Here is a 230,686-nt window from a genome sequence, read left to right on the forward strand (position 1 = left end):
ATGGCATCCCTTAATGAAAATCAAAAATTTTGGGCCCGTGTAACCGAGCTGGCTAGGCAGAGTATCGGTAAACAAGCTTATGATTTTTTTATTGAGCCTGCTCAATTAATGTCTGTCGAGCAAGATACTGCCAATATCTTGCTTGATAGTGGAATGAAAAAAGATTATTGGAAAAAACAGTCCGATTTGATCACAACGGCAGGATTTGAAGTCTTTGGTCGGATGATTGATTATGAACTTTATGCGAATGATGAACTTACTGATATTGAACTACGTCGTTTAAATAATCAATCACCGGTTGATGAACCTCTTTCCGTTGCCAAGCCTACTTCCCCTTTGGTTAGTGGACTTAATGAGAAATATAATTTTGAAAACTTTGTCCAAGGTCCTGGTAACCGTTGGACTTTAGCCGCTGCAATTGCTGTTGCTGATAAACCTGGTGATACTTACAATCCCTTGTTTATCTATGGTGGCGCTGGTTTAGGTAAAACCCATTTGATGCATGCAATTGGGAATCAGATTTTAACTGATAATCCTACAGCTCGAATCAAATATGTTTCGTCAGAGAATTTCGTTAACGATTATGTTAATGCAACACGTAAAAATCAGATGGAAAGTTTTGAGAATACTTATCGTAACTTAGACTTACTTCTATTAGATGATGTTCAATTTTTCAGTGATAAAGAAGGTACGAAAAACGAATTTTTCAATACTTTTAATGCACTCTACGATAAAGGCTCTCAGATTGTTTTGACTTCTGATCGCATTCCTCAAGAATTAAATAACTTGGAAGATCGTTTGGTTTCACGCTTCTCTTGGGGCTTGACTACTGATATTACAGCCCCTGACTATGAAACACGGATGGCTATTCTACTGATAAAATCAGAATCAAGCCATTTAGAATTTCCTAGTGAGACTTTATCTTATATTGCTGGTCAAATCGACTCAAACGTCCGTGAACTTGAAGGGGCTCTTAATCGAGTAGAATTTGTGGCTCGTGCTAATGGGATTTCAATAGTTGATATTGAGACAGCGAGTCAGGCTCTTCGTTCCTTAAAAAATGCAACTCAACAATCCCTATCAAATCTGACTATAAAAAAAATACAAGATGAAGTTGCAAATTATTATCATATTTCATTTTCCGACCTTGTCGGACCTAAACGTCCTAAAGAGATTGCTTTTCCTAGACAAATTGCAATGTATCTTGTCAGAGAACTTTTAGGTACGAGCCTTCCAGCAATTGGAACTGCTTTTGGAGGTCGTGACCATACAACAGTAATGTATGCTTATAAGCAAATTTCAGATAAAATGAAAAATGATATGGATGTCCAAAAAGATATTGATAGCATTAAGCGTAAATTTTAGAACTGTGGAAAACTTACGGACTTATAAAAGCCTTATTCTTTAATTATCCACAGGGGAAAACCTTACGCCTCTAAGAGGGTTTGTCTTATACAGATTATCCACAGGACCTACTACTATTACTATTATATTTATAAAAAGAAATTATAAAGGAATATCATGATTAAATTTTCAATTAATAAAACTGCCTTTCAAAATGCTTTGAAAATTACCAAACAAGCAATTGGTTCTAAAGTTACAATTCCTGCTTTAACAAAGTTAAAAATTGAAGTTGAAGAAAAAGGAATTACCTTAATTGGTTCAAATGGTCAAATTTCAATTAAAAACTTTTTACCAGCTGATAATAAAGATGCAAGTATGCTTATTTCAGGAACTGGTTCTGTCTTATTAGAAGCTGCTTTCTTTGAAAATGTAGTAAGTCAACTTCCTGAAGTTACTTTGGAATTTATTGAAAAAGAACAAAAACAAGTTTTGTTGACTTCTGGTAAATCAGAAATTACTTTAAAAGGTTTAGATTCTGAAATTTATCCGCATTTACAAGAAATCTCTGAAGGTTCTTCTTTAAAAATGAAAGTGAAAGTTTTGAAAGAAATTTTCACAGAGACTGTTTTTGCTGTAAGTACTCAAGAAAATCGTCCAATTTTCACAGGGGTACACTTAGAAACTTTGTCAACGGGTGAATTAAAAGCTGTAGCAACTGACTCACATCGAATGAGCCAACGTTTATTGCCTTTAGAAGATACAGACTTAAAATTTGATGTAATTTTACCAAGTAAATCAATTAATAGTTTTAAAAATGTTTTCACAAATGATGAAGAAGAGATTGAAATTTTCATCAGTGGAAGCCAAATGCTTTTCCAAAATGAAACAATTAGTTATTATAGTCGTTTGATTGAGGGTTCTTATCCTGATACTAATCGTTTGATTCCAAATGAAGCCGATTATACTTTAGATTTGGTTTTTGATGCTGCGCAATTGCGTCATACAATGGATCGTGCACGTTTATTGACAGTAATGACAACCAACGGAACAGTAAAATTGACTGTTTCAGGTGATTCTGTCGTAACCACAGCAAACTCTCCTGAAGTAGGTTCTGTTCATGAAGAACTGACAGCCTTATCAAAAGAAGGTAATGATTTATCTATCAGTTTCAATCCTGAGTATTTGATTGATGCTTTGAAAGTGATTAAAGCACCAGAAGTACGAATTCGTTTCATTTCTAACGTTCGTCCGTTCACTTTGCAACCACGGAATGAAGAATCTGGATTTGTTCAATTGATTACACCAGTACGTACAAATTAATTTTACTGACAGCTCTTTTGTCAGCTTAGATTTACTGACGAAAATGTCTGTCAGTAAATTTAGATTTTGTTATAATGGACTTAACGAAAGTTAGGTCTATTTTTTATGGAAATTTTATATACTGAAATTACACAAGATTTGACGGAGGGATTATTAGAAATTGCTCTTGAAGAACTTGAAAAAAATCGGAAAGTTTACTACATTGTGCCTTCTTCAATGTCATTTGAGAAGGAGAAAGAAATATTAGAACGCTTAGCAAAAGGGAGTGATACAGCAGTTTTTGATTTACTTGTTACGCGGTTTAAACAACTGCCTTATTACTTTGACAAGCGTGAAAAAGCAACAATGAAAACAGAGTTAGGCACGGTGGGGCTTTCGATGCTTTTTCGGCGTGTTTTGAGAAGTTTTAAAAAAGATGAAATTCCGCTTTATTTTTCATTGCAGGATTCAGCCGGATTTTTAGAGATGCTGATTCAATTGAGAGCAGAATTACTGACAGCAAATCTGTCAGTAGAAAATTTGCCAGATAATCCTAAGAATCAAGAATTGAAAAAAATTCTAGCAAAATTTGAAGCTGAATTATCTGTGGAATATGCGAATTACTCAGAATTTGGAGATTTTACAAATCAACTTGCTGATGGAGAATTTGATCAGCAGCTTAAAGATGTAACAATTATCATTGATGGTTATACTCGATTTTCTGCGGAAGAAGAGTTATTTATTGAAAGTATTCAAGAGAAAGTTGGCCGCTTTGTTGTTGGAACTTATAGTGATGAAAATTCACTGACAGCTGGTTCGGAGACAATTTACGTGGGAACGAGTCAGATGATTACTCGCTTTCGAAATAAATTTCCAGTAGAATTAAGAAAAATAGCTTCTTCATCTGTCAATGAAGTTTACAGTAAGTTGACAAGAATTCTTGATTTAGATTCTCGTTTTGTTATTACTGATGAAAAAATTGAATTAAAAGCAGAAGATGAAAAATATTTTAGAATTTGGGAAGCTGAAAATCAAAAAGTTGAAATTGAACGAGTGGCTAAGGAAATTAGACAAAAAATCAGCCAAGGGGCTTTTTTCAAAGATTTTACTGTTTTAGTCGGTGATCCAGCAGCTTATGAGATTACTTTGAAAGAAATTTTTGATCTCTATGAGATTCCATTTTTCTATGCTCAAGAAGAATCCATGAGCCAGCATCCTTTAGTGATCTTTTTTGAAAGTCTATTTGCCATCAAAAAAAATAATTATCGAACGGATGATGTTGTCAATCTTTTAAAAAGTAAAGTTTACACAGATGTCAACCTTGATGAAGAAGTTATTGATTACTTTGAATACTATGTTCAAAAGTATAAAATTTCAGGTCGCAAGAAATTTACAGAAGAATTTATTGAAAGTGAATTTTCTCAAATTGAATTAGTTAATGAAATGCGGGAAAAACTACTTGGAAGTGAATCTCCTTTACAAGTATTTTTAGGGAATAATCGACAAAAAACAGGAAAAAAATGGGTTTCTGATTTACAAGGTTTACTTGAAAATGGAAATGTAATGGCAAATATGAATGCCTATTTTTCCGCTGCCGAATTACAAAATAAACATCAAATGGCTGATAAACATGAACAAGTCTGGCAAATGTTAATTTCAACGCTGAATGAGTTCTTAGCTGTTTTTTCTGATGAGAAATTGAAAAGTGTAGAGTTTTTAGATATCTTATTGGCTGGTTTGAAAAATGCAAAATATCGTCAAATTCCAGCAAATGTTGATGTTGTTAATGTTAAAGACTATGAACTTGTTGAACCCAAAACAAATAAGTATATTTATGCTATTGGTTTAAGTCAAACGAATTTCCCTCGAATAAAGAAAAATTCGACGCTCTTATCAGATGAAGAGCGATTAGAAATTAATCAGACAACTGCTGAAAATCAATTTATTGAGCAACTTAATGTTGCCAACTATCAAAAAAATCAGTTTACAGTCTTGTCTTTAATTAACTCGGCAAAAGAGAGTTTAGTTTTATCAATGCCACAGATTATGGCCAATGAACAGGGAGAATTTTCTCCAGTTTTTCAATTATTTCTAAAAAATGCTGATGAAAAAATCCTTCAAAAAATTCAAGGAGTTAATCTTTTTGAAAGTCTAGAACATATTGGAAATAGCCGTTCAGTCATTGCCATGATTGGACAAATTGAACGTGAATTAGTTGAATCTGAGGAAACCAGTGAGGATAAGCGAGTTTTTTGGTCTAGTATTTTTCGGATATTAGTGAAATCAAATGCTGATTTTCAAAAAATATTACTCGATTTAGCTAAAGATATTGACACTGTAAACTTGGCTCCAGACACACTTGAACAAATTTATGGTGATAAAATTTATGCTTCTGTCAGTTCTTTTGAACGTTTTTACAATTGTGAATATCAGTACTTTTTAGAGAATACACTAAGTCTGGAAACTTTTGAAAATATTGATATTAATTCTAAAATTGTTGGGAATTTTTTCCATGAAGTTTTTGAAAAAGTCATGAAAGAGACTGACTTATCAGCAGAAAATTTTGATGAAAAGTTGACACTTGTTTTACAAGAAGTTGACAAAAACTATTCACGCTATTTTACACAAGATGCAACGGCAAGATTTACTTGGAGTAATTTAGAAGAGATTGTCAGACAAACGGCGACTGTTTTGAAAGCAACCGTTTCTACTGATGAACTAAAAACTTTACTGACAGAAAGTAGTTTTGGTTTACCTAAAAGTGAGTTAGGAAATTTTTCAGTTGATGATATTTATTTACGAGGAAGAATTGACCGTCTTGACCAACTTTCTACAGATTACTTAGGGGCGATTGACTATAAATCAAGTGCTCATTCATTTAAATTGCAAGAGGCTTATGATGGACTAAGTTTACAATTTATGACCTATTTAGATGTGATAAAACAAGCTTTTCCTAATCAAAAAATCTGGGGTGCTCTTTATTTACAATTTAAAAATCAACCAATTAACTTATCAGAAATCAATCAGTTGTCGGAAATTGCTAACATTTTGAAAGAATCAATGCGTTATGATGGATTAGTATTAGAAGATGCAGCTGAGCAAATAAAAGGTATTGAAAATATTGCTTTAAAAAAGACTAATATTTATAATGAAGAAGAATTTGAGCAACTTTTAAAATTAAATGAGGAACATTACCGGGCAGCTGGTCAGCGATTGAAAAAAGGAAAAATTGCAATCAATCCAATAATGAAACGCTCCGAAGGAATTGATCAGTCTGGTAATGTCCGTGGCTGTCGATATTGTCCTCTCAAATCGATTTGTCGATTTGAAGCAAATATTCATATGAATGAGCACAGCCGTGAAATCGGACAAAAATCCCAAGCAGAAATCCTAGCAGAATTAAAAGGAGAAGGGCGAGATGAGTGAAGTAAAATTAACTCCGGAACAAAATGAAGCCATTCATAGTTCAGGTAAAAATATATTAGTCTCAGCTAGTGCTGGGTCCGGAAAAACTTTTGTTATGGCGCAAAGAATTGTTGAAAAAGTCAAACAAGGTATTGAAATTGATCGACTTTTTATTTCAACTTTCACTAAAAAAGCGGCTAGTGAGTTGCGAATGCGACTTGAAAGAGATTTGAAAAAAGCGCGTCAAGAAAGTTCTGATGATGAAGAAGCTCACAGATTGACACTTGCTTTACAGAATCTTTCAAACGCAGATATTGGAACAATGGATAGTTTTACTCAAAGATTGACAAAAGCTAATTTTAACCGTGTAAATATTGATCCAAATTTTCGAATATTGGCTGACCAAACAGAAAGCGACTTGATTAGACAAGAAGTTTTTGAACAATTGGTTGAGTCTTATTTATCAGCTGATGAAAGCTTAAATATTTCAAAAGAAAAATTTGAAAAATTGATAAAAAATTTCTCTAAGGACAGGAATATTCTTGGGTTTCAGAAGGTAGTTTACACTATTTATCGTTTTGCTTCTGCAACTGAAAATCCAATAAGTTGGTTAGAAAATCAATTTTTAAAAGGTTTTGAGACTTATAAATCACTGACAGACTTATCGGAAGATTTTACAGTGAATGTAAAAGAAAATTTACTGACATTTTTTGAGCTGTTAGAAAATTCACTGACCAATGGTGTGATTGCTAAAAAAGGAGCTGGTCGTGATAAGGCAAATCTAATTTTAGATAATAAAAATGAACTTTTAGAAGCAATAAGTAAAAAAGATTTTGTAACTTTCACAGCATTATTTTTATCAATAGATACTGATATTCGCGTCGGTTCTTCAAAAGATGAAGTACTTTCTGCCTTAAAAAAAGATTTTTCAGCTCAAAAACAAGATTTAGTAGGTTCAAAATCAAAACCCGGAGAACTTCGGAAGTTTGTTGATAAAATCAAACATGGCCAATTAATTGAAAAATATCAAAAACAAGCTTTTGAAATTGCCAGTGATTTACAAAAATTCATTATTGAGTTTTATAAAACTTATCTAGAGCGTAAGAAAAATGAAAATGCCTTTGAGTATTCTGATATTGCTCATTTTGCCATTGAAATTTTAGAAGAAAATCCAGATATTCGTGAAAATTTACGCGAGCATTATGATGAAATCATGATTGATGAGTATCAGGATACTAGCCATACACAAGAACGAATGCTCGAACTTCTTTCTAATGGCCATAATCTTTTTATGGTAGGGGATATTAAACAGTCGATTTATGGTTTCCGCCTAGCTGACCCAGGTCTATTTTTAGAAAAATATAAAAGTTATGATCAAGCAGAAAATCCTAATCAACTGATTCGCTTGAAAGAAAATTTTCGCTCACGGGGTGAGGTTTTAAATTTCACAAATGACATCTTTAAACACCTAATGGATGAAAAATTAGGTGAAATGACTTATGGAAAAGAAGAGGTCTTAGTTCAGGGGAATATTTCTGATTATCCAGTGGAAGCGGAGAAAGATTTTTATCCAGAGCTTCTTTTGTATAAAGAGAATACAAGCGAGGAAGAAATAGAAGACTCGGAAGTAAAAATTTCGGATGGAGAAATCAAAGGGGCAGCACAAGAAATAAAGAAACTGATTGAATCTGGAGTTGAACCAAAAGATATCGCAATTTTAGTCCGTTCTAAATCTAATAATAATAAGATTGAGGATATTCTACTCAGTTATGATATCCCAGTTGTTCTTGACGAAGGACGAGTTGATTTTTTGAAATCAATGGAAGTTTTAATCATGCTGGATGTCTTGAGAGCAATTGATAATCCACTCTATGATTTATCTTTGGTTGCGATGCTGAGGTCTCCTTTGTTTGGTTTTAATGAAGATGAATTGACTCGCATCAGTGTTCAAGGAAGCCGTGACCTTCGTTTTTGGGATAAAATTCTCTTGTCATTAAAAAAAGAAGGAAAAAATCCTGAACTTATAAATTTGTCATTAGAACAAAAATTGAAAGCATTCAATCAAAAATTTACAGAGTGGCGTAAACTTGTCAACAAAATTCCAATTCATCGCTTACTTTGGAAAATTTATACAGAAACCTATTATTTTGATTATGTAGGAGCTTTGAAAAATGGGGAAATGCGGCAGGCAAATTTACAAGCTCTCTCTGTTCGGGCAGAATCCTATGAAAGTTCCGGTTACAAAGGCTTATTTAAATTTGTAAGACTTATCAATAAATTTATGGAACAAAATAATGACCTAGCTTCTGTCAATATTAAACTTCCTCAAAATGCTGTTCGTGTCATGACTTTTCATAAATCTAAGGGACTTGAATTTGATTATGTTTTCTTGATGAACTTACAGTCTCGTTTCAATGATCGTGACCTGAAAGAAGATGTCATTTTAAGCCGCGAGCATGGTTTGGGTATGAAATATATTGCAGATTTGAAAGCAGAACCTGATGTCATTACAGATTTTCCTTATGCCCTGGTAAAAATGGAAACATTTCCCTACATGGTAAATAAAGACTTAAAACAAAGAGCCGCACTTTCAGAGGAAATGCGAGTGCTTTATGTCGCTTTTACTCGTGCAAAGAAAAAACTCTATCTTGTCGGAAAAATTAAGGATACAGATAAAAAAGCAGGACTTGAACTTTATGATGCTGCTACTTTGGAAGGAAAAATTCTATCTGATAAGTTCCGCAATTCAAGTCGTGGTTTTCAACACTGGATATTGGCTCTTCAAAATGCTACAAAACTTCCAATGAAACTCAATGTTTACACAAAAGACGAATTAGAAACAGAGAAACTTGAATTTACAAGTCAACCTGATTTCAAAAAATTGGTCGAAGAATCAGAAAAATTTGATAATATCATGTCATTTTCTGATGAAATTAAAGAAGCACAGAAAATCATGAATTATCAGTATCCTCATCAAGCTGCCACAGAACTTTCAAGCATTCAAACGCCAAGTCAGGTAAAAAAACGCAGCTACGAGAAGCAGTTACAGGTAGGTGAAGTTCAACCAGTCAGTGAGTTTGTTCGAGTAAAAAACTTGGATTTTTCTGATTTTGGACCTAAGAAAATTACTGCTGCAGAAATGGGTTCAGCAACACACAGCTTTATGCAATATGCTGATTTTTCTCAAGCCGATTTATTTAGTTTTCAAGCAACTCTTGATGAGATGGGATTTGATGAAAAAATAAAAAATCAAATTGATATCACTAAAATTCTAACTTTATTTGATACTGAATTTGGACAATTTTTATCAGAGAATGTGGATAAAACAGTCAAAGAAGCTCCATTTTCAATGTTGAGAACTGATGAATTTGCCAAAGAACAATATATTGTTCGAGGAATTTGTGATGGTTTTGTGAAACTTGCTGACAAGATTATCTTATTTGATTATAAAACGGACAGATTTACAAATGTGTCAGCAATTTCCGAAATAAAAGAGCGTTATAAAGATCAAATGAATCTTTACAGTGAGGCCCTTCAAAAAGCATATCATGTCAACCAAATTGACAAGTACCTGGTTTTATTAGGAGGACCCAGAAAAGTTTTTGTTGAAAAACTAGATGACTAGAAAGATAAAAAGTAGCTGCTGGGGAGGAAAAACAATGCTAGATTACGAAATAGGCTCAATTGTCGAAATGAAAAAACCTCATGCCTGTACAGTCAAAGCAACTGGAAAAAAAGCCAATGCTTGGGAAATTACAAGGCTTGGGGCTGATATCAAAATTAAATGTACAAACTGTAACCATGAAGTGATGATGAGTCGTTTTGACTTCAATAAAAAAATAAAAAAAGTGCTCAAGTGAGCACTTTTTAATTATAAACTGATTTGAGATTAAACTTGAGATATTTAAGGAGCCAAAAATATAGTAATTTTGTAAATCGCCAAATAAATGGACTAACAAGAACCATCAGTGAACAAGCGATAATCGCAACTAACCAATACCACCAGTCAAAACCTGTTGCTCCATTTGCATTGCCAAAGGTAATATGTGGATTGTGTGTAACAAGAGCAAAAATCATGATAAATGGAGCTAGGAATATGGCTAAAATAAGACCGTAAAGAGCCAAGAGAAGCAAAGCAGTAGTAATTATCAGCCAGAAACCAAGAACGAAGTTAAAAAAGACTAAGCCAAAGCCAGCAAAAAGATTGATATGTTTTTTTCTTTTTTGAGGTTCAATTCCTTGTGAAAAAGCCAATAAGTCTGAATCATATAAATCAGCTAAGGCAATTAATGTTTCAAAATTTGGTTCAGTTTTGTTAGATTCCCAACGGGAAATCGCTTGACGACTAAAGTATAGTTCTTTTGCGACTTCCTCTTGAGTGAGGTTTTTAGAAAGACGAGCTTTCTGTAGATTTTCTCCGAGCATTTTATCTCCTTTAAACACGACTATTTTAATTTAGTGATTTGTTTCTGATTTAATTATCAACTAAAGCTAAGCTAAAAGCAAGAACAGAAGTGGGATTTTAGGGTAACATTTTGTGGCAATCCTTTAAACTAAAGGGATTCTACAATAACATTTCTTATTTACAACTGCTCTGTAAACTTGTAAACGTAGTGATTATCTGGTATTTTCTGAGCCATTATTGTCTTTTTGAGTGATTTACAGTATAATTAGTACTAATTAATCTTAATTTTGGAGAATATAAAACATGGCTTTAACAGCAGGTATCGTTGGTTTACCAAACGTTGGGAAATCAACACTTTTTAATGCAATTACAAAAGCAGGCGCGGAAGCTGCAAACTATCCTTTCGCAACAATTGACCCAAATGTTGGGATGGTAGAGGTACCAGATGAACGTTTGAACAAGTTAACAGAGTTGATTAAACCTAAAAAAACTGTTCCAACAACTTTTGAATTTACTGATATTGCAGGGATTGTAAAAGGAGCTTCTCGAGGAGAAGGTTTGGGAAATAAATTCTTGGCTAATATTCGTGAAGTAGATGCAATTATTCACGTTGTTCGAGCTTTTGATGATGAAAACGTTATGCGTGAAAATAATCGTGAAGATGCCTTTATTGACCCAATGGCTGATATTGAAACGATTAACCTAGAATTAATTTTGGCCGATTTAGAATCAGTCAATAAACGTTATGCGCGTGTAGAAAAAATTGCTCGCACAGCAAAAGATAAAGATGCGGTCGCAGAATTTAATGTTTTGAAAAAACTCAAACCTGTTCTTGAAGACGGAAAATCAGCGCGAACAATTGACTTTGATGAAGATGAAACAAAGGTTCTTAAAAGTTTATTCTTGTTGACAAGTAAACCAGTCCTTTATGTGGCCAATGTTTCAGAAGATGAAGTTGGCGAACCTGATAATATTGAATACGTGAAACAAATTCGTGAGTTTGCGGCGACTGAAAATGCTGAAGTTGCGGTAATTTCTGCTCGTGTTGAAGAAGAAATCTCAGAATTGGAAGATGATGAAAAAGCAGAATTCTTGGAAGCAATTGGCTTAAAAGAGTCTGGGGTTGACATGTTGACTCGTGCAGCTTATCACCTTCTTGGTCTGGCGACTTACTTTACAGCTGGAGAAAAAGAAGTGCGTGCATGGACCTTCAAACGTGGAATGAAAGCTCCACAAATGGCAGGAATTATCCATACAGACTTTGAAAAAGGCTTTATCCGTGCAGTGACCATGTCTTATGATGATTTGCTTAAATACGGCTCAGAGAAAGCGGTACGTGAAGCAGGTCGTTTGCGTGAAGAAGGAAAAGAATATGTTGGTCAAGATGGCGACATTATGGAATTCCGTTTCAACGTGTAAACCTTGTAAATGAAATGATGAAATGCACCGAATCGGTGCATTTTTGCAACCTAAAAATGCTTGAGTCAAACAAAAAAATGCGATAGTCTTAAAGCATGAAAGGAAGGCAACATGGGAATATCCGAAATAATCAAAGAAAATCGTAAACTCAAAAATCTCAGTCAGGAAGAGTTAGCAAAGGAACTACACATCTCTCGTCAATCTATCTCAAAATGGGAGACAGGAAAATCACTTCCCACCACAGACCAACTTATCTTACTCAGTGAAATTTTCGATTGTTCTTTGGACACGTTGCTCAAAGGTGACAAAAAAATGGAAGAAAAAGTAAAACATGAAATTGATGACAAACGGACCTTAAAGTTAATTTATAAGGTTGGTTGGGGTTTTATTGTTCCCTTACTTTTTATTTTGAAATTTGTTTTACATTTGTTTTGATAATAATGAACGACTCGATAGAAATATTGGGTCTTTTTGTTCGCTATAAAATACCGTACCTCGCTTAATATTACAATAATTGAAAAAACAAAACTTTTTATTGATATAAAGGTTACGTAAGAGTATAACTATAAGAAAACGGAAACATTTTCTGTTAAGAAGGAGGTGTAATAATGTAAATAGAAGTTTACACGCGCTCAAATTAGCGCAAAAAAAATGATGAATAAAATTATTATCTCATCAATTTGATTAAGTGAATATAACAAATAAAGATGAAGTTAATTTGAAAAATTTTCTATTCAAATAGTCAGGCTTTATATCGGCTCTATAACCCAAATGCAAAAGTTGGTTCACACTTTTATACAACGAGTCTGGCAGAAAAGAATAGTCTTGTAAAATCAGGATGGAAATATGAAGGAGTGGCATGGTATGGTCTTAGCTAAAAATAAAAAAATAATGATTTCAACAATTCCGTTAGTAATTTTGATCCTTGTTTGTTTCAAAGAAAATCTATCTGCTCAGGCATCAACAAAGTCATTAGATACAGGTGAAAGTTTTACTGAAGTTTACAATAAGGACAGTGGTTTTTATTTAAATAGCCCCTTTTATGATATTTCAAAGGTTTCAAAAAGTGTTTATGTTGGGGAAAGTGGGACTTTTAATCAAGTTAAAGTTTTGCCGATTTATAATATGACGCCAAAAGGTTCTGTGAATTTTTATCAAAATACAGCAACGAATAATCTTATTGGGGCAACCTTACCCTCGCTATCCACGGGAGCAATAGCTTTAACACAAGCTGGTCAATATACTGCTCAAAAAGCTGGAACAGCTACAGTTGCATTGACTTATACGCTGTCTAGTGATTTCAAAAAAGAATTACTTAGTAAATATCCTGATGCTTGGACAAATATTGCACCTGCTAGCTATGGTTCTCCTGATTTTATGTATGCAAAATATAGCAATCAAACTTTCTATGTAACAATCAAAGAGCATACCGTCCCACTCTATCGCATGTATAATCCTAACTCAGGAGAACATTTCTATACTGAAAATTCCTTTGAGCGTGATTCGTTGGTGAAGGCAGGCTGGAACTATGAAGGCGTCGCAGAAGAATCTCCAATAAAGACAGTCTATAATCAAGCAGTTTATCGTGTTTATAATCCTAATGCTGGGGAACATTTTTATACAGAAAATCAAGCAGAAGTATCGCATCTTGTTTCTTTAGGTTGGCGTGCTGAGGGGATTGCTTTTTATTCAAGTACATCGAATGAAACTCCTATTTATCGTCTTTACAATCCTAATGCGACGGTAGGAACTCATTTTTATACACAAAGTTCAGCGGAACGTGACTCTCTTGTTAGAGCGGGTTGGCACTATGAAGGAACGGCTTGGTATGGTGGATAATTACTGTAGAGTGATTGCCATAGATAGAGCAAACGTAAAAGACTCAATAGAAATATTGAGTCTTTTTTTTGCTCCTCTAGGTAAATAAACATGTTATAATAAACTTAATTGCTGATTTTTATGAATCGGCCTTTTGGCTTTTATTGAAATATTTACTGATAGATAAAAAGTGGTAGACAAAGGATTAGTCAGCGAGTCTGACAATTCTGTCAGTAAAAAGCGACTGAATAATGAGCTTTTTATCGGTGAATAAAGGGATTGTCAGCGTAGCTGACAATTCTGTCAGTATTTTTGGTAGGTTAAACTAATGAAAATCTATATTGTTGGGACAGTTGGTTCTGGAAAATCAACTTTAGCTAGGAAATTGAGTGAAAAAAGTTCAATAGGTGTCTTTCACTTGGATAGTGTTGTCCATGATGGTGAAAGACATCAAACAGATAAAGAGATTTCCGAGTCTATTGAGTGTATTTTTAAAAATAACGATTTTATTATAGAGGATACATTGCGTGAGCAATTCATTCCGCTATTATCAAAAGTTGACAAGATTATTTACTTGGATTTACCTAAAACTTTATTGAAATATCGAGTGATTAAAAGATATTTAAAACAAAAAATAGGACTTGAGAAATCAACTTATCGACCAAGTTTACAGATGTTAAGACAGATGTTTATTTGGCAAAAAATTGACCGAAGTGAATTGATAAAAGCACAAAAAAAGACTATTATTTTAAAAAATCAAAGAGAAATTCGGCAATTTATAAAAAAGTTTTCAAAAATAGAGAAGAAAGAATAGAAAATGACAAAAATGATTGTTGGCTTGGGAAATCCAGGCGATAAATATGAAAAAACGAAGCATAACATGGGCTTTATGGCACTTGATTTACTGGCAAAAGAGCTAAATGTAGATTTTAAAGAGGAAAAACCTTTTATGTCGCTTGTCGCGTCAACATTTGTGAATGGAGAAAAATTGTTTCTCGTGAAACCTTTGACTTTCATGAATGAATCAGGTCGCGCAGTGGCGCCACTTTTGAAATATTATAATATAGACGAAGCAGATTTAACGGTCATGCATGATGATTTGGATTCACCAGTTGGGCGCGTGCGTCTAAGACAAAAAGGGTCATCAGGTGGTCAAAATGGGATAAAATCAGTTATTACACATGTAGGAAGTCAAACATTCAACCGTGTAAAAATTGGGATTGGCCGTCCAAAGCATGGCATGACGGTGGTAAATCATGTGCTTTCTGGTTTTGACAATGAAGATAAGGAAATCGCTCAAGATGGAATTTTCAAAGCTGTTGATGCAATGAAATTCTATCTTGAAAATGGTGATTTTCAAAAGACAATGAATAAATTTAACTAAATGAATATTATTGAATTTTTTGACCAAAATTGGCAACTGCAAAAATGGCAACAAGGATTTTCAAAGCGTGAGCGAACTTTACTGACAGGTTTGTCAGGAACAGCAAAGAGCTTAGTGATGGCGAATGCTTATGAAAATGTTGCTGACAAATACATTATTGTTACTGACAGCCAGTTTCATGCGAATGAACTTTATGATGAACTGTCAACTTTGCTTGGTGAAGAAAAAGTTTTTCAATTTTTCTCTGATGATAATATCTATGCAGAGTTTGCACTAGCATCTAAAGACCGCATTGCTTACCGACTTGAGGCACTTAATTTCCTACTTGACGAAAGGGCAACAGGATTTTTGGTTGTGCCTTTTTTGGCATTACGAAGCTATTTACCAAGTCCCGAAAACTTTTTAGAAAATTACCTTTTACTGACCTCTGGAGATGAATATGACTTATCAAATTTAGTTAATTTACTATCAAAGGCAGGTTATGAAAAGACACAGCGCGTGATGACGCCGGGTGAATTTTCAATGCGAGGAGATATCGTTGATATTTATCCTTTGGACGCGGAAAATCCAGTCCGTTTAGAGTTTTTTGGTGATGAAGTTGATACGATTCGTTCATTTGATGTAGAGAGTCAACGTTCACTGACAAGTCTTGAGCGTTTGGAAATCTATCCGGCTAGTGATTTTATTTTGACTGACAATGAGTTTGATAAGGGTGCAAAATCACTGACAGAAATGACAAATTTGCTGGGTGACCAAACTAGCCTATCCGTAAGCGAGCAAGCTCGCAACGGCTCCGCTATGACAGACCCGTCAGCAAAATCATATATGGAAGAAGTGATTTCGGCAGCTCAAAATCACTATTATCACAAAGACTTACGAAAATTTGCCGAGTATTTTTATGATAAAAAAACTTCACTTTTAAATTATTTTCTAAAAAATGTTCAAATATTTATTGATGATTTTCAAAAAGTAAATGAAATGAATAATAAGTTGGAAATGGAATTAGCAGATTTCATTTTATCTGAAAAGGCCATGGAAAGAGGGTTTGAAGGGCAAACTTATTTGCTAGATACAATGGCAAAAGTTAGAAATTATAAGCCTGCTACCTTCTTTTCAAATTTCCAAAAAGGACTTGGAAATCTCAGATTTGAACAACTTTATAATTTCAAACAACATTCAATGCAACAATTTTTCGGTCAATTAGAACTTTTTTACACCGAAGTTGAACGATTTATCAAACAAGAGTTTACAGTTGTTCTAGCTGTATCATCAGAAAAGCTCCGTAAATCACTCCATGAATTAGATTTAAGTTTACAAGAGGTTGACAGAGAATCTATTCAAGTGGGTAAAGTCAATCTGATTGATTTACAATTATCCAATGGTTTTAATTTCCTTGATGAAAAATTAGTCGTCATGACTGAGCATGAAATATTTGGTAAAATGCGTAAGAAAAAGGCACGCAAGCTAAATATTACAAATGCTGAAAGACTCAAAGATTATAATGAACTTGCGGTTGGTGATTTTGTTGTCCATAAAAATCATGGGATTGGGAAATATTTAGGTTTACAAACGCTTGAAGTCGGAGGAATGCATCGTGATTATCTGACCATTCAATATCAAAATGGGGATACAATTTCTGTTCCAGTTGACCACTTAGATTTACTCAGTAAGTATACAGCTGGTGAAGGAAAAAGCCCTAAAATCAACAAATTGAATGATGGGCGCTGGCGTAAAACCATGTCTTCTGTCAGTAAGCAAGTGGAAGATATTTCGGATGATTTGATTAAGCTTTATGCTGAACGTCAGGCCAAGAAAGGTTTTGCCTTCTCACCAGACGATGCAAGTCAAGAGGAATTTGATTCTGGTTTTTCATATGTTGAAACGGAAGACCAAATCCGTTCAATCAATGAAATTAAGCATGATATGGAACTTGAACGCCCAATGGATCGTTTGTTAGTCGGTGACGTTGGTTTTGGTAAGACAGAAGTTGCGATGCGAGCAGCTTTCAAAGCTATAAATGATGGGAAACAAGTTGCGGTCCTTGTGCCAACAACAGTCCTTGCTGAACAGCATTTCAATAATTTTACCGAACGTTTTATTAACTTTGGAGTGAATGTTGAGGTTCTCAGTCGTTTTCAAACCAAAACACAACAAACTGAAATTCTAGCTAAATTGAAAAAAGGACGAGTTGATTTAATTATTGGAACCCACCGTTTGCTTTCTAAAGATGTTGAATTTTTTGATTTAGGTTTGATGATTATTGATGAAGAACAACGTTTTGGAGTTAAGCATAAAGAGCGTCTGAAAGAATTGAAAACTCAAGTTGATGTTTTGACATTGACAGCAACACCTATTCCTAGGACACTCCATATGTCAATGCTTGGAATTCGTGATTTGTCAGTTATTGAAACACCACCAACCAACCGTTATCCTGTTCAAACCTATGTCATGGAAACAAACTACGGTGTGGTTCGTGATGCCATTTTGAGAGAAATCTCTCGTGGTGGACAGGTTTATTATGTTTACAATAGAGTTGACACGATTGAGCAAAAGGTTTCACAATTAGAAGAATTAATCCCCGAAGCTAGAATTGGCTTTATACATGGTCAAATGACCGAAGTACAGCTGGAAAATACTTTACTGGCCTTTATTGCTGGCGATTATGATGTACTTGTTGCAACAACAATCATTGAAACAGGTGTTGATATTCCAAATTCTAATACACTTTTCATCGAAAATGCGGATATGATGGGCTTGTCACAACTTTATCAACTGCGCGGTCGTGTGGGACGTTCAAATCGGGTGGCTTATGCTTACTTTATGTATCGACCTGAAAAGATATTATCCGAAGTTTCGGAAAAACGTTTAGAAGCAATTAAAGGCTTTTCTGAATTAGGTTCAGGTTTCAAGATTGCTATGCGTGATTTGTCTATCCGTGGGGCTGGTAATTTACTTGGGAGTGAACAATCAGGATTTATTGATTCTGTCGGTTTTGATTTGTATTCACAACTCTTAGAAGAGGCTATTCATACCAAACTTGGCACAAGTAAGCAAAAACGGACCTCAAATGTGGAAATTTCTTTGGAATTGGATGCCTTTATTCCTGCCTATTACATCTCTGATGAACGTCAAAAAATTGAAATTTATAAACGAATTCGTCAGATTGATAGTCGTGAGATTTATGAAGAACTACAAGAAGAATTGGTTGACCGTTTTGGAGAATATCCAGATGAAGTCGCTTATCTTCTGGAAATTGGTTTATTAAAACATTTTGCTGACAATGCTCTAGTCGAAAAAATTGAGAAATCTCGATTTGAAATAACTGTCACTTTAGAAAAAGTAGCTAATACAACCTATGATCCACAAGATTATTTTAAGGCTTTGGCCAAAACAAGCATGAAAGCTTCTGTCGGTGAAAAATATGGCAAAATGACTTTCCGCTTGAAAATAGAAAATAGAAATTCCGTTGTGCTTTTGAGTGAAATAATGAATTTTGTAGAAGAATTATCAACAATAAGAGATAGTTATGATAAAATTCGTTAATTATTTTTCTTTTTTATATTTATAATATTGGGATAATCAGTCATTTTTTCCCAAATCTGAAGCATTTGTCATTAATTTTAGATTATCTGCTGAGGCTTGCTGGCCTTATCGAGAACAATTCTTTTTCCCTTTCACTTATAACGGGAAATATTAGAGTAAAACTGCTGAAAGTTTAAAACTTAAGGGCTAAAAATAGTAAATAAAATGAACTGATAAATCTGTCAGTAAAATAATAAAGTTCTGTCATTACTGATAGAGCTTTATTATTATAAATAAAGGCATTTTCAAACAAAATGAAATATGTTATAATCTATCCATGAGATTAGATAAGTTTTTAAAAGTTTCGCGCTTGATTAAACGTCGTCCAGTTGCGAAAGAAGTTGCCGACAAAGGTCGGATTAAAATTAATGGAAAGTTAGCGAAATCTTCGTCCGATGTAAAATTCAATGATACGATTGAAATCCGTTTTGGAAATAAAATCGTTGAAGTTCGAGTGACTGAATTAAAAGAATTTACACGTAAAGAAGATGCTGATAAAATGTATGAACTCATCAGTGAAACACGCATAACAGAAGAAATAGAATGATTATCATCACAAAGTGGATTGGAGGGTGTCATGGCAAAACAAGTGATTCAACTAAATAATAAATATAGTCAAAATCAGAAAAAAAGAAATCTAACAGTAGTACCAAAAAGAAAACATTTGGGACTTATTTTGATTGTGGCAATCTTACTTTTCAGTCTAACAAGTATGAGTTTGATAAAATCATATGAAACTTTGCATAAGCAAGTCGCTTTAGAACAGAATGCAAAGAAACAATATGAAAGTCTTTCTAAAGAAGTAACAATAAAAAAAGCAGAAATCAATAAACTGCAAGACCCTAACTATCTGCAAAAATTTGCTCGTAGTGATGGGCAAGAATATTCTCAAAGTGACGAAAAAGTTTTCACTACCGACAGTCCTTTAATTGGAAATAACGGGTCAAATTAATGATTGGACAAGTTGAAAATATTACAAGATTTGGACTTTTTGTAAAAATTTCTGCTGATGAACTTACTGACGAAATCAAAAAAAGTACTGACAAAACTGTCAGTAAAAATAGTGGACTTTTGCGTTGGTCACAGTTTCCAAAGAATCATCCAAAAGTTCAAATTGGTGATTTGATTGGTGTTGAAGTTTTCAAGGTACATGAAGATGGAAAAATCGATTTAAACTACCAAGAAAAAAATTTCAAAAATGTCTATGCTGAATTTTTGGAAAGTAGTCAGCAAAGAATTACAGAGCTTGAACAAAAAAATCGCGAATTAAACTAAATAACTTTCTTACTTTTAGAAAGTTATTTAGTTTCTTCTTTGATTATTCTATTGACTAAAAATAGCACCTATTTTATGAAAAATTCTAGGAATTAAAAAGATAAAGATTACAACAGAAATTATTCTATGGAATGAATAAGATGTTGGGCAAGGTTTTAATCATGCAAAAACAAAGAATAAAAATTAATAGCGGGGTAGCCTTGGTGATGCTTTTGATGATCATTCCGGGCTTTTTTGCTTTCCCGCAATCAAGATATTTTGCTGACAAAGCGGTCAGCAAACCTAAAAATATTGTCGTAGCAGATAAAGTTACAGAAAAAGAAACTTGGGACTCAATTCCTCCAAGAGCCGTGGCTCTTCAAGATATAGAACTCTATGAAGATGAACAATTGACAAAATCTGTAGGAAAGCTTTCCGCTAAAACGCAGTTAGATATTTCAGAAATTGCTGGGAAAGCTTTTAAACTCAAGGATGGAAAATATATTTTAGCTGACAAGAAAAATATTATCTCAGATGTCACTATTTCTCGGGAAAATACAAATAGAACTATCTATACTAATAAAAGTGTCAACGTATTTTACAATCCAGTAACCACTTACGATAACCAAGTAATGACAACGCTGAATGGGACACATCAAATTTTGGCGGACAAAATCGCTAAAACTAACTGGGGAACTTATTATGAAATTTCATTGGAGAGTGGTCAAAAAGGCTGGGTTTCAGAAGATGATATTTCCTTAGAAAATCCTAAAATACAGCAAGTTCAAACCCTACTAAATAAAAAATATAATGATAAGAAATATTCAATTTATGTAAAAGAACTTAATGACAAGTTTACAGCTGGTGTAAATCAAAATCAAGAAATGTATTCAGCAAGTCTTTCTAAAATTCCAATTCTTTATTGGACTCAGAAAAGGCTCAATGAAGGATTGGCTTCTCTTGATGACAAACTTTTGTATACACCAGCCATTAATACTTTTTATGGAAGTTACAAACCAGAAGGGACAGGAAACCTGCCAAAGACAGCAGACAATAAATATTATAGTCTGCAAGACATCATAAATAGAACGGCAAAACTTTCAGATAATGTAGGAAGTAACATGCTTGCTTACTATGAAACCCAAGAATTTAATCCAAATTATCAAAAAGAAATCAACAAAATTGCTGGACAAGAATGGAATCCAAAAGAACGAAATGCTTCTGCTCAGATGGTTGGTAAAATGCTAGAAGCGCTTTATAATGAGGGAGGAGCTTCATTTAATGCTCTATTTGATACTGATTTTGATGATGTAAAAATCAAAGCAGCTATTCCTAAAAATGTTCCAGTAGCACATAAAATAGGTGGTGCGGATACAGATAATCACGATGCAGCCATTATCTTTACGAGTGAGCCCTATCTTTTGGTCATTGAAACAAATGGTGGAAGTGATGATGAAATAAAGAATATTTCACAAGATGTTTATGGAGTTATGAAATGACACCAGCTCAACTTAAATTTCTAAAAATAGTAACTAAAGAAAAATACTTTGCGGAAAATTCGAAAATTTTACTGGCTTTATCAGGCGGTAAAGACTCAATGACCCTCTTTAATTGGCTCTATGAGCTTAGAGCAAAGCTCCATATAGAATTGGGAATAGCTCACATTAATCACGGCTTACGACCCGAATCAGACTTTGAAGAACAAGCCTTACGTAAAATGGCCAGTGACCTAGAGATTCCAATTTTTGTTGACAGATTTACAGGAGAGTTTACAGAGCAAAAAGCTCGGGAGTCTCGCTACCACTTTTTTGAAAAAATAATGATAGCTGAAAATTATGATGTTCTTCTGACTGCACACCATCAAGGCGATGTCGTTGAAACTGTATTAATGCGTCAAATTACTGGGCGTCCTTTGAGAAGTTTACAGGGAATTGCTGACTGTCAACCCTTTGCTAAGGGACAATTAATTCGTCCATTACTCAAATTTACAAAAGAAGAGCTTGATGCGGCGGTCTTTTATGAAGATTCGACCAATCAAGGAGTAGATTATTTTAGAAATAGAATACGGAATCAGCTTATTCCCGAATTAACAAAAGAAAATCCTCAATTTTCGCAGGCAATCAGTGATTTAAGCTCAGAAATAAAAATGGCCTTAACAGTGATTAATCAAAAAATTTCGGAACTTGAAATTGTTGATGAAAAAATCTCTTATCACAAATTTATTTCTCAAACAAAAGAATTACAGCACTTCATTTTACAAGCATTTTTTGCTCAGTACCCAGAAATAAAAGTAAGTAAGAAAAAATTTGAAGAAATCTTACATATTATCAGACGTCCACAACAATATTCTGCTCAATTGAATAAAGATTTTCAGTTTGTGAAGACCAAAGATCACTTTTATATTGAAAAAAGGAAGTTAATCACACCTTCACTCGAAATTTTAAGTGAAAATCCTAACGATACAAGTTTTATGGAAGTATACTTACCTTTAGAAGGACAATTAGAAATTCGCAAGCGACAACCTGGTGATCAAATATTGATTAATGGTCACCATAAAAAATTACGAAAGTTTTTTATTGACAATCATGTTCCCTTACAAGCTCGTGAGAACCCTCTCATCTTTGTCGAAAAAAAACTTTACGCAATCGTCGGAGTCGCATGCTCTGATTTGAGTAAAGCGCTCAAAAATGATAAAATTAGAAGAATATTATGGGTCAAACCCAGTATAGGAGAGGAAATCAACGATGCTCGAAAAAAATCTTGATAAGGCCATTGAAAAAGTACTAGTTTCAGAAGAAGAAATTATTGAAAAATCCAAAGAACTTGGAGAAATATTAACAAAAGAATACGAAGGGAAAAATCCTTTAGTTTTAGGAATTCTTCGTGGGTCAGTTCCTTTCTTAGCTGAACTAATCAAACATATTGATTGTCATCTTGAAACTGATTTTATGACCGTATCAAGCTATCACGGAGGAACAAAATCTTCTGGTGAAGTAAAATTGATTTTAGACGTTGATACAGCGGTTAAAGGTCGTGAAATCTTGATTGTTGAAGATATTATCGACACAGGTCGCACTTTAAAATATCTAAAAGAACTTTTGGAACATCGTGGAGCAAATGTAAAAATTGTTACGCTTCTTGATAAACCAGAAGGAAGAATTGTTGAAATTAAACCAGATTATTCAGGATTTACCATTCCAAATGAATTTGTTGTTGGCTTTGGTTTAGACTACGAAGAAAACTACCGTAACCTCCCATATGTTGGGGTTTTGAAGCCTGAGGTTTATAGTAAATAATTCAATGATTTAAGTAGGTTAAAAATTTTCTCAGACTAAAGTATGAAAAAATCTCTGACCAATACTTACTATTAGCATTCCAAAAGGAAATATGCTATAACTAGGTATAGCTGTTATTGATTAGCTTGTATCCTTTATTACCAGTGATACTAAGAAGTAAATTCTTGGCTTTTCTAATAATAAATAAACAAAAGATAAGGAAAATATGAATAACAACAAACAACCAAGACAAGGAAATTTTGTAAAAAATATCTTAATGTGGGTTATATTGGCTATTGTTGTTGTTGTCGGTTTCAATTTCTTCTTCAGTAGTAATCAATCAGGAGTGGATAAAATTAGCTATTCACAATTGATGACTAAACTTGATGATAATAATATTGAAAACGTCACAATGCAACCATCAGATAGCTTAATTACTGTAACAGGTGAGTATAAAAAACCTGTAAAAGTAAAAGGAACAAACAATTTCCCACTTTTAGGTAACACTACAAGTGAAGTTAAAAACTTCCAAGCTTATATTATTCCAACTGACAGTGTTGTCAAAGATATCCAAAATGCAGCTAAAAGTAATGATGTAAAACTTAGTGTCGTTCAAGCGTCATCAAGCGGTATGTGGGTTCAAATTCTCTCATATATCATCCCAATGCTTTTATTTGTTGGTATCTTCTGGCTCATGATGGGTGGAATGGGCGCTCGTGGCGGAGGTGGCGGTGGAAATCCGATGTCCTTCGGTAAATCTCGTGCTAAACAACAAGATGGTAAAACATCTAAAGTTCGTTTTGCTGATGTTGCCGGTTCTGAAGAGGAAAAACAAGAGCTTGTTGAAGTTGTTGACTTCCTTAAAAATCCGAAAAAATATCATGATTTAGGTGCTCGTATCCCAGCAGGTGTTCTCCTTGAAGGCCCTCCGGGTACAGGTAAAACTTTGCTTGCTAAGGCTGTTGCCGGTGAAGCAGGAGTTCCTTTCTATAGTATCTCAGGTTCTGATTTCGTTGAAATGTTTGTCGGAGTCGGAGCTTCACGTGTTCGTGATTTATTTGAAAATGCGAAGAAAACTGCTCCATCAATCATTTTCATCGATGAAATTGATGCTGTTGGTCGCCAACGTGGTGCAGGTTTAGGTGGGGGTAATGATGAACGTGAACAAACCCTCAACCAATTGCTTGTTGAAATGGACGGATTCCAAGATGATGGAAACTCAGTAATCGTTATTGCTGCAACTAACCGTTCAGATGTGCTTGACCCAGCGCTTTTACGTCCAGGTCGTTTTGACCGTAAAGTTTTGGTCGGAGCACCAGATGTTAAAGGTCGTGAAGCTGTCCTTAAAGTCCATGCTAAAAACAAACCTTTAGCAAGTGATGTTGATTTACACACTGTTGCTACACAAACTCCTGGTTATGTCGGAGCTGATTTGGAAAATGTTTTGAATGAAGCTGCTCTTGTTGCTGCACGTCAAAATAAAAAAGAAATCAATGCTGCTGATATTGATGAAGGAATGGACCGTGCAATGGCTGGTCCTGCTAAGAAAGATCGTATTCAATCAATGCGTGAGCGTGAAATCGTGGCTTATCACGAAGCAGGTCATGCTATTGTTGGTCTCGTTCTTGAAAATGGATCTACTGTTCGTAAAGTTACCGTTGTCCCTCGTGGACGTATCGGTGGTTACATGCTTGCTCTTCCAGATGAAGAAATCATGCAACCAACTAATCTTCATCTCCAAGATCAACTTGCCAGCCTTATGGGTGGACGACTTGGTGAAGAAATTGTCTTTGGTGTAGCTACTCCAGGTGCATCAAATGACATTGAAAAAGCAACACACATTGCTCGTTCAATGGTAACTGAATATGGGATGTCTAAGAAACTTGGTATGGTATCTTATGAAGGAGACCATCAAGTATTTATCGGTCGTGACTATGGTCAGACTAAGACTTACTCAGAAGCTACTGCTGTTATGATTGATGATGAAGTGCGTCGTATTCTTGGTGAAGCTTATGACCGTGCCAAAGAAGCAATTGAAACACATCGTGAACAACATAAAGCAATTGCGCAAGCTCTGCTTAAATACGAAACGCTCGATGCGAAACAAATCATGTCGCTCTTTACAACAGGTAAAATGCCTGATGAAGCAGCTGCAGCAGAAGTACCAGAACCAAAAACATTTGAAGAATCTCTCAAAGATGCAAATGCAAATGTTGATAATTCCTCAAAGATTGACCTCCGTAAAGGGGAAGAAAAATCTGACTCTAAACCAGAAGAAAATAAGGAAAAATCAGAAGACGAAACAGCCAATTAAGGCTGTTTTTCTTTTTTTTATGCTTTAGAATAATCCATTTAGTTTATTCTTGACAAAAAATATTATTTTGATATAATTAAATAGTTGTCGTTTGAGACGACTGACTTTCTTATTATGAATTAAATATATTATTTTGAAAAGTTAACACAGTTTATTCTTGACAAAAAAATATAAAAGTGTATAATAGAAAAGTACTGTTTGAGACAGCACAACAATATATGGTCCGTTGGTCAAGGGGTTAAGACACCGCCTTTTCACGGCGGTAACACGGGTTCGAATCCCGTACGGACTATATCTGGAGGATTACCCAAGTCCGGCTGAAGGGAACGGTCTTGAAAACCGTCAGGCGTGTAAAAGCGTGCGTGGGTTCGAATCCCACATCCTCCTTTTTAATTATCGCGGGATGGAGCAGCTAGGTAGCTCGTCGGGCTCATAACCCGAAGGTCATAGGTTCAAATCCTATTCCCGCAATTAAAGGCTCGGTAGCTCAGTTGGTAGAGCAATGGATTGAAGCTCCATGTGTCGGCGGTTCGATTCCGTCTCGCGCCATTCCTTATTTAGCGGATGTAGTTTAATGGTAGAACCCCAGCCTTCCAAGCTGGCTACGCGAGTTCGATTCTCGTCATCCGCTTAACTTAATATTTTGGGAGTTTAGCTCAGTTGGTTAGAGCACTGTGTTGATAACGCAGGGGTCCCAGGTTCGAATCCTGGAATTCCCATATTTGGTATTAATTGCATAGGAGATATACCTGTTCCCATGTCGAACACAGAAGTCAAGTCCTATTGCGCTGGAAGTACTTGGGGGTTGCCCCCTGGGAGATAAAGACGATGCCAAGTTTACATTGCGGATTAGCTCAGTTGGTAGTAGCGCATGACTGTTAATCATGATGTCGTCAGTTCGAGTCTGACATCCGCAGTAACTAAGTCACCTAAGGGTGACTTTTTTTATTTTATAAATTTCATTAATAAATCTTGGCACGTCCTTTTGTGTCAGGATTTTTATTTACAGTCTTATTGGTAGCGGTTACAATATAATTATATTAGTTACTATGTAAAGGAGTCTGAAATGACTGATACTGTAAGCTTAAAAGTACGAGTTCAAAAACTTGGTACTGCGTTATCTAATATGGTAATGCCCAATATTCCTGTTTTAATTGCCTGGGGGGTGTTGACGATGTTCTTCATTCCTGATGGTTTTACACCTAATAAAACTTTTGCAGCGATGGTTAGTCCCATGCTTGCTTTTCTTATTCCCTTAATGATTGGTTATACCGGTGGGAAAAATATTTATGAGCACCGTGGAGGAGTAGTTGGTGCGATTGCAACCTTTGGTTCAATAATTGCGACAGCTAGTATTTCTGTAGGTGGTCTGAATGCTAAAGGAAATGTTCCTATGATTTTAGGAGCGATGATTTTAGGACCTTTTGGCGCTTGGTTAATTAAAAAATTTGATGAATATATTCATCCACATATTAAAGCGGGCCTTGAAATGCTTATAAATAACTTTTCAGCAGGCTTAGTGGGATTTGGTTTATCTCTTTTTGCTGTTAAAGTGGTTGGCCCACTTGTGGCTTGGCTAACAGATGTGATGGGACATGGCGTAGACTTTTTAATCTCTAACCATTTAATTCCTCTTGCTAATCTTTTTATTGAGCCAGCAAAAATTTTATTTTTAAATAATGCAATCAATCAGGGAATCTTATCACCTTTAGGAATTCAACAGGTTTCTGAAAATGGGAAATCGCTTCTATTTTTATTGGAAGCTAATCCCGGTCCAGGGCTTGGAATTCTGATTGCCTTTATGCTTTTTGGTAAGGGTTCAGCTAAAGCAACAGCACCTGGTGCGATTTTAATTCAATTTGTTGGTGGAATCCATGAAATTTACTTTCCTTATGTCATGATGAAACCTGCGCTCTTTTTTGCCGTCATGGCTGGCGGGGTGTCTGGAACTTTAACAAATAACTTATTAGGTTCTGGTCTTGCAGCTCCTGCTTCACCTGGTTCGATTATTGCAATCACGGGAATGGCATCTGGTAAATCAGCGGGAGGCTTTGCAAATGTTCTTTGCGTCTGGGCAGGGATTGCTGTAGCAGCAATTGTCTCTTTTCTTGTAGCAGCCTTCATTTTAAAACGAGATAGATCGATGATTGATGATTCTGCTTTTGAAAATGCCAAAGTAGGAGTAGCTACTGATAAGGCTGTCAGTAAGGGACAAGACTCTGTCAGCAATATTGTTACTGACAGAGTCGATTTTTCTGCGATTAAACATATCATTTTTGCTTGTGATGCGGGAATGGGTTCATCGGCCATGGGTGCTTCTATTTTGAGAAATAAAGTCAAAAAAGCTGGTTTGGGGCAAGATGTTACGAATGTCGCCATTGCTAACTTAAAAGCCGGTTCTGACACAATTGTCGTCACACAAGAGGAACTTGCGCCACGAGCTGCGACAATGGCTCCTGATGCTCATAGATATTCAGTGGCTAATTTCCTTAACTCACCTCGTTACGATGAAATTATCAGTAATCTAATGAATACTAACGAAGCTGTCAGTGAACCTATCATTGCTGACGACTTGGTCAGTAGAGAAGAGATAGATTTGAATCAAATTGATGAAGTTGTTTTTGCTCATGATGGTTTACACATTGGTTCAAGTACTATGGGCAAAGAAACCTTACAGGCAATTTTTAGCAGACATGATGTTAAGATTCCTATTTCTGATGTTGAATTTATTGGATTAGGCGCATTTAATGCTAAAAACATCATGATCGTTACAAAAGAAGAATTCACGACAATAGCAAAACAGAAAGCTCCAAATGCTCAACATCTTTCCGTTGAGTCTTTGATTACTACTCCAGAATACATCAATATGGTAAATCGAATGAACAAATAAAAAATCAATTGATTAGCTGATTAGTGAATAAGTAGAAATCAAAACAAAAAGGAATATTTATGTTTTTAACAAGTCGTGAGCAAAAATTAATCCATACATTTTTGAAACGTGGAACGCTTACGATATCAGAAATGATGGAAATAACAGGAACAAGTCGCAGAACCCTTTATCGCGATTTAAATAACTTACAAAAATCTTTACCAGAAGAGATAAGTTTACAAACTTCTGAGGAAGGATATTTTATAAAAGGAGATATAAAGCAACTTTCTCAAGCTCATGAACTAGTAGAATATACGATGACTGAGCGCTTGTACGGTGAGATACTTTTATTGATTGAAAATAAAGCATCCATTTTGTCATTAACTGATTATTTTGGTATTAGTCAGCCAACGGTCACGAATGATTTGAGACAATTAGAACAGACCTTACTTGAAAATGAAATTTCATTAATAAGGGAGCGGGGCCTAAAGATTGAGGGATTAGAAGAGAATATTCGGTCAGTATTTGTGGCTGCAATATATAATTCTGCATCGCTTCAAGAATTGATTAGTAATCAACTTTCAGACAATAAACTTTTAAGTATCTTGGACTTAGATAAATTTAAGCAAGCTTATGATGCTTTTGAATCCCTAATCTTGCCAGAAGATATGACAGATAAAGTGAGAGTGCTGATGGAACTCTTTCTTGTAACAACTCTAATCCGGATAGACGAGGGACATTTCATCACAAGTGAGAGTCTTAGTAGTCCAAGCAAAGGAGCGCTGAACTTTGTTAATAAATTACTGACAGCTCTGTCAGTAACAAAATTTGTTGTATCTGAGATTACTTATCTTGCTTCGGTCTATGAAATTTTATATTTTGGATTTGGCCGAGAATTATTATTTATGGAAAAATTTGATACAGATTTCTCCTATAAAATTCGTCAGATTATTGATCGGGTTTCCACAAAACTTGAGATTGAATTTGGAAAAGACGACCGATTATATGGTTTGCTTTATGCTCATCTCAAAGAATCAGAGATGTTACCCATTCTTTTTCCTAAAAAAGAAAATGATTTTATCAAAAAAATTAAGAAAGATAATCCAGAAATTTATAAAGCCGTCAATGAATCATTGAAGCTGATTTTTGATAAAAATTTTTCAGAAATGGAAATCACTTTTGTAACCCTTCATTTTGTGTCAACCTTGGAAAGAAGTGATCTTGTTTTACCATTACGCTCAGCACTCGTAAGTAATCGTGGACGGATTTCATGTGAATTTGTCATGAGTAATTTAAGGAAAAATTTTCCATTCTTAAAAAAAATAGACCTCATTCAAAATTCTGTGAAAGTTGTCAAATCCCAATATGATGTTATTTTTACTACTGAGAAGGAGTTTGATTATCTTTATATCAATCCAATGTTAGATCAAAAAAATCTGGATAATATTCGTCATCAATTAAGACATATTCAACAAAAATCGCGAACGATAACTATTGATTCAAAAGAGCAAAGAAACTTTTTAAATCTTAATGACTTATTTACGACTGGTAATGAAATTTTAAGCACTTTTGAAATTAAGACACTTTCAAACCAGCCAAAGTTGAGCGATACTGTAAAACAAATCGCAAAAACTGTAAACGAAGATGATGGAGAATTAGCAGAACTAATAGAAGAAAGATTTCGGGAGACACATCTGGCAATTCCTGAAACTAATATTGCTCTTTTTCATGCAGTTCATTCATCGATTTCAAGTCCACTATTCAAGATTTATGAGCTAAGTCAGGAAATTGAGGGGATGGCAATGGACCATCAAATGATAAAAATTAATCGTGTTTTACTACTTTTGGCACCTCCAGAAGTACCAGAATATGTTTCATATTTACTCGGAAAACTTTCCAGTTCGATTATTGAAAATAAGCTTTATACAAGAATATATGATTCCGGTAACTATGAAATTGTTAGTGAGTTGCTAAGGGAAATAATCATAGAAGCTGTTAAACAGTATGGTGATTAGGTTTACGGAGTGTGTAAACCTAGTAAACCAAGAAAGGTGAAGAAAAATGGAAATCCAAAAAGAGCTTATTAAAATCAATCAAAATTTTTCAAATAAGGAAGAAGCAATTAATTATTGTGGAAAATTGTTGGTTGATGGAGGATGCGTCAACTCAAATTATGTTTCAGCGATGCTTGATAGAGATAAAGAATTATCGGTTTATATGGGCAATTTTATCGCGATTCCTCATGGGACGGATTCAGCAAAAAAAGAAGTTTTAAAAACAGGAGTCGTAATTGTCCAAGTTCCTCGAGGAGTAAATTTTGGAACAGAAGAAAATCCGAAACTAGCAACGATGCTTTTTGGAATCGCAGGAATAGAAGATGAGCATCTTGACCTCATTCAAAAAATCTCAATTTTTTGTGCTGACGTTGACAATGTTGTAAAGCTGGCTGATGCTCAATCAGTTGAGGAGATTGCAAAATACTTTGAAAATTAATCAATAAAATCAAAAAAATGGCACAACTTTCGGTGCCATTTTTTATATTTACCACCACAATGTAAAAGCTTACAATTGCTTATGTAAAGGGATTTTAGAAGATTCTATTTGAACTTTTTACTATCTAAATAAAGGAGCAGTAAGTAAGATGAAAAAAGCAGTACATTTTGGTGCAGGAAATATTGGTCGTGGTTTTATTGGGGAAATTCTAAGTAAAAATGGCTTTGAGATTTACTTCGTTGACACGAATAAGGCGATAATTGATGAACTTAATACTCGACATTCTTATGAAATTGGTATCGCAAGTAGTAGTCCTGAAAAAATTTCTGTTTCAGGAGTATTTGGGATTAACAATGGTGAAAATCCTGAGGATGTAATTGAGGCAATTGCTCAAGCTGATATAGTAACGACAGCAATTGGACCAAATATTTTGCCTTATATTGCTGAGCTTGTTGCCAAAGGCATTCAAAAACGTAAAGAAGAGAATAAGCAAGTCCAAATAGATATTATTGCTTGTGAAAATATGATTGGGGGCTCAGAGTTTTTAGAAAAGAAGGTGGCTGAATATTTATCAGACTCTGATAAAGTTTACCTTGCAAATTACATAGGGTTTCCCAATGCTGCCGTTGACCGCATTGTACCTGGTCAAAAGCATGAAGATCTTCTTTATGTTGAAGTAGAGCCCTTTTGTGAGTGGGTGATTGACGAGAGTCAGATAAAAAATAAAAGTTTTAAACTTGAAGGCGTTCATTATGCCAGTAATCTTGAACCTTTCATAGAGCGTAAACTTTTCTCTGTAAACTCAGGACATGCTACAGTCGCTTATTCTAGCGCATATAAAGGTTATAAAACAATTTTGGAAGGTTTACAGCACAAAGAGATTTTAAGTGCTTTAAAGGGTGTACAGAAAGAAACACGCGCTTTACTTTTAGCCAAATGGCCCCAATATTTTACGGAAGAAGATTTGATGAGCTATCATCAAATGATTATCTCTCGCTTTGCTAATCCAAAAATTATTGATGAGGTGACGCGGGTTGCACGAACACCTATTCGAAAGTTAGGTTATGACGAACGCTTTATTCGCCCTATTCGTGAATTAAATGAACGTGGTCTCTCTTATCAAAATCATTTAGATATTGTTGGAAAAATTTTTGCTTACCAGGATGAAAATGATAGTCAGTCAGTTCAACTTCAAGAAAAGCTTAGCACAATGGATCTTCAAAGGCTTATTGAAGAAGTCACTGGCCTATCAAATAAAAAAATAATTTTGGAAATTGAACTAGTGATTAAGAAATATAAAAATGACAGCAAGTAGACAGAGAATATTTTATCAATGGATTTTCTGACTTGAAATTTAACCGCTTTCTCTTGAAAAAAAAGATAAAAAGTGTTATTATAGAACCATAGAAAAAGCACTGGAATGTGCGAGCTCTTTCATTTTTTTGACCGACTATATTTGTATTGCATAGGGGTTCATGAGACATTCGGTAGCGTAATACCTCGAACGAAAGTAGGGGAAGCTGATGCGAAGCGAGAACACCCACCTAGCGTTTTAGCGGGTTCAATACACGGAGGAGCACACGGCATTCAATCAGTGTTTTTTTGTGTACTCGTAAAACCTCAAAAACCTGTAAAAAAATTTTTAATAGGTTGTTTGAAAAAATGATGTCCACCAAATCTCAGTAAATTTATATAATAAAAAATAGTAATTTTCGTCAGACAAGAGGCTGTATATCAATGATATGCGGCTTTTTTTGGTTCTTGTAATAAAATAATTTTGCTCTTCCTATGGGTGAGAGATTTTGATTTCAGAAAAGATATCGCAGCTATTTTTATAACTGTATTTTTGAAAAAATCGCTATAAAAAAACGGAAAAAGAGGCTTTAACCGTTTATTTTTCACTTTTAAATATGATGAAATTAATTTTCTCAGTTTTTTCCCCTTCTATACAAAAATTGAAAAAACAAGCATGAAAGTTAATAGAATTTATGAACAATATAATCAATAATTTCTTGATTTTCTGTTAGTTGGTCATGCTGTGCATTACTTCCACTAACTATTTTTTCACTATAGCTGTCGATTTCTTTTTTATATATTTTACTACTTGAAAGTGCACTAGTCAGAGGAACAACGCCATCACTGTTATCTTTATAATTTCCGGCAATTGAAATCATTTTCAAGTTATGTGGGATTTTTTCTCTTTTATTTACCATCCGTTTTAACATATCTGTTTCAGTTAATGATGCTCTATCTGGATAAGGATTTGCTTTTGGATCGAGGTAATTATATGGTGTTCCTAGTGTAATAAGGTTTTTCATTTGTGAGGTTGGCTTTTGCGCTTCTTTTTCCAAGAAAATCGTCCAAACTAATCCTCCATTAGAATGTCCTAATGCATTATAAGCTTTGAAGGAATAGAGTTGATGGGCCTTTTTCATTGCTATTTCAGTCCATTCTGCTTGTTTGTCTACTCCTTTTTCGGAACTATCTGAGAAACTAATTACAATAAAAGGATTATTAGATTTTTTAGTCAACGAAGATGTATATTGTGTAGTACCATCGGTCTTAACATTAATTTTCAGGACATCTCTTTTTCCGACTTTCTTCATCAATTTATTCATGAAGCTATCAAATCGATCCCCGTTTGCTCCAGTTCCAGGAATTAGTATGAAAGGAACTTGGTTTTGAGCCGTTTTTTGTTCAGATTTGTATTTTATAGAGCCATAAGATAGTATCAGTGATAAAACAAGCACTAGTATCATCGTAATAATGATTATTTTTTTGTGTTTTATTTTTTCTACCTCTATTCATTTATAATATTAATATCATACAATTTTTTGATGTAAGCTTCTAATTTTAAGATTACATTTAATTATTTTTCACAAATTACTTCAAGAGCCTTAAAATTTTATGAAATCTATTGTATACATACTTGTATTATACGGCTTTTTAAAAAGGATGTCTAATTGTGTGATAATATCTAAAAATTTCGTAAGGTAGCTTAGTGTATCAGCTATTAATTTGAATTTTCTTAGACTCATCATTTCAATATTAACTTGATTATTTATGCAAGTTTTACTTGGAAGTAGTAAAATATTAGGATATAATCAAAGTATGAGAAAAACAGATAGAGATCCTCTTGCTTATGGTGCCGGGGTGAGAAGTGAGAAAACTCATAATAGGTAATCTGAACTTATCACTTTAACAGAAATAGTAAATTTTGCTGACGGATGTAAAGATGTCTAACAAAAGTTTAAAGACTTGAAAGATAACAAAAATGAGAGTGATAAATGAACTAAGAAGAATTGAAGACTCTTCTATAAATAATGATTGAGAACCCCAAAAAGAGGTTATAGAAGCTTTGAAAGGCTAGACGGTTAATTGTGAGCAGTTGGATACCTGACTTAGGTTCACATCTTATATATTTTTAAGTATTTTGAAAAAAGGAGAATAAAATGGGATTAATTTTAAAACGGGAGGAAATTGTTTCATTTCTAAAAGAAAAAGCAGTCTTTGATGGAACAGAAAAAATTATTTGGGCAAATATAAGTTCAGCACAGGGGGCCTATGTGGTAGTTGTATTCAATAAATCGGGAATTTTAACATTACCAATCACTCCAATGGGGAAAATAGAAGGAGATATAATCAGTATTCCTCAAGAAGAGATACAATCGGTCACTTTTAAGAAAGGTTTACTTGCTTATAAAATGGTTGTGACTACTAAAGATAACGAAGTTCCTGATTTTAGAGTCAATAAAACAATGATAGGGTATGGTGCGCAGAGAAAAGAACTAGGCTCACTTTTAGAAAAATATAAATAAACTTACAGACTACTTGTTTGAAAATCACAAAACGAATCACAGCTTTTGGACCTACTATGATTTTCATCACCGAAGCCTCTTTTGGAAAACGGTTAATGTTTGTCATAACAGGATAAAAATTATTAATCTCAGTAAAAATCAAATTTAAGAAATGAGTTTATTTGAAAGTGTTAGAAAAAATTAAATTAACAACTGGAGTGATAAATAAATTTATTATCATTTATATGTTTATCGGTGGTATATTGGGCGGGGTGTTGGGTTATTTTTTTGTAAAATTTATTTTGAAGTTTTAAGAATTTGTTACCCAGTCCTAGATTTTAGGAATACAAAATAAAAAGCGCTTGGGCGCGTGAAAATGAAAAATTAGGTGTTCCCAGTCACTAAAAACTGGGAGGGAGTATTTTATGAAAAAAATTATATTGTCTAGTTTTGCTGTTTTTTCTATCCTATTACTTTCGGCATGCTCAACTAATCAAGCACTTAAGTCCGAAAGTTCTAGTTCGAAAATATCGCAGAATGATAACAGCAAATATGATTCAGTTATTTCAGATTTAAAGTCAGAACTTGCAGATAAAAGCGAATATAAATGGGTGTTTAAAATTGAACACAATATCACTAATGCTGATATTTCTAAGGGAGTTATGATTAATATAGCTCCTGAGAAATATGATGATTCAAAAGAATTGAAAAATACTTATATTGAATTAGGGTTGGGGGACAAGCAATCTAAAAATAAAATTATTTTACTTCAAAAGTTAGTCTCAAAGGCTGCAAAAAAACTCCCTGATGATAATTCTGAAATTACGTTAGGCTTTAAAAGTGAACAAGAAAGAAAGGGAGTTGTTCCCATTGCCCGCTCGGTAAAATCTATGGATGCAGTTCCTATACATGAATAATTCAGGCTTTAGATATAAACTAATAAGGAAATGAGCTATGAAATTTTTAATTTTAATCGATAGAATTTATTCAAAAATAATGATATTCTTCTTATTGTTGGTCATACCCTTTACTGCATTTTCAGTATATCTTTACTTGAACTTACCGAATATCATACCTGTCCAATTTGGACTAAGGTTTGAGCCTAGTAACTGGGGAAACAAAGCAACTATATTTATATTTCCATTAATTTTTTTGATTCTACCAACTTTCATGTCAAGAAAATCAATATCTTCACAAGAAAAATTATTAACAAGTAGTGAATCAGCGGAAATAATTACTATAGTTATACTGACTTTCTTGCTAATTATGATGATAGGAGTTTACTATCTTTATTTCAAGATGTTATAATATAATTCACTAAATAAATTTTATGCCAATATCTGTCAGTGCTTAACAAGTATATTAGCAGGTATGCCCCAAAGTCAAGCTGATTAAAACCGCTTTTACAAAAGAGAAAGAATTTATATCATGAGAAAAGGTGACATCATCATATTATCTGATGGACAGAAAGCTACTGTTATATTTGGTGATGAATCAAATTATCAATATAGTTGTATCGTAAAATTAGAAGATGGGCAATTAATGGTCGTTGAAGAAAAAAATATTTCTCTGCCTTCGTTAAATTAATTCCTTTTGGGCCAAACTACTGATAAAATGCTTATAAAATATAGTTTTTGGCTTCATTTGTTATTAACCTTTGTTAATCTATTGCTTGAGATATTTTTGTAAAATGAAAGTACCTCAAAAATGTGCCTATCTGACAACCACAATAAAAGGTCAGTCTAACTTTGTTTGTACCTGGATATGTGCCAAAACTATCTTTCGATTTTATAAACCCATAGTTTAATTTCTATGTGTTTTTTTATTTATTAATTTAAAGATTTAGGAAAGAATAAAAATTAATATTACAAAAACAGACAAAATATAACTTTATGAAATAATTCGTGCGATTTCTGTTATAATATTAAATGAAGCAGATTTATCATCGCTTCTTGTTTAAAAATCAAGTGTCTGAGTTGATAAATTTGGATAAGAAGATAATAAGTGAGACTAGAAAGTGGATATTGTTGATCATTAGAAACTATGAGCCAAAAGATTTGGAAGAAATTATCAGGCTTTTTAAAAAGACTATTTTTGAGATAAATATTGCTGACTATGATTTAGCTCAAGTAGAGGCTTGGTCAAAAGTCGATAAGCTAAGATTTAATGATAATTTGTTGGCTACGAATTCAAGGCTTGTAGTTAATCAAGATGAGATAGTTGGTTTTGGTAATATTGATGATAGAGGTTATATTGATTTGTTTTACATAAGTGCAGATTATCAACGGCAGGGAGTTGGTCAGCAATTGTTAAAGGATTTGGAAAAAAGTTCTCAGGCTCTTATGTTTAGCGTTAATTCTTCGATTACAGCAAAAGCTTTTTTTGAAAAAATGGGTTATCAAGAATTGAAACAGAATCTTGTTTATTTGAGAGGACAAGAATTTATTAACTACACCTTACTAAAAAAAGCTAAATAATCTAAGCAAAATTTTTAATTTAAAGATTTAATCAAACTACGTGCAAGCGCTGAGCCACGATAAAAGCTGACAGGAGTTATTATTATGACAACGAAAACAGTCAATAAACATCTATTTGTCTGGTTGGGAAGTTTCCTATTTGGCGGACTTGGAGTCGATCGTTTTATGCGTGGACAAATTGGAGTTGGAATTTGTAAATTGTTATTCAACGGATTTACTCTTGGAATTTGGTCTTTAGTGGATTGGATTATAGCAATGGTAAAAGCTTACAGTACTTATAATGATACGGAAGATATTACTTTTATTAACGGGGGTTACTCTAGATAAAAGTAAGTCTCTTTAAATGTATTCTATCAGAACAATTACTGATTGATTTATAAATAAAAAAATAGATCCATATCATGGGTCTATTTTTTTATTTAATTCTTTTTATCTACCAAATCTAAAAGGAATTCATTGACACTTGGATAGATAGCTTCTTCACCAACCAGATTGATAAGTCCTGTTCTTCTAAAGGATTCTTTTAATTTACCATTCATTGAAGCAAAGACAATTTGGCGATTTTCTTCATGGAAAAGGCTATAAATATCAATTAGTAACTTAATGGAAGTGACATCAATCATTGGAACACCTCTTAGAGAGAGGACAATGTTTGTGTTTGTAGGAAGGGCATCAATGACCTGTTTTAGTTTACTGCTATTTAAAAAGAAAAGTGGGCCAGAGATATAAATGACAGTCCATTCGCTAAATACTTCATGATGATTTTGACTAATTCGTTCGGGTTCGATTTGAGAACTGTTAATTTCAATTTGGGAAATTTTTAAGATGAAAAGTAAGAAGCCAACGATGATTCCGGCTAAGATTGCAGTACTCAAATCAAAAATAACCGTAATAATCATAGTTACAAAAAACTCAATCATCCCACTCTTTAATTTATTTTTGAATAAGAAACGAATTGCTTCCCATTCATTCATTCTTAGGGCAGTCATGATAAGAACACCAGCAAGGGCACTGAGTGGGATGTGTGTCATAAATGGGGCAAACAAGAACATTGATAAAAGTAAAATGAGTGCGTGAATAATACCAGTTAAGCGAGTTTGCGCTCCAGCCTTAATTGCCACACTTGTTCGAGCGATTGCGGCTGTAGCTGGAATACCTCCGAAGAAGGGGATAAAAATGTTCCCAATTCCTTGAGCGACAAGTTCTTGGTTATTATCCATTGGATGGTTAGTAGCACGTCCAGCAGATGCTCCACATAGGAGACTTTCAGTCATTCCAAGGACGGTGATGCTTATGGCTGGAATAAGGAGGGTCTTCATATCTTGAAGATTTATTTCAGTTAAACGAAGATGTGCTTGGGGAATGAGTGTTGTAGGGATTTTTCCTACGACTGGGACATTTAATTTTAAAGCAAGGACCGCAAGGGTTGAAAGAAGGATAGCCAATAAAGAAGCTGGAAATTTTTTCCCCCATGATTTGGGATAAAAAATCATTAATAAAATCGTTAAAAGTCCAATAATTGTTGAGGGATAATCAATATGTAACCCTCCGATAAATTTCATTAAATCAAAAAAAGAACCTGTAAAGTGTTCAATCCCGAAAAAGTTTTTAATTTGTCCGCTGGCAATAATGATTGCAATTCCGGAAGTAAAACCTGTAATGACTGGAGATGGAATGAGTGAGATAAGGTTTCCTAAACGGAAAATACCAGCAAGTAAGAGAAAGATTCCAGCCATGAAAGTGGCTATAAAAATTCCATTCATTCCGTATTTGCCAATGAGTGATATTAAGATAGCGGCCATCGCTCCTGTTGGGCCTGAGATTTGATAAAAGGCGCCAGAAAAGGAACTAATAATTAGGCCCGCGACAATCGCTGTGATTAGTCCGGCTGCTGCCGTTGTTCCACTGGACACACCAAAAGCAAGGGCTAAGGGGAGAGCAACGGCTGCTACGGTAATTCCTGCCATCAAATCTTGCAAGAATTTTCGTCGATTGTAGTCTTTGAACTCTGAGTTAATAATACCTAAAAATTGTTTAATCATAATAATTCCTTTATTTTTTTATCACAATATTCTATGATAGCAGAGATAAGTGATCTAATCAAATAATTATCGGAATCGAAATAAAATCAAGATTAGATAGATTTCTTGTAATTAAAAAACCAGAAAATAAATTTATTACTAATATCTAATGAAAAACTGAAGAATAACTGTTAAAATAATGATAGAGATTTTATTAGGAGAGGAAGATAATGATAATTAAAACAATAAATTTAGAAGACTATAAAGAAGTTGCTGAACTTATTCGTGAATCTTTTAGTCAGTCAGAACATGGTTATGGTAATGAGGCTGAACTTGTTGATAAAATTCGTAATGAAGAAGGCTATATCAAAGATTTGGAAATTGTTGCTTTTGAAGATGGTAAAATCACGGGTCATGGGCTTTTAAGTGAGGTGAGTATTGTCAATCAGAGTCAGAGTTTTAAAGGTTTGGTATTAGCTCCTCTTGATGTTTTGCCTGCCTATCAAGGAAAAGGAATTGGAGCTGCAATACTATTAGAGCTTGAAAAAAGAGCCAAAATTTTGGACTATTCCTTTATCAGCATTTTAGGTCATGAAAGTTATTATCCTAGATTTGGCTATGTTCCAGCAAGTCAATATCAAATCCAAGCACCCTTTGAAGTTCCAGATCAGAACTTTATGATTAAAGAATTAATTGATGGTAGATTAGAAGGAAAATCAGGAGTGATTCAGTACTCAGAGGCCTTTAACTAAGGAGTAACTGTCTTTCAAACTCTTGGGGGCTGGCTTGATATTTTTGAGTCAAGATAATAAAAATTCTTGCATTTTGGTCTATAAATCGGTATAATAAGCTAGTAAGTTGGCCCGGTAGCTCAGTTGGTAGAGCAGTAGACTCTTAATCTATGGGTCCAGGGTTCGAGCCCCTGCCGAGCCATAAATAGTAAAAGCACTCTAATTTTAAAAATTTAGAGTGCTTTTTTTGCTGACAGGTTTGTCAGTAAAGTAAATAGTCTGAAAATAGTGTATAATATTGTCAAAAGATTTCTGTCAGTAGAACAGGATGGTAAGTAGAGGATGTTTTATGGATTTATTAAAAAAATTTAACCCTAATTTAGATAAAATTGAAATTTCACTCATTCGTCAATTTGACCAACAGGTTTCATCTATCCCTGATATTATCAAGTTGACGTTGGGAGAGCCTGATTTTTATACACCTGAACATATCAAGCAAGCAGGAATTGCGGCGATTGAAAATAATCAAAGTCATTATACTGGAATGGCTGGTTTATTAGAATTACGTCAGGCTGCTAGTGAATTTTTGTTAAAAAAATATGGTTTATCTTATGCTGCTGAGGATGAAATATTAGTCACTGTTGGAGTGACCGAAGCGATTTCTAGTGTTTTGCTGTCAATTTTAGTTGCGGGTGATGAGGTTTTGATTCCAGCCCCTGCATACCCTGGCTATGAGCCTTTAATTACGCTTGCTGGTGGTTCTTTGGTTGAAATTGATACCAGAGCTAACGATTTTGTTTTAACGCCTGAGATGCTTGATCAAGCGATTATTGAGCGTGAAGGAAAAGTTAAAGCTGTTATTTTGAATTACCCCGCAAATCCTACAGGAGTAACTTATAATCGTGAACAAATCAAGGCTCTAGCTGAGGTTTTGAAAAAGCATGAAGTTTTTGTAATTGCTGACGAGGTTTATTCTGAATTAAATTACACTGACCAACCGCATGTGTCAATTGCTGAATATGCCCCTGAGCAAACGATTGTTCTTAATGGTTTATCAAAGTCACACGCGATGACCGGTTGGCGAATTGGATTAATCTTTGCGGCGCGTGAATTAGTGGCACAGATTATTAAGACGCACCAATATTTGGTGACTTCGGCTTCCACTCAGTCTCAATTTGCTGCGATTGAGGCTTTAAAAAATGGAGCTGATGATGCCCTGCCGATGAAAAAAGAATATCTTAAACGTCGTGATTATATTATTGAAAAAATGTCAGCTCTTGGGTTTAAAATTATTGAACCAGATGGAGCTTTCTACATTTTTGCAAAAATTCCAGCTGATTTGGAGCAAGATTCATTCAAGTTTGCGGTTGATTTTGCAAAAGAAAATGCAGTTGCCATTATTCCCGGTATTGCTTTTGGTCAGTACGGTGAGGGATTTGTCCGCTTGTCTTATGCGGCTTCAATGGATGTCATTGAGCAGGCAATGGCAAGGTTAACAGATTATGTAACTAAAAAACGTGGCTGAGAAATCTGTCAGTAAAATTAAAATCACTGATGGCAATTGCAAGAGTTGTCAGTGATTTTTTTGATATAATGAAGTAACTTATTGAAAGGGGAAAATCATGCGTGATGCCGAAACTCAAGGTTTAGTACTTTATAGTCGTAATTACAAAGAAAAAGATAAATTGGTCAAGATTTTTACAGAGTCTTTTGGTAAGCGGATGTTTTTTGTCAAAAATTTTGGAAAATCTCCTTATGCCAGTTCCTTACAAGCTTTTACTGATGGAAAATTGACGGCAACAATTAATGACGGAGGATTTTCTTTTATCGAAGATGTCAGTGAAGTCGTTGTTTATAAAAATATTAGTGCAGATATTTTCATCAATGCTCATGCCTCTTATATCATAAGTTTAGCTGATGCAGCCATTTCTGATAATCAATACGACCCAGCACTTTATGGATTTCTAAAGCGAAGTTTGGAACTTTTAGACCAAGGATTTGATATGGAAGTCGTGACTAATATTTTTGAATTACAAGTTCTTCATCGTTTTGGGGTTTCATTGAACTTTTCAGAATGTGCTTTTTGTCATAAAACAGTAGGACCATTTGATTTTTCTTATAAATTTAGTGGCTGCCTTTGTCCAAGGCATTTCGATGAAGATTTGCGAAGAAGTCATCTTGATCCTAACGTGATTTATTTAATCAATCTTTTTCAAGAAATATCTTTAGATGAACTCAAAAAAATCTCGATAAAAGCAGAAATGAAAGCGAAAATTCGTCAATTTATTGATGGACTTTATGATGAATATGTTGGGATTCATTTAAAATCCAAAAAATTCTTGGACGGAATGTCTGGTTGGGCGGATATTATGAAATAAACCTGTGGATAAGTCGCTGGAAGTTCTGTCAGTAAATTTATCCACAGTGGAAAACTTAAAATTACTGACAGAAACCTCTAAATATTTCTGTCAGTAAAAAATGAGGAAAATTTATGGACTCAAAATCATGGGGAAGAGTTTTTCGTGAAATTCGCGAAACGAAAAATTTGTCATTAGCCAAAGTTGCAGGAGATTATGAGAATTCACCAAATCTTATTACTTCAAAGCAACAAGTTTCACGTTTTGAACTTGGTAAATCTGATATCACACTCACAAAAATTTATGATTTAGTTGAAAATATGGGACTTTCTTTTGAAGAATATCTTTATCATGTCAGAAATTATGATCTTCCGAGTGGACGAGCACTTTTTGAAGAACTTGGACGATTACAAGAACTTGATAATTTGCCTGAAATTGAAAAAATTTATCAAGAACTAGAAGTCAGATTTGCGGAAACTCAAAAACAAGCCGATTACTGGAATGCTTTAGAATACAAGTCATTTTTGGCACAAAAAAACTATAAATCTTATCAGATAAGTGAAGAGGAAATTCAATATATTAGTGATGACCTATTTTCCATATTGGAATGGGGCGAGGCTGAACTCTTTTTATTTAGCGAATTTATTTATTTTTTACCTGAAACTCTTGTTTTTGAGTTTTCAAAAGAGCTGATTAAACGGACAAAGTTTTATCGAAAAATACCAGAAAATAAAACTCAAGTCACCCTCGTTATTCGAGATTGTACCAATTATTTTATTGAAAAATCTCAGGTGGAGCAAGCTGAAATACTTCTAAATAGTTATGAAAAATTGATTGAAAGTCCGATTGTTGACGTTTATTCTCGTAAAGAGTATCTATTTGTTGAAGGAAATTATCAATTTTTGATTGGTAATATAGAAAAAGGAAATCAGATTTTTGAAAATTTAGCCATTATGTATGAAAAATTAGGTTATGACAACGCGGCAAGTTATATGAGAGAAAAGCGTCACAAATAAGTGACGTTTTTTCGTTTTGAAAAATGGAGTGATAGAATGATTTTAGACAAAATCATTTTTGTTAGAAAAGCAAAATTTGATTACTTATGAGATAGGATTAGAGTGAATGATATGCGACTTATTACTAAAAATTCAGCCTTTCGCTCGCTTTTTTTGTGTGGTGTCTTTAATACAACGGGGAGTAATTTATTTGCTCTCGCTTTTCTTATTTATGCTTCAACTTATCCTAATAGTAAGTTTTATATTTCTCTTGTGGCCTTATTTATGGTAATTCCCACGTTTTTTAATGCTTATATGGGTTATTTGGCGGACCGCACTAAGGATAAAAAGCGTGCGCTATTTATGACGTCTTGGATTCAGACAATCTTGTTTATCGGCGTCGCTTTTGCCATTGAACAACGTTCATTTTTTGTTTTTTTGTTCTGTATTCTGGTCAATTTGGTAGATGAACTCCTTGCTATGTATAAAGACGGCTTGGAATTACCGATTATGCAAAGTCGTGTATCATCAGATGATATTCAACCTGCTTACGGGTTAATACAGGGCGCAAGTTCTTTGATTGGAATTGTCGGAAAACCAATTGGTCTAGCACTTTTGGCTATTTTAGGAAATTCTTTTTCCATGTTGGCTCTGGTGAATGCTGGTTTGTACTTTATATCAGGAATAGTCTTATTTGAGAGTAGAAAATATCTGTACATAGAAGTTACAAAAAAACCTGACGGAGGAAAATTTCATTTTTCACTCAAGGAAACACTCTTGCAAATTATAAAAGTATTCAAAGTTGAGGGGACGACGTCAGCAATTTCTCTTATTATTATCATACTGATTATTAATTTTTCAATTAATGGAATTTTACCATTGATTGACCTAGCAATGGTGCACCACAATCCATTTGGTCATAACTTTGGATTGGCTGTTACTGTATTTAGCCTTTCATTTTCTTTAGGTGTCTTCATATCATCGTTTTTTATGCACGATTTTTTTCAAAAAAAGAACTTAAGCTTTATATTGAAATTAGTTTTGGGACTGCTTATCTTGTTTTCTTTATTCCTTATGTCTTTTGGACTCGTGTCTATTGCACTATTTTTCGCTATCGGATATTGTTTTGCTAAGGTTAATCCGAAACTTACAAGTATTATCTTTCAGATTATTCCAAAAGAAGATTTGGCGACCATTCGGGGAGGAATTTCAACATTTTTTGCAACAGCAAGTTCGATGGGAGTTTTAGTATTTGTGGCTTTGGCTAATCTTATTGGTCTTAGTTTAACTTTTTATATTATTGCTTTCATCTGTTTTATTGCTTTAATTAGTCCTACTTTTATAAATTTATTCAAAAAAAATCACTGACAGATTATTTCGTCAGTGATTTTTCTTATTTTAAACGTGAATTGGCAAGCCATCAGCCAATTCAGCTGTATCCATAATCGCTTCACCAAGTGTTGGGTGAGGTTGGATAGTCAATGAGATATCTTTAGAAGTCAAACCATTTTCAATCGCTAGTGACAAACCAGAGATCAAGTCAGATGCGCCAGGACCAACGATTTGAGCACCAATTAAGGCACCTTCTTTAGTTTCGGTAATCAAACGTAAGAAACCAGTGGTATCATTCATTGAAATGGCACGACCATTTGCAGCAAATGGGAACTTAGAGATCTTGACATCTTTACGGTCTTTAACTGATTCAGGCGTTTCTCCAACTGTTGCTAGTTCAGTTGTTGTATAAGCAACGGCTGGCAAAGCAACGTGCAAGTCCACGTCGTCTTCAGCTCCAGCAATGGCCGCTGCAGCAACTTTAGCTTGGAAAGAAGCTTTGTGTGCGAGCATTGGTCCAGGAACCACATCACCAATCGCGTAAATATGAGGAACATTAGTTGCATAAGAATCGTCAACTTCAATCAAACCACGGTCAGTCAATTTGACATCAGTATTGTTCAAGCCAATCAAATCAGTATTTGGACGACGTCCAACAGAAACGAGTAAGTAATCACCAGTTACTGTTTGTTCTTTTCCGTCAACTTCAAAAGTTAAAGTCACATCTTTATCGGTTTGAGTAGCTGATTTAGCCATCGCCGATGTAAAGATTTCAGAACCAGCAGATTTCACACGATTCGCAATGATATCAGACATTTCTTTATCAAAACCGTTTAAAATGTGGTCCAAGCCTTCAACAATTGTAATCTTAGAACCGAGCATGCGGTAAGCTCCACCAAGCTCAGAACCAATAACGCCACCCCCAACAATAATCAAATGTTTAGGCACTTCTGGAAGTGACAAAGCACCTGTTGAGTCAATAATACGACCACCAAATGGGAAAGATGGGATTTCAATAGGACGTGAACCAGTTGAGATAATTACATCGTTGAACTGCAAAAGTTGGAAACCATCTTCTTGTTCAACATTGATTGTATTGTTATCAATAAACTCAGCTGTTCCTTGAATTACATCAACTTTGTGTTTTTTAAGTAGCATTTTAACGCCACCTGTCAACTGGTTGACAACTTTATCTTGTTTCCATTTTTGGGCAGATTCCCAGTTTAATTTAACATTTCCGACAGAAAGTCCAAAAGGATTTTCACCCTTTTCTTCTTCCAAAGATTCTTGATAATGATGACCGATATTAATCAATGCTTTTGATGGGATACATCCAATATTTAAACAAACCCCACCGACATTATCTTTTTCAATAATCGTAACTTTTTTACCAAGTTCAGCCGCACGGATGGCCGCAACATAACCGCCAGGGCCTGAACCAATAACAACCAAATCAACTTCTGTTGCTTGTGCACCAACAACCATTTTTTATTCCTCTTTTCTTGTAAACTTCAATGTCAACTAGGGTTTACAACGTTGTAAACTTACTGACAGACTTGTCCTAAGAATTTTATTTAAAAACTATGACGGAAACTTATGAAAACGATATTTTTTCATAAGTTTTCTAATAAGACGATTAGCGAATGTCCGTTAGGAATTCGCGTGTAATGAATAGGGGATTCAGCACCATTCATTACATCGTATTAAATTTCCATAAGCATGAACTCAGGGTCAGCCAAAAGTGATTTCAAGTAGTTAAGTGATGTTTGACCCAACATACCATCAATCAAACGGTGGTCATAAGTCATAGACAATTTCATGTTTTGTCCTACGACAATTTCACCTTCACCATTGACAATTGGTTCTTTAACAATTGAACCCAAACCTAAAATCACAACATCAGAACCGTTGATGATTGGTGTAAACCAAGAACCACGAGCAGAACCAATATTTGAAATTGTAATCGTTGAACCTTGCATTTGTTGAGGTTTAAGTGTTCCTTCACGTGTAGCAGTCGCTAATTCAGCAATTTCTTTTGCAATTTCAAGGATTGATTTAGTTTCAGCTTCATGAATGACTGGGACATATAAACCAGTTGGGGCATTTACAGCAATCCCAAGGTTGACATGTTCATGATAAACAATTTCTTGCTTATCATAGTCAACAGAAGCATTAATTTCTGGGAACTTATGAGCAGTAGTTGCCAAGGCTTTAGCAACATAAGCAAGGTAAGTCAATTTGATATCTTGTTTTGCTGCTACTTCTTTAAAGACGGCGCGATGTTTAACAAGTTTAGAAACTTCCACTTGATCAAAGTTTGTTACTGGTGGAATATGAGTGTGTTGAGCAGTCATAACTTTAGAAACAACTTTACGAGTTGGATTCATTGCTTCACGACGATCTCCAGCCACAGATTTAACAGTTGGGGCTTTTTCCGTAGCTTTATCGGCTTTAGGCGCAGGTGCCACAGGAGCTGATTCTGGAGCCACAGGAGCGATTGGTGCAACGCTACCAGATTCAAAAGCTTTAACGTCAGCCAAAGTTGTATGCCCATGACGACCAGTTGCAGGTACTTGAGTTAAATCAATTCCCGCTTTACGAGCATAATGACGGACAGATGGCATAGCAAGAATATGTCCAGTAGAAGTTGTTTTTGTCAATGGCGCATCAGTAGGTGCAGCGGCTGCTTTAGGAGCTTCCGCAATTGGCGCAGGACTAGCAGCAGGAGCAGGATTACTTGAAGATTCACCATTTCCATTGTATTCAATCAAAGGAGCACCAACTTCTACAGTTGTTCCTGCTTCGACGAAAAGTTTTGTGACTTTTCCAGAGTAAGGAGAAAGAATCTCTTGCATGAGTTTATCGTTTTGAACTTCTGCAACAGGATCATCTTCTTTAATTTCATCGCCAACTTTAACGAGCCAGTTGGCAATATCGCCTTCATGCATTCCTTCACCAATATCAGGCATGGTGAAGATTTGAGCATTGCCAGAAGGAGCATCAGAACTTGCTGTTTCTTGAGCGGAAGGAGCAGGAGCAGCTGCAGCTGCAGAAGTTCCTGAACCGTCTCCATCAAACTCAACCAAAGGAGAATCAACTTCTACAGTTGTTCCTTCTTCAACGAAGAGTTTTGTTACAGTCCCAGAGTAGGGAGAGAGAATTTCTTGCATGAGTTTATCATTTTGTACTTCAGCAATTGGATCATCTTCTTTAACAACATCTCCAACTTTAACCAACCAGTTGGCAATGTCCCCTTCGTGCATTCCTTCGCCAATATCAGGCATTTTAAAAATCTCAGTCATAATCAACCACCTCTTTAACTTTATTCACGATATCTTCAGCTTTAACTGCCCAATCATTTTCCGCTTGTGCAAATGGGAAAATTGAGTCTGGACCAGTTACGCGTCCAATAGGTGCTTTAAGATTCAAGACAAAACGTTCTGAAATTTCAGCCATTACATTTGCCGCAATACCAGCGGTACGTTGAGCTTCTTGAACAACAACAACACGTCCAGTTTTTTCAACTGTTTTACCGATTGATGCGATGTCAAGAGGAGCAACAGTTCTAAGGTCAATAACTTCAGCTTTGATTCCATCTTTTTCAAGTTGTTCAGCAGCTTTGAGAGCAAGAGGAACAGTTCCACCATAAGCAATGATTGAAACATCAGAACCCTCTTTAGCGACGGCTGCTTGGTCAAGCGGTGTTGTGTAGTAACCCTCAGGAACTTCACCTTTTAATGAACGGTAAAGGTGGAGGTTTTCAAGGAAAATAACAGGGTCATTATTTTCAATTGATGCGAGTAGCAAACCTTTAGCATCCGCTGGATTTGAAGGCATGACCACACGTACCCCAGGGAGTTGTGAAAACAATCCTTCGATTGAATCAGCATGCATTTCAGGTGTTTTAGTTCCGATACCATAAGGCGTACGCACGACAATATTATTTGAACGAGTGTTATTAAAACGATAACGTGTCCGGCTCATTTGTCCAGCAATTGAGTCGAAAACTTCAAAGATAAAGGTCCCGAATTGGATTTCCATAATTGGGTGGAAACCTTGTGTTGCAAGACCAATTGCCATTCCACCAATTCCTGATTCTGCGAGTGGAGTATTGAAAACGCGGTCTTCACCATATTTTGCTTGAAGTCCGTCAGTGGCACGGAAAACCCCACCATTTTGTCCGACGTCTTCACCAAAAATGAGTGCATCTTTGTCTTTTTCAAGCGCCAAATCAAGCGCTTCTGTAATTGCTGCAATATAAGTTTTTACTGCCATTCTTATTTGCCCTCGCTTTCAAATTTTGCAATTTGTTCTGCCATTGCTTGGCTTGGCACTTCAAGTGTATTTTTAATGAAGCTTGAAATTTTTTGTTTTTCAACATTATTTGCTTTCTTGATATCAGCATCAATACGTGCATCAAGCTCAGCAACATAAGCTTCTTCTTTATCTGTATCCCAAAGTCCTTTTTCAGTTAAGAAATTACGCATACGGACGAGTGGTTCTTTTTTCCACCAAGCTTCAATATCTTCTTTAGTACGATAGCGAAGTGGGTCATCACCAGCCGTTGAATGGGGTTCAAGACGGTTTGTAATAGCTTCAATAACAACCGGACCATTTCCAGCTACTGCCCAAGCACGAGCTTCTTTAGAAGCAAGATACATGGCAATTGCGTCCATTCCATCAACAACGATAGACGGAGCGCCGGCAGCCCAACCTTTAGCGGCCAAATGAGGAGCAGCACTTTGTAGGCTACGAGGAGTCGAAATGGCAAAACCATTGTTTTGGATAAAGGCAACAAGTGGGGCTTTATAGGCACCAGCAAAGTTGATTCCTTCATAAGTGTCCCCTTGTGAAGAACCACCATCTCCAGTGTAAACGAAGGCTACAGCATCTTTTTTACGTTTTTTAAGTCCGAGTGCTACACCAGCGGCCTCAACGTATTGAGCACCGATAATAATTTGTGGAAACCATGAGTTTACAGGTTTACCATCATCAGTGGTATATTCATTACCAAGTTGATGTCCACGAGACCAAAGAAGCCCTTTCCAAATTGGCCAACCTTTAGCGTAGATTTGTGGCAAATCACGATAACCTGGGAAAAGCCAGTCTTCATCAGTGAAAGCAAAAGCTGAGGCCATTTGAGAAGCTTCTTGACCAGCGTGAGGTCCAAAGAATCCCATACGTCCTTGTTTAGCTAATTTCATTGAGCGAATGTCAACTTGTCGTGCAAAAAGCATGCTTTTAAAGAGTTCAACTAGTTTTTCATCAGAAAGTCCTGCACGTTTAAGACCTTCTTCGTCAACAATTTTTCCTTCTTCATTAAGAATTTGTAGCATTGGAAATGCGGTGTCTTGCAGTGATAGCTGCGCTTTGAAATCTAAGATTTGTTCTGAATTTGACATAATAGATTCCCTTTCTATTTTATGTGTCTATAATTAGAAATTTATCATTTTTTGGAGAAATTTCCTAAGGTTATGCTTGTGAAATAAGTTAGTCGACTCGATAGTCGGCTTTGAATATTTCAGAAAGTTCGGTATTTTGAATTGTTCCGAAATATTGCCCGTCCTTATTTGCTTCAAGGACTTGTAGGACAGCTGCGGGTTCAAATTCGACACCAATAAATTGGTCTTTAATATCCCGCCAGTCGCGAACCCCCAAGAAATCTCCTTGGAAATTAATTTCGGTAATTTTACCATTTTCAACATTGACTTGAATATCAATAGCTCCGCCGGTAAATTTAGCGTGGTTTTGGAAGGAGAACTTAGGTGATTCACCATAATTCCAGTCCCATGTAGCAAATTGTTCATCACGTATTTTTTTGATGGAATCAAGTTGCTCATCAGTTAAGACCAATTCGCCGTCTTTTCCTTCGTCAGTGAGGTAGTATTTCAAGGCTTCAATAAAGCTATCTAAGCTTAATTCATCAGGCGCAAAATCTTTAATATTTCCTACTCGAGCACGGACTGATTTGGCAGCTTTACTGACAAATTTTTCATCGGATACATTAAGCGAGCGAATCATAGCTTCAACATCGGTATCCCAAAGTAGCGTTCCGTGGTGCATGAGATATCCTCCTGCATAGCGTTGCGCATTCCCTGAAATCTTTTTGCCTTCAACTTCAAGGTCATTACGTCCGGTGATTTCTGCTTTAATTCCTACAGCATGAAGTGCTTCATACATAGGCTGAACAAACTTTTTAAAGTTTACAGAACCAGAATTTTCAACTGGAACAAAAAAGGTGAAACAAATGTTACCCTCATCATGATAAACAGCGCCACCGCCAGATACCCGACGAACAACTTGGACGTCATGACTGTCAATGTAGTCCTGATTTACTTCGGCAAAAGTATTTTGGTTGCGCCCAACAATAACCGCACGTTTGTTTTGCCAGAGAGCAAAAACAGGCTCAGTTGGCTTTAAGTTGTAAAGAAGCCAGCTGTCCATCGCGATATTGGTGTAAGCGTCTTGACCTAGATAGTTAATAAATTGCATATTTATGCATCCCTTCCAAATCCTTGTGCTTATTTTGTCAAATAAGTTTGACAAAATAACACGCACGATTTAATTATACCCTTTGTGAAACAAAATGTAAAGAAAAATGCTTCACGCTTACAATTGCTACACTATGTGATTTTATCTTCAAAATTTTGTGAAGTAGATATCATTTATGGACGAAAAAGCAGCCTATTTTGGCTGCTCTTGAATTTGTTGACGAATTTTTAAGGCTTGTTCAGGATAATCGGTAATGATTCCAGCTACATTTTGTTGAAAAGCTTTGCGCATTTCAGACTCTTGATTAACGGTCCAGAGGCGAAAGGGTCTATTAGAAGCTTTTAGAAGAAGTGGGTGCTTGAGTGCGTAATTTCTGCGGGGATGAATTCCGGTGATAAAGTCGGTCAATATGCCCTCTTGGCGTTTTTTTAAGTGTAAAATATTTTTTGTTAAATAATTTATTTCAATCTTAGGCTCAAGTTCGTGAATTCTTTTTAAGGACTGCAAATTAAAGGAGCTATAAATATAAATAAAAGGCCATTTACTCTCTGTCATTAATTCAGATAATTTTTTTTCAATTCCAGGATAGTTAAATTTATCGGTTTTAATTTCAATATTTAAATAACCGCTAAAGGATAAATCTGTCAGTAATTTTAATACTTCTGAGAGGCGAGGAATTTTTTCGTCAGCAAAATTAGGATGATACCAAGAGCCAGCATCAAATTTTTGTATATCAGCAGAAGTCATTTTTCTAACTAAGCCTTTGCCGTTTGTTGTCCGGTCAATTTTTTCGTCGTGGATGACGATTAATTCATTATCAAGCGATAAATGGACGTCTAACTCGATTCCATCAGATTGAACGCGGATGGCTTCACGAAAGGCAGCAAGTGTATTTTCTGGATTATTAGATTTTGAACCACGATGCGCAAAAACTAAGGTTTTTGAATTCAAGTTTGGCTTGAGAGGTTGCTCAGTTTTGAATTTATTTACTCTTTTTTTATCAAGTTGAGTAAGTGTTTTATTGAATACACTGGATAAGAAATTCATCAGATATTGCCTTTCAATTTTTGAATTAATTTTGCTGACGAAGATTCAAAAAATCCTCTGACAAACTTGTCAGCAAATTTATAAATGAGATTCTTCATATTCTTGCTCGATTTCACTGACAAAAAGATGCATGATTTTATCGCGTTTCTCGCCCAATCGTTTTCCTTCTGTGGTATTCAATAAATCTTTCAACAAAAATAATTTTTCATAGAAGTGGTTGAGTGTTGAGTTATCTTGCTGAGCATGATAATCCTCTTTAGACTTATAGGTCAAAGGCTGATGATTTGGGTCATAAATAACTCTATTTTTTGCCCAACCATACTCAAGTGTACGAACAATCCCCCAGGCTCCCATCGCATCCAGGCGGTCCGCATCTTGGACAATCTGTCCATTCAAAGTCAGTGCTTTTTTTTCACTTAAATTACTTGAAAAACTCATGTTGTCAATAATCGAAAATATTTCATCACTAACTTTTTTACTTATTCCAATGTCATTTAAAAAATTGAGGACTTTTGTCTTTTGTTTAGGAACATCAGTCGTTAATTTTTCGTCATAAGTATCGTGCAAATAGCAAGCGGCAAGGACAAGCTCAGAATCTGCTGATGGTTCTGTCAGTAGAATTTTTTGAGCAAGATTCACAACCCGCTCGATATGATCAAAACCGTGTCCATCATTGCTACCACTATGAATTTTTCGCGCAAAATTGGCAATTTCTTCTAATTTATTCATGAATTTCATTATAACAAAAAAACGACTAGAGCCGTCTTTTTGGTTTTTATTAAGCTTTCTTTCCGGATTTGAAGAAAGCAACAATGAACAGAATTCCTGGAATCAGGCTTCCTGACCCGAAAATTGCAATAATCGCAACAATGAGTAAAACCATTCGCCAAGTTGCATCTTCTAAGCGACTTGCAGCATACCAACTCAAAATCACAAGAATAAGAAGAGGAATGACTGAAAATACACCACGTGCTCCAACGTTTGCAAGAATCACGAGATGAAAGAATTTAGTAAATGTGTTCAGACTTCCAGCAATAAAAAGGAAAATAAAATAAATCGTTTGTAAAATATTTCCCACTAATGCATACCTTTTTGCACTTTCCATAAGTAGAACCTCTTTGAAATTTTATAGTCTATTAAACAAGATTAATATAGCAAAAAATAACATAAATTTCAATAAGGTGTCAAAATAATGAATTACCTAAAATAATTGATTCCCATTGCATTCTTGACTTCATCAAGCGTTTGGCTAGCTACAGCTTCGGCTTTTAAAGAACCAGCCTTGAGCATATCGTAAACATAATCCATATTTTGCGCAAATTCAATACGTCGTTCGCGAATTGGTGAAAGTTCACGTTCAAGCACTTCAAGAAGGAAACGTTTTGTCTTCACATCGCCAAGACCTCCCGCTTGATATTGAGCTTTCATTTCGGCGATTTGTTCAGCATCTTCAGCTTTACCGAAAACATCAAGATAATGGAAGACCATGTTCCCTTCGATTTTACCAGGATCTTCCACTTTGATGTGGTCAGGGTCAGTATACATTGACATGACTTTTTTCTTGAGTGTATCCATGTCATCAGCAAGGAAAATTCCGTTACCGAGTGATTTAGACATTTTGGCATTTCCATCAAGTCCAGGCAAGCGACCGGCTGCTTCATTCTCAGGGTAAATTCCTTCTGGTTCAACCAAAATATCAGTATGGTAAGCATTGTTGAATGAGCGAACAATCTCGCGTGTTTGCTCAATCATTGGTTTTTGGTCATTTCCGACTGGGACATGAGTGGCTTTGAAAGCAGTAATATCAGCAGCTTGAGAAACAGGGTAAACCAAGAATCCCGCAGGAATTGATTCCCCAAAAGCTTTTTGGGCAATTTCTGTTTTTACAGTAGGGTTGCGTTCAAGTCGAGCAAGTGAAACTAAGTTCATATAATACATTGAAAGTTCAGCTAATTCGGGAATTTGACTTTGAATAAAAATAGTTGATTTTTCAGGGTCAAGACCTGCAGCTAAATAGTCAAGAGCAACATCGCCGACTGATTGACGAATAAGTTCAGGGTCTTTGGCATGGTCAGTCAAAGCTTGTTGGTCAGCTAAGAAAACAAACATATTGTATTTATCTTCATTTTGCATCTTGACACGATTTTGTAGGGAGCCAACATAGTGGCCAATATGAAGTTTTCCCGTTGGACGATCGCCGGTTAAAATAGTTGGTTTTGTCATTTTTTTCTCCTTTGTAGATGAGTTTAGTTTGTTTATTTGAACAGTGTAAACTGGTTTACACCTAATAAAAAAATAAAAAAAAGCACCCGTAGAACTATAAAAAGTCCTACGGGCGCTTTTGAGCGCGGTGCCACCGTAATTTTAAAATCAAATGATTTTCTTAAGACCTGTCAGTAAACAGGTTGCTGTGTAACGGAAGCGGCCGTGATTCATTATTTTTTTAAATCAAATTCATTAGTTAATAACAAGCCCATTCACCTTGCTGAAAACGTTGGTTTACACAACCACCAACTTCCTAGAGATTTCAAAATCAAAGTTACTTTCTTGTTGTAATAAATTTTACACTTTTTGACTAAAAGTGTCAAACTAAAAAAGTAGAAAATCAATTTCTTGAATTAGCAAAGGCAAAAAGCTATACTCAGATTAGAGTAAAGATTTAAAAATAAAACATAGGAAACTCAAAATAGAAGGATAGCAATAGCTATTTTAGGAGGAAAATATGGCAAATATATCAAAAGCATCAGCACATTGGGAAGATACCCTAGAAAACGGTTTTGGAACAATTTCGGCAGAAAGTTCTCAAATTTTTACAGAAACTCCTTATAATTTTAAGGCTCGTTCTGAAAGTCAAGCGCACATCACAACTCCAGAAGAACTCTTAGGTGCCGCTCATGCTGCCTGTTTTAGTATGGCCTTTTCAATGGTTTTGGGGCAAAAAGGCTTGGTAGCAAAAAGTATTGACACAACAGCGGGTGTCACTTTTGAAACGACAGCAGACGGTCCAGCGATTACAAAAATTAAATTAACTAATCATTCGGTAATTCCCGGAATTTCTGAAGCAGATTTTCAAGAAATTGCAAAGATTGTGAAAGAAAGTTGTCCAGTTTCTAAGGCATTAGCCGCTGTAAATATCGAACTCGAAGCTACTTTGGGATAAGTTCTCTTTGAAATATTAATCTAAAAACTAAGTTATCTTAAATGGCTTAGTTTTTTTGCTTATACTGGGGAAATAATGAGAAAAAAGGTGAGCTTTCTGATATAATTTAACTAATAAAAATTTTAATAAAGTCTTGTCTTATTAAAGTAAGAGAGGTTTCGATGAAAGAAAATAAATTATTATCACCGGCTGCCATTTTTTTGTTGGGAGTGAATTCCATAATTGGCTCAGGTATTTTCTTACTTTCTGGAAAAATATATGAAGACGCTGGGATTTGGAGCTTGCTAGCCATTTTATTTGCTGGTCTATCCATTTTTGTAATTGCTTTTGCTTATGCAAATATGAGTAAGATTTACTCAAAAAATGGAGGAGCTTTTGTCTATGCCAAAGAAACATTTGGGCGCTTTCCGGGTTTTATTGTTGGAATGGTGACTTGGTTATTGGGGACAGTGACATTGGCAACGGAAGTTTCGGCCTTGCTCACAGCCTTGAAAATGATTTTACCGAATCTTAATAGTCGATTAATTGGCTTGATTATTATTTTAGCTCTGGGCTTGATTTCCTATTTTGGAAGTTCAATTATTGCTGGTTTAGATAATCTGACCTCATTTGTGAAAATATTATTGGTTCTTGTTTTTGTTTGTACTTGTCTTTGGTTAGTGCGTGCTGTTAATTTTACAAGTCCACATTTATTGACTGTCTCATCAGCAAATTTAGGTGGTTTCAAAGGATTTTTATCAGCTTATGGAACAGTTTTCTTCTTTTTTACAGGATTTTCTTTTTTACCGGTCAATGCTGAAAAGATGAAAAATCCAGCGAAAAATTTACCTAAAATGATGGCACTTGTGATGCTCACTTGCTTAACTGTCTATTTGATTATTCAAGCAATTACAATTGGAGCACTTGGTCCTGAATTGACTAAAACATTGGTTCCAGCGGCAACGGCTTTTAGTAGAGTTGTAGGGGCAATCGGGATTCCACTCTTTGTCATTGGGATTTGTTTTTCAATTTTTGGTGTGATTGTAGCAACTACGTTTAATACACCAACTATCCTAGCAAGTTTAGCTCAAGCACATGAAGATGTTCCAATGTTTGTTGCGAAAAATAATCGCTTTGGAACACCAAGTTGGGCGATTATTTTGACGACACTGTGTGCCATGGGACTTTTTCTAAGTGGTAACTATGTTTTTCTGAGTGGTTTAACCGTATTTATGAGTTTTGTTCAATATTTATCAACCGGTCTTGCCAATATTAAGAAAAAATTCCTGTGGATTGGAATTGGTTCAGTACTTTTTTCTCTTGTTTTACTGACAAGTTTTACTTTGTCTGTTCTACTTTTAGGTCTAGGAATAATAATTTTATTAGTGATTATTTATTTTGTAGTCAAATTAGATGATGATGAACGTGAAAAATGGCTTAAAGAACATCAAGAAAAATCAAAAGCTGCGGATGTTAATACTGTTAAGCGTTTATAAGTGCTGTCAGTAATTCTGAAATTACTGACGAACATTTTTAAGAATTTGTCAGTAAAAAAACTCGGTTTCCCGAGTTTTTTTATTTGTCCATATTTTCAAAATGTTTGACTAACTTACCAGAAACATCTGACTCTAACATTTTGTGAATTTGTTTCAAAGCAGAGGCAATCGCCAATTCACTTGAATTTCCGTGAGCCTTGACTACCGGTGCTTTAAGTCCAACAAAAGCAGCTCCACCAGCCCCATCTGTACTCATCAAATCTTTAAGTCCAGACAAAGGTTTTTTGATTAGAGCTCCACCGATTTTAGTGGTGACACTTCCGGCCATGATTGCTGATTTTATTTCTTTCATGAGAACAGTCGCTGTACCTTCGATTGCTTTCAAAATGGCGTTTCCCGTGAAACCATCAGTTACTACAACGTCAGCTCCACCAGAGAGTAAATCACGTGATTCAATATTTCCAATAAAATTAATTTCAGTCATTGCTGACAAAATTTCATGTGCTTCTTTGACAGTTGGCGAACCTTTAGATTCTTCTGAACCATTTGAAATCAAAGCTACTCGTGGTTTTTCGATTCCGCGAACATTTTCAGCGTAATAAGAACCCAAAATGGCAAAATCAACGAGATGATGTGCAGTATTTTCAGTATTTGCCCCTAAATCAAGCATATCAAACCCACGTCCATCAGCCGTTGGTAAAGTTGACATCAAAGCTGGTCGTGAAACTTGTTTAATTCTCTTGACTAACATTAATCCAGCTGTTAAAAGAGCGCCCGTTGAGCCCGCAGAAAGGACAGCATCGGCTTCCCCTTTTTTCACAGCAGTCACTGCCCGAACGAGTGAACTGTCTTTTTTTGATTTGATGGCAGCAACCGGATCATCATGAAAATCGATGACTTCAGTGGTTTCAATAATTTCAATAGCTGTTTCATCATCTAAAAATTGACGAATTTTTGCCCCATCTCCGTAGAGTTGGAAGGTAACATCAGAAAGTTCTTTCTTTGCCAAGTTTACACCTTTGACAATATTTTCGGGAGCAAAATCTCCTCCCATTGCATCAATTGCAATTTTCATATTTTTATTTTCTCCAAATCAAATAATATCTCATTAAAATTATAACAAAAAAAGTGACCAGATAGTCACTTTTTTTCACAATAGATAATCTATTGAAGAAATTTACTGCTCATTTAAAATATTTTCAATTTCAACAAGGACAGCATCTTCGTCATTAGAAAGAATGACTTTGTCAGCCAGAGCAAGAATTTCAGGTGCTGCGTTGCTGACAGCAAAAGAAGAACCAGCGTATTCAAACATTTCCAAATCATTCATTTGGTCACCAAAAACAGCTAAATTTTCAGGGAGCCAATTAAAATGTGCTAGTAAATGTGCCAGACCTGAGGCTTTTGAAATTCCATTTGGTACGATATCAATACTAGTAAAACCAGTCGTTGTCGCCCTGACAAAAGAAAGACGGTCAGTAATCCATTGCTCACAGTCCCGAACATGGTCCTCAGGAAAGTTTGTGGTAACCTTGAGAAGCTTGTCATCAATTTCATCTAATTGGTGATAAAGCTGACAGTTAGGATAGTAAAGTTTGGCATGCGTCAGGTATTCTTTAGAAATTCCTTCAGGGTAATAAGCTCCTTTGAGACCAGAAATCAGATAATCACTTTTAGGACTGAATGGCATTTCTTGCAAGTCATCAATCAATTCTTGCGTTTGGGCAACAGTCAAATCTTTGGCAAAGAGGATTTCTCCTTTATAAGCAACGACGCCACCGTTTTCGGCGACAAAAGCCATCTGGTCTTTATATTCAGCAAAAACCTCTGTTAAACCAAGTAAAGAACGGCCAGAAGAAGCGGCGAAAAGAAGATTTCTATCTTGAATTTCTTTAATTAGTTCCGCAAGTTTTTTGTGATTATAAGAATGGTCATTGCGCAGAAAAGTTCCGTCCATATCTGTAGCAAAAAGTTTTAAGTTTTTAGTCATGACTTCTCCCTAATTCATTGATGATGTACCAATGAATGAAAATTAGTTCTGTCAGTAAATTTTACTAACAAGAAATGTCAGCAAAGCTGTAGTTCATTTATGTGTAACTCAAGCGTTTCCCGAGGGTCGCGCCTAATTAGTGACAGAACTCCCAGCAAAGCTGTCAGTTGTTTTATGTGCAGCTAAAGCGTTCTCTGAGGGTCGCGCCTAATTAGTGACAGAACTCCCAGCAAAGCTGTCAGTTCTTTTATCTACAACTAAAACGCTCCCATAGGTCGCGTTTTACTGACAGAGCTGTAAACTTGGTTTACACAAGAGTGTAAACGATTTGAAAAGTAGTAATAATTGCTGACAGAATGGTCAGCACCAATAATTAATCGGCCCAGAGTTCTTTAACTTTTTCTTGAACTTCCGAATTATCTAAGAAGTCGTCATAAGTTTCACCGATACGATCAATAACACCAGATTTACCAAGAACAACGATGTGGTTGGCAATGGTATTAATAAATTCATGGTCATGTGAAGCAAAGAGGATTGAACCTTTAAATGATTTCAAACCGTCATTAAGCGCAGAAATTGATTCCAAGTCCAAGTGATTGGTTGGGTCATCAAGAACAAGCACATTAGCACGTTGAAGCATCATTTTAGAGAGCATCACACGAACTTTTTCTCCCCCTGAAAGGACGTTGACAGCTTTCAAAGATTCTTCACCTTTGAAAAGCATACGTCCAAGGAAGCCACGAAGATACGTATTATCGTCTTCTTCTTTTGTCAATACAAATTGACGCAACCAGTCAAGGATTGGTTCATTTGAATCAAAATCTTTGCTGTTATCTTTAGGAAGATATGAACGAGAAGAAGTTACTCCCCATTTAATATCGCCAGTGACTGTCCAGTTATCTTCCACATCATCCATCAATGCACGAAGTAATGTTGTTTGTTGGATATCATTTTGACCAATGAAAACTGTTTTATCGCCAGGATTTAAGATGAATGAAATGTTTTCAATAATCATTTCTCCATCAATCGCAACTGAAAGATTTTCAACACGGAGCAAGTCATTTCCGATTTCGCGTTCTTGTTCAAAACCAACAAATGGGTACTTGCGTGATGAAGGAACGAATTCTTCAACTTCAATTTTATCAAGCATTTTTTTACGTGATGTCGCTTGTTTTGATTTAGAGGCATTGGCAGAGAAACGAGCGATAAACTCTTTCAACTCAGCAATTTTTTCTTCAGCTTTACGATTTTGGTCGCCTTGCAAACGAAGAGCGAGCTCAGAAGATTCTTTCCAGAAATCATAGTTCCCTGGGTAAAGTTTGATTTTACCGTAGTCAAGGTCAGCCATGTAAGTACAAACATTGTTCAAGAAGTGACGGTCATGGGAAACGACGATAACGGTATTTTCAAAATTAATCAAAAAGTCTTCAAGCCAAGCAATCGCTTGAATATCTAGTCCATTGGTTGGTTCGTCAAGAAGAAGGACGTCAGGTTTACCAAAAAGGGCTTTAGCAAGAAGAACTTTCACGTGTTCGCCAGAAGTCAAATTAGCCATCAAATCCGTATGTTGTTCAGCTTTAATACCGAGGTTTTGCAAAAGACGAGCAGCGTCAGCTTCGGCTTCATAACCGCCCATTTCGCCAAATTCGGCTTCAAGTTCAGCAGCTTTCATGAAGTCATCATCTGTTGCGTCAGGATTCATGTAGATGGCATTTTTTTCTTGATTAATGGCGAAAAGTTTTTCATTCCCCATCATCACAACATCAAGTGGTGTTTGATCTTCATAGTCGTAGTGATTTTGACGAAGAACGGACATCCGCTCATTTGGCCCCATTGAAATATGACCTGTTGTGGGTTGAATTTCGCCGTCCAAGATTTTCAAGAAAGTTGATTTACCGGCACCATTGGCACCAATTAAACCATAACAGTTTCCCGGTGTAAACTTGATGTTTACTTCGTCAAAAAGCTTGCGGTCAGAGAATTGTAATGAAATATCAGATACTGTAAGCATTATTTTTTCCTTTTTACTGATGAGAAAAATCTCAATTATTTTTCGATAAAGTAGTTTGACTACTTTTGTGCTTAAAAATAAGCATTCTGCCCTTATTTTATCATAAAAGTTGGACTTTATAAAGCCCATTTTTCTAAGAGCTATCGACGAAACTGTCAGTAAAATTAACTATTTTTTGAGTTCTAGCAATATCCTATCAGAGTGAAAGGATATTTCTAAAAAAATGAGGCAATTTTAGTTTCGATTCAGTGTAATTTTAGCAATACTTAAGCAAGCCACATTATAATGTACTTATTCCAATAAAATTTTTCATAAAGTTTACTCCTAAACAAAAGAATGAGCGGCTGGTTACCGCTCATTTTTTTATTTTTAGGTTAGCATTTAAAGAAAATGATAATGTCAGTTGTTTTAAGATATAAAACAAATTGACATTTTCGTAAAAAATTAGTAAAATTAGTGTGTTTAAATAAAAAAGACTTAAGACCTAAGGAAGAAATTTTATGAAAAAGAAAGTTTATCGTAATACTGCTGCTTTTAAATTATTGGCTTGGGGATCATTTGCCCTTTTTGTTATTTTGATTCTTATTGGTTTGTACACCCTAAAAGAGCCACTCATGGTTAAAGGCTATTATTTAATGGGAACTGTTGGAGTTATCTCATCAGCATTCACAATTGCAAAAGTAACTAGAGATGACCAAGAAGATGATGAACGTTATAATGAAATGTTTCGAGCAGTTAAACAAGAACAAGAATAGAATAAAAGCCCTTTAAAGGGCTTTTTAAATTTCTGCTTATTTTTTTAAATCTTATATCTCGGGAAATTAATATATTAACTTTTTATTGAATGACTACAAAGTCATACAGTTGATAGGCTTAGGCTTTCTTTTTAGCGACACGATTAAGCATAAAAGTAGCCAGTCGACTGAATAATCTTGGATGAGCTCGCGCAATATGAACGACTGCTCGATCACCAAATGAGTTGAAATAACGACGTTTTGGATTTTGGTCAGTTGCCGCTTTATAGAAAAGTTCAGCAAGGTCAAGTGAAGTCGCCCCCACGGAAGCATTACCAGAAAGTGCGTCTTGTATCTTTTCAACTAATGGTTGATAAAAACTATCTTTTTTCAAGTTTTTCAGCGCATTTCCTATAGCAATTTCGCCCCAGCTGGACGCAGTTCCGCCAGGTTGTATAATGATTGATTGTGCACCAAAGTCCTTGATTTCAACATCCAGTGCATCGCTCCATTGTTGAAGAGCAGCTTTTGTTGCATGATAATAACTTCCCAAAGGCATATACAAATCGCCACCAATAGATGAAATATTAATAATTCGCCCAGATTTTTGAGCACGCATCGTAGGCAGAACAAGCTGAGTTAGCTCCACAGCGCCAAAGAAATTCGTTTCAAATTGCTTACGGACATTTTCCATTGGAATTTCTTCGGCTGGACCAAACTCACCATAGCCAGCATTATTGATAAGTACGTTGATTTGCTGTGTTTGTTTCAGGATTTCAGCGATAAAAGCATGATTAGAAGCAGAATCTGTGACGTCAAGTTTTAGCCCGACAATATTTTGATCGGTCGGAATCTTTTCGACACGTCGAGCACCAGCGAATACTTTCCAACCTTTACTTGCAAAGACTTTGGCTGCTTCATAGCCCATTCCATTAGAGGCTCCTGTGATGATAACTGTTTTCATAATATTTTTCCTTTTTTAGTTAAATGAACGTTCATTTATTTTTATTTAATGATTATAACTGAATAAGCATTCACTTGTCAAGTATAAAGTTTTTTTAAAAATAATATATTTTTTTACGATAAAAATAGACTTTAAATTATAAAAAAACCTCTAAAATTTTTAGAGGTTTTTCTTAATGGCATCAACAGAAAGTTCAATCATTTGTTGGATTTCAGCATCGTCAGGTTGGGTACCCATCTGTGCATGGTAAAGTAAGTTATTCATAATTCCGCCTGCAGTCCAACTGATTAGAAGATGTTGGGAGAGAGGTTTAATTTTACCAGAGTCAAGAAGACGATCATAAAGTGCGACGATGACCTCGGCCCGTTTATTTGAATAAGCAATACCATGAGGAGCTATTTCACTTGGATTTTCAAGGGCTGCCCGCATAAAGATAGCATGTTTGGGATAAGTTGTCCACTTGTCAATAAGATGTCTAAGTAATTTTTTGAACTGTTCAAGTGGGTCAGAAACAGAGAGGATAATTTCCTCTTGCCCCTCATCCAGAATATCTTTAACTCCAATCAAAATTTGACTTAACATATCAGCTTTATCTTTATAATAGACGTAGATAGTTGCCGGACTAACACCGGCTATTTTAGCAACCTTAGCAATTGAAAGTCCGACCAATCCTACTTCCTTGGTCAGTTGAAAAACAGCTTGTGTGATTGCCTCTTTTTTATTTTCATCAATTTTTCTCATACTTATATTTTAAGTAAATGAACATTCATTTGTCAAGTCGCTTAGATTTTAGTTTCAGTAAAGTCAAAATTTAGCAATATTTAAGAGAAACTTACTATACTATATTTATTCCAATAAAATTTTTCATAAAAGTTTACTCCTAAACAAAAAATGAGCGGCTGGTTACCGCTCATTTTTTTATTCTATTTCAACTTTTTTGTAGACTTGAAAGATTCATAAGATAAACAAAGAGTAGGATTGAAAAGCAACTTCCTAAAAGACTTGTCAAAAAGAATCCTAAACCTAGTGTACGCCAAAGTCCTATAAAAGTTTCTGGCGATAGGGCCAATTTTAAGGAAACACCAACAAATATTCTTCCTAGAACGACTTCTAAAAACAAGTCATAAATATAAAGAAGCATAAAGCTAAAAGAGAGAAAGGGAGTAATTTTCCATTTTCGTAAACAAGACAAGATTATCCAAAGAAGTAATAAAATTAGGAGGGTACTCGTCACTGGTTTTTGCACCCAAAGATAGAAAAAATAATTTTCGCGACTTTTTGCTAAATCAAAATTAGTACCGAATTTTATTTGATTGATTGTAGCAGGTAAAAACATTGCTCCAATCCAAAAAAGGAAGACCAGACAAATCTGCCAAAGTTTAATTATGTTTTTTTGTTTATTATCAGTCATCATCAACCTCTAATTCTTATTATCAGTAAACATTTGTTTTGATTATATGATGACTAGAACAAATGATATAAACATCAAGAAGCACCGAATTCTAATATTAGTCTGTAAAATATCGAATATACAAAATCAAGTTTCAGTTTAGCCCAATTTTAGTAAAACTTAAGTGAGTTTCACTATAATATACTTATTCCAATAAAATTTTTCATAAAAGTTTACTCCTAAATAAAAGATGAGCGGCTGGTTACCGCTCATTTTTTTATATTTTTTCCAATGCTTGTTCTAAATCAGCTATCAAATCAGTCACATCTTCAATGCCGACTGACAAACGAATTGTTCCTTTAGAAATTCCTGCACTAGCAAGTTCTTCATCATTGAGTTGTTGGTGAGTGGTTGAAGCAGGATGAATAGCAAGTGATTTTGTATCTCCAACATTGGCCAAAAGGGAGAAAATTTCGAGATGGTCAATCAGGTCTCTCGCTTTTTTCTCGTCTTTATCCTTGAGTTCAAAGGTAAAGATAGAGCCAGCATCTTTCGGATAATATTTTTGATAAAGCGCATGGTAAGCATTAGATTCAAGCAGGGGGTGATTGACAAGTTCAACTTTCGGGTGTTTGTCTAAGAAATCTACAATCTTTTTAGTATTGGCAATATGACGTTCAACACGAAGTGAAAGTGTTTCGAGTCCTTGCAAGAAAAGCCAAGAATGAAAAGGTGAAAGGGCTGCCCCCGTATCTCTTAGTAAAATAGCTCGGATTCTTGTTACAAAAGCAATTTCACCCAATTCGGCGAATTTAATGCCATTGTAGCTTTCATCGGCTTGTGTAAAATCAGGAAATTTCCCATTGGCCCAATCAAAGTTTCCACCATCAACAATTACCCCGCCAATAGAAGTTCCGTGACCACCAATAAATTTTGTTGCAGAGTGAACAATTACATTAGCGCCGTGTTCAAAAGGTTTAAAGGTTACAGGAGTAGTAAATGTGGCATCAACAATGACAGGAATGCCATGTTTTTTAGCGATTGCACCAACAGCATCATAATCAATGACGTTATTTCCAGGGTTACCTAGCGTTTCATAATAAATAGCTTTGGTCTTTTCATCAATCGCCTCTTCAAAATTCTTCGGGTCATCTGGATTGACAAATTTAGTTGTAATTCCGTATTTTGGTAAAGTCCCAGAAAAAAGATGATAGGTTCCACCATAGAGTGTACTTGCAGAAACGATATTGTCACCGACTGTAGCGATATTCAAGATGGCATAGGTAATAGCTGCTGAGCCAGAACCAACACCAAGGGCTGCACTCCCACCTTCAAGAGCTGCGATGCGTGCTTCAAAAACATCATTAGTTGGATTACCCAAACGTGAGTATATGGCCCCTGGGTCTTGTAGAGCAAATCGTGCCTCAGCATGATCTGAATTGTTAAAGACAAAAGAAGTGGTTTGGTAAAGTGGAACAGCGCGTGCTCCTGTCACTGGATCAGGCTCTTGTCCCGCATGAACTTGCAATGTATCAAATTTATAATTATGATCAGTCATATTTTTTCTCCTATTTGAAAAGTTTAAGATTAGAATTTAAAATACTTATTGATCACATTCGTTGATTATTCGTCAGCAATTCTTGTACCATAGCTTTCTCCTTTGTGCTATAAAACTTATTATCATTATAAGAGATTCAGAAAATTCTGGTTATAGAATTTTTAAATAGTACTGATAGAACTTTTAAAAGTAGAAAAAAGCTTGAAAATTAAAGAGATAATAAAAAAACAGCTCTTGGAGCTGTTTTTTTATTAATGATTATGTTTTTCAAAATAGCGCATAGTTATAAGTAGGGCTTTTCGGAAAATTTTGGGATGTCTACGAGCCACATTCACCATGAATTTATCACCAAAGGCGTGAAGATATCGAAGACTCGGCTTGAGCTCCGTTGCTGCTTTATAAAAAACTTCGGCTAAGTCAGAAGCCTTGGCACTATTTTTCATAAAACGGTCAAGTCCAGAAGCAACAGAATTCACAAGAGGTTGATAAGCCGAATTTTCACTCATGTTCTTTTTGGAATTTTCTAGTGCGATATTTCCCCAGCTTGATTGAGTTCCTCCCGGTTGTACACAAACGGAACGAATACCAAATTGAGCAACTTCGAGGTCCAAAACATCTGACCATTGTTGAAGGGCTGCTTTTGTAGCATGATAGTAGGCACCAAGTGGCATATAGACATCGCCACCAATAGATGAGATATTAACAATGCGTCCATAATTTTGGGCTCTCATCGTTGGTAAGATGAGTTGAGTTAATTCAACAGCTCCAAAAAAGTTAGTTTCAAACTGCTTACGAATCTTATCCATTGGGATTTCTTCGGCTGGCCCATATTCTCCATAACCAGCATTATTGATGAGCACATCAATATGGCCTGCTTCATCTAAAATTTGTTTAACAAAGGCTTTATTGGAGTCAGAGTCTGTAACGTCAAGTTTAATCGCTCTAATTTTTTCACCATCTTGGGGAATTTTGTCAACTCTACGCGCCCCTGCATAAACTTTCCAACCACGTTTGGCAAAAAGTTTAGTAGCTTCAAAGCCCATTCCGTTTGAAGCACCAGTAATTGCAACAGTTTTTTGTGTCATCTCTTTACTATCCTTTCAATTCTTCCTTTGTTTGTTTCTCTAATTTTAAAAATAATTATACCACTTTAGTAAATCAAAGGCTAAAAAAACTTCCGCGGAGTAAACGGAAGTTTTAGGAGTATTTATGAAAAAAGTTTATTTAGGAGTATGGAAACTATTATACGTTATAATGCTGAAATGAAACTTAAATGAAAAAGAAAATGTTTGTGTATTTTTAGAAACCCTTTTCTTCGTTTGTTTTCTTAGATTATTCATAGAAGAATAGTAAGCAGTCATTACGTTTGATTAAGTTGGTTCTTTTATTTCTGTCTTTCAATATGTAATTTATAAACTAAATTATACGTCGTTTAATTGGACTTAAGCCCTAAAATAACGTAGAATTGTGTTGAGGAGGACGCTTACAATGAGTAAAAATTATAAAAAAATTCTAATCGCTATTGATGGTTCTGAACAGGCAGAAGCAGCATTAAAAGAAGCAATCACTCTTTGTAAAAGAGATAATGCTCAATTATTTGTTTTACATGCAACGGATAAAAATAGTATCTATGCAGCTGGTAACCCAGTCCCTGTGGTTCCAGCCCCAGCTATTCCAGTAGTTCCTGCAGTTCCTGTTCTTGAAGAAAGTGCAGACAATGAAGCTAAGGAAGTTTTAGAGAAAGCTTCAGCAATTATCAACAATGAAGTGAAATTTGAAGAAATTCGTGTCGATGGTTCTGCTAAAAATGAAATTGTGGACTTTGCCAAAGAACATGAAATTGATATGATTGTAATGGGCTCATCTGGTAAAGGTGCCCTTGATCGAATGTTACTTGGCTCTACTGCAGTTTATGTAGTTAAACATGCACCTTGTAGTGTTACAATCATCAAATAATATAGATAATTTTGGAGAATCGACAGAAGCTGTCGATTTTTTTTGTAGTTTAAAAATAAAACTCTTGACATTGGAATTTTTTTCGTTTACAATTGTAAACATAAAGAAGAGAAAGTTGGATTGAACAATGAAAGTTACTTTTAAAACCCTTGATGGACGTACAATGACCAAAGAATTTCTTACAGTCGATGAGTTCGTGATGCTACAAAATCGTGAAATTCCAGCCATAGATGATTCGGCAAAAGTCCTTGAAGTTGTAATCTCTGGACAAGCTGAAGAATTTAGCGGAAATGTTGCGGATTTATATTTCAAGTTGAGTAAATAAAATCTAATCCAATAGAGAGAAGTGGAGGAGGAAAAATGACAAATTATGTTTTTAAAGCTGGTCGCAAGAACTTGGCTCCTCTTTTGTTGCTACACAGTACGGGTGGGGACGAACATCAATTGTTAGAAATTGCTGAAATGATTGCTCCACATCATCCAATTTTATCAATTCGAGGGCGAGTAAATGAGCAAGGAAGTAATCGATATTTTAAACTTCGCGGTTTAGGTGGTTTTACTAAAGAAAACTTTGACCTTGATTCTCTTGATGAGGAAACGAATTGGTTAACGAGTGAAGTACAGTCTTTAGCTCAAAAGCATGATCTTGATGTACAGAAAATGATTGCTTTAGGTTATTCTAATGGAGCAAATGTTGCCTTAAATATGTTTCTCAAAGGAAAATTTAATTTTGATAAAATTATTGCTTTTCACGGCATGCAACTTGAAGAATTTGAAGAAGCTATTCAGCTAGATAAGAAACAGGTTTTTCTGACTTATGCCGCAAATGACAGGATTGTTCCTCGAGAAAATTTTGGTGATTTAAAGGGAGATTTGGAAGATTCAGGCTGTCAAATTGAAATCTTTGAAAGCTCACTCGGTCATCAGTTGACGCAAGAAGAAGTTATGGCCGCAAAAAAATGGCTGGCGGAAGCTGACTGACTCATCAAAATAATTTTACTGACTAAAGGTTGTCAGTAAATAAATAGTAAATATAGGAGAAAAAACGATGACTGAATCAACAAAAATAGTAGCACAAATCCCTGAAACTCTCACTCTTGGTGGAGTTCACCACGTTACAGCAATTACTTCAAGTGCTCAAAAAATTTATGATTTTTTTACAAATATCTTGGGACTTCGGCTAGCAAAATTAACCGTGAATCAAGACGATTATGAAACCTATCACCTCTTTTTCACAGAAGAAGACGGACATGGCGCCGATATGACATTTTTTGATTTCAAGGATATTCCTAAAGGAAACCATGGGGTTAATAATATCGAACGCGCTTCATTCCGAGTACCCACAGATGCTTCATTGGATTATTGGAGCACTCGCTTTGATAATGCCCATGTTAAACATGGCGAAATTTCAAGTAAGTTTGGTCAAAATACCTTAGAGTTTGAAGATTTTGATGGTCAACTTTATCAATTAATTTCTGACCAAAATAATAACGGGGATGCTTCTAAAGGGCATTCTTGGCAACTTTCAAATGTTCCGCAAGAACATGGGATTACTGGATTGGGCCCAGTTTTTGTGAAAGTGGAAAACGCCAAAAATCTTCGTTCAATTTTGGAAACAGTTTTTGGATTCCGTTACGCTGGTCAAGAAGGGGATTTACACCTTTTTGAAGTAGCCAATGGTGGGAATGGGGCAGCTTTGATTCTTCAAGAAGCTGGTGAAAAAGAATCTTATGCCTATCAAGGTTATGGTACAATTCACCATTTAGCATTGGGAACAACAAATCCTGAAACATTGAATTATTGGATTGAACGCATTAAAGCCTTCCGTTTGCCTCATTCAGGTTTGGTTGACCGATTCTATTTCTCAAGTGAATATGTTAGAGTTGCGCCAGGTGTACTCTTTGAGATTGCGACATATACACCAGGAATTGGAGCACTCGATATGGCAAAATCTGGTTCAGGGGCTGTTGATTCTTATGAAGAAGCATTGATTACTTCTGGTTTCTGGATTGACCAAAGTAAAGAAGAATCAGGTTTGTCTTTGAGTTTGCCTCCTCATTTATTCCCAGGAGATGAAGCAACCAAGGCAAGAACTGCAGCTAGTTTACGTCCTTTGGATACCTCAGATGCTCACCGTGATCGTACGAAAGATGAATTGTGGACGGTTGAAAAAGTATTGGAACATAAAGCGGGAACTCCAGTTGAAACGCTGAAATAAAGGAGAACTGATGAAATCATATCAAGCAGATGAGCTCGATGAAAAAACAGTCTATAAACTCTTATCGGGCAGTATTGTTCCTCGTCCGATTGCTTGGGTGACAAGTCAAAATTCCGATGGTTTAGTCAACGTAGCCCCCTTTAGCTTTTTCAACGTCGCTTCGGCTAATCCGCCACTTTTGTCAATTTCATTCACGGGAAATAAGGATAGTCTCAACAATCTTTTGACAACAAAAGAAGCAGTTGTTCATCTTGTAAATGAAGACAATGTAGAATTAATGAATCAAACAGCGGCACCACTAGCCAAGCATATTAGTGAAGCAAAAGAATTTTCATTGGAGCTTGTTCCTTCTCAGAAAGTTCAAGTTCCAAGCTTAAAGGAATCAAAGGTTCGCTTAGAAACTAAATTATATCATCATTTACCTTTAGGTGAGAATGGACATTTAGTTCTTCTTGAAGTGGTAAATTTCTCATTTGCTGACGAGCTATTGGACGAGGAAAACTTTCATGTCAATCTAACTAAACTCAAACCAATTGGCCGTTTAGCAGGTGATGATTATAGCACTTTGGGTAATCGATTTAGTCTTTTACGACCTAGATAAATAAAAAAACTTACTGATGGTTGGTCAGTAAGTTTTTTGTTTGATTTAAAAATAAAAAAATAACCCTAAGGTCATTTTTAATTATTTAACTTCTTTAAAGATTACGTGTTTACGCAATTTTTTAGAGTATTTTTTAAGTTCCAATTTGTCTGGAGTGTTGCGTTTGTTCTTTTGAGTAAGGTACAGACGTTCACCAGATTCTTTGTGTTCAAGTGTAATATTTACGCGCATGATAGTCCCTTTCTATAACTTTTGTCGAATTATTTAGTGTCGCGAACTTTGCGGCCTTTGTAGTAGCCTTTAAGTGAAACGCGATGTGAGTGACGGTAGTCACCAGTAGTTTCGTCAAAAGTAACAGTTGGAGCTGTCAATTTGTAATGTGTACGACGACGGTTTTTCTTTGCTGATGAAGTGTGACGTGCAGGTACTGCCATTGTTTTTTTCCTCCGTAGAATTTTATCTCGTTCTTGCAGAGTGCAAAAACGTACTTTATTAGTATAGCATAAATTTTCAGAAATGCAAGTTTTGTAAAGTAAAATTACTTGACAAATTTTACTGACCAATCCGTCAGTAAAATATTAGCTTTTAAAAGTACTGACAAATATCTTTGACAGCTAAATTTATAGGGACTTTAGCATAAATTTGATAAAATGTAAGTAACTTATCGGATTACTTAAAAATTTAAGCTCAGCTTCGAAAGAATCAAAGCGGCGTAAGGAGAAGACATTCAGGTCGTAAAAACTCCAAACAAAGCAGGGCAATGTTCTAGGACAATTAAATTTTTAAGGAGAAATGAATGAAAAACTGGAAAAAACTGATTCTTGTTTTTGTCATCGCAGGCGTAGCATTGATTGCTTACTTTGGCTTTAATCAGCCTTTTTTGGCGCGTCTAGTCGTCACAATTGCTGGGGGAGTTTTGGCTTTCTCAATGTTGATTGAAATGATCAAAACCCTACGAAGTGGCTCTTATGGTGTAGATTTATTAGCCATCACGGCCATTATTGCGACTTTACTGGTGAGAGAATATTGGGCTTCACTGATTATTATTCTCATGCTTGTTGGAGGAGAAAGTTTAGAGGATTATGCCAATGGCCGTGCTCACCGTGCCTTAGCAGCTCTACTTGACAAGTCGCCTGAAATTGCACATGTGCAAACAGGAGATAAGGTAGTTGATTTGCCACTGGACCATGTTGAGATTGGTAGTGTTTTATTGATTAGACCAATGGAAATTATTCCAATTGATGGGAAACTTCTGTCGGAAGCTGTTGTGCTTGATGAGGCTTCACTGACTGGTGAAACAAAGCCTAATGAATTAGTCAGAGGCGACAATGTTCTTTCGGGAGCTATTAACGGTAACTCAAGCATTCAAATCGAAACAACGGTTGCTGCAGCGGATTCACAGTTTCAAAAAATCGTACAATTGGTTAAGGAAACGGAAAAAACACCAGCTCAATTTGTGCGTTTAGCTGACCGTTATGCTGTTCCCTTTACAATTATTGCTTATATCATCGCAGCAGTTGCTTATTTTATTTCGGGAGATCCAGTCCGAATTGCGGAAGTGTTAGTAGTGGCAAGTCCTTGTCCCTTAATTTTGGCCGCGCCGATTGCTTTTGTTTCAGGAATGAGCCGCTCAAGTCAAAATGGGGCTTTAATCAAAAATGGGACCGTCATTGAAAAATTAGCAAAAGCTCAAGAAATATTTTTAGATAAAACGGGAACCATTACTGAAGGAACAATCAAAGTTGACAGTATAAAGCCAGTAAAATCAGGAAATGAAGCTGAACTTTTACAGTTAGTTTACACGGTTGAAAAATCAAGTGGTCACATTTTGGCCAAAGCGGTTGTTGAATATGCAGAAACTAAAAAGATTCAACCTCTAAAATTAACTTCTTTAACTGAGGTCGCAGGCCTTGGAGTAATTGGAGAGATTGATGGTGAAGAAATTAAAATTGGCCGTAGTTCATTTGCATTTGCGCCAGATAATCTAAATTATGAAACAGCTTTTTATGTCAGCAAATCTGGGAAATATATTGGAGCCGTCACTTTTTCAGATACTCTACGACCCGAAGCAAAAGCAACAATTGCTCAGATGAGAAAAATTGGACTTGAAAACATCACAATGCTAACCGGTGATAACCAACTTGTTGCTGACAAAATTGCCAAAAGTGTGGGGATTGACAATGTCTATGCAGGACTGATGCCAGATGAAAAATTGAAGTTTATTCAAAATGCAACTCATCGACCAGTTATTATGGTTGGAGATGGGGTTAATGATGCGCCAGCATTAGCAACAGCCGATATTGGAATTTCGATTGGTGTCGGTTCAGGAACAGTTGCTAGTGAAGCAGCCGATATTGTTTTGCTGCAAAATGACCTTAGAAAGGTCACGACATCTATCGAAATTAGTCGTGACACTTTAAAGATTGCTAAACAGGCAGTCATGATTGGGATTGTCATTTGTATTATTCTAATGTTCATTGCTGCTTTAGGAGTGATTCCCGCAGTGATTGGAGCCTTGTTCCAAGAAATCATTGACGTTGTTTCCATTCTTTATGCACTTCGGGCACTTAGAGGTTAAACTTGCAAAAAAAGTACTGATAAATTCGTCAGTACTTTTTATTTTTTAGCAGCTCAACTAGTAGGTTTTTTCATGACTTTTTCATGATAAATTCTCGGTAACTTTTCAGTGAAAACTGGTAGTTTTAAATCTTTTCTTTCGCTACAATGGTTTTGTTAAATAACTCAAAAGAGAGAAGGTCTAAAAATGTTAGACAAAAAATTTCAATGGAATAAGGTTCCTGCCATTGGCTTGCTATTTTGGTTGACCAAACTTATCTCGACGGGGCAAGGAGAGTCTCTTTCCGACTTCTCTAGCAAGCTCTTTGGGCAACAAAATCAAATGCTTGGTGCGGTATTTACGGTTGCTTGGTCGCTCATTCTTTTTGGTATTTTTCTTTTTTTGCAATTAAAATCTGAAAAGTATCGACCAGTTTTTTACTGGCTATCAGTTGCTTTGCTCGCTGTTTTTGGGACAATTCTAGCTGACGGTCTTTCGGGGGTTCTCGGAATTTCACATCTTTTTACTAGCCTAATTTTTGCCGCGGGAATGGGAATTTCATTTATGATTTGGTATCATCTGACGGGAACTTTATCTATTCATAAGATTAGAACACTTAAATCTGAACTTTGCTATTGGTTGACGGTCATGTTTAGTTTTGCCATGGGAACAGCCCTTGGCGATTGGATGGCGGATACAAGAACAGGCTATAATCCAGACCCTTATGGACTCGGTCTTGGGCTTCTTAATACAGGATTAATTTTAGGTTTAATCTTTGTCATCGTTTTGGCTTATCGATATTTTGGAAAGCCGGCTCAAAATAGTTTGGTAGAAATTTTGAGTTTTTGGGCAGCTTATATCTTGACACGTCCAGTTGGTGCAAGTTTCGCTGATTATTTTGGCTATACATGGAATGGGGGAAAACTTGGAAATGGAGGAATGTCAGTGATTTGGCTTGTCTTATTTGTCTTCTTGATTGCAGTGATTCTAGTAGATTTTCATAAAAAATCGGCAAATTATTTTACTCAGAAATCAGAAAAAATAGTGTCGGATTGACACTATTTTTTATTTTTTGAGCAATTCAATCAAATGTTCAAGCTCATCAAGATTATCAAAATGGAGCGATAACTTTCCTTGATATTTTTTATTTGCTTGAATTTTAACTTTATTTCCCAACTTTTTCATCAGTTCTTTTTCAGTTTCGTCAGTAAAAAGATTGATATTTGAGTTACTGACAGACTTGTCAGTAACTTTTTCTTCGCCATAAATAATAGCTTCAAGCTCCCTAACATTGAGCTGTTCGTTGATGATTTTATCGACCAATTCTAATTGCTTTTTGGGATTTTTTTCGGCTAAGAGCGTTCGGGCATGAGCAGGGGAAAGAGTTCTATTCTCAACATGCTTCAAAATTTCATCGGGTAGACCAAGCAAACGAATCAAATTAGAAACATAAGATCTTGATTTTCCGAGGGCCTTAGCGATTTCATCATGAGTCATGCCTAATTTGTCAGAGAGTTGTGCAAGACTTTTAGATTCTTCTAAAGGGTTGAGATTTTCCCTCTGTAAATTTTCCAAAATCGATAGAGTCATCATCTCCTCATCCGAGTAGGTCCGAATAATTGCTGGGATTGTTTCTAATCCAGCTAATTTTGAAGCTTGAAAACGACGTTCGCCTGCCAATAATTCATAACCAATTAACTTCGATTTACGAACAATAATCGGCTGTAGAACACCATTTTCTTTGATAGAATTGGCCAGCTCTCTTAAGCGATCCTCATCAAAAACAAGACGAGGCTGATAGGGGTTTTTGACAATTGTTGATAATTTGAGTTGAGTGATTTCTTCTGTCATCTTTTTCACTTTCTGTCAGTAAATGTTAAGACTTTATATTTACTGACAGATTTGTCAGCTCCTCTTTTTTTGTTCATTAATCCATTCTTTCCGACTATGGAGGGCTTTTTCATATCTTCCCATATCATCCGGTCGGAAGTAATCTGCATTTTTAATTTTATCTGGTAAATATTGTTGATTTACCCAGTGGTCTGGGAAATTATGAGCATATTGATATTCTACAGACCGTCCTAATTCTTTAGCTCCGGCGTAATGACCATCTTGTAAATGCGGTGGCACAGCAAGATTTCCATATTTTCCCAAGTCCGAAAGGGCTTCGTCCATTGCTAAATAAGCTGAGTTTGATTTTGGAGATAAGGCCAAATCAATAATGATATTGGCAAGAGGAATCCGTGCTTCTGGGAACCCTAATTTCTCAGCTGCTGATAAGGCTGTAACGGTATGTACTGCAGCATCGGGATTGGCTAAACCAATATCTTCATAGGCCATGACAGTCAAACGACGTGCTAGACTTTGTAAGTCCCCTCCCTCAATCAAACGTGCAGCATAGTGTAAACTTGCATTGACATCAGACCCACGAATAGATTTTTGCAGAGCAGACAGCAAATCGTAATGAGCATCCCCATCCTTATCAAAAGTTGCTGCTTTTCTTTGCAAAGAATTTTCCATATCATCTAGGGTAACGCGGTGTTCGTTTGAAGAAAGAACAGCTAATTCTAAAGCATTAAATGTAGAACGTAAGTCTCCATTGGTTGAGTGAACTAAGAAATAGAGCGCATCATCTTCAATAGTCACGTCAAAATCAAAGCCTCGTTCTTTATCTTGTAAACTTAGGTTTACAGCAAATTCTAAATCCTCTGGTTCAAGAGCTTTCAGTTCAAAAATTTGAACACGAGAGCGAATGGCGGGTACAACTGAAAAATAAGGATTTTCAGTCGTTGCTCCAATTAATATAATTTGTCCGTTTTCTAAAAGTGGTAAAAGAAAATCTTGTTTTGGTTTATCTAAACGATGGATTTCATCAAGAAGTAAAACAAGCTGACCAGAAAATTCTGCTTCAGAAGCAATTTCTTGGAGCCTTTTTTTAGTATCAGTTGTTGCATTAAATGTTCTAAAAGCAATGTTCATGGTTCCAGCAATTGCTGAAGCAATTGAAGTTTTACCGATGCCTGGAGGGCCATAGAGAATCATACTTGAAAGAAGTTGAGTTTCCACCATTCTGCGGATGATTTTTCCTTTACCAACTAAATGTCTTTGACCAACAATTTCATCGATATTGCGAGGTCTCATTCGTCTTGCAAGATTTTGTACCATATCATTCTCCAATCAATAAGTTTACAAGCAGTGTAAACCAAATTTACATGAGGCTTTTATCAAGATAAAAAGCTAAGAAGCAGTCATCAACATAATCTCCATCAATGAAAAATTCTTTTTTCAAGCGCCCTTCTTCAACAAAGCCGAGTTTATTGTAAAGGGCCAGAGCAGCCTGATTTGAGCCCATAACTTGAATTGTAATTTTTTTGAAGCCTTCTTTTTGAGCTAAATTAATAAAAAAATTAATCAATGCTGTCGCAATTCCTCTACCTCGGGCTTCTTTTGCGGTCATGAGGCCAAAAGTGACGATATGCTTGCCAAAGACTGATTTATGGCGAAAACCATAATCAAGGATTCCAAGAATTTCACCATGTTCTTCAGCTAACAAATAAGTGGTCCCGCTCATGATTTTGCTGATGATTTTCTCTGCTGATGAGTCCATGATATGTGGGGTAGAAGCCAAGGTCCAATTTTCGTTTTCGAGTTGAGCGACTTTGACAAAGTCGCGAGGTTCTATTTTTCTAATTTCCATTAATATATCTCCAAATTCTAAAAAGTAAGGGATAAAAAAGAAAAAACTATCCATTTTGTTTTATTAAATATAAAAAAGTGCTTTTAAAAGACTTATTTATTAAGTCTTGCTGCTTTTATAGAGCAAATTTTTGTTATAATTATTTTAACATAATATGAAGAGGGTGTGAACAATGGCCAAATTTGGATTTTTAGATGTTTTGGAAGAAGTCTTGGAAAAAGGATTTTCTTATGATTTTGAGATGAATTGGGACAAGCGTAATTTTGCGGTGGAAATTAGCTTTTTGCTAGAAGCGGAAAACACTTCTGGAACTCTGTTAACTGACGCAGAGGGTGTTGAATCTGATGAAAATATTGTCTATGAAGATGCGATAATTTTCTACAATCCTGCTAAGTCAAGTTTTGATGAGAATGACTATCTAGCAGCAATTCCTTACACTGATAAGGGCTTATCTCGTGAATTTTTGACTTATTTTGCTCAATTTTTACAGGAAAGTGCTGACCAAGGTTTAGATGATTTGATGGATTTCTTAGCCGATGAATCTGCGGAAGAATTTTCTGTAAAATGGGATAAAGAAGCTTTTGAAAGTGGCCTTTCTGGTCTATCGGAAACAGACTTTTATAAATATCCGCGCTACTAAAAATTTTAGAAAGAATTAACAAATAAACAATGAGTATTTTAAATGTAAAAAATCTATCCCACGGTTTTGGTGACCGTGCCATTTTTGAAGATGTGAGTTTCCGTTTGCTTAAAGGCGAGCATATCGGTTTTGTTGGGGCAAATGGTGAGGGTAAATCGACTTTTATGAATATCATCACAGGAACGTTGGTTCCTGATGAGGGAAAAGTCATCTGGTCGAAAAAGCACCGTGTAGGCTACATGGACCAGCATGCGGCACTTGGAAAAGGTAAAACAACCCGTGAAGCACTAGCTGAGGCCTTTCAATATCTTTTTGATATTGAGGAAGAAATCAATGATACTTACCTGAAAATGGCAGAAATGTCAGAAGATGAAATGAATGCAGCACTTGAAAATGTCGGAGAACTTCAAGAAGAATTAGATAATAGTGATTTTTATCTGATTGATGCAAAAGTTGAAGAAACGGCTCGAGGGCTTGGTTTAACACCACTTTTAGATAAAGATGTGGCCGAACTTTCTGGTGGGCAAAGAACGAAAATCTTGCTTGGTAAACTTTTGCTTGAAAAACCTGACATTTTGCTTTTGGACGAACCAACGAACTATTTGGATGAAGAACATATTTTATGGTTGAAAAATTACCTGAAAAACTATGAGAATGCTTTTATTTTGATTTCGCATGATGTGCCTTTTATGGACGAAGTGGTCAATATTATTTATCATGTACATGGTCTTGGAATTACGCGTTATTCAATGGGTTACGCAGAATTTGAACGGGTATTTGAAGAGAAAAAAGCGCAACTTGAAGCTTTGCATAATGCACAGGTGGCTGAACAAGCTAAGCTTAAAGATTTCATTGCTCGTAAAAAAGCGAATGTGGCAACTTCTGGACAAGCGAAAGCTCGTGAGAAAAAATTGGCGAAAATGGAAATCGTTGAAACAATTTCTGAAAAACCAAAACCACAATTTGACTTTAAATTTAGCCGTAAACCAAGTCGTCTGATTTTTGAAGCTAAAGATTTAGTTATTGGATACAATGAACCTTTGTCGTCAGAAATTAATTTAAAAGTAGAATCTGGACAAAAAATTGCTTTTATTGGTTCCAACGGGATTGGTAAATCAACCTTGCTTAAGAGCTTAATGGGCTTGATTCCAAGTCTTGATGGTGAAGTTGAAAAAGGAAATTTCCAAGAGATTGCTTATTATGAGCAAGAAATCAAAAATCCATCGCAAAAGACAGTTCTTGATGATTTATGGGACGAATATCCAAGCTGGAATCAAGCGGAACTCCGCGGAGCACTTGCTCGTGTAGGCTTAACGGCTAAGCAAATTGAATCTCGTGTTTATGTACTCTCTGGAGGAGAGCAAGCAAAATTACGTTTTGCTAAATTGATGAATACAGAATCAAATATTCTCATCTTGGACGAACCGACTAACCATTTGGACGTGGACGCCAAAGAAGAACTCAAACGTGCACTTATCGCATATCCAGGAACTGTTTTGATGGTTTCACATGAACCTGAATTTTATGAAGGCTTGGTTTCTGATGTTATTAATTGTGAAGAATGGACGACACGAATTTTGTAATTCCTGATTAATCTTATACAAGTTCATCTCTAATTTTTCCTAAAAATTAGTAGTTAAACAGTATTAGGAGAAAAATGACTCAAACACCATATCCTTGGGAAAATCCACAACAAGATTATAAAGTGACTTTGGCAAAACGTCGCTCAGAGCGTCGTTATCGAAGTTTACAACTGGCAAAAACACTCGAAATTCTACTGACGAAATTTAAAAAATACAATGTAAATAAATTTAATTCAGAGATTTTGGATTGGATTGAAGAGCTCAGAAACAATGCTGAATATATTGATGATGAAGATTTTTCGTCAGCAAAAAAATTTGTTGCGAAAATGAAACGAGAACTGAAAAAACTTGAAAAATGAACTTTTAGACTGACAAGTGAGAAAAGGTGAAAAATGAAAGCAAGTTTGCAAAATTATTTTGACCAGTGGGAAAGCCCTTGGATGCAACTTTACTATCGCATGGTTTGGGAGCAGCTGTCAGCAGAAATTTCACTGACAGATAAGAAAATTTTGGATTTTGGTTCAGGATTTGGTTGGAATGCCAATCATTTGGCTGACAGAAATAGTGTGATTGCCATTGAGCCAAATTCTGAAATGGTGAAAAATCGTCAGCAAACCAATCATTATCAGCAAATTACTGGCGGACTTTCTGAGCTCAGAAAATTTAATGACGAAGGTTTTGACCTCATTTTATGTCATAATGTTTTTGAGTATGCACCTAGTGAACGTGCGGAAATACTGCGTGAATTTGACAGACTGCTCAGTAAAAATGGGCTGATTTCGATTGTCAAACATAATCATGCGGGGGCCTTGATGCAGAAAATTGTCTTTGAAAATGCGCTCGATGAAGCTCATGATTTGATGACTGGCTCATCAAAAACCAATCAAATGTTTGGTAAGATTCATTATTATGAGCTGGCAGATTTATTATCTACCGACAGTTCTCTAAAGATTGATAAAACCTACGGTTTACGGACTTTCTGGGCTTTACAGCCTAATGAGTTTAAAATAGAGCCTGATTGGGCAGATAAAATGTTTAAAGTCGAATGGGAAGTTTGTGACAAGCCTGAATTTGTGGCGATTTCGTTTTTCAATCATCTGATTTTGAGGAAAAATAATGATGACCATTTATAAATTTCAAGCCGAGCTTGAAATTATCGGCATTAATCCCTTTGTGGCTTTGCCGATAGATATTTTGCAACATATTTTTATCGATTCAGGCCGAAAAAAATCGCCCATTGCTATTTGTGGTCAGGTTAATGGTAAGGATTACAAGCAAAATCTCATGTTTTTCAAAGGGAATTGGCGTTTGTATGTGAATACGACCATGCTAAAAAATTCGCCAAAAAGAATTGGTGAGTTGGTAGATTTTACAATTGCTTATGATTCAGAGCCGCGAATGGTCAAACAACCCCAAGTGCTGAGCGAAGCATTAGCCAAAAATTTGGAAGCAAAAGAAGTATTTGAACAATTGACAGCTTCTAAACAACTTGAAATTAACCGCTATATCGCCAGATTGAAGACAGATGAAGCCATCGAGCGAAATGTGGCACTGGCCATTGGTTTTTTGCTGGGAAAGAATCGGTTTGTTGGTAGGGATAAACCATAGAAAGAAATAAAAATGAATAACTGGAACTCAATCACTATAAAAATCAGTCGTGAAGCCGAAGAAGCTATTTCAGCTTTACTGATAGAAGCAGGTTCGGCGGGTGTTGAAATCAATGACAGCGCTGATTACCTCAATCACGAAGACCAATTTGGGGAAGTTTTACCCGAAATTGAGCAATCTGAACTCGTTGAAATCACGGCTTATTATCCAGAAAATATGCCAATTGTGGAATTAAAAGCCGAAATTGAACATAAAATCGCCAATTTAGCTGATTATTTTTCACTGACAGGTTTGTCAGTAACAACAAATAATCTGTCAGAAACAAATTGGGCAGAAGCTTGGAAAAAATATTTTGAACCGGCACGTATCACTCATGATTTAACGATTGTCCCAAGTTGGACGAAGGATTATGTGGCGACAGGTTCTGAAAAATTGATTCGCCTTGATCCAGGAATGGCTTTTGGGACTGGGACACATCCAACGACAAAAATGTCACTCTATGCTTTGGAGCAAGTTTTGCGCGGTGGTGAAACTCTGCTTGACGTCGGAACGGGTTCGGGAGTTCTGTCTGTTGCAGCGACTTATCTTGGCGCGGCAGAAATTTTTGCTTACGATATTGATGAAGTGGCTGTGCGCGTGGCTTTAGAAAATATTGAACTCAACCCTGGTCATGAAAAAATTCATGTGTCAGCAAACAATCTTCTTGAAGGAATTGATAAAAAAGCGGACGTGATTGTGGCCAATATTTTAGCTGATATTCTTGTTTTAATGACGGACGATGCTTTCCGCTTGGTTAAAGAAGAAGGTTATCTCATTATGTCAGGAATTATTGCTGACAAAGCCGATATGGTCATTGCATCAGCAGAAAATGCTGGATTTTTCCTTGAAACACGCATGATTCAAGGCGAATGGAACTGTCTGATTTTCAAGAAAACGGAAAATCGGGAAGGGGTAATTGGAGGATAAAATTTCATTTAAATCATATTAGGACCTTGGAAATGAGTACTTTATCTTTTAGCAAATGATAAAATAAAGTAAACAATTCATTGAAGTGAATTTTATGAAATAGATGATTGGAAGAGAAAATGGCTAACCAATATTTTGTATTTAAAGAATTACCAAAAATCGGTGAGAAATTTACCATTGAAAACCAAGCCGCAGCTCACCATATTTTTACGGTCATGCGGGCACAAGCCGGTGACCAGTTGCGCTTAGTTTTTGAAGAGGGAAAAATTGGCCTGTCAGAGATTATTTCGCCAGCTGACCAGTCGGTCAGATTGATTGAATTACTGACAGATTCATCAGAATTACCTGTCCAAGTCACAGTTGCAGTTGGTTTTCCTAAAGGTGATAAATTAGATTTTATTGTTGAAAAATCAACTGAATTAGGCGCCACAGCCATTTGGTCAGCACCTTTTAAAGCTTCTGTCAGTAAATGGGACCACAAAAAACTGACAAAAAAACAAGAAAAATTGGAAAAAGTTGCTCTAGGAGCCGCCGAGCAATCTCGCAGACAATTGATTCCTAAAATTCAATTATTTGACCAATTTTCTAGATTGACAGAGCAATTTTCTGATTTTGACCAGGTTCTTGTAGCCTATGAAGAGTCGGCAAAAATGGGCGAAACATCAATGTTTAAACAAGCACTGACCGAGCTGTCAGCAAATCAAAAAGTCCTGATTATTTTTGGGCCAGAAGGTGGAATTAGTCCTGATGAAATTGCAAAATTTGAAAATCTAGGGGCAAAAATGATTGGCTTAGGACCACGAATATTGCGAGCAGAAACGGCTCCCTTATACGCTTTATCAAGTATCTCAGCTTATTTTGAATTATTATAAATAAAGAAAAAATTTTTAGGAAATCGATTATGAAAAAACGTGTACAACGTAACAAAAAACGAATTCGCTGGGCTTCAGTCCTCACGGTTTTCGTTCTTTTAATTGGAATAATTGCAATTGCTTTTGCTGCCGTTCATCTGCTAAGTCCTAAAGCAAATACTAGCCAAAAAAGTAGTCAAACTTCAAGACAAGAAAAAACCAAAAGCACTGTCCCATCTAGTTCTTCTCAACCTAAAGAAACAAAATGGCGCACTGGAACTAACGAAAATCAATTGCCTATTTTGATGTTCCATTATGTTACTTCAAGAGCTGACCAATTGCCACAAGATAGTAACAACATCAATATTGTTACCTTTGAGAATGAGTTAAAAGCTCTGAAAAGTCAAGGTTATACGACAGTCAGTGGAACGGATGCCCAAAAAATTCTGACGACCAAAGAAAAACCTAGTGACAAAATGGTTTGGCTTACTTTTGATGACGGTTCAGTGACCATGTATACTGATATTTTCCCATTACTGAAAAAATATAATATGCATGCTACGAATTTCATTATCACAGGATTTGTGAATAAAGCTCAAGGGGGAATTTTGAGTTGGGAGCAAATCAAAGAAATGAAAGCAAGCGGACTTGTTGACTTTGGAAGTCATACAGTCAGTCATCCTGATTTAGGAACGCAAACTTTAGAGGCCCAACGAACAGAGCTAGAACAATCAAAAGCTGACCTTGACAAAAATCTGAACCAGCAAACCAATATGATTTGTTATCCAGCCGGTGGCTACAACCAAAATACCCTAAGCTTATCAACTGAATTAGGCTATAAATTTGGACTTCTTGATCCAGGACGTAATGGTGCTGTCGCCCAAGCAGCCAAAGAAAGTGATGGTCTATTAACACTGCCACGCTTTAGAATGATGAGTAGCACCACTGCTGAAGAAATGATGCAAATGATTCAACCAGCGACTGATTATAATGAAAAAAATAAATAAACTCCGAATAATCGGAGTTTTATCTTTATATTTTTAAGAGTCATCCTTTTGCTTAACTTGCAAATGTGATAGAATAGATTAAATTAAGTGAAATCAACCTTAACTTATAAAATTTGATGAGATAATATATTAATCCAATAAGGAGGAAAACTGGCCACCATTTTAAAGTTTATTTTTAAAATGGTCTAGTATATCAAGCTATGCCTTCAGAACCAGTCTTAACCGGAGCAGAAGTTGTCAATATCTGCTCTGAATACATGAATGAAACTGACCTTTTACTCGTAGAAAAAGCACTTGCCTGTGCTTCACTTGCCCATGCCGACCAATATCGTGCTTCTGGCGAAGCCTATTTTGTTCATCCTACCCAAGTTGCAGGAATATTAGCCAAATTAAAACTGGATGCCGTTACCGTTTCCTGTGGTTTTTTGCATGATGTCGTTGAAGATACTAATTTTACTCAGGGTGACCTGCAAGAGTTATTTGGCGATGAAATTGCTGAAATAGTAGATGGTGTTACCAAGTTAGGTAAAGTTGAGTATAAGTCACACGAAGAACAATTGGCAGAAAACCATCGGAAGATGCTAATGGCTATGTCCAAGGATATCCGTGTTATTTTGGTTAAACTGGCCGACCGTTTGCATAATATGCGTACGCTTAAACATCTTCGTCCAGATAAACAAAAACGGATTTCACGTGAAACAATGGAAATCTATGCCCCCCTTGCTCATCGTTTAGGGATTGCCAGTATTAAGTGGGAATTAGAAGATCTATCCTTCCGTTATCTTGAAGAAGCGGAATTTTATCGCATTCGTGGTCTTATGAATGAAAAACGGACTGCTCGCGAAGCGCTCGTTACGGAAGTGATTGGGAAATTACAAGAACGTGTGGAAAAAGCAGGAGTGGATGCCGAAATTTATGGACGTCCGAAGCATATTTATTCTATTTATCGTAAAATGCACGATAAGAAAAAACGCTTTGATGAAATCTATGACTTGATTGCTATTCGCTGTATCACTGAAACAACAAGCGATGTTTATACAACTTTGGGATATATTCATGACCTCTGGAAGCCAATGCCAGGACGTTTTAAAGATTATATTGCCAATCCGAAAGCCAATGGCTATCAATCTGTCCATACGACAGTTTATGGACCAAAAGGGCCAATGGAATTCCAGATTAGAACGCGGGAAATGCACCAAATTGCGGAATATGGGGTTGCCGCTCACTGGGCTTACAAACAAGGAATTAAATCAAAAGTTGATGTTCATGAAATCTCAGAAACATTGAATTGGATTCATGAACTAGTCGAATTGCGCGAAGAAGCAGGCGACTCAGCCGAAGATTTTGTTAAAGCAGTTCAAGAAGATATCTTATCAGACAAGATTTATGTCTTTACTCCGAATGGTGAAGTGCAAGAACTCCCTAGAGGCTCTGGTCCAATTGACTTTGCTTATGCGATTCACACTAAAGTTGGAGATCATGCGACGGGTGCTAAAGTAAATGGACGTATGAAACCTTTATCTGTTCAATTAAAAACAGGGGACCGAGTTGAAATTATTACCAGCTCAAGCTCTTTTGGACCAAGTCGTGACTGGATTAATTTAGTTAAAACCAATAAGGCTCGAAACAAAATTAAGCAATTCTTTAAAAACCAAGACAAAGAATTGTCGGTTAATAAAGGCCGTGAAATGTTGCAAGAAGCTTTGGAAGAAGCTGGCTTTGTTCCAAATCAGTATTTAGATAAAAAACACCTTGATGAAGTTTTCAATAAGATTAGTTATCGCAATGCCGAAGCTTTGTACGCGGCAATTGGTTTTGGTGAACTTTCGGCGACAACGATTGCTAATCGTTTAACTGAAAATGAACGCCGTGAAGCTGAGAGAGCTAAACAAAAAGCTGAAGCTGAAGAGCTGATGAAGGGTGAAGTTAAACGCGAATCAAGTAAAAATATCATGAAAATCCGCCACGACGGTGGTGTTAGCGTTTCTGGTATTGATAGTCTACTTGTTCGGATTGCCAAATGTTGTAATCCAGTTCCGGGTGACCAGATTGTTGGATATATTACAAAAGGTCGAGGCGTTTCTGTTCACAGGGCGGATTGTCAAAATGTGCGCAGTATGGAAGACTTTGAACAAAGACTTGTCGAAGTTGAATGGGATGATTCAGAGAACTTGGTCAAAGAATACGTTGCTAATATTGATGTCTATGGATTTAATCGTCCAGGATTGCTCAATGATGTGATGCAAGTTTTATCAAATTCGACTAAAAATTTGATTTCGATAAATGCTCAACCAACAAAAGATAAAAAAATGGCGAATATTCATATCGCTTTAGGGATTAAAAATTTATCAGATTTAACTTTGATTGTTGATAAAATCAAAATGACTCCTGATGTTTATTCGGTAAAACGGACAAATGCCTAAAAAAAGAGCTTGACTTAGTCAAGCTCTTTTATATTAGATTCTTTAATAATGTAGTTGGGACGTCTTTTAGTTTCCAGAAAAATTTTAGCAATGTATTTACCAATGATTCCAAGAGAGAGAAGTTGTAAGCCCCCCAAAAGTAAAATCAGGACAATGAGGGTCGGAAAACCCTGAACAGGGTCGCCAAAAATCAGTGTTTTAAGAAGATAAAAGATACTGAGTAGGACGGAAGCTAAAAAACTGATAAAACCAACAAAAGTTGCGATATTGAGAGGTGTTTCGGAAAAGTTTATAATCCCATCAATAGAATAACTAAGAAGTTGTCTAAAAGACCAAGAAGTCTGCCCAGCACTTCGTTCATGATTTTCATATTCTAAATAGGTGACTTCATAACCTACCCAAGAGAATAAGCCCTTTGAAAAGCGATTGCTTTCTCTTAGCTCTAAAATACTATCGACAACTTGCCGAGTCATTAAGCGAAAATCTCGTGCCCCTTCAACGATTGGCGTGGTAGAAACTTTATTAATAATTTTATAAAAAAGGTTCGAAAAAAGGGAGACAATTAAGGCTTCACCTTTGCGAGAAATGCGACGGGCACCCACTGCATCGTAGCCTTCTTTTAGCTTATGATACATAGGGACGAGAAGTTCTGGCGGATCTTGTAAATCAACATCCATGACAGTGATAAGGGATTCTTTAGTGGCTTGCAGTCCTGCGAGTAAAGCTGCTTCCTTCCCAAAATTTCTTGAGAAGCTAATATAGTTGATATTATCATTTTGTCTTGCTAATTTTTTTAATAAAGGAAGAGTTTGGTCACTAGAACCGTCATTTACAAAGTAAAAATTTTTTTTAATTTCAAGATTTTCTGTTTTTTTGTTTACCTCTCGGACGAAAAGTTCAATCGTTTCTTGTTCATTATAGACGGGGACAACAATAGCTAATTCTTCCATTTTTTTCCTTAATTATTCTTGTAGTTTATTAATCTTTAGAAAGTCTTATATCTATTAATGATAATACCTAAAGAGTGCTATGATGTCAAGGATTCTTGCCATCTTATTGACTAGGTGAGCATTTTTTTAATTGGCAAGGTGGTTTATGAAAAATAGAGGATTGACTTAAAAAATCGATTAAACTCAGGTAAATAAAATAGCTTTTTTATGCTATACTGTCAGTAAAGAGATCAACATAGGAGTGAAACATTAAGTATTATGAAAATAGTAATTCAACGAGTAAAGTCAGCTTCTGTCAGTATTGATGGAAAAATTAAAGAAAAGATTAATCAGGGTTTTTTGCTTTTGGTTGGAGTTGAAGATGCTGACAGCAATTTTGATTTGGACTATGCGGTGCGTAAAATTGCTCAAATGAGAATCTTTTCAGATGAAGCTGATAAAATGAATCTCTCTGTTCAAGATATTCAAGGAGAAATATTATCAATTTCTCAGTTTACTTTGTATGCGGAAACTAAAAAAGGTAATCGTCCGAGCTTTTCTGCGGCAGGAAAACCTGATTTTGCTAAAGCAATGTATGAAAAATTCAATGACAGTTTAGCTCAGATTGTGCCAGTTAAAGCAGGTGTTTTTGGTGCAGACATGCAAGTTGAATTGATAAATGATGGCCCTGTCACGATTATTTTAGATACGAAAGAAGCTAGAAAAAATGCCTAAAAGATTGCAAAAGAGTAGAGTTAAAAAACAAGCTCCTGTTCGCGCTGTCAGTAAAACCAAAACTTTTCAAAGCTTAAAAAAATCTGAGCAGACTGACCAAGTGGGGGAAATTTGGCAAAATAATATCATTCAATCACTTGACGAAGATTATTCAAAGGAGCAGACCAGAAAACAGCAAAATAAAAAGATGACTGACCGTCAAAAACGAAAAATTGAGGAAATGCAAAGTAATCCAGAGATGATTCAAGCGCGTGAAGAACTCAAAGAAGAATTTCTCAATACCCATCCGCAATATGCCAAGATGACCAGTGAGGAATTACAAGAATCAATGACTAGGCATGCTTTAGAGGATGAAAAACTCAGAAAGCAAAAATTGCGCAATCATATCGAAGCTTTTGCTGATGCGATTATTGCGGTCATCATTACAATTATGCTTCTTGAAATTCCAGTGCCTTCTGGTAATCAAGGTTATTGGGAATTTCTGAGTTCTGCCGGTATTTTTCTGGTAAGTTTTGTTGTTACTGCTAATTTTTGGTTCAATCGTCACAAGATTTTTGCACTGACAGAAGAAATTACGGAAAAAATCATTGTTCAAGATTTTATCTTTATCGGCTTACTTTCACTCATCCCACTTTTGACCAAGTGGATTATGGTTGCTCCAACTTCATTTAGTGCTTTTAATTTTGGTTTGGTTTTGATTGTAATTTTACTTCAGCAAGAACTTTTAAGTTATTCGATTACTAAAGATCATTTTCGTAAGATGCCAAAATCTTTTAAATTTTGGCGTCGTGTCTGGACAATCCGACTATTTTCAACAATTCTAATGAATATTGCAATCATGATAATTGCCATTATTTTTCCATTTTATGGTCATTGGCTCTTTGTGATTGTTCCGGTTTTTAACTTTTTATTCCGCATGGTCAATGACCGAAATCAGGAAGAAGAAGTTTATGCTGCGACACGTTCTATCGGTGTTCCCTATTTGAAAGAAGGTTAATAATGACTGTAAAAAATATTATTTTTGATTTGGGTGGCGTAATTTTAGATTTAGGTTTTACGCGAATGATTAATTCTTTTGAGCAACTTGGCGTCAAGGATTTTTCTAGTTACTTTAATCCACAAAAACAAGTTGATTTTTTTGAAGAACTAGAATTAGGACTTATATCACCAGACGTTTTCTACGATGAGTTTAGAAAAGCGACTAAAAGCCAGCTGACAGACGAAGTAATTGAAGAAAATTGGAATTTAATTCTAAAAGATTTTCAAAAAGAACGAATGAATTTACTGACAGACTTGTCAGCAGATTTTTCACTTTATCTTTTCTCAAATACCAACGCTATTCATGCTAAATGTTTTGAGCAACGTTGTATCGAACAAATGGGTCAGCCTTTAGCAACTTATTTTACAAAAGCCTATTATTCACATGAATTACATTTAAGAAAACCAACAGTTGAAAGTTTTCACGAGGTTCTCCGTCAGTCCAATTTAAAGGCTGATGAAACTTTATTTATTGATGACAATGCGGACAATATCTTAGGAGCGCAGGCAGCGGGTCTAAAAACTTATCATCTGAAAGCACCAGAAGTACTGACAGAAATTGATTTTAATAAAATAATTTACTGACGAATCTGTCAGTATTTTTTTGAAAAAAAATTTATACTGCATAAAGTTAATTCTTGACAATTGTCTGACAATTCGGTAAAATACAGTTTATTGAAATTATTTAGTTACAAATTCAGAAAAATGAGGATTTATTATGGGATTTATGAGAAAAGCCGATTTTGAGCTTTATCGTGATGCAGATAAACATTATAATCAGGTACTAACCACACGTGATTTTCTTGCACTAGGTGTTGGAACAATTATTTCAACTTCTATCTTTACCTTGCCAGGACAAGTTGCCGCTCAATTTGCGGGCCCAGGGGTTGTCTTTTCTTATCTACTTGCCGCTTTGGTCGCTGGTTTTGTGGCCTTGGCTTATGCTGAAATGTCAACAGTAATGCCCTTTGCTGGTTCAGCCTATTCTTGGATTTCGGTCTTATTTGGCGAAGGTTTCGGCTGGATTGCTGGTTGGGCTTTGCTTGCGGAATATTTTATTGCTGTTGCCTTTGTTGGCTCAGGTTTCTCAGCAAATCTTCAGCAATTACTAGCGCCACTCGGTTTCCATCTGCCAAAAGTATTGGCCAACCCTTTTGGTACAGATGGTGGAATCGTTGATATTATTTCACTTTTGGTCATTTTGCTCTCGGCAATTATTGTCTTTCGTGGGGCATCTGATGCTGGACGAATCAGTCAAATTCTTGTTGTGCTTAAAGTGGCAGCCGTTATTGCTTTCATCATTGTGGGGATTACGGTCATTAAGCCAGCAAATTACCATCCATTTATTCCGCCACACAATCCGAAAACAGGTTTTGGTGGCTTCTCGGGGATTTGGTCTGGGGTGTCGATGATTTTCTTGGCCTATATTGGTTTTGATTCAATTGCCGCCAATTCAGCGGAAGCTAAAAATCCCCAAAAAACAATGCCACGTGGAATTATTGGGTCGCTTCTCATTGCTGTTGTTCTATTTGCAGCAGTAACCTTGGTACTTGTAGGGATGCATCCTTACTCAGCCTATGCAGGAAATGCAGCGCCAGTTGGTTGGGCCCTTCAACAATCAGGTTATTCTGTTTTATCAGAAGTTGTCACAGCGATTGCACTTGCCGGAATGTTTATCGCTCTTTTGGGAATGGTCCTTGCAGGTTCGCGTTTGCTTTATGCTTTTGGACGCGATGGACTTTTGCCTAAAGGTTTAGGTAAAATGAATGCTCGAAATCTTCCAGCAAATGGTGTGTGGACCTTAGCCATTGTTGCTATTGTCATTGGGGCATTCTTCCCCTTTGCTTTTCTTGCTCAACTTATCTCAGCCGGAACTTTGATTGCTTTCATGTTTGTAACTCTTGGAATTTATTCGCTCCGTCGTCGTCAAGGAAAAGATTTACCAGAAGCAACTTATAAAATGCCTTTTTATCCAGTACTACCAGCTCTTGGTTTTATTGGGTCATTATTTGTCTTTTGGGGACTGGATGTTCAAGCCAAACTTTATTCTGGAATTTGGTTCCTTATTGGAATTGCGATTTATTTTGCTTATGGAAATCGTCGCAAAAAGAAATAAGACGAAAAATAAAAAAATTAACTTAGAGATTACAAAAAATGGTTTCAAAATTTTTGAGACCATTTTTTTGTCATTATTTTGGAGCTGACAAAAATTGCTAAAATAGCTAAAATAAGTTAAAATAGGGAAGTTATCAGCAACTTATGATATGAGGAGTAAACTATCTAAAATGAAAGAATATGAAAAACAACATCGAATCTTCTATGTCTTTTTACGCAATCTTGTCGCCTTTTTACTTTTCATTTTTAATGGAAAAAGTAAATATTACAATATTGACCGGATTCCTAAAGATGAAAATTATATATTAGTCGCCCCCCACCGAATGGCTTGGGAGCCAGTATGGTTTGCTTTTGCGACTCGTCCAAAACAATTTATTTTCATGGCCAAAAAAGAATTGTTTAAAGGATTTGGCGGTTGGTGGATTAAAATGTGTGGTGCTTTTCCGGTTGACCGTGAAAACCCAGGGACTAAACCCTTAAAACATGCCGTTAAAATGCTTAAAGAATCAGATAAATCAATGATTATGTTCCCTTCAGGTAGCCGTCATAGTGCCGAAATGAAAGGTGGCGTTGCGGTCATTGCTAAAATGGCAAAAGTTCGTATCGTACCAGCCGTTTATCAAGGACCTCTGACAATGAAAGGAATTTTCAAACGTCAAAAAGTTGCCATTAATGTTGGTCACCCTATTGATATTTCAGATATCAAAAAAATGAATGAAGAGGGAATTGCCGAAGTTAACCGCCGAATGGAAGTTGCTTTTGCTGAACTTGATAAAGAATTAAACCCTGATTTTCATTACGAAGCAAAATAAAAAATAAAAAACTCTAGCAAAATATTTTGCTAGAGTTTTTTATCAGTCTGTGTCGAATCAAAAATTTGTCCTTCTGTTAGATTGAAATCAGACAGAAAATTTAAAATGATTGATTTTTCATTTTCGTTGTATTTATCAAAAATTTGTCCAAGCTTTAAATCCATGATTTTGTGCATCTTATCATGGATACTTGCCACTTTTAAGCCTTTAGTTGTGATATGGTAGTAAATTTTCTTTTTATCATTATCCGCTTGATAAGTTGTTAGAAACTGATGTTTTATTAAATTTTGAACAGCACGGGTCACTCCCCCACGAGTGACTGATAATTTTGTGGCTAATTCAATACCAGTTAAATCTTTTTTGGTTAGGGCCGATAAAATGTGAAGAGCGACAACTGACAGAGTCAAAACTTCTTTTTCTAGTTTGTCATCATTTACTTGCTCTAAAATCCATTTTCTTTCTTGAGAGCGATTGTCAGTTGCATGACGCAGTTCATGCAATTCCTTTGAAATTTTTTTGTCCAAGTTTGCTGAGTTCATTTTATCCATTCTTATATTATATCACAGCCAGCCATACGAAATAGATTTCCTAGGGCTGATTTTGGCTGACCAAAGAAGACCGATGATGGTTTGCAAAACCACTTTAACGAGCGAGCAAAAAGTCTAATGAAAGAGGTGAGGGATATTTAGATAAGAAAGTGAGGTCTCAGAAACTTTGTCCAATTTTTTCTGCATTAGTGAACGCTTTCTCTTTCAATTCAGCAGAACGTTCTGGATAGCGAGCATATCCTTCTACGAAGAGTTGCTTGCGATTTTCGTCAGTAATTCCCACCATTTTCATTGTTTGGTCAATATAGGCAGCTCCTAAATCATTCGCCATATGGGTTGGATCTTGTTCATTATGATAAAAACCGCCAGCGGATTGGATATGAAGTGATTTTTTTCCTTCAAGTAAACCAATCGGACCATTTTCAGTATAACGGAAAAGCTTTCTAGGTACGGCAATGACATCGATATATTGTTTCAATTCAGCAGTGACAAAGCCATTGTACATAGGATTGACGAAAACATATTTATCAGCTGACAGAAATTCTTCTAAATATTCTTCATGACGATGGAGTAAATTTTTGTCAGCCTCATTAAGTAAATCGGGAGTATATTTATTACGCTTCCAAGCTGCAAAAGTTTCGTTATCAAGAGCTGGTACTTTTTCTGCAAATAAATCGCGAATGATTATTTTATCAGAAGGGTTTGTTTGGCGATAAGCTTCTTTGAATTTTTCAGTTGTAGCAAGAGACCAACTGAAATCATCAGTGTGTGGGTGGGCTAAGACGATGAGTAATGTTGTCATTTTATTTCTTCTTTCTTTTTTGTTGACAAACAACATTATAGACTTAATTTTGTTGCTTGTCAACATGAAAACGAATTAAAAATCGAGTGTTTTGTGGTATTTCAGTTTGTAAAAGCTATGTAAAAGTGTTACAATTAATGGTAATATCCACTTATTTATGTGAAAGAGAAAATATGCCAAATATTATTAGAAAACTTGTCGAAAACGACAAAAAAGAGCTCAAAAAACTCAATAAAATGGCGCTCCAAGTTGAAAGTTTCGCTGATGAAATGGAACACTTGACAGATGAGCAGTTAAAAGCCAAAACTCCAGAATTGAAAGAACGTATTGCAAAAGGAGAAAGTCTTGATGACCTCCTCTATGAAGCTTTTGCCGTTTGTCGTGAAGCAGCTCGTCGTGTGCTTGGATTGTATCCTTTCCATGTTCAAATCATGGGTGGGATTGTCTTGCATAATGGGGACGTTCCTGAAATGCGTACTGGTGAAGGTAAAACCTTGACTGCAACAATGCCTGTTTATCTTAATGCTTTATCAGGCAAAGGGGTTCACGTTGTTACTGTCAATGAATACTTGGCAACTCGTGATATGACTGAAATGGGTGAGCTTTATAGTTGGCTCGGTTTAACTGTTGGTTTGAACTTGAATTCAAAATCACCAGAAGAAAAACGTGAAGCTTATAACTGTGATATTACTTATTCAACATCAGCTGAGCTTGGCTTTGACTATCTTCGAGATAATATGGTTACTCGTGCTGAAGATATGGTTCAAAAACCACTTAACTATGCACTTGTCGATGAAGTAGACTCAATTTTGGTCGATGAAGCTCGGACTCCTTTGATTATTTCTGGACAAGCCGAAAGTTCATCAGCACTTTACTATCGCGCTGACCAATTTACTAAGACTTTAAAAGGTCAAAACTTGAACGTTGCAACTTCTGATTACGAAGAGGGCGATGATTACAAGATTGACTTACAATCAAAAACAATTTCTTTAACTGAAGAAGGAATTGATAAGGCTGAAAAATTCTTCCAAATCGAAAATCTTTATGATATGGAAAATGTTGCCTTGACTCACTTTGTTGACAATGCTTTGCGTGCCAACTTTATCATGCTTCATGACATTGACTATATGGTTGATGAAAATCAAGAAGTCTTGATTATTGACCAATTTACAGGACGTACGATGCCTGGTCGTCGTTATTCTGATGGTCTTCACCAAGCAATTGAAGCTAAAGAAGCTGTGCCAATTCAAGATGAATCAAAAACAATGGCTTCAATTACCATCCAAAACTACTTCCGGATGTATAAAAAATTGTCAGGGATGACAGGTACGGCTAAAACAGAAGAAGAAGAATTCCGTGAGATTTATAATATTCAAATCACACCAATTCCAACCAACCGTCCAGTTCAACGTTTAGACCATCCAGATTTGCTTTACCCAACTTTGGAAGCTAAATTTAAAGCAGTTATTGATGATATTAAACGTCGTCATGCTGAAGGTCAACCGATTTTGATTGGTACTGTTGCTGTAGAAACTTCAGAATTGATTTCTAAGAAGTTGGTTGAAGCGAAAATTCCTCATGAAGTTTTGAACGCGAAAAATCACTTCCGTGAAGCACAAATCATCATGAATGCGGGTCAACAAGGAGCAGTAACGATTGCGACCAACATGGCCGGTCGTGGGACTGATATCAAGCTTGGGCCTGGTGTAATTGACCATGCAGACCCTGAATTCCGAGGTCTTGCTGTTATTGGTACTGAACGTCATGAATCTCGCCGTATTGATAATCAATTACGTGGTCGTTCTGGACGTCAAGGTGACCCAGGGGTTTCACAATTCTATCTTTCTCTTGAAGATGAATTAATGAAACGTTTTGGTTCTGAACGTGTTTCAGCTTTCCTAGATAGAATGCGTATTTCTGGTGAAGATGCTGTCATCAAATCTGGGTTGATTACTCGTCAGATTGAAAGTTCACAAAAACGTGTCGAAGGAAATAACTATGATTCTCGGAAACAAGTCTTGCAATATGATGACGTAATCCGTGAGCAACGTGAAGTAATTTATGCGCAACGTCAAGAAGTTATCTTGACTAAAGAAGATATGACTCCTGTTTTGATGGGCATGTTCAAACGGACAATTGACCGTCAGGTTGATGGTCATGAACTTGCAGGGAATCTTAAAGACGAAGAAACAGTCAAAGATCTCTTACAAACAGTGCAAAACACAATGTTGCCAGAAGAGGCAATTGAATTATCTGAATTGACTGGTCTGTCAGGACAAGCAATGAAAGATTTGATTTTTGATAAAGTCAAAAGTCGTTATGCTTCACAGATGGAAAAATTAGCTGACCCAGAACGTCAGTTAGAATTCCAACGTGCGGTTATCTTGCGTGTGGTTGATAATAACTGGTCAGAACATATTGATGCTCTTGACCAAATGCGTCAATCAGTCGGACTTCGTGGTTATGCCCAAAATAATCCGATTGTTGAGTATCAAGAAGAATCATATAAAATGTACAATAATATGATTGGTGCGATTGAATTTGAAGTCACTCGTTTGATGATGAAAGCACAAATTCAACCACAAACGGCAATCCGTCAGGAAGCGCCAAGAATGACAACGACAGCTTCACAAGAAAACATTACAAATGTCGGCCCTGACACTTCTGTCAGTGAAGAAATTTCATTTGAAAATGTTGGACGTAATGACCCTTGCCCATGCGGCTCTGGTAAGAAGTTTAAAAATTGTCATGGACGTACACACATTGCCTAAAAGGCCAATTAATTTACTGACAGCTCTGTCAGTAAATTTTTTTATCAATAATGGACGCAAATAAATGTAGAATTAATTAAAATTTTGATACAATAGATAAAATAACAAAGCGAAATACGAGGAATTAGAATGACTTTTAAAGAAATAAGTCCTAAGATAAATATTGATGCCATTAAGATGTTGGGTCATCTCAATAGTGAGCAACAAGAAAAAAAGATGCTTCGAGATAAAGAACTTGAAGCAATTATCAAAGGCGAAGATGACCGTTTGCTTTTGATTATCGGACCTTGTTCGTCTGATAATGAAGAAGCAGTATTGGAATATGCTCGTCGTTTAGCCAAACTTCAAGAAGCAGTCAAAGACAAGATTTTTATGGTAATGCGTGTCTATACTGCTAAACCTCGTACAAATGGAGATGGCTATAAAGGATTGATTCACGAACCTGATGCGGATGGTCATACTGACTTAATCAACGGAATCAAAATGGTTCGCGACTTGCATTACAAAGTTATCACTGAAACTGGTTTGACAACTGCTGATGAAATGCTTTACCCAGAAAATCTGCCAATGGTTGATGATTTGGTCAGCTACCATGCGATTGGTGCACGTTCTGTGGAAAATCAACAACACCGTTTTGTAGCTTCTGGAATTGATGTTCCAACGGGCTTGAAAAATCCAACTTCAGGAAACCTAAAAGTAATGTTCAACGGTATCTATGCTGCGCAACAATCACAAGATTTCCTTTTTGGTCGTGCAGAAGTTCAAACTTCAGGAAATCCACTGGCACATGCAATTTTGCGCGGTGGACAAGATGAAAATGGCAAATACCATCCAAACTACTATACAGATAACTTGCTTGAAACAATTGAGATTTATGAAAAAATGGGCTTGAAAAATCCTTTCATTCTCATTGACACAAATCATGATAATTCAGGTAAAAAATTCATGGAACAAATCCGTATTGTCCGTCAAACATTGGTCAATCGTGATTGGGATGATAAAATCCGTCAAAACGTTCGTGGCTTTATGATTGAATCATATCTTGAAGATGGTCGTCAAGATAAGCCAGAAGTTTTTGGTAAATCAATTACCGATCCATGTTTAGGTTGGGATAAAACAGAAGCGCTCGTTCAAGAAATTTACGAAGCTGAAAGTAAAAATAAATAAAATTAAAAGCTGTCAAAACTGACAGTTTTTTTTCAATTTTAAAGAGTATAAAAGTAGTTTAAAAAATATTAATTTGATCAGGAGATGAAGCGGATAGTAGTAAGGCTTCAAAAGTAGCCCTGAAAAAAAACTTGAAAATTTAACAGCAGATATTGCAAACCCTTTCGTTTTGTGGTACAATTTCAAGAGTGATAGATATTTTAGATATCGTCAATAAAAATGAAAAAACATCTAAGGAGAACCATAAAAATGGCATCTAAAGAATTCCACATCGTTGCAGAAACTGGTATCCATGCACGTCCAGCTACATTGCTTGTGCAAACAGCTTCAAAATTCACATCAGAAATCACTTTGGAATACAAAGGTAAATCAGTAAACCTTAAATCAATCATGGGTGTTATGTCACTCGGTGTTGGTCAAGGCGCTGACGTTACTATTTCAGCTGAAGGTGCAGATGCTGACGACGCAATCGCAACAATCGCTGAAACAATGACTAAAGAAGGACTCGCAGAATAATCATGACAACTATGCTTAAAGGTATCGCCGCATCATCAGGTGTAGCAGTAGCTAAGGCATACTTGCTTGTCCAACCAGATTTGTCTTTTGAAACAAAGACAATTGCTGATACAGCTAATGAAGAAGCTCGCCTTGATGCAGCACTTGCTACATCGCAAAGCGAGCTTCAACTTATTAAGGACAAAGCAGTAACAACCCTTGGTGAAGAAGCAGCATCTGTATTTGACGCTCATATGATGGTCCTTGCTGACCCAGATATGACTGCTCAAATCAAAGCAGTAATCAATGACAAAAAAGTTAACGCTGAATCAGCTCTTAAAGAAGTAACTGATATGTTTATCGGTATCTTTGAAGGAATGACTGACAATGCTTATATGCAAGAACGTGCAGCTGATATTAAAGACGTTACAAAACGTGTTTTAGCTCACCTTCTTGGCGTTAAATTGCCAAGTCCAGCACTCATCGATGAAGAAGTAATCATCGTTGCTGAAGATTTGACACCATCTGATACAGCTCAATTGGACAAGAAATTCGTAAAAGCCTTTGTTACTAACATTGGTGGACGTACTTCTCACTCTGCAATTATGGCTCGTACTTTGGAAATTCCAGCAGTTCTTGGAACAAATAATATTACTGAACTTGTTTCTGAAGGTCAACTTTTGGCTGTTTCAGGATTGACAGGTGAAGTAATTCTTGACCCATCTGCTGAACAACAAAGCGAATTCCATAAAGCTGGTGACGCTTATGCTGCTCAAAAAGCAGAATGGGCTGCTCTTAAAGACGCTGAAACTGTTACAGCTGATGGACGTCATTATGAGCTTGCTGCTAATATCGGTACACCTAAAGACGTTGAAGGTGTTAACGATAATGGTGCTGAAGCAATTGGTCTTTATCGTACAGAATTCTTGTACATGGATGCACAAGATTTCCCAACAGAAGATGACCAATACGAAGCTTACAAAGCTGTACTTGAAGGAATGAATGGTAAACCAGTTGTTGTCCGTACAATGGACATCGGTGGTGACAAAACATTGCCTTACTTTGATCTTCCTAAAGAAATGAACCCATTCCTCGGATGGCGTGCACTTCGTATCAGCCTTTCAACAGCTGGTGACGGAATGTTCCGTACACAATTGCGTGCGCTCTTGCGTGCTTCTGTACACGGACAACTTCGTATCATGTTCCCAATGGTTGCTCTCGTAACTGAGTTCCGTGCAGCTAAAAAGATTTATGATGAAGAAAAAGCTAAATTGATTGCAGAAGGTGTTCCAGTCGCAGAAGGTATCGAAGTTGGTATCATGATTGAAATTCCAGCAGCAGCAATGCTTGCAGACCAATTTGCAAAAGAAGTTGATTTCTTCTCAATTGGTACAAACGACCTCATCCAATATACAATGGCTGCAGACCGTATGAATGAGCAAGTTTCTTACCTTTACCAACCTTACAATCCATCAATCCTTCGTTTGATTAACAATGTAATCAAAGCAGCTCACGCTGAAGGTAAATGGGCTGGTATGTGTGGTGAAATGGCCGGCGACCAAACTGCTGTACCATTGCTTATGGGTATGGGGCTTGACGAATTCTCAATGTCAGCAACATCAGTACTCCAAACACGTTCACTTATGAAACGTTTGGATTCTAAGAAAATGGAAGAATTGTCTAGTAAAGCTTTGAGCGAATGTGCAACAATGGAAGAAGTTATTGCCCTCGTTGAAGAATATACTAAATAATATTTTCAATTAGTTTCGAATGATAAGCCTGTCAATTAATGACAGGCTTTTTTTAAAATAGTCTGTTTAGCTATAATAGATTTCTTAGAAGTAAAAAAACTTATCCACGGGGATAAGTTTTTTTCTATCAAATGAATTTGAAAAGAGTATAATAATAAGTGGATAAGGAGTTTTATGAAAAAGCTAAATTTTTTTGATTATTGGCTAATTGGAGAATTAATCTTTTGTTTAATACTTCTCTTAATTTTACCCCAGCAAATTAAGCTGAATTTCTGGATAATTCTGACGAGTAAAGAAACAAGCGGTTCAGTCTTGAATATTTTTGCGCTTCCTCTTATTATGGCTCTTCCTAATATTATTCAACGCTCTGTCAGTAAGAGTGGCATCTACTGGTCAAAATTGAGAGTAACTACTCTGATTTTCAATATTATCCTTCTTTTATTGACCACTTTTTGGTTGCTGACACTGCCTTTTGGACAATAAAAAAATTACTGATGAAAAGTCGAGTCTCTTTGTACTCTGAGAGTTTATAGAGAGACTCTGCCAATTCTGTCAGTAACTTATAGAAAGGATTAAAATGGTAATCCTTTAGTGAATTTTCCGAGTTTTTGTTCTGTAACTTTTTCAATTTGACTAAGTGCATCATTAACCGCATCAGTAACCATATCTTGTAAAGTTTCAGGATCTTCAGGGTCAATAACATCTGGATTAATGTTAAGAGATTTCAAGGTGCGATCACCAGAAAATTCAACCGTTACAAGGTCTTGAGCAGATTTACCAACAAAAGTTGTATTGGCAATTTCTTCTTGTGAAACTTGCATTTGTTTTTGAAGTTTTTGTGCTTGTTTCATCATTGATTGCATATTCATCATGGAAATATATACCTCTTTTAGAAATTTTGTTGAAAGGCTTTCAACACCCTACTATTTTACCATAAAAAAGATAATAAAAAAATAAGCTAACAAAGGAGAAAGAAATGAAACTTACCAAAAACCAAGAAGAATTACTTAATTTGATTTATCAAGTTGTGTTAGAGCAAACGGTCAGTCCGAAAGAACGTGAGTATTTTATTGATGCTAAAAAGCGCATTGAATTAGGTAAAAATTTTGATGGCGAAATGAGTGAACTCTTAAAAGAATTGATGTATATTCCCAATTCTCCAGTGGTGAACCAATTTACAGAAGAAGCGCGTAAAAGGATGTTGGTAGGCCCATCAACAGGAGGGACAACTCATGGCTTTTCAAATTATCAAACCAAAAAATGAATAAAAAAGTGATTTTATTATTGTAAAATCACTTTTTGAATTACTAAGGGTGGGTCAATAAATAATTTTAGAAAATAAAAAAACTCAGCCTTAGCTGAGTTAATATTAGTGCGGTGGGCGGGACTTGAACCCGCACCAAGAAAATTCCCGACAGGATCCTTAATCCTGCGCGTCTGCCAATTCCGCCACCACCGCAAAACAGTACCTAAATATAATACCATTTTTCGCCATCTTCTGTCAAGAAAAAACTCATAAATCACTGATATAAAAGTCAATAAATTACGGATTATAAGTCTTCATAAATTTTGAAATTGTTTGACGATAGAGTGTGGGATTCGTTTCGAAAGACCGAGCGTGAGCAGCATTTTTAACAACTAACATTTCTTTGGGCGTTCCGGGCTTGACTGATTTGTAGTTCTCATAGACCATTGAAGTTGGAACATATGTATCTTTGCTTCCATGAATCAAGAGAATGGGAAGTTTATCTTTGGCTAGGGCTTTAGTTGCGCTAGCTTCTTGGAAAAACCACCCTTGTCGAATTTTGCTTTCAAGAGAAACGCTGTAAACCAGCGGGAAAGCTGGAATGTTGTAGCTTTCTTTGGCTTGATATACAATTTCATCCCAAGCGTTAGTATAACCACAATCTTCGATAATATTTTTTACCGATGATGGTAAACTCTTTTCGCTAGAGGCCATCATTACGGTAGAAGCGCCCATTGAAAGACCATAAAGGCTGATATGACTTTCGGGATTTTTGTCAGTTAAATATTTTGCCCAAGCGATCACGTCAAATTTATCATGGTAGCCAAAAGTAATAAAATTCCCCTGTGAATTTCCGGCACCACGATTATCTGGCATCAAGACATTATAGCCTAACTCATGGAAAAGTTGACCATATTGTCGCATCGCAGATTTATCCTGACGAAAGCCATGGACAACAATCACAGTATTATTGGTTTTTTGTTCAGCTGGTACATACCAAGCATCAAGTTTTAAATCATTATTTGTCAATGTTTCGGTAGATTTTGGTAGTTTATTAAATTTTTGAACCAGAGAATAATTAGGGCTTGAGGTTTTGACTTGTCCAATTGGTTGATTATTCCGGACACAAGCAATTTGATAAAAATATAAAGTAGCCCCTAAATTAAGGATTAAAAGGACAGATATAATAGCAATTAATATAGTCCAAATTCGTTTTCTTAGCGATTTTTTCATGAATTTCATTATACATGAAAAAATGTTATAAAACCAATATAAAAAATCTATAATGTCGTACAATTTTCGTGGTAGATAGATTAATGTGTGTTTTTGTGATAAACTTATTCTGAAAGTAATTTTTTGTGAAGGAGCTTTCAATGATTGAAAAATGTAAGGAGTGGAAAAAGCTAAACATGAAAAAAGGAATAATAGCATTTTTGACAGTATTGACAATTTTGCTAACGGGAGCGGTCAAAGTTTCAGCAGACTCAACACAGGCAGAAATTTATCGACTTTATAACAAGAATACCGGAGAGCATTTTTATACAAGTAGTGCCTTTGAACGAGATTCTGTTAACAAATCAGGTTGGTCTTACGAAGGGGTAGGATGGATTGCTCCCAAAAAATCATCAACGCCAATTTATCGAGTTTTCAATCCAAATGCCAAAGGTGGAGATCATTACTACACCAAAAGTAATTATGAAGCTAACCAACTTGTAAAAAAAGGATGGAAATGGGATAACAAAGGTCAACCAGTATTCTATTCTGGAGGGAATATTCCAGTATATGTTGCATTTAATCCTAATGCCAGCTCTGGTTCACACAACTTCACAAAAAATTCAAATGAGCAAAAGAACCTTCTTAATTCTGGATGGAAATATGGAGCGGTCGCTTGGAACTCTGAAGCTTGGATAAGTCCAAAACCACAACCTTCTTGGAAGCCAGGCGTTTCTCGTTTGTACACTATTCCAGGAGTTGCCCGCACCGTTTTTGGTGACAATATCATGGAAGAGTCAAATGTCAGTAAATTAGGACCTGTAACAGTAGAGGTAAGTGCCGATTTAAATCTTACTGGCTCTGGACGAGGCTATCATGGGAAACTGATGCTAGGTGATATGAACGGTAGCAATGTATCCTTCGGGATTCAGTATGATGCCAAAAGCGGTTTAGATGATGGTCAATGGGCTGGAAAAGGAGTCTATTTATCAGAAAATGTTGCAGGTGGAGGAGTACATGAAGGCGGAAATGCTTTATACGTTGCCTATGGACCAGCTCCTATTGGTAAAAAAGTTCACCTCAGTTTGGCTTATTATCAAAGCCGTCAGCTTGTAGCCTTCTTTGCTGATGGAGTATTGATGGGTAGTCAAAAAGTTAGCTTTAATGCCACGAAATCAACGACAAATGCCATCCTAAATCAAGATCGCACAGGTTTGACAGAAACAAATGCACTCTATATGATTAGTGCGCAAGGGGCGACTGCTTTTGGAGGAGATTCAATAAATGCAGTATTTACCAATATTAAAACAGGAGGAGTTCCTGTCGGATATGAAGACTGGGTAGATAAACCTGGAAATGGTGCGCTCAATTGGTGGAACATATTGGCTAAAAACTATTCAAGCACTTACCAATCAAATGGTATCGCAGATAGCCAAAAAATTCCAGAAAATGCCCAAGTAACAGTTAACGGAACTTGCAACCTACCTGCTGGTTATGACTGGGATTCATTCCCAGGAGCAAAACAACCGACGGGTGGAATTCAAATTCCAGCAGGAATCCCTCTTAACTAAGCGGTTCGAGTTTAGGCTCCAAAATTTCAAAAAATTATTTAGCATTTTTTGAAAAAGTGTGATAGAATGAAGAAAATAGAATAAATACTCCACCGGGAGTTAAATCGTATGAACGATTGTTTGCATTTCAGTAGGTCTGAGAAGAAATGTAGATAGTCGTTCTTTTTTTAGCTGAGGAGGCGAAAATGACTTGGATATATCTACTAATAGCAGGAATTTTTGAAGTGGTTTGGGCAACAACAATGAAGTTAAGCCACGGATTTTCAAATATAAAGTTTACATTATTAACAATCATTGGGATGATTGCTAGTTTTGGTTTCCTCGCCCTAGCTCTAAAAAAGCTTCCTTTAGGGATTGCTTATCCAATTTGGACAGGGATTGGTGCAGTGGGCTCTATCTTAATTGGTCTTATGATATTTAAAGATAAAGTTCCACCATTAACATGGCTTTTTATAACTTTCTTAATCGTGGGGATTATTGGAATAAAAGTAACAAGCGGTCATTAAAGTTGACACAGCCTTTTAATTTTTTAGTATATAGATTTCATGATATAATAAGAGAATTGGTAAAAAATAAAAGAAATAGCAATAGCTGAGTCTATTTGCTATTTTTGAATGAGGAGGAAAAAATGAAAAACAAAAAAAGCATGATGAATTTAGCAATTTCTAATCTGTTTTTAGTATTTTTGGGTGCAGGTTTAGTCATTCCTGTTTTGCCAACCCTTAAAGAACAAATGCACTTTTCTGGGACAACAATGGGAATGATGATTTCTATTTTTGCCATTGCTCAGTTAATTGCCTCACCGATTGCTGGTGCTTTATCTGATAAAATTGGGCGTAAAAAACTCATTGCGATCGGAATGATTATTTTTTCTTTTTCCGAACTTTTATTTGGACTGGCGCAAGCGAAAACAGGCTTTTATATTTCACGAGCTTTAGGAGGCGTTGCAGCGGCAATGCTGATGCCATCAGTTACAGCTTATGTGGCTGACATGACTACAATTTCCGAACGCCCTAAAGCAATGGGACTCGTATCAGCGGCAATTAGTGGTGGGTTTATCATTGGACCCGGTGTGGGTGGATTCATCGCTCATTTTGGTATCCGTGTTCCTTTCTATGTTGCAGCAATTTTAGCTTTTATTGGTTTTATTTTAACAATCACGATTTTAAAAGAACCTGAACGGACAATGGAAGCCAATCATGAAACCGAAAAAGTTTCATTCCTTGATATTCTCAAGAACCCATTATTTGGCTCATTATTTATCATTATTTTGATATCATCATTTGGATTACAAGCTTTTGAGTCAATTTATAGTATCATGGCAAGCATTAACTTTGGATTTAGCATGGGGGAAATTGCTTTAGTCATTACAGTAAGTGGTATCCTGGCCCTCTTTTTCCAACTCTTTTTATTTGATACAATTGTTAATAAAATCGGAGAACTTGGTCTAATTCAACTGACTTTCTTTGCAAGTGCAATTTTTATAGCAATTATTGCATTTACGAAAACAAATTTAGTTGTGGCTCTTTCGACCTTTGTTGTATTCTTAGCTTTTGACCTGTTCAGACCAGCTGTGACGACCTATTTATCGAAACATGCTGGAAATCGTCAGGGAGCAATTAATGGTTTAAATTCGGCCTTTACAAGCTTTGGTAATATCTTAGGGCCAATGGCTGCAGGATATATGTTTGATATTAATCATCTATTCCCTTACTATATCTCTGCGATTATTTTACTTGGAACAGGATTTTTATCATTATTCTTAAATAGAAAAAATTTGGGTAAAGCTTAAATCACTTTTCAGATAGAAAGTCTACGGTCATTCGTAGGCTTTTTTCTTTATATTCAAGACTTCCAGAGAAATTATAAAACATTAAAAAACTTCATTACATTTTTTTATTATTATTAAATAAAAGTAGGATTACAATAAAAGGTAATAAGGTAATCCGAAAAGCAGAAATTCTGTTGATTTTTAAGGGTACATAAACTATACTAATATCAGCAAAGGATGGGAAGATTCTATTTTAAATGAGAAAAAATGATTAATATAGACTATCCTCAGTATTAATATCTAAGAAAATGAGAATAAAATAATATGAAATTATCAATTGTTGTTCCGGTATACAATGAAGAGGAAAGTATAGAACTATTTATAAAGGAAGTAGATGATAAAACAGAAAAGTTACCGCTCGATAAAACTTTTTATTTTGTCAATGATGGTTCTACTGACCAGACATTAGTGATGATAAAAGAGTTATCCGAAAAAAGGATGGATATAAAATATATAAGTTTTTCAAGAAATTTTGGAAAAGAAGCGGCATTACTTGCTGGTTTAGAGGTATCTGATGGCGATTTCGTTACAATAATGGACGTTGATTTGCAAGATCCGCCAGAAATGTTAAATGAAATGTTTATAAAAATTAATGAGGGGTATGATGTTGTAGGGACAAGACGAATAAATCGAGAAGGTGAGCCATATATCCGTTCTTTTTTCTCAACCCTTTTTTATAAGATTATAAATAGAATCTCTAAAACAAAAATCGTTGATGGAGCGCGTGACTACCGGTTGATGACTCGACAAGTTGTGAATAGTATTTTGAGACTTCAGGAGAACAATCGATTTTCAAAAGGTTTATTTTCGTGGGTAGGTTATAAGGTACTTTATTTAGACTATACAAACAGAGAAAGAACTACTGGACAGACTTCTTGGTCATTTTGGAGTTTACTTCGTTATTCTGTAGATGGTTTTATTAATTTTTCTGAACTTCCTTTGAATATTGCAACTTTTATCGGTATACTTTGTTTTTTTTCTTCAATAATATTGAGTTTTTTCTACATTTTGAAAACTATTATCTGGGGTGATGACGTCCAAGGTTTTCCAACACTTGTTGTTTTAATTTTGATGTTGGGGGGCTTGCAACTCTTAGCTTCTGGAATCATAGGAAAATATCTCTCAAAGACATTTATAGAAGTAAAAAAACGTCCGAATTATATCATCAAGGAAAGTAATATAGAAAGAAGGTTTGATTGTGAGCAAAAAGGCTAAAATCCCTCTATTATTAGTAATTATATTTTATGCTTTATATTTTACACTAACAAAAGTTGACTGGATGAGTGGAGATGCTCAATGGTTTTCTAAGGTTGATGCTTCCCCAATCAGTTTTGTGATAAAAAGGTATGAAACTTGGTCATCTCGGTTTTGGATTGAGGGGGCAACTCTGATCGCAAGCAAACACTTAATTTTATTTTATATTTTCACAGTAATTTTGACACTTTTATTTTTTTATTCTCTGAGTGAACTTTTTTCTTTTAATGAATATAATAGTAATTTAGTTCTTGTTGTCTTTTTTATGGCACTATTTCCGGTTGTTTCTCTTCAATCTGCAGGGCCAATTGCTACAATAGTAAATTACATCTGGCCTAGCGCATTATTTCTTTATTGGTTAATGACAGATAGACACAGAAAAATGAAAAATATTGGAAGTTTACAAAATTCGCTTAGTATCCTATTTCTGGGACTCTCTGTTTTTAATGAAGGGTTGGCAATTATCCTCTGCCTCTATCTTATTCTTTGCCTTATAGTAGAGAAAAAGAACTTTTTTAATACATATAGAATGATTTGTCTTGCCATTTCTCTATTAAGCTTTTTAAACGTCTTACTTTGCCCTGGAAATCAAAATCGGGGAATGTTGGAAATGGCAAGGTGGTTTCCGACTTTTAATCACTTATCATTTTTAGATAAAATACTCATACAGTTTAATAATATTGCCTCAAATTTGATAGTAAGTCACAATCTCCTTGAAGTTTTAGTTATATTATTATTTATCAAGGCGATTCAAAGGAAACAAAGGCTGTCAGTTATTCTATCTGGAGCAGTCATAATGCTGACGAGTGCCTCTCATCAACTAATTTCAGACCGACTTAGTGTAATAGTAAAGGAGTCTCCAGGGAAAGAATTTAATCAGCAGATAATCGGGACGCTTTTGAAACCTACTCTCATTTTTGCGACTCTAATCCTTTTGATTGTTTTGATTATTATTCTGTTATATGGTAAGTCAAAAACAAGCTTAATGATAATCGCTTCTCTAGTTATTACCTTTTCGTCAGCTATGGCTATAAGTCTATCACCAACCTTGTTAGCTTCGGCAGATAGACCTCTATTGTTCTTATATTTTGCACTTGTATTTAATTGTATTTTCTTAGTTAATGATTTAAGTAAATTTAGTGAAAGAAAGGCCAGCATAATCATGGATAAATCTGATTAGAAAGTTTCCCTAAAAGTTCAAACTAAGGAAAGAATATTCTGCGTAAAGTATCAATTAAAAGCTCTCAAGTCATTAACTTGAGAGCTTTTTCATTTTTATTATATAAGCATTTCTCAATTATAGCGCGTGATTAGAGTAAAATGTTAAGCGATACGAAAGTGATTAATATTACTATGGTAAAATTAATCACTTTTTTCTGACCTTTTATCATAAAACTTTAATTAAAATAGTATTTAAAGAGCCCAACATTTTTGATATTCTAGATATATCAAAAGAGAATAAGGGTTTTGATAACATTTTTGTTTTTTTAGTGAATGTATAAATTTTGAGTTGATTGCGTATAGGTTTAAAAAAGCAAAGAATATTATAAAGAAGAGAGGGAGAATAAGCTTAATAAATGAATTTGTCAGAAATTCATAGAATAGTTTATAATATCTGTAAGAAAGAGTATTTGTATATGAAAAGGAAAAAGGATACTTTAGTTAACCTAAATGATACCATCAAAAGAGTAATTGAAAATGTTCAACCTAAAATACCACAAAAAATTAGTTTTGATAAAGAACTAAATGCTACTCTTCATATTGATGAAGTAATTTTTAAAAAAATTATCCGAATCTTTTTAGAGAACGCAAGTAAAACCGCAGATCCAAAAAGTGTATTAAAAATAGCTTTATTAAGACAAGGAGATTCTATTGATATCTCTGTTTCCAATGAAGGGGTAAATTTTATTTACGAGGAGAAGAAGGCTATCTCCAAGTTCAATCTTTCCGATGATATTCTAAGAACAAGAACAACTATTGGACTTTCTCTTATCAACGAGTATGCTGAAGCTTGTGGAGCGTGGTTTTTTCTATCTGATAATTTCCCCAGCGGAAATGTATTTCATCTTGTATTTAATCAAAACCAAGAAAAGAGATAAGATTTGATTAAACTTGAAAAATTTACCCGTTATTGTTTAATTGCTTTAACTTCCCTTGCTTTGTTAATGATGATTTTCATATTCTCTACTGAATCAGGTAACGTTAACCCGTTTGTTGTTATAATAACCACGGTCCTTCTATATTTTATATTACGATTTATCAATGGCTTACTGAGAAAATCTTCCAAACGACAATTAAGAAACATTGTTATAGGTTCTGTTTTAGCCGTGACTATCCTTGCCATACTGAATGTCATTTTCTTTAGAGTTCAGCTATTTGGTGATGTCCAAATATGTATTGATATGGCTAGAAAAATTAGTCAAAATAATTTTGAATGGAGTAACTGGATTTTACAATATAAAAATCTTGTTCCCCTAACTATTTTATACAGTTGGATGATGAAAATTGGGCAGTTTTTACACACTGGTTTTTATCCTATTTTTTTCGCATATAATATTAGCTTACTTATAGGAAGTCTTGTATTAACGTTGCTAACTCTCTGGCACAAAAAACCACAAAGTGCTGCACTTGCAGGCTTGTTAACGATAGTTCTTCCTGTATTTTATAGTTTTATTATACAAGTTGGTTATACTGATGGAGCTAGTATACTCGCTTTATCACTCTTAATCTTTCTTTTTGAATACAATCATCTAAATTGGTGGAAATTGATATTACTCACTTTTGTTTTTGCTTATGGCTATTTAATGCGACCCAATATCATCATTGCTCTGGTGGCCCTATTTATAATTGGACTTTTCACATATAAAAAACAAAATAATATTTTTAAATTGGTCAGTAAGCTTTTTATTTTTTGTTTCTTAGGAATTATACTTGCTACTAGTACGAGTAAAATTTTTGATGCAACTTATCATTATAATGTTAATAATCCTAAGCAGTTCCCTGTGGTGCACTGGATTTATATGGGATTGAATCAAGAAAAAATTGGTCAATATAACAAAGCTGATCGCAGTTATACTCTGAATCACGAAGGTTTTTCTTCGGCTCAAAATGCTGATATCGCAGGAATTAAAAATAGATTATTAAATTATAGACCACTGACTTTGGGGTTACACTTCATCAGCAAATATGGTATTTTGTGGCATGAAGGAACTTTTCAAACTTTGACAGATTATCAAAAGAATTATATTTTTGCTCCAAAATTATTTTTAAAATATTCTAAACTTATCTTTTTAGTTTCTCAAGTATTTTCGAAAGCTTTAATAAGTCTGTTTTTATTTTTTTTAGTTTTAGAATTATTACGTAAGAAACCAATTCCTAGAAATTCTATTTTATTATCATTATTGATAATATTTGGAATAAGCCTTTTTCATACCATCATTTGGGAGGTGAAAACACGCTATCAATTCATGACTTTCTTTTTACTATTTTTTGTAGGAGTCTATGCAATGGTTGAATATTTTGAAAAAGATAATTTTTAGAAATTTATAAGTTTCTAAATTAGTCAATTTTTATTTATGCTAAAATTACCTACCTTATAAAGAATTCAGAAAGTGCCTGTTCTAAAAAACATAAAAGCAGACATTTATCTGTTGTTTGCGCTCAATATTGATAGGTGACTTACTAAGTGGTTGTTTTGTGAGGACTAATCCTTTCCTAGTGATTATTTCCTATTTAATAGTTTATGTATTTTTCAAATCTAAATTTAGATTGTTTTACGATGATAGATTATTCCTATCATTTTTTTTGAGCCCGTTAAGCTTTCTATTTTATTATCATATTCCTAAACATGTTGATTTGGAAGATTTGAGTTTAAAAAAACAAGAGCTTTCTGTGTTATTCATCTATCAAGGTTATAGATATTGGGAAGTAGATTATGAAATTATTATAATTGTCATCTCTGATTTTGAAACGTGGTATTTTATGAACAATTTCTTGTAAATTTACTTAATTAAGCAATGGATAGAGAAGACTAATTTTCATTTGATTTGGATATTTTTATTTTCCTACAGTTAAATTTTTCCTTAATATTCGATATGTGTGCTATTCATATTTGATTAATGAGAATATGGAACCTGATAATTTTGAATAAAAAAACCTCCTGATGTAATCTTATACATACAGGAGGAAAAGGAGTAAGCGTATTTAATACTATCATTTTTCTTATATAATAGAGTTAAGAATAAAGAACTCTACTTATAAGGAGTCAAGGGGATTTGAACCCCTGCGCCGCTTTACACGGTTCGACGGATTTCGAGTCCGTTGCATTACCACTCTGCCATGGCTCCGCTCCTTTATCTAATTTTATTATACCATAGTTAATTACCTTCCAGAAATAATATGAAATAAGAATAACTAAAATAAAAAAACGCATATTTATACAAAAGTGTTGACAAATGAATAAATATGCTGTACAATTGCATTTATATTAATTTGAAAGAAGAAAAATGATGGGAAACAAAAAAATTGTCTTGGCATATTCAGGTGGATTGGATACGAGTGTCGCTGTAAAATGGCTGACTGATAAAGGTTTTGATGTCATTGCCGCTTGCATGGATGTTGGTGAAGGGAAGGACTTGAATTTTATTCATGATAAAGCACTCCAAGTTGGTGCGGTAGAGTCTGTTGTTCTAGACTGTAAGGCCGAATTCGCTGAAATCTTCGTTGGTGCTGCCCTCAAAGGAAATTTGATGTATGAAAATAAATATCCTTTAGTATCAGCATTGAGCCGCCCTTTAATTGCTAAAAAGTTAGTAGAGGTGGCTAAAGAAAAAGGGGCAACCGCAATTGCTCATGGCTGTACAGGTAAAGGAAATGATCAAGTTCGTTTTGAAGTAGCAATCCATTCACTTGCGCCAGAACTTGAAGTGATTGCTCCAGTCCGTGAGTGGCATTGGGCTCGTGAGGAAGAAATCGAGTATGCTAATCAAAATGGTGTTCCGATTCCCGCTGATTTGGATAATCCTTATTCTATTGATATGAATTTATGGGGACGTGCCATTGAAGCAGGAGTTCTTGAAAATCCTTGGAATACCTGCCCTGAAGATGCTTTCTTCATGACTAATTCTGTTGAGGATGCTCCGAATGAACCTGAGTTTATTGAAGTTGAGTTTAAAGAAGGTTTGCCAATTGCTTTGAATGGAAAAATCATGGAATTGCATGAAATTATTAAAGAAGTGAATATTATTGCAGGAAAACACGGTGTGGGTCGGATTGATCATATTGAAAACCGCTTGGTTGGGATTAAATCACGTGAATTTTATGAATGTCCAGCTGCTATTACCTTATTAAAAGCCCACAAGGATTTGGAAGATTTAACTTTTGTTCGAGAATTAGCACATTTCAAGCCCGTTCTTGAAAATGAATTAGCAAATTTGATTTACAATGGCTTATGGTTTAATCCTGCGACTAAAGCTTTAATAGCTTATCTTGATGAAACACAAAAAGTAGTTAATGGAATCGTGAGAATTAAATTATACAAAGGTTTAGCGACTCCAATAGGACGTAAGTCAACCAATTCTCTTTATAGTGAAAAATTGGCAACCTACACTGCAGCTGATGAGTTTGACCAGGCAGCGGCAGTTGGATTTATTAAACTTTGGGGCTTGCCTACTCAGGTTAATGCTCAAGTAAATCTCAAATAAAAGATGAAAAAATTTGGAAAGTGAGAGAATGGTAGAAAAACTTTGGGGAGGACGTTTTGAAGCCTCATTAGATAAACAAACTGAAGAATTTGGTGCATCAATTAAATTTGAACAAAGACTTGCTCCTTTTGATTTAAAGGGCTCTTTAGCTCATGTGAAAATGTTAGGTGAAACAGGGATTATCACTGCTGAGGAAGCTACAACAATTGCTAATGGGCTGATAAAAGTAGAAGAAAAACTTATGAAGGGTCAAATTGAGTTCAAAATTGAAAATGAAGACATTCATATGAATATGGAAACTTATCTTCATGATGAAATTGGTCCACTTGCAGGAAAACTTCATACCGCTCGGTCTAGAAATGACCAAGTAGCAACCGATATGCACCTCTATCTCAAAAGTATTTTATCTGATCTTTTAAAAGCTTTAAGAACGCTTCGTGAAACTATTGTAAATCTTTCTGTAAACCATGTTGACACTCTTATGCCGGGTTATACTCATTTGCAGCATGCCCAACCGATTTCTTTTGCTCAACATTTAATGGCCTATTATCAAATGTTTACTCGCGATTTTGAACGCTTTGAATTTAATGTAAAACATACTGATATGAATCCTTTAGGAGCGGCAGCTTTGGCTGGAACTACTTTTCCAATTGACAGGGAGTTAACCACAAGTTTGCTCGGATTTGAGAAAGCCTATGCTAATTCCATGGATGCTGTCAGTGATCGTGATTTTATTTTGGAATTCTTGTCAAACTCTAGTTTGTTGATGATGCATTTATCAAGATTATGTGAAGAACTTTTGCTTTGGTCTAGTCATGAATTCAATTTTGTTAGTTTATCAGATAATTATTCTACGGGGTCCTCCATCATGCCACAAAAAAAGAATCCAGATATGGCTGAATTGATTCGAGGAAAAAGCGGAAGAGTTTATGGAAATCTTATGTCTTTATTGACTATCATGAAGGGACTTCCTTTAACTTACAACAAAGACTTACAAGAAGACAAAGAGGGAATGTTTGACAGTGCTGATACCATATTAACATCATTGAATGTTATGGATGGAATGCTGTCAACCATGACTGTAAACCGTGTAAACATGGAAAAGGCGACAGAGCAAGATTTTTCAAATGCAACCGAACTGGCTGATTATCTTGCGGCAAAAGGTCTTCCTTTTAGGGAGGCACACGAATTAGTAGGTCAATTAGTTTTAACATGCATAAAAAAAGGAATTTATCTTCAAGAGGTGAGCTTAAAAGACTATCAAGCTTTGTCTCAATTAATAGAAGAAGATGTTTATGAAATTTTGAAATCTAGAACGGCTGTTTCAAGAAGGAATTCTTTAGGTGGAACTGGTTTTGAATCGATTAAGAAGCAAATTGAACAAGCAAAAAAAGAGCTTCAAAAATGAAGCTCTTTTTATACAATTACTTTTTTAGTGTAACTGAATTATTGTGTGTAAAGTAATTGATCAGATTGAAGATGACAAGGATTGCTGAACCTACAAATACATAACGATAGTCGATAAAACCAGCAATAGCTGAGCCTAATAGAGGACCAGCAAAGGCACCGATTGATTGAGCGGATTGATTGTAAGAGAAAATACGGCCGGTGACAGCTTGAGGAGATTCTTTGGCCAGGATAGCTTGAACAGATGGTAAAATCGCAGCATCAGAAATTCCGACAAAGAGTCTCATAACAATCAGAAACCAAACATTAGTTGTCAGTGCGGTAATTGAAAAGACAATAAGTGAGAAGAAAAGTCCAAAGCCAAGAATTTTTCTTTGACCGACTTTATCACCAAGTCTCCCTAAAAACGGGGCAGCAACTAAGGTTACTATTCCTGGAGCAGCGGCGACAAGCCCAGCCATGAAAGTGATATTCCCTTGACCATGCATGAGTTCCTGTACATAGAGTGAAAGAACAGGATTAATGGATTGATTGGTCATTTGGGTAATCAATGTTGCGAAAAACATTCCCCATATTATTGCAGGGTGTGTGACAACTTCCCATACTTGTTTGTAGGAGAGCATGTTTTTCTTTTCAACTGGTTTAAAAGTTTCTTTGACCAAAAAAAGAGCAAGGAAAAAAACAAGGAACATGATGATACCTGTAACACTAAAGACACGACGATATCCAGTTATATTAACGAGAACCCCACCAACTATAGGTCCGATTAATGTTCCAGCTACAGAACCTGTTGTGAGTAATGATAAAACTGAACCTGATTTTTCTTTGGGTGCCGAGCTTGCCATCAAAGCCATTGAATTGGATACAAAGCCAGAAAAAGCACCAAGCAACATTCTCAAAATAAGGAGTTGCCAAGCAGCCGTGACGAAAGCCATTAGAGAAATTGAAATGGCCATTCCGAGAGAGGCTCTTAAGAGCATCAACTTTCGACCTTTTTGGTCAGCTAATCTTCCCCATAGGGGAGAAACGATGGCTAAAACAATAAAAGTAGATGAGAAAACCAGCCCAGACCAAATGTTTAATTCTGTTTTTGAATAGTGACCTAGTGTTCCGATATAGAGTGATATAAAAGGGGAAATAAGGCTTGAGCCAATTCCCGTCATAAATGTCCCAAACCAAAGGACGATTAAATTTCGTTGCCATGATTCTTTCATGAATAAATGTACTTCTTTCTTGATGTATTCATAATAATATTATAAAACTATTGTTCGTAGTTTGTCAATGACGAATCATCACTTGAAAAAGAGAGTGAATAGTTTTATACTGAAATAAGATGCTTTGAGATGAAAAAATCTCAAACTTCAAGAAAACTTTCTAATCAGAAAGTACTGAAAGGAATCCTATTATGGCAAGGATTGCATTAACCCGCGATAAAATTGTTCAAGCGACAATCAAGTTAGCTAGTGAAATTGGACTCTCTAATGTGAGTTTCCCTCGTTTAGCAGAATATTTTGGAATTAAAGCTCCGTCACTTTACAATCATTTTAAAAATATGGAAGAAGTTCGAGTAGCGACTGCAGTTTACTTACAAAAAGAACTAAATCATGAATTGACTCATGCAATGGTAGGCTTGACGCCTTTAGCCGCTCTTAGAGCTTATGCTGAAAGCTATAAAAAATTTGCCGAAAAATATGAAGCAGTTTATGAATTAATTAATGTGATACATCAGACAAATAATGGTGAACTTGAATATTTAGCAAAGGAAAATATTCGCTTGGTTCGTCGTAGTTTAGAAAATTTTAATTTATCAGAAGAAGAGAATTTTCATATTAGTCGAATGTTTAGGTCAACTTTGCATGGATTTATTACTTTGACGCAATTAGGTTATTTTCGTCAGTCAGGCTCAATTTCTAAAGAAGAGTCGTTTACTTATATGGTAGATCATCTGCTTAGTACGCTTAATGATAAACATAGTATTTAAGAGAATAAAATATTCCTGTCAAACAAAGTTAGATAATAAACAAAAAGGAGTTATGGAATATTTTGAATAAAAGAACGTTTTCATTTGAAATAGTGACTTTTTAGCAACTTTATGATAAAATTAGTACGATAATTTCTAAAATGGGAGAGAGTGGCTTGGCTATAAAAAAAACATATCGCGTTAAACGCTCAAAGGATTTTGACCAAATTTTTTCAGCGAAACATAGCTTTGCCAATAAAAGATTTGTAGTATATAAATTAAATACAAATCAGCCTCATTTTCGTGTAGGGCTATCAGTAAGTAAGAAACTTGGGCATGCGGTTTTGCGTAATCGAATTAAACGTCTTTTGCGACATGCAGTAGCTGAATTTAAACCTTATTTGGTAGATGAAGATTTTGTAATCATCGCTCGTTCGGGTGTTGAGACGCTTAGTTTTGAAGAAGTAAAGAAAAATCTGAGACACGTGTTGAAGTTGTCAAAAATCTATGTGGATGGAGAAAACGATTGAAAAAGAAATTTAGTTTGATCGCAATGGCGGGAGCTGCCCTTTTGTTACTTACAGCCTGTGGAACCACGGCAGTAACAGGTAGCTCAAGCAATCTTTGGGATCAAATCGTATATGGCTTTGCGCAGGTTATTCGTTTCTTGTCATTTGGTGGTTTGACCGGAGTTGGTATTATTTTATTCACAATTATTATTCGGGCAGCATTGCTCCCGTTGATGAATATTCAAATCAAATCTAGCCAACGTATGCAAGAAATTCAGCCAGAAATTAAAAAAATTCAGGCTAAATATCCAAGCAAAGATATGGAATCTCGTCGTTTGATGAATGAAGAGATTCAAAAACTTTATGCTGAAAACAAAGTTAACCCTTATATGGGATGTTTACCTTTGGTTGTTCAGATGCCAGTGCTTTGGGCACTTTATCAAGCCTTGTCTCGTGTAGACTTTTTGAAACACGGAACTTTCCTCTGGTTTGAAATTGGAGCAAAAGATCCAACTTTTATTTTACCTATATTGGCAGCAATCTTTACTTTCTTGAGCTCATATTTAATGATGAAGTCTGCTCCTGAAAGAAATGCAATGACGACTTCAATGACTTATATTATGCCGATTTTCATCTTGATTATGGGTGTAAACTTTGCGTCCGGAATTGCACTTTACTGGGTAATATCTAATGCTTTCCAAGTCTTTCAAACGATGTTGTTAGCTAATCCATACAAGATTATTGCAGCGCGAGAAGCTAAGGTACAGGTCGAAAAAGATAAAGTTAAAGCTCGTGAAAAAGCATTGAAGAAGGCAAGAAAAAAATAAAAAATACCATTGGCAGTTTTTATTTTAATTGGAAGTTGTGCTAGAAATTGTCAATAGGCTTTATCATATGACAGGAGTAGTTTGATTATGGCTATTTTTACTGGTGAAACGGTCGAAGATGCAATTGATCGTGGTTTAAATCGATTAGGCGTTAAGCGCGAGAATGTTCATATTCATATTGAACAAAAAGAGAAAAAAGGTTTCTTGGGATTTGGAAAGAAACGGGCTCGGGTTAATATCGAGCCAATCCATGAGGAAACGGTGCGTAAAGCTGATCATTTGGCTGAACGTGGTGTAGATGATACAATTAATCTTGGCGTTCCTAAATCACAATCCGCAATGGAAGCAACGCTTGAGCTAAGTCAAGTTGTTAAAGCGGTTCGTGCGGCTGAGAGAGAACAAAACGGCGAAATCACTGAAGAAGAGCGTAATGCGATTATTGAAGTGGCCAAAAAAACAGTTGTTCAAAATCGCCAAGGAACAACAGATCTTTCTGATGTTGTTGCAGCTGTTAAAGAAGAAGTTGACGCTAAAAAAGAAGTTTCAAATGAAGAAGAAAAAATTGCTTCAAAAATTTCAAGCTATTTGACCACGATTACCCAAGAAATGGGAATTGCAACTCGTGTTTCAGTTTCTCGTGATGGGAATTTGACGGTCTTTAACTTGACTTCTAACCATGATGCTCTACTTATTGGGAAGCATGGGAAAATTTTGCAAAGTTTACAGATTTTAGCAAAAGCCTATGCAAACAGTATTTTAAATACACGAATGAATGTCGCTGTAAACGTTGGAGATTATCATGAAAAACGGAAAGCTTACATTGTAAGCTTGGCTCACCGGGCAGCAGAGCGTGCGCGTGGGGGTGAAACTGTTTATATCAATGATTTACAATCTAACGAGCGTAAAATTGTTCACACGATTATTGGTCAAGAAAATGGTGTGTCAAGTCATTCAGAAGGGCAAGAATATAATCGCTATATTGTTGTCTCTAAAGAGATTTAGCCTTGACAAAAGACCTTTCATAGTGTAGAATTGTAAGGTATGCTTTTAATAGCAGTAAACTAAGATGAAAGGAACACCGAAAAGGTGGAGCTACTTTCAACCAAAAGTGAAGTAGCCCAGGGACTTATATAATGAAACGTACTTACCAACCACACAAAAAATCTCGTAAGACTACTCACGGATTCCGTAGCCGCATGGCAACTAAAAACGGACGTCGTGTCCTTGCAGCTCGTCGTCGTAAAGGACGTGCTTCACTTACAGTTTAATTTGTAAATGAAATAGAAACCAGCATCTGCTGGTTTTTTTTATTTAAAAAAATAAAATTTTGTTAAACGGTTTCATTTATTGTGGTATAATAGCTTTATTGATTAATTAATGGAGTTTTCCTTTAGTAATTGAAGTATAAGGTAAAATTTCATATCTGATAAGGAGATTTTTATCGTGAAAACATTTAAGATTGGTGAACTTGAAGCTTCTCAAATTATTCTAGGATGTATGAGAATTAATGAAGAAGGAAAAGACCCTGTTGCTGTAATTGAAACTTCAGTTGAAGAAGGAATTAATTTCTTTGACCATGCGGATATCTATGGTGGTGGAGCTTGTGAATCGATTTTTGCTGATGCCTTAAACAAATCATCAGTCAAACGAGAAGACATTATTTTACAGTCAAAATGTGGTATTGTTCCAGGAAAAATGTTTGACTTTTCAAAAGAACATATCCTTGAATCAGTTGAAGGAAGTCTGAGTCGCTTAAAGACGGACTACTTGGATACTTTGCTCTTGCATCGTCCAGATACTTTGGTTGAACCTGAAGAGGTAGCAGAAGCTTTTTATGAACTTGAAAAGGCTGGAAAAGTGCGTTATTTTGGAGTCTCTAATCAAAATCCAGGTCAGGTTGAACTTTTAAAAACAGCCGTGAAAGAACCTTTGTTATTCAATCAATTACAGTTTGGTTTGAAACATACAGGTATGATTGATGCTGGTATTCATGTCAATATGAGTGATGATGCTTCCTTTGTCCATGATAATGGAATTTTAGAATATTCTCGTATTAATAAGATGACTATTCAGGCTTGGTCACCTTTCCAATATGGTTTCTTTGAAGGAGTTTTTGTTGGGAACGAAAAATTCCCTGATTTGAATAAAAAATTGGAATATTATGCTGAAAAATATAATTCTAGTCCAACGGGAATTGCTATTGCTTGGATTAATCGCCATCCAGCAAATATTCAAACGATCATTGGAACAATGACTTTGAGTCGAATTAAAGAAATTGCGGCCGCATCAGATATCGTTTTGGAACGTGAAGAATGGTATGATTTGTATATGGCAGCTGGAAATATTTTGCCTTAAATCTAATAAGAATAAAAAACTAGCAATTAATAGCTAGTTTTTTTATTTAACTATGTTGAAGAGGTTTTGATGAAATTTTTAAAGTATTTTAAAGAAATAAGAATAAACAAAGACTCTAATCATTCGTTTAAGTTATTGAATTTTGAAAATTTAACAGATGATGAACTACTAGGAGTTTCGGGAGGTGGATTTTCTGATAATCTCCGACAAGAAAGGCTAGAAGCAGGGTGGACACAAGAAGAACTAGGGAAATTATTGTTTACTAGTAAACAGGCGGTCTGCAACTGGGAACATGGACGGAGGCAGCCAAATTTGACGCTACTTCAAAAGATGTCAAACTTATTTGAGTGTTCAATAGATGATATGTTGAAAGAGAGGGGAAGTAAAAACTAAAAGTACACAAAAAGAATACTAAAAGACTATTGATCAAATATTCAGAAAAGAATAAAATAGATTTGTAATTAGTTACGGATATTTGAAAAATTAATGGGTGATTTTAGTAGAAGTGCACATCAACTGAAAATGCTCAAAAAAGTCCAAATTGGACTAGAAAGTGTGTTCTTATGGAAGGACAAAAGATTTTTGAAGTGTTTGAAACGTTGACTGATGCTGAATTGATGGAGATTAGTGGGGGTGGAGGATTAATTAATTATTCTCAAAATTATCTTTCATCAGTCTTAATCGGAAGTGGAGATATTATCGGCGATATTTATGACCGTTAACTTAATCGCTTTTGTTAATTCTAGTGTATTTTAAGCTAAAGGATTGTTAATGTAATTTAGCAATCCTTTTTTGGGGACTTTTATGATTGAACGTATAAAAAAATCTTTACAGACTAAATTAAAAACGCTTCTAGTTTTACTAGTAACGGTAGTACTTTACAATGGTTGGGAACCTAGTTTGGGTATTTTTCCGACTGGTTTTTATGATTTTACTTTTAATCATTATGGAGCGGTGGATATTTTAACTTTTTCTCTAATAATGATTATTGCTTACAAAAATGGAGCTTTTAGAAAGTTTTTTGATATTTTTCGTTGGAAAAATCTATTATTTATTTTATTTTTTATTATTGGTGGGATTGTTTTTATTGCGTTAGCGCATAAATTATATTTTCAAATGACGTCTGCTTTGGTGGCATTCCCAGAACATGGTGTGGACGTAGCAAACTCTCTTGCACGGACTCCGTTTTGGATACACTCTTTAGATTTATTTGTAATTGGGCCGATTTGTGAGGAACTTATTTTTCGTGAATATCTTTATCGACTTTTCGATAAAAAATGGTTGGCTTGCTTTGTAAGTGTCGTTGTGTTTGCATGGATACATACTGGTTTTACTTATTCCTTCTTTTTTTATTTGCCGATGAGTTTGGTTGTTACTTTGGCTTATCATCGACGTAAAGCAATTGGGGAGAGTATTATTCTTCACAGTTCGATAAACTTGATCAATAATTATTTGCCTTATTTGCTAAATTTCTTGGTGCCTTGAGTAGATAGGACTGTAATGTACATTATTTGGTGATTTTTCAAATTAGAATTCATATTTTATTTAAAAGTCTTTTCTAAAGACTTTTGTTTACTTTACTAGAGAAAACGGTTGAATTCAGGCAAAAAATAACGTATAATTAACATGTATCTAAGAAATTTTTAATGAGATATTTCTGTCAGTATTAGAAAATGTAAAGTTCTCTAAAGATGAGAAAGTTAAGTAACTGACAGAAGTGAAATTATTAGTTTTTAGTTTGATCTGGCTTTTTACAGATAAATTTAAAGGAGGTGTCTTATGAGTTTTACAGATGAAACAGTCCGTTTTGAATTTGGTGATTCGGACAAGAAAGAAATTGGCGAAACACTCGTTGATGTTTACAATGTACTTGAGGCTAAGGGTTACAATCCTATCAATCAAATCGTGGGTTATGTTTTGTCGGGAGACCCTGCTTATATCCCTCGTCATGATGATGCGCGTAATAAAATTCGCCGTTTTGACCGAGATGATATTGTTGAGGAATTAATCAAGAATTATTTGAAAGATAATGGTGTAAATTTATAGTGTTTGCACGAATTTTAGGTCTTGATGTTGGTACAAAAACGGTGGGTGTGTCTGTCAGTGATTTACTTGGGATGACCGCTCAGCCTGTTGAAACCATTAAGATTGATAGTGAAGCTGGTGAGCTCGGTTTTGATCGTCTAGCTGTCTTGATTAAAGAATACAAACCTGAAAAGGTGGTTCTTGGTCTTCCAAAACATATGAACGGAGATGAAGGCATTCGTGCTGAAGCTTCGCGTGATTATGGAACAAAGTTGGCCAATGAATTTGGCTTAGAAGTAGCCTATCAAGATGAACGTCTGACTACAGCTCAGGCTGAAAAAGTTTTAATTGACGGTGGAGTACGCCGCAAAGACCGAAAAAAATCGATTGATAAGTTAGCTGCTGTTTTGATTTTACAAAATTATCTGGATGCGCACGCATTAAAGTTATAATTTTTGATTACTGACGAGCCTGTCAGTGATAATAAGTCTGCTTGTTTTGTTATAAGTAGCAAAAACTTCCTATAATTAAGGATGAAGAAAAGGAAATAGAATGACTCATACACATGATCACGAACATGACCACAATCATGAACCTGACTATATTACTTTAGTTGATGAAAACGGAAATGAAAGTTTATTCCAAATTTTGATTACCATTGATGGACAAGAAGAATTTGGTAAAAACTATGTTGTTTTACAACCGACTGAATTTGAAGAAGATGAACAAGGTCTTATTGACGTTTTAGCTTACTCATTTACTGAGAATGCTGACGGTACTGAAGGTGATTTACAACCAATCCCTGAAGATGCTGAAGATGAATGGGATATGATTGAAGAAGTCTTCAATAGTTTCATGGATGAACAAGAAGATTAAAATAAAAAGCTGTCATTAACTGACGGCTTTTATTTTTTTAAAAAGCTTGCTAGAGCTACGGCACCAAGCATGGCGACACAAACTAAGCCAATAGGAGGCCAGAACCAAACAATTGGAAGGGAAATTCCTAAAATAATGAAAATATTTCTACGAGAAATACTATGGGTAAGTTCTTTGTATTCTTTATCTGGATTTTCTTTGAGGAGTTCATAATCCATGATATGAAAGACGGCTGTCCAGAGAAAAACAATGACGAGATAGAAGAACTCAGGAAGAAATTCAGTTGCATGTTTTCCGACCCAACCGGTAGTAAATGGGAAAAATGACATAATGAATAGCCAAAGCGTATTCAATAAGAAAATTCGAGGAGTAATATTTTTAATGTCGCGATAAAGTTGATGATGATTGTACCAGACGGTCATAATCATAAAAAAGCTCAAAGCATAGGCCAAAAGTGGAACCGTTAATTCTGTCAGGGCTGACCAGCCGCTTTTATCAGGGGTTTTAAATTCTAAAACCATAATTGTTGCAATGATAGCGATGATAGCATCGGTAAAGGCTAAAAAACGTTCTTTTTCCATAAAATTATTTTATCATAAATATTAAGATTTTTTTACGAATAGATTGTAAGTTAAAAAATTACTGACCAATCTGTCAGTAATTTTTTCATTTATTTTTTAAATTTACGCTTCAAGCCATTTTTAGCGACGTCTTTAATCACTTTGTTACGTAAGCCTGGTTCATAGTTATCATAAATTGTTCCGTCAAAATTAATAATTTGAGCATTGTGATTTTTGTCATCAAAAATGAATTTACTAATCATTTGAGCTGTTTCTTCTGGAGATTTGACAAAAGGACTGTCACCAACTTTTGCGCCATTTAAATCTGTTGCAACAGCCCCAGGCATGACAGCAAAAATTTGTTTTTGTGATTTGTCTTTTTTAAATTGATGACCAAAAGCAAAAGTCATGGCATTCTGAGCGGCTTTTGAAGTGACATAGGCCAGCGGCATCCAATATTCCTGAGAAACGGGTACGGTGATGTTAATAATTTTAGCGTTTTCGGTCAGTGAATGTGGGAGGAGTTCTTTAATGACTGCATGTATTCCCAAAAAGTTGGTCTTGATTGTTTCTTCTAAGTCAGAACTAGAATAATCAAAAGCTGATTTTTCCATATCAAGATGTCCTTTATCTGAATGAATATTACCAGAAATTCCAGCATTATTAATGAGTAAGTCAATATCTGTCAGTGCTGACAGGCTAGTTAATTGATTTAAGTCATCTAAATCAACTTTGACAAATTCCGCATTGATTCCTTCGGCTTTCAATTTTTCAACGGCTTCTTGTCCACGAGTCTCATTACGAGCTCCGACTAAAACTTCATAGCCACGATGACCGAGATTTTGCGCAAGAGCAAAACCAATTCCTTTATTTGCACCTGTGATGAGTGTTTTCATTGTATTTCTCCTTTAATTTCTAGTTGTCGCCCTTAGACATTTGTTGATGGTCAATTAAATCAGCATTTAAAAACCAGTGGCGGTGCCAATCTCCCGCTAAAGCAGTAAATGGAACAGGTTCTTGACCAGCATTTTCAACTTTTTCTAGCAAGTAATTTCTTAAAATCCAAGTGTCTTCTAGTGTTCTTTGTTTAAGTTTGAAAATTTTTTCAAGTTTGACTTCGCTAATTTTTAAATCATTAGCAATTTCAGATTTGCTGAGTCCTGTGAGCTCAAAGTTTTGACGGAGCTCTTTTTTGGTGTTGTGCATTTGGAGTGGATTAAGTGACATTTTTCTCCCTTATTCTTTGTTTTTTGGAAAATAGTTACTGAGCATTTGATTAGAGAGAAGTTTGGTGTTTTCGTCACTATTAACTTTTCCCATTTGGTGAAGCTGTTTGGAAAAACCAGCATCAATTCGCTCTAAGCCATTTTCAAGTCCGGCTAAAGTTTCATTAATCAAATCCGAAAGGGCCATGTTATTAGGTGCGTCAGTATTTGTATGGCTTTCAAGATTTGTTTCGGCAACTAATGGTGGAACTAATTCTACAACCTTTAAAGCTTTATCAAAATATTTGGCTTGTTCTCGAAGGGCATCAGAGTAAAAATGAACACTAGCTTTGGTCAAATTGTAAATAGGATGCGCACCGTCAGCCAGATGAAACGTTAATGACCATCCCATTATTTGCGACAAGAACTTCCAAAAAGGCTTGTGTGACAGCAATAGTTCCTAGTAAGTTAATATTAATTTCTTCTGTCAGTGATCCTAGAGAATTGTCAGCTTGTTCAAACAAATTGATGGCACGCATAATTCCGGCACAATTCATGAGAAGGTCAAGCTTAGGGAAATTTTCATTGATGAAATTGACCAATTGGGACAGAGAATTTTCGTCAGCAACATCACTGACAAATCCTGAAAAAGTTGGATTTTCGCTTAAAATTTGATTGAGTCTATCTTCATTGCGTGCAGCGATGATAACTTTATTTCCTAATTCAGCAAATTTTTTTGCAAAACCTAGACCAATCCCGCTTGTACCGCCTGTGATTAAAATGGTATGTCCTGTAAATGTCATGATTTCTCCTTAACTATTGATAAAGGTTATTATTTTTTGTTTTTATAACCAACAAAATGAATTATAAACCAGAAAGTTATATTTGTCAAGAATTATAACTTGTGTTACAATTAATTTATGAACACACGTGAAAAAATATTAAAGAAGACAGAAGAATTTATCCTAAAAAATGGAATTGAAAAGTTGACCATTTCAAAAATTGCCAAAGAATTGAATATTAGTCAACCGGCTATTTATAAACATTTTAAAAGTAAAGATGAACTTTTGACCATTCTATCACTTCGTTGGCTTAATGGTCAGACGCTTGTCAAAATTTTTCCTTTTGATACAGCTTCTTATGAGCATCAAAAAGATATTGTCCATGATTGGCTTTGGTCAGTAGCTATTGCCAAGTATGAAGCCCACAGAAAAACACCAGAAATGTTTGCTCTATATACTACTTATATTGGTGAGAACTTAGAATTAGGACGCCAACATATTTTAGAAATGGTAGAGAGTTTAAAAACGGCGGCCAAACTAGAATCTTATGAGGAGGCTGGCGCTTATATCCAAGCTTTCGTTTATTTTCACCACCCGAAAATTGCCCCTCAGTGGGACGATCAATTTCAAACTCAATTTGAAAATCTCTGGACTTTGGTGGAACCAAATTTAAATGCATTTTAGAAATTACTGACAGACTTTTCGGATTTCTGTCAGTAAAAAAACCTGTCATTTGACAGGTTTTTTATTATTTAATTTTAAATACCATCGCTGTTCTAGGTTCAAGAATCAAATTTAAAGTTCCTTTTGACCAACCAAAACTACTTCTAGGACCAAATCCCCCGAATTTTTGATCATCACTGTCAAAGATAAGTTCTGGTTTTTTAGAAAATTGGAGCTGAAGTTTTTGCTCATAACTAGGGTGGAAATTAAAGACAAAAACTAATTGTCCTTTTTTATATGCCAGTAATTTATCTGAATCCTTAATCCAAAGCTGTTGAACAGGATCTGTACTTTCTAAAAATTTGAAATCATGTTCTAAATTGAGCATGGCTTGGTCAAATGCCAGTAAATATTTGAAACGTAAATTTTCGTTATCAGCAAGTGACCATTGTCTTCTAGCATGTTGAAAATCATCATGATTTTCTTCTCGAGGGAAGTCAAGCCATTCAGGATGACCAAATTCGTTTCCCATGAAATTTAAATAACCTTCACCTGCTAGACTGAAAGTAATCAATCGAATTAACTTATGGAGGGCGATGGCGCGGTCAATAATCAGAGATTGACTATTGATGTCCATGTTCCAATAGATTTCTTCATTAGCTAGCCACATCATCAGTGTTTTATCTCCAACTAAAGCTTGATCATGACTTTCTGAATAACCGATATTTTTTTCTCCAGGTCGTCTGGTCGTCAATTCCCACCATAAACTTAGCAAATCTAAACTATTATCTGTTTTTTCTTTCAATTGTTTAATCCAAAAATCAGGAATTCCCATTGACAAACGATAATCAAAACCAATTCCGCCAGCCGAGATAGGTAGTGCCATCCCAGGCATGGCAGACATGTCTTCGGCGATTGTTGTTGCTGATGGATTAAAGAGATGAGTTAGTTCATTAGCCAGCATCAAATATGTCACGGCTTCAACATCTGTATTAAGTGAAAAATACTTACTATAATCTGTAAAAGCAGTTCCTAAACCATGGTCATGATAAAGCATTGAGGTTACTCCATCAAAACGAAAACCATCGAAATGATAAATGTCTAGCCAAAATTTTAGATTTGATAGTAAAAAATGAAGGACTTCATCTTTACCATAATTAAAAAGTTTTGTCTTCCAAGCTGGATGATTTCCCCGTTCGCCTTCATGAAAATACTGATTTTCTGTTCCATCAAAATAGTTGAGCCCATCCTCAATATTTTTTACAGCATGTGAATGAACCACGTCTAAAAGCACTTGCAAACCCAGACCATGTGCCTTATCAATCAATTCCATTAAATCTTCTGGCTGACCAAAGCGACTAGAGATGGCAAAAAAATTGGAAACTTGATAACCAAAACTAGCATAGAGCGGGTGTTCCATAATTGCCATCAGCTGAATGGTATTGTAACCATCTTTTTTAATTCTGGGTAAAACATCGCGCGTGAATTCTTTGTAAGAATTAATTTTGTATTCTTCGGTTGAAATCCCAATATGTGCTTCATAAATCAAAGGTGCTTCGCTTAGTTTAGGGCTTTTATTTTTCCATTCGTACTTAGGCTGAGTAATAACCCCGTCTAAACCATGATTTTCATTAGGAAGAGCATACATAATGTAAGAAGGAACACGATAAACAACTTCTCCAGTTGGCAAAAGCAACTTTATTTTTACTTTAGAACCCACAGGTAATAATCCAGGAACTGAAATTTCCCAAGTCCCGCCATAAGCCTGTTTTAGTTCATAGTTGTTTTCCCAATTGTTAAAGTCACCAACAAGCCAAGCATTTTTAGCATTTGGTGCCCATTCGCGGAAAGTCCAGTGTTTACTTTCTTGTTGGAAGCCAAAATACTTATAGCCGTTCGCAAAATCAACTAAAGAACCATCAACGCCCAAAAGCCGTTTCTTAGTTCTAGCAAATTCAAAGAGGCGTAAAGACAAGTCATCTTTGAAAGGTTCCAAATAGGGGTCATAATCCAAGATATTTAGAGGCATAAGCTATTCTCCTTTTACTGACAATCATTTCTAGCTCTATTTTAGCACTTTTGCAAAGGTTTTCATAATGGAATTAAAAATAAAAAAATTTACTGACCAGAAGTTGTCAGTAAATAATTATTATTCATCATTAAATCCAAACCAAGGGTCTTCCTCGCCTGTCAGGTGTTCTTGACTAGGAGAAAGTGTCATTGGAATTTGCGCAGAAGCTGTAGAAGCTTGAGAACTTACTGACCAATCTGTCAGTAAATTTTTGTCCACAGAAGTTTTATCAGCGGCAAAAAAATGAGTTTCTAAATACTGAATATATTCATAAAACTCTGTCAGAAGTTCATGATAGGCCTTTAATTCACTCGACTTATCCATATTTTTAAATTTCTCCTGAAATTCTCCCCAGCGTTCAGCGATATGTTTACTTTTCATAAAATCATCATAATTCATGTCAGCCCTCCTCACTTCTATCTATTAATTATAACCTATTTTATGAAGTCTATTAGTGAACTTGTATCTCGTTTTGTGGAGAGAAAGTTATTTCATTTGACTTTTTACCTACCGAAAGGTAGAATGATAATTATCAAAATAAAAGAGGTAACATTACAATGGAATTTTCCACTACACTTAAAAAACGTATTTCAATTCGAGATTTTAAAAATGAACAAGTTTCAAAGGAAATATTAAGAAATATTGTATCAGATGCACAGCAAGCTCCCTCTTGGGCTAATTCACAGCCGTGGAGAGTTTATATTGCTACAGGGGAAACGATGAAAAATATCCAAAAATCCCATCTTAAAAAATCAGAAAAAGGTTTGAAAGGGAGCGCTGATCTTCCTGTAAAAGATATCCAAGATTGGGGTAAACTTCCTTTTACAAATATGAGTACTTGGTTGGATAAAGTCAATTCAGATGCCACAATGAAAGATTTTTTGACCGCAAATGTAAACTTGTGGAATGCACCAGCAATGGCTTATCTCACAATTCTCAAAACAACGCCAGTTTGGTCAGTTTATGATACTGGAGCCTTCGCTCAAACTTTAATGCTGTCAGCAACGAATCGGGGAGTAGATTCAATGGTGGCTTATGAAAATATTAAATATCCTGATGAAATTAGAGAAAATCTAGATATAAAAGAAGAAGAGCTAATAATAGCAGGAATAGCACTTGGTTATCGCTCAGAAGATAAGATTAATACTTTTACCAATAATCGTTTGGCAACAGAAGAAATACTGACTATTAAATAAAGATAGAATTTGCTATACTTAAAGTTATCAATAAGTGAGTAGGTGGAAATCTTGATAAACACAAAAGAAAAAATTGTGAACTTAGGTTTAGAATTGATTCAAACAAGAGGGATAAATGGGTTTAGTTTTGCAGATATTGCCAAAGTTATTGATATCAAAAAGGCAAGTATTCATTATTATTTTCCAAGTAAAACCGATTTAATTGAAGCAGTCCTAGAAAAGTATTCAACGAACTTTTTTGAAGCTTTAGAGCAAAGCACAGCATCCACTCTTAAAGCAAAATTAGAATATTATACTTCTTTATATAGAATGAATTTGATAGAGGGAAGAATCTGTCTATGCTCAGATTTAGCAATGGATACTTATAACCTGAATGATAGTATCAATAACAAAGTCGGTGACTTTTTTCAGAAAAATATCTCATGGCTAGAAAAACAATTTACCGAATATAAGAGTTCTCAAAAAGCCAGCGAATTTTTTGCTGGGATTCAAGGAGCTCAGCTTATTTCTCGAAATCAAAAAAGAATAGATTATTTTGATGAGGTAATTACAAAGAGCATCGATGACCTCCTCTTATCAGTTGAAAAATGATGAAAGTCTGATACTATCAGGCTTTTTTTGTTTTAAAATAGACCTTAACTAAGCAAAGATAAGTTGATATATGGCTGAATGATTAATAGATAAAGCCTATTATATAAATTGTTTCATATGTCGTTTAAAACATACGATATATTACGTTTTGCAATATTGTAAAACTGATTTAAATCTCAAATCAGTTTTTTTTATTTATTTTTTTAAAGGCCATATTAATCCAATAATGCTCAAAAAATACCGTAATATCGGGCTTTTTAGCCTTTTTGTGAGTGTTCTTCTCAGAAAAAAATATAAAAAAGGCGTAACATTTAAATACATAATGTACGAAATCCATTACACATTTGTAGTATATTGTGTTATAATGTCCTAGTATCAGGGTGGCACAATTGGACGCTAGAAAAAAGACTTTCTATGGTGTGAATTCTGATTAAAAACTCAACAAGGAGGACATTATGGAAAGTAGAAAAAAAGTCGCTTCTATAATTCTAGGACTAGTATTGCTTTTGCAATATATTGTTACACCAGTAGGAGTGATTGCGGAAGCATTGACTGATAGCAGCGTAAATACTGCTATTAGTTTAAGCCAACTTAAAATAGACGAATCAGAAATAAAAACTGATCTAACGTCATTTAACTTAACACTTAAAGTTGAAAAACCAATTGAACAAAATGAGACAGTAATTATCGATTTGAACAGTTCTATTAATACACCTAGTGAAGATAATAAAACAAAATCAACAACAGATTTTACTGCTAATGAAAACAAATTAACGGTAGTTGTAGCTGCGAATAGCAACAATGAATTGAACATTAACTTTTCTGTACTAAAAGAAAAATTAAAAGACCTCAATCAGTTAACAGCAACGCTTAATAATCAAAAGGTAAGTGTTGATCTTCCAACAACTGATTCAACGACGGATTCAACAGAAAGTTCAACGAGTACTTCAGAATCTAAAAGTACAAGTAATTCAGAGATTTCAACAAACTCTTCTGAGAGCAAGAGTCAGTCAACTTCTGAAAGCAAAAAAGAACAAATAAAACAAGAAACAACAACTCAAGCTGATGCCGGTCGAAATATTCGTGACCTTCTAGATGGTGCAGGAGTTTCTCCAGCTTCTATCATCAATGATGCAACGACTGTTTATGTTGATAAAGATGGAAATCCATATCCTGACCAGAATAATGTCCCTATTGACGCCGCTGTTAAAATTGATTACACATGGAGTATCCCAGAAGATATTATGCCATTAAAGGCTGGAGATTACTTTGACTTCAAGTTACCAGATGGAGTGACAATTGAAGAAGCTATGGGAAATATAGGGGATTACGGAACTTATACTATTGATGCTGATGGTACAGTTCACTTTGTATTTAATGAAAAAGTCGAAACAAAACATGATATTCATGGGACTTTCCATTATGATGCCCACTTTGATAAAGAAACAGTTCCTGGGGAAGTTGTAATTGATACACCAACTGAGGAAAATTTCCCTCCTTCTGAGGTTCACGTTCGCCCAGACTATAATCAAGGGATAGACAAATCAGGACACTTTGACAAGACCCCAAATCCTAGTGAAGTTATTTGGGAAATTAATATTAATCGTCCATTAAATACGATGGAGAATGCAACTCTTACTGACCCAATGCCAACTGGAACTACTTATAAGTCAGTAGTCATTTATCCAGAAACAGTTGGGCCAAATGGAGAAATCCTATCAGTTGATAAAGCTCATCCTTTAGTTGAAGGAACCGATTATACGGTAGATGCAAATGGGAAAATTACATTCATCGGTAAGTATGCGAAGACTGATCAAGCCTTTAATGTTGTTTATACAACATCTATTGATGACGATACTATTCCAGAAAAAGGCGGAAATGTAAACTTTACAAATACTGCTACATTAAATGATGGGAAAACAGATACTGATGCAAGTGCCTCAGTTGATGCTGAATATAAAGGACCGATTACAAAAAATGGCCCTTACTCAACTGGTGATGATCAAGTTTACAATTGGAATGTTGAGTATAATTATAATGAGCAAAAGCATAAAGCTGGTTCATATATTGAAGATACAATGAGCGATGCTATTGAACTAGTGGACGGCAGTGTTAAGCTCTATAAAATTACTTTTGATAAAGATGGAAATGAAATAAAAGGGGCTGAATTAAAAGAGGGCGAAGATTATAAGCTCGTTCCAGACCCCAATGACCCGCAAAAATTTAAAATTGTATTTCTTAAAGATATCGATTATGCAGTAAAAGCAGAATATCAAACAAAGGTTAAAGATATTGTAGATGAAAATGTGCCAATTGAGAACTCAGTAGAGACAGATACTGGGGACAAAGATGGGTCAACAGGAAATGCAACTCAAGAAGGATTAGTAAAAAATGTTGATGGTGATATTGACTACAGCAAAGATGAAATTCCTTGGAAAATAGATATCAATAGTGCAGGCTATTTGATGGAAAATTGGTCGCTAGAAGACACAATGTCTCAAGGCCTTACATTTATAGAAGATAGTTTCCAAATTATTGATAAAAATGAGGGAAATCGTGTTCTATTACCGACAGAATATACACTAGTAAAAACTGCAACAGGATTCCAAGTTTCCTTTAATTCTCCTTTAAAAGAAGGAACTGACCATAAATATCAGATTAAATACAAGACAAAATTTGATACTAGTGCGATTGATAATGGAAGTGGTCATGAAGGAGACATCAAATTTAAAAATGATGCTTCTATGACTTGGAATGATCAAAATGGTGGAGATCATACAAATACTGATCATAAAGATGTTGAACCTCTTCCACCATTCCAATACAATGGACAAAAATCTGGTGACTATAATGCAACGACTAAAAAGATTACATGGGCAGTTGCTACTAATTTTGATCAGCAAGAATTAAAAGATGCTTCAATAGTAGACCCAATTTCAGCGGATCAAAAATATGTTTCTGGAAGTGCTAAAGTTTATGAAGCCACGATTAATAGTGATGGGACTTATACTTTAGGTGCTGATGTTACTTCAACATCAGGAATTAAAGTGACCGAAGGTAAAAATGATATTAAGGTTAACCTTCCTGACAAGAGCACCAAAGCTTATGTGTTAATCTTTGAAACTAGCTTGGCTGGTGAACTCATCAACCAAAAAGAATATAAAAATACAGCTACATTTACTAATAATGACATTTCTCATGATTTAACTGCCAGCGTCACGGCGGCTCATGAGGGTGAATTTGTTTCAAAATCTGGTGAACAATCAAGTTCAGATTCTGATTATGTGGATTGGACTCTTACCGTCAATGCTTCACAATCAACTTTGAAAGACGTTGAAGTTGTTGATAATCCTTCTTCAAATCAATATGTTGTTCCAGAAGATGTCGTTGTTTACGGAACGACAATTGATAAATCAGGAAATATAACCGAAGATAAAAACACTGTGCTCAAACAAGGAGTTGACTATACTGTTGATATTACTACAGATAACATCACCGGAGCGCAAGTAATTACGGTTGATTTCTTAGCTGAAATTAACACAGCCTACATGGTGGAATATCGGGCATTAATTACTACTGATAAAACTAATGATACCGTAAGTAATCAAGCTCATATCAGTGGAGACAACGAAACAACGATTGAGAAAGATGTTGAAGTAGATGTGCCTGTAATCAATCATGACGGGACAGCAGAGGGTTCAGAAGGGTCAGTTACTTTTGAAAAAGTTGGTCCTGATAAAGAAAAACTAGCAAATGCGCATCTCCAACTTTGGTCAATTAATGATGAAGGTAAAAAAGATAAATTAATCCGTGAAGGAGATACCGACCAAAATGGTGATTTGAAACTGGGTCACTTACGTGTCGGAGATTATCTTCTTATTGAAACAACAGCTCCAGCGGGATACACACTTGATGAAGAATTGGTTAAAGGTAAAAAAGTAACTGTCGCTGAAGATGGTGAAACAGCTAACTTTCCTATCCAAGAAGTCGAGAACGAACCAACAAAAGTAGTACTTAAAAAAGTAGGAATGACCATTGAAAATGGAGAAGAAGTAAAAAATCCACTTCAAGGAGCAGAATTTAAACTCTTAGATGACTCGGGTCAAACTGTTGCGGGTTATGGACAACTTACTTCTGATAGTTCAGGAAATGTTACCATTGAAAAATTAGTACCTGGCAAGTACTCACTTGTAGAAACGAAAGCTCCAGCAGGTTATATCTTAGACCCAACTCCAATTGAATTTGAACTCAAAGCAAATGAAGAGGGAATAATTTCAGATGTTAACTTGGAAAAAGTGAATTATCAAGGTTCAGCTGAGTTAATCAAACATGACAGTAAAGGTCAACCTTTATCAGGTGCAATCTTCAAAGTTGTTGATAAATCAGGCAAAACAATTCAAACGAATTTAACATCCGATAAAGATGGTAAAGTAATTGCTGATGGCCTAGCGCCAGGTGACTACTCATTTATCGAAACGCAAGCTCCAACAGGTTATGTATTAAATACAGACCCAGTTCACTTCACGGTTGCTGATCAAGCAGAAGGCCAACCGCAAATCGTGATGGCTTCTGATAACTTTATTAACTATCAAGGCTCAGCTGAATTAATCAAACATGATAGTAAAGGTCAACCATTATCAGGTGCAATCTTCAAGGTTGTTGATAAATCAGGCAAAACAGTTCAAACGAATTTAACATCTGATAAAGATGGTAAAGTAATAGTTGACGGCTTAGCGCCAGGTGACTACTCATTTATCGAAGTTCAAGCTCCAACAGGTTATGTATTAAACACAGACCCAGTTCACTTCACAATAGCCGCTGAATCAGAAGAAAAACCACAGCTTGTCATGGCTTCTGATAACTTTATTAACTATCAAGGCTCAGCTGAATTAATCAAACATGACAGTGAAGGTCAACCATTATCAGGTGCAGTCTTCAAGGTTGTTGATAAATCAGGCAAAACAATTGAAACGAATTTAACATCTGATAAAGATGGTAAAGTAATAGTTGACGGCTTAGCGCCAGGTGACTACTCATTTATCGAAGTTCAAGCTCCAACAGGTTATGTATTAAATACAGATCCTGTTCACTTCACAATTGCCACTGAATCAGAAGAAAAACCACAGCTTGTCATGGCTTCTGATAACTTTGTTAACTACCAAGGCTCCGCCGAATTAATCAAACATGACAGTGAAGCTCAACCATTATCAGGTGCAGTCTTCAAGGTTGTTGATAAATCAGGCAAGACAATTCAAACGAATTTAACATCCGATAAAGACGGTAAAGTAATAGTTGACGGCCTAGCGCCAGGTGACTACTCATTTATCGAAACGCAAGCTCCAACAGGTTATGTATTAAATACAGATCCTGTTCACTTCACAATTGCCACTGAATCAGAAGAAAAACCACAGCTTGTCATGGCTTCTGATAACTTTGTTAACTACCAAGGATCAGCCGAATTAATCAAGCACGATAGCAAGGGTCAACCTCTATCAGGCGCAATCTTCAAAGTTGTCAATGAATCTGGAAAAGTGATTAAAGAAGGACTGACATCCGATAAAGTTGGTAAAGTAGCAATTGATGGTTTGGCGCCAGGTGACTACTCATTCATCGAAACGCAAGCCCCAACTGGCTATATCTTGAATACTGAAAAGGTTAATTTCACTATTACTGACAAAGAAGAAGGTCAACCAAAAGTAGTGACTGCCTCGGATAACTTTGTTAACTACAAAGGATCAGCCGAATTAATCAAACATGACAGTGAAGGCCAACCTTTATCAGGTGCAGTCTTCAAAGTTGTCAATGAATCTGGAGAAATGATAAAAGAAGGCTTGACCTCTGATAAAGACGGTAAAGTCAAAATTGATGATTTAGTACCGGGAAATTACTCATTCATTGAGACTCAGGCTCCCGCAGGTTATATTCTAAACACAGCGAAAGTTGACTTTACAATCTCAGATGAAGAAAAGAATAAACCAAAAGTGGTCATGGCTTCAGATAATTTTATTAACTATCAAGGCTCCGCCGAATTAGTCAAGGTGAGCGATTCTGGAGAAAAACTTTCAGGTGCAGTCTTTAAAGTTGTTGATACAAGTAAAAATGAAGTTGTTTTAAAAGGACTAAAATCTAACTCAGATGGAATAATCAAGGCAAATAATTTAAAACCAGGTAAGTATGCTTTTGTAGAAGAAAAAGCTCCTACTGGTTATCAATTAAGCCAAGAGACTAAAACATTTGAAATTGTTAATGAATCAGAAAATAAACCAGAAATGGTTAAAGTTGGCAAAATTGTTAATAGAAAACTTATAATACCTCGCCAAAAATCAGAATTACCAAAAACGGGAGAACAAGAAAATAGATTCCTTCCTATTAGTGGACTGGCGATATTTATTTTTGGAATTTATGTAACTTTTAAACGACAAAAACTGAAAAACAAATAAGAAAAGAAGACAAATAAAAGCATGATTTATACTCATGCTTTTATTTTTTTTTAGAAAAAATCGAATAATGATTAGAAAATTTTATAAATCAAATTCATGGCCAATACTTTCTCAGTTATGAGCAAAAAAATGCCAACGAAGAGACTAAAAATATAAATTAATAGAAGATAAAAAAGCTTTCTAAGCACTAAAAGTAACAAATTAAAAACAAAAGTCATTTTTTAGAAATGAGTAATTGCGGTTTTTAATTTTTATAAGAAATAAAAGGCTCGGTGCAAACTGGCAAGAATCAAAGATATCAAAGAATATTTAGATTACCATAGAATAGTAATACATAATTTGAAATGAGCGCGCTAACAAACAGGCGGTTAAAGTGAAAAACAGCACAATCTATTTTTTAACCTTAACGTTATCAAAAAAACATAAAACAAAAGTTTGTAAAACAAAACATCACCAATATGAAGCTTGGTGATGTTTTGTTTTACAAATAAGTTGAATTTTATAACAACGTATATCCGAAAAATTAGTGTTTTTCGGATATACGAGTGAAATTTTCTGAGCAAAATATTACGAAAATATAATTATAGTAATATTATAACACAACTCTCTTTAAAATCAAATTTAGCAGACTGGAAATTTACTCTGAAATTACATTTCAACTAATAAAATTAATATTATCAAACAAAATACATTTGTTTTTCACTTTTTCCTGTTCTAACGGTGCTTAGATGTTTCTGTATTATTGGTTTTAGTTATCTTTTTGAAAACAAGAAACTACGTTCGCTTATTCCGATCAACTGAGAAAATGTAAATTTAGCGAGGTAATTTTTTTATTACTAATTGTTTTCTTAAAAATAGTTAAATTATTTTTAAGAGTTTATAATTTTATCCCTTAAATTTGACTACTAGAAGGTCAAAAACTTAGATGAAGAAGTACAAAATTCTTTTATTTTTTTAGTTATGTACACTAAAAACATATATCCGAAAAACACTAATTTTTCGGATACTAGCGGTAAAAAAATGAGAAAACGATGCTTTGTTAAGCTCATTAAAAGTATGGGATGGCGGAGTTAACTATGAAAAAAAGAATCATTTTATATTTTGAAGATATGATTAAATTTGGAGATTTAGGAGGTGCTTTTAAGAAAAAATGAAGATTTTAAAGCAAAAGAAAATGTAACTAAGAGCCAAAGAAAGTTTAAAAAATTAAGTAATCAGTAAGAGACATTTTCCAATTAAGAAAATTTTTCTGATAGGTGAAAATTTTTCTTTGGTTTAGAAGACAACAAAATCCTAGATTTAGTGAATGATTCTTTTCAATCTATCACTTCGGAACAAAAGGAGCAACTAAATAAAATTTGTCAAGAATGGAAACAAAATGATTGAAAAAAAGAACTCAGTATATAATATTTTAGGAAAAATAGGTCTCGTCTTAGTACTTGTCTTTAGCTTATTCTATTGTAGTAAAAATATATATGCTTCATCCTCTAATTTTAATGTAAATCCAGTAACACCAGAGAATCAAATTGATAAGAGTTTAGGTTATTTTAACCTATTGATGAATCCAGAAGCAGAACAAAATCTGACATTTAATCTGAATAATACGACTTCAAAGTCTATAACAGTAGATATGTCCTTCTCACGTTCGACTACGAATGATAATGGCCTTGCTATTTATGATTCAGCTGGAAAAACCAAGGATAGTTCTCTTCAATATAATATTGAAGATTATGTTGAAATTCCTAAAAAAGAAATAACAATTTCCGCTCATTCACAGGTGACTGTAACTGCGAAAATTAAAATGCCTCAAGGAGCAAACAGTGGAGTCTTGGCTGGAGGATTTGCTTTCAAAGAAAAGAAATCGAAAAATCAAGAAAGTACATCAAAAGGTGTATCGATTACAAATGAATATCGTTATGTGATTGCACTTGTTATCCAACAAGATACTCAGAAAGTTTCTCCTCAACTTAAAATGAACGAGGCCAAAGCTACACAAGTAAATTCTAGAAATGTATTTACAGCAAATTTACAAAACATGTCACCAACCTACCTTCAAGATATGAATGCGAAGGCGACAGTAAAAAACGTAAATAATCCAGAATTAAAATATAGCTTTGAAAATTCTGATATGAAAATGGCTCCAAATTCTAACTTTAACTTTGCGATTCCAGTATCTATTCAAGGAAATATGAAAGATCAAACTTCTAAAGCCTTGGAGCCTGGAAAGTATCATCTAACAATGACAGTTTATGGTGTGAAAAATACGAACGGAACTTACGAAACTACAGTTGATGGTAAAGCCGTAAAGTATGAGTATAAATGGGAATTTGAAAAAGAGTTTGAAATTGCAGAAGAAAAAGCCCAAAAACTTAATCAGAGTGACCCAACGGTTCATTATAAAGAACCCATCAATTGGCTGATGATTATTGGAATTGCGCTTATCCTTATAATTCTGTTATTAATCTTCCTCATCTTTAGCCGCAAACGAAACAAAGATAGTCACCAATAAAGTAATAGCTAGAAGTCAGTAAGAAAGGAAAAGAAAACTTTGAATAAAGTAATAAAAACTTTTTTGATCTCTATGGGATTCTTGATAGTGATTGCCTATCCCTTTTCTGTCTTTGCTCAAGAAAGAGCGGCAAACACGACTCAGGCAACAGTTGGCTTTACTGGTAGCTTCCCTTCCAAAGAGAAGCCAGATATCAATTCCCCAAAAAATCCACAAATCGATTCTAAGAATAAAGAGCTCCCTAAAACAGGGGCGAAAAGTTCATTAGCCATAGAGTGGATAGGAGTGGGATTGATTAACCTTATTATTGGATTGATTTATATTAAAAGAAAAAAATCAGTCCGATACAATTTAACATGATAATTAAAATAATTTAATTATATATTTCAAAAAATCATAGGAGAAATTAATATGAAAAAAGCACTTTCGCTTTCTGCAGCAACACTTGCCCTTCTCGTAGTAGGAGCCACAGCAACTTCAACAGCATCAGCTGATTCAGTTAAGGCTGAACAATGGACTTCAACAGGAACAATTGGGTTCACAGCAAATACAACAACACCGCCTGATGTTACAAACCCAGAAGTTCCAGGAGAACCTGGACCTGGAGGTACTGCGGGGGCTCTTGCAATTGACTATGCATCTGATTTGGATTTTGGTACGCATGAAATTTCAGCCTCACAAGCTACTTACTATGCAAGTGCAGACTCAAAAGCATTTTCTAAACCGGTTGGAGCATTTGTACAAATGCACGATCTTCGTGGTTTGGGTACTGGGAATGGAACTACATTAACAGTAACTCAATTGGCTCAATTTACAAATGGTTCAAAAGGTCTTACAGGCGCAGCCTTGAGCTTTTCTTCTGGAGCTGGAGTGAATGCTGATGCTTCAGGTTCATATGTTCCAAAAAGTACTGCTAGTTACACATTGACTCCTGGGACTGCTCAAGAAGTAATGTCAACAGATGGAACAGTTGGACAATATTTGACAAGCTATGGTAAAGCTGCAGATTATCAAGGTAACGAAGCAGGAGGTCCAATCTCTCTCAGCGTTCCTTCAGGATCAGCCGTGGCAGGTAACTACACAGCAACTCTCCAATGGGATTTGACAACTGCGCCTTAATTAGGAATAAAAAAGTTGTCTCTTCTTATATGAAGAAACAACTTTTTTATAATTTTAAAGGTACAGTTAACGAAAGTGAAAACAACAATGGGAAAAATAAAAAACTTACTTAAAAAATCTACAAAAATTGGCGCAAGTGCCTTGCTTTTGGTAAGTACCTTGTTGCCAAGTTTAGCCCTTCAAGGTCAGTTGATAGTATCAGCAACCAATGCATCCACAACTTTAGCCCCTGGCGGGGCCGTTGATACAGGGAATCACACTTGGGGCTTAAAAGATTTTCAGACAGCTAACAATTATACTCCAGTCGGAAAGAATACCAGTGGTGCGGGTTGGAGTTCTTCGTCAACTTATGACTTCGGAACCAATCAAGCAAATACAGGTTCTTGGCTTCCTTTTAATGGCGCTGTTGACATGACTCAGTCAATCAGAATTGTTGGGACAACCCTTGCTAACTCAAAAGGCCTTTTTGGTTCTGGGAAAATTCTGGGAGATGCAAATGGTATTTTACTTACTAACCTGTCTTCATCTCAGCTCTCGGGAGGAGCAACTGGTGGGAACTTAGGAGTAGGTAATCTAGGTTCGGGCACTTACTTTATAGGAAATAATTATTCTTATAAAAAGACATCAATCATTGTCGGAAGTGACTACAATACTGCAACGGTAATTGCTCAAGGTAATGGTCCGGGAGCAAAAATACTTAGTGCCAGCTCTGATTATACAGCAAATAATAATTCTACAAATCTTTTTACCATGGAATGGAGTAATCCTGTCTTAAATTCAGATGGAACAGTAACTGGAACAATTAGTTATCTATCTAGAAATGGGGGGACTAACTACGTTAGCTCAGCGGATATTACAGTTCAAAAGAGCATGTCAATTGGTTTTATGGCCGCAACTGGTGGGAACTACTCACAGATGTCTGTGACAGTTAATGAAGTTACGGCAGGAAAAGGAGTTCAGCCAGTCAATGTTAACTATCTCAATAGTTTAACTGGGAGCCAATTAGCACCAAAAGGTACCGCTTGGAAGAACTCTACTATCACGGCAAACGTAGGTGATAAAATTGGAGTTGTAGCCCAAGGAAATACAGTACAGACGTCAGATAACTACGATTATTTTGTACCAGTAGCACCAACGGGATATAACTTTAAATCATTCACTCCGGCGGTTACTGTACAGAATTTCCCAGTGGGAACAGCAAATCCTAATCAGATTAATGTTTCTTACACACCTCTAGCACAAAGTGCAGGCTTTACATTTAATTATGATCCGGTGGCTCAAAGAACTCCGACAGTACCACCTTTATATTCAGTCTCTGGGGTTACTGATCAGACTATCGTGGCTGCTTCTCCTAATTTTCAAAAGAATTTAGCGGCTCAAGTACCTGCTGGATACTATATTTCTAAAATCACTAATTCAGCTGGTGGAACCTCAACAGGGAGTACAACAGATTCAACGATTAAATCATTTTTAGCAGGCAATCCAACTTTTGATGCAACAGCTTCAAAAAATCAGTATCAAATCATGTTATCAGCTGCTAATCAAACGGGAACAGTAAATTTTGCTTATAACTCAAATGTTCCAGCAGGAGCTCCAACGTTACCAAATGATATTCAATTATCTGGATTAACTGGTTCTGATTTGAATTTTGTAATGCCAAACCTTTCTGCTGGTTATGTGGTCTCAAGCGTTGTAGGTCCAAATAATGTAACTTACTCTTCGATTGCGGAAGCTTTGCAAGCTAACGATCACTTTGTTCCTGGATCAAATAATTTTAAAGTAACGATTTCGGCTGTAACACAAAATGGGACGATAAGTTATAATTGGGCTTCAAATGTTCCGGGACAAAATGGAGTCGTAGGTAAACTTCAAACTACTTTACCTGCGACTACTGCAATTTCTGGTCTTGTTGGAGAAACAATCAAATTAAGTCCAGATACTCCTACCGGCTATGGAATTGACAAGGTTGTTGCTCCTGATGGTAAAACCTATACGGATAGCACTACTCCGGGAATGACTGCTCTTCAAGCAGCACAAGCGGCTAATCCTAAATTTATTGTTGGTCCAAATAACTTTGTTATAACTTTGAAAGCATTAGAACAAGATGTTACATTGAAAGTTAATGTTGATCAAAATTCAGGTTCTGGTGCTCCAACAGCACCTCAACCTTACACAATAGCTACAGTGTTGACAGGTGCTCCTATTGATGGACCATCGATTGATAAAGCACAAAAGTGGCTAAATGATTGGATAACTAATAATGCTGCTGGATGGTCAGTTAAAGACTTTTTGGACCCTAATCTCGTAAGTTATGTTAACTCAGGATTATCAAGTGCTGTCACAGGAGCTGGGGGAGTAGCATTTTCCAAAAATAATGTTTATCAAGTAAATCTGATATACAGTGGAAGTATTGGCTTTAGTTCAGTACCATCACAAATTGATTTTGGTAAAAATCCTGTAGTGCCTGTTGATAAATCTTACCAAGGAATGTTAGATAATTCTGTTGTAGTTTCAGATACCAGAGCGCCAAATCTAGCAACATCTTGGACTGTCAGTGTTTCTCAAAGTTCTCCAATTCAAGAAGTTATAAATAATGGTGTGGATACTCCGGTGTCAGGAGGCATATCATTTATGAATTATCTTTCATACGATGGGAAAGTGCTCACTAATAATCCACAAGTCGTCCATTCTAAATCTGCAGGGGAAGTAGGAGATACCGTAGTAATTGATAAGGCTTCGCCGAGTCTCTTTGCCTTAAAAGTTCCTTCAAGTTTTCAGAAAGTAAATTCTGAGTTTAAAGGGACTTTATCATGGACTTTGACAAGCGCTCCATAGAAGATAGAACAATGATGAAAATATTTTGGGCTGACATTTATGATGAAGTAAACATTCAGGGGATACTAGGGAAAGAGTACACAAGTAATAGTGTATTGATGGATAAGAAAAATGGAAAATATATTTTATCTACGTTTGAAAGCTTTGACTCATGAATCTGGTAAGTCATTTAATCAAATTGAGAGAGAATTAGGCTATACTAGAAATGCTCTTGCAAATTATAAAAATGGTGGAGTGCCTTCTGGGATAAGATTGATGGAGTTAGCAAACTATTTTAAAGTTCTGCCCGATTATTTGATTGGAAAAGTTCCTTTTGAAAATGTGGAAAGCATTGAAAACACATTTGTTTCTCTTACAAATAAGCAAAAAATTGAAATGTATCTTCTTTGTCAAAAATGGATATTATCAAGAATAAAAGAAGATTGATTGTTTATTGAGCTTAGGACAAATAAAAACTACTGAACTAATAATTCAGTAGTTTTTATTTTATAGATTAAGAGATAATTTTAGGAAAAAGTGGAATGGGATAATGTTTTAAAAGAAAAATCCTTATCGATAGACAAGGATTTTGAATTAGTGCCGACTATAGGAATCGAACCTACGACCCCTTCGTTACGAGTGAAGTGCTCTACCGACTGAGCTAAGTCGGCACAAAATAAAAGTGGTTCTCCACTTTTATTATAATACAACTTTTTAATTGCTTTTTCAAGAACTAAAAATCTTTGGCATTGGGTTGATTGTAGCCATAACGTTCACAGAAATCTTCACGGAATTCTAGAAGGTTATCATCCATGATTGCTTGGCGAACATCTTTCATGAGGTTTACTAGGAAATGAAGATTATGGTATGAGCAAAGGCGTAAACCAAAGGTTTCATCGGCTTTAATTAAATGACGTAGATAGGCGCGTGTGTAGTTGGTACAAGTGTAGCAATCACACATTGGGTCAAGTGGAGTGAAATCATGCTCATATTTAGCATTTCGAATATTTACTCGACCAAAATGTGTCATTAGTGTTCCGTTACGAGCGATTCGTGTAGGAAGAACACAGTCAAACATATCCACCCCACGTATAACTCCATCAATCAAGCTATCTGGAGCACCAACACCCATTAGATAGCGTGGTTTATCTTCAGGAAGCATTGGTGTTGTAAAGTCAAGAACAGCGTTCATTTCTTTATGTGATTCTCCAACGGCAAGACCACCGATCGAATAACCAGCGAAATCCATAGAAGTTAAATCGCTAGCTGATTGACGACGTAAATCTTCAAAGCCAGCTCCCTGAACAATTCCAAACAGTCCTTGGTCATTTGGACGGCGGTGAGCATTGAGCCCACGTTCAGCCCATCGTGAAGTTCGTTCAACAGAGGCTTTAACGTAATCATAAGGTTGGTAAAAAGGTGGGCATTCATCAAAGGACATCATGATATCTGAACCAAGATTGTTTTGGATACTAATTGCTTTTTCTGGATTGAGAAAAAGTTCACGTCCATCTAAATGGCTTTTAAATTTAACGCCTTCTTCTGTAATATTTTTCTTATTTTGAACAAGACTATAAACTTGGAAACCACCACTATCTGTTAGGATGGGTTGGTCCCAATTCATGAATTTGTGAAGACCACCAGCTTCAGCAACGAGTTCGTCACCAGGGCGTAGCCAAAGGTGGTAGGTATTTGAGAGAATGATTCCAGAGCCGAGAGTTTTGAGTTCTTCTGGGCTCATTGTTTTTACAGTGGCTTGGGTACCGACTGGCATGAACATTGGAGTTGGGAAGGTTCCGTGAGGGGTAATGATTTCTCCCAATCTTGCTCCAGTGTGTTTTTCTTTTTTTATTAATCTGTATTTTATTGCGTGTTCTGTCATAAAATTCCTTTAATTTACTTGTTTTTTTTAATTTTCGAGTTGAGCTTTCTTGTGGCTTAAAAAGCAAGCACTTATAAGTATAACAAAAATTAAATGGATTTTATAGACGATTTTAAAAAATCAGTCGAAAGTCTTAGAGATTTTGCGTATTTATTGGTATAATGGAGTAAATGTAGGATAAATGATTGGGAGGTGTTTTATGTCAAGATGGGAATTGAAAAATCAAGCCAAGGGAGCCTTACGTGATAATTTCGGCTCGAAAATGTTACTTTTTATTATTCCAATAATCATGGGAATACTAGGTGGCGGAAATGGTATGAAACAATCAATGGACTACAATGGTTCTTTTGATAATGTACCGAGTAGTGTCTGGATGGCAGTTAGTTTTGCGACATTGCTTATTGTAATTTTGATGATTGTGGTCGCTTTATTTGTTTCAGTGGTGACAGTGGGAGCAATCTTTAACTATATTAAAATTTTCCGTGGTGAGCGTAATAATCCGCAATTCAAAAATGTTTTTGGACCATTTTATGATGGCTCGGCTGGAAAAATAATTCTATTAAATATTGTTAAAGGAATCATTTTTGTTGTTTTAATGTTTATTCCAATCATTGGTTGGGCAGTTGGCATTTATTTGGCACTTGGTTGGTCACAATCAACTTACGTTTTGTTTGATCAGCTAGAAGAAGATCGTTATAGTGGTGTGATGAATGTATTGAGCGAATCAGCGACCATGATGAAGGGACTACGTGGAGATTATTTCATTTTCAAATTTAGTTTCTTTTGGTGGTATGTCCTTTATGGTATTTCTGGGGGATTAGCGGGATTTTGGACAACTCCTTACCTCAATATGGCTTCAATTGCTTATTATGAAAATATTGGTAAATAAAAAAAGCTGTCAGTAAATTGACAGCTTTTTAATTTACTGACAGTTTGTCAGTAAATTAATTTTCAGTTTTAACGTGACGTCCGTGGACAAAATGATAAATGACAGCAATTAGAAGCGCAAGAATTGCTGATGCAAAATAGAGATTACGATAACCTAATAAGGGCATAAACATTCCTAAAATAAAGGGTCCAAAACCAACACCCATATCCATAAAACCAAAGAAGGTAGAAGTAGTTACTCCTAGACGGTGTGCTTCAGAGTTACGAATGGCAATCGCTTGTCCAAAAGGAGAGAAAGAACCATAGCCTAAACCAATGAAGATTGCGGCGATAAGGAGCATCCAACCTGATTGAGCTAATCCAATTAATAAAAGTCCTAAAGCGAAAAAGAGATAGGTGGGATACATGACAAAGTTATCCCCAAATCCATCAAAGATACGACCAGTGATTGGACGTGATAAAAGAACAGTAATCGCATAGACTAAAAAGAAGAATGAAGCAGCTTCTGAGAGATGGATATTAAGAGCGTAGGCATCCATAAATGACAGAATACTTGAATACGAAATTCCGATGAGAAAAGCAATTAGGGAAATGGGTAAAGCTTCTTTTTCAAAATAATTTGACCAAGCAAATTTTTTATGATTTTCTGTAATTGCAGAACTGTCAGTAGGTTTCTCGTTCACTCGTAGGAAGAAAATACCAATCAGTGCAAGGAATAATAATAAAGCGGAAAGCCAGATCAAAGAGTAAAAGCCAGAAGTTCGATAAAGGAACATTGATAAAAATGGCCCAACTGCTGACGAGAGTGTCACAGACAGGGCATAATACCCAATTCCTTCACCACGACGAGAAGAAGGCACGATAGCTCCTGCTAGAGTACCAGAAGCTGTTGCAGCGATACCAAAACCAACACCGTGTACTAGACGGAGAATGAGCAAGAGAGCAACACTATGAACGATAAAGTAGACAAAGGTTAGTAAGAAATAAATTAAGGTTCCGATATATAGAAGCTTTTTAGCACCAAGGCGCTTCATATTATTTCCAGCCCAAAGCCTTGCGATAAATCCGCCGACAATAAAAATGCCAGATAAAATACCAGCAATACTAGCAGAGGCATGATAACGATCCATGGCCATTGTCCCGATGACAACGGTAGGGAGATAAAAAACAAGATAAAAAATAAAATTAAGTAACATATTAACAACGAAAGTTGTTGTCCAAAGTTTTTCTTTCATAAAGTTCCTTTCTTTGAGAAAAATTTATGAATGCGTAAACATCCGCCTAAAAAACAGATAAAACTCCCGCTTTTTAGACGAGAGTTTTGTGTTTGCGTAATTCAACTTTATTATTGTATCAAAAAAATCAAATAAAATGTTGACAGGGAAACTTAATGATACAAGACCACATTTTTTTATTTTATTTTCTTCCTAATCCTGAATAAGCATATTCGATTTTAATACAGCGATTCATCACGATTTTGCTCTTTCCAGCAGTTCGGATAATTTGTTCAGCTTCTTGAGATTGAAGGCCCAATTGAGCCCAAAATACGTCAGCGTCTGTCTCAATAAAATCGCGGGCTACATCTGCCAAAAATTCACTTCGGCGAAAAATATCGACAATATCAATGTGAAAAGGAATATCTTTGATAGAAGAAAATATTTTTTCACCTAACAATTCAGTTCCTGCAAGTCTGGGATTAACTGGAATGACACGGTACCCATTTTTTTGTAATCCTTGAGCGATTAAATAAGATGAGCGGTCTGTTTTATCACTAATTCCTACAACGGCAATCGTTTTAGCTTTTTTGAGGTAATCAAACAGGACCTCTTGTTCTGGATTTTCAAATTCGTACATCAGATTTCCTCCTCTTGTCTTTGAGTCTATTATACAATATTGAAGGAATTGGTGCCTTATTTTAGCCTTTTTATAGGGAGGTTCAAACTTTTTTAGAATTACAAAATCTTTTTAATTTTTTTGCTATAATTAAGCTATGAATAAGAAACAATTAAAAACAATAACAAGCGTGGTTGCAGTTATTATTGCACTAGCTGTGGGATATTTTGGTTCTGGACGTTTACATTTAGGGCAAGGAAATGATTCATATACTAGTAGTAGTCAAGTTTCCACAAAAGCCTTGGCAACATCAGTTAAGCAAGCTCCTTTGCCTTTTAAAAACCAAAAACAAATGGTCATGGCAAATACTGATGCTTTAGGGCGTGCAGTTGATGCGCACATTCAACTTAAAGATTCGCAAGAACCTAAAGTAAAACGGGAACCTTTAACTTATAATCCTGTTGGCTGGCATAATTATAATTTCTATTACAAGAAATCCAATGGTTCGATTGGTAAAATGTGGTTGATGGCGCGTGGACATTTGGTTGGTTATCAATTTTCTGGTTTAAATGATGAAGCAAGAAATTTAGTTCCGGAAACTGCTTGGTTTAACGGTGGAAATTTCACGGGAACGAATGATGGAAATACTGCCAGCATGCTTTATTATGAAAATCGGTTAGACAGCTGGCTTGCTAATCATCCTAACTATTATTTGGATTATCAAGTCACTCCACTTTACAAAGGAAATGAGCTTTTGCCACGCCAAATTCGATTGGCTTACGTTGGAATAGATAAAAACGGTCAAAGCTTGCCGATTAAACTTGGCGGGGGACGTGAAAAGTCTGGGAATGGTGGAGCAACCGTTGTTGTTCTTGATAATGTCGCTCCTAATGCTAAAATTAATTATGCTGACGGGACTGCAGTCAATACAGTCAAACCTTAAATAATTACTGACAGTTCTGTCAGTAAAATTAATTCTTAATTCAATAACAGAAAGCCTGAAAAATCAGTCAAAAGACTGAGAATTAAGGCTTTTTTTCTTGCTATAATGAGAATAGAAAGACAGCTTCACAAATATAATAAGAGGTTGTTAATTACTGGAGGAAAAAGAATGTTTTTATTAGTCATGTTAATTTTAGTCATGTTACTTTTGATAAAGGGTTTCTTTAAATTTGTTTTACCAGCATTGATTATCTTAATGATTTTAAAATTTTTGTTCGGTGGTTTAATGCTTTTGTTTAGCCCTCATTTCTGGGGTGCATTACTTGTGATTGCTTTCATAGTATGGCTTGTAAGAGCCAGCCGTAGTCGTTACTACTAAAAGGAGTGAATATGTTTTTAGGAATTTTGTCAGGAATAATCGTACTTGGAGCGCTTTTGTCAATATTGTTGGTATTTTTGGGGGTCATAGCCTTAAGGGTCTTTTTACGCTATATTTTCCCGATTTTACTCATCTTGTTGGTCATTCGTTTGATGGTTTCAGGAATCTTACTTTTGTTTAATCCACATTTTTGGTTTTTCATTGTCATCGTCGCCCTAGTCCTATGGGTACTTGGTAAAATGAAAAATTAAGCAGCTTTTTAAATGATGATAATTATAGAATTACTGACAGTTTCGTCAGTAATTTTTTTGATTATAATTTTATAATCATTTTTAATTTTATTGAGTGTTTTTAAAAAATTTGATATAATTCTTTTACTACTGTGTATTTAAAACAAGCATTTTGTTTATAAAAAAAGATTTCCGCTAAGGAAACATCGGAGGACGTCATGTCAAATGAATATGGATCGCGCTCATCGCGTCATGAGCGTAGAAGCTCTCGTTGGGCAAAAAAAGATTCTGATGTCGTGGAAGCGGCAGCAAATCAAGCGATTAAACATTTAGAAGAAACAGAAGATCAAACAGCCGAACGAACTTCAAGACAAAAATTGACACATGGAAAAACGCTCAGAATCCCTTTAGCAACGTATGGATTACTGACAGGATTATCAATTCTTTTGGCACTAAGTTTTTATGCTTTTCCTTTGTGGAAACCTGTTGCGACAGCTAGTCAGTCACAAAATCTCTATTCTGGGTTTGCAATGCATCATGGTTTAGTTCCTTACAATGATTTTTATGGAACTGGTGGCTCAATTTTTTATCTCATCAACTGGTTAGGTAATACCGGTGGAAGCACTTGGCTTCTTTGGCTTTTTGAAATTATCGCCTTATTAATCAGCGGAATTTTAACTTATCGTTTGGTAAGTCAACAAACCAGAAATCACACGGCATCATTGACTGTATCGGTCTTTACATTGGTTATTATTGCTGGTTTAGCTAGAGGAGGCGATAGTCCAACACTCTTTGCTCTTCCTTTTGCTCTTTGGGGCGCTCAATTTTTGAGTCAATATTTCCAAGATTCCTCAACGGATAGAGGATTTATCCGATTTGGAATGGCCGCGGCTTTTGCTCTGGTCATTTCTCCAGTGATGTCTATTTTCTTTATTTTGTCAGCTTTGGCCTTGGTGATTTATAATATTAGCATTCGCAGAATTGGGCATGGTTTTTATCAAATGCTTGCTTCAATTTTGGGAGTTTTGTTAGTTGGTTACTCGGTGGCCTACTACTCTCTTGAAGCACAAACCGTCTATACTTCTATTGAACAATCTGTTTTAATTCCATTTACTCATTTTGGACCGAGCGGAGATTTATTAGTCACCTTAGCGAAGGCACTAGTACTAACTCTTATCTTTGGGATTGTTGCAGGATTTGTCCAAGGACTTGTGCAATTAAAAAAAGGTGGACCAGCCAGAATTTGGTATGTGATGCTACTCATTGGGATTGTTGGCGTAACAACAATAGTTGTTTTTGCGCAAACTTTTGATAGTTCTAATCTTTTAGCAGTTCTACCATTTACAGTGGTCTTTGCTGGGCTGAGTCTTAAAGATAGTGATCAAATCCTTCTGAAGTATTTACAAAATCGCTTATTTGCCCCTATTCTAGCAATTCTTTTCGTTATTTTCACTCCAATTAGCTACCATTTTATGAATCGGACAATTGCTTCAGAAGAGCAAAATGTTGCACAATACATTCAAGCTAATGCTAAAAGTTCTGACCGAGTTTACGTGGTTTCAGACGGTAAAAATATTAATAATTTAACAAAAACAATTTCGACTTTGGACAATGTACCAGCAAATTATCCAGTTAAATTTACACAAAACTATGATTTGAAAGTTGGAAAATTAACAGATAAGTATGTTGTTTTGCAAGCTGCTCAAGAAGTTCCTGCTAGTTTGAAAAAAGTTTTGGATAAAGATTATAAAGTAAGCAATTATTCTGGTAAGTATTTCCAAGTCTATCAAAAGAAATAAAAAAATTGTTAAGCACAAGGAAAGCAAAACCAAAGAGTAAAGGTGCTATAATTACGTGAGCAGGCTAAATTACTAAGTCTGCTGCTGAGTTTTGAATGCTAAACTTCATAACACTTACGGAGGTCAATTATGAGAAAGTTTGAAAAATCGCATAAACTTGATAATGTCAGCTATGATATTCGTGGTCCAGTGCTTGATGAAGCACAGCGTATGCGAGCCAATGGTGAAAAAATTCTTCGGTTGAATACAGGAAATCCAGCAGAATTTGGTTTTCTTGCCCCAGACGAAGTGATTAGCGATTTGATTCAGCATGCTGTGGATAGCGAAGGCTATTCAGATTCTAAAGGTATTTTCTCGGCTCGTAAGGCGATTATGCAATACTGTCAACTTAAAGGATTCCCTAATCTGGATATCAATGACATTTTCACTGGTAACGGTGTTTCTGAATTAATCGTTATGGCTATGCAAGGCCTTTTGGATACTGGTGATGAGGTTTTGATCCCTATGCCTGATTATCCGCTCTGGACGGCTTCTGTCAGCTTAGCTGGGGGAACAGCGGTTCACTATCTCTGCGATGAACAAGCTGGATGGTTTCCGGATATTGATGATATTCGCTCAAAAATTACTAGTAATACTAAAGCCATTGTTTTAATTAATCCTAATAATCCAACGGGCGCGCTGTATTCTAAAGATTTATTACTTGAAATTGTCCAAGTGGCTAGAGAAAATAATTTAATTATCTTTTCGGATGAGATTTATGACCGTTTGGTCATGGACGGCGCTGTTCATGTTCCGATTGCCAGCTTAGCACCTGACCTTTTTGTGGTCACAATGAATGGACTTTCCAAGTCACATCGTATTGCTGGATTTCGTGTGGGCTGGATGGTTCTGTCAGGTGAGAAATCGCATGTCAAAGGCTATATCGAAGGCTTGAACATGCTCGCTTCAATGAGACTTTGTTCAAATGTTTTAGCTCAGTCTGTTGTGCAAACCTCACTTGGTGGGACTCAATCTGTTGATAAGCTGCTTTTGCCAGGTGGACGAGTTTATGAACAAAGAGAATTCATTTATAAAGCCATTAATGATATTCCAGGATTATCTGCCGTGAAGCCACAAGCTGCTTTCTATATTTTCCCTAAAATTGACAGAGAAATGTATAAAATTGATAATGATGAACAATTTGTTTTAGACTTTTTAAAACAGGAAAAGATACTTCTTGTTCATGGTCGAGGATTCAATTGGAAAGATCCTGATCATTTTCGGATTGTCTATCTGCCTCGTGTAGATGAACTGGCGGAAATACAGGAAAAAATGGAACGCTTTTTATGGCAGTATCGTAAATAATAAATAGAAAAAGATGTATGAATAATTCGTATATCTTTTTTTGTTGAGAGTAATTTTCTGACAATTTTTATTGTTTTTCATGCTTTTTTATGTTATACTGATTATGAAAAATTTTGTATAAAAACAAGAATATAAAAAAATAGGAGAACAAAGTGGCTACATTACTTGAAAAAACACGTAAAATCACCGCGATTTTGCAAGATGGAGTGACCGATTTGCAACAAGAGTTGCCATACAACAGTATGACTGAACGCTTGGCAAACGTCATTGATTGCAACGCCTGCGTGATTAATACGAAGGGCGAGTTGCTTGGTTACTCATTGCCTTACAATACAAACAATGATCGCGTTGACCAATTTTTCTACGATCGTAAATTGCCTGACGAATACGTTCGTGCAGCAGTACGTATTTACGATACAATGGCAAACGTTCCTGTTGATCGTCCTTTAGCAATTTTCCCAGAAGAAAGTCTTGAGAACTTTCCAAAAGGTTTGACAACTTTAGCGCCTATCTATGGTTCTGGAATGCGTCTTGGAACATTTATTATGTGGCGTGAAGATGGTGAATTTACAGATGACGATCTTGTTTTGGTTGAGCTTGCAACAACAGTAATCGGTGTACAACTCTCAAACCTTAAACTTGAACAAATGGAAGAAAATATCCGTAAAGACACTATGGCAACAATGGCTGTTAATACACTTTCTTACTCAGAAATGAAAGCTGTCAAAGCAATTATTGAAGAACTTGATGGTGAAGAAGGGCATGTTATTGCCTCTGTCATTGCTGACAAGATTGGTATTACACGTTCAGTGATTGTTAATGCTTTACGTAAACTTGAATCTGCTGGTGTTATTGAATCACGTTCACTTGGTATGAAAGGAACTTATCTTAAAGTTCTTAATACTGGTTTGTTTGATAAACTTGCTGGACGTAATTTCTAAAAGTCAGAGCTTAACGCTTGTTCTTTTATCATTTGTTTTTGCAGGTAGATAAATGGACAGCTAGATTGCGTTTAGCTTTCGACTTCACAAGAACCTCCTATCGCTGATGGGAGGTTCTCGTGTTTTAATTGCTTCTGTCAGTAAGTTTTATTTTAAGCTAAGAGCAATCATTAAAAAATATGTTAAGAAGCCTTTTAAAATTGCTGACAGACTGCGAAAATGCTGATATTTTGTTATAATTAACAAGAATACACTCTAAAAAATGGAGATTGAAAATATGAGTCAAATTACAGAGGAGCAAGTCAAGCACGTGGCACTTTTGTCAAAGCTTGAATTCTCGGAAAATGAAGTAAAATCATTCACCGACACTTTCGGAAAAATCATTGATATGGTTGAAATGTTGGATGAAGTCGATACTGATGGTGTACCATTTACTATGAATGTGGCAGATAACCTCAACTTTATGCGTGAAGATGTGGCGGAAAAAGGACTTGATCGTGAAAAACTCATGGCGGCTGTTCCTGAAAAAGAAGACGGCTTTATCAAAGTTCCAGCAATGCTTTCTGATGGAGGAGATGCCTAATGTCATACAATAATAAATCAATCAAAGAACTACATGAGCTTCTTGTAAATAAAGAAATTTCGGCTCTTGAATTGACAAAGGCGACGCTTTCTGACATTCAAGCACGTGAACCACAAATTGACGCTTTTTTGAAAGTCACAGAAGAAAAAGCTTTGAAAGAAGCCGCAGCAATTGATGCTCGTGGAATTAATCCAGATGTTGTGACTGATGGAATTTCGATTGGTGTCAAAGATAATATCGTTACAGAAGGTATTGAAACAACAGCAGCTTCTAAGATTCTTGGTGGTTGGATTCCTCCTTATAATGCAACAGTTGCTAATAAATTGAGCCAATCTGGGTTAATTACAATTGGTAAACTCAACATGGATGAATTCGCCATGGGTGGGTCTGGTGAAAATTCTTCGATTAAGCCAACTAAAAACGCCTGGGACCAAACAAAAGTACCTGGTGGCTCTTCATCAGGTTCCGCAGCTTCAGTTGCTTCTGGTGAGGTTCGTTTATCACTTGGTTCAGATACTGGTGGCTCAATCCGTCAGCCAGCTGCTTTCAATGGAATTGTTGGTTTAAAACCAACTTATGGTCGTGTCAGCCGTTTTGGCTTGATTGCTTTTGCTTCATCATTAGACCAAATCGGTCCATTGACACCAACAGTTGAAGAAAATGCTCAACTTTTAAATGTCATTTCTGGCTTTGATAAAAATGATAGTACGTCATCAAATGTTGCGGTTCCTGACTTTACAAGTAAAATTGGTCAAGACATCAAAGGAATGAAAATTGCTTTACCTAAAGAATATTTTGGTGAAGGAATTGATGAAAAAGTCAAAGAACAAATTTTGGCAGCAGCTAAACATTTGGAAAAACTAGGTGCCATCGTTGAAGAAGTCAGTCTTCCTCATAGTAAATATGGTGTCGCAGTTTATTATATTATCGCCTCTTCTGAAGCCAGCTCAAACCTCCAACGTTTCGATGGCATTCGTTATGGTTATCGCGCACAAGACATCAAAAACCTTGAAGATTTGTATGTGAAATCACGTTCTGAAGGATTCGGCCCTGAGGTTCAACGTCGAATTATGTTGGGAACTTTCAGTCTGTCAGCCGGTTCTTATGATAAACATTTCAAAAAAGCAGGACAAGTTCGTACTTTAATCATCAATGATTTTGCTAAAGTTTTTGAAAAATATGATTTGATTTTAGGACCAACAACTCCAGCACCAGCTTGGGATTTAGGAGCACGTGTTGATGACCCAATCTCAATGTATTTGGCAGATTTATTGACTATTCCAGTCAACTTAGCTGGTCTTCCAGGAATTTCGATTCCTGCTGGTTTTGCCGATGGACTACCTGTGGGAATGCAATTGATTGGTAAACGTTACGATGAAGAAACGATTTATCAAGTAGCGGCTGCTTTTGAAGCAACGACTGATTTCCACAAAAAACAACCGATTATTTTTGGAAAATAAAAATGGAATTTGACGAATTAATCAAGCGATTAAATGCAATTGTGGATGCTGGCCTTTTTTATGGGAAAGATACTTTTGATATTGAACGTTATCATGAAATAAAAGAAATTTTACCTCAACTCGTGAATAATCCAACTACTTTGACTAAAAAGGAGTTGACAGATTTCTTTCGTCCAAGTGCCTCTTATCCTACACCTATGATTGATGTACGGGCTTTTATCCAAAATGATAAAGGGGAGGTGCTCTTTGTCCAAGATAAAAAACGAAGAGATTGGGCTTTGCCTGGGGGGTACGGTGAAATTGGCTTTACTCCGAGCGAAAACGTACTTAAGGAATTGCAAGAAGAAGCAGGGGTTTCAGGAGAAATCAAGCGGCTATTAGCAATTTTTGATACGGATAAATGGCAACCTCAAGGAAAACAATTTTATAAATTTGTTTTTGAGTGTAAAGTTTTATCTTTTGAATTTTTTAAAAATAGTGAAACTTCAGAGGCGAGATTTATAAACTTGTCAGAGCTAACAAATTTATCAGTAAAACGAAATACAATGGCACAACTTAATTTGCTTGAAAAATTGTCAAAATCTGGAAAACAATATATTGACTAGATAATTTGACTTTCTTAAGGAAAGTATCGGAGAAAATAATGAACTTTGAAACAGTAATTGGGCTTGAAGTCCACGTTGAGTTAAGTACAAACTCAAAAATTTTCAGTCCCGCCTCTACAAAATTTGGTGGCGACCCTAATAGCAATACAAATGTGATTGACTGGTCACTTCCTGGTGTTTTACCAGTCATGAATAAAGGGGTGATTGACAGCGGGATTAAAGCAGCTCTTGCTTTGAATATGGATATCCACAAATCAATGCACTTTGACCGCAAAAATTATTTCTATCCTGATAATCCCAAAGCTTACCAAATTTCACAATTTGATGAGCCAATTGGTTACAATGGTTCAATCGAGATTGAACTTGAAGATGGTCATAAAGCAACGATTCGTATTGAGCGTGCTCACTTGGAAGAAGATGCTGGGAAAAATACTCACGGAACAGATGGTTACTCTTATGTTGACTTGAATCGTCAAGGTGTGCCATTGATTGAGATTGTTTCAGAAGCAGATATGCGCACTCCAGAAGAAGCTTATGCTTATTTGACAGCGCTCAAAGAAGCTATTCTTTACACAGGAATTTCTGATGTGAAGATGGAAGAAGGTTCAATGCGTTGTGACGCCAATGTTTCGCTTCGTCCTTATGGGCAAGAAGCTTTCGGTGTGAAGACAGAAGTTAAAAATATGAACTCTTTTAGCAATGTCAAAAAAGCTTTGGACTTTGAAGTGGCACGTCAAGCTAAAATTTTGCGTGCGGGTGGCGAAATCCGTCAAGAAACGCGTCGTTTTAATGACAAAACCGGTGAAACAATTTTGATGCGTGTCAAAGAAGGTGCGTCTGATTATCGTTACTTCCCAGAGCCAGATGTTCCTCGTTTTGAGATTTCTGACGAATGGATTGAACAAATGCGCGAGGACCTTCCAATGACAGCAACTGCAAGACGTGCACATTATATTAATGATTTGGGCTTATCTGACTATGATGCGCGTCAATTGACAGCAACTAAAGAAGTTTCTGATTTCTTTGATCAAGCGATTAAATTTGATACTGACCCTAAATTGGTTTCAAACTGGTTGCAAGGCGAGGTCGCTCAATATTTGAATAGCGAGAAAAAAGAACTTCATGAGATTGGATTGACCCCAGAAAATCTGACAGAGATGATTCGTTTGATTTCAGATGGAACAATTTCTTCAAAAATTGCTAAAAAAGTCTTTATTGAATTAGCGAAAAATGGTGGTTCTGCAGAAGAATTTGTCAAGAAAGCTGGTTTGGTCCAAATTTCTGATCCTGACCTTCTTTTGCCAATCATTCATGAGGTCTTTGCTAAGAATGAACAATCTGTGGCCGATTATCGCGGTGGGAAACAAAATGCAGCCAAAGCTTTGGTTGGTCAATTGATGAAAGCAACTAAAGGACAAGCGAATCCAACAGTCGCTCAAAAACTTTTGTATCAAGAATTAGATAATTTTTAATAAATATAAATATCCGTCCTAATTTGGAACGGATATTTTTTATTATGCTTGATAAGTATGGTAAAATGTTGGCAGAATGAGTTTGTCAGCAAAGATATAAAACTCAACTTTTAAAGGAGAATCATGCTTGAAATTAAAGATGCAACTTATTGGGCGGAGCAATTGAAATCAAGGAATCTTTCTGCCAAAGAATTATTAGAAATGACAAAGCAAAAAATTGACCAGCTCAATCCACTCTACAATGCGATTGTGGCAGAGGATTTAGCGGTCGCAAAAGAAGATTTAGCTTTGACAGGTCAAGGTTTTTTTGCAGGACTGCCATTTGCGTTGAAAATGTTGGGCCAAACGCATAAAGGATTGCCTGATACAGCTAGCTCTCAGCTCTTTTCAGAGAATGTGGCATCTGAGGATGATAATTATGTTAAAGCGCTGATAGGGGCAGGATTGACGCCTTATGGGCAGACGAATTCGCCAGAGTTTGGATTTAAAAATATTTCGGATTCAAAACTCTACGGTGATACACGAAATGTTTGGAATTCTGATTATTATTCGGGTGGGTCATCTGGTGGTGCAGCTTCAGCCGTGGCTTCTGGGATGTTTGCGATTGCGGGCGCTTCTGATGGCGGAGGGTCAATTCGGATTCCGGCCTCATTTTCAGGTTTGATTGGTCTAAAGATGACGCGTGGACGAATGCCACAAGGGCCGGGCTCTTATCGAGGGTGGCAAGGTGCATCTATTTCAGGGGCATTAACAGTATCGGTGCGAGATACGGCAAGATTTATTTTGGAAATGCAAACTTTGCAAGAGGCAGCGCCTTATCAGGCTCGCTTGTTAGATGAAAAAGAACTTTTAGAAGTCTGTGAATCTACTGACAGTTTTGTCAGTAAAAAATCGTCAGTAAAATTAAAAATTGCTTATTCTTTGCAAAGTCCCATTTCTGGAATTGAACTTTCTGATGATGCTCTAAAAGCGGTCAAAAAAGCTGTTGAATTCTTAAAAGGACAGGGACATGAACTTGTGGAAATTGATTTTCCATTGAATGCACGTCCTTTCATTCAATCTTATTATCAGATGAATGCAGCGGAAACGGTGGCTATGCTTGAACCTTGGGAAAAATCAGCGGGTCGCCAATTGACAAGTCAAGATGTTGAACTTTTGACTTATGCCCTTTTAGAAGCTGGACGAAAAGCGCCCGTCACCACTTATATTAATGCTTTGGCTCAATGGGATCAGGCAGCCGAAACCTTTGCTGACAAGATTTATGCTGACTATGATTTATTTTTGACCCCAACTACGGCAAAAACAGCGCCAAAAATTGGTGAAGAATTAATGACAGAGGAAATATTGACCAAAATGTCAGAAATCAGTCAATATGATTTTGAACAACAGATAGCAATTATTGAGGCGGCTTTTGAGCGTTCATTGGCCTTTACACCCTATAATTTCATCAGTAATTTGACGGGACAACCAGCTCTTTCACTACCGATTTATGTCAATAAAGAAACAAATCTTCCATTGGGGATTCAACTCTGGGGACCTAAAAATTCTGAAATTGAATTACTAAAAGTAGCTAAAGAATTTGAAAATGCTGATCAGTTTATTTTGCCAAAATTCTATCAGTAAAAATTACTGATGGCTATTTGCTAAAAAACTGTCAGTAAAATAAAAAACCGTCTTAGAGACGGTTTTATGCTAAATCTTGGTTTTGTCTAAAACGTTTAATCATGCGAATGGTGGTTGGAATTAAAATGGATGTCGAGCCAAGCCAAGCGGCAGGATTACTTGAAATGATTACCGTATAGTTCAGCAAAAGTACCCCGATAATTGCGACACCGGCCCGCATAAATAGCTCAGCAAAGCCACAAAGTGTTGGAATTTTCGCATTTCCAAGACCTTGAATGGTTGAGCGTGTGACAAATAAAATCGCTAAGAGCCAATAAAAACTACCATTGACCAGATAATAATGACTGGACATTTCGATAACAGCCGTTTGACTACTAGAGATAAAGGCCGTTGTGAAATAGAAATGCGCCAGATTCAAGATAATTGCAAAGACAATGGACCAACCAACTGCAATGGCAAGGGCGCGCATCAAGCCCTGATTAATCCGTTTGTATTGTTTGGCTCCATAGTTCTGTGCGCCGAAAGTAGCCATGGCAAGCCCGATTGAAATCATCGGAAGCATAGCAAATTGGTCAATTTTTGAAACAATTGCCTGTGTAGCCACTGCATTGGTTCCCATTTTATTTAAGGCAACTTGTAGTGTGATAGAGCCAATTGCAATGATGCTTGATTGAAATCCCATTGGAATTCCGAGTCTGGCATGGTGAGCAATTTCTGCCCGGTCCAACCGCCATAAATTTTTACTGATTTGAAATTCAGGAACTTTTCTTCTAATGTGCCAAAAAAGGAATAAAACAGAAATCATTTGGGCTAAGATTGTCGCTCCACTTGCTCCTGCGATTCCTAATTTCAAAACTAATATCGCAAAATATTCAAAAGCAATATTTAAAATTGAGGCAGCAATTAAGGCGTATAAAGGCGTTTTTGAATCGCCTAAAGCCCGAAGAGCATTAGAGAGGTAGGCATAGAGATTAGTGGCAATCATCCCACCCAACATGATGCTTAGGAAAGTTTTGGCACCCTCAAAAATTTGGCTTGGCGTTTGCATGGCTTGCAAAAGAGGTCCAACAAATATAAGTGATAAAATGCTAAGTATGATAGAAACGGCAACGGTAAAATAAAGACCGGTCACATATGATTTTTTGATGGCCAGTTTATCTTTCGCCCCAAAACGCTGAGCTGTTAAAATGGTTAGGCCCGCTGTCATTCCTTGAGCAAAACCGACAATTAAAAAGTTGATGGAGCCAGTCGCTCCAACGGAAGCTAACGCATCTTTTCCTAATGTCTGTCCGACAATGAGTGTATCTGCCGTGTTATAGAGGACTTGAAAAAAGTTACCCATGAGTAAAGGTAAAGTGAACGCAATGAGTCCTGTTAAGATATTTCCTTTTGTTAGATCTTTCATTTTTTCCCTAAATAAACTAAATTGATTCCTTTATTTTAGCCCATTTTACTTGTTTTTACAAGGCTATTTCTTTAAAAAAAAGCATTTTTTTGTTAAGGCTTTCATATAAAAAAGTTTGTCAGTAAAAAAATGGCGCAAAAAAAGTCACTGACAATTTTGTCAGTGACCCTCAAAGCTTTAATTATTTTTGGATGTTAACAGCTTGAGGTCCACGAGGGCCTTCTTCAACGTCAAAAGTAACTTTTTGACCTTCGTCAAGTGTTTTGAATCCATCAGTTTGGATAGCTGAGAAGTGTGCGAAAACGTCGTTTCCTTCTTCAGTAGTGATAAAGCCGAAGCCTTTAGTTGCGTTAAACCATTTAACAGTTCCTTGTGCCATTTTTGGTACTTCCTTATTTTATAAATTTGTAAATCTAATTTCTTGAATAGGAATGAACCCAAAAGCACAGAACTAATCGTAAAACAAAAACTTACACTTTCATGTTATCATAGTTAATATGGAAAGTAAAGTAGAAAATCGCAAAAAAATATTACAAATGTTAAAAAAATTTTCAGACTACGAGAAAGGGCGTCAGAACAAGGAAGTTTTAGAGCAGTTAACCGCTTCCTCAGATTGGAAATCTGCAAAAAAAATAGCGCTTTATATGTCAATGCCAATTGAATTTAATTTGACAGAACTTTTTGACCAATCTGACGACAAAGAAATTTTAATTCCCAAATGTCTACCTCAGCGTCAAATGATCTTTGCTAAATATGACAAGGAAAATCTTGTTCGCTCAAAATTTGGCTTACTCGAGCCAAAATCAGATTTAGCAATTGAACCAGATTTTATCTTAGTTCCCGGTTTAATTTGGAATGATGAAGGTCATCGAATTGGATTTGGTGGCGGCTATTATGACCGTTATCTAGCTAATTTTGAAGGCATGACTGCTTCGGTTCTTTATGATTTTCAAAAAATGGATTTCGCTGCTGAAGCACATGATATTGCAGTAAAAAAACTTTTTATAGGGAGAAAAAATAATGAATTTTAATGAAATTAAACGAGATTTTACACGTTACAAAGCCACTTATGTTTTATCAATAATCACTCTTTTAGTATGGTTATGGCAATTTTTCACTTATGGAACCTCAGCGACCTCAGCATTTAATCTTTTTAAAAGCGGAGCCATACTCGGTCAAGTAATGGTCTTTGACCCAAGCCAAATGTGGCGTTTACTTACGGCGAACTTTATCCATATTGGTTGGGCGCATGTATTATTAAATGTGGCAACGCTCTTTTTCATTGGCCGACAAATTGAAAATGTTTTTGGTTGGCTACGTTTTACGCTGATTTACCTTTTGTCAGGTATTTTTGGAAATGCGATGGTCTTTCTATTGACGCCTCAAGTGGTTTCTGCAGGTGCTTCGACTTCTCTATTTGGACTGTTCGCGGCAGTTGTTGGATTAGCCTATTTTACAAAACATCCATTTTTACAACAAATCGGTAGAATGTTTACAGTATTAATTGTTGCCAACTTAGTGATGAACCTCTTTTCTTTAGGAAATGTAAGTATTTGGGCGCATATCGGGGGAGCAATTGGAGGACTTTTGTTGTCAGCCATTCTTCCTCCAAAGGCTTTTGTACCCTCCATTCCAAAACAATATCGAGTATTTGCAATTGGCGCCTTTATCATTTTGTTCTTTCTTTTTATTGGCTTACCATTTTTTAAATAGAAATTTGTTTTGCTATTGAAAACATGAAAGTGCTTGCAAAGAATCTTTAATCTTGCTAGAATAAACTTAGTTAAAAAAACTTGATAAGGGAGAAAAAGATGAGAATTGATAAAATAGTTGATGCCCCAAGAGAATTTATCTTTGAAAAAATAGTTGATTCGTGTTTATTTGATATCGAAAAAAATACAGGAAAACGGCCTAAAGTCAGAAGTCTTAATGGCTATGAATATAATAAAAGCTTTGGTAAAAATCAAAGAGGAACCATTAAAATTACCGAGCTGACAGAACCAAGTATTTATGCTTTCACGACTAAAACAAATCGTAATACCTTTAGCACACGTTGGGAATTGCATAAAATTGATGACCGCAGCACTCAGGTCATTATTGAAGAAAATCAAAGCTCAAATGGTTTTATTCAAATGGTCAATGACAAAGCCGTTGGTTTTTTCCTTGGACGTTTCAAGAAACGTCAAATGGTTGCCATATTGGATAATGTTAATCGTGCCTACAACGGAGGTAGAGCGCACTAATCAAAGAAGAGAGAAATGTGATGAAAATTGAACATGTTGGCCTAATGGTTCAAGATTTGGAAGGAATGCGTCACTTTTATGAGCATTATTTTGAAGGGCAGGCGGGTCAAAAATATCATAATCCTAAAACGACTTTTCAATCTTACTTTTTAACTTTTTCTGATGGAGCGCGACTTGAAATTGGGACTAAAGAGAACTTGAAAAGTGCTGACAAATCTGTTTGGACAGGTTATGCTCATTTAGCTATTTCTGTTGGTTCCAAAGAAAAAGTGGATGAACTCTGTCAGCGATTTTTGGCAGATGGTTTTGAAGTCAAATCTGGGCCAAGAACCACGGGAGATGGATATTATGAAGCCGTAATCTTAGACCCCGAAGAAAATGAAATCGAAATTACTATTTGAAATAGCAGCCTTTTGTAGGCTGTTATTTTTATTTTTCGAGAATAATTTTAGAAAGTAAACGCTAACAAAAATGTTTTCTTATTTCTACAGTTTTGTGTTAAAATGAATTTATGAATACGAATACAAAAAATAAAAAAGAATATTTAAATTTAGCAACATATGCCTTTCATAAGCCAAAAACATTAGAACGTGCAAGAGCTTTTGATAAACTTCTGGAATTTTCAAAAGCATATGGTCATTATGAAAATGAAAAATTAACTTCAATGCTGATTGATTCACATTTCAGGGGCCATTGGGGAGATAAAAATGTGAAAATTTCTGGTATTGGTTATGTTGCAAGCTATCCTGAGTACCGAGGAAATGGAGCCATTCGCCAGTTGATGACTGATAGCCTGCGAGAAGATTATGAAGAGGGGACAATTTTTTCATATTTGGCACCATTTTCGTATGGCTTTTACGAAAAATTTGGTTACCACTATGCTTTCAATCAAAAGCATTATAAAATCCCTGCTCAGGATTTTCCAAAAGGTCAAAGAACAAAGGGAGAAATTAGCCGTGAAAAGTTTGAATTTGAAGCTGAAATGTCAAACGGAAAAACTGTCAGTAAAAGTAGTGAGATTTTTAAAGTACTGACAGACATTCATCAGAAGGCTTACAACCAAGGCTCGCTTGTTCGTTCAGAGGAACTTTGGTCATATTTTTTCATCCATAAATCACAACCTCATGTAGCAATCTACCGTGAAAATGGCAAGGCTCTTGGATATTTACTCTATGAATTTTCAGAAATGACATTTGTGATTAGAGAGCTTATTACATTAACTGATGAGGCCAAACAAGCCCTTTATCGCTTCATTTCAAGCCATGCAGGTTCTTTTTCAGAAATCGCTTGGCAGGCTCCTGCGGATACACTACTAGAAGAAGAAATGATTGAACCTCAGCGAGCAGAAATTAAACTTGTGCCTTATATGCAAGCTCGCATCGTTAATCTAAAAGAATTTTTAAAAGTAAATGGTCAACCGAATTTTTCAGTCCAAATTACTGATGATATTATTGCTGAAAATAATATGACAATTGGCGAAGGAAAAGCAGAAAAAATGACAATTGGTCAGTTTACGGCTAAAATTTTAAAAGAAAATCAAGCCATACTTCGTGAATACTTTTAAAAAGTTACTGACAGCTTTGTCAGTAACTTTTTTTGTACAAAAATAAAAAGGGCATAATGAACCGCGGTAAAAAAATTAGAAGAGTGTGGAAGAGATAATATATTTATTACACTAATATTACCAAGAAAATTGGTATAGCTCACTTTTGCTTATTTTAAAGATTTAATTTAAAGAAAGCGCTAAACCTATCTAAAAATAAGAATTTGTCGTTATTGTTTCAATTTGAGAAACATGTTTTTTTTAGAGGGATAACGCTTGCAAAAATCTTTTGAAAGCCTTATCATAGAGTTAAGCTATATTTCAGAAATCAAAAATGAAGTATGAAAATTAGAAAAAGGAGAGAAATAAATGGGAAAATTAGGGGTATCTATCTATCCAGAACGTTCAAACTTTGAGGCGGATAAAACATATCTTGATTTGGCGCATCAATACGGATTCAAACGTGTGTTTACTTCCTTGCTTGAAATTGATGGGGATAAAGAAGGAGTACTTGCAGCTTTTAAAAAAGTTGTAAATTATGCCAATCAATTAGGAATGGAAGTGATGGTGGATATCAATCCAGGTCTCTTTACACAGCTTAATATCAGCTATGATGACCTGAGCTTTTTCCATGAAATGGGAGCAGACGGTGTTCGACTTGACATTGGCTTCACAGGAGCCGAAGAAGCTCGAATGACTCGCAATCCTTACGGAATTAAAATTGAAATCAATATGAGTCAAGGAACGACTTATGTTGATTCGATAATGGACTATTCTCCAGATACAGAAAAACTCTTAGGTAGTCATAACTTCTATCCTCATCGTTATACAGGATTGGAATTTAACCATTATCTTAAATGTACAGAAAAATTCAAAGGTTATAACTTAAACACTATGGCCTTTGTCAATTCACACGCTGCTACTTTTGGTCCTTGGCCAACTCAAGATGGCCTTTGTACCCTTGAGGACCACAGAGCACTTGAAATCGCAACTCAAGTGAAGCATTACAAACTCCTCGGTGGAATTGATGATATTACCATTGCTAATGCTTATGCGAGCGAAGAAGAACTTAAAGCGATGAGTCAAGCATTTAATGCAAGTATGCCTGAAGTCAAAGTCGTTCCACGTGAAACAATTACTGAGAATGAACGAAAATGTCTTTTTGAAGCGACACATAGCTATCGTGGGGATAAATCAGCTTATATGCTCCGCTCAACAATGACAAGAATCACTTATAAAGACCTTGGTTTCCCAGCTCATGATACTGATAAAATCCAACGTGGTGATGTCATTATCGACAACGAAGGCTATGGTCAATATAAAGGTGAAACTCAGATTGCTTTGCGTGAAATGGAAAATGATGGCCGTGTGAATGTGGTCGGGCGCATTGCTGATGATGAATTATTCCTGCTTGATTTCCTAAAACCATGGAGTTCATTTAAACTCATCGAAAGCAAAAAATAATCGATAATCTATGCCTGTCAGTACTGACAGAACCTTAATTATGTTCAAAAAGTTTTTTTGAAAGTTATTTATTATTATATTATAAAGGAGGAATTCCATGAACGGAATTACTGCGTGGATGGAGAAATATCTCGTCCCTGTTGCGGCAAAGATTGGGTCTCAAAAACACCTGGTTGCGCTGCGTGACTCATTTATCGGTATGTTGCCAGCAACACTTGCTGGTGCCTTGGCTGCAATGGTTTCGGCTATTGTAACAACATTCCCATCAGCTATCCAACAAATGATGTTGGGAGCAACAGCATTCTCAAAATTAGCACCAGAAAAAGTCTGGACACTTGCTAATACACCAATTATTGGTGATTTGAACAATATTTCAGCCCTTGTTAACCAAGGAACACTGACAGTTATTGGTCTTATCTTTGCCTTTTCTTGGGGTTACAATTTGGCCCGTGCTTACGGAGTCAACGACCTCGCTGGTGGTATCGTATCAGTTGCAACCCTATTTGCAGGTTTGCCAAACCAAATGGGTAAATTTACAGCAGCCCTTGGGACAGGTAAAGCTGGTGTAGCAGCAACTGACAAGATCAATGGCGTACTTGGAGATCAAGGACTTGCCGCTTGGAAACCACTCTTTGCCTCAGCTCACCTCGATGCTGGAGCTTACTTCACAGTTATTATTATGGGTGCCCTTGCAGTTATTATTTATGCAAAACTCATGCTTGCTGACATCACAATTAAGATGCCAGAATCAGTTCCACCTGCAGTAGCAAAAGCTTTCTTGGCTATCATTCCTACAATCGCAGCCCTTTATATCGTCGGCTTAATCTACTACATCATTGGTAAATTAACTAATGACTCTGTCATTAACCTTATCACTCACTACATCGCAGAACCGTTCCAAATTCTGTCACAAAATATCTTCTCAGTACTGATTGTTACACTCTTTGTTTCAGTATTCTGGTTCTTCGGACTTCACGGACCAAACGTTTTGGCACCAGTACTCGATGGTATCTGGGGACCTCTTGGACTTAATAACCAAGCCCTTTACTTCCAAGTTCACTCACAAGGTATTCGTGACTTGATTGCTAAAGGTGCGGTTGATAAAGCTCATGCCATTAATGGTGACTATGTTAACCTTTGGGTACGTGGTTCATGGGATGCCTTTGCATGGTTTGGTGGATCAGGTGGTACAATTACACTTGTTATTGCAATCATCCTCTTCTCTAAACGTAAAGACTACAAGATTGTTGGACGTCTTGGACTTGCGCCAGGTATCTTCAATATCAACGAACCAGTCCTCTTTGGTCTACCAGTTGTCTTGAATGCAATCTTCTTTATCCCATTTGCAGTCGCTCCTTTGATTTCTGTAATCATTGCCTACACTGCAACAGCCCTTCACTTGGTTGACCCAGTCGTCAATGCCGTTCCTTGGGTAACACCACCAATTATGAATGCCTTCATGGCAACCGGCTTTGACTGGCGGGCAATTGTCCTTACAATCATCAACTTAATCATCACCTTCGTTATCTGGGTACCATTCGTTATCGCAGCTAACAAGTTGGAAGAAACAGAACTCGACTAAATTTGAAATTAATGGTAGAGCAAGCAAGAAAACTTGCTCTACACATTTTTTGTTAAATCTGGTAAGATTTATAAATATAAACCTTATCAGATGTGATAAAAAACATTCATAGAGGAGGAAATACTATGATACTCGTAAATTCTGCAATGATGCAAAAAGAAATTATTGAACTTTTAGAAGAAAATGGCTTTAAACATACCAAAAAACAAGGATTAAAACTTTTCTTTGAAACTCCAACGGACGATGCAACGACTGACGCAGCCATGGCTAAACAATTAATTAAAGGAAGCTCATTTGGAGCGGCTGTCTTCTTTAATGTGAGTGTTGTATGAGTACCTGGGGAATAGCTTTTATCAGTTTAGGCCTATTGCTTGTGGCTTATCATAACTGGCTTGGTCTAGCGATTGTATTAATTGGTTTCGTGATGATTTTTATTGCACGCAGTCAAAAAAAGAAGGCCATCAAAATAGAAGAAGAAAATAGACAAGCACACAAAGACATAAAGATAAAAACAAGAAAATAAAGTTGTCTTTTAAGGCAACTTTTTAAATTTTTTTGTCTAAAATTAAAAAACAAATTCCAAAATATAAAACAAAATAAAACGGTTACAAATGTTATAATAGTAGTATAAATAACCAGTGGGGGAATAATATGGAACACAAAAAATTGAGCTCATTTCCAAGTGATTTTCTTTGGGGTTCAGCTTCAGCAGCTTATCAAGTTGAAGGAGCACCTTTTGAAGATGGTAAAAAAGCGAGTGTCTGGGATAACTTTGTCCGCATTCCGGGTAAAACTTTTAAAGGGACAAACGGGGATGTTGCTGTTGATCATTACCATCGTTACAAAGAAGATGTCGCTTTGATGAAAGAATTAGGACTTAAATCTTACCGTTTTTCGATTGCTTGGACACGTATTTTACCTGACGGGCGTGGCGAAGTCAATCAAGCGGGCTTGAAATTCTATGAAGACTTGATTGATGAGTTGATTGCTAATCATATTGAACCAATTGTCACGATTTATCATTGGGACTTGCCCCAAGCTTTAGAAGACCTGTATGGTGGCTGGGAATCACGAGAAATTATCTCAGATTTTGTTAACTATGCTGAAGTTTTGTTTAAAGCCTTTAAAGGTAAAGTAAAATATTGGGTATCGCTTAATGAACAAAATATCTTTACAAGTCAAGGTTGGTCACTCGCGACTCACCCACCAGGGAAAAGAGATATGAAGCTCTTTTATCAGGTCAATCATATCGCGAATTTGGCAAATGCTGCGGTAATTAATAAGTTTCATGAGCTTGAAATGGATGGACGAATTGGCCCTTCATTCGCCTATACACCGCAGTATGCTAAGGATTCTGACCCTTTAAATGTTTTGGCTGCTGAGAACGCTGAAGAACTTTATAGTCACTTTTGGATGGATGTTTACCTTTATGGTGAATACCCAATTGCAGCAATGGCTTATCTGCGGGAAAATGGTTTAGCACCTGAATTTGAAGCAGGAGATGCTGAACTCTTGAAGTCGGCCAAACCTGATTTTCTAGGCATTAACTACTACCAAACGGCGACTAACGCTTGGAATCCAATTGATGGTGGGGTTGGAGTTGGTTCATTTAATACAAGCGGTAAAAAAGGAACAACCAAAGAATCAGGAATTCCTGGGCTTCATAAAAAAATTCAAAATCCATTCATTGACCGCACAAATTGGGATTGGGAAATTGACCCAGAAGGTTTGCGAATTGCACTCCGTCGAATTACTTCACGCTATCGTATTCCGGTCATGATTACGGAAAATGGTTTGGGTGAATATGACAAAGTTGAAGAGGGCAAAATTCATGACGATTACCGAATTAAATATCTAGAAAGTCATGTTAAGGCAATCAAAGAAGCCATGACTGACGGTGCTACGGTCATTGGTTATCACACTTGGTCTTATACTGACTTACTTTCATGGTTGAACGGTTATCAAAAACGTTATGGTTTTGTTTATGTTGACCAAGACGAAACAATGGAAGGTTCCTTAAAACGAATTCCTAAGGATTCTTATTACTGGTATCAACATCTTATTGAAACAAATGGCGAAGAGCTCTAAACAAAGAGCACTCAAGTGAGTGCTCTTTTTATGTTATAATAATAAAAAAACAAAAGAGGTGAAGAATGAAAATTCGTGGATTTGAAGTAGTAGCTAAATATAAAAATGCTGGAATTAACTTACCAAAACGTTCAACTGAACATTCGGCAGGTTATGATATTGAAGCGGCAGAAACAGTTCGTTTTGCTCCAGGTGAAATTAAATTAATCCCAACAGGTTTAAAGGCTTATATGCAGACAGGCGAAGTTCTTTATATGTATGATCGCTCATCAAATCCTCGTAAAAAAGGCTTGGTTTTAATCAATTCGGTTGGTGTCATCGACAAGGATTATTATAATAATCCTGATAATGAAGGACACATGTTTATGCAAATGCGTAATTTCACTGATGAAGAAGTTTTAGTTGAAAAAGGAGAGCGCGTGGTTCAAGGAGTATTTATGCCTTTCTTAGTTGCTGATGGCGATGAAAATCAAGAAAAAGAAGAACGAACAGGTGGGTTCGGGTCAACGGGTGCGTAATTCAAATTAAAGTAATTTAAGAAGCGCAATCGCGCTTCTTATTTTTGTGAACGGAGGCTTTCAAAGCTTATTACTTATGATATAATAGTATTATGAATAAACTGCGTATCCTCCATTTGAATGATTTACACTCTCACTTGGAACGTTTCCCTGTGATTGAGCGTTTTTTTGCGGAAAAATCACAGGAAAAAGTTGAAAGTTTACGTTTTGACTTGGGTGATAATGTGGACCGTGTCCACCCTTTGACGGAGGCAACAGAGGGGCAAATTAATGTCGAATTGATGAATCGCTTAAATTTAACAGCGGCAACAATTGGCAACAATGAGGGTTTGGGATTGACGCATGAGATGCTTTCCCATCTTTATGATGAGGCTAATTTTCCAGTTCTCTTATCCAATTTGATAACTGATTTTGCTCAAACAGAGCCTTTGATAATGACCACTTCGTTTGGCTTACGTGTTGGTTTGATTGGCTTGACTGCTCCTTACTCTCGTGCTTATCCTCAAGCAGGTTGGGAGCTTTTAGACCCTTTTGTTGTATTAGATAAACTTTTACCCAAAATGGATTGTGATTTTACTATTTTGCTTTCTCATTTGGGTAAGAATGTCGATGAACAAATTGCAAAAGACTATGATATTGACTTGATTATCGGAGCTCATACGCATCATTTGTTTGAGCATGGCGCTCAAGTTAATCAAACTTTGCTTGCTGCTGCTGGTCGCTATGGTGAGTATGTGGGACAAATTGATTTGGCCTTTAATGAAAATAATCAATTAGTTGATGCGCAGATTGAAGCAATCGCAACCAACACACTTCCACAAAAAAGATCAGATATAGTCGAAACAAATGGTTGGGAACTAAGAGGACATAAACTTTTAGAAGGAACAGTAGTTACTAAGTTAGCTAAACCCTTGCCTAATCTATCTCCGGATTTTACAGCAAGTCATTATCTGGCAAAACTTTTTGCCGATTATGAAAAGACAGCACTCTGTCTGATAAATTCTGGTCTATTAGTGACGGATGAATTACCGCAAAGTTTGACTTTGGATGATTTACATGAATTTTTACCTCATTCAATCCGCTTGGTTCGCTTCACATTTACTGGTGAGGAACTTCGGCAAGTTTTACTTGAAATTATTGATGTTTCGGCTTTTTTAGCCACTCAAAAAATTCAAGGAATGGGTTTTCGTGGAAAAACTTTTGGTTCACTTATTTTTCAAGGAATTGAACCAATCAATGGGGACTTTTACCTGAAAAGTGCGAAGGATGATTCGCTCGAAAAAATTAATGATGAGCAAAAGTATCAAATCCTTTTACCTGACCAATATCTATTTGCTTGGTATTTCCCATTACTGAAAAAATTAGGTCAGTCGGAAATTTTATTTCCCTATTTTTTACGGGAAATTGTAGCAGAATATTTTAAAAATAAATAGAAATAGAAAAATTAATGGCTAAAGTAATAGATGAAACTAAATTAAATTATAACAAGTACCCTGGGGAACATGTTATGGCATCAGGAGAAGTCGTTCAAGTTGGAAAACGAACTTTTCACATTGTTCATAATTATCGAGAGGCTTTTGACGCGGAAAAATTGGAGCAACGTTTTTCTGATGTTTTAGATAAATATGATTATATCGTTGGAGATTGGGGCTTTGAACAATTACGTTTAAAAGGTTTTTTCTCAACGAGTCGCAAAAAAATGTTAGCAGATAATAAAATTGACCATCTTGAAGATTATATCAATGAGTATTGTAATTATGGTTGTGCTTACTTTGTCTTACGTCGAATTCGGACAAGGGACGAAGCCTTTGTTTCTGAAAAACTTTTTACCGAAAAAGAATTAAAACAAGGTTTAGATAAGCCACGTCGCAAAAGAAATCGTAATCGAAATCGAGCCCGTGATGAGCAAACTGTGAATTCTAAAGATGAGAAACGTTCAGAAAACGCCTCAGAAGCTCGGAAAGATTTTAAAATTCGTGATAAATCTGCTGACAGAAAAGCAAAACCAACTGACAAAAAGATAAATAAGCCGCTCAGCAAGAAATCGCAAGAAGGACGAGCTGACAAAGCAGTCAATAAAAAAGCTACTTCTTCCAAAGAATCTGATAAAAAATTTACAATGAAAAAACGAAATCCACGGAAAAAAGTTGAACAAACAGAGCCTAAAAACCAAGGAAATCAAGGTTTTGTTATTCGTAATCGGAAGAAAGACTAAAGCTTTGTAAAAGTTATTTGACGGTCAGTGAACTTGTCAAAGATTAAAAATTATCGTAGAATTAACATTTATGGATTCCTTAAACATTTGGAATTGAAAATAATTAGACGAATATAAAGTAGTTTTGATTGTGTATTCAAGGGATATGAAATCGTTCACAATTAGAATTCTACATAACGATAAGGAAAATAATGACAGAGAATATAACAACAGAAACACGTCCGTCTATCTATGGATTGACACGTGATCAATTAATCGAATGGGCCATTGAAAATGGTGAAAAGAAATTCCGAGCAACACAAGTTTGGGATTGGCTTTACCGCAAACGTGTTCAATCTTTTGAAGAAATGAGCAACTTATCAGCGGTATTTATTGATAAACTTAATGAAGCTTTCATTTTGAATCCATTGGAACAAGTGGTTGTGCAAGAGTCTGCTGACGGAACAGTTAAATACCTCTTTATGCTTCCTGATAAAGTGATGATTGAAACAGTTTTAATGCGCCAATCTTATGGTTTGTCTGTCTGTGTCACCACTCAAGTGGGCTGCAATATGGGCTGTACCTTCTGTGCTTCTGGTATTTTGAAAAAAGAACGCGATGTAACAGCCGGTGAAATCGTTAGTCAAATCATGCTTGTACAAAAGTATTTTGATGAACGTGGTTTAGACGAACGTGTTTCGCATGTTGTTGTGATGGGAATTGGTGAACCCTTTGATAATTATGAACATTTGATGAACTTTTTACGTGTGATTAATGATGATAACGGACTTGCTATCGGTGCTCGTCATATTACTGTTTCTACTTGCGGATTTATGCCAGCAAAAATCAAAGAATTTGCTCATGAAAATCTTCAAATCAATCTAGCTATTTCACTCCATGCTCCAAATAATGAATTGCGTACTTCATTGATGCGAATTACTCGTAATGCCCCTCTTGAAAAACTCTTTGAGGCGATTGATTATTATACAGAAACGACCAATCGACGGGTGACTTATGAGTACATTATGTTGTCTGGTGAAAATGACAGCCCTGAAATCGCGCAACAGCTGGCAGATTTAATTAAACCCCGTAATAAATTGTCTTATGTCAACTTGATTCCTTATAATCCAGTTGCTGAACATATCAAGTATGAACGTTCAACAAAAGATAATACTGCAAAATTCTATGATGTTTTGAAGAAAAATGGTATTAACTGTGTCGTTCGTCAAGAACATGGAACAGATATTGATGCGGCTTGTGGACAATTAAGATCAAAACAAATTAAGAAAAATAAGGCCAAATTAGCCTAAGAAAAAACTGCTGACCAAGCAGTTTTTTTTGCTGACAGTTCTGTCAGTAAAATATTTCGGAAATAGCTTAATTTTTAATAAAAAATAAGAACAATGAATAAATATGCTATGCAAAAGTTACAAAAATTTGCTAAAATATAGACAAGTAAAAGAAAACAGGTGTCTGCTCTACTAGACTTAGAAATTGCTTAGACCAATTTCATAGCGACTATTCAGCTGCATCCTATAAGAGAAATAGAGGAGTATCATGGATTACGTAAAGCTTAATAAATCTCGGCACAAAGTAAAAACATTTGATGGAAAAAAAATTCCCACAGTTGATGTTAAACAAATCATCTCGGCGGCAAGCCTTGCACCTTCAGCACACAATATTCAAAGTTGGCACTTTGTCATTGTTGAATCAAAAGAAAAACGTGAAGCTTTACTGACAGAAGTAGACCCTGGAAATCATGAACAAATCAAAGAAGCAGGAGCGGTCATTGTCCTTTTCAGCGATACAGATTTGGTTGAGCGTTCTCGGGAGATTGCAAGAGTAGGTGCTGGTGAATTGGACGATGAACAACTTTTGCGTTTCAATAGTCGCTATCCACAAATGTATGAAGGTTTTGAAGAACTTCATGAGAGTAATTACCTTTCAATCAATATTGGTCTAGTTACAATGAATCTCGTTTTGGCTATTAAAAATTACGGATATGAAAGTAATATCATCATGGGCTTTAATCGTACTCAAAAAGTGAATGAACTTTTAGAAGTTGAAAAACGCTACCGTCCAGAATTAATTATTCCACTTGGAAACTCAGAAGACAAAGGAAAACCAAGCTATCGTCTTCCTCAAAGTCAAATTATGGAAATCAGATAAAAAAGAGGTTCAGCTGAACTTCTTTTTTTGATTATGAAAAGAAGCCATTATGTTCGCAACATTTGGTCTATTTTGCTAAAATAGAGTAAAGTATTTGATAAATAATTATCAAAAGAAATGAATGAATTATCGAGAGGAAAGAGAAAAACATTGCTCACATTTTGGCAGGATTATCCCGAAATTCAGAATAAATTAAAGGATGTTCAAGCGCTCATGATTGAGCGTTTAAAAATTAATAATCAAGAAATAGAAGTAGCACTGCAAAAATTTGCATCACGTGGCGGGAAAATGGTGCGTCCTGCGCTTTTTTTGCTGTTCGCTGGTATTGTTCCTAATGGCTCAAAAGATGAGGAGAAACTAATCAAAATTGCTGCTTCCTTAGAAATGCTTCACTCAGCAACATTGATTCATGATGATATTATTGATGACTCACCTCTACGTCGCGGAATGCCATCAGTAGAATCGCAATTTGGTAAAGATGTGGCAGTTTATGCTGGTGATTTTGTTTATACCGTTTATTTTGAGTTACTGATTGAAACGATGAATGGGACGAGTTTTGTTGCTAAAAATGCTCAGTCAATGAAAAGAATTCTTCAAGGGGAGTTAACTCAAATGCAGTCTGCATTTGATAAAAACAATACGGCTCGCCGCTACATGAAAGCTATCAGTGGGAAAACTGCTGAATTACTCAGTTTAAGTTGCCTAGAAGGTGTTTATTTTGCAGGTGGTGACAAGAAACTACAGCATTCGGCACGGAAAATTGGTCGAGCGATTGGTCTAGCTTTTCAAGTTTACGATGATATTTTAAATTTCACTGTAGGGCTTGATGAAGCCGATAAACCAATTTTAACTGATTTTCGTCAAGGAATTTACACCTTACCCTTGCTTTTGGCTAGAGAAGTTAATGAAGCAGCAATCGCTCCATATCTAGAAGCACCAGAAAAGCTATCGAGACAAGAATGTTTAGATTTAGCAGAATTGGTGACAGAATTAGGTGGAATAACGGGTTCACTTCTTGTTGCAGGAAGGCTGACAGAACTTGCCTTGAACGAAATTAAAAAATTACCAGAATCACCTAACCGTCAAATTTTAGAAGAAGCGACACAGATTTTATTAGAGCGAAATTATTAAAAGCCTGTCACCGATAGGTTTTTTAATTATTATAAGTGTCGTCAACTGACGAAGCTTGAATAAAAATATCTAGTTTTTTTGTAGAAAGTTTTATATTAAAATATGACAGAATGAGGCTTTGAAACCATGTTTATCACTTATTCAAAGTTCAACTATCAATCAAAAAAGTTGATAAATCACATTAAAAGAGGAAATAATGAATTTTAAAACATTCGCTGAACTTATTGAACTAAAAGCTAAAACGGCTTCGGTCTTTCCGTTTCTGCTGGGCCTTTCGTACTCGCTTTACCATTACCATTCACTGAATTTATTAGCATTAAGTATTTATTTTGTTGCCATGTTTATGTTTAACTGTTTTGTTGATATTTGGGATAATTATAATGATTATCATAACGCGGTGGATACCAATGATTATCAAAAAAATACAAATATTATTGGTCGTGAAAACCTGTCAATGGCTTTAATTAAAGCTTTACTTGCTTTTTTCTTTTTTGGAAGTTTAGCATTAGGAATCATTGTGGCATTGATGACGGGTTGGGCAGTTTTTTGGCTAGGTCTTCTTTGTTACGCTGTTGGAATCTTTTATGCAGGAGGCCCAAAACCTTTGTCGTCCCTTCCTGTGGGTGAGCTTCTCTCAGGCTTAACAATGGGTTATATCATCTTTCTCATTTGTGTATATATTAATAGTTCACAGGCCTTTGTTTGGTCATTTTCTAATCTTGCGACTACCTTCTTGATTGCTTTACCCAATACATTGCTTATCGCTAATCTCATGTTAGCGAATAACACCTGTGATTTAGAAGAAGATGAAGCCAATCATCGTTTTACAATCGTACATTATATTGGAAAAAAAGCAGCACTCATTTGGTGGACTTTGTCTTTAATTTTGTCTTTTATCGCTATTATTGTATCAGTAATTTTAGAATTACTTTCTCCGATAATGCTTTTGATTTTATTGATTGTTCCTTTAATGATAAAATTTGCAAAGCCTTATCTTCAAAAACAAGTTAAAAGAGAAACTTTTATCTGTTCCGTCAAAATTCTAATGGTTTTCCAACTGGTTCAGGTTTTGCTGCTCTTTATTAGTTTGATTAGATTTTAAATAAAAAAACTCCAATAATTATGTTTGGAGTTTTTTATATTGCTGACAAAAGCTATCTCTTAATTACAACAGTCATGTTTTGTCTCTGTATTTTTATTTGTTGAAGCTTGATTAGACGTGGGCAGAGCTGCGGCTCCTTTAACTGGACAAGTGTTAACATTACAGTCTTCACATGCCCCTTTGCTGCGAACAGTTTTAAAAATGGCAAAACCAGTAATGATGAGAATAATTGCCAAGATAACGATACTAGCTAAGTTCATAGGAAACATCCTTTCCTTTTCTGAAAATAAAATATAAACCAACCAACAATACAAGTAGAGCAACTAAACTAAGGACATCAAAGTTTTGTGAGCTGAAAAAACTGCCTAATTGGTAAATGATGAAACTCATACTATAAGCGACTAATGTTTGGAAACCAACGGCACGTAAAGTCCATCGGACATCTCCCATTTCTTTATAGATGGTTGAAATTGCAGCGACACAAGGCGCACAAAGAAGATTAAAAACCAATAAAGAATAAGCAGAAAGAGGAGTATAGGTTGCTTGAACAGCCGACCAAAGTTGATGACTATCGCCGGAATTATGAGCGAAAAGCACACCCATTGTTCCGACAATCGTTTCTTTAGCGATTAATCCCGTAATCGTCGCAACTGTTGCACGCCATTCTCCAAAACCAAGTGGAGCAAAGACAACTGCAACAACTTTACCAATATCAGCAAGAATAGATTGACTGGCATCAACATGGGCTAATGTCCAATTATAATTAGAAGTGAACCAAATCAGAACATTCATCGCAAAAATGATCGTACCGGCCCGCTTCACAAAAGAAAAGGCACGGTCAAAAGCATATTTTAAAACGGTCAGTGCATAAGGTAAGTGATAAGTAGGAAGTTCCATGATAAATGCTGAGCTATCTCCAGAAAACATTCGCGTTTTTTTCAAAATAATACCAGAGAGAATAATCATGGACATCCCTAGGAAATAAGCACTTGGAGCGACCCAAGAAGCATGGGGGAAGAAGGCACCAGAAACCAAGGCGATGATTGGTAATTTTGCAGAACAAGGCATGAAAGTTGTGACCATAATCGTAATTTTTCGGTCCCGTTCTTGTTCAATGGTTCTCGTTGCCATAATTCCGGGTACACCACAACCAGAAGCGATGAGCATCGGTATAAAAGACTTACCCGAAAGCCCAAATCTTCTAAAGATACGGTCCATGACAAAGGCCACCCGAGCCATATATCCAGAATCTTCAAGGATTCCTAAAAGTAAAAAGAGGACAAAAATTTGAGGAACGAAACCTAAAATTGCACCAATCCCTGCAACTACACCATTCAAAACTAAATCTTGAACCCAAGGAGTGACCGCTAAAGCATTCATTCCATTGGCAATCAAGTCAGGAAGCCACTGGCCAAAAAAGACATCATTAAGCCAATCAGTTGCCGCTGTTCCGACAGTTTGAATGGAAATAAAGTAAACTAGCCACATGATAAAAACAAAGATAGGAAGTCCCAACCATTTGTGAGTGATGATTTGGTCGATTCGGTCTGTCAGATTGACTTTTCCTGTTTCAGTTTGGCTGACAGAAAGCTGAACAAAGTGACCGATTAAGTCATAGCGTTCATTGACAATAATGGACTCTCGGTCATCAGTCATTAATTTTTCAGTGATACTGACAATTTCCTCAACTTCATCTAGTTGTTCTGCTGATAATTTTGTCAGTAAAAGTTGGTCTCCTTCAAAAACTTTAATTTGTTCAAAGCGATTTGTGAAACCAGTGACTTTGCTAATTTCTGACAAGGCTCCTTCAAGACGATGGTCATAATCTAAAGGTTGAACCTCAGGACTTCTGAGTGCTGCTTTAACGACCTCATCTAAACCTTTGTTTTTAATAGCTGAGGTTGAAATGACAGGAATGCCAAGACTATAAGAAAGTTTTTCGAGGTCAATTATCTTTCCCTGATTTTCTAATAAATCGCTCATGTTGAGCGCGAGTACCATAGGAATTCCAAATTCCATCAACTGTAAAGTTAAGTAGAGAGAACGTTCCAGATTGGTTGAATCAACGATATTAATTAGAGCATCAGGTGGGGTTTTGACTAAAAAATCTCTGGCAACTTGCTCATCAAGCGAGTAAGGAGAGAGGGAGTAGAGACCTGGTAAATCTTGAATGCAAACATTTTTATCTTTTCGGTAGATTCCAGATTTTTTTTCAACAGTGACGCCTGGCCAATTTCCTACTTGTTGATTGGAACCAGTTAAAAGATTAAAAATGCTAGTTTTTCCACTATTTGGATTTCCGAGTAGAGCAATTATTTTCATATTATTGTAATTTCTTATTAAGGGCTGTTATCATTTACTAAAGATGTACTTTAAAGAAAGATGTTTTTAGTAAAATTAACGTGAAATAGATTGAGTTGAAGATTATTGTTCGAGAACAACTTTGATTTTTTCGGCATCTGTCTTTCTCAAAGAAAGAGAGTATCCGCGAAGTCGAAGTTCAAGTGGGTCACCAAGCGGGGCTAATTTTTGCAGATGTACGCTTGTTCCTCGGGTAATTCCCATGTCCATTAAACGTCGGCGTATATCAGAAGTGGCGTCTATCATACGGACAGTACCCGTTTGGCCAACTTGCAAATGAGCTAAGCCAATAATTTCTTCGCTAGAACGTTCTTCTTTAACGAAAATTTGTTCTAAAAAAGAAGAACTTAATGCTAAACGCATCTCGTCAATTTTGATGATTGAATTTTCACCATCAGTAGAAATAAGTGTAATTTTTTTATCGGATATCAGGCCTAAATCACGTAATTTACTTTGATTTTTGCCAATAACTTTATGAATATAGTAAATTTGCCCAATATGGGTATTGTTAAGAGTTTTCATTTTACCTCCTGGGATCAAATGATTACAGAAAATGTCAAGTACATTTTACATTTATGATTATATCAAAATTTAAAGTACGATACAATAATTTTCTGAAAAGTAACATTATATTTTAGAGTTTAAAAAAGGAAAGAAGGATGGATTTGTAAGTGATTTCAATGGAAATAAGACTCTTTTTTTGATATTATGTAGCTTACTCAAAGAGTGATTTTGATTTTTATAGGGTTTGATTGCGCTGAAAACTCAGCAGTGTAAACTATTTGTCAACTTAGTTTACACCAATGTCAAAAGGGTTGACAATCAATAATCACTTACAAGAAAGGAAAGTTAATGAAAAAAGAAGAACTTAAAAAGAAATTGAGTCCACTTGCTTATCGTGTTACTCAAGAAAATGGGACAGAAGCTCCCTTCACTAATGAGTTTGATGATTTCTTTGAAAAAGGCTTGTATGTTGATGTTGTCAGTGGAGAACCACTGTTTACAAGTCTTGATAAATATCAATCTGGGTGTGGCTGGCCGGCCTTTACACAACCAATTGACAAAAAAGTGGTCAAAGAAAAACGAGATAAATCTCTTTTTATGGAGCGTACAGAAGTTCGTTCTAGTAATGCTGACAGCCACTTGGGTCACGTTTTTACTGATGGACCTTTAGATAAAGGGGGCTTACGTTACTGTATCAATTCTGCAGCTTTGCGTTTTATCCCCTTTGACCAATTAGAATCAGAAGGATACGGAGATTATATAAAATATTTTTCATAATTCCGCTGATTAAATAAAAAAGTTACTGACAGAAACTCAAAACAATGAAAAGTATTTTGTCAGTAACTTTTTATAAGCAAAAGAAAAATTCTGATGTTTGACATCAGAATTTTTGTTATTTTATATTTTACTCAACTGAGAAGAGATATGGATAGACAGGTTGTTTTCCATCATGGATTTCAACTTCAATCTCAGGATATTTTTTCTCAAGCTCTTTCGCAATTTTTTCAGCATTGGCTTTTTTGCCTTCTTCACCAATATAAATTGCTACAATCTCACTATCTTCATCAATCATTTGATCGAAGACAGCAAAGATAGCATCATTCATTTTTCTAGTTGACACAACAATTTTGTTATTCAACATTCCAAGTGTATCTTTTTTATGAATTTCAATGCCATCGACATTTGTATCACGGATTGCTGTTGTAACCGAACCAGATTGAACATCTGAAAGGGCACTAGTCATGGCCGCTTTATTTTCTTCAATTGAACGTGTTGGGTCAAAACTCAACAATGCTGTAAATCCTTGAGGAACTGTTGCAGATTCAATCACTTCAACAGGAATTTCAGCAACTTCGGCAGCAGATTTTGCGGCCATGAAGATGTTTTTATTATTTGGTAAAATGATTACTTTTTCTGCATTAACAGCTTCAATGGCAGTCAAGATATCTTCGGTTGATGGATTCATTGTTTGACCACCTGAAACAACGTGATTAACACCCATTTCACGGAAAATATCAGCCAAACCTTCACCAGCAGCGATAGCAATCAAGCCCCAGTCTTTTTTAGAAGTAGAAGTTGAAACATTTGATGATTTCGCTTCTTTTTCAGCCACGCCTTCGTTTTGGAGACGCATGTTATCGACTTTGACTTTTACAAGACGTCCGTATTTAAGGCCTTCTTGCATGACTAAACCAGGATCTTCAGTGTGGACATGGACTTTAACGACTTCCTCATCATCAACAACAAGAAGTGAATTCCCAATTCCTGCAAGATAAGTTTGGAAGTTATCATGGTCATAACTTTCACGGGAAGTTGGACCTTTGCCTAACTCAACCATGATTTCTGTACAGTAACCATATTTAATATCTGCTGTTGAAGCGTTGGCGACACTTTCGTGTTCAACATTGACCATTCGGTCCATTGCCCCAAGTTCGGCAACAGGTGTTTCTGGTACGAATTCACCATTAAGTGCCATCAAAAAGCCTTCGTAAATATAAACGAGACCTTGACCACCAGAGTCAACAACCCCAACTTCTTTAAGAACAGGAAGCATATCAGGAGTCATTGCTAATGCTTTTTTGGCTCCTTCAAGTGCTGCTTCCATAATTTCCACAGCATCATCAGTTTCGTCAGTTTTACGTTTTGCTAATTCAGCAGCCCCACGAGAAACGGTTAAAATTGTACCTTCAACAGGTTTCATAACGGCTTTGTAGGCCACTTCTACCCCGTTTTGAAGAGCAGCTGCAAGATGAATTCCGTCAATTTCTTCATAATCTTTAACATATTGAGCAAATCCACGGAAAAGTTGGCTTAAAATAACACCAGAATTCCCGCGAGCCCCCATAAGAAGTCCTTTTGAAAGAATTTGAGCAACTTCACCAACAGTTTCAGCTGGTTTAGAAGCGACATCTTTGGCACCGTTAGTAATGGTCATGCCCATGTTTGTTCCCGTGTCTCCATCTGGAACAGGGAAAACATTAAGCGAGTTAACGTATTCGGCTTGTTCATTCAAGCGGCTTGCCGCTGCTTGAACCATTTCTTGAAATTTACTTGAATTGATATTTGACACTAATCCTCAACCACCTTCACATTTTGTACATAGACGTTTACGCTACTGGCTGTGATGCCAAGTTGATTTTCGAGATTGAAGCGAACACGTTCTTGAATATTTTTTGCAACTTCGCTGATTTTTACACCATAAGAAATGACAACATAAACATCAATAGAAGTTTCATTGTCAGCCGTTGTAACTACAACTCCTTTAGAGTAATTTTCTTGACGCAAAACGCTGCGTACATTATCTTTAACAGCAGATTTGCTGGTCATACCGACAACGCCAAAAATTTCAGTTGTAGAAGCACCTACAACTGTTGCAATGACTTCGGTAGCAATATCGACATTCCCATGTTGGTTGTTGATAATAACACTCATTTTCATAGCTGTACCGTCGTCAATTTATTTACAAAACTTGTAAATAAAGAAAAATTGACTGACAAACGGCACTTTCCTCCATATTATTTAAATATCATTACTCATTTTATCATACTTTTATAAAATAAAACAGCTCTTATGAACTGCTTTTTGAAATTTATCATTTGTCAGCGCTGACAGAATTTAGTAGTGACGATTTTATTTAATGATAAAGCTGTCAGTAAATAAAAAACCCCGTCAGATGACAGGATATTTTTGTGTTTTGCAAAAAACAAAAATTATACGCGTTCTACGCCTGCTGGCAATTTCTTCAAAGCTTTAGCTGAAGCCCAGACAGTTTTGAGTTCACCGTTTTCAAGAATTGTAACTTTTTGAAGATTTGGTTTAACTACACGTTTAGTTTGGTTCATCGCGTGTGAACGGTTGTTACTTGAAACAGTCTTACGACCAGTAAAATAACATTCTTTAGACATTATATTTACCTCCCATTAGAATTTTTATGTGCTTAAAAACAACATACTTGTTGATTATAACATTTTTCAAATAAAAAAATCAAGCTTTTGTCCATTTTTTGCTGTTTTTTTTCGGGCTTTCTGATAAAATGAGGTTATGGAAAATTTAATCGAAGAACTCACTGCTAAAAATAAAGAATACATTCATTCGGTAACGAAACAGTTGATTTTGGTTGGAAAATCAGATGAAGAAGTAAAAGAAATTTTGAATGATATTCTTCCACAGATTATTGAAGGTCAAAAATCAGGAATTATTGCTCGTAAGTTATTGGGTGCACCGACTGAATTTGTTTCTCAATATCAACCTAAAGTCGCTGACAGACCTGTCAGTGAAAAAAATGAAAATCCAGTTTTGATGTGGCTTGATAGTAGCTTACTCTTCTTAGGATTTATTTCTCTTTTAAATGGAGTAACCGCACTTATTACTTCTAAAGCACCGGTTTATGGATTGATTACAACAATTCTTTCAGCTGCAGTTGCTGGACTTGTGATGTACATGATGTATCGTTACTTTTACCGTCCTAAAGCTGACAACAGCCGTAGAAGTTGGAACTGGAAAGGTTTTGCAGCAACGACTCTTTCAGTACTCCTTTGGATTGCAGTAACGATTTTCTCTGGACTTATACCAACTTCAATCAATTTACAACTTCCTGCAGTAGCCTTGGTTATTGTTGGGGCTGTAGCTTTCGGAGTACGTTGGCTCTTGAAACGTCAATTTAATATCCAATCGGCTTTGGTAGCTCAACCAAGAAGATAAGATACGCCAGTCTCTATTTATTTAGAGACTTTTCTTATTTATATAGGTAAAATCTTGTCATTATTGTTTAATAAAAGACTTAGAAACGCTTATTTATCAACCTTTTAACCGCTAAATGACCATAGAAGGTTGTGTATTGAGAAAGTTTTTGTGTTATAATGTATATTGATTAATTATGATTATGGAGGTCCTTTCATGAAAGGGATTATTTTAGCGGGAGGGTCTGGAACAAGACTTTACCCACTGACACGTGCTGCGTCAAAACAACTGATGCCTATTTATGATAAACCAATGATTTATTATCCATTGTCAACTTTGATGTTGGCTGGAATTAAAGATATTTTGATTATTTCGACACCAACAGATACGCCACGTTTTAAAGAGCTCTTGCAAGATGGTTCAGAATTTGGTATCAATCTTCAATATGCTGTTCAACCTTCACCAGATGGATTGGCTCAAGCCTTTATTATTGGAGAAGACTTTATCGGTGATGATTCAGTTGCGCTGATTTTGGGAGATAACATTTATCACGGTCCTGGCATGTCTAAAATGCTTCAAAATGCAGCTGCAAAAGAAAAAGGTGCAACTGTTTTTGGATATCATGTTCCAGATCCAGAACGTTTTGGTGTTGTTGAATTTGATAAAGATATGAATGCTGTTTCTATTGAAGAAAAACCAGAAGAACCTAAATCAAATTATGCGGTTACTGGTTTGTATTTCTATGATAACGATGTTATTGAAATCGCAAAAAGTATTGAACCTTCACCTCGTGGTGAACTTGAAATTACTGATGTGAATAAAGCCTATCTTGAACGTGGCGATTTGTCAGTTGAATTGATGGGACGTGGTTTTGCTTGGTTGGATACAGGAACACACGAATCTCTTCTTGAAGCTGCACAATATATTGAAACAGTTCAACGGATGCAAAATATGCAAGTGGCAAACTTGGAAGAAATTGCTTATCGCATGGGTTATATCACAGAAGAGGATGTTCGTACTTTGGCACAACCGCTTAAGAAAAATGAATACGGACAATATTTGCTTCGTTTGATTGGAGATAAATAATGACTGAGAATTTTTTCGGAAAAACACTTGCTAGCCGAGAAATTAGTCAAATTCCAGGAATGTTAGAATTTGATATTCCGGTTCATGGTGATAATCGTGGTTGGTTTAAAGAAAATTTTCAAAAAGAAAAAATGATGCCTCTTGGTTTCCCAGAAAGTTTTTTTGCTGAAGAAAAATTGCAAAATAATGTAAGTTTCTCTCGTAAAAATGTTTTGCGTGGGCTTCATGCCGAACCTTGGGATAAATATATTTCTGTTGCTGATGGTGGCTCTGTTTTGGGTGCATGGGTTGATTTACGCGAAGGCGAAAATTTTGGTCATGTTTACCAAACAGTCATTGATGCAAGTAAAGGAATTTTCGTTCCACGCGGCGTGGCTAATGGTTTCCAAGTTTTATCTGATACAGTTTCTTATAGCTATCTGGTTAATGATTACTGGGCACTTGAACTTAAACCTAAATATGCTTTTGTAAACTACGCTGACCCAACATTGGGAATCAAGTGGGAAGATGTTGAAAATGCTGAAGTTTCTGAAGCAGATAAAAATCATCCAATGTTAAAAGATGTAAAACCTTTAAAGGCTGATGAACTCTAATGTTTGCTTTACATTTACGAACTAAAAAGCGTTTAGAATTTTGGCAAGTTGAAAAAGACAATGACAGACCAATTTGGGCTAATCAAGCCTTTACTGACGGAGGTTTCCGTTGGAATAGTAAATCACTTTCAATTCAAAATGTAGGTGGTTTACTTAAAATGACGGTTCCTCTTGGGGATTATTTGGTCTTCAATGGGAAGTATTTAAAGGCTGTGCCAAAGGCAAAATTTGTAAGAGAGTATCGAGTGGATTAATTGCAAAGCTTGCTTATAAATTATCAAAAAGGAAATAACATGACTGAATTTAAAAATATCGTTGTGACAGGTGGAGCGGGATTTATTGGCTCAAACTTTGTACACTATGTTTATAACAATCATCCAGATGTGCATATCACAGTGTTGGATAAATTAACTTATGCAGGGAATGTCAACAACATTAATATGTTGTTTGACAGCGGACGTGTCGAACTTGTGGTGGGTGACATTGCAGACCCTGAAATTGTTGATCAAGTGGCTTCTAAAGCGGATGCAATTGTTCACTATGCGGCTGAATCTCATAATGATAATTCACTTAAGTCTCAAGATGAATTTATCCAAACTAACTTTATCGGAACTTATACTTTGATTCAAGCGGCTCGTAAATACGATTTACGTTTCCACCATGTTTCTACTGACGAAGTTTATGGTGATTTACCTTATCGTGAAGATTTGCCAGGTCATGGTGAAGGGGAAGGTGAAAAATTTACTGACAAAACACCTTACAATCCATCAAGCCCTTATTCTTCAACAAAAGCGGCTTCTGATTTAATTGTTCGTGCTTGGGTACGTTCATTTGGTCTTAAAGCAACGATTTCAAACTGTTCAAATAACTACGGGCCTTTTCAACACATCGAAAAATTTATTCCTCGTCAAATTACTAACATTCTTTCAGGAATTAAACCAAAACTTTATGGTGATGGTAAAAATGTGCGTGACTGGATTCATACAGAAGACCATTCATCAGGTGTTTGGGCAATTTTGACTAAAGGTCAGATGGGTGAAACTTACCTTATTGGTGCTGATGGCGAAAAAAATAACAAAGAAGTGCTTGAAGATATCTTGACTCGTATGGGCAAAGATAAGGACGATTACGACCGCGTAACTGACCGTGCTGGTCATGACCTTCGTTATGCGATTGACAATAGCAAATTACGTACAGAACTTGGTTGGACTCCAAAACATACTGACTTTGAATCTGGTTTGCAAGCAACAATCGACTGGTATCGCGAAAACGAAAACTGGTGGAAAGCCGAAAAAGATGCTGTTGAAGCAAAATATGCTGAAACACAAAAGGTTTTGGATAAATAAAAATTTATTCTAATTAGAGTGCCCAAAATTTGCTGATGAAATCCTAAGATGTCTGTAGACTACAAAATTAGTGAAGGTCATCTCATGAGGAAAAAGAGTCACATAGTCCAAAGGTTGCTGACAGGTTTGTCAGTAGATTTGAATAATGAATTTCTTTCAGTCAGTAAAAATAAGAATTGGAGAATGTATGATTTTAATAACAGGTGGAAATGGTCAGCTTGGAACAGAGTTGCGTCATTTACTTGACGAACGTGGCATGGCTTATACAGCAACAGATGCCAAAGAACTTGATATCACTGATAAAGTTGCGGTTGATACATTCTTTGACAAAAACAAACCTGAACTTGTTTATCACTGCGCAGCTTATACAGCTGTTGATAAAGCCGAAGATGAAGGTCGCGAGCTTGATGAAAAAATCAATGTCGATGGCACAAAAAATGTGGCCGAAGCAGCTGCACGCGTAGGTGCAACATTGGTTTATATTTCAACAGACTATGTTTTTGGTGGGACTTTGCCAATTGGTCAAGAATGGCCAGTTGATGCACCAAAAGCGCCTGAATCTGAATATGGACGGACAAAACACCTTGGTGAAGAAGCTGTTGTTGCCTCTGGTGTAAAACATTATATCGTTCGTACTGCTTGGGTTTTTGGTTCATATGGGCCAAACTTTGTCTTTACAATGCAAAATTTGGCGACTCGTTTTCCTGAATTGACCGTTGTTAATGACCAACATGGTCGTCCAACATGGACACGTACGCTTGCTGAATTTATGGTTTATTTAGTTAATGAAAAAGCTGACTTTGGTTTTTATCATTTAACAAATGATGCTGCACCTGGCGAAGACGTAACTTGGTTTGATTTTGCCAAAGAAATTTTGAAAGATACGGATGTGCTTGTTAAGCCTGTAGATTCTAGTAAATTCCCAGCAAAAGCCAAACGTCCATTTAATTCAACAATGAGTCTTGAAAAAGCAAAAGCGACAGGTTTTGTCATTCCTACATGGCAAGATGCTTTAGCAAGTATGCTTGAAAAAGGCGATTTACGTGAAAATAAAGATGGCCTAAAAGGCGAGATTAGTAAAAAATAATGACTTTGTCATTAAATATAAAGTAATTGAAAATTCTGTCAGCGACCTGCACAAGCTCGTCAGTACTGACAGAATTCTCATTTTGAGAGGCTAAATAAAAACCACTGAATCAAAAAAGATTTATTGATAATCTAAAAAAGTCAGTGGGATAAAAGGAAAAACATGAAAAAACACGTTTTTATCATTGGGAGTCGTGGCTTACCAGCGAAATATGGAGGGTTTGAGACATTTGTTGAAGAACTCGTCAAACATCAAAATAATAAAAATATAAAATATCATGTAGCTTGTCAAAGTGAGAATTCAGACATGGCACTACCTGGTGAACATTTTGATTATCTTGGAGCAGACTGTTTTGTTATTAAGGTACCCAAAATTGGACCAGCTCGCGTGATTGCTTATGATATTTTAGCTATTAATGCGGCGCTTAAATATTGTAAAAAAGAAAAAATTGAAGCACCAATTTTTTATATTCTTGGAAATACGGCAGGTGGTTTTATTGGACATTATGCCAAGAAAATTCACAAACTTGGTGGGAAATTGTTCGTTAACCCTGACGGATTAGAGTGGAAAAGAACAAAATGGGCGGCCCCAGTGCGTTCTTATCTGAAATTTGCTGAGAAAAAAATGGTGCGTTATGCGGATTTGATTATTTCGGATAACACAGGAATTAAAGAATATCTCACTAGCGAATACGGGCAAGTTAAGTCTGAAGTAATTGCTTATGGGACAGAAAAATTCAAGTCAGATTTGACAGAATCGGAAACTCTGGTAAAATATAGAGTTAATGATTATTATCTGATTGTTGGGCGTTTTGTGCCAGAAAATAATTATGAAACTTTGATCAAAGCTTTCATGCAAAGCAAAACGACGCGTGACCTTGTGATTATTACAAATCATGAAGGAAATGCCTACTTTGAAGAATTACGTGAAAAAACACAATTTGATAAAGATTCCCGTATTAAATTTGTCGGAACGGTCTATGACCAAAATGAATTAAGATATATACGTGAACAAGCATTTGCTTATTTACACGGTCATGAAGTTGGGGGGACAAACCCTGGATTGCTTGAGGCCATGTGGTCAACAGCTGTCAATGTTGTTTTGGGAGTGAATTTTAACCGAACAACAGCGGGTGATTCTGTCATTTATTTTGATAAAGAAAATTTACTGACCACTCTGTCGGAAGTTGAAAATTTGACAGGAGATGAACGACAAAGATTACAAAACAAAGCTCATGAAATCATCGAAGAAAAATATACATGGGAACACATTTGTGACCAATACGAGGAACTTTTCTTTCCTAATTCTACCGATAAGACTGAGTCTGAAACGAAAATGGAGAACCTAGCCAGAGGCGGAGATGAGAGTTAATATATTAATGTCAACCTACAACGGCGAAAAGTTCGTCGCTGAGCAGATTGAGAGTATTCAAAAACAAACATATACTGATTGGAATTTAATAATTCGTGATGACGGTTCAAAAGATGGAACTTGCGAAATTATTGAAAACTTTATTAATAATGACAGCCGAATCAAACTGATTCGAGCGGAAAATGTTGGGGTCATTAAATCTTTTCATGAACTCGTAATAAATAATAATGATGCTGATTTCTATTTTTTTGCTGACCAAGATGATTATTGGTTGCCAGAAAAACTGACAATAATGTTAGAAGAAGCTAAGAAGCACGATAATACAATTCCAGTCATGTATTACACAGATTTGAAAGTGACGGATAAAGATTTAAATGTCACATCAGAATCAATGATTCGTAGCCAATCTGACCATGCCAATACAAGCCTTGTCCAAGAACTGACAGAAAATACGGTCACCGGTGGTGCGAGTATGATTAATCATGAACTTGCGAAACTCTGGCAAACAACAAATGATATTATCATGCATGATTGGTATCTAGCGATAGTGGCAGCAGCACTTGGAGAACTGGTTTATATTGACCAACCCACTCACCTTTATCGTCAGCATGATTCAAATGTTCTGGGAGCAAGGACTCTTGCAAAGCGCATAAGAAAATGGATACACCCTAACTTATGGTTTGAAAAATATTGGTGGCTTATTACAGCAAGTCAAAAACAAGCTCAAAAATTACTGACAGAAAATCTGTCAACTCTGTCTGAAACAGACAAGGCGTTAGTGACAGACTATGTCAATATTTTAAATCAATCAAAAGCTGAGCGTCGTCAGATTCTTGACCGATATGATTTGCGTAAAAACAAAAACTATCATACAAGTATTTTTCGCACACTTATCATCACAAAATTTGCATACAAAGGAAAAAATAAATGAATTTCTTCAGCCGTAGAAATCAAATTCTACTTAAAGAGTTAATTAAAACTGACTTTAAACTTCGTTACCAAGGAAGTGTTATAGGTTACTTATGGTCTATCCTCAAACCTATCCTGCTCTTCTTGATTCTCTATCTCGTCTTTGTACGATTTATGCGTTTTGGGGAAGCAATCCCTCACTTTGCAGTCGCCCTCTTACTCGGGATTACAATCTGGAACTTTTTCAGTGAAGCAACAAACATGGGGATGCTCTCAATTGTTAGTCGCGGGGACTTGTTACGAAAAGTCAACTTTTCTAAACCCGTACTTATCTTTTCTGTTGTGGCAAATGCATTCATTAATTTGATGATTTCTTTAGTTGTTGTTATTATCTTTGCTCTCATCAATGGCGTGCACATGAGTTGGACTGTAATTTTTGCAGTGCCTCTCCTTTTTGAGTTAACCCTCTTTACAATGGGAATTGCTTTTATTCTTTCAACACTATTTGTTTATTTCCGTGACTTAGGTCCAATCTGGGAAGTAGTGATGCAAGCAGCATTCTATGGAACGCCAATCATCTATCCAGTAACACAAATCTCAACTTCACATCTTGAAATTGCTAAAATATTGATGCTTAATCCAATGGCTCAAATCGTTCAAGATATGCGCTATATTTTGACTTTTAGTAACAATGCCAATCCAACGCTATGGCAAATGTGGGATAATCCTTTTGTAATTATTATTCCTTATATCCTTCCTGTTCTTGTTTTTGGATTAGGACTTTGGATATTTACTAAAAACTCTAAGAAGTTTGCAGAAGTTATTTAATTTAAGGAGACAAAATGGCTGAACTAGCAGTAAAAATTGATCATGTAAGTAAGTATTTTCGTCTTCCAACGGAAGCGAGTACAAGCCTTCGGACAACTCTTGTCAACAGATTTAGAGGAATCAAAGGTTATAAAGAACAACATGTCTTAAAAGATATTGATTTTGAAGTAGAAAAAGGTGATTTTTTTGGAATTGTTGGACGTAACGGTTCAGGAAAATCAACACTTTTAAAAATCATTTCGCAAATTTATGTTCCAGAAAAAGGAACAGTGACCGTAAATGGTAAATTGGTTTCGTTCATTGAGCTTGGCGTTGGTTTCAATCCTGAGCTTACGGGACGTGAAAATGTCTATATGAACGGTGCAATGCTTGGGTTTTCAACTCAAGAAATTGATGAAATGTATGATGAAATCGTTGATTTTGCAGAACTACATGAATTCATGAACCAAAAGCTCAAAAACTATTCTAGTGGGATGCAAGTTCGTTTAGCATTCTCTGTTGCCATTAAAGCCAGAGGAGATGTGCTCGTTTTGGACGAGGTTTTGGCAGTTGGTGATGAGGCTTTCCAAAGGAAATGTAATGATTATTTCTTGGAAAGAAAAAAATCAGGTCTGACAACTATCTTGGTTACTCATGATATGAATGCCGTAAAAAAATATTGTAACAAAGCGGTACTTATTGAAGACGGTTTGATTAAAGTCTCAGGAAATGTAGATAAAGTTGCTAACCAATACAGTCTGGATAACTTAAAACGACTTAAAGCAGCACAAGAAGATAGCAGTGAAGAAGTAGAAGAATTTGTCAGCGATTTGAAAGTGAATTTACTTTCACCTGTACAAACAACTCCAGAACAAAGTGTTAAATTTGAAATTTCTTATAATGTAAAACAAGACATTCAAACCTATGTGGCCTTTTCTCTGACAGATGCAGACCGTAATATTTGGATTTACAATGATAACTCGATGGATTACCTCACCGAAGGACAAGGTGAAAAACGAGCTGTTTACGAATGCAAACTCGACCAAGTTAATAATTTAAAGCTCAAGCTACAAGTTTCTGTGCGGAATGCAAAAGATGAAATGGTTGCTTATGACACCGATGAAAAAATCATCATTATTAATCGCCTTGACATTCCAAAAGATGACCTCAGTGCTAAAGATTCAGCAAGTGGCTTACTCTTGAGGAATGGAGATTGGAATTTTGGTTAAAGAAAATAATCAAACAAAGAAATTAATCAAACCAGAACGTCTTTTTTTAATGATTGCTCTTGTTGCTGGTTTAATTTTTACAGTTGCTCAACCACTCTTTATTGAACCAGACTCTAGTTATCATTTTGATAAATCTTCTTATCTCTCAAATACAGTTGTTGATAGAAGCAAAATTGGCTTTCCTGCTGAGGATTATCAATCCGCACCTCTTCCTTTTACAACAGTCACTAAGATGATGAAAGAAGGAACTTATTTCAAAAATTTTTTTGAAACCAAACTTCCAGTAATTTCCAAAAGTAAGGTGGCAGATAAACGAGCTCTAGGAACAAAATGGTATAAAGATATCATGCACATTATCCCTGCACTTGGGATAAAGTTGGGACATATGATTTATCCATCAATTGGGTCAATGGTTCTAGTTGCGAGACTTTTTAATTTAATTTTCTTTAGTATTTCGATGTATTTCATCATCAAAAAGCTGAAGGCTTACCAAATGATTTTTACAATCATTTCTGTTACTCCTATCGCAATTCAATTTGCTACAAGTTTAAGCTATGACTGCTATAATTACGTTGCTTTTGCTTGGCTAAGTGCAACATTAATTAATCTAGCGGTGGAGTTGAAAGAAAACAAGCCGATTTTATTAAAAGATTTTTTCTTGAGAATTATTCTTCCGTCAGTAGCCCTTTATTTTTCAAAGGCTAATTCGCGATTGCTTTATTTGCTTGTTTTAGCTGTTTTTGTAGTCATTATAGCTAAAAAATTAAAAATTAGTTTGACAAAATTACGAGTTCTAATTGGCGGTGGTGCTTTACTTGCTTTAGGAATCTTGCTCTATATTTTCAAATACCATGACCAATTACGCTTAGTGATAAGTAAGTTCCTCTATACTTTTATGGAACCTTACTACTCTGTATTAACCACGCAAGTCATTAGCGGGACTTCAACAGTAGCAATTCCAGCTTGGTTTTATCCTATTCAGTATGGCGCTTTAATTCTTTTGTTCTTATCTTATACAAAAGAGCAAGTTCCTCGTTGGTTTGCTTGGTTAGGCTTATTAATCAACCTAATCAATCTTTTTGGTGTATTATTTAAATTTGCAATTGACCCAGCCTTTACCGAACATGTTATTACCGGACCACAAGGAAGATACTTTACAGTCTTTATCTTACTTTTGGCTCCTAGTTTAACTCTTTTAGCCCAAAAAATTTCAGTAAAAACTTCCGGAGCTTGGCTAAGAAGAATTGTTCTTTCGGTTAGTGTCATGGCACTTGTGTTGAATTTGAGTGTTACAATGCTCAGATCTTACCATTTACAACTTCCGATGGATGAATATCGTTCAGGAATAGAACATTATATCTTTAAGTAGGTGAATTATGGACAAAAAAGTATCAGTCGCAGTGACATGCTACAATCACGAAAACTTTATTGAAGAATGCTTACGTAGTATTTTTGCGCAAACTCATCAGAACATTGAACTTCTAGTTTTTAATGATGGGTCGACAGATGATTCTGGTGCAGTAATTTCAAAAGTGCTTGAAGAATCACCATTTGCTGAAACTCATTATTTTTCAGGAGAAAATAGAGGTCTAGCTTTTGTACGAAATGATGCTTTAAGTAAGAGCACAGGCGATTTTTTACTTTTTGTTGATAGTGATAATTTTCTTAATGCTGACCATATTGAAAAGTTACTGACAGAGCTGGTAGCAACAGATTCAGATATTGCCTATTGTCAGCTATGGGATTTTAATGCTCAAAAAGACCTTCTTCGCCCAGATTTAGAATATAGCTTTAAAAAACAACTAGAGGGAAATCTGATTGACGCTTCGTCATTGGTTAGGACCTCAAAAATTGCTGACATAAAATTTGATGAATCTTTAAATAATAAAACACTTGAAGATTATGATTTTTGGTTAGGATTAATCATTAATAATGGAGCAAAACCTATTTTTGTTTCAAATACAAAATTGAATTATCGAGTTTTAGAACAATCCTTGAGTCAAAGAGGAAATTGGGAAAACTATTATCAATCGTATTTTTATATTACCAATAAGTACAGTAAAAAAATTCCGTCAGAACTGATAGAAGCGCTCCAAAACAACTTACTACTTTGGGTAGATAATTATCAAAACTTACAAATTGATAAAGACAGACAACTTGCTGATAAAGCTCAAGAGTATCTTGAACAAGAAGAAGCGATGAAGAAAACAATAGCTGACAAAGATACCCATATTGCTAATCAAGAAAAAGTGATTTCTGAAATTACTAATTCTTTTGCATATCGGCTAATAAACAAAGTGATACACCCCTTAGGAAAGAAAAATGAACAATAAATTATTACTATACGTACATTTTAACCGAAATAACGAGTTGAGTGACCACGTTATTTACCAATTGAAACATTTACGACAAAATTTTGATGAAGTCTTCTTCATTTCAAATAGTTTAATGGATGAAAATGCCTTAGCTACACTGACAGGGCAAAATCTCATTGACGGTTTTATGCAACGTGAAAATAAGGGCTATGACTTTGTTGCTTGGTCAGAAGCGATGAAACATTATGGATTTGAAAAACTTGCATCCTATGATTCGGTGACAATCATGAATGATACTTGTTTTGGACCAGTTTACGATTTCGAAGGAATTTTTTCTAAGTTTAATAAAGATTCAAATGTTGATTTCTGGGGAATTACTAATAACCGAAGTCATAAAGTAAAACCATGGGAAGACCGTGAAGCAATTGTTTTACCAGATCATATTCAAAGTTATTTTGTTAATTACAAACAAAACATTGTAAAAAGTAAAGCTTTTGAAGATTTTTGGACAAATATTGAAGTTTTAGATGATGTTGTAGAAGTCATTGTAAAATATGAAACAGCAATGACGAAATATTTTGAAGATGCTGGCTTTAAATCAGGAGTAATTTTTGATACACGTAAAGAAGAGTGGGCAGGTATGCTTGTCCATGATTTTTCCGTATTCAATTTACCTGAACTGTTAAAACGTCACATTCCTTTTCTAAAAATCAAAGCCTTTAGTTATGGTGCAGATAATATTTATACTCCTTTAGTAATTGAGCGCTTAAAACAAGAAACGACTTATCCAATAGAACTTATTGTTAATCACATGACAGAGGTTGATTATCCAGACCGCGAGTACATGTTGGAAGAAAAAACACTCAAACTTACTACCGAAACAAACAAAAAAAGCAACTTGAAAATTGCGATTCACCTTCATGCTTTTTACCTTGATTTAATCCCAGAATATCTTGATTATTTTGATAAATATGTTCAAAATTATGACCTTTTTATCACAACAGATACAAAAGATAAATACGAACAAATCATAAAGTCTTATCCGCTAAACCAAATCAAAAAAGTTTTGGTAACTGGAAATAAAGGGCGAGATGTTCTGCCGTGGATGGAAATTTCAGAATTAATGGCAGATTATGACCTTTGCGGACATTTTCATACCAAAAAATCTAAAGATAATGATTGGATTGTAGGAGAATCTTGGCGAAGAGATATCGAATATTCATTGCTGAAACCAGCACAAGCAATTTTTCAAGAATTTGAAAAAAATCCGAAACTTGGCTTGATGATTGCGGACGTTCCCTCATTTTTCGAACATTTTTACGGACCAACTTATATTACTGAACGTGATATTTGGCCAGATATGGAAGAAATATGGAAGAAAATTAACTTTGAAAATCCGAGAGACTTGAAACAAAAAGATAGTTATGTCATGAGTTATGGAACAATGATTTGGTATCGTCCACAAGCTTTGAATAACTTACTAAAAGTTGATATTGAAGCAGCGGTCCCAGAAGAACCTCTTCCCTACAATAGTATTTTACACGCTTTTGAGCGTTTACTTGTTTATACTTCATGGGCAAATGGATATGATTTCCGAATTTCTCAAATCCAAACAAATAATGGATTTGTTGCTAATTTTTCGGCAAATAGACTCTTGCGTTCCGTCGAAACTGACCTAACCCAAACGAAGTTGCGCGACTTAGTTAAAATGATTTTTAAGAAAATTAAAGTAATTATCGCCTACCGTTTGAAAATAGGTAAAAAAAATAAGTAAATTTGTGGTAAAATTTATATTAGAAAAATGTACATAAAGAAGTACAAAATTAATGTTTATTTATAAGGAGAACTTGGAACAGTGTCCGATGACAAAAAAATGAAAATTTTACTAATTATCCCAGCTTACAATGAAGGTGAGGGAATATTAGAAAATCTAAAAATTGTAGAGGACTATCAAGCCAGTTGTCCTTATCAATTAGACTACGTAGTGATAAATGATGGTTCTACTGATAACGAAGAAGAAATTTTGAAAGCAAACAACATTAACCACGTTGAATTGATTCAAAACCTTGGTATCGGTGGAGCTGTTCAAACAGGCTATCTGTATGCCTTACAAAACGCTTACGATATAGCAGTTCAATTTGACGGGGATGGTCAACATGATATCCATTCTTTACCAAACTTGATTGAACCTATTTTGAAGGATGAAGCTGATTTTACCGTTGGTTCTAGATTTTTAGATGAAAGTAATTCAGAATTTAAGTCTTCAAAATCACGTCAAATGGGAATAAAAATTTTATCCTCACTCATTTATATGTCTTCAAAAATTAAAATCAAAGACGTTACCAGTGGATATCGCGCAGGTAACCGTAAAGTGATAGAGCAATTTGTTAATAGATACCCAAGACAATATCCAGAGCCTGAAAGTTATATGCATTTATTCTCTAAGAACATTCGTGTCAAAGAGGTGGGGGTAAAAATGTTTGAACGGACAACGGGTGTTTCAAGTATTAACATGGTAAAAGGGATAAGTTATATGATAAGCGTATCTTTAGCGATTATTGCGAGCTCGTTATTAGGAAAGGAGAGTAAGTAATGCCTATTCAACTTCGTATCTTAGCAATTATTTTGGCAGCTTTCTTCTTTATCTATACGATTCGTTTGGTTCGTAAAGATAGAGCAGAAATAAGACATATGTTAAAATGGTTCATTTTAGCTCTTATATTGCTGATTGGTTCGATTATTCCAGATTTGGGTACAAGTATTGCACACCTGTTGGGAATTGGAACATTAACCTCATTAGCTTTATATTTCTTGGTAGGTGCTTTATTATTTATCTGTTTGAAATATCAAATTTCTCTGATATCTGCTGAAAAAGAAATAAAAAATTTAGTACAAGAGTTATCCTTGTTGAAAAAGAAAATTGATGATGGAGAAAAAAAGGAAAAACATGAATAAAATATTGACAATTACAGTGCCAAGTTATAATACTGAAAAATATATTGATGAATGTATGCCTTTTTTGCTGGACAATGCGATTGTCGATGACATTGAAATTCTTGTTGTAAGTGACGGCTCTAAGGATAAGACGGTTGAAGTTGCAACTAAATGGCATGAAAAATATCCGCAGACAATTCGAGTTATAGAAAAAGAGAATGGCGGACATGGTTCCACTATTAATCGTGGGATTCTTGAAGCAACAGGTAAATACTTTAAAGTAGTAGACGGAGATGACTGGGTAAAAACAGAGAATCTTGTAAAATTAGTTGATTTCTTGAAAAAAACAGATGTAGATTTAATTAATAATCCATATTTTGAGCATGATGAAGTAACAAAAGATGAGACTTTAATGATGGAGTTGAACATAAAGAGTCATCAGATTAATAAATATGAAGAAATCATAGAGTCAATTAAAATCCCACCAATGCACACTGTGACTTATAAGACAGAAATCTTAAAAAATAACGAGATTAAGATTGATGAAAAAATGTTCTATGTTGACGTTGAATATATCACTTTCCCACTGCCTTTTGTGAAAACGCAAGTATACTTGGATTTTCCAGTCTATGTATATCGAGTAAATTCTGGGACACAAAGCATGGCGATTGGAAATATGGTTAAAAATCGTGCAATGCATTTAGCAATGCTAAAACATGAGTGGAGTTTTATTAAAGAATTACCAGAAGAAACAAATCCAGCAGTAAAAAAAGTGCTGAAACAAAGATTTTCAGAACTCATTCTTGCTCAGTATGTTGTTAACTTATCAATTCCAGAAAAAGACGTTCGAAAAAAAGAAACTTTAAATTTCACAAACTATTTAAGAGCTGAAGGAATCGATAAAGATCCTGAAATTTTATCATTGAGCAGACTGCTGGTTAGAACTGGTGGAAAAATCATAAATCCTGCAGTTAAATTCCGTAACGTTGTTCAAACAAATAAAACTTGGCGAGTTGTAGAGCGCGGACTTTTGAATACTGTTAAAAGGATGAAAAAATAGTATTTATAAGGTTTAATTTTTCGATTCTATTTAGACTTGAAAATAAGTAGAAAAATTTGACTAAAATCAGTAAGCTGATATTATTTAACTGACGGCTCACTATGAAGAAAGATAATTATGAAAAATAAGATATTATTTGCTATTGGAGATTTAAGAATTGGTGGCGTGGCTAGAGTTCAAAGTGTAATTGTAAATGAATTAAGCAGAAGAAACCACGACATCGATTTATTTTCTTTTAGAGAAACAGAAAGTTACTATCCTCTTTTTAAAAAAGTTATTTTTCCTGAAAAGTCTTTGAATAATTGGCGTTTTCAAAAATTACTTATACAGACGGGAATCAACAAGTATATTTTAAGAAGAACTGTTGATATGATTACACGCCCCAATGATAAACATTTTGAAAATCTAGTAAAGTATGTGAGAGAAAATAAATATTCTACAATTGTATTAGTTGAACAATGGATTATTTATGCTGAAAAATTAAAGCAAATGTTTCCTGAAATGAAATTAATAGGGTGGCTGCATCTGGATCTCAACCATTATGAAACTTATCATCTTGCGAAAAGCAAAAATCAATTTTTAGATGGTCTTAGGGGGTGTGATCGGTTGATTGTACTAACTCAAGAGGAAAAAAATGTTCTAGAAAACCGCGGATTTGAAAAGGTTCAAGTTTTGCATAATCCACTTACATTAAATGATACAAATAAAGTTGTGGACTTGAATAAAAAAATAATATCATGGGTAGGACGGATTGATATTTTGCATAAGGGCTTGGACTATTTAATAGAGATAGCGAAAAGTTTGCCTGACGACTGGAAAATTAGAGTAGCTGGTTCCGGAAGGGACAACAAAAAATTTAAAAAATTGATTGAAAAAAATAGGCTTACGAATAAAATTTTATGGGTAGGTCCGAAAAATGGAGAAGAACTAACAAATCATTATTTAAATAGCTCCATTTTTTTAATGACATCAAGATTTGAAAGCTTTGGCTTAGTATTGGTAGAAGCAATGAACTATGGTCTTCCTATAATTGCATTCTCACAAACAGGAAGTGATGAAATTCTTAAAAATGAACAATATGGCCTTGTTGCTGAAAATGGGAATATAAAAGAAATCTCAGATAAATTGATGCAGTTAATTTCAGATAAGAACCAAAGAGAATTTTGGAGTAAAAAATCTAAAGAGAGATCTAAAGATTTTTCATTAGAAAAAATTGCGATTGAATGGGAGCATATACTTGGAACAGAGTCTGGTAATGAATAAAACTTTAGAAAAAATTGATTTTGTAGTAACTTATTTAGATAGTACAGATAAGAAATGGCAGGAAGAAAGAGCCAAATATAGTGGTGAAAAGCTGGATTCACGAAACAGTGAAGCACGTTATCGAAATATGGATAATTTTCAATATTGGTTTCGAGCAATAGAACGATATGCTCCGTGGGTTAACAAAATACATTTAGTAACTTGGGGGCATGTTCCAGAATGGCTAGACACGACTAATCCTAAAATTAACATTGTAAAACATGATGACTATATTCCTAAAGAGTATCTACCAACATTCAATAGTAACGTTTTAGATCTAAATTTGGATAGAATTCCAGGTCTTTCGGAAAATTTTGTTTATTTTAATGATGATATATTTTTAAATTCTAAAACAGAACCCTCAGATTTTTTTAAAAATAATCTGCCTTTATATCAATATATGTATACTCCAGTATTACCAGTTGATGCCTTTAATAGTGTTATTTTTAACAATTCATTAACTATAAATCAATTGCCAATCAATAAGAAATTTATTACTAAAAAAAGCTTAAGTATCAAAAATGGAGCAAAAGCGGTATTATTTAACATCTATCTCTCACCTTTGATAGCACTTTTAAAAAGGCATATTGGATTTTACCCTACTCACTTAGCTCGCCCTCTAAAAAAAGATGCCTTTAGAGAGTTAAGAGAGTATGTATCGGAACCTTTTGACAAAACATCACAGAATAAATTTAGAACTCACGAAGATATTTCAATTTTGCTGTTGGAAGACTATTTAAAAATTACTGGACGGTTTTATCCATGCAATATCAAAAAAGTTGGGCTTTATCAGGAAATAAATGATACTGTAGACTATAAAAAGATCTTAGAATCTGATATTAAACTTATATGTTTTAATGATACGGATAATACTGAAAATTTTGAGAAAGTAAAAACACAGCTAAATCAAGCATTAGCGGATAAATTTTCAGAAAAAAGTTCTTATGAATTATAGATGAGAAAATCCCTCATGCTTTATAAAAGAAATTAAATGGATGAACAACAAAAGGATTGAATATGAAAAAATATTATATTGGATTTAATTATAAAGAAAATAATACTGCGGGTGCAAAAGCTAAGGAGGATGCAAACCTAATATTTGATAAATATGGTTTTAAGAAAATTAAGATAGCTGGGAAAAGATTATCTGCTAATCGATATTTAAATACCATATTTACTATAATAAGTGGTTATAGTAAGGTTTTACCGTTAAAACAAGCAACCTTTGTAGAAAATTTCCCTCCTAATCAATTGGGAGAAAGTTATGTGATTAATAAGGTTAATAAAACTAAGAAAAAAAATAAATCACTTAATATTATACTTATACATGATTTAGAAGAATTAAGGGATCCAAATTATCAACTTCAAAATAATCTTTTATCTCAAACTGCTTCTACGAAGGTTCTTACGGAGGCCGACTGTATAATTTCTCATAATTACAAGATGAAGGAGTGGCTAATTGAAAAAAATATTGCTGCTTCTAAAATAGTAAATCTTGAAATATTCGATTATTTGCACAATGGTCCACTAGGAAAAGGGGGGGAATTTGGCAATCGAGTTATTATAGCAGGGAATTTGAGAAAAGAAAAGTCAGCTTATCTAACTAAATTGGCTGAAGTTTCGGATATAAAGTTAGAATTATATGGCCCTGGCTTAAGTGATGAGTTACAAAATTTACAATCTATCCATTATAACGGAAGTTATCCAAGTAATCAGATCTTAACAGAATTATCTGGTTCTTACGGTCTGGTCTGGGATGGTGACAGTGTTGTAGGTGGTGTAGGGCTTAGTGGACAATATCAAAAATATAATAATCCACATAAAGCATCCCTTTATTTAGCGGCAGGGTTTCCAGTGATAATGTGGAAGCAAGCTGCATTAGCTTCTTTTATTGTAGAAAACAATCTCGGATTTGTTGTAGATAATTTAGAAGAATTACCCCAAAAGCTTTCACAAATTTCAGAACAAGATTATAATGAAAAGGTAATCAATGTTCAAAAGATGGGTAAAAAAATCCGTTCAGGTTATTTTTTAAGTGAGGCCTTAAAAAAAGCAGATAAAGTTCTTGAGGAGAATAAATAATGAAATATAATACAAAAAACTATGATTACTTAATTGTTGGTGCAGGACCTTATGGTGCAATTTTCGCACATGAAGCAGCTAAACGTGGAAAGCGTAGCTTGATTATAGAACGACGCGCGCACGTTGGTGGGAATATGTATACCCATAAAGAAAATGGCATTAATGTCCATGATTTTGGGGCACATATTTTCCATACAGACAATAAAGAAGTTTGGGATTATGTTAATCAATTTACCGAGTTTAATGGCTATATTAACCAAGTAGTTGCTAATTATAAAGGTGAACTCTACAATCTCCCATTTAATATGAATACTTTCTATCAAATGTGGGGAGTGAAGACTCCAGAAGAAGCTGCTGCAAAGATTGAGGAGCAAAAAGTTGCTGCCGGTCTTTCTGGTATTCCAAAAAATCTTGAAGAACAAGCTATTTCTTTAATTGGTACTGATATTTATACAAAATTGATTAAAGGATATACAGAAAAACAATGGGGACGTAAAGCTACAGAATTACCAAGTTTTATTATCCGTCGTTTACCAGTTCGTTATACCTTTGATAATAACTATTTCAATCATCGTTATCAAGGAGTTCCAGTGGATGGATACACAGCAATTTTTGATAAGATGCTGGACTCTGAATTGATTGATGTTCAAGTAAATACTGACTTTTTCTCACATAAAGAAGATTATTTAGCAGAATTTCCTAAAATCGTTTATACAGGAATGATTGACCAATACTTTAATTATGAACTTGGTGAATTAGAATATCGTTCTGTTCGATTTGAATCAGAAACTTTTGAAACTGACAACAAACAAGGTAATGCTGTTATCAATTATACAGATGCTGAGACTCCGTTTACGCGCGTGATGGAATGGCGTCACTTTGATAAAAAAGGTGATGAAAATAAAACAATCATCACTAAGGAATATCCTCAAGATTGGGATCGTACGAAGGAAGCTTATTATCCTGTTAATGATACGAAAAACTCAGAACTCTTTAAGAAATATCGTAAATTAGCAGATAATGAAAAAACAGTAATATTTGGTGGTCGTTTGGGTAACTATCAGTATTATGATATGGACCAAGTCTTTAATGCAGCTTTAAAAGCTGTCGAGAAGGAATTTAAAGATTGAAAGTATTAAAAAACTATCTTCTGAATAGCTCTTACCAATTATTGATTGTGATTATTCCAATTATCACAATTCCCTATATTTCTAGGGTGCTTGGCACAACGGCTATAGGTTTAAATACATTTACCTATGCGATTATTCAGTACTTTGTATTAGCTGGTTCAATTGGGATAACAACTTATGGAAATCGAGAGATTGCATATCATCAATCTGATAAAGAAAAGAGAAGCCAAATTTTTTGGGAAATTTCATTTTTGAGATTTTGTACCATTGCTCTCTCTTTTCTTATTTTCTGTATTTTCTTAGCTTTTCAAAAACAGGATTTTGAGATATATCTCTTGCAGAGTATCGCTATTATCGCTGCGGCTTTTGATATTTCTTGGTATTTTATGGGAGTAGAAAATTTCAAGCGAACAGTAGGGCGTAATTTTATTGTCTCTATTATTTCAGTTATTTTCATCTTTACTTTTATTAAGAGTCCAAAGGATTTGCCCATTTATGTTTTAATCATTACCGGAACATCATTGATTGGAAATCTTTCACTTTGGCCATATTTGCGCAAGGAAATTTTTGCCCCCAAATGGAAAGAATTAGCATTAGGATATCATTTAAAACCCACACTATTACTTTTTTTGCCGCAAATTGCTACACAGATTTATACAATTGCGAACAAAACAATGATTGGGATTTTTGATGGGAAAACGGCATCGGGATTTTTTAGTCAATCGGATAGTCTGATTAAAGTAACATTGAGCATTGTCACTTCTTTAGGTGTAGTCATGTTACCACATGTTTCAAATCTTTTTTCAAAAGGTAAAATTAAAGAAGTCCAAGAGACTTTAAAAAAATCTTTCGTCCTTATGACTGGGCTTGCTGTACCGATAATGTTTGGTGTTATGGGAATAGCACTCAATTTTGCAGGATTCTTTTTCGGCCCTAAATGGGTAGCTGTCGGTCCTTTGCTAATGATGGAAGCCCCAATTATTATATTCATTGCTTGGAGTAATGTTTTGGGAATTCAGTACCTTCTTCCATTAAATCGGATGAGAGAATTCACAACTTCGGTAACAATTGGTGCAGTTCTTAATATTTTACTTAACTTTGCTTTGATTCCTCTTTTGGGACTCACTGGTGCAATGATTGCGACAGTAATTGCCGAGGCTTCAGTGACGATTTATCAATTTTATATTTTGAGAAATGACTTTGAGATAATTCCAATGATTTTATCTTGCTGGAAATACTTTATATCTGGTGCAGTGATGTTTGGAGCTGTTTTCTATTTAAACAATTCTTTGAAGATGAATATGCATAATCTTATATTTCAAGTATCGATTGGTGCTATAATATATATAATTCTTAATATCTTATTGAAATCCAGTCTTTTTATTGAAGTCAAAAAGATTGTAAGTAAAAAATAACCCTAATACTAAACGATTGGAGAATAAAATGTATAAAAAGGTAACCTTCTTAGTTACTCTTATTGGAGTGATGGGGCTATTACTCTTTACTTTCTATGAAGGACATACTGTAAGTGCTTCGGATAAAACTTTGACTACGAATTTATCAATCAAAGTTACTTCTTCAGGAGATCCCATTCAAAATGGAGCATTTTTGGCAGGAAATTATCAAACCGCATATGAAGCTATTATGGAGGGGAAATTTTCTAACCAAGTAACAAACTCTTCTGCTTGGCGAGAATCGCAAAATACAGAACACGTGATAGTTGTTGCTGGATTAACTGTTGGGGAAGGCAGTAAACATACTGATAGTGAAGCACAAACGATAATTTCAACGCTTTTTAGTACAAATTTTACACTTCTTCAATCAATAAACGAAACAAATAATGGAACAGACATCATGTCTTTTAACCCTCCTAGCAATTTTGTCAGATTTCATACCCCTAATGGCGGAAATGAAACGACAGATCTTGAAGGAAGAGCATCAGCAAAGGTGACCACAGGACTGACAGCTATTGTAGATGGCAGTAGCAAAGGTATTATAAAGTTAATTATGGTCACTCCAGATATGAGTGAAGTTAAGGTAGACACAAATAGTTTAGGGATTTCACTTTCTTTTGCTTCAGGTAATTCTAAAAGTAGTCAGCCGAGAACAGTGGAGTTAAATCAAGAATTACATTATAAACTAAAAGTAAGCAAAAAGATGTTAAACCCTACTACGCCTACAAAGATTGACCTCCGTCCTGATGCAAATATTGTTATTGATGAAACGTCACTTCCAAATACAGTAACTTCATTAATACCGCCTATTATTAATCCAGGAGTAACTTTTGACCCTTTAGCTAGTCCTGAACAACTAAGTAAAATTGCGGATACGATAGGTAGCGTTCTTATTTCTTGGCAGATTAACATGTATGAACTGACAATTCCACCAACAGATAGTGATGTTTCTATTGATATAAAAGCTCATCTTTCTCCTGTTGTCTATGTAAATAATGTATCTATTCAACAAGGAACAAGCACGAATACTACAAAAATGAATGTTCCAATTAAAGCTTTCAACTCCCCAGACAATAATTTTGGAATGACGGCGAATGTGATTTCTCAGACAACTGGAACTCAGATTACCTCGTCTGCTCCCAAAGTGAATACAACTGGTATAAATTTTGTTGAAGTGGATGCAAATAAAAATAAGATGGTTAGAGATGCTGTTTATATTTTAGGGAAGAATGTGGGTGGTAAAAAGTATCTATATGATAGTCAAGGGAAATGGAGCGAAATTCAAGATTTGTCTACAGTTTCTCCTACAAGCTATACTTTATTAAGAGGTGGGAACCAATATGTTTTTGGTGATGATGATGTATCTCCAATTGAGTTGAATAATACAAGATTCAATTATGATTATGAACGTGATACCAAAATTAATCAATCTTTAATCAAATTATTTGGTTTGGGAGAAGGAAAAGATTATTTCCTTTATCAGGTTGCCGCTCCTACTAACTACTCTGTTGATAAAACACCCATTGATTTTTCTATTTTTTCAGAAAATGTAGTTTCGCCTAATGGTAGCCAACTTACTAAAACTAGTATGAAGACAGCAAGCAACCAATCATTTAAACTAAATGGTCTTATTCCAGACTATGGTGCAGGGACAAATGAGTACAATATTTTAGCTGTCACTCCTCAAAAAGAGGTTCATTTTAGTGCTCTGAAATCAATAATTTTCCCATTATTATTGTTTATTTTAGGAATTGTGGTTATTGGTGGTATTTTAGTGAGGTTAGTGTAATATGGATACAGTTAGATATAGAAGAAATGATTATCACTTAAACAAAAGACATAATGAAAAAAGACATAGTGAAAAATCTAAAATATCATTTAATGCAGAAGTAATAGAAAAGAAAGTCCACAAATTTTATTTGTCAATTGCTCTTTTCTTTGGAATTATCCTATCCATTGGAATGCCGTTCTTTAACGAACCAGATGGTGTTTATCATTTTGTAAATTCTAGTAATATTGTGCACTTGACCACAGATATAACAGTCTACGGCGAGAATTCAAAATGGTTTGGTAATCAATTTGTTAATCAAAAACCAGCCTATCAGAACGGAGATTATTTTAAAAAATACTTTGAAACTGAAGTTCAAAGAATGCCAATGAATAAACTTCCTCGCTCTACTGAATATCCTAAAGTATTATCCTACAATTTTTTAGGTCACATAGTGCCAGCCGCAGGGGTTTGGTTGGGTTATCATATCTATCCTTCAATGGGGATGATGATTGTGTGCGCTCGACTTTTGTCGATGTTTGTCTATACTTTAATATTGTTTTTTATCATCAAGTATGTTAGAAGGGGGAAATTAGTATTTACAATAATAGGGCTTAGTCCTGTTGTAATGAATACTTTCTCTAGTCTTTCTTACGATGGTTTAACTTTAATTCTTGCGGCTTTTCTTGTAGCTGTGGGGATTAATATGGTGGATAAAGGGAAGATAACACCTTTTAATTTACTCCCAATGATTATTAGTTCGATTGCCGTGTACTTTGCAGCAAAAACTAATATTAAACTTTTAATTCTTATTTTCCCGATAATTATTTTATCTATATTTATGAGAGGGAAAACAAAGAATATTATTAGAAGACTTTCTAAACGTGCTAGGTTTACGACAAGTATTGTTGTTCTAATTATTGTTTTAATTGGTGGAGTTTTATATGCTCGTCGATATGGTGGTTTGGGCTTAGTTATTTATAAATTATTTATGAATTTTTCATATAACTTTAATCCTAATATTAATGTTCAGGATATCAACACCGTTCTTGTTCAGCCATTAGCTACGCACAATATGATGCCTTTTTGGCTTACGAGTGTATGGTTTATATTAATTTTAGCCGCTGCTTTTGTGGAAACAAAATTTGTTAAAGATCCATTAATTAGTTATGGTGCTTTGGGGCTTTTTGTTTTGAACATAGTTGCTCTTTATATAAACTTCTTTACAGGATATTCTTCAGGGGCGAATGCCATCAATGGGGCAATTGGTGGAGTTCAGGGACGTTATGTTACACCGATGCTTTTTCTACTTCCATTATTTGCGGGGAATGAGCATTTTGAGCTGAAAGTCATTTCTTATAAGACAGTTGCTTTGTCTTCGGCGGTAATCATAATAATCTCAAACAGTCTTTTGATTTTTGATACATTATTTACGATATTGAAATTTTAAAATAAGTAAAAGATATTCCAAATGATAACTTTGGAATTTTTACTTAATTCTAAAGTCTTAGCCTAAAGTAATCAATCAAATTCTGAATATAAAAAAACTAAGAAAAGCTTTTCTTAGTTTTTTTTTATTTAATTTAATTAACTTTCCATGCAACTGCACCATATTTCCAGCCGCTTCTAAGGAGGCTGTTTTGCTCATATGAACTTGTGGTGTAGTTGTGTGAGCCAGAAGAAGCATTTGGATTATAAGCTACATAGAGATTTTTTGAGCCATTAGAGTAAAAGGCAGGGGCTCCATTATTATCCCATCTCCATCCCTTGTTGACCAGCTGCTGTGCTTCCCATTTACTCATTGTATAATAATGGTCGCCACCTTTGGCATTGGGGTTGTAGACGCGGTAAACAGGGGACCCAGAAGAAGAAGATAGCCAACCGATTCCTTCATAACGCCAACCAACGTTTTGTAGGTTTGTTTTCTCAGCAAAATTGAGAGTGTAGAAGTGTTCTCCTGTATTTGCGTTATACAAGCGGTAAACGTCTTGAAGTCCTTGTGAAGCATTGAAAATATTATTATAATCAATTGAAGTATCTAGATTGTGACTTCTTAAGTTTGGAGTGCTTTGGTAATACATTTGGCTCGTATATTGCCAAGAACCGTAGTCTGTATTTTTAAGATTTTGATTACTTGGTTTTCCATAGAGATATTGAGCAACCCATAAATTTTTGGCTCCAAGAGTTGAAGCATTCATAACACCTGAACTCACCCAACCTTGTGAAGTATAATAGCGAATATTGTTGAAGCCTGCTTTGTTCATAGTGCTTTTGAAAACTTGTGATACGGCTGTCCAATTGTAATATTGTGAAGGGGCTTCCGCATCTTCAATCATCACGGTATTGGTAGATAAACCGAGTGCTTTAGCGCTTTGAGCATAAAAGGCGGCTTCGTTTTGAATCTTTGTTGGATCATATACAAAGTGGTAAGTAGCTACAGTCAGTCCAGCATTTTTTGCCATCAGAATTTGTTTTGCAGCACTTGGATTAAGATAACTTGTTCCTTCAGTTAACTTGATAATAGCTGTTTTAACCCCTTCTGATTTCAAAGCGTTAAAATCAGATTGAACCATCCAGTTTTGGTAGTCTGAAATATCTACAGCATCTTGTCTAGGGAGTGAGTTATCAGTGGAAGAGAGATTGGAAGGGGCGCTTGCTGCCGGAGCTGCTGCAAATGAGCGTGCTCTAATATTTGGAGTTTCATCTGTGGTAGGATTGCTAGTTTCATCAGATGCCTGTTGACTTTGCTCCTGTTCTTGCTTGATAAAATAGCCCATCGGATGATTGTCAGAGGTGACATTATCTTCGGCTAGTACGGGTTCGACAAGTAGTAATCCGGAAAATAGAATTAGGGAAATAATGTGGGATTTTTTCAGTTTCATTTCTAATTTATAGCTTTCTTTGTGTTGGGAGGAATAAATAAACTTTCTTATTAATATTTTACAATGATAAGAATCAGTCTTTATTTCAGTTTGGCAAAAAATAATTATCAGTCAAATATAATTGTTATTTTTAAAGTTAAAATGTAATTTTTAACCATTGAATTTTACCATGTATAATATATGTTACCATATTTAAGGTGAGATTATGAAATAATAAGGTAATTATTGGCTAAATTTTAGTTTTTTTCTTATTTAAACTATTTCCTACTGTTGAAATGCTTGGGGAATAGTGGTAGAATAGTAAAAATAAAAAATTGGCGATGGCCATAGAAATATAGCTATATACTTTATATAGCGCGATAATGGAGGAATATTTTCGATGTCAAACTGGGAAACTAAGTTTTTGAAAAAAGGATTTACTTTTGATGATGTATTGCTGATTCCAGCGGAGTCTCATGTTTTACCTAATGAGGTGAGTATGAAGACAAAGTTGGCTAAAAATTTGACTTTGAATATTCCGATTATCTCTGCCGCTATGGATACCGTAACTGACTCAAAAATGGCTATTTCAATGGCCCGTCAAGGTGGACTTGGTGTGGTTCACAAAAATATGTCTGTTGAGGAACAAGCTGAAGAAATTCATAAGGTAAAACGTTCAGAATCTGGTGTTATTACAGACCCATTTTTCTTGACTCCAAATCATAAAATTGAAGAAGCTGAAAACTTGATGGCAACTTACCGTATTTCTGGTGTACCAATTGTTGATACGCTTGAAAATCGTAAATTGGTAGGGATTATTACTAACCGTGACTTGCGTTTTATTACGGATTATAATCAACAAATCAAAAATATGATGACTTCTGAAAATCTAATCACTGCTCCAGTTGGAACAACTTTAGATACAGCGGCTCGTATTTTGCAAGAGCATAAAATTGAAAAATTACCTTTGGTTGATGAAGCTGGTAAATTGGCTGGTTTGATTACAATTAAAGATATTGAACGGGTGATTGAATTCCCAAATGCTGCTAAAGATGAGCAAGGTCGTTTGCTTGTTGCTGGGGCAGTTGGTGTATCTTCTGATACTTTTGAGCGTGCGGAAGCTTTGTTTGCTGCAGGAGCCGATGCAATTGTTATTGATACGGCTCATGGACATTCAGCTGGTGTTTTACGTAAAATCCGTGAAATCCGTAATCATTTCCCAGACCGTACTTTGATTGCTGGTAATATTGCTACTGGTGAAGGTGCTCGTGCTTTGTTTGAAGCTGGTGTTGATGTGGTTAAGGTTGGGATTGGTCCTGGTTCTATCTGTACGACTCGTGTTGTTGCTGGTGTAGGTGTTCCTCAAATTACAGCCATTTATGATGCGGCAAATGTGGCGCGTGAATTTGGTAAAACAATCATCGCTGATGGTGGGATTAAATATTCTGGTGATATTGTTAAGGCACTTGCTGCTGGTGGCGATGCGGTAATGCTTGGTTCAATGCTTGCAGGTACTGACGAATCTCCTGGTGAATTTGAAATCTTCCAAGGTCGTAAGTTTAAAACTTACCGTGGAATGGGTAGCTTGGCAGCGATGAAAAAAGGGTCTAAAGACCGTTATTTCCAAGGGGCTGTTAATGAAGCAAATAAACTTGTTCCAGAAGGAATCGAAGGACGCGTGGCTTATAAAGGAACAGCGACAGATATCGTTTTCCAAATGCTTGGTGGTTTGAAAGCAGGGATGGGATATACTGGTGCGGCTGATATTACAGCTTTGCATGATTCAGCACAATTTATCGAAATGTCTGGTGCGGGCTTGAAAGAATCACATCCACATGATGTGCAAATTACTAAAGAAGCACCTAACTATTCTGTACAATAAAAAGTTACTGACAAGAAAATTATCTTATTTTGATAATTCTGTCAGTAGAAAAAGGGGATGGACAAGTTGTCCTTCTCTTTTTTATTTTAAAATTAACTTACTGATAAATCTGTCAGTAAAAAGCTGACAAAAATAGCTCTTTATTAATAGGAAAAAAGGCTAAAAATGCTGATGAAATGTGGTATAATAGGCAATATGATTGAAAATGAAAATACGATGGAAGATTTGTACTGTATTGGTTGTGGTGCAAAAATTCAAACTGAGGATAAAAATGCACTTGGCTTTTTGCCTGCGGGTGCTTTGAAGAAAAAAATAGCTGAACGCGACCAAATGGAAGCTGTTCAGGCTGGAGATGAAGGAAGCGAAGCTTTTGTCAAAAATGAGGATTTATACTGTCAGCGTTGTTTCCGCTTGCGTCATTATAATGAAATTGCACCGACAAGTTTGACTGATGCAGATTTTTTGCGTTTACTTAAAGAAATTGGTCAACATAATGCTTTGATTGTCAATGTGGTTGATATTTTTGATTTTAATGGGTCTTTGATTCCTAACCTTCATAAATTGACTGGTGGAAATGATTTATTAATGGTCGCAAACAAACGTGATGTTTTGCCAAAATCCTTAAAAGTTGGGAAAATGACGGCTTGGTTGAGAGAACAAGCGGCTTCTCGTGGTTTGAAACCTAAGGATATCCTCATCACTTCAGCACAAAACAAAGATGATGTGGCTGAATTGATGGAAGCCATCGAGCATTATCGTCGTGGACGTGATGTCTATGTGGTTGGGGTGACCAATGTTGGTAAATCAACATTGATTAACGCGATTATTAAATCAGCTTCAGGTTCTGAGGATGTGATTACAACTTCACGTTTTCCAGGAACGACTCTTGATAAGATTGAAATCCCGCTTGATGAAGACTCGGCACTGATTGACACACCGGGGATTATTCATAGAGGGCAAATGGCTCATTACTTGGAACCAGAGGATTTGAAATATGTATCACCACGTAAAGAAATTAAGCCGAAAACTTATCAGCTCAATCCTGAACAAACATTGTTCTTTGGTGGTTTGGCACGTTTTGATTTTATAAGTGGCGAACGTCAAGGAATGACGGCTTATTTTGACAATGAAATCAATGTTCATCGGACGAAACTTGAAGGTGCGACTGAATTTTATGAAAAGCATAAAGGTGAGCTTTTGGCTCCTGCTTTGGTTGGTGCCAAATTGGTTCGTCGCGAGTTTAAAATTACTGATAAGTCAGATATTGTCTTCTCTGGTCTTGGTTGGGTCCGCGTACCACAAAAAGCAGTCGTTGCAGCTTGGGTGCCAGAGGGTGTTGATGTGGTTGTGCGTAAGGCTTTGATTGGGTAAAAAATTATCTGTCTAAGAAGAAAAGGTTGGAAGTCTGATGAAAATTGCAGTGATTCAAGCCAGTACTCAAATTGCCCGAAATGAAGTTTTATTCGAGGAAACAAAGCGAGCTGTGGCACATCTGAATGCAGAAGTTCTTAATTTTGGTGTAAGTGAAAATGAAGAAAATTTTTCTTATGTTCAAATTGCACTTTGTGTGGGGGTTTTGCTTAATTCAGGTGCGGTTGATTTCGTTGTGACTGGCTGTTCGTCGGGAAATGGCATGAACATTGCAGCCAACACTTTACCCAATGTGATTTCTGGTTATTTACCAACGCCTACTGATGCCTACCTTTTTGGGCGAATCAATCAAGGAAATTGTGCTTCTTTGCCACTTGGTCTGAATTTTGGTTGGGCTGGCGAGATGAATTTGAGATTTACTTTAGAAAAACTTTTTGAAGAACCTTTAAATGCTGGGTATCCCAAAGAAGCTGCCGAACGTAAAAAAGCGGATGCTCTGAAATTAAAAGAAATTAAGAAATTAGCGCAAACAGACATGATAAAAGTGCTGATAGGTCTGTCAGCAGAATTTATTCGACCGATTTTAGAGAAAAGTGATTTGATGGATTATATTTTCAAAAATGGAACAAATCTTGAATTGATAGAATTTCTAAAAAGTCATAAAAATTACTGACAGAATTTCTGTCATTAAAATCTTGGAGAATCAAAATGGAAGATAGAAGTCAGAATATTGGTTTTACGCGTGGTAATCAGTGGTTTCGATACCGGGCAGCTGGAATTATTATTAAAGATGGTGCGATATTAATGGTTGGTAATGACCATAATGACTATTATTATTCGGTTGGTGGTGCTGTGCAATTGGGCGAAACAGCAGAAGAAGCTTGTCTGAGGGAGATTCGGGAAGAAACGGGATTAAATCTCGAAATTGAACGTTTAGCTTTTATCCATGAAAATTTTTTTGTGGGGCAGGAAAATGATTTCTTGAATGATGTGACTTGTCACGAATTGAGTTTTTATTTTCTGATGAAACCACTGACAGAAAATCCGTCAGTAAATTCAAAGAGTCTTGGGACAGACGGTAGCAAAGAATTTTTGAAATGGATTCCGATTGCTGATTACAGAAATTATAAGGCTTTTCCAAGCTTCTTTGCTGACGAGCTTGCAAATCTGTCAGTGAATTCTCAAGTCAAAAGAATTGTGACAAATGAATAAATACAAAAATAGAGTTTAGTTTTATAATACTTTTAGTCTAAACTCAGCTGATAAAAATAAAAAAGGAAAATTTTACTAAAAATTTGATAGATTTAGAAGAAAAACAAGAAAGAGTACTCCTTGCGGGAGTAGAAACAGCCCAAAATTTTCAGGCTTTTGAGTCATCAATGGTTGAACTGGCTGAATTGACAAAAACGGCTGGCGGATTGGTCATTGACCAATTTACTCAAAAAAGAGAACGTCCAGATAGTCGGACAATGATTGGTTCTGGAAAATTGGAACAAATGCGTTGGGCGATTGAAGTGGGCGAAATTGATACGGTTATTTTTAATGACCGTCTATCCCCAAGACAAAATGTTAATTTGGAAGAAGCTTTGGGCGTCAAAGTCATCGATAGAATGCAATTAATTTTGGATATTTTTGCCATGCGGGCTCGCTCACATGAAGGAATGCTTCAAGTGGAAGAAGCCCAGCTCAATTATCTTTTGCCTCGTTTGGTGGGACAAGGGATTATGCTCAGCCGTCAAGGTGGGGGAATTGGTTCTAAAGGACCAGGTGAAACCAAGCTTGAAACAGATCGACGTTATATTCGCACTCGAATTGAAAACATTGATAAAGCCCTCCAAAAAGTTGAAAAAACAAGGGAAAATATTCGCCAAAAACGCTCGAAATCAGGAATTTTTCGGATTGGCTTAATTGGTTACACCAATGCCGGAAAATCCAGCATTATGAATGCTTTAGTTGGTCTTGATAAAGAACAATATGAGCAAAATGAACTTTTTGCGACATTGGACGCCACAACAAAAGCCGTTCAATTGGTTGAAGATTTTACGGTGTCACTGACAGATACTGTCGGTTTTATCCAAAATCTGCCAACAGAGCTGATTAAAGCTTTTAAATCAACCTTAGAAGAATCTGCCAATGTTGATTTACTGATTCATGTCATTGATGCCAGTAATCCTCATCATGAAATTCATGAACAAACGGTCTTGAAAATCATGGAAGATTTGAAGCTGACAAATATTCCTGTGCTGAATGTTTATAATAAAATGGATATTGCCCCAAGTGACTTCTTGCCAACTTTGTCGCCAAGTTTACAACTCTCAATTAAATCTGAGAATGGCGTTCAATGGTTAAAGACAGCAATTTTAGAAAAATTGCATGAGCTTTTTGAAGCTTTTGAGATAGAATTACCTTATGAAAAAGCTTATCAGTTGCCTGAATTAAGAAAGAGTGCCTTGGTTCAATCGGTGGTTGAGGGCGAAAATGCTTATCAGATTAAGGGATTGATTGCGCCTGAGTTGAGTTGGAAATTGAATGAGTTTTAGGGGGAAGCATGTTCCTTGTAACAGTTACTTTTGTATTTTTTATTCTTTTAATTTTTTCAATGACAGGTATAATCGTCTATTTTGCGATTCGTTCTGCCAGACGTGAAAATAGACAATATGAAAAATTTGCTAAAGAATATAGTTATTATTTTGATAAGGCACAGGGACAATTAAATTATCATGAAGCTTCAAAAACAAGCCAGACAGGATTAGTCGTTAACCTAAAAGAATCTACTAATCCATTTGTTGAAAAATATGCAAATTTTAGTAACTATCCATTCGGTCGTGGGGCTAAAACAAAAGTAGCTTATGCGATTTCGGGAAATTATGAGGACGTAGAATTTCGAGCATTTACGTATATGTTTGCAGGGAGCCTCGCTGAAAATTCTGGCAAAGGTGGTGTCTTTAGCATTGTAATGATAAAATGTGATAGGCAACCGCAAATACTCCCTGAGCAAACTTTCTTTGAGAATGGGACGCTTTGTCATTATCTGCAAGGAAATCTTGAGGTTGAAAAAATCCATGACCGAATAGAAAAGCTGAGAAATTTGAAAAATGATTAAAATTATTCGATATAATAATGATTATCGTGATGATATGTTCCTCTGCTATCTCCTCGCCAAAGAAGCACTTGGCAAACCTCATTTACGTGATGATTTACTAGATATTCAACGGAATTATTTTGGGCTTGGGGATGAATTTTGGTTAGCTATTTCTGATGATAATCGTGTGGTTGGAATGGTTGGTGAACATCGAATTTCAGATAAAGGAATTTTTTTGAAACGGCTCTTTATTAAACCTGACTACAAAAGATGTGGTATTGCAAGTCAGCTTTTAGAAACAGTTGAAAAGTATGCGAGAGTACATGAAATTTCAGAAATTCATACTAGATTTCCTGAACATTATGTTGAAGCTGGAAAATTTTATCCAGCAAAAGGATTTATAAAAATTGGTTTAGATGAAAATCAAAATCATTTAGTTAAAAAAATAGAAACGGAAAAATAAATAATGGAATTAAACGGAAAACAAAAACGATACTTACGAGCTTTGGCAGTCAATATTAAACCAATTGTTCAAATTGGGAAAAGTGGCTTGTCTAATGAAATTTTGACCAGCATTCGTACGGCTTGTGATGCACGTGAGTTGATTAAAGTCAGCATTTTGCAAAACTCAGATGAAGTCGCAACTGATGTAGCAGAAGCAATAGAAGAAATGGGACTTGATGTGGTCCAAATCATTGGTCGAAATCTCATTGTTTTCAAAGTTTCTGACCGTAAAGAAAATCGCAAGATTTCGGTTGAAGTAAAAAATATTGTGAAATAAATTTTAAAAAATAAAAAACTATTAATAGTTTCATTCAAAAAATAATCAAAGAGTAAAAAATAATAGGTGAACGAATGGCAATAGATTTATTGACTCCTTTTACAAAGGTAGAATTAAAAACTAAAGAAGACGAGAAACGACGTGCAATCGGGCTTTTTTGGGGGAATTTTAATCCTGTTCATGTTGGCCATTTGACAATTGCTGACCAAGTGCGCCAAGAACTTAATTTGGAAAAAGTTGTCTTTTTGCCAGAACATAATACTGATGGACACGTTGCGGCCATGCTGACCGCAGCTATTGAAGATTGTCCTGGTTTAGAAGTAGATGCTTGTCGTCTGAAAGCTAAAGATGGCGCTGATATCTATCAAACGGTGCTTGAGCTTCATGAAGAAAATCCAGATTGTGATTTTTATTTTATTATCGGTGGAGACATGATTTCTGGTTTAGCTCATTGGGCGCATATTGATGAGTTATTAGAATTAGTTCAATTCGTTGGGATTCGCAGACCCCGCTATCGGGCAGGGACTTCTTATCCGATTATGTGGGTGGACGTTCCAATGATGGATATTTCCGGAAATTTGATTCGGGAACAATTGCATCGTGGAATTAAACCACATTTTCTTTTGGCACCGAAGGTTTTAGATTATATCTTGAAAGAAGGCTTATATGTTTGATTTTTATCCAGAAGTGAATTTATCAAGAGAAGATTTGCTAGCGAAAATTGCTGGTGCAGTCAAAGAATCACGTTTTAAACATATGCTTGGTGTGGAAAAAGCAGCGATTGCTTTAGCCGAAAAATATGGGGTTGACCCACATAAAGCAAGCTTGGCTGGACTTTTGCATGATTATTGTAAAGAGGTAGACGATGAGATTTTTCTGGCTTTAATTGACAAATATAATTTGGATGCTGATTTGAAAAATTGGGATAATAATATTTGGCATGGGAAAGTCGGTATTTATAAAATACGTGAAGATTTTGGGCTTGAAGACGAAGAAATTCTGCGTGCTATTGAGATTCACACGGTCGGAGATAAAGAAATGTCTGGTCTTGCTAAGGTATTGTATGTGGCAGATTATATTGAAGAGGGACGGAAATTTCCTGGAGTCATTGAAGCCCGGGCAGTCGCTGCTCAAGATTTAAATCAGGCGGTTGCTTTTGAAACGATGCGTTTGGTTGAGTATTTGGCAGAACGTCGTTTGACCATTTATCCCCAAACTTTTGAAGCTTATAATGCTTTTATTGCTTATTTGTCTTGATAAATAGTTACTGATAGGCTTGTCAGTAAAAATAGAGGAAAAGTTCATGATTAGAAAAGTTGAGATGAGAGATGTTTCAGACATCACAAGACTTGCTGGCGTACTTGGTTATCCAATTTCTGAATCAATTGTAAAGAATAATATGAGTCGTATTTTGAACGATGAAAAACAGGAATTTCTTGTTTTTGATAATGGAAATCAAGTGGTGGGCTTTATTGAAGCTGAAACTTATGATGCGGTTTATAGCAAGGAAATCATGTTCAATGTTCTAGGATTGGTCGTTGATACTCAAGAGCAAGGACAAGGGATTGGTGCACAATTGCTTAGTGCTTTAGAAGAAAATGCCAAAGCTAGAGGGATTAATGTTATCCGACTTAACTCAGGAGTGCAAAGGCATGAGGCTCATCAATTTTATGAACACCAAGGATATACGAGTAATCATTCTCAGAAGCGTTTTTTAAAAGTTCTCGAAAAATAAGGGATATAACAAGCAACTTTTGGTTGCTGTGACATTTTATGTTAAAATAAGTGGGTCTAGTTTTTACAGCTGATAAGATTTGATTGTAAATGACTCAGAAAAATGAATAAAAATCTTAAAAAAGATTTTAATAATAAAGAGAGACAAATAGTCTCGGAGGAAAGAATTGGATTCAAAAAAATTACTTGAAGTGGTTGTAAAAGCAGCCGATGATAAAAAAGCACTTGATATTGTAGCCTTGGATATGTCTGATGTGACATTTGTCGCAGATTATTTTGTGATTATGGAAGCAATGAATAGTCGTCAGTTAGATGCCATTGCTGATAATATTGCTGAAGCGGCTGAACTTGCTGGAGCAAAAGCAGCAGGTCATATTGAAGGCGACGCAAAAACAGGCTGGGTTTTGATTGACCTTGGGGACATCGTGGTCAGTGTCTTTGGACATGATGAACGTGGACACTTTAATTTAGAAAAACTCTGGTCAGATGCACCAATGGTTGATATTTCTGGATTTATAGCTGAATAATTAATGGCTTTGTCGGTTTTACTGACAGAGCTCTTATTTATTTTTTATCCACTGACAGTCAGGCAAAAAGGACTGTCTCTAATTCAAGAAAGGGCTGAAATGGCATTTTACGAAGATTTTTCAAGAGTCTATGATCAGGTCATGGACCAAGAACTTTATGAGCAATGGCTTGATTTTACAAAAAGACATCTACCAAAAGAAACAAAATCAGTTTTTGAGTTAGCTTGCGGCTCTGGGGCTTTATCAGTGCGCTTGGCTCAAGAAGGCTATGAAGTGACTGGTCTTGATATTTCTGAAGAAATGTTAACTTTAGCCAGTAAAAAAGCGCGTCAGGCAGGTTATAAACTTGAGTTTACTGCTGGTGATATGCGTGACCTTTCTGGTCTTGGAAAATTTGATGCAGTGACTTGTTATTCTGATTCACTTTGTTATTTGGAAAATTTGAATGAAGTACAAGCTACTTTTGATGGTGTTTTTGAAATACTCAATGAGGGTGGGACTTTTATTTTTGATGTTCATTCAACTCATCAAGTAGACGAAGTTTTTCCTAACTACTCTTACCATGAAAATGCGGAAGATTTCGCTTTCTTGTGGGATTCTTTTGAAGGGGAAGTGCCTCATTCAATCGTCCATGAGTTGAGCTTTTTCATTCAAGGAGAGGATGGACGCTTTACAAGAAAAGACGAAGTTCATGAAGAACGGACTTATCCGATAGATGATTATCTCGCGCATCTAGCAACGGCAGGCTTTAAAGAAGCAATAGTCTGTGCAGATTTTACTGATGAAGCACCTAGCAAAGAGAGCGCACGTTGGTTTTTTGTTTGTAAAAAGTAAAGTAAATCCATATCTGTCAGCTACTGACAGATTTTTTTAGAGGTATAAAATGACGAAAATTACAGGTATTATTGCTGAATTTAATCCTTTTCATAAGGGACATGAGTATCTTTTGAATCAAATTGATGGTCTAAAAATCGTCGCTATGTCGGGAAATTGGATGCAGCGAGGCGAGCCAGCTATTTTTGATAAATGGACAAGAGCAGAGATGGCCTTGTCTTGTGGCGCAGATTTAGTCGTTGAATTGCCAGTTATGGTTTCTGTGCAAGCTGCCGATTTTTTTGCAAGTGGGGCTGTGGATATCTTAAAAAATCTTGGCATTACTGACCTTGCTTTTGGTTCAGAATCAGCAATTGATTATAATGAGATTGCTGATATCTATGAAACAAAAGAGACGGAAATGGAAAGTTTTATCAAAGCATTGCCTGACCAACTCTCTTATCCCGAAAAAACACAAATGATGTGGCAACATTTTACAGGAATTAAATTTGATGGGAACACGCCTAATCATGTCCTAGCACTTGCTTATGCAAAAGCTGCTGCGGGGAAAAATATTAATTTGCAAGCGATTAAACGTGTTGGAAAATTCCATTCGACCAAACTGACAGAGGGGTTTGCCAGCGCGACGGCACTCCGTCAGCAATTGTTTTCACTGACAGACGAGGTCGGTCAGTCATTGTTTTCACTGACAGAAAGGAAAAATTTACTGACAGAACAAAATGACCACTCGCTAAGCAATGACTCTGCTCTGACAGACCTGTCAGCAATAAAAAATCATGTCCCATCAGTGATTTTAGAAACTTATGCAAGTCCAAAAACCAATTGGGCAGCTTATTTTCCACTTTTGCAATATAAAATCAGGCTTGATGACCACTTGGAAAATATTTTCCAAGTCAATCAAGAACTTTCTGTTCGCTTAAAAAATGCGGTCAAATCTGCTAAAAATTTTGATGAATTAGTAGAACTTGTATATACTAAACGTTATACCAAAGCGCGTGTTCGTAGGCTCTTAACATATATTTTGTTAAATATTCCAAAAGAGTTTAATTTACCAAAAGAGATTCATATTCTTGGTTTTTCAAAAGCTGGACAAGAAATTTTAGCTCAAAATAGAGGAAAAATCATCAGTAAAATTGGTCAAAAACCTTGGGATGAGCTGACACAGAAAGCTGATGAAATCTATCAATTAGGGAATGTTGATTTTAAAGAACAAAATTTTGGGCGAAAACCAATTATTAAAAGAGAAAAATAAAAAAGACTTGCTCAAATTGCAAGCGTAAAAACGGGATTTTTCGATTTCTCATAGACGAGCCTTTACAAATTGTGATATAATATGATAGAAAAAATCATGCAGATCACTAATCTGCCAATAATTTAAATAAAATTTCAAGGAGACTATTCCAATGGGACGTAAATGGGCCAATATTGTTGCTAAAAAAACCGCTAAAGATGGGGCAACTTCTAAAGTATATGCAAAATTCGGTGTCGAAATCTATGCTGCTGCCAAACAAGGTGAACCAGATCCAGAATCAAATTCATCATTAAAATTCGTTATTGAACGCGCTAAACAAGCACAAGTTCCAAAACACGTCATTGATAAAGCGATTGATAAAGCTAAAGGTGGCGGAGATGAAACATTTGTTCAAGGACGTTATGAAGGATTTGGACCAAACGGTTCAATGGTGATTGCCGAAACTTTGACTTCAAATGTTAACCGCACGATTGCTAATGTTCGTACTACTTTCCATAAAAATGGTGGAAATATTGGAGCAGCCGGTGCGGTCAGCTACATGTTTGACAATACTGGAGTCATTGTTTTTGAAGGAACAGACCCTGACCATATTTTTGAAATCTTGCTTGATGCTGAGGTTGACGTTCGTGATGTGACAGAAGAAGAAGGAAATATCGTTGTTTACACTGAACCAACTGACCTTCACAAAGGAATTGCAGCCCTTAAAGCAGCTGGAATTACTGAATTCTCAACAACAGAACTAGAAATGATTGCTCAATCAGAAGTAGAACTTTCACCAGAAGATTTGGAAATTTTTGAAGGACTTGTCGATGCTCTCGAAGACGATGATGATGTTCAAAAAGTTTATCACAACGTGGCAAATCTCTAATTATGAGAAAAAAATCTGTTATAAAGGCAGGTTTTTTTATTTATAAATTTGATATAATAAAAGCATGCCTAGCCCAAAAATTGATTATAAAAAAAGTGATAAAAACTATTATTTACCAAAAGGAATTTCTTTAATTGAGCTGCCTGCTCTGAATTATCTGATGATAGATGGTAAAGGAGCACCAACAAGTCCAGCTTTTCAAGAAGCCATTGCCCTTTTATATGCGACAGCTTATATGATTTCAATGTCTTATCGAAATTCAAATTTTACAATTGCAAATTTTCAGCCTTTTGTGGTTCCTCCACTTGAAGGATTGTGGACCAGTAAAAATGAACCTATTGATGGAAAAATAGATAAAAATGACTTTATTTGGCGCTTGATGCTTAGAATGCCTGATTTTGTCAATGACCAAGTGATTGAAAAAGCGAAAAAATTGGTTGAAGTTAAAAAAGGCTTGGATTTATCAGGACTTGAATTTGGAAAAGTTGAAGATGGCTTATGTTTACAAGCACTTCATGTCGGATCCTTTGACCAAGAGGGAGAAACTTTTGAGAAGCTTTTTGCTTATGCTGAAAAACATGATTTAAAAGCTATCCACAAAGAGTTTCATCATCGAGAAATTTATATCAGTGATTTTAGAAAGACAGCAGCAGAAAAATTGAAAACAACAGTCCGAATTTTTGTGGAGAAGGGACAAGAAAAATGAAAAAAACAGATTGGTCACAGCCCTTACGCAACCGATTAGCGGAAGATTATTTCCCTAAAATGATTGAATTTATCAATCAGACTTATCAAGAGGGGGAAATTTATCCACCAGAAAATCAAATTTTTCGGGCAATTGAACTGACTCCTTTGGCACAAACAAAGGTTATTATTGTTGGACAAGACCCTTATCCACAGCCGGGGAAAGCTCAAGGCTTGGCTTTCTCTTATCCAGCGACCTTCAAAGTGAATCGTCCAGATTCGATTGTTAATATCCAAAAAGAATTGCGTGAGGAAGGTTTTTCTAAAGAAGATAGTGATTTGACGGCTTGGGCCGAGCAAGGCGTATTGCTTTTAAATGCGGTCTTGACCGTACCCGAGTTTGCTTCAAATGCCCATGCTGGGAAAATTTGGGAACCATTGACAGACGAAATTATCAAAATTGCCTCAGATGATGAGCGACCAAAAGTTTTCATTCTTTGGGGAGGTTTTGCTAGAAAGAAAGCCAAACTAATTGATGGAAGTAAGCATCTCATACTAGAAGCGGCTCATCCGTCACCTTTATCAGCAAGTCGTGGTTTTTTTGGCTCGCATCCTTTTTCAAAAACCAATGATTTTCTGGTTCAAACAGGTCAAAGTCCGATTGATTGGAGCAAATAAAAAGCGGTCAGTAATCTGACAGCTTTTTTTATTTATCTAAAAGTAAAGAACGATTTTTCCGTGAGTGTGACGGCTCATTTGTAAATTGACTGCTTCTAAATAGTCATTGATGGGGAATTTAGCAGCGATTGGGACAGTTAATTGATGGCTACCAATGGCAGTCAAAACCATCTCCATATCAGAAGGAATCGCTTCGCCACCTGTAGCCGTTGGAACACCAGCCGGAGGCTCTGGGTACATGATGACAGTGGACATTTTGTCAGCTTTGACTCCTAATTCAAGAGCGGTATTTAAACTTTCAAAACTATGTAAGTCAATGGCGGCAGTGATTCCTTTGCCTTTTAGACGGTCAGTCAAACCTTCGCCATAAGCGACTTGTTCAGCTCCAAGCTCCTTTAAAAAGTCGGCAGTTGAGTCAGAAGCCGTCCCGATAACTTTTGCTCCCCATAATTGAGCAAGTTGAACAGCGAAAATGCCGACCCCTCCTGCTGCTCCACCGATTAAGAGAGTATCTCCATTTTTAACATGTGCTTTTCGTAAGGCGACGGCAGCTGTAAGACCGGCGACAGCGAGGGTAGAGGCAACATCATTTTCTATAAAATCAGGGGTGTGATAGAGCCCAGGTTCTTTGGTTGAAGCAATGAGTTGCTCGGTGGCCGCCCCTTTCATCGTCGTTCCAAAAACACGGTCGCCAACTTTAAAGTCGGTCACTTCTGCACCGATTTGGTCAATTTGTCCAGCAAAATCATAAGCAAAAGTTTGTGGAAGTTTGACTCCAAAATTTGGTGCCACTTCGGGGTGCCCCATAATTGCCCAATCCATTGGATTAAGTCCGACATGACTGACTTTAATAGAAACTTCATCGGCTTTAGGTTCTAAGCTTGGGAGGTCAACGAGTTCAAGAACTTCTGGTTGTCCAAATCTTTTATATTGTAGTGCTTTAACCATTTATTTTCTCCTTTGAAATGAATTATTGATAGTAAACTTGTGCAAATTCTTTAGCAAAATCATTTATTTTGACTTTGCCATGATGATAGTTTGAGGATTTGATTTCTTGGTAGAGTTTGTCAGGGCTTTGTTGAAATTGATTCATTTGACCAAATCTATCTGCCACAACTTTTGGAAGACCTGCTTTGACAAAGTTTTCTATCAAATCTTCCACAGAAATAGTGACATATTGGGCAGTAATTTTATTAGTTTCTAAGGCATTGACCCAATCATTTCCCGTTGCCCAATCAGAAACGACATATTTTATTTTACTGACAGCTTTGTCCGTCAGTAAATCATTGATACGATTGTAAACAGCATCAGCAATATCACTTGGATGAACCCAAGCCCGCATTGTTTCAGGACTGATGGCTTCAAAAATTTTTCCTTGAGCCTTAAGTGGCGCAATTTCTGTCAGTAAATTGGTATAAAAACCAACGGGGCGAATGTGTTTGACGGTGACACCATCGAGTTCATCGAGCGCATCTTCCATGGCATGATATTCGAAGAGAATGCCAGCTTCTGGGCTTTGGGCGCCGACTGAGCTAAGGTTAATGACTTTTTTGACGTCAGCCTTTTTGATGGCCTGACTGTAAATTTTTGCCAAATCTGACATTGATGTTGCTGACGAAAAAGCGATACCTGTAATCATGAGATAAACCAAATCAGAACCAGTGAAAGTTTGGCTGAGAAAGTCGAGGTCAGTATTTAATCCAACCGCAGCTTTCGCACCGAGCTTTTCAATAGCCGCAGCTCCTTCGGGACGTGAAGTAATGACAGTGACTTCATGTCCGTCAGCGATTAATCTGGGGATAAAATGTCGATTGATGTTTCCTAATGAACCTAAAAGTGTAATTTTCATACTTGTTCTTTTTTCTATTTTTTAAAGGGCGTTGGCGTCTTTTGCGTCAGTGATAGACGGATAGAGGAAGTTGAAGTCAAAATCTTCTTTCAAGCGATGATTTGAAGAAACCGACTCCCATTTGTTGTGGTCATTGTCAGTTGGACGTTCTTGAGCAATATTTTCAATGGATAAAATGTCAGCGATAGAAGTTTCAGAATCATCAACGATGTTGTAAAGGTCATGCTTCAAGTCTTTAGTGTGAACGATTTGGAGGAGCGCGCGGTCAATATCTGTATGATGAACCAGCGAATTTAGCTTATCAGGATGACGTTCTGTCAGATAAGGGGCAAGTTCGTTCAGATGAGGGTCCTTATCCCCATAGACTAAGCCAAAGCGAGTAATGACAAGTTCGGTAGCTGTCCCAGCTAATAAGCTGTGAAGTCCTTTTTCGGCAGCAATTTTACTTGCTGGATAAGTCGCTTTTCCAGTCGGTTCATCGTTTTCTGTGGCTGGGCGGTTAAGCGTATTTCCGAGATAAACATTAGTTGTACTTGCAAAAATAAAACGTTGGACTTTGGCTTCAAGTGCTGCCTTGGCAAGACTAAGTGTCGCATCAAGATTGACTGATTTTTGTGTTTGGTCAGAAACACCACGAAAAGCTGCTGCAGTATGAATGATGACATCAATGCCAGCTACTGCTTTTTTCAAATCATTTAGATTTGTTAAGTCACCAACGATGATTTCGGCTCCTTGTTCTTTTAGTGAAGTGGCTCGCTTCTCGTCACGGACCAAAAGGCGTATGTTTTCTTTTTGATTGAGAAAATATTGAGCCAGACGACTGCCAACTTTTCCGGTTGCACCAGTGATTAAGATTTTCATTTGATTACCTGACGACTTTCTTTAAGGGATGACTTGACTGATGAAATTGTATTTTATAGCTTTCTCTTGACAGTTTCAGTCTTAATTTTATATAATGTCAGTAACTGACATTTGAGAATAGTATAATCCTTTGGAAAGTAATTGTCAAGAAAAATGTCATAAACTGACATTTTGGGGTTTTTGGATATGTTTAGGAAGAAAAAATGAAAAAATCAAGTCAAGAAAAATTATATGAAGCAGCGCTTGAGCTGATTACAGCACAAGGTTATGACAATACCACCGTTTTACAAATCGCAACTAAAGCCGGCCTAACTGAGCGAACTTTCTTTCGCAAATTTAAAAATAAAGCGGATATTTTCTTTGCCGGAGGCGAGCAATACAGCGAAATGTTACTGAATAAAATGCGAGAATCAAAAGAAACAAATCCTTTATTTATCGTACTTGATGGTTATTTCTATGCTGCAGACTTCTTTGATGAACATCGAGAAAGAACAGTCAAAAGACAAAAAATAATTGCCAGCCACCCTGATTTGGAAGAGCGTGAACTCCTTAAACAAAGTAAAATTGAAGGACTCTTGGTCGAATACTTACTGACAGATTATGAGGAAAGAACAGCAAGACTTGCGGTTCGTTTGGCTCGTGCAATATACAGTGTAGCATGGGAAGAATGGTTAGAAAATGAGACGGAAAGTTTACGTCAACTATTAGAAAAGGCTATTGGCTCTTATAATGATTTGAAAAATTACTGACGGAAATACTAGCATATCCGTAAATGTGCTAAAGCGCAAACGGCTATCCTATGACAGAAGTCTTGTCAGTAAAATAAAAACTACTGACAGAGTTGTCAGCAGTTTTTTGTTTTATTCTAGTCCTTTTTTCCAAGGGTCGAGCCAATTGACAAAAAGCGCAATGAAAAGAAGTAAGCCGGAGATAAGCGCAAGCAAGTGCATACCATTAAATAGGGTGTGACGCAAAGGGGCAACGAGTGCAGTTGGAATATTTTTTAAAGCTTGAGCATCAGAAATTTGATTAAGAAGTGTCGTCGTAAGTTTTGGATTATGTGCAGTTGAGTCAGTAAATGTACGGTTGAGAGCGATTGATAAGCCAGATAAGACAAGTGTTGTTCCCATTGTTCTTAGTAAAGCATTAACGGCAGTCGCTGCACCAATCAAATGCTTAGCGACACTTTCTTGAACTGCAACCTGCAAGGTAATGTTGACAATCCCAAAGGCGGTGCCAAGAATTGCTGTCGCGACAAAGAGCATAAGAATTGAGGCATGTTCAGGCAAACTAAATAAGAAAAGTGCACCTAAAACCATGATAGCAAAACCGATATAAATCGTTCTTTTTTCGCCGACTTTTTGAATGAGATGATTGACATTTCTCGTTCCGATAACTAGCATGATTGCTGATGGAATCAAAACCATTCCACCGACTAATGCCGTTGCGCCCATGACGCCTTGCCCCCAAGTGGGCAGATAGTTTGTATAAAAACCAAAGAAACCATATTGCATGAAAAACATGATATTTTTGGCAATGAAAGACGGATTTTTGAAAAGTTCAAGCGGAACAATGGGGTCAACCGCTCTTTTTTCAGCAAAATAAAATTCAGTGAAAAAGAGCAAACTGATGACTAATAAAGCAATCAACAAAGGAAGATTAATGACCGCATTCCCCATCATTTGAAAAAGAAGCATAATGGCAATGACGGCAATGGATAGAGAAGCAGAACCAGCAAAATCAATTGATTTTTTAGTATGGTCAGTTTTAAGATCGAAATTTTTCCAAACAATAAAAGCCATGTAAATCCCAATCGGAATATTGATGAAAAAGACCCAGCGCCAGTCAAGTAAGGTTACAATCAAACCTCCGACAATTGGTCCGGCAATAGTTGAAAATGAATAAGCAGCGACAGTATTTCCAATCACGCGTCTCCGCTCATCAGCCTGATACATCATTCCATAGATGACAAAAGGAAGTTGAATCATCACACCAGCACCAAGTCCCATGAGGGCGCGGGCGACAATGACCATCAACATATTAATAGCTAATCCTTCGCCGAGAGAACCTATGGTAAATAAAAGCGTGCCGAGCACAAACATTTGTTTATAACCAAAACGTTCGGCCAGTTTTGTCCAAATGGGAGAAGAAACCGCCATGAGGAGCATATAAATAGTTACAACCCAACTCATCAACTTGATGCCGTGTAATTCTGCCATCATTGCTGGCAGAGCAGTAGCCACAATTGAGCCTTCCAAACCTGCCATGACATTGGAAAGCATAAAGGCTCGTATCGAGCGTTTTTCTTGTGTTTTATTCAATTTTTCTCTTTTCTATATTAAAATAAGGATTCAAAATGCGGTGGTTGACACTTTGAAATCAACATGCTATATTATAGCAAGTTAGAGTTACTCTAAGTCAAGAGAAAAAATTGACTTTTTATTAATTAATGAATAAAAAATGTAAAATGACCCAAAGAGGGTTTTATAAGTTAAAAGGAGAATAAATGGTCACTATTGCGACAGTCGCAGGAAGAACAGGGATTTCAGCCTACAATTTACGATTTTATGAAAAAGAAGGTTTGATTTCGGTTCCGCGCACCAAAGCTGGAATTCGAGACTTTGATGAAGCAGCAGAATCAAGAATTAATGCCATTCGCCATTATCGCTGTGCCGGTTTGAGTTTAGCACAGATTAAAGAAGTTTTTGCCAATACAGACAAACATGAGATGATCATCGAGGTTTTAAAAGCTCGTAAAAAAGAAATGGAAAAAGAATTAGCCGAACTGGAAAAATCAATGGCTTATTTGGATAAAAAAATAAATATTCATCAAGAACGCATGAATGAAGAAGCTGCAGCTAAAGCTAGTCTAGTTTGACAAGGCTATATCCATTTGATATAATAGAAAGGTCGTGTGAAAGACCACGAACTCTCGAGCTGGAAATGGGGTGAAAATCTATGTCAAAAACACTTGTACGCAAAAATGAATCACTTGACGACGCACTCCGTCGCTTCAAACGTTCAGTAACAAAAGCTGGAACTCTTCAAGAGCTCCGCAAACGTGAACACTACGAAAAACCTTCTGTAAAACGTAAACGTAAATCAGAAGCAGCTCGTAAACGTAAAAAATACTAATTAGAATTTTTAATCACTGACTTCTGTCAGTGATTTTTTTATTTATTAGCTTTTACTAAGAAAGCTGTCAGTAAATTTTGTTAAAATGGAGATTAAAGGGGGATAAAATGACTAAGATTAAACATATTTTTTCTGATTTAGATGGCACTTTGCTTGATGACCAAGGTAAAATTTCCCAAAAGACTCAAGAGGTGATTGAAAACTCTAATCTTCCATTTTCTCTGGTTTCAGCAAGAGCGCCCCAAGCGATGGAAGAACTGATTGATCAGTTGAATTTAAAAAGCGCACAAGTTGCTTTTAATGGTGGGCTTATTTTTGCTAAAAATGAAGTCATTAAAGCAAGTCCATTGGTTCATGCTAGCACTCAAAAATTGATTAAGACAATCAAAAAAGATTATCCTGAAATAAATCTATCCCTGTACAGTTTAAGCGATTGGTACGTTGAAAAGATTGATAAAGACATCAAACAAGAAATGCAATTTACTCCACAAGTTCCCAAGTTAGTAAATTTGGAAGCATTGGTAACTGAGCGGCCAAGACTAGAAATATTTAAAATTCTTTTGATTACACCAAACGAAATAAAGCTAGAAGAAATCAAAAGACATTTAGAAAAGTTGAATTTTCCAGATATAATAATCCAAAAAACTTGGGAAACGTATCTTGAGATTACACATCTTGAAGCTCAAAAAGCTAAAGCAGTTCAATTTATTGCCCAAAGAGAACAGTTAGAGCAAAGCGAACTTGCAGCATTTGGCGATAATGAAAATGATTTAAGTATGTTAAAAGCAGTCGGTCTGCCAATTGTCATGGCAAATGCTTCTGATGATTTGAAAAAAATAGGAAAAGTGATTACAAAAAGTAATACAGAAGATGGTGTAGCTTATGGAATTCAAAAATATATTACTGACAGCTCACTCTAAGTTGCTTAGCAAAGCTTAAAAAATCTGTCAGTAAAAATAAAATCAAGAATCTTGTAAAAGTAACCCTTTACAAGCTAAAAGTAAAATTCTCAAAGCCAAAATATCCGAATTTGTGATATAATTAACCTATCGATTTGAATTGAATCAGCATGGTGCTTTTTCAATCTCAACAAAATTATCTTATAAGGAGAATTTTTCCAAATGGCAAAATTGACTGTAAAAGACGTTGAACTTAAAGGCAAAAAAGTCCTCGTACGTGTTGACTTTAATGTTCCAATTAAAGATGGCGTAATCACAAATGATAACCGTATCACTGCTGCGCTTCCAACAATCAAATACATCCTTGAACAAGGTGGACGTGCAGTCCTCTTCTCTCACTTGGGACGTGTTAAAGAAGAAGCTGATAAAGCTGGTAAATCACTTGCACCAGTAGCTAAAGCTCTCTCTGAAAAACTTGGTCAAGACGTTGTTTTCCCAGGAACTACTCGTGGAGCAGAACTTGAAGCAGCAATCAACGAACTTAAAGATGGAGAAATCCTTCTCGTTGAAAACACTCGTTTTGAAGATATCGACGGTAAAAAAGAATCTAAAAACGATCCAGAACTTGGTAAATACTGGGCTTCACTCGGTGACGGAATCTTCGTTAACGATGCATTTGGTACAGCTCACCGTGCTCACGCATCAAACGTTGGTATCTCAGCAAATGTTGAAAAAGCCGTTGCTGGTTTCCTTCTTGAAAACGAAATTGCTTATATCCAAGAAGCAGTTGAAGCTCCAGAACGTCCATTCGTAGCAATCCTTGGTGGTTCTAAAGTTTCAGATAAAATCGGTGTTATCGAAAACCTCCTTTCAAAAGCTGATAAAGTTATCATCGGTGGTGGGATGGCTTACACATTCTTGAAAGCACAAGGTTACGAAATCGGAACTTCACTCGTTGAAGATGACAAACTTGACCTTGCTAAAGAATTGCTTGAAAAAGCAGCAGGAAAATTGATTTTGCCACTTGACCACAAAGTTGCTAACGCATTTGCTGGTTACACAGAAGTTAAAGAAACTGCTGACCAAAACATTCCTGCAGGCTTCATGGGACTTGACGTAGCAAGCAAAACAATTGCTGACTACAACACACAACTTGAAGGCGCTAAAACAGTTGTTTGGAATGGCCCAGTTGGTGTATTCGAAAACCCAGACTTCCAAGCAGGTACTGTTGGATTGATGGAAGCTATCGTTAAACAACCAGGTGTTAAATCAATCATCGGTGGTGGTGACTCAGCAGCAGCAGCTATCAACCTCGGTTATGCAGAAAAATTCTCATGGATTTCAACTGGTGGTGGAGCTTCAATGGAACTCCTTGAAGGTAAAGTACTTCCAGGACTTGCAGCTTTGACTGAAAAATAAGAATTAAAAAAAGCTTGTCTCTGACAAGCTTTTTCTTTACAATGAAAAGAGATTAAGATGACAGAAAAATACCCTATTCTTGTTTTTGATATCAATGAAACCTTGCTAAGTTTCGAAAGCTTAGAAAGTTTTTTCGCTAAATATTTTGATGATAAAAAAGTACTACGTCAGTGGTTTTCTGAACAAATTTTATACAGTCAGGCTCTAACCTTGAGTAGGAACTATTATGATTTTGGAGAACTTGCGACATCAGTTTTGCAAATGGTTGCTGAACTCCATAATCTTTCTTTAAATGATAGAGTTTTGTTAGAGTTCAAACAGTTGCTTGGACAGCTCCTGCCTTATCCAGAGGTAGAAAAAGGACTTGAAATGTTGAAACAATCAGGTTTTCGTATGATTGCTTTGACTAATTCACCTACGCTTGGCAGTCAGGTTTCGCTTGAACGCTCTGGCCTACGTAAGTATTTTGAAAATGTCATCTCTGTGGAAGAAGTTCAGCAGTATAAACCAGCCCCAGCCACTTATAGACGAGTTCGTGAGTTAATTGGATTTGAGGAAAAATATTGCATGATTGCTTGTCATATCTGGGATTTATTAGGCGCTCAAAGTGAAAACTTTGATACCGCTTTTATCAAACGACAAGGCAATGCGACTTTGCCCAATCTATTTCAAGCTAATTTTGTAGCTGATGATTTACAAGAATTATCAAAATTGCTAATAAAAAAATATTAAACAAAGTTCTCTTAACTTTTTAGCAGCTTCACAAGATCAAAATTTTCTGTTGAGATAAATAAAAAGAGTTTGTTTTTTAAAATCAAGCTCTTTTTGTATCTGTGCTATAATTTGATTATATGAAATTCTATACTTCAACGACAGAAATTCCAGAAGAAATGTTAAAAGGAGTGGAGTTAACTCACACTCATTTGTCCTATCTTTCAGAAACTGGAATTCTCTATGATAATACATTCGATAATAAGGCAGTTCCAATTATTTCAGGAGGCGGAAGTGGTCATGAACCCGCTCACATTGGTTATGTTGGGGCTGGGATGCTTGCTGCAGCTGTGACTGGCCCTCTATTTGTACCGCCAAGAGCTAAAAATATTTTAAAAGCCATTCGTCAAGTTAATTCAGGCAAAGGTGTTTTTGTGATTATCAAAAATTTCGAAGCTGATTTAAAAGAGTTTAAAAAAGCGATTGAAGAGGCAAGAACTGAAGGGATTGACGTCAGATACATTGTCAGCCATGATGATATTTCGGTAAATGCTTATAATTTTCATAAGAGACATCGGGGAGTCGCTGGAACAATTTTGCTTCATAAAGTACTCGGTGCTTTTGCAAAAGAAGGGGCAAGTATTGATGAAATTGAACAATTGGCTCTGTCCCTTTCCCCAGAAATTTATACTTTGGGTGTCGCCTTAGCTCCAGTTAATTTTCCTCATCATAGGACCTCCTTTCTATTAGCAGAAGATGAAGTGTCTTTTGGCGTTGGAATTCATGGCGAGCCTGGTTACCGAATCGAAAAATTTGAAGGCTCTGAGCGTATTGCCGTAGAATTAGTAAATAAGTTAAAAGCAGAAATTAATTGGCAAAAAAAAGCCAATAAAAATTATATTTTGCTTGTAAATGGTCTTGGTTCAACGACTTT

Annotated in this window: 224 protein-coding genes, 11 tRNA genes, 1 rRNA gene, 1 pseudogene and 1 other annotated feature (1 of these 238 cut by a window edge); of the genes and pseudogenes, 180 read left to right on the forward strand and 57 right to left on the reverse strand. The window is 35.7% G+C overall.

The features are described from left to right. The 5 genes from dnaA to KW2_RS00025 all read left to right on the forward strand — a co-directional run bounded on the left by dnaA (window position 1) and on the right by KW2_RS00025 (window position 9,908). Window positions 1-1,365 carry a chromosomal replication initiator protein DnaA gene (gene dnaA, locus KW2_RS00005; protein WP_011675078.1) on the forward strand — a complete coding sequence of 455 codons (1,365 nt, stop codon included), beginning with the start codon at window positions 1-3 and terminating at the stop codon, window positions 1,363-1,365. Window positions 1,366-1,521: 156 nt separating this feature from the next. Then, entirely contained in the window at window positions 1,522-2,664 is a 1,143-nt protein-coding gene (gene dnaN / locus KW2_RS00010) for a DNA polymerase III subunit beta (protein WP_011834121.1), read from the forward strand. A gap of 105 nt (window positions 2,665-2,769) precedes the next feature. After that, window positions 2,770-6,069 carry an ATP-dependent nuclease subunit B gene (rexB, locus tag KW2_RS00015; RefSeq protein ID WP_021036494.1) on the forward strand — a complete coding sequence of 1,100 codons (3,300 nt, stop codon included), beginning with the start codon at window positions 2,770-2,772 and terminating at the stop codon, window positions 6,067-6,069. After that, complete coding sequence (gene addA, locus KW2_RS00020) at window positions 6,062-9,673, forward strand: helicase-exonuclease AddAB subunit AddA (RefSeq protein WP_021036495.1); 3,612 nt, start codon at window positions 6,062-6,064, stop codon at window positions 9,671-9,673. Before rexB ends, addA begins: the two co-directional genes overlap by 8 nt. Window positions 9,674-9,707: 34 nt before the next feature. Beyond that, window positions 9,708-9,908 (forward strand): DUF951 domain-containing protein, encoded by a 201-nt coding sequence (locus KW2_RS00025; RefSeq protein WP_021036496.1) that lies wholly within the window; start codon window positions 9,708-9,710, stop codon window positions 9,906-9,908. Window positions 9,909-9,915: 7 nt separating this feature from the next. Here KW2_RS00025 and KW2_RS00030 read toward each other — a convergent pair whose 3' ends face one another. Further along, window positions 9,916-10,473: a helix-turn-helix domain-containing protein gene (locus KW2_RS00030; RefSeq protein ID WP_021036497.1), complete on the reverse strand. Its 558-nt coding sequence runs from the start codon at window positions 10,471-10,473 to the stop codon at window positions 9,916-9,918. A 283-nt stretch (window positions 10,474-10,756) separates the two neighbouring features. Here KW2_RS00030 and ychF point away from each other — a divergent pair, with 283 nt between their 5' ends. The 26 genes from ychF to KW2_RS00155 all read left to right on the forward strand — a co-directional run bounded on the left by ychF (window position 10,757) and on the right by KW2_RS00155 (window position 32,176). Next, window positions 10,757-11,872, forward strand: a complete 1,116-nt coding sequence (gene ychF / locus KW2_RS00035) for a redox-regulated ATPase YchF (RefSeq protein WP_021036498.1) — start codon at window positions 10,757-10,759, stop codon at window positions 11,870-11,872. Window positions 11,873-11,983: 111 nt separating this feature from the next. Further along, complete coding sequence (locus tag KW2_RS00040; protein ID WP_021036499.1) at window positions 11,984-12,307, forward strand: helix-turn-helix domain-containing protein; 324 nt, start codon at window positions 11,984-11,986, stop codon at window positions 12,305-12,307. A gap of 290 nt (window positions 12,308-12,597) precedes the next feature. Further along, window positions 12,598-12,750 (forward strand): hypothetical protein, encoded by a 153-nt coding sequence (locus KW2_RS12195; RefSeq protein WP_219616998.1) that lies wholly within the window; start codon window positions 12,598-12,600, stop codon window positions 12,748-12,750. After that, window positions 12,719-13,711: a cell surface protein gene (locus tag KW2_RS00045; RefSeq protein ID WP_244878740.1), complete on the forward strand. Its 993-nt coding sequence runs from the start codon at window positions 12,719-12,721 to the stop codon at window positions 13,709-13,711. The genes KW2_RS12195 and KW2_RS00045 overlap by 32 nt, the downstream gene beginning before the upstream one ends. 307 nt (window positions 13,712-14,018) lie before the next feature. Beyond that, on the forward strand, window positions 14,019-14,504 hold the full coding sequence (locus KW2_RS00050; RefSeq protein WP_021036501.1) for a P-loop NTPase family protein: 486 nt from the start codon (window positions 14,019-14,021) through the stop codon (window positions 14,502-14,504). 3 nt (window positions 14,505-14,507) lie between these two features. Next, the gene (pth, locus tag KW2_RS00055) at window positions 14,508-15,074 is read left to right on the forward strand and encodes an aminoacyl-tRNA hydrolase (protein ID WP_003132167.1); all 567 of its coding nucleotides are present in this window, start codon (window positions 14,508-14,510) and stop codon (window positions 15,072-15,074) included. Then, window positions 15,075-18,617 (forward strand): transcription-repair coupling factor, encoded by a 3,543-nt coding sequence (gene mfd / locus KW2_RS00060; RefSeq protein ID WP_021036502.1) that lies wholly within the window; start codon window positions 15,075-15,077, stop codon window positions 18,615-18,617. It begins immediately after the preceding gene. 316 nt (window positions 18,618-18,933) lie between these two features. Continuing rightward, the gene (locus tag KW2_RS00065) at window positions 18,934-19,203 is read left to right on the forward strand and encodes an RNA-binding S4 domain-containing protein (RefSeq protein WP_011675089.1); all 270 of its coding nucleotides are present in this window, start codon (window positions 18,934-18,936) and stop codon (window positions 19,201-19,203) included. Between the two features lie 30 nt (window positions 19,204-19,233). Then, a complete protein-coding gene (locus KW2_RS00070) occupies window positions 19,234-19,608 on the forward strand; it encodes an FtsB family cell division protein (protein WP_011675090.1) in 375 nt (124 codons plus the stop codon). Beyond that, window positions 19,608-19,931, forward strand: coding sequence for a S1 domain-containing protein (locus KW2_RS00075; RefSeq protein ID WP_011675091.1), 324 nt, complete (start codon window positions 19,608-19,610; stop codon window positions 19,929-19,931). The genes KW2_RS00070 and KW2_RS00075 overlap by 1 nt, the downstream gene beginning before the upstream one ends. Window positions 19,932-20,071: 140 nt before the next feature. Next, entirely contained in the window at window positions 20,072-21,409 is a 1,338-nt protein-coding gene (locus tag KW2_RS00080) for a serine hydrolase (RefSeq protein ID WP_021036503.1), read from the forward strand. Next, entirely contained in the window at window positions 21,406-22,674 is a 1,269-nt protein-coding gene (gene tilS, locus KW2_RS00085; protein WP_021036504.1) for a tRNA lysidine(34) synthetase TilS, read from the forward strand. The genes KW2_RS00080 and tilS overlap by 4 nt, the downstream gene beginning before the upstream one ends. Then, window positions 22,655-23,206, forward strand: coding sequence for a hypoxanthine phosphoribosyltransferase (gene hpt / locus KW2_RS00090; protein WP_011675094.1), 552 nt, complete (start codon window positions 22,655-22,657; stop codon window positions 23,204-23,206). Before tilS ends, hpt begins: the two co-directional genes overlap by 20 nt. A gap of 205 nt (window positions 23,207-23,411) precedes the next feature. After that, entirely contained in the window at window positions 23,412-25,499 is a 2,088-nt protein-coding gene (gene ftsH / locus KW2_RS00095) for an ATP-dependent zinc metalloprotease FtsH (RefSeq protein WP_021036505.1), read from the forward strand. Window positions 25,500-25,719: 220 nt separating this feature from the next. Beyond that, window positions 25,720-25,791 (forward strand) — tRNA-Glu (locus tag KW2_RS00100). Between the two features lie 5 nt (window positions 25,792-25,796). Continuing rightward, window positions 25,797-25,886 (forward strand) — tRNA-Ser (locus KW2_RS00105). A 10-nt stretch (window positions 25,887-25,896) separates the two neighbouring features. Further along, window positions 25,897-25,970 (forward strand) — tRNA-Met (locus KW2_RS00110). 5 nt (window positions 25,971-25,975) lie between these two features. Continuing rightward, window positions 25,976-26,048 (forward strand) — tRNA-Phe (locus KW2_RS00115). Window positions 26,049-26,059: 11 nt separating this feature from the next. Further along, window positions 26,060-26,130 (forward strand) — tRNA-Gly (locus tag KW2_RS00120). A gap of 14 nt (window positions 26,131-26,144) precedes the next feature. After that, window positions 26,145-26,218, forward strand: a tRNA-Ile gene (locus tag KW2_RS00125). Window positions 26,219-26,220: 2 nt separating this feature from the next. Beyond that, a 5S ribosomal RNA gene (gene rrf, locus KW2_RS00130) occupies window positions 26,221-26,336 on the forward strand. 6 nt (window positions 26,337-26,342) lie between these two features. After that, a tRNA-Asn gene (locus tag KW2_RS00135) sits at window positions 26,343-26,416 on the forward strand. Window positions 26,417-26,565: 149 nt separating this feature from the next. Then, window positions 26,566-28,389 carry a PTS mannitol transporter subunit IIBC gene (locus KW2_RS00140; protein ID WP_021036506.1) on the forward strand — a complete coding sequence of 608 codons (1,824 nt, stop codon included), beginning with the start codon at window positions 26,566-26,568 and terminating at the stop codon, window positions 28,387-28,389. 59 nt (window positions 28,390-28,448) lie between these two features. Beyond that, window positions 28,449-30,383, forward strand: coding sequence for a BglG family transcription antiterminator (locus KW2_RS00145; RefSeq protein WP_021036507.1), 1,935 nt, complete (start codon window positions 28,449-28,451; stop codon window positions 30,381-30,383). Window positions 30,384-30,429: 46 nt separating this feature from the next. Next, a complete protein-coding gene (locus KW2_RS00150) occupies window positions 30,430-30,861 on the forward strand; it encodes a PTS mannitol transporter subunit IIA (protein WP_021036508.1) in 432 nt (143 codons plus the stop codon). Between the two features lie 148 nt (window positions 30,862-31,009). Continuing rightward, complete coding sequence (locus KW2_RS00155) at window positions 31,010-32,176, forward strand: mannitol-1-phosphate 5-dehydrogenase (RefSeq protein WP_021036509.1); 1,167 nt, start codon at window positions 31,010-31,012, stop codon at window positions 32,174-32,176. 661 nt (window positions 32,177-32,837) lie between these two features. Here KW2_RS00155 and KW2_RS00165 read toward each other — a convergent pair. After that, window positions 32,838-33,620 carry an alpha/beta hydrolase gene (locus KW2_RS00165; protein WP_021036510.1) on the reverse strand — a complete coding sequence of 261 codons (783 nt, stop codon included), beginning with the start codon at window positions 33,618-33,620 and terminating at the stop codon, window positions 32,838-32,840. A 693-nt stretch (window positions 33,621-34,313) separates the two neighbouring features. On the opposite strand from KW2_RS00165, the gene KW2_RS00170 reads away from it, so the two are divergent. The 6 genes from KW2_RS00170 (at window position 34,314) to KW2_RS00195 (ending at window position 37,462) form a co-directional block, all read left to right on the forward strand. After that, entirely contained in the window at window positions 34,314-34,679 is a 366-nt protein-coding gene (locus KW2_RS00170; protein WP_021036511.1) for a hypothetical protein, read from the forward strand. A gap of 404 nt (window positions 34,680-35,083) precedes the next feature. After that, window positions 35,084-35,575: a hypothetical protein gene (locus KW2_RS00175; RefSeq protein WP_021036512.1), complete on the forward strand. Its 492-nt coding sequence runs from the start codon at window positions 35,084-35,086 to the stop codon at window positions 35,573-35,575. A 79-nt stretch (window positions 35,576-35,654) separates the two neighbouring features. Then, window positions 35,655-35,966, forward strand: coding sequence for a DUF1648 domain-containing protein (locus KW2_RS00180; protein ID WP_244878752.1), 312 nt, complete (start codon window positions 35,655-35,657; stop codon window positions 35,964-35,966). A 120-nt stretch (window positions 35,967-36,086) separates the two neighbouring features. Further along, window positions 36,087-36,245 (forward strand): hypothetical protein, encoded by a 159-nt coding sequence (locus tag KW2_RS00185; RefSeq protein ID WP_011675106.1) that lies wholly within the window; start codon window positions 36,087-36,089, stop codon window positions 36,243-36,245. Between the two features lie 341 nt (window positions 36,246-36,586). Next, window positions 36,587-37,135 (forward strand): GNAT family N-acetyltransferase, encoded by a 549-nt coding sequence (locus KW2_RS00190; RefSeq protein WP_231721869.1) that lies wholly within the window; start codon window positions 36,587-36,589, stop codon window positions 37,133-37,135. An 84-nt stretch (window positions 37,136-37,219) separates the two neighbouring features. After that, window positions 37,220-37,462, forward strand: a complete 243-nt coding sequence (locus tag KW2_RS00195; protein ID WP_011675109.1) for a TM2 domain-containing protein — start codon at window positions 37,220-37,222, stop codon at window positions 37,460-37,462. Between the two features lie 92 nt (window positions 37,463-37,554). On the opposite strand, the gene KW2_RS00200 is transcribed toward KW2_RS00195, so the two are convergent. Further along, the gene (locus KW2_RS00200; protein WP_021036515.1) at window positions 37,555-39,177 is read right to left on the reverse strand and encodes a SulP family inorganic anion transporter; all 1,623 of its coding nucleotides are present in this window, start codon (window positions 39,175-39,177) and stop codon (window positions 37,555-37,557) included. Window positions 39,178-39,386: 209 nt separating this feature from the next. Between KW2_RS00200 and KW2_RS00205 the strand changes: the two genes are divergently transcribed. The 6 genes from KW2_RS00205 to KW2_RS00230 all read left to right on the forward strand — a co-directional run bounded on the left by KW2_RS00205 (window position 39,387) and on the right by KW2_RS00230 (window position 44,607). Further along, the gene (locus KW2_RS00205; protein WP_011834169.1) at window positions 39,387-39,908 is read left to right on the forward strand and encodes a GNAT family N-acetyltransferase; all 522 of its coding nucleotides are present in this window, start codon (window positions 39,387-39,389) and stop codon (window positions 39,906-39,908) included. Window positions 39,909-40,016: 108 nt separating this feature from the next. Then, a tRNA-Lys gene (locus tag KW2_RS00210) sits at window positions 40,017-40,089 on the forward strand. 147 nt (window positions 40,090-40,236) lie between these two features. Further along, window positions 40,237-41,412: a pyridoxal phosphate-dependent aminotransferase gene (locus KW2_RS00215; RefSeq protein WP_021036516.1), complete on the forward strand. Its 1,176-nt coding sequence runs from the start codon at window positions 40,237-40,239 to the stop codon at window positions 41,410-41,412. 97 nt (window positions 41,413-41,509) lie between these two features. Then, window positions 41,510-42,265 carry a DNA repair protein RecO gene (gene recO / locus KW2_RS00220; protein WP_011834171.1) on the forward strand — a complete coding sequence of 252 codons (756 nt, stop codon included), beginning with the start codon at window positions 41,510-41,512 and terminating at the stop codon, window positions 42,263-42,265. Window positions 42,266-42,378: 113 nt separating this feature from the next. Then, window positions 42,379-43,260, forward strand: a complete 882-nt coding sequence (locus tag KW2_RS00225) for an Rgg/GadR/MutR family transcriptional regulator (protein WP_021036517.1) — start codon at window positions 42,379-42,381, stop codon at window positions 43,258-43,260. A 111-nt stretch (window positions 43,261-43,371) separates the two neighbouring features. After that, a complete protein-coding gene (locus KW2_RS00230; RefSeq protein WP_021036518.1) occupies window positions 43,372-44,607 on the forward strand; it encodes an MFS transporter in 1,236 nt (411 codons plus the stop codon). 30 nt (window positions 44,608-44,637) lie between these two features. Here the strand turns inward: KW2_RS00230 and lpdA are convergent, their stop codons facing one another. The 9 genes from lpdA to trpS form a co-directional block, all read right to left on the reverse strand. Beyond that, complete coding sequence (gene lpdA / locus KW2_RS00235) at window positions 44,638-46,056, reverse strand: dihydrolipoyl dehydrogenase (protein WP_010905074.1); 1,419 nt, start codon at window positions 46,054-46,056, stop codon at window positions 44,638-44,640. A 218-nt stretch (window positions 46,057-46,274) separates the two neighbouring features. Then, window positions 46,275-47,873, reverse strand: a complete 1,599-nt coding sequence (locus KW2_RS00240; protein ID WP_021036519.1) for a 2-oxo acid dehydrogenase subunit E2 — start codon at window positions 47,871-47,873, stop codon at window positions 46,275-46,277. Continuing rightward, the gene (locus tag KW2_RS00245) at window positions 47,866-48,846 is read right to left on the reverse strand and encodes an alpha-ketoacid dehydrogenase subunit beta (protein WP_011834176.1); all 981 of its coding nucleotides are present in this window, start codon (window positions 48,844-48,846) and stop codon (window positions 47,866-47,868) included. Before KW2_RS00245 ends, KW2_RS00240 begins: the two co-directional genes overlap by 8 nt. 2 nt (window positions 48,847-48,848) lie before the next feature. Next, window positions 48,849-49,973: a thiamine pyrophosphate-dependent dehydrogenase E1 component subunit alpha gene (locus KW2_RS00250; protein WP_021036520.1), complete on the reverse strand. Its 1,125-nt coding sequence runs from the start codon at window positions 49,971-49,973 to the stop codon at window positions 48,849-48,851. A gap of 88 nt (window positions 49,974-50,061) precedes the next feature. Further along, entirely contained in the window at window positions 50,062-51,063 is a 1,002-nt protein-coding gene (locus KW2_RS00255) for a lipoate--protein ligase (RefSeq protein ID WP_021036521.1), read from the reverse strand. A 192-nt stretch (window positions 51,064-51,255) separates the two neighbouring features. Beyond that, on the reverse strand, window positions 51,256-52,110 hold the full coding sequence (locus KW2_RS00260; protein WP_021036522.1) for a glycerophosphodiester phosphodiesterase: 855 nt from the start codon (window positions 52,108-52,110) through the stop codon (window positions 51,256-51,258). 78 nt (window positions 52,111-52,188) lie between these two features. Then, entirely contained in the window at window positions 52,189-52,839 is a 651-nt protein-coding gene (locus KW2_RS00265; protein ID WP_041168668.1) for an HD domain-containing protein, read from the reverse strand. Between the two features lie 49 nt (window positions 52,840-52,888). Continuing rightward, the gene (locus KW2_RS00270; RefSeq protein ID WP_011834181.1) at window positions 52,889-53,215 is read right to left on the reverse strand and encodes a hypothetical protein; all 327 of its coding nucleotides are present in this window, start codon (window positions 53,213-53,215) and stop codon (window positions 52,889-52,891) included. 92 nt (window positions 53,216-53,307) lie between these two features. Next, entirely contained in the window at window positions 53,308-54,333 is a 1,026-nt protein-coding gene (gene trpS, locus KW2_RS00275; protein WP_011834182.1) for a tryptophan--tRNA ligase, read from the reverse strand. A gap of 105 nt (window positions 54,334-54,438) precedes the next feature. Next, window positions 54,439-54,674, reverse strand: a binding site (T-box leader). Between the two features lie 158 nt (window positions 54,675-54,832). On the opposite strand from trpS, the gene KW2_RS00280 reads away from it, so the two are divergent. Further along, window positions 54,833-55,270 carry an OsmC family protein gene (locus KW2_RS00280; RefSeq protein WP_021036524.1) on the forward strand — a complete coding sequence of 146 codons (438 nt, stop codon included), beginning with the start codon at window positions 54,833-54,835 and terminating at the stop codon, window positions 55,268-55,270. 161 nt (window positions 55,271-55,431) lie between these two features. Then, window positions 55,432-56,745 carry an APC family permease gene (locus KW2_RS00285; protein WP_011834184.1) on the forward strand — a complete coding sequence of 438 codons (1,314 nt, stop codon included), beginning with the start codon at window positions 55,432-55,434 and terminating at the stop codon, window positions 56,743-56,745. 79 nt (window positions 56,746-56,824) lie between these two features. Here KW2_RS00285 and plsX read toward each other — a convergent pair whose 3' ends face one another. From plsX to KW2_RS00300, 3 genes are all read right to left on the reverse strand, one after another. Continuing rightward, window positions 56,825-57,820 (reverse strand): phosphate acyltransferase PlsX, encoded by a 996-nt coding sequence (plsX, locus tag KW2_RS00290; protein ID WP_011834186.1) that lies wholly within the window; start codon window positions 57,818-57,820, stop codon window positions 56,825-56,827. 102 nt (window positions 57,821-57,922) lie between these two features. Further along, window positions 57,923-58,735, reverse strand: a complete 813-nt coding sequence (locus KW2_RS00295) for a Cof-type HAD-IIB family hydrolase (protein ID WP_011834187.1) — start codon at window positions 58,733-58,735, stop codon at window positions 57,923-57,925. A 373-nt stretch (window positions 58,736-59,108) separates the two neighbouring features. After that, window positions 59,109-60,746 (reverse strand): ABC-F family ATP-binding cassette domain-containing protein, encoded by a 1,638-nt coding sequence (locus tag KW2_RS00300; RefSeq protein ID WP_021036525.1) that lies wholly within the window; start codon window positions 60,744-60,746, stop codon window positions 59,109-59,111. A gap of 500 nt (window positions 60,747-61,246) precedes the next feature. Between KW2_RS00300 and KW2_RS00305 the strand changes: the two genes are divergently transcribed. Beyond that, window positions 61,247-61,501: a YiaA/YiaB family inner membrane protein gene (locus KW2_RS00305; RefSeq protein WP_011834189.1), complete on the forward strand. Its 255-nt coding sequence runs from the start codon at window positions 61,247-61,249 to the stop codon at window positions 61,499-61,501. Window positions 61,502-61,619: 118 nt separating this feature from the next. On the opposite strand, the gene KW2_RS00310 is transcribed toward KW2_RS00305, so the two are convergent. The 5 genes from KW2_RS00310 to KW2_RS00330 all read right to left on the reverse strand — a co-directional run bounded on the left by KW2_RS00310 (window position 61,620) and on the right by KW2_RS00330 (window position 66,477). Beyond that, window positions 61,620-62,444: an SDR family NAD(P)-dependent oxidoreductase gene (locus tag KW2_RS00310; RefSeq protein ID WP_021036526.1), complete on the reverse strand. Its 825-nt coding sequence runs from the start codon at window positions 62,442-62,444 to the stop codon at window positions 61,620-61,622. Between the two features lie 159 nt (window positions 62,445-62,603). Further along, window positions 62,604-63,185: a TetR/AcrR family transcriptional regulator gene (locus KW2_RS00315; RefSeq protein ID WP_011675132.1), complete on the reverse strand. Its 582-nt coding sequence runs from the start codon at window positions 63,183-63,185 to the stop codon at window positions 62,604-62,606. A gap of 187 nt (window positions 63,186-63,372) precedes the next feature. Then, window positions 63,373-63,855 (reverse strand): hypothetical protein, encoded by a 483-nt coding sequence (locus KW2_RS00320; RefSeq protein ID WP_011834193.1) that lies wholly within the window; start codon window positions 63,853-63,855, stop codon window positions 63,373-63,375. 256 nt (window positions 63,856-64,111) lie between these two features. Further along, window positions 64,112-65,392, reverse strand: coding sequence for an O-acetylhomoserine aminocarboxypropyltransferase/cysteine synthase family protein (locus KW2_RS00325; RefSeq protein WP_021036527.1), 1,281 nt, complete (start codon window positions 65,390-65,392; stop codon window positions 64,112-64,114). Between the two features lie 251 nt (window positions 65,393-65,643). After that, complete coding sequence (locus KW2_RS00330; protein WP_011675135.1) at window positions 65,644-66,477, reverse strand: SDR family NAD(P)-dependent oxidoreductase; 834 nt, start codon at window positions 66,475-66,477, stop codon at window positions 65,644-65,646. A 403-nt stretch (window positions 66,478-66,880) separates the two neighbouring features. On the opposite strand from KW2_RS00330, the gene KW2_RS00335 reads away from it, so the two are divergent. The 5 genes from KW2_RS00335 (at window position 66,881) to KW2_RS00355 (ending at window position 70,167) form a co-directional block, all read left to right on the forward strand. Further along, window positions 66,881-67,348, forward strand: coding sequence for a universal stress protein (locus tag KW2_RS00335; protein ID WP_011675137.1), 468 nt, complete (start codon window positions 66,881-66,883; stop codon window positions 67,346-67,348). A gap of 127 nt (window positions 67,349-67,475) precedes the next feature. After that, the gene (locus KW2_RS00340) at window positions 67,476-67,673 is read left to right on the forward strand and encodes a hypothetical protein (RefSeq protein ID WP_021036528.1); all 198 of its coding nucleotides are present in this window, start codon (window positions 67,476-67,478) and stop codon (window positions 67,671-67,673) included. A 35-nt stretch (window positions 67,674-67,708) separates the two neighbouring features. Further along, on the forward strand, window positions 67,709-68,329 hold the full coding sequence (locus KW2_RS00345) for an alpha/beta hydrolase (protein ID WP_021036529.1): 621 nt from the start codon (window positions 67,709-67,711) through the stop codon (window positions 68,327-68,329). Between the two features lie 67 nt (window positions 68,330-68,396). After that, a complete protein-coding gene (locus tag KW2_RS00350; protein WP_021036530.1) occupies window positions 68,397-69,566 on the forward strand; it encodes a ring-cleaving dioxygenase in 1,170 nt (389 codons plus the stop codon). Between the two features lie 10 nt (window positions 69,567-69,576). Further along, window positions 69,577-70,167, forward strand: coding sequence for a flavin reductase family protein (locus tag KW2_RS00355; protein ID WP_021036531.1), 591 nt, complete (start codon window positions 69,577-69,579; stop codon window positions 70,165-70,167). Between the two features lie 81 nt (window positions 70,168-70,248). Here KW2_RS00355 and rpmG read toward each other — a convergent pair whose 3' ends face one another. Both rpmG and rpmF read right to left on the reverse strand, forming a co-directional pair. Next, entirely contained in the window at window positions 70,249-70,398 is a 150-nt protein-coding gene (gene rpmG / locus KW2_RS00360) for a 50S ribosomal protein L33 (protein ID WP_003132258.1), read from the reverse strand. 29 nt (window positions 70,399-70,427) lie between these two features. Continuing rightward, on the reverse strand, window positions 70,428-70,601 hold the full coding sequence (gene rpmF, locus KW2_RS00365; protein ID WP_010905107.1) for a 50S ribosomal protein L32: 174 nt from the start codon (window positions 70,599-70,601) through the stop codon (window positions 70,428-70,430). A gap of 362 nt (window positions 70,602-70,963) precedes the next feature. On the opposite strand from rpmF, the gene KW2_RS00370 reads away from it, so the two are divergent. Then, window positions 70,964-72,745, forward strand: a complete 1,782-nt coding sequence (locus tag KW2_RS00370) for a heavy metal translocating P-type ATPase (RefSeq protein ID WP_021036532.1) — start codon at window positions 70,964-70,966, stop codon at window positions 72,743-72,745. 186 nt (window positions 72,746-72,931) lie between these two features. Continuing rightward, window positions 72,932-73,780, forward strand: coding sequence for a COG4705 family protein (locus KW2_RS00375; protein ID WP_021036533.1), 849 nt, complete (start codon window positions 72,932-72,934; stop codon window positions 73,778-73,780). A 9-nt stretch (window positions 73,781-73,789) separates the two neighbouring features. Here KW2_RS00375 and KW2_RS00380 read toward each other — a convergent pair whose 3' ends face one another. Genes KW2_RS00380 through KW2_RS00390 form a run of 3 tightly spaced genes read right to left on the reverse strand, consistent with a single transcriptional unit; the run spans window position 73,790 to window position 76,421 of the window. Continuing rightward, window positions 73,790-74,575 (reverse strand): ParB/RepB/Spo0J family partition protein, encoded by a 786-nt coding sequence (locus tag KW2_RS00380; protein WP_021036534.1) that lies wholly within the window; start codon window positions 74,573-74,575, stop codon window positions 73,790-73,792. 54 nt (window positions 74,576-74,629) lie between these two features. Continuing rightward, window positions 74,630-75,889, reverse strand: coding sequence for a replication-associated recombination protein A (locus tag KW2_RS00385; RefSeq protein WP_011834203.1), 1,260 nt, complete (start codon window positions 75,887-75,889; stop codon window positions 74,630-74,632). 43 nt (window positions 75,890-75,932) lie between these two features. Beyond that, window positions 75,933-76,421 carry a GNAT family N-acetyltransferase gene (locus tag KW2_RS00390; RefSeq protein ID WP_021036535.1) on the reverse strand — a complete coding sequence of 163 codons (489 nt, stop codon included), beginning with the start codon at window positions 76,419-76,421 and terminating at the stop codon, window positions 75,933-75,935. Between the two features lie 172 nt (window positions 76,422-76,593). Between KW2_RS00390 and KW2_RS00395 the strand changes: the two genes are divergently transcribed. From KW2_RS00395 to KW2_RS00435, 9 genes are all read left to right on the forward strand, one after another. Then, the gene (locus tag KW2_RS00395; protein WP_011675148.1) at window positions 76,594-77,061 is read left to right on the forward strand and encodes a DUF3013 family protein; all 468 of its coding nucleotides are present in this window, start codon (window positions 76,594-76,596) and stop codon (window positions 77,059-77,061) included. A 29-nt stretch (window positions 77,062-77,090) separates the two neighbouring features. Further along, window positions 77,091-78,644, forward strand: coding sequence for an ABC-F family ATP-binding cassette domain-containing protein (locus tag KW2_RS00400; RefSeq protein ID WP_021036536.1), 1,554 nt, complete (start codon window positions 77,091-77,093; stop codon window positions 78,642-78,644). 74 nt (window positions 78,645-78,718) lie between these two features. After that, window positions 78,719-79,003 carry a hypothetical protein gene (locus KW2_RS00405; RefSeq protein ID WP_014571838.1) on the forward strand — a complete coding sequence of 95 codons (285 nt, stop codon included), beginning with the start codon at window positions 78,719-78,721 and terminating at the stop codon, window positions 79,001-79,003. A gap of 33 nt (window positions 79,004-79,036) precedes the next feature. Next, window positions 79,037-79,777 (forward strand): class I SAM-dependent methyltransferase, encoded by a 741-nt coding sequence (locus KW2_RS00410; protein ID WP_021036537.1) that lies wholly within the window; start codon window positions 79,037-79,039, stop codon window positions 79,775-79,777. Further along, window positions 79,764-80,252, forward strand: a complete 489-nt coding sequence (locus KW2_RS00415) for a YdeI/OmpD-associated family protein (protein ID WP_041168669.1) — start codon at window positions 79,764-79,766, stop codon at window positions 80,250-80,252. Before KW2_RS00410 ends, KW2_RS00415 begins: the two co-directional genes overlap by 14 nt. Before the next feature lie 12 nt (window positions 80,253-80,264). After that, window positions 80,265-81,218, forward strand: coding sequence for a 50S ribosomal protein L11 methyltransferase (prmA, locus tag KW2_RS00420; RefSeq protein WP_021036539.1), 954 nt, complete (start codon window positions 80,265-80,267; stop codon window positions 81,216-81,218). A 119-nt stretch (window positions 81,219-81,337) separates the two neighbouring features. Beyond that, window positions 81,338-82,090: a 16S rRNA (uracil(1498)-N(3))-methyltransferase gene (locus tag KW2_RS00425; RefSeq protein WP_011675154.1), complete on the forward strand. Its 753-nt coding sequence runs from the start codon at window positions 81,338-81,340 to the stop codon at window positions 82,088-82,090. 29 nt (window positions 82,091-82,119) lie between these two features. Beyond that, window positions 82,120-83,076, forward strand: a complete 957-nt coding sequence (locus KW2_RS00430) for a polysaccharide deacetylase family protein (protein WP_021036540.1) — start codon at window positions 82,120-82,122, stop codon at window positions 83,074-83,076. A 200-nt stretch (window positions 83,077-83,276) separates the two neighbouring features. Beyond that, window positions 83,277-85,499 carry a RelA/SpoT family protein gene (locus KW2_RS00435; RefSeq protein WP_011675156.1) on the forward strand — a complete coding sequence of 741 codons (2,223 nt, stop codon included), beginning with the start codon at window positions 83,277-83,279 and terminating at the stop codon, window positions 85,497-85,499. Window positions 85,500-85,513: 14 nt separating this feature from the next. Here KW2_RS00435 and KW2_RS00440 read toward each other — a convergent pair whose 3' ends face one another. Beyond that, complete coding sequence (locus tag KW2_RS00440) at window positions 85,514-86,449, reverse strand: glycosyltransferase family 2 protein (protein ID WP_021036541.1); 936 nt, start codon at window positions 86,447-86,449, stop codon at window positions 85,514-85,516. Between the two features lie 258 nt (window positions 86,450-86,707). Here KW2_RS00440 and dtd point away from each other — a divergent pair, with 258 nt between their 5' ends. The 5 genes from dtd (at window position 86,708) to KW2_RS00465 (ending at window position 91,128) form a co-directional block, all read left to right on the forward strand. Beyond that, complete coding sequence (gene dtd / locus KW2_RS00445) at window positions 86,708-87,163, forward strand: D-aminoacyl-tRNA deacylase (RefSeq protein ID WP_011834213.1); 456 nt, start codon at window positions 86,708-86,710, stop codon at window positions 87,161-87,163. Continuing rightward, on the forward strand, window positions 87,156-88,160 hold the full coding sequence (locus tag KW2_RS00450; RefSeq protein WP_021036542.1) for a TMEM175 family protein: 1,005 nt from the start codon (window positions 87,156-87,158) through the stop codon (window positions 88,158-88,160). The genes dtd and KW2_RS00450 overlap by 8 nt, the downstream gene beginning before the upstream one ends. Window positions 88,161-88,162: 2 nt before the next feature. Continuing rightward, the gene (locus tag KW2_RS00455; protein WP_011675159.1) at window positions 88,163-88,786 is read left to right on the forward strand and encodes an HAD family hydrolase; all 624 of its coding nucleotides are present in this window, start codon (window positions 88,163-88,165) and stop codon (window positions 88,784-88,786) included. 133 nt (window positions 88,787-88,919) lie between these two features. Beyond that, window positions 88,920-90,317, forward strand: a complete 1,398-nt coding sequence (locus KW2_RS00460) for an APC family permease (protein ID WP_011675160.1) — start codon at window positions 88,920-88,922, stop codon at window positions 90,315-90,317. A gap of 169 nt (window positions 90,318-90,486) precedes the next feature. Continuing rightward, window positions 90,487-91,128, forward strand: coding sequence for a lysophospholipid acyltransferase family protein (locus KW2_RS00465; RefSeq protein ID WP_011675161.1), 642 nt, complete (start codon window positions 90,487-90,489; stop codon window positions 91,126-91,128). A gap of 29 nt (window positions 91,129-91,157) precedes the next feature. Here the strand turns inward: KW2_RS00465 and KW2_RS00470 are convergent, their stop codons facing one another. Further along, on the reverse strand, window positions 91,158-91,667 hold the full coding sequence (locus KW2_RS00470; protein ID WP_011675162.1) for a MarR family transcriptional regulator: 510 nt from the start codon (window positions 91,665-91,667) through the stop codon (window positions 91,158-91,160). A 166-nt stretch (window positions 91,668-91,833) separates the two neighbouring features. Further along, window positions 91,834-92,478, reverse strand: a complete 645-nt coding sequence (locus KW2_RS00475) for an FMN-dependent NADH-azoreductase (RefSeq protein WP_021036543.1) — start codon at window positions 92,476-92,478, stop codon at window positions 91,834-91,836. A 173-nt stretch (window positions 92,479-92,651) separates the two neighbouring features. Between KW2_RS00475 and secA the strand changes: the two genes are divergently transcribed. The 5 genes from secA (at window position 92,652) to KW2_RS00500 (ending at window position 99,145) form a co-directional block, all read left to right on the forward strand. Beyond that, entirely contained in the window at window positions 92,652-95,249 is a 2,598-nt protein-coding gene (secA, locus tag KW2_RS00480) for a preprotein translocase subunit SecA (RefSeq protein WP_011834222.1), read from the forward strand. Between the two features lie 129 nt (window positions 95,250-95,378). Then, window positions 95,379-96,416, forward strand: a complete 1,038-nt coding sequence (locus KW2_RS00485; RefSeq protein WP_011834223.1) for a 3-deoxy-7-phosphoheptulonate synthase — start codon at window positions 95,379-95,381, stop codon at window positions 96,414-96,416. Window positions 96,417-96,665: 249 nt separating this feature from the next. After that, a complete protein-coding gene (locus KW2_RS00490; protein ID WP_011834224.1) occupies window positions 96,666-96,932 on the forward strand; it encodes a phosphocarrier protein HPr in 267 nt (88 codons plus the stop codon). Between the two features lie 2 nt (window positions 96,933-96,934). Continuing rightward, the gene (gene ptsP, locus KW2_RS00495) at window positions 96,935-98,662 is read left to right on the forward strand and encodes a phosphoenolpyruvate--protein phosphotransferase (protein WP_021036544.1); all 1,728 of its coding nucleotides are present in this window, start codon (window positions 96,935-96,937) and stop codon (window positions 98,660-98,662) included. Window positions 98,663-98,836: 174 nt separating this feature from the next. Then, on the forward strand, window positions 98,837-99,145 hold the full coding sequence (locus tag KW2_RS00500; protein WP_021036545.1) for a hypothetical protein: 309 nt from the start codon (window positions 98,837-98,839) through the stop codon (window positions 99,143-99,145). An 89-nt stretch (window positions 99,146-99,234) separates the two neighbouring features. Here the strand turns inward: KW2_RS00500 and KW2_RS00505 are convergent, their stop codons facing one another. Continuing rightward, window positions 99,235-99,534, reverse strand: a complete 300-nt coding sequence (locus KW2_RS00505; RefSeq protein ID WP_011675168.1) for a YbaB/EbfC family nucleoid-associated protein — start codon at window positions 99,532-99,534, stop codon at window positions 99,235-99,237. 104 nt (window positions 99,535-99,638) lie between these two features. Between KW2_RS00505 and KW2_RS00510 the strand changes: the two genes are divergently transcribed. Beyond that, the gene (locus KW2_RS00510; protein ID WP_011834226.1) at window positions 99,639-99,926 is read left to right on the forward strand and encodes a hypothetical protein; all 288 of its coding nucleotides are present in this window, start codon (window positions 99,639-99,641) and stop codon (window positions 99,924-99,926) included. Window positions 99,927-100,035: 109 nt separating this feature from the next. Here the strand turns inward: KW2_RS00510 and KW2_RS00515 are convergent. Next, window positions 100,036-100,121: transfer RNA gene (locus KW2_RS00515), tRNA-Leu, on the reverse strand. Between the two features lie 84 nt (window positions 100,122-100,205). Continuing rightward, window positions 100,206-101,141, reverse strand: coding sequence for an alpha/beta hydrolase (locus KW2_RS00520; protein WP_041168543.1), 936 nt, complete (start codon window positions 101,139-101,141; stop codon window positions 100,206-100,208). 140 nt (window positions 101,142-101,281) lie between these two features. Here KW2_RS00520 and KW2_RS12380 point away from each other — a divergent pair, with 140 nt between their 5' ends. The 7 genes from KW2_RS12380 to KW2_RS00555 all read left to right on the forward strand — a co-directional run bounded on the left by KW2_RS12380 (window position 101,282) and on the right by KW2_RS00555 (window position 109,315). Next, on the forward strand, window positions 101,282-102,691 hold the full coding sequence (locus KW2_RS12380) for a cell surface protein (RefSeq protein ID WP_021036547.1): 1,410 nt from the start codon (window positions 101,282-101,284) through the stop codon (window positions 102,689-102,691). A gap of 185 nt (window positions 102,692-102,876) precedes the next feature. Next, window positions 102,877-103,197 (forward strand): SugE family quaternary ammonium compound efflux SMR transporter, encoded by a 321-nt coding sequence (locus tag KW2_RS00530; protein WP_021036548.1) that lies wholly within the window; start codon window positions 102,877-102,879, stop codon window positions 103,195-103,197. 122 nt (window positions 103,198-103,319) lie between these two features. Then, the gene (locus KW2_RS00535; RefSeq protein WP_021036549.1) at window positions 103,320-104,483 is read left to right on the forward strand and encodes an MFS transporter; all 1,164 of its coding nucleotides are present in this window, start codon (window positions 103,320-103,322) and stop codon (window positions 104,481-104,483) included. Between the two features lie 303 nt (window positions 104,484-104,786). Further along, on the forward strand, window positions 104,787-105,737 hold the full coding sequence (locus KW2_RS00540) for a glycosyltransferase family 2 protein (RefSeq protein WP_021036550.1): 951 nt from the start codon (window positions 104,787-104,789) through the stop codon (window positions 105,735-105,737). After that, window positions 105,721-106,956, forward strand: a complete 1,236-nt coding sequence (locus tag KW2_RS00545) for a hypothetical protein (RefSeq protein ID WP_021036551.1) — start codon at window positions 105,721-105,723, stop codon at window positions 106,954-106,956. The genes KW2_RS00540 and KW2_RS00545 overlap by 17 nt, the downstream gene beginning before the upstream one ends. A 397-nt stretch (window positions 106,957-107,353) precedes the next feature. Further along, window positions 107,354-107,875 (forward strand): histidine kinase, encoded by a 522-nt coding sequence (locus KW2_RS00550; protein ID WP_021036552.1) that lies wholly within the window; start codon window positions 107,354-107,356, stop codon window positions 107,873-107,875. Between the two features lie 3 nt (window positions 107,876-107,878). Continuing rightward, on the forward strand, window positions 107,879-109,315 hold the full coding sequence (locus tag KW2_RS00555) for a glycosyltransferase family protein (protein WP_244878741.1): 1,437 nt from the start codon (window positions 107,879-107,881) through the stop codon (window positions 109,313-109,315). Window positions 109,316-110,035: 720 nt separating this feature from the next. Here the strand turns inward: KW2_RS00555 and KW2_RS00560 are convergent. Next, window positions 110,036-110,122 (reverse strand) — tRNA-Ser (locus tag KW2_RS00560). A gap of 162 nt (window positions 110,123-110,284) precedes the next feature. On the opposite strand from KW2_RS00560, the gene KW2_RS00565 reads away from it, so the two are divergent. Both KW2_RS00565 and argH read left to right on the forward strand, forming a co-directional pair. Beyond that, a complete protein-coding gene (locus KW2_RS00565) occupies window positions 110,285-111,478 on the forward strand; it encodes an argininosuccinate synthase (RefSeq protein WP_021036554.1) in 1,194 nt (397 codons plus the stop codon). Between the two features lie 28 nt (window positions 111,479-111,506). Further along, window positions 111,507-112,886 (forward strand): argininosuccinate lyase, encoded by a 1,380-nt coding sequence (gene argH / locus KW2_RS00570; RefSeq protein ID WP_021036555.1) that lies wholly within the window; start codon window positions 111,507-111,509, stop codon window positions 112,884-112,886. A gap of 16 nt (window positions 112,887-112,902) precedes the next feature. Here the strand turns inward: argH and KW2_RS00575 are convergent, their stop codons facing one another. Continuing rightward, a complete protein-coding gene (locus KW2_RS00575) occupies window positions 112,903-114,099 on the reverse strand; it encodes a multidrug efflux MFS transporter (RefSeq protein WP_011675183.1) in 1,197 nt (398 codons plus the stop codon). Between the two features lie 191 nt (window positions 114,100-114,290). Here KW2_RS00575 and KW2_RS00580 point away from each other — a divergent pair, with 191 nt between their 5' ends. The 12 genes from KW2_RS00580 to KW2_RS00630 all read left to right on the forward strand — a co-directional run bounded on the left by KW2_RS00580 (window position 114,291) and on the right by KW2_RS00630 (window position 121,437). Further along, window positions 114,291-114,866, forward strand: coding sequence for a TetR/AcrR family transcriptional regulator (locus KW2_RS00580; protein ID WP_011675184.1), 576 nt, complete (start codon window positions 114,291-114,293; stop codon window positions 114,864-114,866). A gap of 155 nt (window positions 114,867-115,021) precedes the next feature. Then, window positions 115,022-115,375, forward strand: a complete 354-nt coding sequence (gene rnpA, locus KW2_RS00585; protein ID WP_011675185.1) for a ribonuclease P protein component — start codon at window positions 115,022-115,024, stop codon at window positions 115,373-115,375. Next, the gene (locus KW2_RS00590; RefSeq protein WP_011675186.1) at window positions 115,372-116,181 is read left to right on the forward strand and encodes a YidC/Oxa1 family membrane protein insertase; all 810 of its coding nucleotides are present in this window, start codon (window positions 115,372-115,374) and stop codon (window positions 116,179-116,181) included. Before rnpA ends, KW2_RS00590 begins: the two co-directional genes overlap by 4 nt. A gap of 87 nt (window positions 116,182-116,268) precedes the next feature. Then, complete coding sequence (gene jag, locus KW2_RS00595) at window positions 116,269-117,183, forward strand: RNA-binding cell elongation regulator Jag/EloR (protein ID WP_021036556.1); 915 nt, start codon at window positions 116,269-116,271, stop codon at window positions 117,181-117,183. A gap of 131 nt (window positions 117,184-117,314) precedes the next feature. Next, window positions 117,315-117,449 (forward strand): 50S ribosomal protein L34, encoded by a 135-nt coding sequence (gene rpmH / locus KW2_RS00600; RefSeq protein WP_003131818.1) that lies wholly within the window; start codon window positions 117,315-117,317, stop codon window positions 117,447-117,449. Window positions 117,450-117,624: 175 nt separating this feature from the next. Then, window positions 117,625-118,536: an aldo/keto reductase gene (locus KW2_RS00605; protein WP_021036557.1), complete on the forward strand. Its 912-nt coding sequence runs from the start codon at window positions 117,625-117,627 to the stop codon at window positions 118,534-118,536. Between the two features lie 69 nt (window positions 118,537-118,605). Continuing rightward, window positions 118,606-118,929, forward strand: coding sequence for a helix-turn-helix transcriptional regulator (locus tag KW2_RS00610; protein WP_021036558.1), 324 nt, complete (start codon window positions 118,606-118,608; stop codon window positions 118,927-118,929). A 170-nt stretch (window positions 118,930-119,099) separates the two neighbouring features. Beyond that, window positions 119,100-119,258 (forward strand): class IIb bacteriocin, lactobin A/cerein 7B family, encoded by a 159-nt coding sequence (locus KW2_RS11820; protein ID WP_011675190.1) that lies wholly within the window; start codon window positions 119,100-119,102, stop codon window positions 119,256-119,258. Between the two features lie 82 nt (window positions 119,259-119,340). Continuing rightward, entirely contained in the window at window positions 119,341-120,021 is a 681-nt protein-coding gene (locus KW2_RS00615) for a CPBP family intramembrane glutamic endopeptidase (RefSeq protein ID WP_021036559.1), read from the forward strand. 294 nt (window positions 120,022-120,315) lie between these two features. Then, a complete protein-coding gene (locus tag KW2_RS00620; protein ID WP_003131820.1) occupies window positions 120,316-120,582 on the forward strand; it encodes an IreB family regulatory phosphoprotein in 267 nt (88 codons plus the stop codon). Then, window positions 120,582-121,013 (forward strand): Holliday junction resolvase RuvX, encoded by a 432-nt coding sequence (gene ruvX, locus KW2_RS00625; RefSeq protein WP_021036560.1) that lies wholly within the window; start codon window positions 120,582-120,584, stop codon window positions 121,011-121,013. The genes KW2_RS00620 and ruvX overlap by 1 nt, the downstream gene beginning before the upstream one ends. Before the next feature lie 100 nt (window positions 121,014-121,113). Next, window positions 121,114-121,437 (forward strand): DUF1292 domain-containing protein, encoded by a 324-nt coding sequence (locus KW2_RS00630; RefSeq protein WP_003131822.1) that lies wholly within the window; start codon window positions 121,114-121,116, stop codon window positions 121,435-121,437. Window positions 121,438-121,466: 29 nt separating this feature from the next. Here the strand turns inward: KW2_RS00630 and KW2_RS00635 are convergent, their stop codons facing one another. From KW2_RS00635 to KW2_RS12220, 5 genes are all read right to left on the reverse strand, one after another. Then, entirely contained in the window at window positions 121,467-122,018 is a 552-nt protein-coding gene (locus KW2_RS00635; protein WP_021036561.1) for a TMEM175 family protein, read from the reverse strand. Window positions 122,019-122,107: 89 nt separating this feature from the next. Beyond that, window positions 122,108-122,893: an SDR family NAD(P)-dependent oxidoreductase gene (locus KW2_RS00640; RefSeq protein WP_021036562.1), complete on the reverse strand. Its 786-nt coding sequence runs from the start codon at window positions 122,891-122,893 to the stop codon at window positions 122,108-122,110. Window positions 122,894-122,912: 19 nt separating this feature from the next. After that, the gene (locus KW2_RS00645) at window positions 122,913-123,224 is read right to left on the reverse strand and encodes a DUF2316 family protein (protein ID WP_021036563.1); all 312 of its coding nucleotides are present in this window, start codon (window positions 123,222-123,224) and stop codon (window positions 122,913-122,915) included. Between the two features lie 9 nt (window positions 123,225-123,233). Beyond that, window positions 123,234-123,614 (reverse strand): hypothetical protein, encoded by a 381-nt coding sequence (locus KW2_RS12215; protein ID WP_244878742.1) that lies wholly within the window; start codon window positions 123,612-123,614, stop codon window positions 123,234-123,236. Then, complete coding sequence (locus KW2_RS12220; RefSeq protein ID WP_244878743.1) at window positions 123,583-124,005, reverse strand: SDR family NAD(P)-dependent oxidoreductase; 423 nt, start codon at window positions 124,003-124,005, stop codon at window positions 123,583-123,585. The genes KW2_RS12215 and KW2_RS12220 overlap by 32 nt, the downstream gene beginning before the upstream one ends. 117 nt (window positions 124,006-124,122) lie before the next feature. Between KW2_RS12220 and KW2_RS00655 the strand changes: the two genes are divergently transcribed. Beyond that, the gene (locus KW2_RS00655; protein WP_021036564.1) at window positions 124,123-124,668 is read left to right on the forward strand and encodes a TetR/AcrR family transcriptional regulator; all 546 of its coding nucleotides are present in this window, start codon (window positions 124,123-124,125) and stop codon (window positions 124,666-124,668) included. A gap of 64 nt (window positions 124,669-124,732) precedes the next feature. On the opposite strand, the gene KW2_RS00660 is transcribed toward KW2_RS00655, so the two are convergent. Both KW2_RS00660 and KW2_RS00665 read right to left on the reverse strand, forming a co-directional pair. Next, complete coding sequence (locus tag KW2_RS00660; RefSeq protein ID WP_021036565.1) at window positions 124,733-126,676, reverse strand: alpha-amylase family glycosyl hydrolase; 1,944 nt, start codon at window positions 126,674-126,676, stop codon at window positions 124,733-124,735. Window positions 126,677-126,796: 120 nt separating this feature from the next. Beyond that, window positions 126,797-127,117: a hypothetical protein gene (locus KW2_RS00665; RefSeq protein WP_021036566.1), complete on the reverse strand. Its 321-nt coding sequence runs from the start codon at window positions 127,115-127,117 to the stop codon at window positions 126,797-126,799. A 158-nt stretch (window positions 127,118-127,275) separates the two neighbouring features. On the opposite strand from KW2_RS00665, the gene KW2_RS00670 reads away from it, so the two are divergent. From KW2_RS00670 to KW2_RS00705, 8 genes are all read left to right on the forward strand, one after another. Further along, entirely contained in the window at window positions 127,276-127,914 is a 639-nt protein-coding gene (locus KW2_RS00670; protein WP_021036567.1) for a nitroreductase, read from the forward strand. 42 nt (window positions 127,915-127,956) lie between these two features. After that, window positions 127,957-128,505: a TetR/AcrR family transcriptional regulator gene (locus KW2_RS00675; RefSeq protein WP_231097923.1), complete on the forward strand. Its 549-nt coding sequence runs from the start codon at window positions 127,957-127,959 to the stop codon at window positions 128,503-128,505. A gap of 455 nt (window positions 128,506-128,960) precedes the next feature. Then, window positions 128,961-134,945, forward strand: a complete 5,985-nt coding sequence (locus KW2_RS00680; RefSeq protein WP_021036568.1) for a SpaA isopeptide-forming pilin-related protein — start codon at window positions 128,961-128,963, stop codon at window positions 134,943-134,945. 1,378 nt (window positions 134,946-136,323) lie between these two features. Beyond that, on the forward strand, window positions 136,324-137,454 hold the full coding sequence (locus KW2_RS00685; protein WP_021036569.1) for a WxLIP family cell surface protein: 1,131 nt from the start codon (window positions 136,324-136,326) through the stop codon (window positions 137,452-137,454). A gap of 39 nt (window positions 137,455-137,493) precedes the next feature. After that, the gene (locus tag KW2_RS00690; RefSeq protein WP_021036570.1) at window positions 137,494-137,814 is read left to right on the forward strand and encodes an LPXTG cell wall anchor domain-containing protein; all 321 of its coding nucleotides are present in this window, start codon (window positions 137,494-137,496) and stop codon (window positions 137,812-137,814) included. Between the two features lie 51 nt (window positions 137,815-137,865). Next, window positions 137,866-138,573, forward strand: a complete 708-nt coding sequence (locus KW2_RS00695; protein WP_021036571.1) for a WxL domain-containing protein — start codon at window positions 137,866-137,868, stop codon at window positions 138,571-138,573. A gap of 87 nt (window positions 138,574-138,660) precedes the next feature. Beyond that, entirely contained in the window at window positions 138,661-141,408 is a 2,748-nt protein-coding gene (locus KW2_RS00700) for an autotransporter outer membrane beta-barrel domain-containing protein (protein ID WP_021036572.1), read from the forward strand. 111 nt (window positions 141,409-141,519) lie between these two features. Continuing rightward, window positions 141,520-141,834, forward strand: coding sequence for a helix-turn-helix domain-containing protein (locus KW2_RS00705; RefSeq protein WP_011675210.1), 315 nt, complete (start codon window positions 141,520-141,522; stop codon window positions 141,832-141,834). 151 nt (window positions 141,835-141,985) lie between these two features. Here KW2_RS00705 and KW2_RS00710 read toward each other — a convergent pair. Then, window positions 141,986-142,058: transfer RNA gene (locus KW2_RS00710), tRNA-Thr, on the reverse strand. A gap of 62 nt (window positions 142,059-142,120) precedes the next feature. Continuing rightward, the gene (gene tgt, locus KW2_RS00715) at window positions 142,121-143,269 is read right to left on the reverse strand and encodes a tRNA guanosine(34) transglycosylase Tgt (RefSeq protein WP_011675211.1); all 1,149 of its coding nucleotides are present in this window, start codon (window positions 143,267-143,269) and stop codon (window positions 142,121-142,123) included. Window positions 143,270-143,468: 199 nt separating this feature from the next. On the opposite strand from tgt, the gene KW2_RS00720 reads away from it, so the two are divergent. Further along, window positions 143,469-144,158 carry a DUF975 family protein gene (locus tag KW2_RS00720; protein ID WP_021036574.1) on the forward strand — a complete coding sequence of 230 codons (690 nt, stop codon included), beginning with the start codon at window positions 143,469-143,471 and terminating at the stop codon, window positions 144,156-144,158. 55 nt (window positions 144,159-144,213) lie between these two features. Here the strand turns inward: KW2_RS00720 and KW2_RS00725 are convergent, their stop codons facing one another. After that, entirely contained in the window at window positions 144,214-145,392 is a 1,179-nt protein-coding gene (locus KW2_RS00725; protein ID WP_011675213.1) for an MFS transporter, read from the reverse strand. Between the two features lie 181 nt (window positions 145,393-145,573). Next, window positions 145,574-146,014 carry a CoA-binding protein gene (locus KW2_RS00730; RefSeq protein WP_041168545.1) on the reverse strand — a complete coding sequence of 147 codons (441 nt, stop codon included), beginning with the start codon at window positions 146,012-146,014 and terminating at the stop codon, window positions 145,574-145,576. 133 nt (window positions 146,015-146,147) lie between these two features. On the opposite strand from KW2_RS00730, the pseudogene KW2_RS00735 reads away from it, so the two are divergent. The 11 genes and pseudogenes from KW2_RS00735 to KW2_RS00785 all read left to right on the forward strand — a co-directional run. Beyond that, window positions 146,148-146,927, forward strand: a pseudogene (locus KW2_RS00735) (DNA/RNA non-specific endonuclease); the annotation flags it as partial. A 174-nt stretch (window positions 146,928-147,101) separates the two neighbouring features. Continuing rightward, complete coding sequence (locus KW2_RS00740) at window positions 147,102-147,311, forward strand: hypothetical protein (protein WP_021036577.1); 210 nt, start codon at window positions 147,102-147,104, stop codon at window positions 147,309-147,311. Between the two features lie 11 nt (window positions 147,312-147,322). Then, window positions 147,323-147,562 (forward strand): hypothetical protein, encoded by a 240-nt coding sequence (locus KW2_RS00745; protein WP_011675217.1) that lies wholly within the window; start codon window positions 147,323-147,325, stop codon window positions 147,560-147,562. Between the two features lie 197 nt (window positions 147,563-147,759). Beyond that, entirely contained in the window at window positions 147,760-149,340 is a 1,581-nt protein-coding gene (locus KW2_RS00750; protein ID WP_021036578.1) for a hypothetical protein, read from the forward strand. Between the two features lie 129 nt (window positions 149,341-149,469). Further along, window positions 149,470-150,684: a pyridoxal phosphate-dependent aminotransferase gene (locus KW2_RS00755; RefSeq protein WP_011675219.1), complete on the forward strand. Its 1,215-nt coding sequence runs from the start codon at window positions 149,470-149,472 to the stop codon at window positions 150,682-150,684. A gap of 152 nt (window positions 150,685-150,836) precedes the next feature. Then, entirely contained in the window at window positions 150,837-151,625 is a 789-nt protein-coding gene (gene codY / locus KW2_RS00760; protein WP_021036579.1) for a GTP-sensing pleiotropic transcriptional regulator CodY, read from the forward strand. 277 nt (window positions 151,626-151,902) lie between these two features. Beyond that, window positions 151,903-152,208: an Asp-tRNA(Asn)/Glu-tRNA(Gln) amidotransferase subunit GatC gene (gene gatC / locus KW2_RS00765; RefSeq protein WP_011675221.1), complete on the forward strand. Its 306-nt coding sequence runs from the start codon at window positions 151,903-151,905 to the stop codon at window positions 152,206-152,208. Then, window positions 152,208-153,668, forward strand: coding sequence for an Asp-tRNA(Asn)/Glu-tRNA(Gln) amidotransferase subunit GatA (gene gatA, locus KW2_RS00770; protein WP_021036580.1), 1,461 nt, complete (start codon window positions 152,208-152,210; stop codon window positions 153,666-153,668). Before gatC ends, gatA begins: the two co-directional genes overlap by 1 nt. A 2-nt stretch (window positions 153,669-153,670) precedes the next feature. Continuing rightward, window positions 153,671-154,273 (forward strand): NUDIX hydrolase, encoded by a 603-nt coding sequence (locus KW2_RS00775; protein ID WP_021036581.1) that lies wholly within the window; start codon window positions 153,671-153,673, stop codon window positions 154,271-154,273. Between the two features lie 38 nt (window positions 154,274-154,311). Beyond that, window positions 154,312-155,745 carry an Asp-tRNA(Asn)/Glu-tRNA(Gln) amidotransferase subunit GatB gene (gene gatB, locus KW2_RS00780; protein ID WP_021036582.1) on the forward strand — a complete coding sequence of 478 codons (1,434 nt, stop codon included), beginning with the start codon at window positions 154,312-154,314 and terminating at the stop codon, window positions 155,743-155,745. A 123-nt stretch (window positions 155,746-155,868) separates the two neighbouring features. Then, window positions 155,869-157,368 (forward strand): amidase family protein, encoded by a 1,500-nt coding sequence (locus tag KW2_RS00785; protein WP_021036583.1) that lies wholly within the window; start codon window positions 155,869-155,871, stop codon window positions 157,366-157,368. Window positions 157,369-157,432: 64 nt separating this feature from the next. Here the strand turns inward: KW2_RS00785 and KW2_RS00790 are convergent, their stop codons facing one another. Together KW2_RS00790 and KW2_RS00795 are read right to left on the reverse strand one after the other, a co-directional pair. Further along, window positions 157,433-158,773 carry an MATE family efflux transporter gene (locus tag KW2_RS00790; protein WP_011675225.1) on the reverse strand — a complete coding sequence of 447 codons (1,341 nt, stop codon included), beginning with the start codon at window positions 158,771-158,773 and terminating at the stop codon, window positions 157,433-157,435. 181 nt (window positions 158,774-158,954) lie between these two features. Next, window positions 158,955-159,152: a cold-shock protein gene (locus KW2_RS00795; protein ID WP_011675226.1), complete on the reverse strand. Its 198-nt coding sequence runs from the start codon at window positions 159,150-159,152 to the stop codon at window positions 158,955-158,957. Window positions 159,153-159,270: 118 nt separating this feature from the next. On the opposite strand from KW2_RS00795, the gene KW2_RS00800 reads away from it, so the two are divergent. The 17 genes from KW2_RS00800 (at window position 159,271) to KW2_RS00880 (ending at window position 174,807) form a co-directional block, all read left to right on the forward strand. Beyond that, window positions 159,271-159,804 (forward strand): 5-formyltetrahydrofolate cyclo-ligase, encoded by a 534-nt coding sequence (locus KW2_RS00800; protein WP_021036584.1) that lies wholly within the window; start codon window positions 159,271-159,273, stop codon window positions 159,802-159,804. Further along, the gene (locus KW2_RS00805; protein ID WP_011675227.1) at window positions 159,794-160,486 is read left to right on the forward strand and encodes a rhomboid family protein; all 693 of its coding nucleotides are present in this window, start codon (window positions 159,794-159,796) and stop codon (window positions 160,484-160,486) included. The genes KW2_RS00800 and KW2_RS00805 overlap by 11 nt, the downstream gene beginning before the upstream one ends. A gap of 98 nt (window positions 160,487-160,584) precedes the next feature. Next, the gene (locus KW2_RS00810) at window positions 160,585-161,016 is read left to right on the forward strand and encodes a DUF3284 domain-containing protein (RefSeq protein ID WP_011675228.1); all 432 of its coding nucleotides are present in this window, start codon (window positions 160,585-160,587) and stop codon (window positions 161,014-161,016) included. Between the two features lie 20 nt (window positions 161,017-161,036). Further along, a complete protein-coding gene (locus KW2_RS00815) occupies window positions 161,037-161,417 on the forward strand; it encodes a VOC family protein (RefSeq protein WP_011675229.1) in 381 nt (126 codons plus the stop codon). Between the two features lie 110 nt (window positions 161,418-161,527). After that, the gene (locus KW2_RS00820) at window positions 161,528-162,580 is read left to right on the forward strand and encodes a GNAT family N-acetyltransferase (RefSeq protein ID WP_014571893.1); all 1,053 of its coding nucleotides are present in this window, start codon (window positions 161,528-161,530) and stop codon (window positions 162,578-162,580) included. A 348-nt stretch (window positions 162,581-162,928) separates the two neighbouring features. Then, window positions 162,929-164,023 carry a DUF871 domain-containing protein gene (locus KW2_RS00825; RefSeq protein WP_021036585.1) on the forward strand — a complete coding sequence of 365 codons (1,095 nt, stop codon included), beginning with the start codon at window positions 162,929-162,931 and terminating at the stop codon, window positions 164,021-164,023. A gap of 97 nt (window positions 164,024-164,120) precedes the next feature. Beyond that, window positions 164,121-165,605, forward strand: coding sequence for a PTS sugar transporter subunit IIC (locus KW2_RS00830; protein ID WP_011675232.1), 1,485 nt, complete (start codon window positions 164,121-164,123; stop codon window positions 165,603-165,605). A gap of 125 nt (window positions 165,606-165,730) precedes the next feature. Then, window positions 165,731-165,937: a hypothetical protein gene (locus KW2_RS00835; protein WP_011675233.1), complete on the forward strand. Its 207-nt coding sequence runs from the start codon at window positions 165,731-165,733 to the stop codon at window positions 165,935-165,937. Beyond that, window positions 165,934-166,128 carry a hypothetical protein gene (locus tag KW2_RS00840; protein ID WP_021036586.1) on the forward strand — a complete coding sequence of 65 codons (195 nt, stop codon included), beginning with the start codon at window positions 165,934-165,936 and terminating at the stop codon, window positions 166,126-166,128. Before KW2_RS00835 ends, KW2_RS00840 begins: the two co-directional genes overlap by 4 nt. A gap of 128 nt (window positions 166,129-166,256) precedes the next feature. Continuing rightward, window positions 166,257-167,693: a glycoside hydrolase family 1 protein gene (locus tag KW2_RS00845; protein ID WP_021036587.1), complete on the forward strand. Its 1,437-nt coding sequence runs from the start codon at window positions 166,257-166,259 to the stop codon at window positions 167,691-167,693. Between the two features lie 65 nt (window positions 167,694-167,758). Beyond that, the gene (locus KW2_RS00850; protein WP_011834277.1) at window positions 167,759-168,211 is read left to right on the forward strand and encodes a dUTP diphosphatase; all 453 of its coding nucleotides are present in this window, start codon (window positions 167,759-167,761) and stop codon (window positions 168,209-168,211) included. Between the two features lie 92 nt (window positions 168,212-168,303). Continuing rightward, the gene (locus KW2_RS00855; protein WP_011834278.1) at window positions 168,304-169,644 is read left to right on the forward strand and encodes a bifunctional metallophosphatase/5'-nucleotidase; all 1,341 of its coding nucleotides are present in this window, start codon (window positions 168,304-168,306) and stop codon (window positions 169,642-169,644) included. A gap of 14 nt (window positions 169,645-169,658) precedes the next feature. Beyond that, window positions 169,659-170,426: a YutD family protein gene (locus KW2_RS00860; RefSeq protein WP_021036588.1), complete on the forward strand. Its 768-nt coding sequence runs from the start codon at window positions 169,659-169,661 to the stop codon at window positions 170,424-170,426. Window positions 170,427-170,617: 191 nt separating this feature from the next. Next, window positions 170,618-171,715 carry a dual-specificity RNA methyltransferase RlmN gene (rlmN, locus tag KW2_RS00865; RefSeq protein WP_011675239.1) on the forward strand — a complete coding sequence of 366 codons (1,098 nt, stop codon included), beginning with the start codon at window positions 170,618-170,620 and terminating at the stop codon, window positions 171,713-171,715. Between the two features lie 247 nt (window positions 171,716-171,962). Further along, entirely contained in the window at window positions 171,963-172,574 is a 612-nt protein-coding gene (locus tag KW2_RS00870; protein ID WP_011834281.1) for a nitroreductase family protein, read from the forward strand. Window positions 172,575-172,724: 150 nt separating this feature from the next. Then, on the forward strand, window positions 172,725-173,705 hold the full coding sequence (locus tag KW2_RS00875) for a polyprenyl synthetase family protein (RefSeq protein ID WP_011675241.1): 981 nt from the start codon (window positions 172,725-172,727) through the stop codon (window positions 173,703-173,705). Window positions 173,706-173,901: 196 nt separating this feature from the next. Then, complete coding sequence (locus KW2_RS00880) at window positions 173,902-174,807, forward strand: prenyltransferase (protein WP_021036590.1); 906 nt, start codon at window positions 173,902-173,904, stop codon at window positions 174,805-174,807. A gap of 59 nt (window positions 174,808-174,866) precedes the next feature. Here the strand turns inward: KW2_RS00880 and KW2_RS00885 are convergent, their stop codons facing one another. The 3 genes from KW2_RS00885 to KW2_RS00895 all read right to left on the reverse strand — a co-directional run bounded on the left by KW2_RS00885 (window position 174,867) and on the right by KW2_RS00895 (window position 177,690). Then, window positions 174,867-175,067 carry a hypothetical protein gene (locus KW2_RS00885; RefSeq protein ID WP_021036591.1) on the reverse strand — a complete coding sequence of 67 codons (201 nt, stop codon included), beginning with the start codon at window positions 175,065-175,067 and terminating at the stop codon, window positions 174,867-174,869. Continuing rightward, window positions 175,054-177,129, reverse strand: coding sequence for a ferrous iron transport protein B (feoB, locus tag KW2_RS00890; protein WP_021036592.1), 2,076 nt, complete (start codon window positions 177,127-177,129; stop codon window positions 175,054-175,056). The genes KW2_RS00885 and feoB overlap by 14 nt, the downstream gene beginning before the upstream one ends. Before the next feature lie 102 nt (window positions 177,130-177,231). Next, window positions 177,232-177,690 carry a ferrous iron transport protein A gene (locus KW2_RS00895; RefSeq protein ID WP_014571905.1) on the reverse strand — a complete coding sequence of 153 codons (459 nt, stop codon included), beginning with the start codon at window positions 177,688-177,690 and terminating at the stop codon, window positions 177,232-177,234. A gap of 330 nt (window positions 177,691-178,020) precedes the next feature. Between KW2_RS00895 and msrB the strand changes: the two genes are divergently transcribed. Beyond that, entirely contained in the window at window positions 178,021-178,449 is a 429-nt protein-coding gene (gene msrB, locus KW2_RS00900) for a peptide-methionine (R)-S-oxide reductase MsrB (protein WP_021036593.1), read from the forward strand. A 127-nt stretch (window positions 178,450-178,576) separates the two neighbouring features. Here msrB and KW2_RS00905 read toward each other — a convergent pair whose 3' ends face one another. The 3 genes from KW2_RS00905 to rpmB form a co-directional block, all read right to left on the reverse strand. Then, window positions 178,577-180,241, reverse strand: a complete 1,665-nt coding sequence (locus tag KW2_RS00905) for a DAK2 domain-containing protein (protein WP_011834287.1) — start codon at window positions 180,239-180,241, stop codon at window positions 178,577-178,579. Next, entirely contained in the window at window positions 180,241-180,603 is a 363-nt protein-coding gene (locus KW2_RS00910; protein WP_041167504.1) for an Asp23/Gls24 family envelope stress response protein, read from the reverse strand. Before KW2_RS00910 ends, KW2_RS00905 begins: the two co-directional genes overlap by 1 nt. Window positions 180,604-180,881: 278 nt before the next feature. Beyond that, window positions 180,882-181,076, reverse strand: coding sequence for a 50S ribosomal protein L28 (gene rpmB, locus KW2_RS00915; RefSeq protein WP_003129776.1), 195 nt, complete (start codon window positions 181,074-181,076; stop codon window positions 180,882-180,884). A gap of 136 nt (window positions 181,077-181,212) precedes the next feature. Between rpmB and KW2_RS00920 the strand changes: the two genes are divergently transcribed. The 23 genes from KW2_RS00920 (at window position 181,213) to KW2_RS01030 (ending at window position 205,774) form a co-directional block, all read left to right on the forward strand. Then, on the forward strand, window positions 181,213-181,872 hold the full coding sequence (locus tag KW2_RS00920) for a DUF1129 domain-containing protein (protein ID WP_011675249.1): 660 nt from the start codon (window positions 181,213-181,215) through the stop codon (window positions 181,870-181,872). Window positions 181,873-182,067: 195 nt separating this feature from the next. After that, on the forward strand, window positions 182,068-182,937 hold the full coding sequence (gene rfbA, locus KW2_RS00925; RefSeq protein ID WP_011834289.1) for a glucose-1-phosphate thymidylyltransferase RfbA: 870 nt from the start codon (window positions 182,068-182,070) through the stop codon (window positions 182,935-182,937). Then, complete coding sequence (locus KW2_RS00930; protein ID WP_011834290.1) at window positions 182,937-183,530, forward strand: dTDP-4-dehydrorhamnose 3,5-epimerase family protein; 594 nt, start codon at window positions 182,937-182,939, stop codon at window positions 183,528-183,530. Before rfbA ends, KW2_RS00930 begins: the two co-directional genes overlap by 1 nt. Then, the gene (locus KW2_RS00935; protein ID WP_021036594.1) at window positions 183,530-183,784 is read left to right on the forward strand and encodes a hypothetical protein; all 255 of its coding nucleotides are present in this window, start codon (window positions 183,530-183,532) and stop codon (window positions 183,782-183,784) included. Before KW2_RS00930 ends, KW2_RS00935 begins: the two co-directional genes overlap by 1 nt. A 39-nt stretch (window positions 183,785-183,823) precedes the next feature. Then, window positions 183,824-184,876: a dTDP-glucose 4,6-dehydratase gene (rfbB, locus tag KW2_RS00940; protein WP_021036595.1), complete on the forward strand. Its 1,053-nt coding sequence runs from the start codon at window positions 183,824-183,826 to the stop codon at window positions 184,874-184,876. A 187-nt stretch (window positions 184,877-185,063) separates the two neighbouring features. Beyond that, complete coding sequence (gene rfbD, locus KW2_RS00945) at window positions 185,064-185,963, forward strand: dTDP-4-dehydrorhamnose reductase (protein WP_011834293.1); 900 nt, start codon at window positions 185,064-185,066, stop codon at window positions 185,961-185,963. Between the two features lie 162 nt (window positions 185,964-186,125). Then, window positions 186,126-187,334, forward strand: a complete 1,209-nt coding sequence (gene cps2T, locus KW2_RS00950; protein ID WP_021036596.1) for a beta 1-4 rhamnosyltransferase Cps2T — start codon at window positions 186,126-186,128, stop codon at window positions 187,332-187,334. Continuing rightward, window positions 187,324-188,265: a glycosyltransferase family 2 protein gene (locus KW2_RS00955; protein WP_021036597.1), complete on the forward strand. Its 942-nt coding sequence runs from the start codon at window positions 187,324-187,326 to the stop codon at window positions 188,263-188,265. Before cps2T ends, KW2_RS00955 begins: the two co-directional genes overlap by 11 nt. After that, complete coding sequence (locus KW2_RS00960) at window positions 188,262-189,071, forward strand: ABC transporter permease (protein WP_011834296.1); 810 nt, start codon at window positions 188,262-188,264, stop codon at window positions 189,069-189,071. The genes KW2_RS00955 and KW2_RS00960 overlap by 4 nt, the downstream gene beginning before the upstream one ends. A 14-nt stretch (window positions 189,072-189,085) precedes the next feature. Continuing rightward, window positions 189,086-190,279 carry an ABC transporter ATP-binding protein gene (locus KW2_RS00965; protein ID WP_021036598.1) on the forward strand — a complete coding sequence of 398 codons (1,194 nt, stop codon included), beginning with the start codon at window positions 189,086-189,088 and terminating at the stop codon, window positions 190,277-190,279. Further along, a complete protein-coding gene (locus KW2_RS00970) occupies window positions 190,257-191,648 on the forward strand; it encodes a DUF2142 domain-containing protein (protein ID WP_041168548.1) in 1,392 nt (463 codons plus the stop codon). Before KW2_RS00965 ends, KW2_RS00970 begins: the two co-directional genes overlap by 23 nt. Before the next feature lie 7 nt (window positions 191,649-191,655). Next, window positions 191,656-192,612, forward strand: coding sequence for a glycosyltransferase family 2 protein (locus tag KW2_RS00975; RefSeq protein WP_021036600.1), 957 nt, complete (start codon window positions 191,656-191,658; stop codon window positions 192,610-192,612). Then, window positions 192,602-194,368, forward strand: coding sequence for a rhamnan synthesis F family protein (locus tag KW2_RS00980; RefSeq protein ID WP_021036601.1), 1,767 nt, complete (start codon window positions 192,602-192,604; stop codon window positions 194,366-194,368). Before KW2_RS00975 ends, KW2_RS00980 begins: the two co-directional genes overlap by 11 nt. Window positions 194,369-194,467: 99 nt before the next feature. Further along, a complete protein-coding gene (locus tag KW2_RS00985) occupies window positions 194,468-195,187 on the forward strand; it encodes a glycosyltransferase family 2 protein (protein ID WP_031286686.1) in 720 nt (239 codons plus the stop codon). Beyond that, complete coding sequence (locus tag KW2_RS00990) at window positions 195,187-195,549, forward strand: DUF2304 domain-containing protein (protein ID WP_021036603.1); 363 nt, start codon at window positions 195,187-195,189, stop codon at window positions 195,547-195,549. Before KW2_RS00985 ends, KW2_RS00990 begins: the two co-directional genes overlap by 1 nt. Further along, window positions 195,542-196,588: a glycosyltransferase family 2 protein gene (locus tag KW2_RS00995; RefSeq protein ID WP_021036604.1), complete on the forward strand. Its 1,047-nt coding sequence runs from the start codon at window positions 195,542-195,544 to the stop codon at window positions 196,586-196,588. Before KW2_RS00990 ends, KW2_RS00995 begins: the two co-directional genes overlap by 8 nt. A gap of 117 nt (window positions 196,589-196,705) precedes the next feature. After that, entirely contained in the window at window positions 196,706-197,851 is a 1,146-nt protein-coding gene (locus KW2_RS01000; RefSeq protein ID WP_021036605.1) for a glycosyltransferase, read from the forward strand. After that, complete coding sequence (locus tag KW2_RS01005; RefSeq protein ID WP_041168550.1) at window positions 197,844-198,845, forward strand: stealth conserved region 3 domain-containing protein; 1,002 nt, start codon at window positions 197,844-197,846, stop codon at window positions 198,843-198,845. The genes KW2_RS01000 and KW2_RS01005 overlap by 8 nt, the downstream gene beginning before the upstream one ends. A 62-nt stretch (window positions 198,846-198,907) precedes the next feature. Further along, entirely contained in the window at window positions 198,908-199,972 is a 1,065-nt protein-coding gene (locus tag KW2_RS01010) for a glycosyltransferase (protein ID WP_021036607.1), read from the forward strand. Beyond that, on the forward strand, window positions 199,972-201,102 hold the full coding sequence (gene glf / locus KW2_RS01015) for a UDP-galactopyranose mutase (protein ID WP_021036608.1): 1,131 nt from the start codon (window positions 199,972-199,974) through the stop codon (window positions 201,100-201,102). The genes KW2_RS01010 and glf overlap by 1 nt, the downstream gene beginning before the upstream one ends. Beyond that, window positions 201,099-202,517 carry an oligosaccharide flippase family protein gene (locus KW2_RS01020; RefSeq protein WP_021036609.1) on the forward strand — a complete coding sequence of 473 codons (1,419 nt, stop codon included), beginning with the start codon at window positions 201,099-201,101 and terminating at the stop codon, window positions 202,515-202,517. Before glf ends, KW2_RS01020 begins: the two co-directional genes overlap by 4 nt. 28 nt (window positions 202,518-202,545) lie before the next feature. Then, the gene (locus KW2_RS01025) at window positions 202,546-204,345 is read left to right on the forward strand and encodes a hypothetical protein (RefSeq protein ID WP_021036610.1); all 1,800 of its coding nucleotides are present in this window, start codon (window positions 202,546-202,548) and stop codon (window positions 204,343-204,345) included. Between the two features lies 1 nt (window position 204,346). Then, window positions 204,347-205,774: a DUF2142 domain-containing protein gene (locus tag KW2_RS01030; RefSeq protein WP_021036611.1), complete on the forward strand. Its 1,428-nt coding sequence runs from the start codon at window positions 204,347-204,349 to the stop codon at window positions 205,772-205,774. Between the two features lie 133 nt (window positions 205,775-205,907). Here KW2_RS01030 and KW2_RS11830 read toward each other — a convergent pair whose 3' ends face one another. Then, window positions 205,908-207,206: a GH25 family lysozyme gene (locus KW2_RS11830; RefSeq protein ID WP_011834312.1), complete on the reverse strand. Its 1,299-nt coding sequence runs from the start codon at window positions 207,204-207,206 to the stop codon at window positions 205,908-205,910. Between the two features lie 379 nt (window positions 207,207-207,585). On the opposite strand from KW2_RS11830, the gene guaB reads away from it, so the two are divergent. The 17 genes from guaB to KW2_RS01120 all read left to right on the forward strand — a co-directional run bounded on the left by guaB (window position 207,586) and on the right by KW2_RS01120 (window position 220,878). Beyond that, window positions 207,586-209,067, forward strand: coding sequence for an IMP dehydrogenase (guaB, locus tag KW2_RS01040; protein ID WP_003129822.1), 1,482 nt, complete (start codon window positions 207,586-207,588; stop codon window positions 209,065-209,067). Window positions 209,068-209,283: 216 nt separating this feature from the next. Next, window positions 209,284-210,438, forward strand: coding sequence for a ribosome biogenesis GTPase YqeH (gene yqeH, locus KW2_RS01045; protein WP_032950816.1), 1,155 nt, complete (start codon window positions 209,284-209,286; stop codon window positions 210,436-210,438). 37 nt (window positions 210,439-210,475) lie between these two features. Beyond that, the gene (locus tag KW2_RS01050) at window positions 210,476-211,111 is read left to right on the forward strand and encodes an RpiB/LacA/LacB family sugar-phosphate isomerase (RefSeq protein WP_021036613.1); all 636 of its coding nucleotides are present in this window, start codon (window positions 210,476-210,478) and stop codon (window positions 211,109-211,111) included. A 35-nt stretch (window positions 211,112-211,146) separates the two neighbouring features. Then, entirely contained in the window at window positions 211,147-211,650 is a 504-nt protein-coding gene (locus tag KW2_RS01055) for an NUDIX hydrolase (RefSeq protein ID WP_021036614.1), read from the forward strand. Between the two features lie 83 nt (window positions 211,651-211,733). Further along, window positions 211,734-212,978: a GTPase HflX gene (gene hflX / locus KW2_RS01060; protein WP_021036615.1), complete on the forward strand. Its 1,245-nt coding sequence runs from the start codon at window positions 211,734-211,736 to the stop codon at window positions 212,976-212,978. 8 nt (window positions 212,979-212,986) lie between these two features. Beyond that, window positions 212,987-213,541, forward strand: a complete 555-nt coding sequence (locus KW2_RS01065; RefSeq protein WP_021036616.1) for a hypothetical protein — start codon at window positions 212,987-212,989, stop codon at window positions 213,539-213,541. Then, window positions 213,534-213,983, forward strand: coding sequence for a GNAT family N-acetyltransferase (locus tag KW2_RS01070; RefSeq protein ID WP_021036617.1), 450 nt, complete (start codon window positions 213,534-213,536; stop codon window positions 213,981-213,983). The genes KW2_RS01065 and KW2_RS01070 overlap by 8 nt, the downstream gene beginning before the upstream one ends. A 3-nt stretch (window positions 213,984-213,986) precedes the next feature. Continuing rightward, a complete protein-coding gene (yhbY, locus tag KW2_RS01075) occupies window positions 213,987-214,301 on the forward strand; it encodes a ribosome assembly RNA-binding protein YhbY (protein WP_011675261.1) in 315 nt (104 codons plus the stop codon). A gap of 74 nt (window positions 214,302-214,375) precedes the next feature. Beyond that, on the forward strand, window positions 214,376-214,975 hold the full coding sequence (locus KW2_RS01080) for a nicotinate-nucleotide adenylyltransferase (protein WP_011834318.1): 600 nt from the start codon (window positions 214,376-214,378) through the stop codon (window positions 214,973-214,975). Continuing rightward, window positions 214,968-215,558, forward strand: a complete 591-nt coding sequence (gene yqeK / locus KW2_RS01085) for a bis(5'-nucleosyl)-tetraphosphatase (symmetrical) YqeK (RefSeq protein WP_011834319.1) — start codon at window positions 214,968-214,970, stop codon at window positions 215,556-215,558. Before KW2_RS01080 ends, yqeK begins: the two co-directional genes overlap by 8 nt. A 46-nt stretch (window positions 215,559-215,604) precedes the next feature. After that, entirely contained in the window at window positions 215,605-216,036 is a 432-nt protein-coding gene (locus KW2_RS01090) for a GNAT family N-acetyltransferase (protein ID WP_021036618.1), read from the forward strand. 166 nt (window positions 216,037-216,202) lie between these two features. Continuing rightward, window positions 216,203-216,562, forward strand: coding sequence for a ribosome silencing factor (rsfS, locus tag KW2_RS01095; protein WP_011675265.1), 360 nt, complete (start codon window positions 216,203-216,205; stop codon window positions 216,560-216,562). 99 nt (window positions 216,563-216,661) lie between these two features. Next, window positions 216,662-217,396 carry a class I SAM-dependent DNA methyltransferase gene (locus KW2_RS01100; RefSeq protein ID WP_011834322.1) on the forward strand — a complete coding sequence of 245 codons (735 nt, stop codon included), beginning with the start codon at window positions 216,662-216,664 and terminating at the stop codon, window positions 217,394-217,396. Between the two features lie 49 nt (window positions 217,397-217,445). After that, entirely contained in the window at window positions 217,446-218,648 is a 1,203-nt protein-coding gene (locus tag KW2_RS01105) for a nucleotidyltransferase (protein ID WP_021036619.1), read from the forward strand. Window positions 218,649-218,799: 151 nt separating this feature from the next. Beyond that, window positions 218,800-219,516 carry a YebC/PmpR family DNA-binding transcriptional regulator gene (locus KW2_RS01110; protein WP_011834324.1) on the forward strand — a complete coding sequence of 239 codons (717 nt, stop codon included), beginning with the start codon at window positions 218,800-218,802 and terminating at the stop codon, window positions 219,514-219,516. A gap of 64 nt (window positions 219,517-219,580) precedes the next feature. Continuing rightward, complete coding sequence (locus KW2_RS01115; protein ID WP_021036620.1) at window positions 219,581-220,222, forward strand: GyrI-like domain-containing protein; 642 nt, start codon at window positions 219,581-219,583, stop codon at window positions 220,220-220,222. Then, window positions 220,219-220,878 carry a uracil-DNA glycosylase gene (locus KW2_RS01120; protein WP_021036621.1) on the forward strand — a complete coding sequence of 220 codons (660 nt, stop codon included), beginning with the start codon at window positions 220,219-220,221 and terminating at the stop codon, window positions 220,876-220,878. Before KW2_RS01115 ends, KW2_RS01120 begins: the two co-directional genes overlap by 4 nt. Window positions 220,879-220,914: 36 nt before the next feature. Here the strand turns inward: KW2_RS01120 and KW2_RS01125 are convergent, their stop codons facing one another. From KW2_RS01125 to KW2_RS01135, 3 genes are read right to left on the reverse strand one after another with little or no spacing between them, the layout of a single operon-like run. Continuing rightward, complete coding sequence (locus tag KW2_RS01125) at window positions 220,915-221,826, reverse strand: NADP-dependent oxidoreductase (protein ID WP_021036622.1); 912 nt, start codon at window positions 221,824-221,826, stop codon at window positions 220,915-220,917. 22 nt (window positions 221,827-221,848) lie between these two features. Further along, window positions 221,849-222,727, reverse strand: coding sequence for an SDR family oxidoreductase (locus tag KW2_RS01130; RefSeq protein ID WP_021036623.1), 879 nt, complete (start codon window positions 222,725-222,727; stop codon window positions 221,849-221,851). A 21-nt stretch (window positions 222,728-222,748) separates the two neighbouring features. Continuing rightward, window positions 222,749-223,588, reverse strand: coding sequence for an NAD-dependent epimerase/dehydratase family protein (locus KW2_RS01135; RefSeq protein WP_021036624.1), 840 nt, complete (start codon window positions 223,586-223,588; stop codon window positions 222,749-222,751). Window positions 223,589-223,791: 203 nt separating this feature from the next. On the opposite strand from KW2_RS01135, the gene KW2_RS01140 reads away from it, so the two are divergent. Next, window positions 223,792-224,337, forward strand: a complete 546-nt coding sequence (locus KW2_RS01140) for a TetR/AcrR family transcriptional regulator (RefSeq protein WP_021036625.1) — start codon at window positions 223,792-223,794, stop codon at window positions 224,335-224,337. 111 nt (window positions 224,338-224,448) lie between these two features. Here the strand turns inward: KW2_RS01140 and KW2_RS01145 are convergent, their stop codons facing one another. Beyond that, window positions 224,449-225,909, reverse strand: a complete 1,461-nt coding sequence (locus KW2_RS01145) for an MDR family MFS transporter (protein WP_080656287.1) — start codon at window positions 225,907-225,909, stop codon at window positions 224,449-224,451. A 185-nt stretch (window positions 225,910-226,094) separates the two neighbouring features. On the opposite strand from KW2_RS01145, the gene KW2_RS01150 reads away from it, so the two are divergent. The 6 genes from KW2_RS01150 to dhaQ all read left to right on the forward strand — a co-directional run. Continuing rightward, window positions 226,095-226,466, forward strand: a complete 372-nt coding sequence (locus tag KW2_RS01150; protein ID WP_011834331.1) for a MerR family transcriptional regulator — start codon at window positions 226,095-226,097, stop codon at window positions 226,464-226,466. 80 nt (window positions 226,467-226,546) lie between these two features. Beyond that, entirely contained in the window at window positions 226,547-226,723 is a 177-nt protein-coding gene (rpsU, locus tag KW2_RS01155; RefSeq protein ID WP_003129844.1) for a 30S ribosomal protein S21, read from the forward strand. Window positions 226,724-226,830: 107 nt separating this feature from the next. Then, window positions 226,831-227,643: a Cof-type HAD-IIB family hydrolase gene (locus KW2_RS01160; RefSeq protein WP_021036627.1), complete on the forward strand. Its 813-nt coding sequence runs from the start codon at window positions 226,831-226,833 to the stop codon at window positions 227,641-227,643. Between the two features lie 201 nt (window positions 227,644-227,844). Beyond that, window positions 227,845-229,041, forward strand: coding sequence for a phosphoglycerate kinase (locus KW2_RS01165; RefSeq protein WP_011675278.1), 1,197 nt, complete (start codon window positions 227,845-227,847; stop codon window positions 229,039-229,041). 57 nt (window positions 229,042-229,098) lie between these two features. Then, window positions 229,099-229,773: a haloacid dehalogenase type II gene (locus KW2_RS01170; RefSeq protein ID WP_021036628.1), complete on the forward strand. Its 675-nt coding sequence runs from the start codon at window positions 229,099-229,101 to the stop codon at window positions 229,771-229,773. Window positions 229,774-229,892: 119 nt separating this feature from the next. After that, on the forward strand, window positions 229,893-230,686 hold the 5' portion of the coding sequence (gene dhaQ / locus KW2_RS01175; RefSeq protein ID WP_021036629.1) for a DhaKLM operon coactivator DhaQ. The gene runs 193 nt beyond the window's last position; 794 of the gene's 987 nt are visible here — the first part of the coding sequence; its start codon is at window positions 229,893-229,895; its stop codon lies off the right edge, out of view.

The sequence above is a fragment of the Lactococcus cremoris subsp. cremoris KW2 genome, from assembly GCF_000468955.1.
In the GTDB taxonomy this organism is placed as follows: Bacteria; Bacillota; Bacilli; order Lactobacillales; family Streptococcaceae; genus Lactococcus; species Lactococcus cremoris.

Coding starts and splice junctions, on each gene's coding strand:
- dnaA (WP_011675078.1), top strand. CDS start 1: ATGGCATCCCTTAATGAAAATCAAAAATTTTGGGCCCGTGTAACCGAG.
- dnaN (WP_011834121.1), top strand. CDS start 1,522: ATGATTAAATTTTCAATTAATAAAACTGCCTTTCAAAATGCTTTGAAA.
- rexB (WP_021036494.1), top strand. CDS start 2,770: ATGGAAATTTTATATACTGAAATTACACAAGATTTGACGGAGGGATTA.
- addA (WP_021036495.1), top strand. CDS start 6,062: ATGAGTGAAGTAAAATTAACTCCGGAACAAAATGAAGCCATTCATAGT.
- KW2_RS00025 (WP_021036496.1), top strand. CDS start 9,708: ATGCTAGATTACGAAATAGGCTCAATTGTCGAAATGAAAAAACCTCAT.
- KW2_RS00030 (WP_021036497.1), bottom strand. CDS start 10,473: ATGCTCGGAGAAAATCTACAGAAAGCTCGTCTTTCTAAAAACCTCACT.
- ychF (WP_021036498.1), top strand. CDS start 10,757: ATGGCTTTAACAGCAGGTATCGTTGGTTTACCAAACGTTGGGAAATCA.
- KW2_RS00040 (WP_021036499.1), top strand. CDS start 11,984: ATGGGAATATCCGAAATAATCAAAGAAAATCGTAAACTCAAAAATCTC.
- KW2_RS00045 (WP_244878740.1), top strand. CDS start 12,719: ATGAAGGAGTGGCATGGTATGGTCTTAGCTAAAAATAAAAAAATAATG.
- KW2_RS00050 (WP_021036501.1), top strand. CDS start 14,019: ATGAAAATCTATATTGTTGGGACAGTTGGTTCTGGAAAATCAACTTTA.
- pth (WP_003132167.1), top strand. CDS start 14,508: ATGACAAAAATGATTGTTGGCTTGGGAAATCCAGGCGATAAATATGAA.
- mfd (WP_021036502.1), top strand. CDS start 15,075: ATGAATATTATTGAATTTTTTGACCAAAATTGGCAACTGCAAAAATGG.
- KW2_RS00065 (WP_011675089.1), top strand. CDS start 18,934: ATGAGATTAGATAAGTTTTTAAAAGTTTCGCGCTTGATTAAACGTCGT.
- KW2_RS00070 (WP_011675090.1), top strand. CDS start 19,234: ATGGCAAAACAAGTGATTCAACTAAATAATAAATATAGTCAAAATCAG.
- KW2_RS00075 (WP_011675091.1), top strand. CDS start 19,608: ATGATTGGACAAGTTGAAAATATTACAAGATTTGGACTTTTTGTAAAA.
- KW2_RS00080 (WP_021036503.1), top strand. CDS start 20,072: ATGTTGGGCAAGGTTTTAATCATGCAAAAACAAAGAATAAAAATTAAT.
- tilS (WP_021036504.1), top strand. CDS start 21,406: ATGACACCAGCTCAACTTAAATTTCTAAAAATAGTAACTAAAGAAAAA.
- hpt (WP_011675094.1), top strand. CDS start 22,655: ATGCTCGAAAAAAATCTTGATAAGGCCATTGAAAAAGTACTAGTTTCA.
- ftsH (WP_021036505.1), top strand. CDS start 23,412: ATGAATAACAACAAACAACCAAGACAAGGAAATTTTGTAAAAAATATC.
- KW2_RS00140 (WP_021036506.1), top strand. CDS start 26,566: ATGACTGATACTGTAAGCTTAAAAGTACGAGTTCAAAAACTTGGTACT.
- KW2_RS00145 (WP_021036507.1), top strand. CDS start 28,449: ATGTTTTTAACAAGTCGTGAGCAAAAATTAATCCATACATTTTTGAAA.
- KW2_RS00150 (WP_021036508.1), top strand. CDS start 30,430: ATGGAAATCCAAAAAGAGCTTATTAAAATCAATCAAAATTTTTCAAAT.
- KW2_RS00155 (WP_021036509.1), top strand. CDS start 31,010: ATGAAAAAAGCAGTACATTTTGGTGCAGGAAATATTGGTCGTGGTTTT.
- KW2_RS00165 (WP_021036510.1), bottom strand. CDS start 33,620: ATGATACTAGTGCTTGTTTTATCACTGATACTATCTTATGGCTCTATA.
- KW2_RS00170 (WP_021036511.1), top strand. CDS start 34,314: ATGGGATTAATTTTAAAACGGGAGGAAATTGTTTCATTTCTAAAAGAA.
- KW2_RS00175 (WP_021036512.1), top strand. CDS start 35,084: ATGAAAAAAATTATATTGTCTAGTTTTGCTGTTTTTTCTATCCTATTA.
- KW2_RS00180 (WP_244878752.1), top strand. CDS start 35,655: ATGATATTCTTCTTATTGTTGGTCATACCCTTTACTGCATTTTCAGTA.
- KW2_RS00185 (WP_011675106.1), top strand. CDS start 36,087: ATGAGAAAAGGTGACATCATCATATTATCTGATGGACAGAAAGCTACT.
- KW2_RS00190 (WP_231721869.1), top strand. CDS start 36,587: ATGAAGCAGATTTATCATCGCTTCTTGTTTAAAAATCAAGTGTCTGAG.
- KW2_RS00195 (WP_011675109.1), top strand. CDS start 37,220: ATGACAACGAAAACAGTCAATAAACATCTATTTGTCTGGTTGGGAAGT.
- KW2_RS00200 (WP_021036515.1), bottom strand. CDS start 39,177: ATGATTAAACAATTTTTAGGTATTATTAACTCAGAGTTCAAAGACTAC.
- KW2_RS00205 (WP_011834169.1), top strand. CDS start 39,387: ATGATAATTAAAACAATAAATTTAGAAGACTATAAAGAAGTTGCTGAA.
- KW2_RS00215 (WP_021036516.1), top strand. CDS start 40,237: ATGGATTTATTAAAAAAATTTAACCCTAATTTAGATAAAATTGAAATT.
- recO (WP_011834171.1), top strand. CDS start 41,510: ATGCGTGATGCCGAAACTCAAGGTTTAGTACTTTATAGTCGTAATTAC.
- KW2_RS00225 (WP_021036517.1), top strand. CDS start 42,379: ATGGACTCAAAATCATGGGGAAGAGTTTTTCGTGAAATTCGCGAAACG.
- KW2_RS00230 (WP_021036518.1), top strand. CDS start 43,372: ATGCGACTTATTACTAAAAATTCAGCCTTTCGCTCGCTTTTTTTGTGT.
- lpdA (WP_010905074.1), bottom strand. CDS start 46,056: ATGGTTGTTGGTGCACAAGCAACAGAAGTTGATTTGGTTGTTATTGGT.
- KW2_RS00240 (WP_021036519.1), bottom strand. CDS start 47,873: ATGACTGAGATTTTTAAAATGCCTGATATTGGCGAAGGAATGCACGAA.
- KW2_RS00245 (WP_011834176.1), bottom strand. CDS start 48,846: ATGGCAGTAAAAACTTATATTGCAGCAATTACAGAAGCGCTTGATTTG.
- KW2_RS00250 (WP_021036520.1), bottom strand. CDS start 49,973: ATGTCAAATTCAGAACAAATCTTAGATTTCAAAGCGCAGCTATCACTG.
- KW2_RS00255 (WP_021036521.1), bottom strand. CDS start 51,063: ATGCAATTTATTAACTATCTAGGTCAAGACGCTTACACCAATATCGCG.
- KW2_RS00260 (WP_021036522.1), bottom strand. CDS start 52,110: ATGAATTTCTTATCCAGTGTATTCAATAAAACACTTACTCAACTTGAT.
- KW2_RS00265 (WP_041168668.1), bottom strand. CDS start 52,839: ATGAATAAATTAGAAGAAATTGCCAATTTTGCGCGAAAAATTCATAGT.
- KW2_RS00270 (WP_011834181.1), bottom strand. CDS start 53,215: ATGGAAAGTGCAAAAAGGTATGCATTAGTGGGAAATATTTTACAAACG.
- trpS (WP_011834182.1), bottom strand. CDS start 54,333: ATGACAAAACCAACTATTTTAACCGGCGATCGTCCAACGGGAAAACTT.
- KW2_RS00280 (WP_021036524.1), top strand. CDS start 54,833: ATGGCAAATATATCAAAAGCATCAGCACATTGGGAAGATACCCTAGAA.
- KW2_RS00285 (WP_011834184.1), top strand. CDS start 55,432: ATGAAAGAAAATAAATTATTATCACCGGCTGCCATTTTTTTGTTGGGA.
- plsX (WP_011834186.1), bottom strand. CDS start 57,820: ATGAAAATTGCAATTGATGCAATGGGAGGAGATTTTGCTCCCGAAAAT.
- KW2_RS00295 (WP_011834187.1), bottom strand. CDS start 58,735: ATGACTAAAAACTTAAAACTTTTTGCTACAGATATGGACGGAACTTTT.
- KW2_RS00300 (WP_021036525.1), bottom strand. CDS start 60,746: ATGCTTACAGTATCTGATATTTCATTACAATTCTCTGACCGCAAGCTT.
- KW2_RS00305 (WP_011834189.1), top strand. CDS start 61,247: ATGAAAAAGAAAGTTTATCGTAATACTGCTGCTTTTAAATTATTGGCT.
- KW2_RS00310 (WP_021036526.1), bottom strand. CDS start 62,444: ATGAAAACAGTTATCATCACAGGAGCCTCTAATGGAATGGGCTATGAA.
- KW2_RS00315 (WP_011675132.1), bottom strand. CDS start 63,185: ATGAGAAAAATTGATGAAAATAAAAAAGAGGCAATCACACAAGCTGTT.
- KW2_RS00320 (WP_011834193.1), bottom strand. CDS start 63,855: ATGACTGATAATAAACAAAAAAACATAATTAAACTTTGGCAGATTTGT.
- KW2_RS00325 (WP_021036527.1), bottom strand. CDS start 65,392: ATGACTGATCATAATTATAAATTTGATACATTGCAAGTTCATGCGGGA.
- KW2_RS00330 (WP_011675135.1), bottom strand. CDS start 66,477: ATGACACAAAAAACTGTTGCAATTACTGGTGCTTCAAACGGAATGGGC.
- KW2_RS00335 (WP_011675137.1), top strand. CDS start 66,881: ATGAGTAAAAATTATAAAAAAATTCTAATCGCTATTGATGGTTCTGAA.
- KW2_RS00340 (WP_021036528.1), top strand. CDS start 67,476: ATGAAAGTTACTTTTAAAACCCTTGATGGACGTACAATGACCAAAGAA.
- KW2_RS00345 (WP_021036529.1), top strand. CDS start 67,709: ATGACAAATTATGTTTTTAAAGCTGGTCGCAAGAACTTGGCTCCTCTT.
- KW2_RS00350 (WP_021036530.1), top strand. CDS start 68,397: ATGACTGAATCAACAAAAATAGTAGCACAAATCCCTGAAACTCTCACT.
- KW2_RS00355 (WP_021036531.1), top strand. CDS start 69,577: ATGAAATCATATCAAGCAGATGAGCTCGATGAAAAAACAGTCTATAAA.
- rpmG (WP_003132258.1), bottom strand. CDS start 70,398: ATGCGCGTAAATATTACACTTGAACACAAAGAATCTGGTGAACGTCTG.
- rpmF (WP_010905107.1), bottom strand. CDS start 70,601: ATGGCAGTACCTGCACGTCACACTTCATCAGCAAAGAAAAACCGTCGT.
- KW2_RS00370 (WP_021036532.1), top strand. CDS start 70,964: ATGAAAAACTGGAAAAAACTGATTCTTGTTTTTGTCATCGCAGGCGTA.
- KW2_RS00375 (WP_021036533.1), top strand. CDS start 72,932: ATGTTAGACAAAAAATTTCAATGGAATAAGGTTCCTGCCATTGGCTTG.
- KW2_RS00380 (WP_021036534.1), bottom strand. CDS start 74,575: ATGACAGAAGAAATCACTCAACTCAAATTATCAACAATTGTCAAAAAC.
- KW2_RS00385 (WP_011834203.1), bottom strand. CDS start 75,889: ATGGTACAAAATCTTGCAAGACGAATGAGACCTCGCAATATCGATGAA.
- KW2_RS00390 (WP_021036535.1), bottom strand. CDS start 76,421: ATGGAAATTAGAAAAATAGAACCTCGCGACTTTGTCAAAGTCGCTCAA.
- KW2_RS00395 (WP_011675148.1), top strand. CDS start 76,594: ATGGCCAAATTTGGATTTTTAGATGTTTTGGAAGAAGTCTTGGAAAAA.
- KW2_RS00400 (WP_021036536.1), top strand. CDS start 77,091: ATGAGTATTTTAAATGTAAAAAATCTATCCCACGGTTTTGGTGACCGT.
- KW2_RS00405 (WP_014571838.1), top strand. CDS start 78,719: ATGACTCAAACACCATATCCTTGGGAAAATCCACAACAAGATTATAAA.
- KW2_RS00410 (WP_021036537.1), top strand. CDS start 79,037: ATGAAAGCAAGTTTGCAAAATTATTTTGACCAGTGGGAAAGCCCTTGG.
- KW2_RS00415 (WP_041168669.1), top strand. CDS start 79,764: ATGACCATTTATAAATTTCAAGCCGAGCTTGAAATTATCGGCATTAAT.
- prmA (WP_021036539.1), top strand. CDS start 80,265: ATGAATAACTGGAACTCAATCACTATAAAAATCAGTCGTGAAGCCGAA.
- KW2_RS00425 (WP_011675154.1), top strand. CDS start 81,338: ATGGCTAACCAATATTTTGTATTTAAAGAATTACCAAAAATCGGTGAG.
- KW2_RS00430 (WP_021036540.1), top strand. CDS start 82,120: ATGAAAAAACGTGTACAACGTAACAAAAAACGAATTCGCTGGGCTTCA.
- KW2_RS00435 (WP_011675156.1), top strand. CDS start 83,277: ATGCCTTCAGAACCAGTCTTAACCGGAGCAGAAGTTGTCAATATCTGC.
- KW2_RS00440 (WP_021036541.1), bottom strand. CDS start 86,449: ATGGAAGAATTAGCTATTGTTGTCCCCGTCTATAATGAACAAGAAACG.
- dtd (WP_011834213.1), top strand. CDS start 86,708: ATGAAAATAGTAATTCAACGAGTAAAGTCAGCTTCTGTCAGTATTGAT.
- KW2_RS00450 (WP_021036542.1), top strand. CDS start 87,156: ATGCCTAAAAGATTGCAAAAGAGTAGAGTTAAAAAACAAGCTCCTGTT.
- KW2_RS00455 (WP_011675159.1), top strand. CDS start 88,163: ATGACTGTAAAAAATATTATTTTTGATTTGGGTGGCGTAATTTTAGAT.
- KW2_RS00460 (WP_011675160.1), top strand. CDS start 88,920: ATGGGATTTATGAGAAAAGCCGATTTTGAGCTTTATCGTGATGCAGAT.
- KW2_RS00465 (WP_011675161.1), top strand. CDS start 90,487: ATGAAAGAATATGAAAAACAACATCGAATCTTCTATGTCTTTTTACGC.
- KW2_RS00470 (WP_011675162.1), bottom strand. CDS start 91,667: ATGAACTCAGCAAACTTGGACAAAAAAATTTCAAAGGAATTGCATGAA.
- KW2_RS00475 (WP_021036543.1), bottom strand. CDS start 92,478: ATGACAACATTACTCATCGTCTTAGCCCACCCACACACTGATGATTTC.
- secA (WP_011834222.1), top strand. CDS start 92,652: ATGCCAAATATTATTAGAAAACTTGTCGAAAACGACAAAAAAGAGCTC.
- KW2_RS00485 (WP_011834223.1), top strand. CDS start 95,379: ATGACTTTTAAAGAAATAAGTCCTAAGATAAATATTGATGCCATTAAG.
- KW2_RS00490 (WP_011834224.1), top strand. CDS start 96,666: ATGGCATCTAAAGAATTCCACATCGTTGCAGAAACTGGTATCCATGCA.
- ptsP (WP_021036544.1), top strand. CDS start 96,935: ATGACAACTATGCTTAAAGGTATCGCCGCATCATCAGGTGTAGCAGTA.
- KW2_RS00500 (WP_021036545.1), top strand. CDS start 98,837: ATGAAAAAGCTAAATTTTTTTGATTATTGGCTAATTGGAGAATTAATC.
- KW2_RS00505 (WP_011675168.1), bottom strand. CDS start 99,534: ATGATGAATATGCAATCAATGATGAAACAAGCACAAAAACTTCAAAAA.
- KW2_RS00510 (WP_011834226.1), top strand. CDS start 99,639: ATGAAACTTACCAAAAACCAAGAAGAATTACTTAATTTGATTTATCAA.
- KW2_RS00520 (WP_041168543.1), bottom strand. CDS start 101,141: ATGAAAAAATCGCTAAGAAAACGAATTTGGACTATATTAATTGCTATT.
- KW2_RS12380 (WP_021036547.1), top strand. CDS start 101,282: ATGATTGAAAAATGTAAGGAGTGGAAAAAGCTAAACATGAAAAAAGGA.
- KW2_RS00530 (WP_021036548.1), top strand. CDS start 102,877: ATGACTTGGATATATCTACTAATAGCAGGAATTTTTGAAGTGGTTTGG.
- KW2_RS00535 (WP_021036549.1), top strand. CDS start 103,320: ATGAAAAACAAAAAAAGCATGATGAATTTAGCAATTTCTAATCTGTTT.
- KW2_RS00540 (WP_021036550.1), top strand. CDS start 104,787: ATGAAATTATCAATTGTTGTTCCGGTATACAATGAAGAGGAAAGTATA.
- KW2_RS00550 (WP_021036552.1), top strand. CDS start 107,354: ATGAATTTGTCAGAAATTCATAGAATAGTTTATAATATCTGTAAGAAA.
- KW2_RS00565 (WP_021036554.1), top strand. CDS start 110,285: ATGGGAAACAAAAAAATTGTCTTGGCATATTCAGGTGGATTGGATACG.
- argH (WP_021036555.1), top strand. CDS start 111,507: ATGGTAGAAAAACTTTGGGGAGGACGTTTTGAAGCCTCATTAGATAAA.
- KW2_RS00575 (WP_011675183.1), bottom strand. CDS start 114,099: ATGAAAGAATCATGGCAACGAAATTTAATCGTCCTTTGGTTTGGGACA.
- KW2_RS00580 (WP_011675184.1), top strand. CDS start 114,291: ATGGCAAGGATTGCATTAACCCGCGATAAAATTGTTCAAGCGACAATC.
- jag (WP_021036556.1), top strand. CDS start 116,269: ATGGCTATTTTTACTGGTGAAACGGTCGAAGATGCAATTGATCGTGGT.
- rpmH (WP_003131818.1), top strand. CDS start 117,315: ATGAAACGTACTTACCAACCACACAAAAAATCTCGTAAGACTACTCAC.
- KW2_RS00610 (WP_021036558.1), top strand. CDS start 118,606: ATGAAATTTTTAAAGTATTTTAAAGAAATAAGAATAAACAAAGACTCT.
- KW2_RS11820 (WP_011675190.1), top strand. CDS start 119,100: ATGGAAGGACAAAAGATTTTTGAAGTGTTTGAAACGTTGACTGATGCT.
- KW2_RS00615 (WP_021036559.1), top strand. CDS start 119,341: ATGATTGAACGTATAAAAAAATCTTTACAGACTAAATTAAAAACGCTT.
- KW2_RS00620 (WP_003131820.1), top strand. CDS start 120,316: ATGAGTTTTACAGATGAAACAGTCCGTTTTGAATTTGGTGATTCGGAC.
- KW2_RS00630 (WP_003131822.1), top strand. CDS start 121,114: ATGACTCATACACATGATCACGAACATGACCACAATCATGAACCTGAC.
- KW2_RS00635 (WP_021036561.1), bottom strand. CDS start 122,018: ATGGAAAAAGAACGTTTTTTAGCCTTTACCGATGCTATCATCGCTATC.
- KW2_RS00640 (WP_021036562.1), bottom strand. CDS start 122,893: ATGAAAACACTCATCACAGGTGCAAATAAAGGAATTGGTTTTGCTCTT.
- KW2_RS00645 (WP_021036563.1), bottom strand. CDS start 123,224: ATGTCACTTAATCCACTCCAAATGCACAACACCAAAAAAGAGCTCCGT.
- KW2_RS12215 (WP_244878742.1), bottom strand. CDS start 123,614: ATGGGATGGTCATTAACGTTTCATCTGGCTGACGGTGCGCATCCTATT.
- KW2_RS12220 (WP_244878743.1), bottom strand. CDS start 124,005: ATGACATTTACAGGACATACCATTTTAATCACAGGCGGTACAAGCGGG.
- KW2_RS00655 (WP_021036564.1), top strand. CDS start 124,123: ATGAACACACGTGAAAAAATATTAAAGAAGACAGAAGAATTTATCCTA.
- KW2_RS00660 (WP_021036565.1), bottom strand. CDS start 126,676: ATGCCTCTAAATATCTTGGATTATGACCCCTATTTGGAACCTTTCAAA.
- KW2_RS00665 (WP_021036566.1), bottom strand. CDS start 127,117: ATGAATTATGATGATTTTATGAAAAGTAAACATATCGCTGAACGCTGG.
- KW2_RS00670 (WP_021036567.1), top strand. CDS start 127,276: ATGGAATTTTCCACTACACTTAAAAAACGTATTTCAATTCGAGATTTT.
- KW2_RS00680 (WP_021036568.1), top strand. CDS start 128,961: ATGGAAAGTAGAAAAAAAGTCGCTTCTATAATTCTAGGACTAGTATTG.
- KW2_RS00685 (WP_021036569.1), top strand. CDS start 136,324: ATGATTGAAAAAAAGAACTCAGTATATAATATTTTAGGAAAAATAGGT.
- KW2_RS00695 (WP_021036571.1), top strand. CDS start 137,866: ATGAAAAAAGCACTTTCGCTTTCTGCAGCAACACTTGCCCTTCTCGTA.
- KW2_RS00700 (WP_021036572.1), top strand. CDS start 138,661: ATGGGAAAAATAAAAAACTTACTTAAAAAATCTACAAAAATTGGCGCA.
- KW2_RS00705 (WP_011675210.1), top strand. CDS start 141,520: ATGGAAAATATATTTTATCTACGTTTGAAAGCTTTGACTCATGAATCT.
- tgt (WP_011675211.1), bottom strand. CDS start 143,269: ATGACAGAACACGCAATAAAATACAGATTAATAAAAAAAGAAAAACAC.
- KW2_RS00720 (WP_021036574.1), top strand. CDS start 143,469: ATGTCAAGATGGGAATTGAAAAATCAAGCCAAGGGAGCCTTACGTGAT.
- KW2_RS00725 (WP_011675213.1), bottom strand. CDS start 145,392: ATGAAAGAAAAACTTTGGACAACAACTTTCGTTGTTAATATGTTACTT.
- KW2_RS00740 (WP_021036577.1), top strand. CDS start 147,102: ATGTTTTTATTAGTCATGTTAATTTTAGTCATGTTACTTTTGATAAAG.
- KW2_RS00745 (WP_011675217.1), top strand. CDS start 147,323: ATGTTTTTAGGAATTTTGTCAGGAATAATCGTACTTGGAGCGCTTTTG.
- KW2_RS00750 (WP_021036578.1), top strand. CDS start 147,760: ATGTCAAATGAATATGGATCGCGCTCATCGCGTCATGAGCGTAGAAGC.
- KW2_RS00755 (WP_011675219.1), top strand. CDS start 149,470: ATGAGAAAGTTTGAAAAATCGCATAAACTTGATAATGTCAGCTATGAT.
- gatC (WP_011675221.1), top strand. CDS start 151,903: ATGAGTCAAATTACAGAGGAGCAAGTCAAGCACGTGGCACTTTTGTCA.
- gatA (WP_021036580.1), top strand. CDS start 152,208: ATGTCATACAATAATAAATCAATCAAAGAACTACATGAGCTTCTTGTA.
- KW2_RS00775 (WP_021036581.1), top strand. CDS start 153,671: ATGGAATTTGACGAATTAATCAAGCGATTAAATGCAATTGTGGATGCT.
- gatB (WP_021036582.1), top strand. CDS start 154,312: ATGAACTTTGAAACAGTAATTGGGCTTGAAGTCCACGTTGAGTTAAGT.
- KW2_RS00785 (WP_021036583.1), top strand. CDS start 155,869: ATGCTTGAAATTAAAGATGCAACTTATTGGGCGGAGCAATTGAAATCA.
- KW2_RS00790 (WP_011675225.1), bottom strand. CDS start 158,773: ATGAAAGATCTAACAAAAGGAAATATCTTAACAGGACTCATTGCGTTC.
- KW2_RS00795 (WP_011675226.1), bottom strand. CDS start 159,152: ATGGCACAAGGAACTGTTAAATGGTTTAACGCAACTAAAGGCTTCGGC.
- KW2_RS00800 (WP_021036584.1), top strand. CDS start 159,271: ATGGAAAGTAAAGTAGAAAATCGCAAAAAAATATTACAAATGTTAAAA.
- KW2_RS00805 (WP_011675227.1), top strand. CDS start 159,794: ATGAATTTTAATGAAATTAAACGAGATTTTACACGTTACAAAGCCACT.
- KW2_RS00810 (WP_011675228.1), top strand. CDS start 160,585: ATGAGAATTGATAAAATAGTTGATGCCCCAAGAGAATTTATCTTTGAA.
- KW2_RS00815 (WP_011675229.1), top strand. CDS start 161,037: ATGAAAATTGAACATGTTGGCCTAATGGTTCAAGATTTGGAAGGAATG.
- KW2_RS00820 (WP_014571893.1), top strand. CDS start 161,528: ATGAATACGAATACAAAAAATAAAAAAGAATATTTAAATTTAGCAACA.
- KW2_RS00825 (WP_021036585.1), top strand. CDS start 162,929: ATGGGAAAATTAGGGGTATCTATCTATCCAGAACGTTCAAACTTTGAG.
- KW2_RS00830 (WP_011675232.1), top strand. CDS start 164,121: ATGAACGGAATTACTGCGTGGATGGAGAAATATCTCGTCCCTGTTGCG.
- KW2_RS00835 (WP_011675233.1), top strand. CDS start 165,731: ATGATACTCGTAAATTCTGCAATGATGCAAAAAGAAATTATTGAACTT.
- KW2_RS00840 (WP_021036586.1), top strand. CDS start 165,934: ATGAGTACCTGGGGAATAGCTTTTATCAGTTTAGGCCTATTGCTTGTG.
- KW2_RS00845 (WP_021036587.1), top strand. CDS start 166,257: ATGGAACACAAAAAATTGAGCTCATTTCCAAGTGATTTTCTTTGGGGT.
- KW2_RS00850 (WP_011834277.1), top strand. CDS start 167,759: ATGAAAATTCGTGGATTTGAAGTAGTAGCTAAATATAAAAATGCTGGA.
- KW2_RS00855 (WP_011834278.1), top strand. CDS start 168,304: ATGAATAAACTGCGTATCCTCCATTTGAATGATTTACACTCTCACTTG.
- KW2_RS00860 (WP_021036588.1), top strand. CDS start 169,659: ATGGCTAAAGTAATAGATGAAACTAAATTAAATTATAACAAGTACCCT.
- rlmN (WP_011675239.1), top strand. CDS start 170,618: ATGACAGAGAATATAACAACAGAAACACGTCCGTCTATCTATGGATTG.
- KW2_RS00870 (WP_011834281.1), top strand. CDS start 171,963: ATGGATTACGTAAAGCTTAATAAATCTCGGCACAAAGTAAAAACATTT.
- KW2_RS00880 (WP_021036590.1), top strand. CDS start 173,902: ATGAATTTTAAAACATTCGCTGAACTTATTGAACTAAAAGCTAAAACG.
- KW2_RS00885 (WP_021036591.1), bottom strand. CDS start 175,067: ATGAACTTAGCTAGTATCGTTATCTTGGCAATTATTCTCATCATTACT.
- feoB (WP_021036592.1), bottom strand. CDS start 177,129: ATGAAAATAATTGCTCTACTCGGAAATCCAAATAGTGGAAAAACTAGC.
- KW2_RS00895 (WP_014571905.1), bottom strand. CDS start 177,690: ATGAAAACTCTTAACAATACCCATATTGGGCAAATTTACTATATTCAT.
- msrB (WP_021036593.1), top strand. CDS start 178,021: ATGAAAAAAGAAGAACTTAAAAAGAAATTGAGTCCACTTGCTTATCGT.
- KW2_RS00910 (WP_041167504.1), bottom strand. CDS start 180,603: ATGAGTGTTATTATCAACAACCAACATGGGAATGTCGATATTGCTACC.
- rpmB (WP_003129776.1), bottom strand. CDS start 181,076: ATGTCTAAAGAATGTTATTTTACTGGTCGTAAGACTGTTTCAAGTAAC.
- KW2_RS00920 (WP_011675249.1), top strand. CDS start 181,213: ATGGAAAATTTAATCGAAGAACTCACTGCTAAAAATAAAGAATACATT.
- rfbA (WP_011834289.1), top strand. CDS start 182,068: ATGAAAGGGATTATTTTAGCGGGAGGGTCTGGAACAAGACTTTACCCA.
- KW2_RS00930 (WP_011834290.1), top strand. CDS start 182,937: ATGACTGAGAATTTTTTCGGAAAAACACTTGCTAGCCGAGAAATTAGT.
- KW2_RS00935 (WP_021036594.1), top strand. CDS start 183,530: ATGTTTGCTTTACATTTACGAACTAAAAAGCGTTTAGAATTTTGGCAA.
- rfbB (WP_021036595.1), top strand. CDS start 183,824: ATGACTGAATTTAAAAATATCGTTGTGACAGGTGGAGCGGGATTTATT.
- rfbD (WP_011834293.1), top strand. CDS start 185,064: ATGATTTTAATAACAGGTGGAAATGGTCAGCTTGGAACAGAGTTGCGT.
- cps2T (WP_021036596.1), top strand. CDS start 186,126: ATGAAAAAACACGTTTTTATCATTGGGAGTCGTGGCTTACCAGCGAAA.
- KW2_RS00955 (WP_021036597.1), top strand. CDS start 187,324: ATGAGAGTTAATATATTAATGTCAACCTACAACGGCGAAAAGTTCGTC.
- KW2_RS00960 (WP_011834296.1), top strand. CDS start 188,262: ATGAATTTCTTCAGCCGTAGAAATCAAATTCTACTTAAAGAGTTAATT.
- KW2_RS00965 (WP_021036598.1), top strand. CDS start 189,086: ATGGCTGAACTAGCAGTAAAAATTGATCATGTAAGTAAGTATTTTCGT.
- KW2_RS00970 (WP_041168548.1), top strand. CDS start 190,257: ATGGAGATTGGAATTTTGGTTAAAGAAAATAATCAAACAAAGAAATTA.
- KW2_RS00975 (WP_021036600.1), top strand. CDS start 191,656: ATGGACAAAAAAGTATCAGTCGCAGTGACATGCTACAATCACGAAAAC.
- KW2_RS00980 (WP_021036601.1), top strand. CDS start 192,602: ATGAACAATAAATTATTACTATACGTACATTTTAACCGAAATAACGAG.
- KW2_RS00985 (WP_031286686.1), top strand. CDS start 194,468: ATGAAAATTTTACTAATTATCCCAGCTTACAATGAAGGTGAGGGAATA.
- KW2_RS00990 (WP_021036603.1), top strand. CDS start 195,187: ATGCCTATTCAACTTCGTATCTTAGCAATTATTTTGGCAGCTTTCTTC.
- KW2_RS00995 (WP_021036604.1), top strand. CDS start 195,542: ATGAATAAAATATTGACAATTACAGTGCCAAGTTATAATACTGAAAAA.
- KW2_RS01000 (WP_021036605.1), top strand. CDS start 196,706: ATGAAAAATAAGATATTATTTGCTATTGGAGATTTAAGAATTGGTGGC.
- KW2_RS01005 (WP_041168550.1), top strand. CDS start 197,844: ATGAATAAAACTTTAGAAAAAATTGATTTTGTAGTAACTTATTTAGAT.
- KW2_RS01010 (WP_021036607.1), top strand. CDS start 198,908: ATGAAAAAATATTATATTGGATTTAATTATAAAGAAAATAATACTGCG.
- glf (WP_021036608.1), top strand. CDS start 199,972: ATGAAATATAATACAAAAAACTATGATTACTTAATTGTTGGTGCAGGA.
- KW2_RS01025 (WP_021036610.1), top strand. CDS start 202,546: ATGTATAAAAAGGTAACCTTCTTAGTTACTCTTATTGGAGTGATGGGG.
- KW2_RS01030 (WP_021036611.1), top strand. CDS start 204,347: ATGGATACAGTTAGATATAGAAGAAATGATTATCACTTAAACAAAAGA.
- KW2_RS11830 (WP_011834312.1), bottom strand. CDS start 207,206: ATGAAACTGAAAAAATCCCACATTATTTCCCTAATTCTATTTTCCGGA.
- guaB (WP_003129822.1), top strand. CDS start 207,586: ATGTCAAACTGGGAAACTAAGTTTTTGAAAAAAGGATTTACTTTTGAT.
- yqeH (WP_032950816.1), top strand. CDS start 209,284: ATGGAAGATTTGTACTGTATTGGTTGTGGTGCAAAAATTCAAACTGAG.
- KW2_RS01050 (WP_021036613.1), top strand. CDS start 210,476: ATGAAAATTGCAGTGATTCAAGCCAGTACTCAAATTGCCCGAAATGAA.
- KW2_RS01055 (WP_021036614.1), top strand. CDS start 211,147: ATGGAAGATAGAAGTCAGAATATTGGTTTTACGCGTGGTAATCAGTGG.
- KW2_RS01065 (WP_021036616.1), top strand. CDS start 212,987: ATGTTCCTTGTAACAGTTACTTTTGTATTTTTTATTCTTTTAATTTTT.
- KW2_RS01070 (WP_021036617.1), top strand. CDS start 213,534: ATGATTAAAATTATTCGATATAATAATGATTATCGTGATGATATGTTC.
- yhbY (WP_011675261.1), top strand. CDS start 213,987: ATGGAATTAAACGGAAAACAAAAACGATACTTACGAGCTTTGGCAGTC.
- KW2_RS01080 (WP_011834318.1), top strand. CDS start 214,376: ATGGCAATAGATTTATTGACTCCTTTTACAAAGGTAGAATTAAAAACT.
- yqeK (WP_011834319.1), top strand. CDS start 214,968: ATGTTTGATTTTTATCCAGAAGTGAATTTATCAAGAGAAGATTTGCTA.
- KW2_RS01090 (WP_021036618.1), top strand. CDS start 215,605: ATGATTAGAAAAGTTGAGATGAGAGATGTTTCAGACATCACAAGACTT.
- KW2_RS01100 (WP_011834322.1), top strand. CDS start 216,662: ATGGCATTTTACGAAGATTTTTCAAGAGTCTATGATCAGGTCATGGAC.
- KW2_RS01105 (WP_021036619.1), top strand. CDS start 217,446: ATGACGAAAATTACAGGTATTATTGCTGAATTTAATCCTTTTCATAAG.
- KW2_RS01110 (WP_011834324.1), top strand. CDS start 218,800: ATGGGACGTAAATGGGCCAATATTGTTGCTAAAAAAACCGCTAAAGAT.
- KW2_RS01115 (WP_021036620.1), top strand. CDS start 219,581: ATGCCTAGCCCAAAAATTGATTATAAAAAAAGTGATAAAAACTATTAT.
- KW2_RS01120 (WP_021036621.1), top strand. CDS start 220,219: ATGAAAAAAACAGATTGGTCACAGCCCTTACGCAACCGATTAGCGGAA.
- KW2_RS01125 (WP_021036622.1), bottom strand. CDS start 221,826: ATGGTTAAAGCACTACAATATAAAAGATTTGGACAACCAGAAGTTCTT.
- KW2_RS01130 (WP_021036623.1), bottom strand. CDS start 222,727: ATGAAAATTACACTTTTAGGTTCATTAGGAAACATCAATCGACATTTT.
- KW2_RS01135 (WP_021036624.1), bottom strand. CDS start 223,588: ATGAAAATCTTAATCACTGGTGCAACCGGAAAAGTTGGCAGTCGTCTG.
- KW2_RS01140 (WP_021036625.1), top strand. CDS start 223,792: ATGAAAAAATCAAGTCAAGAAAAATTATATGAAGCAGCGCTTGAGCTG.
- KW2_RS01150 (WP_011834331.1), top strand. CDS start 226,095: ATGGTCACTATTGCGACAGTCGCAGGAAGAACAGGGATTTCAGCCTAC.
- rpsU (WP_003129844.1), top strand. CDS start 226,547: ATGTCAAAAACACTTGTACGCAAAAATGAATCACTTGACGACGCACTC.
- KW2_RS01160 (WP_021036627.1), top strand. CDS start 226,831: ATGACTAAGATTAAACATATTTTTTCTGATTTAGATGGCACTTTGCTT.
- KW2_RS01165 (WP_011675278.1), top strand. CDS start 227,845: ATGGCAAAATTGACTGTAAAAGACGTTGAACTTAAAGGCAAAAAAGTC.
- KW2_RS01170 (WP_021036628.1), top strand. CDS start 229,099: ATGACAGAAAAATACCCTATTCTTGTTTTTGATATCAATGAAACCTTG.